Source organism: Cohnella sp. SGD-V74, from assembly GCF_003001675.1.
In the GTDB taxonomy this organism is placed as follows: domain Bacteria; phylum Bacillota; class Bacilli; order Paenibacillales; family Paenibacillaceae; genus Cohnella.
In genome coordinates, this window is record NZ_PVYW01000007.1 from 115,344 (window position 1) to 328,321 (window position 212,978).

Annotated in this window: 173 protein-coding genes, 1 rRNA gene, 1 other RNA gene, 1 riboswitch and 1 other annotated feature (1 of these 177 only partly in view); of the genes, 115 read left to right on the forward strand and 60 right to left on the reverse strand. The window is 58.3% G+C overall.

The annotated features are described in order from the left end of the window. The 3 genes from helD to B0G52_RS12730 form a co-directional block, all read left to right on the forward strand. Positions 1–1,017 carry the final stretch of an RNA polymerase recycling motor HelD gene (gene helD, locus B0G52_RS12720; RefSeq protein ID WP_094044757.1) on the forward strand. It extends 1,401 nt beyond the left edge of the window, so 1,017 of the gene's 2,418 nt are visible here — the last part of the coding sequence; the start codon falls outside the window, past its left edge; its stop codon occupies positions 1,015–1,017. A gap of 267 nt (positions 1,018–1,284) precedes the next feature. Then, positions 1,285–1,641: a hypothetical protein gene (locus tag B0G52_RS12725; protein ID WP_094044759.1), complete on the forward strand. Its 357-nt coding sequence runs from the start codon at positions 1,285–1,287 to the stop codon at positions 1,639–1,641. Between the two features lie 54 nt (positions 1,642–1,695). After that, the gene (locus B0G52_RS12730; RefSeq protein ID WP_094044761.1) at positions 1,696–3,192 is read left to right on the forward strand and encodes a protein adenylyltransferase SelO; all 1,497 of its coding nucleotides are present in this window, start codon (positions 1,696–1,698) and stop codon (positions 3,190–3,192) included. Here the strand turns inward: B0G52_RS12730 and B0G52_RS12735 are convergent. After that, on the reverse strand, positions 3,157–4,257 hold the full coding sequence (locus tag B0G52_RS12735; RefSeq protein WP_094044763.1) for a LuxR C-terminal-related transcriptional regulator: 1,101 nt from the start codon (positions 4,255–4,257) through the stop codon (positions 3,157–3,159). The genes B0G52_RS12730 and B0G52_RS12735 overlap by 36 nt on opposite strands. A gap of 117 nt (positions 4,258–4,374) precedes the next feature. On the opposite strand from B0G52_RS12735, the gene B0G52_RS12740 reads away from it, so the two are divergent. Further along, positions 4,375–5,445, forward strand: a complete 1,071-nt coding sequence (locus tag B0G52_RS12740; RefSeq protein ID WP_094044765.1) for a saccharopine dehydrogenase family protein — start codon at positions 4,375–4,377, stop codon at positions 5,443–5,445. Here B0G52_RS12740 and bioB read toward each other — a convergent pair. Next, positions 5,440–6,438 carry a biotin synthase BioB gene (bioB, locus tag B0G52_RS12745; RefSeq protein WP_094044767.1) on the reverse strand — a complete coding sequence of 333 codons (999 nt, stop codon included), beginning with the start codon at positions 6,436–6,438 and terminating at the stop codon, positions 5,440–5,442. The two genes, B0G52_RS12740 and bioB, sit on opposite strands and share 6 nt — an antisense overlap. A 170-nt stretch (positions 6,439–6,608) precedes the next feature. Between bioB and B0G52_RS12750 the strand changes: the two genes are divergently transcribed. After that, complete coding sequence (locus B0G52_RS12750; RefSeq protein ID WP_094044769.1) at positions 6,609–7,889, forward strand: MFS transporter; 1,281 nt, start codon at positions 6,609–6,611, stop codon at positions 7,887–7,889. 82 nt (positions 7,890–7,971) lie between these two features. Here B0G52_RS12750 and B0G52_RS12755 read toward each other — a convergent pair whose 3' ends face one another. The 12 genes from B0G52_RS12755 to B0G52_RS12810 form a co-directional block, all read right to left on the reverse strand. After that, positions 7,972–9,780: a fibronectin type III domain-containing protein gene (locus B0G52_RS12755; RefSeq protein WP_094044771.1), complete on the reverse strand. Its 1,809-nt coding sequence runs from the start codon at positions 9,778–9,780 to the stop codon at positions 7,972–7,974. A gap of 284 nt (positions 9,781–10,064) precedes the next feature. Then, the gene (locus B0G52_RS12760) at positions 10,065–10,184 is read right to left on the reverse strand and encodes a helix-turn-helix domain-containing protein (protein WP_143762555.1); all 120 of its coding nucleotides are present in this window, start codon (positions 10,182–10,184) and stop codon (positions 10,065–10,067) included. Between the two features lie 210 nt (positions 10,185–10,394). Continuing rightward, positions 10,395–13,556 (reverse strand): hybrid sensor histidine kinase/response regulator, encoded by a 3,162-nt coding sequence (locus tag B0G52_RS12765; protein ID WP_094045087.1) that lies wholly within the window; start codon positions 13,554–13,556, stop codon positions 10,395–10,397. Positions 13,557–13,778: 222 nt separating this feature from the next. Then, positions 13,779–14,597 (reverse strand): carbohydrate ABC transporter permease, encoded by an 819-nt coding sequence (locus B0G52_RS12770; RefSeq protein WP_094044773.1) that lies wholly within the window; start codon positions 14,595–14,597, stop codon positions 13,779–13,781. Positions 14,598–14,614: 17 nt separating this feature from the next. After that, the gene (locus B0G52_RS12775) at positions 14,615–15,586 is read right to left on the reverse strand and encodes a carbohydrate ABC transporter permease (RefSeq protein WP_094044775.1); all 972 of its coding nucleotides are present in this window, start codon (positions 15,584–15,586) and stop codon (positions 14,615–14,617) included. A gap of 14 nt (positions 15,587–15,600) precedes the next feature. Continuing rightward, on the reverse strand, positions 15,601–16,920 hold the full coding sequence (locus tag B0G52_RS12780) for an ABC transporter substrate-binding protein (protein ID WP_094044777.1): 1,320 nt from the start codon (positions 16,918–16,920) through the stop codon (positions 15,601–15,603). 25 nt (positions 16,921–16,945) lie between these two features. Further along, positions 16,946–17,731 (reverse strand): tyrosine-protein phosphatase, encoded by a 786-nt coding sequence (locus B0G52_RS12785; RefSeq protein ID WP_158223687.1) that lies wholly within the window; start codon positions 17,729–17,731, stop codon positions 16,946–16,948. Positions 17,732–17,758: 27 nt separating this feature from the next. Further along, entirely contained in the window at positions 17,759–18,583 is an 825-nt protein-coding gene (locus tag B0G52_RS12790) for a metallophosphoesterase family protein (RefSeq protein WP_158223688.1), read from the reverse strand. A gap of 195 nt (positions 18,584–18,778) precedes the next feature. Next, a complete protein-coding gene (locus tag B0G52_RS12795) occupies positions 18,779–19,267 on the reverse strand; it encodes a hypothetical protein (RefSeq protein ID WP_094044783.1) in 489 nt (162 codons plus the stop codon). A 2-nt stretch (positions 19,268–19,269) separates the two neighbouring features. Then, complete coding sequence (locus tag B0G52_RS12800; RefSeq protein WP_094044785.1) at positions 19,270–20,535, reverse strand: AAA family ATPase; 1,266 nt, start codon at positions 20,533–20,535, stop codon at positions 19,270–19,272. Between the two features lie 90 nt (positions 20,536–20,625). Then, positions 20,626–21,303: a uracil-DNA glycosylase gene (locus B0G52_RS12805; protein ID WP_094044787.1), complete on the reverse strand. Its 678-nt coding sequence runs from the start codon at positions 21,301–21,303 to the stop codon at positions 20,626–20,628. Between the two features lie 18 nt (positions 21,304–21,321). Next, positions 21,322–22,074, reverse strand: coding sequence for an exodeoxyribonuclease III (locus tag B0G52_RS12810; protein WP_094044789.1), 753 nt, complete (start codon positions 22,072–22,074; stop codon positions 21,322–21,324). Positions 22,075–22,275: 201 nt separating this feature from the next. On the opposite strand from B0G52_RS12810, the gene murI reads away from it, so the two are divergent. Beyond that, the gene (murI, locus tag B0G52_RS12815) at positions 22,276–23,052 is read left to right on the forward strand and encodes a glutamate racemase (RefSeq protein ID WP_094044791.1); all 777 of its coding nucleotides are present in this window, start codon (positions 22,276–22,278) and stop codon (positions 23,050–23,052) included. A gap of 131 nt (positions 23,053–23,183) precedes the next feature. Here murI and B0G52_RS12820 read toward each other — a convergent pair whose 3' ends face one another. The 5 genes from B0G52_RS12820 to B0G52_RS12840 form a co-directional block, all read right to left on the reverse strand. After that, positions 23,184–23,732 carry a DUF2812 domain-containing protein gene (locus B0G52_RS12820; protein ID WP_094044793.1) on the reverse strand — a complete coding sequence of 183 codons (549 nt, stop codon included), beginning with the start codon at positions 23,730–23,732 and terminating at the stop codon, positions 23,184–23,186. Then, positions 23,725–24,075 carry a PadR family transcriptional regulator gene (locus tag B0G52_RS12825; protein WP_094044795.1) on the reverse strand — a complete coding sequence of 117 codons (351 nt, stop codon included), beginning with the start codon at positions 24,073–24,075 and terminating at the stop codon, positions 23,725–23,727. The genes B0G52_RS12820 and B0G52_RS12825 overlap by 8 nt, the downstream gene beginning before the upstream one ends. Positions 24,076–24,236: 161 nt before the next feature. Continuing rightward, positions 24,237–25,466: a globin-coupled sensor protein gene (locus B0G52_RS12830; RefSeq protein ID WP_094044797.1), complete on the reverse strand. Its 1,230-nt coding sequence runs from the start codon at positions 25,464–25,466 to the stop codon at positions 24,237–24,239. Next, complete coding sequence (locus B0G52_RS12835) at positions 25,466–27,535, reverse strand: EAL domain-containing protein (RefSeq protein WP_094044799.1); 2,070 nt, start codon at positions 27,533–27,535, stop codon at positions 25,466–25,468. The genes B0G52_RS12830 and B0G52_RS12835 overlap by 1 nt, the downstream gene beginning before the upstream one ends. Positions 27,536–27,574: 39 nt before the next feature. Further along, the gene (locus tag B0G52_RS12840; protein WP_094044801.1) at positions 27,575–27,862 is read right to left on the reverse strand and encodes an STAS domain-containing protein; all 288 of its coding nucleotides are present in this window, start codon (positions 27,860–27,862) and stop codon (positions 27,575–27,577) included. A gap of 206 nt (positions 27,863–28,068) precedes the next feature. Between B0G52_RS12840 and B0G52_RS12845 the strand changes: the two genes are divergently transcribed. The 20 genes from B0G52_RS12845 to B0G52_RS12940 all read left to right on the forward strand — a co-directional run bounded on the left by B0G52_RS12845 (position 28,069) and on the right by B0G52_RS12940 (position 54,001). Next, positions 28,069–28,962: an AraC family transcriptional regulator gene (locus B0G52_RS12845; RefSeq protein WP_094044803.1), complete on the forward strand. Its 894-nt coding sequence runs from the start codon at positions 28,069–28,071 to the stop codon at positions 28,960–28,962. A 36-nt stretch (positions 28,963–28,998) separates the two neighbouring features. Beyond that, complete coding sequence (locus tag B0G52_RS12850; protein ID WP_094044805.1) at positions 28,999–30,546, forward strand: response regulator transcription factor; 1,548 nt, start codon at positions 28,999–29,001, stop codon at positions 30,544–30,546. A gap of 7 nt (positions 30,547–30,553) precedes the next feature. Next, on the forward strand, positions 30,554–32,308 hold the full coding sequence (locus B0G52_RS12855; RefSeq protein WP_094044808.1) for a sensor histidine kinase: 1,755 nt from the start codon (positions 30,554–30,556) through the stop codon (positions 32,306–32,308). Positions 32,309–32,482: 174 nt separating this feature from the next. Then, on the forward strand, positions 32,483–33,856 hold the full coding sequence (locus B0G52_RS12860) for an extracellular solute-binding protein (RefSeq protein WP_233162634.1): 1,374 nt from the start codon (positions 32,483–32,485) through the stop codon (positions 33,854–33,856). An 18-nt stretch (positions 33,857–33,874) separates the two neighbouring features. Continuing rightward, positions 33,875–34,831: a carbohydrate ABC transporter permease gene (locus B0G52_RS12865; protein ID WP_094044810.1), complete on the forward strand. Its 957-nt coding sequence runs from the start codon at positions 33,875–33,877 to the stop codon at positions 34,829–34,831. Beyond that, entirely contained in the window at positions 34,828–35,631 is an 804-nt protein-coding gene (locus tag B0G52_RS12870) for a carbohydrate ABC transporter permease (protein WP_094044812.1), read from the forward strand. Before B0G52_RS12865 ends, B0G52_RS12870 begins: the two co-directional genes overlap by 4 nt. 106 nt (positions 35,632–35,737) lie before the next feature. Then, entirely contained in the window at positions 35,738–38,701 is a 2,964-nt protein-coding gene (locus B0G52_RS12875; RefSeq protein ID WP_158223689.1) for a glycoside hydrolase family 2 protein, read from the forward strand. A gap of 399 nt (positions 38,702–39,100) precedes the next feature. Continuing rightward, positions 39,101–39,802, forward strand: a complete 702-nt coding sequence (locus B0G52_RS12880; RefSeq protein ID WP_094044816.1) for a GntR family transcriptional regulator — start codon at positions 39,101–39,103, stop codon at positions 39,800–39,802. A 22-nt stretch (positions 39,803–39,824) separates the two neighbouring features. Further along, positions 39,825–41,327 (forward strand): sugar ABC transporter ATP-binding protein, encoded by a 1,503-nt coding sequence (locus B0G52_RS12885; RefSeq protein WP_094044818.1) that lies wholly within the window; start codon positions 39,825–39,827, stop codon positions 41,325–41,327. After that, positions 41,320–42,297 (forward strand): ABC transporter permease, encoded by a 978-nt coding sequence (locus B0G52_RS12890; protein ID WP_233162636.1) that lies wholly within the window; start codon positions 41,320–41,322, stop codon positions 42,295–42,297. Before B0G52_RS12885 ends, B0G52_RS12890 begins: the two co-directional genes overlap by 8 nt. Before the next feature lie 76 nt (positions 42,298–42,373). Next, positions 42,374–43,348 carry a substrate-binding domain-containing protein gene (locus B0G52_RS12895; protein WP_158223690.1) on the forward strand — a complete coding sequence of 325 codons (975 nt, stop codon included), beginning with the start codon at positions 42,374–42,376 and terminating at the stop codon, positions 43,346–43,348. A 105-nt stretch (positions 43,349–43,453) separates the two neighbouring features. After that, a complete protein-coding gene (locus tag B0G52_RS12900; protein ID WP_158223691.1) occupies positions 43,454–45,676 on the forward strand; it encodes a glycoside hydrolase family 20 zincin-like fold domain-containing protein in 2,223 nt (740 codons plus the stop codon). Further along, complete coding sequence (locus tag B0G52_RS12905; RefSeq protein ID WP_158223692.1) at positions 45,673–46,818, forward strand: M20 family metallopeptidase; 1,146 nt, start codon at positions 45,673–45,675, stop codon at positions 46,816–46,818. The genes B0G52_RS12900 and B0G52_RS12905 overlap by 4 nt, the downstream gene beginning before the upstream one ends. A gap of 27 nt (positions 46,819–46,845) precedes the next feature. After that, positions 46,846–47,235 (forward strand): RidA family protein, encoded by a 390-nt coding sequence (locus tag B0G52_RS12910; protein WP_094044826.1) that lies wholly within the window; start codon positions 46,846–46,848, stop codon positions 47,233–47,235. Between the two features lie 24 nt (positions 47,236–47,259). After that, a complete protein-coding gene (locus tag B0G52_RS12915; protein WP_094044828.1) occupies positions 47,260–48,000 on the forward strand; it encodes an MBL fold metallo-hydrolase in 741 nt (246 codons plus the stop codon). A gap of 43 nt (positions 48,001–48,043) precedes the next feature. Continuing rightward, entirely contained in the window at positions 48,044–49,165 is a 1,122-nt protein-coding gene (locus tag B0G52_RS12920; RefSeq protein ID WP_158223693.1) for an aminotransferase class V-fold PLP-dependent enzyme, read from the forward strand. A gap of 71 nt (positions 49,166–49,236) precedes the next feature. Then, entirely contained in the window at positions 49,237–50,277 is a 1,041-nt protein-coding gene (locus tag B0G52_RS12925) for an alcohol dehydrogenase catalytic domain-containing protein (protein ID WP_094044833.1), read from the forward strand. Beyond that, positions 50,274–51,272, forward strand: a complete 999-nt coding sequence (locus tag B0G52_RS12930) for a Gfo/Idh/MocA family protein (protein ID WP_094044835.1) — start codon at positions 50,274–50,276, stop codon at positions 51,270–51,272. Before B0G52_RS12925 ends, B0G52_RS12930 begins: the two co-directional genes overlap by 4 nt. A gap of 66 nt (positions 51,273–51,338) precedes the next feature. After that, entirely contained in the window at positions 51,339–52,226 is an 888-nt protein-coding gene (locus tag B0G52_RS12935) for a fumarylacetoacetate hydrolase family protein (protein WP_233162638.1), read from the forward strand. 20 nt (positions 52,227–52,246) lie between these two features. Next, positions 52,247–54,001: a methyl-accepting chemotaxis protein gene (locus B0G52_RS12940; protein WP_158223694.1), complete on the forward strand. Its 1,755-nt coding sequence runs from the start codon at positions 52,247–52,249 to the stop codon at positions 53,999–54,001. 79 nt (positions 54,002–54,080) lie between these two features. Here the strand turns inward: B0G52_RS12940 and fabV are convergent, their stop codons facing one another. Next, the gene (fabV, locus tag B0G52_RS12945; protein ID WP_094044839.1) at positions 54,081–55,277 is read right to left on the reverse strand and encodes an enoyl-ACP reductase FabV; all 1,197 of its coding nucleotides are present in this window, start codon (positions 55,275–55,277) and stop codon (positions 54,081–54,083) included. 365 nt (positions 55,278–55,642) lie between these two features. On the opposite strand from fabV, the gene B0G52_RS12950 reads away from it, so the two are divergent. From B0G52_RS12950 to B0G52_RS12960, 3 genes are all read left to right on the forward strand, one after another. Then, on the forward strand, positions 55,643–56,128 hold the full coding sequence (locus B0G52_RS12950; RefSeq protein ID WP_094045095.1) for a M15 family metallopeptidase: 486 nt from the start codon (positions 55,643–55,645) through the stop codon (positions 56,126–56,128). 348 nt (positions 56,129–56,476) lie between these two features. Then, positions 56,477–56,812, forward strand: a complete 336-nt coding sequence (locus B0G52_RS12955) for a DUF4190 domain-containing protein (protein ID WP_094044841.1) — start codon at positions 56,477–56,479, stop codon at positions 56,810–56,812. Between the two features lie 22 nt (positions 56,813–56,834). Continuing rightward, a complete protein-coding gene (locus B0G52_RS12960; RefSeq protein ID WP_094044843.1) occupies positions 56,835–57,890 on the forward strand; it encodes a hypothetical protein in 1,056 nt (351 codons plus the stop codon). 51 nt (positions 57,891–57,941) lie between these two features. Here the strand turns inward: B0G52_RS12960 and B0G52_RS12965 are convergent, their stop codons facing one another. Next, positions 57,942–58,694, reverse strand: coding sequence for a 3'-5' exonuclease (locus tag B0G52_RS12965; protein WP_094044845.1), 753 nt, complete (start codon positions 58,692–58,694; stop codon positions 57,942–57,944). 231 nt (positions 58,695–58,925) lie between these two features. Between B0G52_RS12965 and B0G52_RS12970 the strand changes: the two genes are divergently transcribed. The 7 genes from B0G52_RS12970 (at position 58,926) to B0G52_RS13000 (ending at position 66,048) form a co-directional block, all read left to right on the forward strand. Continuing rightward, the gene (locus B0G52_RS12970; RefSeq protein WP_094044847.1) at positions 58,926–59,315 is read left to right on the forward strand and encodes a VOC family protein; all 390 of its coding nucleotides are present in this window, start codon (positions 58,926–58,928) and stop codon (positions 59,313–59,315) included. Next, the gene (locus B0G52_RS12975) at positions 59,308–60,063 is read left to right on the forward strand and encodes a class I SAM-dependent methyltransferase (RefSeq protein WP_094044849.1); all 756 of its coding nucleotides are present in this window, start codon (positions 59,308–59,310) and stop codon (positions 60,061–60,063) included. The genes B0G52_RS12970 and B0G52_RS12975 overlap by 8 nt, the downstream gene beginning before the upstream one ends. A gap of 230 nt (positions 60,064–60,293) precedes the next feature. Continuing rightward, positions 60,294–61,805 (forward strand): argininosuccinate lyase, encoded by a 1,512-nt coding sequence (argH, locus tag B0G52_RS12980; protein WP_233162640.1) that lies wholly within the window; start codon positions 60,294–60,296, stop codon positions 61,803–61,805. Positions 61,806–61,821: 16 nt separating this feature from the next. Further along, positions 61,822–62,793, forward strand: a complete 972-nt coding sequence (locus tag B0G52_RS12985) for an amidohydrolase family protein (RefSeq protein ID WP_094044851.1) — start codon at positions 61,822–61,824, stop codon at positions 62,791–62,793. After that, entirely contained in the window at positions 62,768–64,153 is a 1,386-nt protein-coding gene (locus B0G52_RS12990; protein WP_094044853.1) for a sugar ABC transporter substrate-binding protein, read from the forward strand. The genes B0G52_RS12985 and B0G52_RS12990 overlap by 26 nt, the downstream gene beginning before the upstream one ends. Before the next feature lie 67 nt (positions 64,154–64,220). Then, a complete protein-coding gene (locus B0G52_RS12995; protein ID WP_094044855.1) occupies positions 64,221–65,153 on the forward strand; it encodes a carbohydrate ABC transporter permease in 933 nt (310 codons plus the stop codon). 28 nt (positions 65,154–65,181) lie between these two features. Continuing rightward, complete coding sequence (locus tag B0G52_RS13000) at positions 65,182–66,048, forward strand: carbohydrate ABC transporter permease (RefSeq protein ID WP_094044856.1); 867 nt, start codon at positions 65,182–65,184, stop codon at positions 66,046–66,048. A gap of 95 nt (positions 66,049–66,143) precedes the next feature. Here the strand turns inward: B0G52_RS13000 and B0G52_RS13005 are convergent, their stop codons facing one another. Further along, a complete protein-coding gene (locus tag B0G52_RS13005; protein WP_094044858.1) occupies positions 66,144–67,436 on the reverse strand; it encodes a homocysteine synthase in 1,293 nt (430 codons plus the stop codon). Positions 67,437–67,718: 282 nt separating this feature from the next. Here B0G52_RS13005 and B0G52_RS13010 point away from each other — a divergent pair, with 282 nt between their 5' ends. Then, positions 67,719–68,288 (forward strand): 5' nucleotidase, NT5C type, encoded by a 570-nt coding sequence (locus B0G52_RS13010; RefSeq protein ID WP_094044860.1) that lies wholly within the window; start codon positions 67,719–67,721, stop codon positions 68,286–68,288. A 59-nt stretch (positions 68,289–68,347) separates the two neighbouring features. Then, positions 68,348–68,779 carry a DUF6157 family protein gene (locus tag B0G52_RS13015; RefSeq protein WP_233162642.1) on the forward strand — a complete coding sequence of 144 codons (432 nt, stop codon included), beginning with the start codon at positions 68,348–68,350 and terminating at the stop codon, positions 68,777–68,779. Between the two features lie 155 nt (positions 68,780–68,934). Here B0G52_RS13015 and B0G52_RS13020 read toward each other — a convergent pair whose 3' ends face one another. From B0G52_RS13020 to B0G52_RS13040, 5 genes are all read right to left on the reverse strand, one after another. Beyond that, positions 68,935–69,324 carry a MerR family transcriptional regulator gene (locus B0G52_RS13020; protein WP_094044862.1) on the reverse strand — a complete coding sequence of 130 codons (390 nt, stop codon included), beginning with the start codon at positions 69,322–69,324 and terminating at the stop codon, positions 68,935–68,937. 63 nt (positions 69,325–69,387) lie between these two features. Then, on the reverse strand, positions 69,388–70,212 hold the full coding sequence (locus tag B0G52_RS13025) for an NmrA family NAD(P)-binding protein (protein ID WP_094044864.1): 825 nt from the start codon (positions 70,210–70,212) through the stop codon (positions 69,388–69,390). Further along, positions 70,209–71,081 (reverse strand): arylamine N-acetyltransferase, encoded by an 873-nt coding sequence (locus tag B0G52_RS13030; RefSeq protein ID WP_158223695.1) that lies wholly within the window; start codon positions 71,079–71,081, stop codon positions 70,209–70,211. The genes B0G52_RS13025 and B0G52_RS13030 overlap by 4 nt, the downstream gene beginning before the upstream one ends. Positions 71,082–71,420: 339 nt before the next feature. Beyond that, positions 71,421–72,560, reverse strand: a complete 1,140-nt coding sequence (locus B0G52_RS13035; protein ID WP_094044868.1) for a winged helix DNA-binding domain-containing protein — start codon at positions 72,558–72,560, stop codon at positions 71,421–71,423. 42 nt (positions 72,561–72,602) lie between these two features. Next, on the reverse strand, positions 72,603–73,439 hold the full coding sequence (locus tag B0G52_RS13040) for an aminoglycoside 6-adenylyltransferase (protein ID WP_094044871.1): 837 nt from the start codon (positions 73,437–73,439) through the stop codon (positions 72,603–72,605). 154 nt (positions 73,440–73,593) lie between these two features. On the opposite strand from B0G52_RS13040, the gene B0G52_RS13045 reads away from it, so the two are divergent. Genes B0G52_RS13045 through B0G52_RS13055 form a run of 3 tightly spaced genes read left to right on the forward strand, consistent with a single transcriptional unit; the run spans position 73,594 to position 77,336 of the window. Then, entirely contained in the window at positions 73,594–75,012 is a 1,419-nt protein-coding gene (locus tag B0G52_RS13045; protein WP_094044874.1) for an MFS transporter, read from the forward strand. Next, positions 75,013–75,840, forward strand: a complete 828-nt coding sequence (locus B0G52_RS13050) for a MerR family transcriptional regulator (protein ID WP_094044876.1) — start codon at positions 75,013–75,015, stop codon at positions 75,838–75,840. It abuts the gene before it with no gap. Between the two features lie 14 nt (positions 75,841–75,854). Next, positions 75,855–77,336, forward strand: a complete 1,482-nt coding sequence (locus B0G52_RS13055; RefSeq protein ID WP_094044878.1) for a cellulase family glycosylhydrolase — start codon at positions 75,855–75,857, stop codon at positions 77,334–77,336. A 6-nt stretch (positions 77,337–77,342) separates the two neighbouring features. Here B0G52_RS13055 and B0G52_RS13060 read toward each other — a convergent pair whose 3' ends face one another. Then, positions 77,343–77,774, reverse strand: a complete 432-nt coding sequence (locus B0G52_RS13060; RefSeq protein WP_094044880.1) for a universal stress protein — start codon at positions 77,772–77,774, stop codon at positions 77,343–77,345. A gap of 187 nt (positions 77,775–77,961) precedes the next feature. Here B0G52_RS13060 and B0G52_RS13065 point away from each other — a divergent pair, with 187 nt between their 5' ends. Next, a complete protein-coding gene (locus tag B0G52_RS13065; RefSeq protein WP_094044882.1) occupies positions 77,962–79,899 on the forward strand; it encodes an ABC-F family ATP-binding cassette domain-containing protein in 1,938 nt (645 codons plus the stop codon). A gap of 269 nt (positions 79,900–80,168) precedes the next feature. Here B0G52_RS13065 and B0G52_RS13070 read toward each other — a convergent pair whose 3' ends face one another. From B0G52_RS13070 to B0G52_RS13085, 4 genes are all read right to left on the reverse strand, one after another. After that, positions 80,169–80,555, reverse strand: coding sequence for an antibiotic biosynthesis monooxygenase (locus B0G52_RS13070; RefSeq protein ID WP_094044884.1), 387 nt, complete (start codon positions 80,553–80,555; stop codon positions 80,169–80,171). A gap of 180 nt (positions 80,556–80,735) precedes the next feature. Beyond that, complete coding sequence (locus B0G52_RS13075; RefSeq protein ID WP_094044886.1) at positions 80,736–81,704, reverse strand: 2,3-diaminopropionate biosynthesis protein SbnB; 969 nt, start codon at positions 81,702–81,704, stop codon at positions 80,736–80,738. Positions 81,705–81,824: 120 nt separating this feature from the next. After that, positions 81,825–82,805, reverse strand: coding sequence for a 2,3-diaminopropionate biosynthesis protein SbnA (sbnA, locus tag B0G52_RS13080; protein ID WP_233162644.1), 981 nt, complete (start codon positions 82,803–82,805; stop codon positions 81,825–81,827). 12 nt (positions 82,806–82,817) lie between these two features. Continuing rightward, positions 82,818–84,050 carry a phenylacetate--CoA ligase family protein gene (locus B0G52_RS13085; RefSeq protein ID WP_094044888.1) on the reverse strand — a complete coding sequence of 411 codons (1,233 nt, stop codon included), beginning with the start codon at positions 84,048–84,050 and terminating at the stop codon, positions 82,818–82,820. Positions 84,051–84,223: 173 nt separating this feature from the next. Between B0G52_RS13085 and B0G52_RS13090 the strand changes: the two genes are divergently transcribed. Then, positions 84,224–85,009 (forward strand): YheC/YheD family protein, encoded by a 786-nt coding sequence (locus tag B0G52_RS13090; protein WP_094044890.1) that lies wholly within the window; start codon positions 84,224–84,226, stop codon positions 85,007–85,009. Positions 85,010–85,027: 18 nt separating this feature from the next. On the opposite strand, the gene B0G52_RS13095 is transcribed toward B0G52_RS13090, so the two are convergent. The 3 genes from B0G52_RS13095 to B0G52_RS13105 are packed head-to-tail and all read right to left on the reverse strand — an operon-like array spanning position 85,028 to position 88,528. After that, on the reverse strand, positions 85,028–86,101 hold the full coding sequence (locus tag B0G52_RS13095; RefSeq protein WP_158223696.1) for a Ger(x)C family spore germination protein: 1,074 nt from the start codon (positions 86,099–86,101) through the stop codon (positions 85,028–85,030). Beyond that, positions 86,098–87,177, reverse strand: coding sequence for a GerAB/ArcD/ProY family transporter (locus B0G52_RS13100; protein ID WP_158223697.1), 1,080 nt, complete (start codon positions 87,175–87,177; stop codon positions 86,098–86,100). The genes B0G52_RS13095 and B0G52_RS13100 overlap by 4 nt, the downstream gene beginning before the upstream one ends. Positions 87,178–87,226: 49 nt before the next feature. Then, positions 87,227–88,528 carry a spore germination protein gene (locus B0G52_RS13105; RefSeq protein WP_094044896.1) on the reverse strand — a complete coding sequence of 434 codons (1,302 nt, stop codon included), beginning with the start codon at positions 88,526–88,528 and terminating at the stop codon, positions 87,227–87,229. 160 nt (positions 88,529–88,688) lie between these two features. On the opposite strand from B0G52_RS13105, the gene B0G52_RS13110 reads away from it, so the two are divergent. Then, complete coding sequence (locus tag B0G52_RS13110) at positions 88,689–89,042, forward strand: TFIIB-type zinc ribbon-containing protein (RefSeq protein WP_094044898.1); 354 nt, start codon at positions 88,689–88,691, stop codon at positions 89,040–89,042. A 235-nt stretch (positions 89,043–89,277) separates the two neighbouring features. Further along, positions 89,278–90,240 carry a DUF2628 domain-containing protein gene (locus B0G52_RS13115; protein WP_094045103.1) on the forward strand — a complete coding sequence of 321 codons (963 nt, stop codon included), beginning with the start codon at positions 89,278–89,280 and terminating at the stop codon, positions 90,238–90,240. A gap of 321 nt (positions 90,241–90,561) precedes the next feature. Here B0G52_RS13115 and B0G52_RS13120 read toward each other — a convergent pair whose 3' ends face one another. The 6 genes from B0G52_RS13120 to B0G52_RS13145 all read right to left on the reverse strand — a co-directional run bounded on the left by B0G52_RS13120 (position 90,562) and on the right by B0G52_RS13145 (position 98,911). After that, on the reverse strand, positions 90,562–92,052 hold the full coding sequence (locus B0G52_RS13120) for a sulfatase family protein (protein ID WP_094044900.1): 1,491 nt from the start codon (positions 92,050–92,052) through the stop codon (positions 90,562–90,564). Positions 92,053–92,073: 21 nt separating this feature from the next. After that, complete coding sequence (locus B0G52_RS13125) at positions 92,074–93,549, reverse strand: ABC transporter substrate-binding protein (RefSeq protein ID WP_158223698.1); 1,476 nt, start codon at positions 93,547–93,549, stop codon at positions 92,074–92,076. Positions 93,550–93,640: 91 nt separating this feature from the next. Then, complete coding sequence (locus B0G52_RS13130) at positions 93,641–94,453, reverse strand: carbohydrate ABC transporter permease (protein WP_094044904.1); 813 nt, start codon at positions 94,451–94,453, stop codon at positions 93,641–93,643. A 9-nt stretch (positions 94,454–94,462) separates the two neighbouring features. Then, entirely contained in the window at positions 94,463–95,389 is a 927-nt protein-coding gene (locus tag B0G52_RS13135) for a carbohydrate ABC transporter permease (RefSeq protein WP_094044906.1), read from the reverse strand. A 103-nt stretch (positions 95,390–95,492) separates the two neighbouring features. Further along, positions 95,493–97,313: a cache domain-containing sensor histidine kinase gene (locus tag B0G52_RS13140; RefSeq protein WP_094044908.1), complete on the reverse strand. Its 1,821-nt coding sequence runs from the start codon at positions 97,311–97,313 to the stop codon at positions 95,493–95,495. Further along, complete coding sequence (locus B0G52_RS13145) at positions 97,310–98,911, reverse strand: response regulator transcription factor (RefSeq protein ID WP_094044910.1); 1,602 nt, start codon at positions 98,909–98,911, stop codon at positions 97,310–97,312. Before B0G52_RS13145 ends, B0G52_RS13140 begins: the two co-directional genes overlap by 4 nt. 209 nt (positions 98,912–99,120) lie before the next feature. Here B0G52_RS13145 and B0G52_RS13150 point away from each other — a divergent pair, with 209 nt between their 5' ends. From B0G52_RS13150 to B0G52_RS13210, 13 genes are all read left to right on the forward strand, one after another. Next, complete coding sequence (locus B0G52_RS13150; protein WP_094044912.1) at positions 99,121–99,972, forward strand: ABC transporter ATP-binding protein; 852 nt, start codon at positions 99,121–99,123, stop codon at positions 99,970–99,972. An 89-nt stretch (positions 99,973–100,061) separates the two neighbouring features. Then, a complete protein-coding gene (locus B0G52_RS13155) occupies positions 100,062–101,024 on the forward strand; it encodes an AAA family ATPase (protein ID WP_094044914.1) in 963 nt (320 codons plus the stop codon). A gap of 2 nt (positions 101,025–101,026) precedes the next feature. Further along, positions 101,027–102,145, forward strand: coding sequence for a DUF58 domain-containing protein (locus B0G52_RS13160; RefSeq protein WP_094044916.1), 1,119 nt, complete (start codon positions 101,027–101,029; stop codon positions 102,143–102,145). Then, a complete protein-coding gene (locus B0G52_RS13165; protein WP_094044918.1) occupies positions 102,123–103,403 on the forward strand; it encodes a DUF4129 domain-containing protein in 1,281 nt (426 codons plus the stop codon). The genes B0G52_RS13160 and B0G52_RS13165 overlap by 23 nt, the downstream gene beginning before the upstream one ends. Before the next feature lie 34 nt (positions 103,404–103,437). Further along, positions 103,438–104,460 carry a response regulator transcription factor gene (locus B0G52_RS13170; RefSeq protein ID WP_094044920.1) on the forward strand — a complete coding sequence of 341 codons (1,023 nt, stop codon included), beginning with the start codon at positions 103,438–103,440 and terminating at the stop codon, positions 104,458–104,460. Beyond that, a complete protein-coding gene (locus tag B0G52_RS13175) occupies positions 104,457–106,277 on the forward strand; it encodes a cache domain-containing sensor histidine kinase (protein WP_094044922.1) in 1,821 nt (606 codons plus the stop codon). The genes B0G52_RS13170 and B0G52_RS13175 overlap by 4 nt, the downstream gene beginning before the upstream one ends. Before the next feature lie 87 nt (positions 106,278–106,364). Next, positions 106,365–107,897 carry an extracellular solute-binding protein gene (locus B0G52_RS13180; protein ID WP_094044924.1) on the forward strand — a complete coding sequence of 511 codons (1,533 nt, stop codon included), beginning with the start codon at positions 106,365–106,367 and terminating at the stop codon, positions 107,895–107,897. A gap of 57 nt (positions 107,898–107,954) precedes the next feature. Next, entirely contained in the window at positions 107,955–108,866 is a 912-nt protein-coding gene (locus B0G52_RS13185) for an ABC transporter permease (protein ID WP_094044926.1), read from the forward strand. A gap of 5 nt (positions 108,867–108,871) precedes the next feature. After that, complete coding sequence (locus B0G52_RS13190; protein WP_094045105.1) at positions 108,872–109,729, forward strand: carbohydrate ABC transporter permease; 858 nt, start codon at positions 108,872–108,874, stop codon at positions 109,727–109,729. Continuing rightward, entirely contained in the window at positions 109,729–111,153 is a 1,425-nt protein-coding gene (locus B0G52_RS13195; protein ID WP_094044928.1) for a sulfatase family protein, read from the forward strand. Before B0G52_RS13190 ends, B0G52_RS13195 begins: the two co-directional genes overlap by 1 nt. Further along, positions 111,150–112,430, forward strand: a complete 1,281-nt coding sequence (locus B0G52_RS13200; protein ID WP_094044930.1) for a glycoside hydrolase family 125 protein — start codon at positions 111,150–111,152, stop codon at positions 112,428–112,430. Before B0G52_RS13195 ends, B0G52_RS13200 begins: the two co-directional genes overlap by 4 nt. A 123-nt stretch (positions 112,431–112,553) precedes the next feature. Then, a complete protein-coding gene (locus B0G52_RS13205; RefSeq protein WP_094044932.1) occupies positions 112,554–114,059 on the forward strand; it encodes a sulfatase family protein in 1,506 nt (501 codons plus the stop codon). Between the two features lie 143 nt (positions 114,060–114,202). Beyond that, the gene (locus tag B0G52_RS13210) at positions 114,203–114,934 is read left to right on the forward strand and encodes a bleomycin resistance protein (RefSeq protein WP_094044934.1); all 732 of its coding nucleotides are present in this window, start codon (positions 114,203–114,205) and stop codon (positions 114,932–114,934) included. 4 nt (positions 114,935–114,938) lie between these two features. Here B0G52_RS13210 and B0G52_RS13215 read toward each other — a convergent pair whose 3' ends face one another. Then, a complete protein-coding gene (locus B0G52_RS13215) occupies positions 114,939–117,086 on the reverse strand; it encodes an ABC transporter transmembrane domain-containing protein (RefSeq protein ID WP_094044936.1) in 2,148 nt (715 codons plus the stop codon). 207 nt (positions 117,087–117,293) lie between these two features. Here B0G52_RS13215 and B0G52_RS13220 point away from each other — a divergent pair, with 207 nt between their 5' ends. The 7 genes from B0G52_RS13220 (at position 117,294) to B0G52_RS13250 (ending at position 127,540) form a co-directional block, all read left to right on the forward strand. After that, a complete protein-coding gene (locus B0G52_RS13220; protein ID WP_233162646.1) occupies positions 117,294–119,102 on the forward strand; it encodes a cache domain-containing sensor histidine kinase in 1,809 nt (602 codons plus the stop codon). Beyond that, complete coding sequence (locus B0G52_RS13225) at positions 119,095–120,672, forward strand: response regulator transcription factor (RefSeq protein WP_094044938.1); 1,578 nt, start codon at positions 119,095–119,097, stop codon at positions 120,670–120,672. The genes B0G52_RS13220 and B0G52_RS13225 overlap by 8 nt, the downstream gene beginning before the upstream one ends. 178 nt (positions 120,673–120,850) lie before the next feature. Then, entirely contained in the window at positions 120,851–122,272 is a 1,422-nt protein-coding gene (locus B0G52_RS13230) for a carbohydrate ABC transporter substrate-binding protein (protein WP_094044940.1), read from the forward strand. 90 nt (positions 122,273–122,362) lie between these two features. Beyond that, positions 122,363–123,247, forward strand: coding sequence for a carbohydrate ABC transporter permease (locus B0G52_RS13235; protein ID WP_094044942.1), 885 nt, complete (start codon positions 122,363–122,365; stop codon positions 123,245–123,247). A 1-nt stretch (position 123,248) separates the two neighbouring features. Further along, the gene (locus B0G52_RS13240) at positions 123,249–124,121 is read left to right on the forward strand and encodes a carbohydrate ABC transporter permease (protein WP_094044944.1); all 873 of its coding nucleotides are present in this window, start codon (positions 123,249–123,251) and stop codon (positions 124,119–124,121) included. A gap of 81 nt (positions 124,122–124,202) precedes the next feature. Then, positions 124,203–125,993 (forward strand): glycoside hydrolase family 35 protein, encoded by a 1,791-nt coding sequence (locus B0G52_RS13245; protein ID WP_094044946.1) that lies wholly within the window; start codon positions 124,203–124,205, stop codon positions 125,991–125,993. A 107-nt stretch (positions 125,994–126,100) separates the two neighbouring features. Further along, positions 126,101–127,540 (forward strand): alpha-L-fucosidase, encoded by a 1,440-nt coding sequence (locus B0G52_RS13250; protein ID WP_094044948.1) that lies wholly within the window; start codon positions 126,101–126,103, stop codon positions 127,538–127,540. Positions 127,541–127,980: 440 nt separating this feature from the next. Here the strand turns inward: B0G52_RS13250 and spoIIP are convergent, their stop codons facing one another. Beyond that, complete coding sequence (gene spoIIP, locus B0G52_RS13255; protein ID WP_233162648.1) at positions 127,981–129,180, reverse strand: stage II sporulation protein P; 1,200 nt, start codon at positions 129,178–129,180, stop codon at positions 127,981–127,983. A 228-nt stretch (positions 129,181–129,408) separates the two neighbouring features. On the opposite strand from spoIIP, the gene B0G52_RS13260 reads away from it, so the two are divergent. After that, positions 129,409–130,386, forward strand: a complete 978-nt coding sequence (locus tag B0G52_RS13260) for an RpnC/YadD family protein (protein ID WP_094044950.1) — start codon at positions 129,409–129,411, stop codon at positions 130,384–130,386. A 60-nt stretch (positions 130,387–130,446) separates the two neighbouring features. On the opposite strand, the gene B0G52_RS13265 is transcribed toward B0G52_RS13260, so the two are convergent. The 3 genes from B0G52_RS13265 to B0G52_RS13275 form a co-directional block, all read right to left on the reverse strand. Continuing rightward, positions 130,447–130,941 (reverse strand): C40 family peptidase, encoded by a 495-nt coding sequence (locus B0G52_RS13265; RefSeq protein ID WP_094044952.1) that lies wholly within the window; start codon positions 130,939–130,941, stop codon positions 130,447–130,449. 4 nt (positions 130,942–130,945) lie between these two features. After that, a riboswitch (cyclic di-AMP (ydaO/yuaA leader) is annotated at positions 130,946–131,085 on the reverse strand. A 216-nt stretch (positions 131,086–131,301) separates the two neighbouring features. Beyond that, complete coding sequence (locus B0G52_RS13270) at positions 131,302–132,117, reverse strand: hypothetical protein (protein WP_094044953.1); 816 nt, start codon at positions 132,115–132,117, stop codon at positions 131,302–131,304. 14 nt (positions 132,118–132,131) lie between these two features. Next, a complete protein-coding gene (locus tag B0G52_RS13275; RefSeq protein ID WP_094044955.1) occupies positions 132,132–134,129 on the reverse strand; it encodes a M1 family metallopeptidase in 1,998 nt (665 codons plus the stop codon). A 179-nt stretch (positions 134,130–134,308) separates the two neighbouring features. Between B0G52_RS13275 and B0G52_RS13280 the strand changes: the two genes are divergently transcribed. Continuing rightward, positions 134,309–135,973, forward strand: coding sequence for a glycoside hydrolase family 13 protein (locus B0G52_RS13280; RefSeq protein WP_094044957.1), 1,665 nt, complete (start codon positions 134,309–134,311; stop codon positions 135,971–135,973). Here the strand turns inward: B0G52_RS13280 and B0G52_RS13285 are convergent. Then, positions 135,970–138,063, reverse strand: coding sequence for a HelD family protein (locus tag B0G52_RS13285; protein WP_094044959.1), 2,094 nt, complete (start codon positions 138,061–138,063; stop codon positions 135,970–135,972). The genes B0G52_RS13280 and B0G52_RS13285 overlap by 4 nt on opposite strands. 236 nt (positions 138,064–138,299) lie before the next feature. Here B0G52_RS13285 and B0G52_RS13290 point away from each other — a divergent pair, with 236 nt between their 5' ends. Then, positions 138,300–138,803: a YwhD family protein gene (locus B0G52_RS13290; protein ID WP_094044961.1), complete on the forward strand. Its 504-nt coding sequence runs from the start codon at positions 138,300–138,302 to the stop codon at positions 138,801–138,803. Positions 138,804–138,965: 162 nt separating this feature from the next. Here the strand turns inward: B0G52_RS13290 and B0G52_RS13295 are convergent, their stop codons facing one another. From B0G52_RS13295 to B0G52_RS13310, 4 genes are all read right to left on the reverse strand, one after another. Beyond that, complete coding sequence (locus B0G52_RS13295) at positions 138,966–140,048, reverse strand: glycoside hydrolase family 172 protein (RefSeq protein WP_094044963.1); 1,083 nt, start codon at positions 140,046–140,048, stop codon at positions 138,966–138,968. A gap of 47 nt (positions 140,049–140,095) precedes the next feature. Further along, positions 140,096–140,941, reverse strand: coding sequence for a carbohydrate ABC transporter permease (locus B0G52_RS13300; protein WP_094044965.1), 846 nt, complete (start codon positions 140,939–140,941; stop codon positions 140,096–140,098). A gap of 9 nt (positions 140,942–140,950) precedes the next feature. Then, on the reverse strand, positions 140,951–141,856 hold the full coding sequence (locus B0G52_RS13305; RefSeq protein WP_094044967.1) for a carbohydrate ABC transporter permease: 906 nt from the start codon (positions 141,854–141,856) through the stop codon (positions 140,951–140,953). A 72-nt stretch (positions 141,857–141,928) separates the two neighbouring features. Continuing rightward, positions 141,929–143,248 carry an ABC transporter substrate-binding protein gene (locus B0G52_RS13310; RefSeq protein ID WP_094044969.1) on the reverse strand — a complete coding sequence of 440 codons (1,320 nt, stop codon included), beginning with the start codon at positions 143,246–143,248 and terminating at the stop codon, positions 141,929–141,931. Between the two features lie 268 nt (positions 143,249–143,516). Here B0G52_RS13310 and B0G52_RS13315 point away from each other — a divergent pair, with 268 nt between their 5' ends. Further along, a complete protein-coding gene (locus B0G52_RS13315) occupies positions 143,517–145,661 on the forward strand; it encodes a DUF6259 domain-containing protein (RefSeq protein WP_094044971.1) in 2,145 nt (714 codons plus the stop codon). A gap of 246 nt (positions 145,662–145,907) precedes the next feature. Here the strand turns inward: B0G52_RS13315 and B0G52_RS13320 are convergent, their stop codons facing one another. After that, positions 145,908–146,972, reverse strand: coding sequence for a LacI family DNA-binding transcriptional regulator (locus tag B0G52_RS13320; protein ID WP_369827055.1), 1,065 nt, complete (start codon positions 146,970–146,972; stop codon positions 145,908–145,910). Positions 146,973–147,159: 187 nt separating this feature from the next. Between B0G52_RS13320 and B0G52_RS13325 the strand changes: the two genes are divergently transcribed. The 19 genes from B0G52_RS13325 to B0G52_RS13420 all read left to right on the forward strand — a co-directional run bounded on the left by B0G52_RS13325 (position 147,160) and on the right by B0G52_RS13420 (position 171,003). Then, on the forward strand, positions 147,160–148,902 hold the full coding sequence (locus B0G52_RS13325) for a sensor histidine kinase (RefSeq protein WP_094044975.1): 1,743 nt from the start codon (positions 147,160–147,162) through the stop codon (positions 148,900–148,902). A 6-nt stretch (positions 148,903–148,908) separates the two neighbouring features. Beyond that, positions 148,909–150,261: a response regulator transcription factor gene (locus B0G52_RS13330; RefSeq protein ID WP_094044977.1), complete on the forward strand. Its 1,353-nt coding sequence runs from the start codon at positions 148,909–148,911 to the stop codon at positions 150,259–150,261. A 115-nt stretch (positions 150,262–150,376) separates the two neighbouring features. Beyond that, positions 150,377–152,131, forward strand: coding sequence for an extracellular solute-binding protein (locus tag B0G52_RS13335; RefSeq protein WP_094044979.1), 1,755 nt, complete (start codon positions 150,377–150,379; stop codon positions 152,129–152,131). 81 nt (positions 152,132–152,212) lie between these two features. Beyond that, positions 152,213–153,103 (forward strand): ABC transporter permease, encoded by an 891-nt coding sequence (locus B0G52_RS13340; protein ID WP_094044981.1) that lies wholly within the window; start codon positions 152,213–152,215, stop codon positions 153,101–153,103. Positions 153,104–153,136: 33 nt separating this feature from the next. Next, positions 153,137–154,027, forward strand: a complete 891-nt coding sequence (locus B0G52_RS13345; protein ID WP_094044983.1) for a carbohydrate ABC transporter permease — start codon at positions 153,137–153,139, stop codon at positions 154,025–154,027. 31 nt (positions 154,028–154,058) lie between these two features. Beyond that, positions 154,059–155,333, forward strand: coding sequence for a Gfo/Idh/MocA family protein (locus tag B0G52_RS13350; RefSeq protein WP_094044985.1), 1,275 nt, complete (start codon positions 154,059–154,061; stop codon positions 155,331–155,333). A 29-nt stretch (positions 155,334–155,362) separates the two neighbouring features. After that, positions 155,363–156,394, forward strand: a complete 1,032-nt coding sequence (locus B0G52_RS13355; RefSeq protein ID WP_158223699.1) for a peptidyl-prolyl cis-trans isomerase — start codon at positions 155,363–155,365, stop codon at positions 156,392–156,394. A 124-nt stretch (positions 156,395–156,518) separates the two neighbouring features. Beyond that, positions 156,519–158,978 (forward strand): right-handed parallel beta-helix repeat-containing protein, encoded by a 2,460-nt coding sequence (locus B0G52_RS13360; RefSeq protein ID WP_233162650.1) that lies wholly within the window; start codon positions 156,519–156,521, stop codon positions 158,976–158,978. 729 nt (positions 158,979–159,707) lie between these two features. Continuing rightward, complete coding sequence (locus B0G52_RS13370) at positions 159,708–160,487, forward strand: ABC transporter ATP-binding protein (protein WP_094044993.1); 780 nt, start codon at positions 159,708–159,710, stop codon at positions 160,485–160,487. A 1-nt stretch (position 160,488) separates the two neighbouring features. Continuing rightward, positions 160,489–161,346 (forward strand): ABC transporter permease, encoded by an 858-nt coding sequence (locus B0G52_RS13375; protein ID WP_158223700.1) that lies wholly within the window; start codon positions 160,489–160,491, stop codon positions 161,344–161,346. Positions 161,347–161,417: 71 nt separating this feature from the next. Further along, positions 161,418–162,572 carry an ABC transporter substrate-binding protein gene (locus B0G52_RS13380; protein WP_094044997.1) on the forward strand — a complete coding sequence of 385 codons (1,155 nt, stop codon included), beginning with the start codon at positions 161,418–161,420 and terminating at the stop codon, positions 162,570–162,572. A 44-nt stretch (positions 162,573–162,616) separates the two neighbouring features. Beyond that, positions 162,617–163,681 carry an LLM class flavin-dependent oxidoreductase gene (locus B0G52_RS13385; RefSeq protein ID WP_094044999.1) on the forward strand — a complete coding sequence of 355 codons (1,065 nt, stop codon included), beginning with the start codon at positions 162,617–162,619 and terminating at the stop codon, positions 163,679–163,681. A 104-nt stretch (positions 163,682–163,785) separates the two neighbouring features. Beyond that, on the forward strand, positions 163,786–164,415 hold the full coding sequence (locus B0G52_RS13390; RefSeq protein WP_094045001.1) for a cysteine hydrolase family protein: 630 nt from the start codon (positions 163,786–163,788) through the stop codon (positions 164,413–164,415). Then, positions 164,412–165,731 (forward strand): zinc-binding metallopeptidase family protein, encoded by a 1,320-nt coding sequence (locus B0G52_RS13395; protein ID WP_198960642.1) that lies wholly within the window; start codon positions 164,412–164,414, stop codon positions 165,729–165,731. Before B0G52_RS13390 ends, B0G52_RS13395 begins: the two co-directional genes overlap by 4 nt. Before the next feature lie 30 nt (positions 165,732–165,761). Continuing rightward, positions 165,762–166,256 (forward strand): flavin reductase family protein, encoded by a 495-nt coding sequence (locus B0G52_RS13400; RefSeq protein WP_143762556.1) that lies wholly within the window; start codon positions 165,762–165,764, stop codon positions 166,254–166,256. After that, entirely contained in the window at positions 166,253–166,768 is a 516-nt protein-coding gene (locus B0G52_RS13405) for an NADPH-dependent FMN reductase (protein WP_094045005.1), read from the forward strand. The genes B0G52_RS13400 and B0G52_RS13405 overlap by 4 nt, the downstream gene beginning before the upstream one ends. A gap of 16 nt (positions 166,769–166,784) precedes the next feature. Further along, entirely contained in the window at positions 166,785–167,879 is a 1,095-nt protein-coding gene (locus B0G52_RS13410; protein WP_094045007.1) for a TetR/AcrR family transcriptional regulator, read from the forward strand. 9 nt (positions 167,880–167,888) lie between these two features. Next, the gene (locus B0G52_RS13415) at positions 167,889–169,424 is read left to right on the forward strand and encodes an MDR family MFS transporter (RefSeq protein ID WP_143762557.1); all 1,536 of its coding nucleotides are present in this window, start codon (positions 167,889–167,891) and stop codon (positions 169,422–169,424) included. A gap of 304 nt (positions 169,425–169,728) precedes the next feature. Next, entirely contained in the window at positions 169,729–171,003 is a 1,275-nt protein-coding gene (locus B0G52_RS13420; RefSeq protein ID WP_094045011.1) for a chitinase, read from the forward strand. On the opposite strand, the gene B0G52_RS13425 is transcribed toward B0G52_RS13420, so the two are convergent. From B0G52_RS13425 to B0G52_RS13440, 4 genes are all read right to left on the reverse strand, one after another. After that, a complete protein-coding gene (locus tag B0G52_RS13425; RefSeq protein ID WP_094045013.1) occupies positions 171,000–172,487 on the reverse strand; it encodes a sulfatase family protein in 1,488 nt (495 codons plus the stop codon). The genes B0G52_RS13420 and B0G52_RS13425 overlap by 4 nt on opposite strands. Positions 172,488–172,499: 12 nt before the next feature. Next, entirely contained in the window at positions 172,500–173,336 is an 837-nt protein-coding gene (locus B0G52_RS13430; RefSeq protein ID WP_198960643.1) for a carbohydrate ABC transporter permease, read from the reverse strand. Next, complete coding sequence (locus B0G52_RS13435) at positions 173,333–174,271, reverse strand: carbohydrate ABC transporter permease (protein ID WP_094045015.1); 939 nt, start codon at positions 174,269–174,271, stop codon at positions 173,333–173,335. The genes B0G52_RS13430 and B0G52_RS13435 overlap by 4 nt, the downstream gene beginning before the upstream one ends. 158 nt (positions 174,272–174,429) lie before the next feature. Next, entirely contained in the window at positions 174,430–175,779 is a 1,350-nt protein-coding gene (locus B0G52_RS13440) for an ABC transporter substrate-binding protein (protein WP_094045017.1), read from the reverse strand. A gap of 266 nt (positions 175,780–176,045) precedes the next feature. On the opposite strand from B0G52_RS13440, the gene B0G52_RS13445 reads away from it, so the two are divergent. Beyond that, positions 176,046–178,367 carry a helix-turn-helix domain-containing protein gene (locus B0G52_RS13445; RefSeq protein ID WP_094045019.1) on the forward strand — a complete coding sequence of 774 codons (2,322 nt, stop codon included), beginning with the start codon at positions 176,046–176,048 and terminating at the stop codon, positions 178,365–178,367. Positions 178,368–178,553: 186 nt separating this feature from the next. Here B0G52_RS13445 and B0G52_RS13450 read toward each other — a convergent pair whose 3' ends face one another. Further along, a complete protein-coding gene (locus tag B0G52_RS13450; RefSeq protein ID WP_233162652.1) occupies positions 178,554–180,614 on the reverse strand; it encodes a transglycosylase domain-containing protein in 2,061 nt (686 codons plus the stop codon). Between the two features lie 246 nt (positions 180,615–180,860). On the opposite strand from B0G52_RS13450, the gene speE reads away from it, so the two are divergent. From speE to B0G52_RS13470, 4 genes are all read left to right on the forward strand, one after another. Then, positions 180,861–181,688: a polyamine aminopropyltransferase gene (gene speE, locus B0G52_RS13455; RefSeq protein WP_094045115.1), complete on the forward strand. Its 828-nt coding sequence runs from the start codon at positions 180,861–180,863 to the stop codon at positions 181,686–181,688. 19 nt (positions 181,689–181,707) lie between these two features. Then, the gene (speB, locus tag B0G52_RS13460; protein ID WP_094045023.1) at positions 181,708–182,580 is read left to right on the forward strand and encodes an agmatinase; all 873 of its coding nucleotides are present in this window, start codon (positions 181,708–181,710) and stop codon (positions 182,578–182,580) included. Positions 182,581–182,823: 243 nt separating this feature from the next. Further along, positions 182,824–185,049, forward strand: coding sequence for a methyl-accepting chemotaxis protein (locus B0G52_RS13465; RefSeq protein ID WP_094045025.1), 2,226 nt, complete (start codon positions 182,824–182,826; stop codon positions 185,047–185,049). Positions 185,050–185,198: 149 nt separating this feature from the next. Then, on the forward strand, positions 185,199–185,423 hold the full coding sequence (locus B0G52_RS13470) for a hypothetical protein (RefSeq protein ID WP_094045027.1): 225 nt from the start codon (positions 185,199–185,201) through the stop codon (positions 185,421–185,423). 503 nt (positions 185,424–185,926) lie between these two features. Here the strand turns inward: B0G52_RS13470 and argS (B0G52_RS13475) are convergent. Further along, the gene (argS, locus tag B0G52_RS13475) at positions 185,927–187,627 is read right to left on the reverse strand and encodes an arginine--tRNA ligase (RefSeq protein WP_094045029.1); all 1,701 of its coding nucleotides are present in this window, start codon (positions 187,625–187,627) and stop codon (positions 185,927–185,929) included. A gap of 60 nt (positions 187,628–187,687) precedes the next feature. After that, positions 187,688–187,921: a binding site (T-box leader), on the reverse strand. Positions 187,922–188,051: 130 nt separating this feature from the next. Between argS (B0G52_RS13475) and B0G52_RS13480 the strand changes: the two genes are divergently transcribed. Genes B0G52_RS13480 through argS (B0G52_RS13500) form a run of 5 tightly spaced genes read left to right on the forward strand, consistent with a single transcriptional unit; the run spans position 188,052 to position 195,073 of the window. Then, entirely contained in the window at positions 188,052–189,683 is a 1,632-nt protein-coding gene (locus B0G52_RS13480) for a diguanylate cyclase (protein ID WP_094045031.1), read from the forward strand. A gap of 20 nt (positions 189,684–189,703) precedes the next feature. Further along, positions 189,704–190,069, forward strand: a complete 366-nt coding sequence (locus B0G52_RS13485; protein ID WP_094045117.1) for a response regulator — start codon at positions 189,704–189,706, stop codon at positions 190,067–190,069. Beyond that, positions 190,062–192,914, forward strand: coding sequence for an ATP-binding protein (locus tag B0G52_RS13490; RefSeq protein ID WP_094045033.1), 2,853 nt, complete (start codon positions 190,062–190,064; stop codon positions 192,912–192,914). The genes B0G52_RS13485 and B0G52_RS13490 overlap by 8 nt, the downstream gene beginning before the upstream one ends. Positions 192,915–192,962: 48 nt before the next feature. Next, positions 192,963–193,391 carry a YwiB family protein gene (locus B0G52_RS13495; protein WP_094045035.1) on the forward strand — a complete coding sequence of 143 codons (429 nt, stop codon included), beginning with the start codon at positions 192,963–192,965 and terminating at the stop codon, positions 193,389–193,391. Between the two features lie 5 nt (positions 193,392–193,396). Then, positions 193,397–195,073, forward strand: a complete 1,677-nt coding sequence (gene argS / locus B0G52_RS13500) for an arginine--tRNA ligase (RefSeq protein WP_094045037.1) — start codon at positions 193,397–193,399, stop codon at positions 195,071–195,073. A gap of 3 nt (positions 195,074–195,076) precedes the next feature. Here the strand turns inward: argS (B0G52_RS13500) and B0G52_RS13505 are convergent, their stop codons facing one another. Then, positions 195,077–196,222 carry a S8 family peptidase gene (locus B0G52_RS13505; protein ID WP_233162654.1) on the reverse strand — a complete coding sequence of 382 codons (1,146 nt, stop codon included), beginning with the start codon at positions 196,220–196,222 and terminating at the stop codon, positions 195,077–195,079. Between the two features lie 392 nt (positions 196,223–196,614). On the opposite strand from B0G52_RS13505, the gene rpoE reads away from it, so the two are divergent. From rpoE to recR, 14 genes are all read left to right on the forward strand, one after another. Continuing rightward, positions 196,615–197,199 (forward strand): DNA-directed RNA polymerase subunit delta, encoded by a 585-nt coding sequence (gene rpoE, locus B0G52_RS13510; protein ID WP_094045041.1) that lies wholly within the window; start codon positions 196,615–196,617, stop codon positions 197,197–197,199. A 272-nt stretch (positions 197,200–197,471) separates the two neighbouring features. After that, complete coding sequence (locus B0G52_RS13515; protein ID WP_094045043.1) at positions 197,472–199,076, forward strand: CTP synthase; 1,605 nt, start codon at positions 197,472–197,474, stop codon at positions 199,074–199,076. A 197-nt stretch (positions 199,077–199,273) separates the two neighbouring features. Next, positions 199,274–199,669 (forward strand): response regulator, encoded by a 396-nt coding sequence (locus B0G52_RS13520; protein WP_094045045.1) that lies wholly within the window; start codon positions 199,274–199,276, stop codon positions 199,667–199,669. A gap of 138 nt (positions 199,670–199,807) precedes the next feature. Then, positions 199,808–200,662, forward strand: a complete 855-nt coding sequence (gene fba, locus B0G52_RS13525) for a class II fructose-1,6-bisphosphate aldolase (RefSeq protein WP_094045047.1) — start codon at positions 199,808–199,810, stop codon at positions 200,660–200,662. 119 nt (positions 200,663–200,781) lie between these two features. Then, entirely contained in the window at positions 200,782–202,032 is a 1,251-nt protein-coding gene (locus tag B0G52_RS13530) for a UDP-N-acetylglucosamine 1-carboxyvinyltransferase (RefSeq protein WP_094045049.1), read from the forward strand. 66 nt (positions 202,033–202,098) lie between these two features. After that, on the forward strand, positions 202,099–203,406 hold the full coding sequence (gene rho / locus B0G52_RS13535; protein WP_094045119.1) for a transcription termination factor Rho: 1,308 nt from the start codon (positions 202,099–202,101) through the stop codon (positions 203,404–203,406). 22 nt (positions 203,407–203,428) lie between these two features. Further along, positions 203,429–204,679 carry a radical SAM family protein gene (locus tag B0G52_RS13540; RefSeq protein ID WP_094045051.1) on the forward strand — a complete coding sequence of 417 codons (1,251 nt, stop codon included), beginning with the start codon at positions 203,429–203,431 and terminating at the stop codon, positions 204,677–204,679. A 203-nt stretch (positions 204,680–204,882) separates the two neighbouring features. After that, positions 204,883–205,080, forward strand: a complete 198-nt coding sequence (rpmE, locus tag B0G52_RS13545) for a 50S ribosomal protein L31 (protein WP_094045053.1) — start codon at positions 204,883–204,885, stop codon at positions 205,078–205,080. Positions 205,081–205,243: 163 nt separating this feature from the next. After that, complete coding sequence (locus B0G52_RS13550) at positions 205,244–205,636, forward strand: hypothetical protein (RefSeq protein WP_094045055.1); 393 nt, start codon at positions 205,244–205,246, stop codon at positions 205,634–205,636. 114 nt (positions 205,637–205,750) lie between these two features. Continuing rightward, positions 205,751–206,016: signal recognition particle sRNA large type (gene ffs, locus B0G52_RS13555), an RNA gene on the forward strand. Positions 206,017–206,208: 192 nt separating this feature from the next. Next, entirely contained in the window at positions 206,209–207,321 is a 1,113-nt protein-coding gene (locus B0G52_RS13560; RefSeq protein WP_094045057.1) for an ATP-binding protein, read from the forward strand. A 66-nt stretch (positions 207,322–207,387) separates the two neighbouring features. Beyond that, entirely contained in the window at positions 207,388–209,145 is a 1,758-nt protein-coding gene (dnaX, locus tag B0G52_RS13565) for a DNA polymerase III subunit gamma/tau (protein WP_094045059.1), read from the forward strand. A gap of 29 nt (positions 209,146–209,174) precedes the next feature. Beyond that, positions 209,175–209,486 carry a YbaB/EbfC family nucleoid-associated protein gene (locus tag B0G52_RS13570; protein ID WP_094045061.1) on the forward strand — a complete coding sequence of 104 codons (312 nt, stop codon included), beginning with the start codon at positions 209,175–209,177 and terminating at the stop codon, positions 209,484–209,486. A gap of 14 nt (positions 209,487–209,500) precedes the next feature. Next, complete coding sequence (recR, locus tag B0G52_RS13575) at positions 209,501–210,100, forward strand: recombination mediator RecR (protein WP_094045063.1); 600 nt, start codon at positions 209,501–209,503, stop codon at positions 210,098–210,100. Positions 210,101–210,166: 66 nt separating this feature from the next. On the opposite strand, the gene B0G52_RS13580 is transcribed toward recR, so the two are convergent. Further along, complete coding sequence (locus B0G52_RS13580; protein ID WP_094045065.1) at positions 210,167–211,861, reverse strand: M3 family oligoendopeptidase; 1,695 nt, start codon at positions 211,859–211,861, stop codon at positions 210,167–210,169. A 189-nt stretch (positions 211,862–212,050) separates the two neighbouring features. On the opposite strand from B0G52_RS13580, the gene B0G52_RS13585 reads away from it, so the two are divergent. The 3 genes from B0G52_RS13585 to B0G52_RS13595 all read left to right on the forward strand — a co-directional run. Then, a complete protein-coding gene (locus B0G52_RS13585) occupies positions 212,051–212,311 on the forward strand; it encodes a DUF2508 family protein (protein WP_094045067.1) in 261 nt (86 codons plus the stop codon). Next, positions 212,308–212,574 (forward strand): pro-sigmaK processing inhibitor BofA family protein, encoded by a 267-nt coding sequence (locus tag B0G52_RS13590; RefSeq protein WP_094045069.1) that lies wholly within the window; start codon positions 212,308–212,310, stop codon positions 212,572–212,574. The genes B0G52_RS13585 and B0G52_RS13590 overlap by 4 nt, the downstream gene beginning before the upstream one ends. Positions 212,575–212,885: 311 nt before the next feature. Continuing rightward, positions 212,886–212,978: ribosomal RNA gene (locus B0G52_RS13595) — 16S ribosomal RNA — on the forward strand; the annotation flags it as partial.

A 212,978-nucleotide genomic window follows, 5' to 3' on the forward strand; every position in this document is an offset into this window, starting at 1 on the left:
GCCGAGCGGGAGGAGGAGCTGCTTCGCCAGATGGTGGTCAAGGAAAGCTTCACTCCGCTGAGGCGCAGCGTGAAGAAGCTGGCCTTCATAGACTTGAACGCGCTGTACGTTCAACTGTTCGGCGATGAGGCCGAGTATCGGAAGATGACCGGGGGGTCCGAAGTTCCCGCGCATTGGACGGCGATCTGCGAACAAACGAAAGAGAAGCTGGAGCGATCCGAATTGTTCTACGAGGACGCGACTCCGTATCTGTACTTGAGGGAGCTTGTCGAGGGGGTCCGCACGAACACGGAGGTGCGGCATGTGTTCGTCGACGAGGGGCAGGACTATTCGATGTTCCAGTACGAGTATTTGAAAAAGCTGTTTCCCCGCGCGCGTATGACGGTGCTCGGCGACTTCGGCCAGGCGATATTCACTCAAGCGACGGATTTGCGAGGGACCGAATCGCCGCTCGTAAGGCTGTACGGCGAGGATGAAACGACGCTTATTCGTCTTGTTCGCAGCTATCGTTCCACTCGGGAAATCGTGGAATTCACGAAGCGGCTGCTGCCGGAGGGCAATGAGATCGTCCCGTTCGAGAGGGGCGGAGATAAACCCAGGCTTATTCAGTCCGGCGATCGCGAGAATCGGGCGGCGAGAATCGCGGCCGATCTAACGGAGCTTCGGAGCGAGGGCTTCGACACCGTAGCCGTCATAACGAAAACGGAGGCGGAGAGCGCGGAGGCTTACGAACTCTTGACCGCACAAGGACTCACAGATCTGCGGCTCATTACGAAGAAGTCTCTCTCCTTCGAGAAAGGCGCCATGGTCATCCCCGCTTATTTGGCTAAGGGCGTCGAATTCGACGCGGTGCTGATCTACGACGCTTCCTCCGACGTTTACGGGAGGGAAGGCGAGCGCAAGCTCTTCTACACGGCATGCACGCGCGCCATGCATCAGCTTCGGCTGTATGCTTCGGGGACGTGGTCTCCTTTTCTTGAAGGGGTGGATAACTCGTTGTATGAGGCCATGCGGTAGGCGATTGAATGTTTTTTCAAGCGATAGGGAGTTTGCCGCTAACGCGAAGCGAGACCCGGATCGTTTCCAGAACCGCACATATATGGCGATGACTAAAATTGGGTAGTCTGGAGTGGCTCGTTTTTAGTGGAGTGGGCTGCACATAAGACCAATCGGTGGGGACGATAGGCTCATGAGGGATGCGTTTTTCGACATAGTCACTATAACGACTCACGAGAGTTCGCTCAGCCTCATGCGATAAAAGCGCCAACGCGAGGCATCGTGCTCTTGTTCGGGATTCAGATCGTCAAAAATAAAAGCATCTTCGAAAGGTCTCCCACCGTATTTACGCTGCAAGGCTTCAATCTCGTTCAGCAACATCATTTTCTCGTCATCGGCGGCAAAGGATTCGTTTGCCTGCTTTGTGTAGCGCTCAATAACATGCCCGAGAGGCTCGATTCGACCATCACGGTGTTTGAAGGGGGTGCTGTGGGGGATCTTGGCGTGCTTGTGAGGCTCTCTTTCGTAACCGATGAACCGGCCTTCATCGATCCAATTAAACTACAATTTATCTATGTCCGACTTTGCGCCCAATATTCCACCGTATTTCGCGGTTGCTTTTCTGGCGCCTCACTAAGGGTATAATAGGACTGTAACTTGAAGAACGGTCCAAAAGTTTACTGGGAGCAAGGTGATATTGTGGAAGAGAAGAAAGAGCCGCAGAGAGCGGGATGGAACTTCGATAACAGCTACGCCAGACTGCCGGAGACGCTCTATACCAAGATGGAGCCGACGCCGGTGCGCGCGCCGAAGCTGGCCGTTCTGAACGAACGGCTGGCGGCGTCGCTTGGGTTGAACGCTGAGGCGCTCCGGAACGGGGCGGGAGCGGAGGTGTTCGCCGGCAACCGGGTCCCGGAAGGCGCGGAGCCTCTTGCTCAAGCGTATGCGGGACATCAGTTCGGGCATTTCAACCGGCTCGGCGACGGAAGGGCTCTGCTGCTCGGGGAACAGATCACGCCCGAGGGAGAACGCTTCGACATCCAGCTCAAGGGCTCCGGCCGAACGCCGTATTCTCGCGGAGGCGACGGAAGGGCGGCGCTCGGGCCGATGCTGCGGGAATACATTATTAGCGAAGCGATGCACGCGCTGGGCATTCCGACGACGCGCAGCTTGGCGGTCGTGACGACCGGACAGCCCATCCAGCGGGAAAGAGAGCTGCCGGGCGCGATTCTGACCCGCGTAGCCGCCAGCCATATTCGCGTCGGGACGTTCCAGTACGCGGCGGCATGGGGGAGCGTCGAGGAGCTGCGGGAGCTGGCCGATTATACACTGCTGCGGCATTATCCCGAGGCGGCGAACGGAGAGCGGAACGGCGGCAACGAAATCGGAAACGCCCTGCTGCTGCTGAAGGAAGTTATCCGTCGCCAAGCCAAGCTGATCGCCCAATGGCAGCTCGTCGGCTTTATCCATGGGGTCATGAATACCGACAACATGGCGCTCAGCGGAGAGACCATCGATTATGGCCCGTGCGCCTTCATGGACGTCTACGACCCGGCGACGGTGTTCAGCTCAATCGATTCCAATGGACGCTACGCCTATGGCAATCAGCCTCAAATCGCGATCTGGAACTTGGCGAGATTCGCGGAGACGCTGCTGCCGCTGTTGCACGACGAAGAGGAGCAGGCGATTGCCATTGCGGAAGGCGCGCTTGGAGAGTTCGGCGAGCAGTATCACGGACATTGGTTGGCGGGCATGAGGGCGAAGCTGGGGATTGCCAACGAGGAAGATCAGGACGAGGAACTGGTCCGAGACCTCCTCGTTCTGATGCAGAAGCATCGCGCGGACTACACGAACACTTTCCGCGCACTGACCGCGGACGCGATCGAAGAGACGGCGCTTCACAGCGTCGAGGAGTTTCAACGATGGCATAAGCGGTGGCAGGCGAGATGGGAGCGGCAGACGGCAAGCCGGGAAGAAGCGCGGCAGTTGATGCACGGGAGCAACCCGGCCGTCATTCCCCGCAACCATCGGGTCGAGGAGGCGCTGGAGGCCGCGTCGGAGCGGGGCGATTACAGCGTCATGGAGCGTCTGCTCGCCGTGCTGGAACAGCCGTACGCGCATTCCTCCGAGCAAGCTCCGTATTGCGAGACGCCCGATCCGTCAGGGCTTCCTTACCGGACGTTCTGCGGCACTTGACGGAGAGGCGTAGCGGGAGAAGAGCTGCCAGATCAGCTCTCTGCGGCTGGTTACTCCCGTCTTGGCGAAGATCGACTTGAAATGATCTTGGACAGTGTAGACCGAGATGTGAAGCTCGGTCGAGATTTTTTGGGTCGACAGCCCGCGGACGACCGCGCCGAGCAGTTGCTTCTCGCGCTCGGACAGTCCGTAGGCTTCGGCGATCAGCGGGAGTCTGTCGGCCGGCTGCGCCTGCTCGAAGATGACGGCAAGCTGCACGCCCGGAGCCCGGCCGATCAGCTTGTTGGCTCGAATCGTCACATAGGAGCCGCCCGTGAGCCTGACGCAGGTGCGGGCGGCTTTGCTATGCTCCGACCCCTCAACCAGAGCGCGAGTGCATACCGCCCTGATCGGCCGGGGGAGGACTCCGGCGTCGATGTCCTCGGTCTCGCGGAGCGCGGCCAGCCAGCAAGCGGCCGAATCGGTGGCGGCCAGCTCGGACAACGCGGCTCCGTCGGCGGCCACGATGAGCACGCCCGGCTCCAGCTCCGTCTCCACGGCGGATTCGCCGACCAGGGCCAGGCTCGTTCGCCGCAAAGCGGAAGCGATTGCCGGTACAAGCGACGTCAGCAGCGTCAGCTCCTCCGCCGTAAACAAAGGCTGATCCTTCCCTCGGAGCAGAGTCAGGAATCCCCAGCATTTGCCCCCGCTCACCAGAGCCGCTCTCATCTCGTCCCCGAAGCCGGCGGGCTGCAGCACTTCGCGGAAGCGGACGCTGCGCGCCGGATCGCCCTCCGTCGCCAGTCCCAGCGCGGCAGTGGGGCTGTCCGCTTCGGCCAACTCCTCGAAGCGGTTAAAGTCCCGATGCCCGTATTCATATTCGAACAGTCGGTGGTGAATCGCCTCCACGCCGTCTTCGGTGACGGCTCCCGCGGACAGAAGCGTTCGCGGGTCGACGACGGTGCAGCACGCCCCCTCGAAGGGAAAGGCTTCCCGCAGATGCGCCAACAGCGCCAATCTGAACTCTTTGGAAGACTCGGCTCGCTCTGCCAATCGTTCGATCCGTTGCTTGATGTTGTTATTCATATCGCCCTCCGAGGCGGAAATCCCAGCTTTCTGGGATGGCGCCGCGGCTCCTTATTCGTCTAGAGTGGGAATAACCTATTCCTATCTAGAATAAGCAAGGGAGCTGGCAAGGGCAACATGGACAAAGACCGGATCGTCGTCGTAGGAGGTTATGGAGCGGTGGGCAGCATCATCTGCCAGGAGCTTGGATATAAATTTTCCGGCAAAGTGTACGCGGCGGGCAGAAGCCTGGAGCGCGCGGAACGATTCAGCCGGGAGACGGAGGGGCGGGTTCTGCCCATGCGGCTGGACATCAGCCGGCCTGTCGGTCCCGAAGAGCTGGCCGGCGTCAAGCTGGTCGTCATGTGCGTGGATCAGCAGGATGCTTCATTCGTTCGCGCCTGCTTCCGGAGCGGCTCGCATTATATCGACGTGTCGGCGAATATTTCGTTCCTGGCCAAAGTGGAGGCTCTGCGGGCGGAAGCGGAGCGAGGCGGGTCGACGGCCGTCATGAACGTGGGACTGGCGCCGGGAGTCACGAATTTGCTGGCGCTCGAAGCCTATCGGCAACTCGACCGGACAGAGGCGATCGAGATTACGATCCTGCTCGGGCTGGGCGACCGGCACGGCCAAGCCGCGGTCGAGTGGACGGTGGACAATTTGGGAGCAAGCTTCGAAGTCATCAGGCAGGGGCGCGCGGAGACGGTCGGCAGCTTTACGGATGCGAGATTGGCGGATCTGGGCGGTGCGATCGGTCGTAAGCGGGCCTACAGATTTCCATTCTCGGATCAGCGCTCCTTGCCGATCACACTGAACGTGCCGAACGCGGCGACGAGGCTGTGCTTCGATTCGAACGCCGTGACGGCGCTGCTTGCGGGGGCGCGCGCACTCGGCCTGCACCGCCTGCTGGGGCTGAAGCCGCTTCGCTCGGCGGCGGTCGCCTGCTTTGGCCGCGTGCACCTCGGCTCGGAGCGCTTTGCCGTTCAAGTCGAAGCGATCGGCGAGAAAGACGGCCGCGCAGCCACAGCCGTATATCGGCTGCAAGGCCGTCAGCAATCCGAATTGACGGCGCGCTGCGCGCTTGATACCTCCGAAGCTGTCTACCTCGCGGCGATGCCGCCCGGCGTTTTCTCGATCGAGCAGCTGCTGGATTGGCAGAAGATGAGCCGGCTTAACCAAGAGAAGCTGGAAGCGGAAGTCCGCTCATAGGGCGTTCAGTTCGATCTCGAAGCCCAAATCCTCGATCAGCTCGTGATCGGCGGTGACGGCCTGTCCCTCCGTTGTTAAGTAATCGCCGACGAAAATGGAGTTGGCCGCATACAGCGCAAGCGGCTGCAGCGTGCGCAGGTTGATCTCGCGACCGCCGGCGACGCGAATTTCCTTCGACGGGCAGACGAGCCGGAACAGAGCCAGCACTTTCAGCGCCTTCATCGGCGGCGTGCGGCCGGCCTTCTCCAGCGGGGTTCCCGGAATGGCGTTCAGGAAGTTGACCGGAATCGAATCTGCATCCAGCTCCCTGAGCGCATAGGCCATCTCTACGATTTCCGGGTCGGACTCGCCCATGCCGATAATGACGCCGGAGCAGGGCGACATGCCGGACGCTTTCGCCTGGCTGACCGTGGCGACGCGCTGGTCGTAGGTATGGGTCGTAGTAATGGAAGGGTAGTTGGCTCTGCTCGTGTTCAAATTGTGGTTGTACCGGTGCACGCCGGCTTCCGCGAGTCGTTCGGCTTGATCGTCCTTCAGAATGCCGAGGCAGGCGCAAATTTTGAGCGGCATCGTCGCGCGGATCTCCCGCACCGCTTCGACGACCTGGTCCAGCTCTTTGGCGGTCGGGCCTCTTCCGGACGCCACAATGCAGTAGGTGCCCGCCTGACGGGCCAACGCTTCGCGCGCTCCGGCCAGCAGCGTGTCCTTGTCGAGCAGCGAGTATTTCTTGACGGGGGCCGTCGATACGATCGATTGCGAGCAGTAGCCGCAATCTTCGGGGCAGAGACCGCTCTTGGCGTTGATGATCATGTTCAGCTTCACTTTTTTGCCGAAGTAGTGCTTTCTCACCGCAAAGGAAGCCTGCAGCAGCGGCAGCACCTCATCATTGTCGGCGCGGAGGACGGCAAGTCCTTCCTCCGGGGTCAGGCATTGTCCGTTCAGCGCTTTCCGCGCAAGCGACTGCCAGGTATCGACCGCGACAGTGTTCATCATCAACCGCCTCCAATGAAATCGAATAGGAGCTGATTGTTAACCACTTAAACAAAATTTGGTTAACAATTAAACGTTGAAATTCTATCATTACGAGGCTTTCTTGTAAAGCGCCAATAGATTAGCTTACAGACCGGTGTTATAATAGCCGAACGAACAGGGGGAATGAACAGGTGACAGACGATGAGGTAAAACGGATATATAAAAGAACGCTGATTGTCGTCGTGATCTCGCAAATATTCGGAGGAGCGGGACTGGCCGCAGGCATAACGGTAGGGGCATTGATGGCTCAGGAGATGCTCGGTACGGACAGCTATGCGGGAGTTCCGGTCGCCCTCATCACGCTGGGTTCGGCGGTTGCGGCCTACTTGGTGGGACGTCTGACGCATCGGTACGGGCGCCGGATCGGATTGTCGACGGGGTTTCTCGCCGGAGGAGTCGGGGCGGTGGGCATCGTGCTCGCGGGAGCGATGAATCAGCTCGTTCTGCTATTGGTCTCCATGCTGATCTACGGCGCGGGAACGTCGACGAACCTGCAGGCCCGTTATGCAGGCACCGACCTCGCCAAGCCGGGACAGCGGGCGAAGGCGGTCAGCCTGTCGATGGTGTCCACCACTTTCGGCGCGGTGGCGGGACCGAACCTGGTGAAGCCGATGGGGGATTTCGCGCAATCGTTTGGCTTTCCCGCGCTGACCGGACCGTTCCTGCTGTCGGCTGCGGCTTTCCTGGCGGCGGGGCTGTTCCTGCTTGCTTTTCTCCGCCCGGACCCTTATCTTGTGGCGAAAGCGGAAGCCGCCCGGCAGGAAGCGGTCGAGCAGGAGTCAACCGCGAGAGAGGCTGCCTCCACCCGGTCCGCCTCCGCGGCAAGCCGCCCGTCGTCCCCGTTTCACAATCGAGGACTGGTCGTCGGAACGACCGTCATGGTGCTGACGCAAATTGTGATGATCGCGATTATGACGATGACCCCGATCCATATGCAGCATCACGGACACGGGCTCTCGGAGGTCGGGCTGGTCATCGGCATTCATGTCGGCGCCATGTATCTTCCGTCCCTTGTGACCGGCGTGCTCGTCGACCGGTTTGGCCGCTATGCGATGGCCGTCGTATCCGGGATTACGCTCCTGCTCGCGGGCGTACTTGCCGCAGCGGCTCCCGCGGATTCGATGCCGCTGCTGATCGCGGCGCTGGCTTTGCTCGGGCTCGGCTGGAACTTCGGCCTGATCAGCGGCACGGCCCAGATCGTCGACGCGACGACGCCGGCGAACCGCGCCAAGACGCAGGGGAAGATCGACGTGCTGATCGTGCTGACCGGAGCGTCGGGAGGCGCGCTGTCCGGCATGGTCGTCGCCGAATCCAGCTATGCGGCGCTCTCTCTCATCGGCGGCGCGATGTCTCTGCTGCTTATCCCCGTCGTTCTGTGGGCTCGTAAGGCTCCGCGCGCCCTCCCGGAGTGACGAAGGACACGGACGAGATTCCGAGTCGCTTCAAATAGAAAAAAGCGCAAACCGATGATGCCGGTTTGCGCTTTTTATTCTGTTATTGAAGTCCCCAAAGGGCCGGAACGTTCGATGGCTCCCAACCGGAAAGCGACGTGTGCGCCTGGATGCAGTAGTAGGTTTTACCTTGGTATACGACCAGGTCATTTACCTTGTAGCTCGTATTCGGCGCCCATGCGGGAGTTCCGGCCGTCGCGGTCGTCGCCTGAATCGACGTTCCGTCGGAGACGTTGCCTGCCGCGTCTCTGGCCGTAACTGTGAACGTATACGTTGTGTTGGCAGCAAGGCCGGAGATCGTTGCGCTCGTGCCGGTAACGGAGACGCTTGACGATCCGTAAGTAATCGTATATCCGGTGACGCCTACATTGTCGGTTGACGCGGTCCAGGACAGGCCGATTTCGGAGGCTGTCGTCGAAGTTACGATCAGGTTGGTCGGTGCGGTCGGCTTGATCGGATCGACAGGCGGCGCGTCCGTAGTGACGGTAATCGGGATGCTGGCGTTTGACACGTTGCCTGCAGCGTCCCGGGCCTTAACGGTAAAGGTATAAGAGGTGCTTGGCGCGAGGCCGTTAATCGTTGCGTTCGTGCCTGTTACGTTGACGTTAGTCGAGTCATAAGTGACGATGTAGCCCGTTACGCCTACGTTGTCCGTGGAAGCATCCCAAGCGAGACTGACACTGCCGGACGTTGTGCCTGTGGAGTGCAAGTTGCCCGGCACGGAGGGCGGGATTAAATCGGCTGGCCCGTTGAATTGATTCAGGTAAGTGCGATGCGGGCCGGAGAACCCAAAGTTGGTGTATTTGTCCCAGTTGATCGACCAGGTCATCAGCCCTTTCAGACCCGGATAGCCGGCCGCATGGCGCAGCACGTATGTGCCGCCGTAAGACTGGCCTTTAATCAGATAGTCGAGCGCTTTGTGCACGTTGGCAGGGGTGGTGTAGCCGCCCCCGGCAGCTTGAGGGGACGCAGGCAGCCCGATCAGCACTTGGTCTTCCCGCAGCGCAGGAAACAGATTGTTCGGATTTCCTCCGATTGGGAAGCCGGCCAGCAGCATTTCGGCCATGGCGACTTGGAAATCCGCCGTGCCCTGGCTGTACGATCTGCCGTCCAACCCCGTCATCGAGCCGGAGTTGTAATGCTGGACATGCAGATAGTCCAGATCGTTGCGCAGCGCGTAAATAACCGGCAAATAAGCGCCCCAAGGACCGCCGTAGGCAATATAACCGCCTTGCACGTAGGCAGTTTCCGGCGCCATCGTCAGCAGGAAGTCGCTGTTGTAGCTGCCGAGAATCTCTTGGATCGCCGCGATCAGGTTCACGATTTTGGGAGTCGTCGGGCTGCGGAAGTTGGTATCCCCGCCGTTCAGGCTGAGCGAGCTGCCCTCCAGGTCGATGTCGATGCCGTCAAAGCCGTAGGCGTCGACGAGATTTTTCATCGTTGTAACGAAGGTTTGCTTCGCCTGAGCTGTGGACAGCTCAATCGTGCCGTTAGCCCCTCCGATGGAAATCAGCACTTTTTTGCCTTGGCTCTGCAGATAGTCGATATCCGATTGGAATTCGGCGACAGTAGCGTTGTAAGGAGCGAAAGCCATGTTGCCGCTGGACGGGCCTCCGATCGGCTCGGCAAAAGCTACCTGAATGACATCGAAATCCGGCGAAATATCGCGCAGCCGAATGTTGGTCGAGCCGTTATCGAAGTTGTGCCAGTAGCCGACGATAATTTTGTTGTTGGGAGCAGCGGCCGCCGCGCGCTCCACGTTAGAACTCTGCAGCAGTCCTGCAAAGGCCAACGCTACGACAAGCGCAATCCGCAAACCCAGCTTCAACGAACGATGGGTAATGGCGTACATTAATTTTCCTCCTCAAAATAATAGAATGAGTCCTCTTGGAAAACGCTTACAAGGGACGAAACTCTCTCTGACGCCGTACCACCTCCTTAATCGGTGAAAATGCAAAAAAACGATGAATGCTCGCCGACCGCTGGCTCGTATAAGCATCGTCTGTTGGTTCGAATACCTAAATTGTAAACGCAATTTGCCTTCTAAAAAGGTCAAAATCTTCTACTTGAGGGGGAAAATTTGTAAGCGCTTTTATAAGTGGGGACTTCGAAAAATACCCGGGACGAGGATAGACGTTACTCCTCTTCTACCGAGACAATAAGCTGATCAACAGTAATATTCAAGGCTTCGCAGACTTGTTCCAGCGTGCGTATGTAAACCCTGTCCACAGAATCAGAGCAGAGATGATTATGCATACGACATGGCACAGCATTAACGCTGATGAAGAACCCCTATCTCAGGGGTTCTTCAACAAATCGCTAATCGTATAGCTAGCGGATAGGGTTGAACGCCGAAGGTTACGGAATCTTGATTGGCGTCGCTCAGTTCATCGTAACCCACTTCAATCCCCTGTTCGCCAAAGTATCCAACGGTATAGTCGGGAACGTTGGACTCGCTGCCGATGCTCATCCCCGTCGTTCTATGGGCTCGTAAGCCTCCGCGCGTCCGTCCGGAATGACGAACGACACAATCGTTCCTTCTCCCGGTCTGCTGAAGATGGATAAGCCTTGCCCGTACAACTGAATCAACCGGCGATGCGTATTGGCCACTCCGATTCCTCCCTTGCCGCGCAGGGAGGAATCCAGCAGCCGTTCAATCTGTTCCGGGTCCATCCCCCATCCGTCGTCGCTCACTTCGATTTTAACCGCTCCTCCTTCACGGACGATTCGCACCCGAACGGTACCGCCGACATTCCTGCCAAGCGCGCCGTGTTTGACGGCATTCTCCACGAGCGGTTGAACGGACAGCGGGGGGACGAGCAGGACGAGATCCGGCTCCACCTCCCAGACGAGCTTTAACCTGTCCTCGAATCGGGCCTTTTCTATCTGCAGGTAGGCTTGAACGAGGTCAAGCTCATGGGCCAACTCTACCAATTCTCCCGTGTTCAGAAAATCGAAGCTGATTCGCAGGTAAGAAGCGAACGCGTTGCCCAGCTTGCGCATCTGCTCCGTATCGATCTCGCTCAGCGCCATAATCGAATTCAGCGTATTGAACAGGAAATGAGGATGGATCTGGGCTTGCAAATAAGCGGCTTCCATCCGCAAGCGCTCATTGACGGACTGCTTAAGAGAGGTTAACGCCCGGATGCGGTATTTCAGCTCCAACGCGTCTACCGGTTTGGTGACGTAATCGCTTGCGCCGGACAGGAAGCCGGCATAGATGTCGGCAGGCTGGGTGCGCGCGGTAAGCAGCAGCACCGGAAGCTCGGAGACGGAATAACGCTCCCTGACTTTTTGCGTCAGCTCGTAGCCCGACATTTGCGGCATCATCACGTCGGCGATCACCAGATCCCACGGTCTGGCGCCGAGCAGATCGAGCGCTTCGCGGGCGGATTGAACCGTAGCGACACGATACGGCTCCTGCTCCAGAATGCCGACAAGCACGCTCAGATTGATCGGATCGTCGTCCACTGCCAAAATATGAATCTCCTTATCGTTCAATAGAGGAGGGATCATAAGGGAAGCCGCCGCTTCGCTGGCTGCGATGTCCGTTGCCGCCAGGCTGGCGAACCGCTCCTCCGTCTCTTCCGGGAGCCGCTGCTGGATAGGCGCGACGGCGGGCAATTCCGCAACGGCCTGCGAATCCGCGAGCGGCAGATCGAAGCTGAACACCGAGCCTTGTCCCGGGGAAGAGCGAACGGTCAAAGCCCCTCCGTGCAAATCTACCAGCTGCTTGCAGATGCTCAGCCCCAGTCCGATTCCCCGGCCGTCGCTGATTCCGGGCGCCCCTTGCTCGTAGGGAAGGAATACCCGTGCCTGCGTCTGCTCGTCCATGCCCACTCCGGTATCGGTCACGCGGATGACGGCCCGTCCGTTCCGGATTTCCGCGGCGACGGAGATCGTTCCTTCCTCCGTATATTTCAGGGCATTGTGCAGCAAATTGTACAAAATTTGCACGAGCCGTTTCTCATCGGCCAGCACCGGCGGCATCGATTCCGGGATATCCGTATACAGCCGAACGGCTTTGCCTTGAATCATGAAGTGAAGCATGCCGATGACACCCGGCACGAGCGCCTGCACCTGCAGCGGTTCCTGCCGCAGCGCGATGCGATGCTCCTGCAGCCGCGCGACGTCGAGAAGATCGCCCAGCATGTGGGACATGCGGCGGCTGATCGTGATCAGCAGCTCCATGTCCTTCAGGCTGCCCTCGTCCAACTTGGCCCGTTCCTTGGAAACCACGTTCTGTGCGATGTTCATAATGCCGTGCAGCGGCGTTCGCAGCTCATGAGACGTATTGGCGAGAAACTGGTCTTTCAACTTGTCCGCCTTTTTCAACTGTCGGTTGAGCGAACTGTTCTCGTTGGCCTGGCGGAAATACTTTTTGAACCAGTAAGCGGCGAACCCGATCATCGTCACCATCAGGTCGATCGGATAATAAACGGTGGTCACGTCGATGGTCGATTCGAATACGCTCCAAGTCAAGTTGGAAATAATGCCGGCCGCGGTCAGAAGCAGGAACGCGACGTCTTTGTCGTTTCGATTTTTGACGATCATCGTGCCCACGATGTAGAAGAGCCATACGTACGGAATGAGATATACGCCGATAAAGCCGTAAAAATCGACGAATGCGTGAGCCCAGGAAGCGGGCGCCGCGACCAGTACTCCCGTCAGGCAGACCAGCAGCGCCGTATAGGCGCTTAGCCATGCATTGCGGGGAGGAGCCGACGACAGTCTGCGAAACAGCTTGATCATAAACAGGTTCTGCCAGAGCAGGGAGATCAGTCTGATTTTGATTAACCACGTATAAGATACGGGGAGCAGAACCTGAAGCAGATTGTCCTGGCCGGACAGCAGGGCCAGCCCGACGGACAGCGTAAGCAGCGACATCGTCGACAATGCCCGTTCCTGCCGATTGAACAAATACAAAATGAAAGCGTAAAGGCCGTGCAGCAGCAAGATCATGATCGTAACAAGCTGGGAGCCGATGGAAAACCACCGCACGCTGTCGATCGAGGCTTGCGAGCCGAAACGGATGGATCGCATGATCCCTCCGTTGAACGGTTCGTCGTAATTGGCTGCGCGAATAAGCACGTCCAGCTCCGTCGTTCCCGCTACGGTATAAGAGGCGGTGTACGATATATTGCGCGGCGTATATTCTCCGGCGCTCGAAGCGGGCTTGCCGATGTCTCCTTCGGATACGCCGTTGATCTCGACGGCGGAAGAGGCTTGTATGTTCTTGATCCACAGCGCGACGGGTCGCTTAAGCGGATCGATCAGAATGCGCAGTCTGTACGTCCCGTATCCGTAAGAAGTGCCGGAGTCCGGGTTCAGCGCTTCTCCCCAGTCTCCCGGAACCTCTACCGTACGGAACGGCTTGTCCCCCGCCTGGAGGTCTTCGTGGGTCAGAAGCTGATTCGGGTAAAATTTCCACTGGCCGTTCAGGAAAAAGGTAGGGGAATTGTCCAGGTCGACGCCGCGCATGTCAAGTACCCCGTCCACGGGGCGAGGAGCTTCCAACGTATAGAAAGTTTGCGACCACACCAACCGCAGGCACAGAAGTATCCCCAACATGGCGATCATAAGGGCGGCGTATTTGAGGACGTTCCGTTTGGCGCTCGTTTTTTTCATCGTGTAAAGTCCTGTCTGCTCCATGCGCTCGGGCCTCGCTTCTCGCATTAATCGTTCCGGAGTGCTCGGACGAACGGCTCAGGGATTTTGCGGGGCGTCGTCTCGATTTCCTTCAGTATAAATAATCCGGTCGATTATGCCAATGAAAGAACATCCTGCCCGAAGCGCGAATAAGCGCGTTCATGCAGGATGTTCGGGGGCGCCGCGAGCGAATGCCGGCCATCATTTGATGCCGAAGCGGACGAACGAGTCGACGATCTGACGGCGCAGAACGAGGTAGATGAGCAGAATCGGCAGGCACGATACGGCGGTCGCCGCCATCATCGAGCCCCACATGTTGGTATCCGAGTTGACGAACATTCGCAGGCCGATTTGCAGCGGAGCGTTCTCCATCTTTTTCGTGATCAGCATCGGCCATAAGTATTCGTTCCAGCCGTTGATGAACAGAATGATGCCGAGCGAGGCGACAGTCGATTTAATGTTGGGCAGAATGAGCCTTGTCAAAATACCGAAGTCGCTCTGCCCGTCGATGCAGGCGGCCTCGATCAGCACGCGAGGGAACGAGTTGAAGCTCTGGTACAGCGACAGAATCGCGAAGGTCGAGACGGCGAACGGCAGTACGATTCCGATCAGCGATTCGTTGAAGCCTAGCTGGTTCACGAGCACGTAGTTGGGGATCATGACCGCTTGAAAAGGGATCAGCCAGGTCAAGCTCAGCAGGGCGAAAATAAATCCCTGGCCCCGGAATCTCCAGCGAACGAGCGCATACGCGGCCAGCAGGCCGGTCGCGAGCTGGGAGGCGGTCAACAGCGTCGCGACTCCGAACGAATTGAACATCATCCGAACGATCGGCATCTGCTCGAAAGCGTACGTGTAGTTGCTGAAAATCGGCTTAAGAGGAATCAGAGAGGACGTGAATATCTCCGATTCATTCTTGAACGAGGAATTCAGCATCCAGTAGATCGGGAACAGGGCGATCAGGCACATGACGGCTAGCGCGGCATGCTGCGCGATCGCGAGTCCCGAAAATCGTTTCTTCATCGGGGGCTCCTCCCGTTCTAGTTGTCGTAAAAGGAATACCTTCTGGAAAGCTGATTCAACGTCAGCGAGATGACCCCGAACACGATGAAGAAGAGCAGGGCGGCCGCGGCGCTGAAGCCGGCGTTCAGGTTGGAGAAGGCGTACTTGTACATCTCGTAGTAGACGTTGGTCGACGTTCCGTAAGGGCCGCCCGTCGTCAAAATATCGATATAGGCGAACGTCCACTGGCTGGAAAACAGAATGCTCATCGTCAGCATGAACAGGATCATCGGCGACAGGAGCGGAACGGTCAGGCGGTAAAACTGCTTCAGGCTGCCGGCCCCGTCGATCGCCGCCGCTTCGTAATATTCCCGATTGATGCCGGTAAGCGCCGCGGAGAACATAATCGTGCTGAAGCCGACCATTTTCCAGCCGGTGATGAACAGGATCAGCCATTTCGCGAAGCCCGGGTCAGAGAAGTAGGCGATCGGCTGGCTGATCGCTCCGAGCCGCAGCAGCACGTCGTTGACCAGTCCGTTGGACGGGTGGAACAGCCAGCGCCAGATGGCGCTGACCGACACGGGAGCGAGAATCATCGGCACGAAGAAAAGCGCGCGGTAAACATTTTTCATTCGGCCTTCCATCTGGTGAGTAACGGATGCCAGCAGCAGCGGAATCAAGATGGAGAAGGGCAGCAGGCCGGCCGTGTAGAACAACGTGTTGCCGATCGACCCGATAAAGCTCTTGTTCTCCATCAGCCTCGCGAAATTATCGAAGCCGACGAATTCCGGCGTCGTTCCCGGAACCATGCCCCACTTGTGGAAAGCCAGATAAAAAGTGTTCAACAGCGGGCGGTACATCCAGATGCCCAGCAGCAGCAACGCGGGCAGAAGGTACAGATAAGGCTTCAGCTTGCGCCAGAGCTTCGCTCCGTTCAGGCTTCTATTCCGCGCGATCGACGGCTTCCCCGGCAAAGGGGGAGCATAGGAGGTTTCTAGTGCTTGGCTCATCGCAGTTCCCTTCTTTACTGAATCATCTTGTTAATTTCGTCCGCGGCCTTCTGCAGCGTCTCGGCAACATTGCTGTCGGAGATGACCGACTTGCCGATCGCGTCGGAGAACAGAGTTGTAATCTCCGACGCGTATTCTCCCGGCCAGATCGCGACAGGGTGGATATGCTTCAACTGTTCGAGGTTGATCCGGTAAAGCGGGTGCTTGTCGATAAAGTCCTTCAGTCCGTTCGGATCGTCCGCCAGCGCCGTACGCAGAGGCAAGTAGCCGATCTCCGAGGTGATGATCGTGTAGCCGCGGTCGCTGGTGACGAACTTGATGAACTCCCACACGGCGGCGTTCTTCGTCGGGGTGTCCGGGCGCACGGCGAGCATGCTGCCGGAGTTGACCGGAATGGACGGCTTGTCGCCGAACTGCGGCAGGCCTGCTCCGTAGACGTCCCAGCCGCCGGCTTCGGACGCTTTGCGAATGCCGCTGTACAGCGCCGTCGAGGTGATGTACATGCCCATGTTGCCGGCCATGAACTGCTCGGCCAACTCGGCTTCCGCGCCTACCGCGTGAGCGCCGTTTTGGTACAGGTCCTGCCACATTTCGATCGCTTCGACGGACGCCGGCTCGGCGAATTTGACCGATTTGCGATCTTGAGCGAGCACCTCTCCGCCATTGCTCAGAATCAGGCCTTCCGTCGTCCAGCCGTTGTTGGGAGCGAGCCCGAAGCCGTCTTTGCCGGTGGCCGCCTTGATCTTCAGGGACGCTTCCTTGATGTCGGCCCATGTCTTCGGCGCGTTGGTCGGGTCGAGCCCGGCATCGCGGAACAGCTTGCCGTTCATGAAGACGATCGGCGTGCTGAACGTGAAGGCGAGGCCGTACATTTTGCCGTCGATCTTGCCCAGTTCAAGCGCGTTCGGCTCGATGCCCTTGAGATGCTCCTCCAGCTGATCCTTCGGAAAAACATCTTCGTAAGCTTTGAAGCCCAGGTTCAATCTGGAGGCGTCCAGCGTGCTGAACGTATGCTGCACGATATCGACCGCCTTGCCGGCGGAGATGTCGGCTTTGTACTGCTGGTAAGTCGGATCGGCGACGGCTTCGACGATGACGCCTTTTTCTTGGCCGATGGTGTCGTTGAACTCCTGGATGAGATGCTCCATGCCGGCCTTCATTGTCGGCGCGGCCAGGCTGTAGGAGTAGAACGTGATTTTGGTCGGATTGGCGGGGTCCAGGGCGGCTTGCCCGGCTTCGTTCGAAGAGTCGGCCGCTCCGGCTCCGCAGGCGCTCAGGCCGATGGCGGTTGTCGCCGCGAGCAGCGCGGACAATCCTTTTTGCATGCGATTCATGGATATAAACCTCCCGAATAGGTGTCTATTCTAGACAGTAAGCTTGGATATGGCGTCGGACGACCTCATCGATGCCGAATTCCGTCTCCAGATAGCGTTCGAAGGAGCCGTAGGCGGTCAGGATACTGTTCATGGACGCGTCCAGATAACGAGGCTGCAGTTCCATCGTTTCCCGGAAAGTTTGCAGTTCCTCTTCGCTGATATACTTGGAGACCGCGTCGTACATTTGCCCGTGATAATCGGCCAGCGTAACGTTGGAGAGGAGATAGTCCTCCATGACGGTTTCGTAGGGAACGCCGAGCGTCAGCAGAATCAGCATGCTGCCGACCCCGGTGCGATCGCGTCCGCCCGCGCAGTGATGCACGAGGGGCAGATTGGCTTCCGGCTCGCGCAGCAGGGCCATCAGATGCTTGTACGACGGGTTGTCTATCGGCAAGGAGGCATAGAGCCGGAGCAGCATGTCTTCTCCGAACATCTTGTGCAGCCCTTTGGCGAACAGATCCTCGATCGACAGATGAGGCTGGTCTTCGGCCGCCGCGTTGGCGGGAACGCGGGTAAGGACGGCATTGCCGATTTGCGGGTCGGGCTTCTGCTCGGCCTCGCCGCGATTGCGGTAGTCGAAGACGCTCTTCAGGCCGATCTGCTCCAGCAGCACCATATCTTCTTGCGTCAATCCCGTAAGCTCCGCCGCGCGGAACAGCAGCCCGGATTTCACCGTGCGTCCGTCTTCGGCGCGCAGACCGCCCATGTCGCGGAAGTTGAACGCGCCTCTCAGCGGAAGCAGGCATTGCGGCATAAGCTGTTGGGTCATCGTGTTCGTTCTCTCCTTGATAGTCATTTAATGTTGCGCTGCGAGGGCCGCGAAGGAAAATTTGAAAAATTCGGTTCCGCTCGTCGGCAGGGCGACCGTCTGAATAGATACTCCCTCTCCCGGGCTTACGGAGACGATGTTGTAGCTGCAGGCGTCGACCATGCGGAAGTGTTCCGCATCGGCCATTTCGCCTGCGAACGCGGTGCCTGCCGCGGCGACGTTAAGGACGCCGTGGTACGAGCCGATGTTGTTGGAATGCACGTGGCCGGCCAAGACGGCGACGACGTCGGTACCGGACAAGGCTTGTCCGACCTGTTCCCGGTTCGCGAGGATGTGGTCTCCCAGCACTCCGCCGATGCTCAGCAGGGGATGGTGAAGGCCGATGACCGTGCCTTTCGGAGCCGGGGTTTGCAGCTCTTGCTTCAGCCAGGAGAACTGCGTCTCGTCGAGATTGCCGTTATGGCTGCCCGGTACTTGCGTATTCAGGCCGATCAGACGCAGACCGTCGATCGTGTGCGAATAGTAGTAAGGTTCTTCCGAAGGCTGTTCGCCGAGATAACCTTCGCGGAAAGGGCCGCGGTGATCGTGGTTGCCGAGCACGACGTGGACGGGAGCGCCGATCCGCTCGGAGCCTTCGTCCAGCAGCTTGCGGATGTGGGCGTAGTCTTCCGCGTCTCCCTCATGGGACAGGTCGCCCGTAATGAGGACGAAGGCCGGCGCGATTCCGGTCTCTTCGATGTGGCGGAACACTTGGACGACTTTGTCGGCGAGCTGGAACTTGGCGAACTGTCCGTCCTTGCCGGGAGCGTTCATGTGCGTGTCGGTGAGATGTACGAATTTGACGGGTTTCATATCGGGATAACCTCCAGATGAATTCGAATTTGAACTCTTGTACACAACAATTATTGATCTTGTATGTAAGTTGGGTATAAACCAGGCTGCGGAAGTTTGTAAAAAAATGAGCATCAAAAAGGACGAGCCTTAATCAGGCTCGTCCCCAAATTCAAACGCACTTTATAGATAAGGATGATTCCAAATCATCGCCGACTATTGATCTCTTCTTCTTCGAGGAGAGGGCATTTCTTCGCAGTAAGACTGCAAATGCTTGTCTAAGCTCCAAATTCTTATGGACGCTATTGCAAGGGCAGTATCCTTATATTTTTTGTATACTTGCACAATAGATAAATCGCCGATCCCGATTTCCATAACGGCATATTGAACTACGTTGCTTGATATTTCTAACAATTCTTCTCTTTCAAACTCCTTGCCGTAATAAGACCAAGGGGCCTGATCATTCACCGTTCTCTTAATGAGTTCGGCCATGATTTGAGCGCGGTTTCTTCTCAGATTGCCATCTGCAATATGAGCAATGTGATTGCCTGTTTCTATGATGGTTGCCAAGGGCAGAATCAATGTTTGTTGTCGATCTTGCTGCAATACAGCCAATTCTTCAATAATTTCCTTGTGATTCTGGTTCATATGGGGAATGTTTATAATGTTGCACAGGATGGAGGTGTCGATAATCCTTACATGCATAGCTATACCCCCAGCCAGCTTAAATCCGTATGATTTTGAACTGGTTTTTTTAGAGCTTTTACTAGTTCGTCCCTCACGGTCAGGTCGCCCAAATTCCCCTTTGACAACAAAGCAGGCAAAGACTCCATATCCGGCAGCGAGTAGAACTTGCTAGATCCGTCGTTCAAATCCCTGTAGCATAAAACAACGCCTAACAATTCTTCTCTCGTAAGAGCGTTAAGCAACGTAGGATTGTGCGTAGTTATAATAACATCTATTTGCCGTTCCTTAGTTAGTCTTGACAAGGTTTGAATCAAACCTTTAATTCTGCTTGGGTGAATGCCGTTGTCAACTTCTTCTATTACGATCATGCTTCCCGGTTCTTCGCTAATAATCGCAGATAATATGGCCAAGTATCTGAGCGTACCGTCTGAAAGCCGCTTGGCCTCAACAAATTCGGAGCGTTCGCCATATTTTTCCTTCAGACAAAACATAACGTCGCCAATTGAAGTTTTAATAAAAGAAATATCCTGGATTTCATTTTCGGGTAATTCTTTCAGTGCCTCCAGCAACATTTTCTTATAGTCCTTATGCTGGCACAGCTCATAAAGGACAGAGGAGATATTATCCGCTCTCGGGCGCAGTTCATGATCGCTTATTCTCGAGTAATCTCTCATGTGGCTGGGGAGGGGGTCCAGAAATAAAATTTTTCCTAAACGCTCCAAAACCAAGTTGATGTACGCCGCATTTTTTTTGTTATTTTCGGTTTTCGTAGGCATCTTAGACGCAAGTTGAGCAAGCACAGAAGCAGAGCGAATACAAGTAACTTCCGGATTTCTGCCTCTCTTTCCATTACTGTATTCAACGCTGATGTCGCTAAAATCGTCAGATGTATCTTTGGTTTGGAAAATAACAACGGGTTTAGCATCGGTGGAAAGTTTAAACAAACGCTCGGAAAGTACAAAAACTCGATTGCTCACTTTTATTGTAATGGAATATTCCAGATCGTAATCTTCATCAAGATCGACCAGACACCCCAAAGTAAACGTGTCAGTGCCGATTCTGGGGCATCCGATACTGCCGCCTCTTATTTCACTGTCGACGTTCTTCGAGCCGTCAAAGATAACTGACAATTCTCTGCCTGAGGATATTTCGGAAAGAACTTTCATTCCCTCAATGGCATTGGTCTTGCCGCCAGCGTTGCTGCCAATCAGAGCAGTTAATTTCTCTATTTCTAATGAGGAACGTTCAAAACTTTTAAAGCTCTGGAACGAAAAGCTCTTAAGCATTCTCCCCCACCTCTTACCCTCGATTTGGAATGCAGCCTCATATTACCCAGTATAACAAGTTGCATTCATCGCAATACCAGAAACGTGCGGCTAGACCGAAGGAATCTGCCAGTCGATCTCTTCCTGGCCGGTCTCCCGCAGGAAGGCGTTGCTCTTCGAGAACGGGCGGCTTCCGAAGAAGCCCGCATGAGCGGACAGCGGACTGGGGTGAGCCGACCGAATGATGCAGTGGCGCTTCCCGTCGATGAAGGAGGCTTTCTGCTGCGCGTGGCGGCCCCACAGGATGAATGCCATCGGCTTCTCCCGTTCGTTCAGGCACGCGACGATGCGGTCGGTGAACCGCTCCCAGCCGAGGCTCTTATGCGAGTTGGCTTCGCCCTGCCGCACGGTCAGCACCGCATTGAGCAGCAGCACGCCCTGCTTGGCCCAATGCTCCAGATTGCCGTGGTTCGGAATGTCGCAGCCAAGGTCGGCCTTCAATTCCTTGAATATATTCTGAAGCGAAGGGGGCTGCCTGACGCCTTGCTGAACCGAGAAGCTGAGCCCGTGGGCTTGTCCCGGGCCGTGGTACGGGTCCTGCCCGAGAATGACGACCTTCACTTCCGAGTAAGGCGTCCAGTGCAGCGCTTGGAAAATCTGATAAGGATTCGGGTAGACGACCTGTTCCCGATATTCTCCGGCCAGACGCTTTCTTAACTCCTGATAATAGGGTAATTCCATCTCGGGGTGGAGCAGATCGCCCCAATCGTTGTTAAATAGAACGGCCATGCCAAGCTTGTCTCCTCTCTAGAAAATGTCCAGCGCGACCGGACAATGGTCGCTTCCCAGAATGTCGCAATGAATGGCGGCGTCCTTAATTGAAGGAGCCAGCCGCGCCGACGCGATAAAATAGTCGATTCTCCACCCGACGTTCCGCTCCCGGACGCCCGGCATATTCGACCACCAGGAGTAGACGTCGGTCCGCTCGGGATGCAGATGCCGGAACGTGTCGACGAAGCCGGCGTCCAGCAATCGGGTCATCTTCTCCCGCTCTTCGTCGGTGAAGCCGGAATTGCCGCGGTTCGACTTGGCGTTCTTGATGTCGATCTCCTGGTGGGCGACGTTCAAGTCGCCGCAGGCGATGACCGGCTTGCGCTTGTCCAGCTCGGACAAATAGTCGCGGAACCGATCCTCCCAATCGAGCCGGTAATCCAGGCGCGACAAGTCCCGCTTGGCGTTCGGCGTATAGACGGTCACGAGGAAGAACTCCTCGAACTCGAGCGTAATGATCCGCCCCTCCGGCTCCGAATCTTCTTCGATGCCGTAGCGCACGGACAGCGGCTTGATCCTCGTCAGGACGGCCGTGCCGGAGTAGCCTTTTTTCTCCGCGTAGTTCCAATACTGCTCGTACTCTTCTCCGATGGCGAGAGACAGCTGGCCTTCCGACAGCTTCGTCTCCTGCAGGCAGACGATGTCGGCGTCGACTTCCCGGAAGTAGTCGAGAAACCCTTTATTCACGCAAGCCCGCAATCCGTTAACGTTCCAAGATACCAATTTCATGTGCGCCTGCCCCTTTTCCGAATCCTTTTTTACCAGTGTATCATAGATTGGCTTTGGGACCGACTTCCGGATTGTTTTTTGTGCCGAAACTGGCTATCCTTAAAGTGCGAGAACTACCTCTTAAAAAAAGAATTCGTTCGGACGTAACCGGGAGACAGGAACTTTTCCAACCTACTAAATAATCAGGATAAGAGATGACATATGACTATCGGATTTTTCGATTCGGGAATTGGCGGATTGACGGTGCTGGCGGAGTCGTTGAGACGGCTTCCTGCGCAAGATTACGTCTATATGGCGGATACGCTTCACGTGCCCTACGGGCCAAAATCGCAAGAGGAAGTCAGGGACTACGTGCTGGCTGCGATAGAGACGATGATGGAAGAGGGGATCGAGGCGCTCGTCATCGCGTGCAACACGGCGACGAGCATCGCGGTGAACGAGCTTCGCGAACGGTACGACATTCCGATCGTCGGCATGGAGCCGGCGGTCAAGCCGGCGGTGGAGATGAACCGGGCAACCGGCAAGAGGGTGCTTGTCTTCGCGACTCAGCTGACGCTCAGCATGCCGAAGTATTACGCGCTCGTCTCGCGGGTGGACGAAGAGGGGATCGTCGATTCGCTGCCCCTTCCGGAGCTTGTCCGCTACTGCGAAGACTTGCAATTCGACAGGGCCGTTCTGGGAGACTACTTCCGCGGCAAGCTGGCGGATTACGATCTCGACCGCTACGGCATCGTCGTTCTGGGCTGCACTCATTATCCGTACTATCGCAACATCCTTCGTGAATTGCTGCCCCCGCACATCGAGATCGTGGACGGCAACGCCGGGACGATCCGCCGGCTGGCCTCGCTGCTGAGCCGTTACGGGGTTGTAGGGGGACGAGGAAGCGGGCAAGTCAAGTTCATGTGCACCGATAACGACCCGGCCTACATCGACAAGATGCAGACCGCGCTGCAATGGCTTCGCGACAACTATTCCTAGTATAGGCTCGCTGATCATTTCAAGACCGTCCTATAAACGCAAATAGGCCGCCCTTCATAAAGGATGCGGCCTATTTAAATAAGCAGGCCGCCCGGACTCTCGGCAAGAGTCGGGCGGCCTGTCTGCTGCCGTTATCGTTTCCGGGACATCCGGTTAAGCCGGAGGCGGCTGGCCGCGTAGGTCATCAGAATCGGGACGCCGAGTGCGGCGCCGATGGTCATCAGCGCGAACAGCGCATGAAGAATCCAGCCGGCCGCATCCAGAAGGTGCGCAGCAGCCAGCAGCGCGATCAGCCCGACGGTCGCGGCGGGGACGCTAAGGAACGGCCTGAGATTCCGGACGTTGCGAACGTACTTCTCGCGGTTCGTCTCCATGTCCGTGTAGATCGGCTTGGTGCCTTTGGGCGCGGAGAAAATATGGATGTCCCCGACCGAGCATACCCGGGTCCAGCCTCCGGCCTGGAACAGCTCGGAATAACCGTCCAGCTCCTGCGGAGCTACCTCGTGGTAATCCACGCAATAGTCGAGCTGGGCCGGAGTTCCTCTGCGAAGGAAGTAGCCGAGCGGAGCGAAAGATTCCAGCAGCCATCCCTGGGCGGCAAATCGGCTTAATTTGTTCATATCCCCTTGCTCCGAGAAAGCCAATCCTCCGGACATTGCGTAACGTTTGTTCCTAGCCATCGTTTCTCTCCTCCTTGGCGGCCAGAAGGGCCAGGTTGCCGTGCTCGGCCATTCTTTGCCTTCTCTCGATCTCGGCGATGACGAGCTGTTTGCCTTTGTCGGTAATCGAATACGTTTTTCTTCTGTCGGTAGCCTCGTCTTCGGTCAGCAGAATGCAGCCGCTGTCCTGAAGCTTGCGAATGAGCGTGTAGGCGGTGGCGGGGCCGATGACGAATTCCCCGTCCGTCAAGCTCTCGATATAGCTCATGATCGAGTAGCCGTGCCGGGGTGCGAGCAGGGCGAGCAGGATGTAGTAAGCCGCATCCGTCAGTTGTTCCTTCTCCAGCGTATTGTTCCGTGACAAGCGTTCGACCTCCCGACCTGTTTTATATCCACATTCGATATATCCATTAATAATATATCAATTATGGATATATTATCGAAGAAATCGTAATGCTGTCAACCTTGCCCTTTCCACGGAACGAAAAAAAGACGGCCTTGACGGCCGTCCTGCGGATGAGAGATTTAGAAGTTCTGAGCGGTCGTATTCAAGTTGTCGGCAGAGACGGCGACTCTGGCTGTCGCGGAGCCGATTTCTCCGATTGCCCGGAGCAGGGAGTCCAGCTCCGTCTCGACTTTGGAAATTTCCGCGATGCTGCTCTGAAGAGCCTCCAAAATATGATCGAACGTAAACAGCACCCTCTCGGATTGCCGCTGTCCGAGCTCCACGAACTTCCTGACCTCTTCGTTCGAACCGACCACTTCATCGATATGGGTATGCGTCAGCCGAATTAGGGTGTCGATCTGTTTGACGGCGGCCGCGGTGTCCTCCGACAGCTTCTTGACTTCGCGGGCGACGACCGCGAAGCCGGCTCCCGCTTGTCCGGCGCGGGCCGCTTCTATGGAAGCGTTAAGAGATAGGATCTTGGTCTTGCCGGCGATGTCTTGCACGATGCGCACGATCGACAGAATCTGCCCGGAGGACTCCGCGAGAGAGGACAGGGAGCCTTCCATAGCGGACGAGCGGTCGCGAATCTTCTCCATCCGCCGATCCATCTCGTTGACCTGCATGGCGCCTTCCGCGGCGAGCGTCCGGGTGCGGTGCGACATGTCCGCGCCGCGCTGGAACAACTCGTTCACATGGCCGCTGCTGGCGGCCAACTGCTCGGTGGAGGCGTTCGTCTGCTCCGCCAAGGCGGCCAGCTCCTCGCTGACGAGCCCGATTCTGCGCTTCACCTCTTGACGGACCTGGAGATGAACCCTCTCCCTCTCTTCGATATTCTTCCGGTCGTAAGCTTCGATGACGAGCTGCTGCTCGAAGTTGAGCAGCTTGGTGACGGCTTTGCAGCAGATCAGCGCTTGAGTTCGGTCGGGAAGGACGCGGTGAAGGAGGTCGAGGACGGCGCCCTGCAAATTCTGAAAGCTGGCTATGTACCACTTGGGCTCTAGGCCGATGCGCTGGTGAACCTCCGCGATGCGGAGGCGCTTGCGAACGTATTCGTCGTCGATCCGTCCGTCGAACATTTCGAGCAGATGCTGCTTCAGCGTCGTTCTCAGCCGGTCGATCGTGCTGTTGTCGGCGATGATTTTTTGCAGGGCGGGTACTTGGGTGATGGACGAGTAGAAGGCTTCGACGATCGCGTCGATGTGACCGATCATGATCGGTTTGACGATCTCGAGCACCCGCCGGTCTTCCTCGGTAAATCCGATCATGCTCAGCTGTTCGGCCAGCTGCCGTTCCACGCCTAAGATCATTAGGGCTGCACTCCTGTCAAATAGCGGGATTCCAACCGATCCGAAGGCATCGGAGGATCGATCATAAAGCCTTGCACGATATCGCAATTCATCGTTCGCAGCGTCTCCAGCTGTTCGGCGGTCTCCACTCCTTCCGCGATGACGCGAAGGTCCATGCCGTGGGCCATGTCGATGATCGCCTTCGTGATGACGGCGCTTTTGGCGTCGCTGGTAAGCTCTCTGACGAAGCTTTTGTCGATCTTAAGAATATCGATGGGAAACTGCTTCATATATCCGAGCGCCGAATAGCCCTTGCCGAAGTCGTCGATGGCGATCCGGAAGCCGATCGATTTGAACTTCCGCAGCACGGGGAGCACGGCTTCGATGTTGTTCATGCTGCTGCTCTCGGTAATCTCGATGACGATCTGCTCCGGGGCGCAAGGCGTGCGTTGCACGATGTCCTGAACGGACGAGACGAGATCGGGCGCCTGGAACTGTCTGGCCGACAGGTTGACGGCGACCAGCGGGACCGCTTTCCCGTCCGCCCTCCATTGACACACTTGCTTGCAGACCTCCGCGAGCACCCATTTGCCGATCTCCATAATGCTGCCGGTCTCTTCCGCGATCGGAATGAACTCGCCCGGAGGAACCTGGCCAAGCGTCGGATGATTCCAGCGGAGCAGAGCTTCCATGCCTTCCATTCGTCCCGTAATCGCGTTGACCTGGGGCTGGTAGTGCACGTGCAGCTGATGTTTGTCGATAGCCCATCGCAGCTCGTTTTCCAGAGTCAGCTTGCGGTGGAAGGTGTCCCGGATGCCCGAGTTGAACAATTGGAAGCCGGTCTTCCGGATTTTGGCCTCGTACATGGCCAGATCGGCATGCTTCACCAAATTTTCGAAATCCGTCCCATGCTCGGGGGACAGGCATATTCCGATGCTGGCATTGATGTAGAGTTCATTGTCGTCTACGACGAAAGGGTGCTTCATGGCGGAGATCAGACGCTTCGCGTAGGCAATGGCGTCGTCGGGAGAGGGCGGATTCCGCTGGACGAGAATGAATTCGTCCCCTCCGAGCCGGGAGACGATGTCCTCTTCCGATGCGGCCGAGCTCAGCCGTTCCGCTACCTGCTGCAGCAGCCTGTCGCCCACGTTGTGGCCGAGCGAATCGTTGACCGTCTTGAAGCGGTCGAGATCGATGAAGAAGACGGCCATTTTGCCGGTTTCTCCCGCCGCTTCCCGGACCAGCTCGTACAGCAGCGTACGGTTGGGAAGGCCGGTCAGCTTGTCGAAGTGGGCCAAATATTTCAGATGTTCCTCGGATTGCTTGCGTTCCGTGATGTCCGTGAACATGCCGATGTAGTTCGTGATCAGGCCTTGTTCGTCCTTAAGCGTCGTAATGGAGAGCCATTCGGGATACACCTCCCCGTTCTTGCGGCGGTTCCAGATTTCCCCCTGCCAATGGCCGGCCGTGTGGATTCTCTCCCACATGCGGATGTAGAAATACGGATTCTGGATGCCCGAATGCAGCAGGCGCGGCGTGTGCCCGACCGCTTCCGCCTCCGTATAGCCGGTCACGGCCGTGAACGCCTGGTTAACGGATAAAATCCGCAGCTGCTTGTCCGTAATCATGATGCCTTCGCTGGCATTGCTGAATACTTGCGCGTGCAGGCGGAGCTTGGAGAGCGTATCCTTGCGGGTCGTAATGTCCGAAAATAGGCCTACGTAATTGATCAGAGCGCCTTGGTCGTCTTTTACGGAGCTGATGGAGAGCCATTCGGGATACACTTCGCCGTTTTTGCGGCGGTTCCAGATCTCTCCCTGCCACTTGCCGTCCTTATGGATGCACGCCCACATGTCCACGTAGAAATCGGCGTCCTGCACATTCGATTTCAGCAGGCTCGGCGTGCGGCCGACCACTTCCTCTTCGGCGTATCCGGTAATGGCGGTGAAGGCGGGGTTCACGCTGACGATTCGGGAGAAGCAATCGGTGACCATGATGGCTTCCTGCGAATCGCGAAAAATTCTGGCGTAAGGAAGCGCCAGATGGTCGGGTATCGGATGAAGGTTACGGGTATAGGAGTGTCGATTCATGATAGAGCCCCTCTCTGCTGTTCTCCCCCGCGCAGCCGATCAGATCAGAATCCCGGTCAGACGAAAACGTTCCCGCAGCGAAGCCGGAACGTCATGGAAGGAGACGCTCGAGTTGTTGTCGTTTGCGATCTTCTTGACGGCCAGCAGCAGTCCGAGTCCCGAGCTGTCCATTTCCGTTACTTCACCGAGGTGAAAGGCGATGTCTACGAAGCTTGTCTGAATAAGCGGGAACAGCTGCTGGCGAATCGAGGTCGCTTCCTTGACGCCGATCGCTCCGGTCAGGATGACGGTAATCCGTTCTTCCCGGGCGGTAATCTCAAAGCACATTCGCACACCTCCAAATAAGCGGAAACGGTCATACCTACCTATACCGTAAATTCCATTATCTTTCTGTGACAATTGTCACAACGTGTCGAATCGCTGGCCGCTGTACGGCGGAAATCATGCTCTCTCTCCCGGCGCGATCGAATTGACGAATCGGAGAAGATGATGGATGATATTCTTATTTATTGTGAAAAAGAGGAGGTTTCCCCGTGGAGGAGCTGCTGAAGCCGGACGGCTTCGAGAGCGAGCTGTTGCTCGTGCTTCCCGATTATTTGCAGAAGGAGCTGGCGGAGGCCGAATTGACCCGTCAGCTGTTCGTGAGCGACATCGGCTATTTTCCGAGCGCGCGTTACCATTATCGGGAAAGGGACGAGGGCAGCGACGCGCATATCGTTCTGCTCTGCGCCGACGGAGAAGGCGAGATCGTGCTGACCGGCAGCGGTGTCAGAACGAAGCTGACCGCCCGCCATCTGTACGTGATCCCGGCCGATACGCCGCACCGCTATGGAGCCTCGGAGCGGGAGCCATGGAGCATATACTGGTTTCATGTCAAAGGAGAGCACGCCGCGGCGCTGATCGCCCAGTACGAGCTGGACCGGGGGCCGCTGCCGCTGCCGATCGGAGTGTACGGCGGATTCGTCGAGACGTTCCGGCAGTGCTACGACATGCTGGCGGAGCGAGCATACGCGACCGGCGCGCACATCCACGTGAGTCAGGCGACGCGCCATCTGCTCAGCGGGATCGGCATCGCCACGGAGTCCGCGGCGCGGGAGAGAAGGAAAGACGGCGGCCTGGAGAAGGCGCTTCGCTACATGGCCGACCGTACGGCGGAGTCGATCACGCTGTCCGAGCTGGCCAAGCACGCAGGCGTATCCAAGCAGCATCTGATCTATCTGTTCAAGCAGGAGACGGGTTTTCCGCCGATCGAGTATTTTCTGCGGATGAAGATGCAGCGCGCCGCGCGGCTGCTCGACCTGACCGACCTGGGCATCAAGCAGATCGCGGCCTCCGTCGGTCTGTCGGACCCGTATTATTTTTCCCGGCTGTTCAAGCAGATGATGGGGTTGTCCCCCACGAAATATAGGCAAATCCCGAAAGGATAAGGGAGTTCAAAAAGTACAAAGAAGGGAGAAACGCGAATGAATCCGGTAAAAGTGATGCTGGTGGACGACGAGGTGCTGGCGATCGAGCATATGCGCGGGTTGATCTCGTGGCAGAGCCTCGGCTACGAGATCGTCTGCACGGCCACGAGGCCGGCGGAGGCGCTGCGGCTTGCCGGAGAGCACCGTCCGGAACTGGTGATCGCAGACATCGTCATGCCGGGCATGGACGGGCTGGCGCTAAGCAAGGCGCTGCTGGAGGAAGGGACGGCGCTGAAAATCGTGCTGCTCACCTCCTACAAGGAGTTCGAATACGCCAAGGAAGCGCTCAAGCTGGGCGTGGCGAACTACTGGGTCAAGCACGAGATGGATGCCGAGACGGTCAAGCGCGAGCTGGGCGGCTTGCGGGAGGAGATCGAAGGCGAGCGCCGGGCGCGCAAGCACGACCGGGGCAGGCTGCTCGTCGACTGGCTGGGCGGACGAACGCTGACGGACGAGCAGTGGCGGACGGCGACGGTCGGGGCCGGCGAGCGATACGATCGGCTCCAGCTGCTGGTGCTGCAGCCGGATCGGCCTTTTCCGGTGCTGCCCATAGCGGCCCGCGCAGTGGACGAACTGCCGCCGGAATGGCCGGAGGACGAAGCGGACCGGTTGCTGGCGGCGGTCCGGTTTCTGGGCGGACATTACGTGCTGGTGTACGGCGACAACGCGGTGCGCGGCGAAGGGAAGATGCGGGAGGAGCTGGAGCGGAAAACGGCGGAGGCTGTGCGGACGCTGGAGAAGCTGGCCGGATCGACCGTATCGGCGGCACTGGCGTACGGATTGGCGAGCCGGACGGACGTGCCGCGCAGGCTGGGCGAAGCGATGAAGCTGCTGGAGCAGGCGATCTTCCATGGGCCGCGCTGTCTGCTGCGGCTTAACGATGTGCGGCGCGAGGAAGACATGGCCGCATCCCCGTGGGCGTGGGAAGAGGATGCGTCAGCGATTCGGGGACTGCTCGCGGAACGCAAGATCAAGGAGGCGGCTGAAGTGCTGGCGGCTGCGTTCGAGCGGGCGGCGAAGGCGCGGGACGGGGACGGCTTCGCCGATCTGTGCCGGCAGACGGTCGCCGCGCTGAACCGGAGCCGCTCCCAGACCGGTCTGCCTTCGCTCTCGGAAGCGCGTGAGGAGGAACAGGCGGAATGGACTTCGCTCGCAGGCATTCTCGCCTGGTTCCAAGCGGAGCTGGATCGGTTGCCGGCAGCGGATGCGGACCGGCCCGCCGCGTCGCGCAAGGTGCGCCAGGCGCTCGATTATCTGGAGATGAACTACGCCGACCCGGACGTCGACGCCGACGCGGTCGCGCGTGAGATCGGAATCAGCCGCGACCATCTCCGCCATGTGTTCAAGGAGGAGACGGGCAAGACGGTGCTCGACCGGCTGACGGACATTCGGATGGAGCGGGCCAGGCGGCTGCTCGACGAAGGCGCGCTGAAGGTATACGAGATCGCCGAGCGCGTCGGCTACCGCAACGGGCAATATTTCAGCCAGGTGTTCCGCAAGACGACGGGCATGACCCCGCTCGAATATATGGAGAAGCGCAGGTGAACCGGCGATGCGCATGAAGATCCGCACCAAGATTATCGCCAGCACGGTGCTCGTCGTCTCGCTCTCGCTGATCGTGAGCGGATTTTTCATCTACGATTACGCCAAGGGCATCATTCGCGAGCAGTCGATCAAGGACAGCCGGACGAAGCTGGCGCAAATCTCGTTCCAGCTTAAGAAAATCCAGGAGCAGGTCGTCAAGACGGCCGAATACATCGTTTCCGACGAGGAGATGACCGAGCTGATCTACGCGCCGCCGAGCGCGAGCGTGGAGGAGAACTATTTTCGCAAGCAGGCGGTCCAGGAGAAGCTCGGCCGGTTCGTGGCGCTCAGCAACTTCATTCTGAACGTCGTCATCGCCCCGCCGAACGGGGAAACCTATTCGAACTACGCCGGCTATGAGGACTATTTCGCGGACTATCTGAAGCAGGACTGGTTTCTGAAAATGAAGGGCGTCCGCAACGGGTACAGCGAGCCGCATCCGTTCTTCTTCATCAGCGGCAATCGCCAGGCGTTCAGCTACGTGGTCAAGTACCGTCCCATCGGGCAAAACGCGGCCGAGGACAGTTATCTTGTCATCGATATCGCGTATTCGGAGCTGGCCAACGTGTTCTTGCAGAGCGCCCGGGACTTCGAACAGATCGAGCTGTTCACGGGGGCGGACGAGCTGCTCCATGCCTCCAACGGCAATCTGCCGGAGCCGGATCGCGTCTTCATGGCGGAAGCGCTCGCCTCCGGAGAGACGTTCGCCGAGGACGACAAGCGGATCGTGCTGACCGACGAGGCGATGAGCCAGGGATGGAGACAAGCGGCGCTGCTGTCGAAGAGCAAGCTGTTCGAGAAGATCAACCGCGTCTTCTTCTTCTACCTCGTCATCATCGCCACGGGCATCGCAGTGACGTTCGCCGTCATGCTGCCGATCATCGTTAATCTGACGAAGCCGCTCATTAGGCTGACGAACGCGATGAAGCGGGTTGCCGTGGGCGACCTGGGGACGAGCGTGCGCATCCGCAGCGGAGACGAGCTGGAGATTCTCGGCAGCGGCTTCAACCGGATGGTCGAGGACCTGAAGGGGCTGATGGAGACGTCCGTGCGGAACGAGGCGGTGAAGCGGCAAATGCAGATCGATCTGCTGATGGCGCAGATCAATCCGCATTTTTTGTACAATACTTTGAATACGGTCATCTACTTGTCCCACGCCGGGCGCGGCGGGGAGGCGGCCGAGGTGACGCAGGCGCTCATCGCCATCCTCCAGGACACGATCAAGACGGGGGAAGGGGCCGTTCGCGCGCCGCTGGCCGAGGAGAAACGAATCGTCGACAAATACGCGGTCATTCAGCAGACACGGTATCCCGGCCGGTTCCGGCTGGAATGGGAGATCGAGGAGGCGCTGCTCGGACGATCGGTTCCCCGGATGGCGCTTCAGCCGCTGGTCGAGAACGCGATCGTGCATGGCATTATCCCGTCGGAGCGGGAGGAGGGGGCGATCGTCGTGCGCGCGTATCGGGACGGAGAAAGGCTCTGTCTGGAAGTGGAGGACGACGGACAGGGGATGGACGTTCCCCAGGAAGAGTGGACAGTGCGCGTCGGCCGTGGTCCGGAGCGCACGCGGGGTATCGGCCTGTCCAACATCCGGGAGCGGCTGAAGACACATTTCGGCGCTTCCGCCCGGCTGGAAGCGTTCGGCGAACCCGGCAGGGGCACGCTTGTGCGGATCGTGCTGCCGTGGAGCGAGACGGAGGAAGCCGGAGGGGAGGCGCCGTGACCGCCGGATTTTATACGAAATCGCCGTTTTGACCGATTACGGAGCATATGGCCCCCGGGGTACGATAACGGTGCAAGCACTTACAGTGCGCGTTCGAAGGTTCGGTTGCAGCGCAGACGCTGCGGACTTTTCGAACCACCACTTACAACATTTTTCTTGGGGGGACTCACCATCGTGAACAACAGAAAGCTTGGCAAATGGGTGGGCGGTTTCACATCTTTCGCATTGCTGGCGGGGCTGCTCGCGGCTTGCGGCGGCAACGGCAACGAAGCGTCTCCGTCGGCTTCTTCGCCCGCGGCCGGAGGCGCTTCTCCGTCCGCTTCGGCTCCGGCCGATCCGACGCAGCTCAGCGGCACCGTCAAAGTATGGGACTGGGACGAAACGTTCCAAAATGGCATGATCCCGGAGTTTAACAAGAAATACCCGAACATCAAGGTCGAGGTCACCGTCGTCAATCCGAACGATTACTTGCAGAAGCTGCAGAGCGGCATCGCCTCCGGCTCCGACGTGCCGGACGTCATCCTGGGCGAGGAAGCCTACCGCGGCAAGCTGTTCGATCTGGACGTACTCGACAATCTGGAAGGCGCGCCATACAACTTCGACCGGAGCGGCGTACTGGACTACACGATTCCGTTCATCTCCAACTCCAGAGGCGAAGTGGTGGCGGTCGACCAAGCCATCACGCCGGCGGGCTTCGCTTATCGCCGCGACCTGGCGAAGCAATATTGGGGCACCGACGATCCGGCCGAGCTGGCGAAGCTGCTGTCCAATTGGGACGACTTTATCGCCAAGGGCGTCGAGCTGAAGGACAAGAGCGACGGCAAGGTGCTCATGTTCCCGGGACTCGGGGACGCGTTCCTCGTGCTGAGAAACCAAAATACGGTGAGTTACGTGAACGGCAGCGAGGTCGACTTGACCGCGAAGCTGCAGCAGCCGATCGAGACGCTGTTCAAGATGCGCGACGCGGGCATTCTCGGCAAGAACGAGCTGTGGACGCCGGCCTGGTCCGCGTCGATGGCCAAGGGCGAGTTCATGTTCTACCCGATGGCTCCGTGGGGTCCGAAATGGCACATTTCCGCGAACGATCCGGAAGGCTCGGGCCGCTGGGGACTCGTCAAGGCGCCGGAAGTCGGCTTCGCCCGCGGCGGCACCGCCGTCGGCATCTACAAGGACAGCAAGGCGAAGGAAGCGGCGTGGGCGTTCGTCCAATTCGCTTACCAGTCCGAGGAAGGATCTCTGTACAATTTCCAAACCTTCGGCAACATGACGAGCAACAAGGAATTTTACGAGAAGCAGAAGGCGCTGTTCGAGGCTCCGGGCGCTTACGACGAGTTTTTCGGCGGGCAAAACCTGTCGCAATACTTCCTGCAGGAAATCATCCCCGACATGAAGGGGCAGCCGCAGTCCAAGTATGACTCCGTGGTGGACGGCGTGTTCAACGCGCTGTATCCGCTCTGGACCAAGGACGCTTCCACGACAGTCGACGCCGCGTTGGAGAAGTTCAAGACCGAGTTCAAGAACAAGGCGTCCGACGCGACGGTCAAGTAATCGACGGGAGAACGGGGGATGAACGTGAACGCGGAACGTTACGACGCCATACCCGCCGCATCCCGCAAACGCAGATGGGGGCCACGCATGTGGCCCTATCTTTTCGCCCTGCCGTTTGTGCTGACCTATGCGGCGTTCCAACTGTATCCGATCCTGTACTCCTTCGTGCTCAGTCTGCATGACTGGAACGGAATAGGGGCCAAGACGTATATCGGCTTCAAAAACTACGTCCAGCTATGGACGAACGATCCTCTATTTATCAAGTCGCTCTGGAATACGCTGCTGATGATGCTGATGTTTATCCCGCTGACGCTGATCCTCGGGCTCACGCTGGCCTATTGGACGTTCCAGCTGACGCGCGGCAAACGGTTTTTCCAGACGATCAACGTGCTGCCGTACATTACGACTCCGGTGGCGATCGGGTTTATTTTCTCCTACATGTTCGATTGGCAAACGGGGCTGGTCAACCTGCTCCTGACGAAATTCGGCATTCTGGAAGAAGGCTTCTACTGGCTTCAGGACCCTTGGGGCTCGCGGGCGATCATCGCCCTGATGGTGATCTGGCGCAATCTCGGCTATTTCATGATTATTTTCATGGCCGGCATGACGGTCATCCCGCAGGACGTGTACGAGGCGGCGAAGGTGGACGGCTCCACGGGGCTGCACACATTCCTCAGAATCACGATGCCTCTGCTGCGCAACATTACCGTGTTTCTCGTCGTGACGTCGATGATCGGCGGCTTGCAATTGTTCGACGAACCGAAGCTGCTCTACGGCGGCTGGTCGGGCTCCGCTCAGGTAGGCGGTCCGGACAATACGGCTCTTACGATGATCTGGAAATTCGTGGACGAATCGTTCATTTCCAATACGCGTTTCGGCTATGCTTCGGCGATCGCTTATTCGTTGTTCTTGCTGATCGTGCTATTCTCCGTCATTAGCTACCGATTGACGGCGCCGAAGGAGGACAAGCGATGAAAGCTCTCATGTGGATCTGTCTGGTTGTCATATCGCTGCTGTCGCTGTTTCCGTTCTACATCATGACCGTGATGGGAACGCACTATAACGAGGATTTGTTCAAAGGTATTCCGATCCTTCCAGGAAGCTACCTGCAAGAAAACCTGAAGACGGTGCTGAAGGCCGACTTCCTGCACGTCTACGGCAACAGCCTGATCGTATCCGTCGCTTCCGTCGTTCTGGCGACGCTGACGAGCACGCTGATCGGCTACGCGGTGGCGAAGTTCGAATTCAAGGGCCGCAAATGGCTGCAGACGTTCGTCATTCTGACGATGATGGTGCCGACGCAGGTCGGACTGATCGGCTACATTATCGAGATGCGGCACCTTGGCGTCGGCAACACGCTCTGGCCGGTTATTCTCATCTGGGCGGCGTTCCCGTTCGGCGCGTTCTTCATGATCCAGTTCATGCGCGATTCGATTCCGAACGACTTGCTCGAATGCGCGCGCATCGACGGCTGTTCGGAGCCGGGTATCTTCGTCCGTATCGTGCTGCCGATCATGAAGCCCGGTCTGGCGACGCTGGCGACGCTCGTGTTTCTGTGGTCGTGGAACAACTATCTGCTGCCGCTCGTGACGATCAACAAGTCGGAATGGTATACGCTGCCGATCTTTATTTCGAATCTGGGCATCGTGCACAGAACCGATTATGCTGCGCGGATGGCGGCGTTGACGATGACGACGATTCCGGTGCTGATTCTGTTCATACTCGGCTCCAAAACGTTCATGAAAGGGCTCACCGCCGGAGCGGTCAAGGGCTGATCCGAGGGCGGCGCTTGCGCCGCCTTCTTGGCGCGTTTGGGGTTTCGTTGGGTGGATGAGGCCGTGCATATGGGAAGGCAAGTACATTGGACCAGGGGGAGAAAAAATGAGCAGACGGGAGACCGTGCTGGACGGGGAATGGGAGTTTCTGCTGGACCCGGAGGATCGGTATAAGGACGCGCCGCCGAACGCTGCCGCTTTCGGGGGCGGCAGCATCAACGTGCCCGGCTCGTGGGAGGAGCAAGGGTACGGAGAGGAGCCGGCGTTCCCGCAGATCGACACGTGGACGAAGCTGCGGGAGTACGTCGGAGCGGGCTGGTACCGCAAGACGGTTCGACTCGAACGGACGGACGAGGGAGCGCAGCAGATGCTTGAGCTGGCGGGCGTTCGCTGGACGACGGAGGTGTGGGTGAACGGCGTGTTCGCGGGACTGCGGGACAGCTTGTCTGCGGTTCATCGCTACGAGCTTGGGGATGCATTGACGGAGGGAGACAACGAGCTGCTCGTTCGCGTGGACAACCGGATGAGGCTGCCGCTGGCGGACAGCCACATTCATACTAGGCACACGGCGACGGAGTGGGGCGGCATTACCGGCGGGGTCAAGCTCGTCGAGCTTCCCGCCGTTCGGCTGGGCCGGGTAAGCCTGGTTCCCGATCCGCTCGCGGGGACGTTTCGCTGTCGAGTCGAGGTGCTGACCGAGGAGGAGGAGCGGGCGGGCTGCGAGGTTCAGGTTCGCTTCCGGGCTCCGAGCGGGGAAGTGTTTTCGGCGCTTGCGCCAGTTGCGGAGGGTGGGGTGGCGGAGCTGGTCTGTGAGTTGGGCGACGCTCCGGCGCTCTGGTCGGATCGGAATCCGCAGCTGTACGAAGCGGAGTTTCTGCTGAAGCGAGGGGAGGAGACGATGGACTGCGTCGCGCGGCGGACCGGCTTGAGGAGGCTTGCCGCCTCGGGCAAGGGGCTGGAGCTGAACGGCAAGCCGGTATGGCTGCGCGGCTACGTCGACTGCTGCGTATTTCCGCTCACCGGCTATCCGGTCTGGGACAAGGCGCACTACGAGCGGCAATTCCGCATTGCCCGGTCGTACGGCTTCAACCATGTACGACTGCATGGCTGGAACGCGCCAGAGCCGTTCTGGGAAGCGGCGGACGAGGCCGGCATGCTCGTGCAGACGGAGCTTCCGCACTGGTCGGCGCACTACCAGCCGCGCGGCGCGAAGCCGCCGGAGGAGGTGGATGCCTTCTTGCAGGCGGAGCTGGAGCGCATCTACGAAAGCTTAAACGCGCATCCTTCATTCGTTCTGTTCTCGATGGGCAACGAGCTGACGGAGGATAACGGGCATGAACGGCTGAACGAGTGGGTTCGATACGCCAGACGGCTCGATCCGACTCGACTCGTCACCGACAATACCGGCTTCGGGCAGCTTCCGGAGCAGGATCGCGAGGGCGACTTCTTCATTCCGTCCTTCAACTGGCATGTGCCGCTGAAGACGGAGGAGATTGCTCTGCCCGCGACGAACCGCGATTTCTCGGCGGTTGCCCGGCTTACGGACAAGCCGGTACTTGGGCACGAGCACGCGCAGTTTACGATGTACGCCAGGCCGGAGGAAAAGGAGAAGTACACCGGCGTGCTTCGGCCGACGTGGCTGGAGACGATCGAGGAGACGCTGCGGGCGAAAGGGTTGGAGGAGCGGGTCGACGGGTGGATTGAAGCGACCGGCGTTCACCAGGTGCGCGCGTTGAAGGAAGCGATGGAGCGGGCGCGCCGTACGCCGGGGGCGGCTGGCGTGCAGTTGCTCGATATCCGCGATTTTCCGGGCCAGGGCCATGCGACGACGGGGCTGCTCGACGTATTCTGGGGCAGCAAGGGGACGATCGAGCCGGAGAGGGCGCTCGACTTCAACGGTCCGACCGTGCTGCTGATGGCCTGCGAGGGCCGCACGCTGTTCGCGGGCGAGACGATGGACGTTCGGATTCTGCTGTCTCACTACGGCGAGGAGCCGGAGCTGGCCGGTTGCGTCGGTTGGCGGCTGTTTCGTAAGGGAAGCGTTCTGGATGAGGGCGAACGCGGAATGGCTGCGCCGGTCGGCGGTGCAGCGGATAGCGACCGGGGCGATGCCGCGGGTAGGGCCCCGAGTGGCGCCGCGTTCGCGGGAACTGCGGTCGGAAAGAGCGAATGGAGCGCACCTGAACCGCTTCTCCTTAACGCGGGCGAACTGGTCGTGGTCGGAACGGCGCGCGGCAGCGTGGAGGAGATCGGGACGGTGCGGATCGGCCTGCCTGCGGGAGCGGAGGCGTCCGAGCTTGTGCTGGAGGTGTGGTGGGGGGATAAGGAACGGCTCGACGAAGACCGGGAAATCCGCAACGCCTGGTCGTTCTGGTCGTTCCCTCGGATGCGGTACGAGAACGCCGAGTCGGTCTGGAGCAGCGTGCCTGCGCTGAAGACTGCTCTGTACGGCGCTTCCTTCGAGCCGAACGCCAAATTCGATCCTTTCGTCTATCCGTCGCACAAGGGCGTGAAGCTGGCGATCGTCGAACGACTCACGACAAACGCGCTTCAATACCTGAACGGCGGAGGTCGGGTGTGGCTGCTGGCGGGGGAAAGCGAATTGTACGACGCGCCGATGACGAAATACTTGCCGGTATTCTGGAACTATCTGATGTTCTCCGAGCAGGCCGGGGGCACGATGGGCGCGGTCGTTCGCCCGCATCCCGCGCTCGGACGGTTCCCACACGACGGCCGTTCGGATTGGCACTGGTATCATCTGTTCAACGGAACTCCGGCCATCTGCCTGGATACGGTGCCGGAAGTCAAGCCGATCGTCGAGATCGTCGACAACTTCAACCGCGCCAAACGGCTGGCAAGCGTATTCGAAGCCCAAGTCGGGCAGGGCAAGCTGTTCGTCACGACGCTGGCCTTCCGCTCGCCGCCCGACTGGAAGCGCCCCGAGAGCGCGCACCTGTTCGGCGAAATGCTGCGCTACCTGCTCGGCGACGACTTCCGCCCTTCGGCCCGCATGACCGTCGGCCAAGTGCTGGGCTTGTTCCGCTTGCGGGGCATTCATTCTTTTCTTTAGCTACTGGCCGGTAGCCTAACGACGGAGTCTGTCTTCGCTGGAGTTAAAAATAAGCCGCGTGCGCTTTTGGCGCTGCGGCTTATTTTTTATGGGCTAGAAAGCGAGTTGGCCCAGTAAGCTCGTCTGGCGTGCATATCTCCTCCGTCGCCCCGTAGGTACGCGCAGTAAGCCCGTCCGACGTGCTTATCTCCTCCACCGCCGCCAGCGGCTTCATTAGTGTTCTCTTCCGTATCCACCAATTGCCTTGCATGCGTTCAGTTGAGATTCTTGTCGAGTGTGAACGGATCAACTACATTTTTTTATTGCCAACAAGATTCTATATCATATATTATATATAATATAGAATCTTAGATACGCAAAAGTAGCGGACGCTTCTATTCGAACAAGGAGGATAAACAATTGAAAGAGACGATCTCAAGGCAATATTTTGCCGACAAGCAGAACATGGGCCACGATCTGGTCGAGTATTTCAAGCAAGAAATTTTGGCCGGCAAGCTGAATCCGGGGGACCGGATCGTCGAGACGAAGTTCGCCCGCGAGCTCGGCATCAGCCAGACGCCGGTGAGGGAAGCGGTCAGGCAATTGGCGGGGGAAGGGATCGTCACTCTCGTGCCGAACCGCGGTCCGGTCGTGAACGAACTGGGCGCCCGCGATATTTTCGAGATTTATTCGCTGCGGGCTTCGATCGAGGGGTTGGCCATCCGGCTGGCGACGCAAATCGCTTCCGACGAAGCGATCGCGGAACTGGAGCGCTTTTACGAAGAGATGAAGGTCAAGGCAACGGATGAGGGCATCGGCACGCTGTTGGAGGAATCGCTGCACATTCACCACTCTATTATGAAGCTTTCCGAGCATTCCCGGCTGCTGCATGCCTATGAGTCGATTTCCTTTCAGATCGCCCTGGTCAACCGCATTCTTGGAAACGAATCCACGAAGGAGAAAGAAGTGGAACAGCACGCCGAGTTGATCGAGGCGCTCAAGGGACGAGACCCGGACAAGGCAGAGTTGACGATGCGCAAGCATATTTACCGTTCTTACCGGGAGTGCATGGACTTGAAGGAAGACGAGACGGAGGGCTTCGGGGCCCATCTTTGGTTCTGATCGTTCCAGGGGAGGGCGGGTCATGAGCGATATCGTGTTACAGATGAGAGGCATCACGAAGTCGTATTTCGGAGTCAAAGCGCTGGACGGCGTGTCGTTGGAAGTCCGCAAGGGCGAGGTACACGCGCTGATGGGTGAGAACGGGGCCGGCAAGTCGACGCTGATGAAGATTCTGTCGGGGCTGGTCAAGCCTGACGCGGGTGAAATCGAATTCGAAGGAAGCCAGGTGCAGATCGCAGATCCGCAAGCGGCGCTGAATCTCGGCATCGCGATGATTCACCAGGAGCTCAACCCGATTCCAGAGATGACGGTGGCGGAAAATATTTTTCTCGGCCGCGAGCCGCGGTATCCGGGAACGCCGTTCATCCGCAGGAAGCAGCTCGAGGAACAGACGAGGCGGCTGCTGGAGGAGTTTCAGTTTCGCGCCGGGCCGAATACGAAGGTCGGAACGCTCAGCGTGGCGCAGAAACAGATGCTGGAGATCATCAAGGCGATCTCTTACAACGCTAAGCTGATCATTATGGACGAACCGACGTCCGCTCTGTCCGAGAACGAGGTCAAGACGCTGTTTCAGACGATAGACCGGCTGAAAAAACAAGGCGTTCCGGTCGTCTACATCTCTCACAGAATGGAAGAGATCTTCTCGATTACCGATCGGATCACGGTGCTTCGCGACGGCAAGCTGATCGGTGTCCGGAATACGGGCGATACGGAGGTCGACGGCTTGATCTCGATGATGGTCGGCCGGCCGCTGGACGCCATCTACCCTAAGGAGGATGCGCTCATCGGGGAAACGGTGCTCGAAGTGCGCGGCCTTACTCGGCTTCCTTATTTCAAGGACATCTCCTTCTCCGTAAAGCAGGGAGAGATTCTCGGCATCGCGGGCCTGATGGGCGCGGGACGAAGCGAGGTTATGCGGGCGCTGTTCGGAATCGATCGGGCGGATGGCGGAGAGGTTCTGATGTCCGGAGAGAAAATCCGGATCAAGCATCCGAGCGATGCGATCCGCCACGGCATCGCCTTCGTCACCGAGGACCGAAAAGAGCTCGGGCTCGTGCTCAGCCGGTCGATCCGCGAGAACATGACGCTGGCCAGCTTGTCGCGGATCAGCGCGGGCCCGTTCGTCTCTCGATCGGCCGAAGCGGCCGCATGCGACGACATGTTGGCGGGAATTCGCATCAAGATGAACCGGATGGAGCAGGAAGTGCTGACGCTCAGCGGAGGCAATCAGCAGAAGGTCGTCATCGCCAAGTGGCTGCTGACTTCGCCCAAATTGCTGATTTTGGACGAGCCTACGCGCGGCATCGACGTCGGAGCCAAGGCGGAAATCTACCGCATGATATCCAAGCTCGCCCGGGAGGGGCTGGCGATCGTGATGGTTTCGTCCGAGCTGCCGGAGGTGCTGGGCATGAGCGACAGAATTTTGGTTATGGGTGAAGGGGAAATCCGCGGAGAATTCCTTCGGGGCGAAATCACGCAGGAACAAATCTTGGAATGTGCACTCGGGGGTGGACGCATTGCTTAGCGGCATACCGGCATTACGGCAGAAATTCGTCAAGGACGGAAATTCTTCGGAGATGATGCGCAAATACGGTCTGATCGCGATCCTGCTCGGCGCGGTCGTCATTTTGAGCCTCGTCTCGGATACGTTCCTGACCGTCACCAATTTGATGAACGTGCTTCGCCAAGTTTCGATCAACGGCATTCTTGCCGTGGGGATGACCTTTATTATTTTGACGGCGGGCATCGATCTTTCCATCGGTTCGCTGATGGCGGTTGCGGCGGTCATCGCGACGAGCATAGTCGCGCACGATCCCGGAGCGGTAGGTTGGGCGCTGCTGGCGGGAGTGGCGGCGAGCGGCCTGCTCGGAGGAGTCAGCGGAACGATGAGCGCGAAGCTGAACGTCGCGCCGTTCGTGGCGACGCTGGCGATGATGACAATTGCCCGAGGCATCGCCTTGATCTATACGAACGGCAGGCCGATCGTGGTCAGCTCCGATCCGTTCAAATTTCTGGGCCAAGGCTATATCGGCCCGATTCCGGTACCTGTGCTTATTTTCATCGCGGTAACCGCTGTCATGGGAATCGTGCTGTACAAAACCAAGTTCGGCCGCTACGTCTACGCGATCGGCGGCAACGAGAACGCATCCAAAATTTCCGGCATTCGCGTGGACAGAGTGAAAATCTGGGTGTACGTCATTAACGGCTTCCTGGCCGGGCTGGCTGGCATTCTGCTCTCTTCCCGCATCAGCTCCGGACAGCCGAACAGTGGCATGGGGTACGAGCTCGATGCGATCGCTGCGGTCGTCATCGGCGGAACCAGCCTGTTCGGCGGACGAGGCTCGCTGCTGGGCACGATCGTCGGCGTGCTGATCATCGGGGTCATCAACAACGGGTTGAATCTGCTGGACGTTTCGTCGTACTGGCAACAGATCATCAAAGGTCTGATCATTGCCGGAGCGGTCATTCTGGATCAGCGCGCCAAGCGCAACTGACCGGGGAATCAGAGAGGCGCCCTCCAGGGCGAATCTGATTGTATAGATCATAAGCGACATGGGAGGAGAAAAGGGTATGAAGAGAAAGTCGGCGTGGAAGTGGTTGATCGCGGGGGTAGTGACGGCTGTCGTATTGACGGGGTGCGGCGGCAAGAACAATACCGGAAGCTCGGCAAGCGGAGGCGAGGCGGCGTCCGGCGGCAAAAGCTATAAAATCGGTGTGGCCGCGCAAGGGCTGTCGCACGAATTCATCAAGTCGCTCGTGGAATCGATGCAGGAGAAGGCCGGCGAGCTGAACGTCGAACTCGTCGTGATGGACAGCCAGGACAAGATCGAAGAGCAGTTGAACCAAGTCGATACGCTGGTGGCGCAGAAAGTCGACGCCGTCATTCTGAACTCGGTCGATTTCGTCGGCTCGAGTCCGGCCGTAGACAAGGTGAAAGAAGCCGGCATCCCGCTGGTCGAGGTCATCACGTATACGGAGAACGAAAATTACGACGTGTTCGTCGGGACGGATCCGAAGCAATCCGGGGTCATGATGGGCGAAATTCTGGCGGACAAGCTCGGGGGCAAGGGCAGTGTGGCGCTGCTTCAGGGCCAGATCGGCCATTCCGCGGAGATTACGCGAGGCGCGGGCCTGCAGGAAGCGTTGTTCGACAAGTATCCCGACGTCAAGAAAATCACCGAGCAGACGGCCAACTGGAATCGCGACGAAGCGATGAGCATCACCGAAGACTGGCTGCAGCGCTTTCCGGAAATCTCCGCGATCGCGGCGCAGAACGACGAAATGGCGATGGGAGCCCTTCAGGCCGTGGAAGCCGCGGGCCGCTCAGACATTATCGTCGTCGGCATCGACGGCATTGCAGATGCCATGAAGGCGGTTAAGGAAGGACGCCTGGCGGCGACCGTTCTGGACAATGTAACGGCGGAAGGCAAGCGTGCCGTAGAAGTTGCCGTCGGACTGATCAAGGGCGAGAAGTTCGAGAAGAAAGAACTGGTGGATTACGTGCCGATTACCGGAGACAATATCGGCCAATATTTGTCGGAGTAACTTTCCGCGGGGCGAGGGCATCGCCGCTGTCAGGGCATACGGACGGCTCGATCCTCCGTATGCCCGTCTTTTACCGAGATTTTACGGAATAAGGGGGCTATGGCTATGAGCGACGCTCTGGGAAGGTACGCTTACTCGCTGCTTCCCGTGCCGCAGAGAGCGGTGCGTGCGGAAGGGGAAGTCGTTTTCCGGAGGGATTCGATCACGGTATATATAGAAGGACTTTCGGCTGCGGAGAGCGGCGTGGTCCGGAGCGAGCTGCGGGAGGCGGGCTTCGAACGGCTTCGTACGGCGCCCGGACGAACGGAGGCCGATCTCGCGATCGCGGTCGGCGAATCCGTCCCTCGGATCGATCGGGAACGGCTGAACGAACTGGCCCATCCGGAGCAATCTTATCGGTTGACGATCGGGGACGGCGGAGCGACCATCTACGGCGGCGGAGGAATCGGCGCGCTGTACGGTCTGGTTACGCTGCTCTCGCTGCTGAGAGAATCTCCGGACGGCGCGCTACCGGCGGTCGATATCGTCGACGGGCCGGATGCGCGGAAGCGGATCGTGTCGCCGACGCTGACCTGGTATGCGGGGTTCGCGCGCGCCGGCTTCGGCACGCAGCTGTGGGAAGGGCCGCGCTGGAAGGCGTTTATCGATTGGTGTTTCAGGCACAAGATCAATGCGCTTAACCTCGTGATGTACGGCTTCTGGCCGTTCGAATTTCCGGAGTATCCGGAAACCGTGCTGCGCGATCTGAAGGTGCACACCTGGTCCAAGGAGATCGGGGACTGGATCGAGGTATCGTTTACCCATCCGAACCTCCGCAAGCCGTTTCTGGAAGAAATCATTCGTTACGCGAACGACAGAGGCATCGACATGTACGCTTACATCGGCCTCAACTCGTACAGCGGCGGCTACCCGGTAGCGCATCCGGAGAGCCGGGGGCAATTGAGCCGAGAGCTGCTCGATCAAGGGCACGTGAACAATTACGACTCCTTGTGCGCGTCGAGGAAAGACGTCCGCGACTATTTGATCGCAAGCGTGAAGCGGATCGAGCAGTTGGGGTTCAACGGACTCGTCTTCGAGGAGAGCGAGGAAGTGCAGTGGTTCTGCCAATGCGAGGCATGCAAGGAGAAGTACGGCCACCTGCCGCCCAATGACGCCAAGCATTCGGTATCGGTCGATCTGCTGTGGGCTTACGAAGAGGTTCTTCGGCCGGAGACGATGATCGCCGTCCGCTGGCTGCGAGAGCCCCCGATCGTCAAGGACCGGGCGGTGCTCGAGACGTGGAGGGACAAGCTTCCGGAGAGGGTCAAGCTGTTCTGGGCGCCGGGGCTGGAGGATGACGACCGGGAGTTTCTGAAATGGGTCGAGGTGTTCGGGCCGGAGCGCATCTGGTCCCGCAACTGCGAGGGCAGCGGTTTCGCGGCCAGTCTCGGCCGCATCCCGTATATCATTCCGGACACGTTCCCGGAGAGCTTGAAAAATTACGCCTTCCAGCATCTGTGGAACGACATCTCCCAATTTCAGGGCGCCGTGAACACCGGATGCGAGGGGATCAACGGGTACGGCTTCGAGTGGTACGGGCACGAGCTGTTCTTCATGGCGGCGGCGCAGTACGGGTGGAACGCTTGGGCGCAAACTCAGGGCGAGTTCCTGGCGCACGCGGCGAGGCATTTGTTCGGCGAGGCGAACGGAGCGCGCTACGAGCGGCTGATCCGAACGCTGCCGTGCATTCACGAGACGCAGATCTGCGATACGCTCCCGTCCTTCCCGTTCATGCCGAACAAATATATCGGCGACGAAGGACGGCGGTATCTGGAAGATTGCGAGATGGCCGCCGAGAGCGCGCTTGCCGATCTGGAAGCGATTCTGGCAACGCCCGGACTGTCGGCGCTTCAGCGCGAGTCCGCGGAAGCAACGCGGATCATGGCGCTGCGGATGAGAGAGGTCATCCGTGCCGGCATCTTCTTCAATCGCTATCTCGACGAGCGCGATCAGGGACGGAACGACGCGGAGCGGTTGGAGAGGCTGGCCGACTGCGCCCTCTATCACGCCGAGGAAGATTACAGGCTGATCAAGGAGCATTACTTCGACACGAAGGAGCATTGCTGGACGGGCGTCGCCATCGGGGAATATTACATCCCTCAGGTGATCAACGAATACAAGAAGACGTTCGCCGAGCGGCTGGGAGAACGGTATAAACCGAACGAAGACGCCGCCTATATCGTCGGAGGCGAGAGCCTGCCCTGGGAATGGCTGCTGGAATGGGGACCGAAGATCGCCCGGGCCAAGCCTCACGCTGCGATTCGCGGACGGGAGGGAGCGAAGGCATGAGCCGGCGAGCCGTGGAACTGCTGGAGAAGCTGATCGCCATCCAGAGCGTCAATCCCCACTACGGGGAGGGAGCTCAGGGGGAGATGGCGATCTCCCGGTTCATCGAGGCGTATTGCCTTCAGGCCGGACTGAAGGTAACCCGCCAGCAGGTGATGGACGGCCGGGATAACCTGATCGTCGAATTGCGTTCAGGGCATCCCGAATCGGTGCTGCTGTTCGAGGCGCATATGGATACCGTGTCGCTTGGCAGCATGCCCCGGCCTCTGGAGCCGGTTCGGCGGGACGGGAGGCTTTACGGGAGAGGGGCCTGCGACACGAAGAGTTCGCTTGCGGCGATGATCGTCGCGCTGGAGGAATGCGCGGCCGAGCCGGAGCGGCTAAGCTCCGATCTGGTACTCTGCGCATCCGTGGACGAGGAGCACGCCTTTCGCGGGCTGTTGAAGTTTCTGGAGCTTGACCTGCCGGTCGCGGGAGCGGTCGTCGGAGAGCCGACCGAAATGAAGATCGTCGTCGCGCACAAAGGCTGCGTCCGCTTCGCGGTGCATACGTTCGGCAGGGCCGCGCACAGCTCCGTTCCGCACGAAGGGGAGAACGCCATCGTCGCCATGGCGGAGATCGTCCGCCATATTTCGGAACGGATGGCTCCGGGGCTGGCCGATATCCGCGATCCGCTGTGCGGAGCCGCCACCGTATCGATCGGCACGATCCAGGGCGGAGACCAGATCAATATCGTGCCGGAGCGCTGCACGATTCGGGTCGACCGCCGGATCGTCCCGGGCGAGAACCCGGAGGAGGTCATGACCGGCATCGAGCGGGAGCTGGAAGCCTTCTGCGCCGGGAAGGGCATTCGTGCCGAGGTGGAGCGGCTGCTGCTGGATTACGCGCTCGCTACTCCCCATGACGCGGGAATCGTGGGGGCCGCCAAGGCCGCGGCGGATCGTCTGGGGCTGCAGATCGGCCTCTACGGCGAAACCTACGGGAGCGACGCGAGCAAGCTTCAGGGCATCAAGGGAATTCCCTCGATCGTGTATGGACCGGGTTCCATCGATCAGGCGCATTCTCCCGAAGAGTGGGTGCTCGTGTCGGAAGTCGAAGAGGCGGCGCGCTTCTATATTGAACTGGCCCGGTCTTTCCGGGCATGAACGCCACCGAAGATGGAGGGACAACGGATGAACAAGGAAATCATTTGCACCGATCAGGCGCCGATGCCGGCGGGAAGCTACTCGCAGGCGGTCAAGTACGGCAATCTGATCTACGTCGCGGGCACGTGCCCGTTCGAGCTCGGCTCCAAGACGGTGAAGTACCCGGGCGATATGGGCAAGCAGACGACGCTGGTGCTGGAGTATATCGGCCGCATTTTGGAGGCGGCAGGATCGTCGCTCGACCAAGTGTTGAAGGTGACCGCTTTTATCGACGATCTGGATCGGTTCGCGGAATACGACGCAGCCTACTCGGCTTTTTTCAAGGTCGATCCGCCTGCCCGCAGCACGGTGGAGATCGGTAAGTTCCCGCCAGGCATGCGGGTGGAAATCGAGTGCATCGCCGCCATCGGCAATTAACGGCGGGACGGGAGCGGACGGCGGATGAACATTAGCGAACGCGTATATTTGGTGGGAAGCGGCAAGTACGGCATGGAATTAAGCGAGTCCATGGATTGCAACGTTTATTTGCTGGACGGCGGGGCGGAGTGCGCCCTGATCGATGCCGGGGGAGGAATCGAACCGGAGCGGATCGTGGCCAACATCGAGCGGAGCGGATTCGCGATGGAGCGGGTCCGATACTTGCTGCTCACGCACGTTCATGGCGATCATGCGGCGGGAGCCGCCTATTTTCGCAGCCGATACGGACTGGAGGTCATCGCTTCGAGGGAAGCGGCTCCGTGGCTGGAGGCGGGAGACATGGACAAGACGAGTCTGAATCACGCCAAGCGCGGCGGCGTATACGATCCGGACTATTCCTTCCCGGCTTGTCCCGTATCGAGAAGCGTCGGCGAAGGAGACGGGATCCTCGTCGGCGACATCGAACTCCGGGTCGTCGACAGCCCGGGCCATGCGCGGGGACATATCAGCTTTTTGTGGGATGCGGAGAAAGGGGCGCGGAGCCTGTTCGCGGGGGACGCCGTTTTCGCCGGAGGCAAAGTCGTCCTGCAGTATGTCTGGGATTGCAATATCGAAGAGTACGCCCGCACGATCGAGAGGCTGCATCGGCTGGACATCGACCGTCTGTATCCCGGGCACGGCCCGTTCCTGCTGGCGAACGCCGGCCGGCATATCGGGAAAGCGCACGACTGCTTCAGCCGGCTGGAGCTGCCACCGAATTTATAGACGACGCGAACGGCGATCCGCGCTGGAAGGGACGGATTTAATAATGGAAGCATTGTGGGATAAAAACGATTTTATCGGCCTGGACCGAAGCTCGTGGTTTTTCTGTGGAGCGGAGGCGCCCGTGCACCGGAAGGTGCTGGAGGCCGTTACGGAATATATGCTTGCCCGCTCGACGGGCCCTGGGGGACGGGAACGGAACGCGGAGACGGAATGGGCCTGCAAGACCAATCTGGCCCGGCTGTTCGGGGGGCAAGCGGAGAGCGTCGCCCTGATGTCGAACTCGTCAGAGGCGATTTCGATGGTCGCGCAGGCGCTGCCGATGCGTCCGGGAGACAACGTCGTCATCAACAATCTCGAGTTTCCTTCGGGAGTTCTTCCTTGGCTGGCGTTGAAGCGGCAGGGCGTGGAAGTCCGGGTCGCGAAGCACAGCAACTGGGGAATGGAGACGGACGCGATCCTGGATCTGGTCGACGAGCGCACCCGGCTGGTCATGACGAGCCACGTCAGTTACCTGTCGGGGACGAGGATCGATTACGTCAAGCTTTACGATGAGCTTCGGAAGACGAACGCCCTGATGCTGCTGGACGCGACGCAATCGCTGGGCGTCGTGCCGGTCGATATCCGCCATACGGACATACTCGTCTGCAGCTCATACAAGTGGCTGTTGTCCACGCATGGGGCAGGCATTCTGGCGCTTAATCCGGGGCGGTCCGAAGAGCTCGTTCCGACTTACGTCGGTTGGCGAAGCGTCGCTGGAGTCCCCGGTGGAGACAGATTTGCTTCTTACGCGGTGCATGCCGACGCGAGGCGTTTCGAGCTCGGCTATCCGAGCTATCCGACCGTTTACGCGCTCGAACGGGCTACGCGATTGCTGCTGGAAACCGGCATCGACAGGATCGAGCGCCACGTGCTGGCTTTGGGAGCGCAGTTGATCGAACGGTTAAGCTCCCTTGGGCTGCAGGTCATGACGCCGGACATTCCCGCGCGGCGCGCCGGCAATATCAGCTTCGCGCGTGGCGACGCGGAGCGGATCGCCGACCGGTTGGCCGCCCGGAACGTCTACGTGATGGGCGGGGACGAGCGCGTGCGCGCTTCGATTCACGCTTTTAACGACTCGGCGGACATCCGTCGGCTGGTCAATCTGCTCACGGTCGAGATCGAATAAGAGGAGACGGCGGAGGCGGGCAAGGACCATTCGAATTGATATCGCCGCATGGAACGGAGGAGAAACCCATTATGCAAGCACTTGTATGGACGGCCGCGGAGAACATGGAGTATACGGCTTCTCTCGACAAGCCGGTGCCGGGAGAGAACGAAGTTCTGATCCGGGTGGAGGCGGTCGGCATCTGCGGATCGGAAATCGAAGGTTATTTGGGCCATAACAGTTTGCGCGTGCCGCCGCTGGTCATGGGACACGAATTTTGCGGAAGGATCGTCGAGCTGGGCAGCCGCGCGGCCGGATTCGGCGTTGGCCAGAAGGCGGTCGTCAATCCGCTGAGCTATTGCGGAGCGTGCGCGGCCTGCCGCAAAGGGAATACCCAGCTGTGCGCCGTTCGCCGTATTGTCGGCATTCATCGTCCGGGAGCGTTCGGCGAATACGTAGCCGTGCCGGCGTCCAACGTCATTCCGGTGCCGGAAAGCCTCGATCCGTTCCGCGCCGCCCTGGCCGAGCCGCTTGCCTGCTCGCTGCGCGCGACGCGGCGGGCGATGCAGCGACATTCTTTCGCCAACGTCGTCGTGTTCGGCGCCGGCGGAATCGGAATTTTGTGCGCCAAGACGGCCAAGCTGCTCGGCGCGGAACGGGTCATCGTGCTCGACACGCAGGACGAGCGCCTTGACATGGCGGCAAAGGTCGCGGCGGCGGACGTAACGATCAATCCGCGGTCCGCGGACATCCGGGAAGAGATCGGCCGCCTCGCAGGGGAGAAGGGCGTGGACGTCGTCATCGATGCGGCAGGCTTCCAGCCTACGCGTTCTGCCGCCATGTCGATCGTCAATGCCGGAGGCACGATAATGAATATCGGGCTGGGCATAGACGACACGGTGCTGCCGATCAACGCCCAGATTCGCGGCGAAGTCGAACTGCTGGGCTCTTTCTGCTACAACGAGCAGGATTTTCGCGACGCCGTCGACCTGTTGATCAACGGCAGCGTCACAGAGGAGGGATGGACAGAGATCCGTCCGCTCTCGACCGGCGGGGACGCGTTCCGGGATCTGGTCGGAGGGCGCGTGAAGTCGGGCAAAATTATTCTGGCAATGGGCGGTGAGCAGGCATGAAGAAGTTAAAAGTCGGCATCATCGGCCTGGGAAGCTGGGGCCTGAGCCATCTGGAAGCGTACGGTCAGCTGCCGTTCGCGGAGGTTGCGGCCGTATGCGACGCGAATCCCGAACGGTTGCATATCGCCCGGGAGCAGTATCGGGTGTCCAACGTCTATTCCGACGCCGAGGCTATGCTGGCCGGGGAACCGGACATCGAGCTGATCAGCGTCGTCACCTACGAGCGCAACCATCTGCAGCCCACGCTGCTGGCTCTTCGAGCGGGCAAGCACGTCATCGTCGAGAAGCCGGTCACGACGGTACCCGAAGAGGCCGAACAAATGCTGGCCGCTTCCCGGGAGTACGGGCGCTATGTCATTCCCGGCCATCTGCTCCGCTTCGAGCCCAAGTATGCGGAGATCAAGCAGATTATCGCCGACGGACGGATCGGGAAACCGGTCAGCATCTACTTGAAGAGGTCTCGGGAAAACGGCTTGTTCGCCACGTACCGCCGTACGCATACCGTCTACGAATTGATGATTCACGATTTGGATCAGGCGATCTGGTATGCGGACAGCAAAGTGAAAAAAGTGTACGCGACGGGCTGTTCGGTTACGGGAGAGGAGTCGCCGGAAGTGCTCTGGGCGCAGCTGCAGTTCGAGAACGGAACGGTGGCCGTGCTGCACAGCAATTGGATGACGCCGGATGCCGCGGGCATCGCCATCAACGATTGCACGGAGGTCATCGGCGAAACGGGTATCGCGCATTTCGACACGAGCCTTGCCGGCGTGCAGTCATGGACCGGAGCCGGCCGGGGGACGACCGACGTCTCGATTCACCATCGGCAGCGCGGTCGGGTTATCGGCTGTCTCGCGGATCAATTGAACTACGTCGGACAGTGCATTTTATACGGTCGCGCTCCGACCGCGGTTTCTTTCGAGGACGCGCTTCACGGAGTCGAGGTCGCGGACGCGATCGTCAGGTCCTCGCGTCAGGGGAAAGAGATTGTGCTTTAAACGTTCGCGGCGGCCGGAGCGCCGGCGTTATCCAAATCACGGATCGAAGGAAAGGAAGAAGCGGGTGTGAGACTGGTACAATTTACGAAACGCGCGGAACCAGGAGAAGAACCGAGACTAGGCGTGTGGCGGGAGGACGGACGGGTCGCGGCGGTGCGCGAAGCGACGTCGATGCGGGCGTGGATCGAGCGCACGGCGGGCAGCGGAGACCCTGCGGGGCTTAACCGCGCACTGGCCGATTACGCCGAAGAGCTCTACGAATTCGGGGAAGTTCGGCTGGAGGCCCCGATCCACAATCCCGAGAAAATGATCTTCGTAGGTCTTAACTATTACGATCACGCGGCCGAGTCGAATATGGCGGTTCCCGAAGTGCCGGTGCTTTTTCCGAAATACGCGAATTCGATCGTCGGCCCAGAGGACGACGTGATCATTCCCGAGGAAGTCTCCCAGTGCGACTACGAAGTCGAGCTGGCGGTCGTGATCGGAAGAAAAACGAAGCGGGTATCCCCCGCTGAAGCGATGGAAGCCGTGTTCGGCTATACGATCGTCAACGACGTCAGCGCCAGGGATATTCAGTTGGCCGAAGGGCAGTGGACCCGCGGGAAGGCGATCGATACGTTCGCTCCGATCGGCCCCTGCATCGTGACGAAGGACGCGATCGCCGATCCGGGCGAGCTGGATTTGTCGCTGATCTTGAACGGCTCTACGATGCAGCTGGCCAATACGAGGGATCTCATCTTCGACATTCCGTATTTGATTTCGTTTCTCTCACGCACGATGACGCTGATGCCCGGGGACATCGTCAGCACCGGGACGCCTCCCGGAGTAGGACTGGGACGCAAGCCTCCGGTATGGCTGGAGGACGGGGACGTGACGGAGGCCCGCGTACAAGGAATCGGCTCGCTCCGCAATCGCTACGTTAGGGAGCCGAAGGGGTCTGCACCGCGGGCTTAAGCGGCAGGGAGGGAATGGACGTGACCGGATTTCGCTTCAAAATCGGCTATAAAATCACCGTCGGCTACATCGCCCTGCTGCTTTTTCTGGGAGCATCGCTGCTCGTCGTGTCGGGGACGATCCGATCGCTCCAGAGCGAGATCGAGTCGCTCTCCAACCGGGATCTCCGCATTCACGAGACGACTCACTTGCTCGACAAATACGCCGCGAACATGGAAACCGCCCTGTACCGGGGGATCATTACCGGCGACAGGACCGATCTTGAGGTGTACGAAGGGGAGAAGGCGAAGTGGCAGCGCGAATACGATACGCTGAAAACGATGTTCGAAGGCAATTCGGACCAAACGAGCCGTCTGACCGGCGTAGCCGGAGCGATGGAACGTTGGTACGCCGTGTCCGACAAGGCTGCGGAGACGTTGTCTTACGAGAACAACCCTTCGGAAGCCGTCGGTTTTTTCGCGGAAAACCCGGGGAAGCAAGCAATGACGGGAATGAAGGAGCAGCTTTCGCGGTTGCGCCAATCCGAGAAATACGTCACGGAGAAGCGCATCGCCGCTGTGATCGACGCCAACGACAGCCTGCGCACGCTGCTCTACATCATGGCTGCGGTGCTGACGGCGCTGACGATCGCCTTTTCCTGGACGATATCCCGCAATATTACCCGCAATATTAAGCGGGTAACGTCCGCGCTGGCCGATATCGCGCGTTCCGGAGGAGATTTGACCCGGCGCATCGCGGTCAAGGCATCCGACGAGACGCGGGAGCTGGGAGAAGAGACGAACAAGCTGCTGGCCTCCATGCAGACGATGATGCGTCTAATCCAGGGACAGGCTTCACGGCTTTACGCCGTATCCGAACAGGTTGGCGACGGCACCGCGGGAACGGTCAAGATCAACGGGGAAGTGATCCAGGCCGTCCGCAAAGTGGCGGCAGGGGCGGAAAACCAAGTGTCCCAGACGGAAGAGATCACCGCCATCATGCAGGAGAACATGAGCGGCCTGGAGCTCGCAGCAAGCGGCACCAGGCAAGTCGCGGAGCTGGCGAGAACGACGCAGGCCGCCGCGGAGAGCGGCAGCCGGAATCTGGACCAGACGCGGGAGGAAGTCGCCAAGATCGACCGGGCGTTCACGGACATCCAGCAAAGCGTCCTGCAGCTGTCGGAGCAATCCGGGCAAATTCTCGGGATTGTGGAATATATGGGCGACATTTCTACGAAAACGAATCTGCTCTCGCTTAACGCAACGATCGAGGCCGCCCGCGCGGGCGAGCACGGTCGGGGCTTCGGAGTCGTCGCCGCGGAAATCCGCAAGCTGGCCGATCAGACGGCAAGGTCGACGGGTAATATCGAAGAGACGCTCAAGCGCATGAACGGAGACGTCGGGACGATCGTCCGTTTGATCGAAGACAGTTCGAAAACGGTATATGCCGGAACGTCCGCCATCCGCGAAGCGGAGACGAACGTACGGCAGATCGTCGGCAACGTCGACGCCCTGACCGCGCAGGTCATCGAAGCCGCGTCCTCCATCGGCCAAATCGCGGCCGGCAGCGGCAATGTCGTGCGCTCGGCCGAAGAGATTGGACGGATTACGGAGGAGACGTCCGCGTTCACGGAACAGATGTCGGCGATGGCGGAGGAGCAGACGGCGGTGTTGAACGAATTGTCGCGCACTTCCCGGCAGCTGCTCGAAGTGTCCGAATCGCTGAAGGAAGCGGTCGGCCATTTCAAAGTGGACAACGACTCCGAGGTTTCCTCGTCTTCTCGTCCGTCCGAATAAACGAAGGGGCTGTTCCTGGAGCAAGGTCGTACGACCTGCTCGCGGAACAGCCCCTTGGCCTTATTGGACGAGCTGAAGATCAAATCGCATTCGGAACGCCGACGCTCGGATCGACGTCCGCTTCGTAGTCGACGCCGTCCGTCTCGAAGCCGAACAGCTGGAAAAACTCGCGCCGATAGCCTTCAAGATCGGTCAGCTCGAAAATGTTGGCCGTCTCGATCCGGCTCCAGATGTCGGCTACTTCCTTCTGAACGTCCTCTCTCATCTCCCAGTCGTCGATCCGGATGCGGCCCGCTTCGTCCACCGGAACGCTGTCCGCGTTCTCAGCGTAAAGGCGGTCGGCGAACAGGCGATACATCTGCTCGATACACCCTTCGTGAATGCCTTTCTCCTTCATGACTTTGTACAGCGCCGAGATATACAGCGGCACGACCGGAATCGCCGAGCTGGACTGCGTTACGAGCGCTTTGCCGACCGTGACGTAAGCGCGTCCGCCGCCTGCCGAGAGCTGTTCGTGCAACTGCTTCGCGGTTGCTTCCAGATGGTCCTTCGCCCGTCCGATCGAGCCTTGGCGATAGATGGCTTGCGTCAGCTCCGGCCCGATGTAGGAGTACGAGATCGTCGTCGCGTCAGGAGCGAGCACGCCTCCCTCCCGCAGGGCGTCGATCCACATCTGCCAATCGTCGCCGCCCATGACGTCTACGGTTGCTTGGATCTCTTCTTCCGTAGCCGGCTCCAGAGTCACCAGGCTCACTTCGCCGTCATGGAAATTGACGGTTTTGTTCGTATAGGGCTGTCCGATCGGTTTGAGCACCGACGTGGACGTCTCTCCCGTGCGTGGATTTGTCCGCCGCGCGGTGGCTACGCTATAGATGACCAGATCGACCTGTCCGAGCTCTTTGCGGATCAGGTCGACCGCTTTCGCCTTTGTCTCGTCCGTGAACGCGTCTCCCGTGACGCTGAACGACTTCAGTCCGGCTTCCTGGGCCGCGGTCTCGAAAGCTGCAGAATTGTACCAGCCCGCAGACGCGGTTCTTCCCCCGGAGCGTTCTCCTTGCCGGTAGACGCCGACGGTATTGGCGCGCGCGCCGAATGCGGCGACGATGCGGGCCGCGAGGCCGTAGCCTGCCGACGCGCCGATGACGAGCGCGTTGCGGGGACCCTGGATCGCCGGCCGGGCCTGGACGTAATCGATTTGCTGACGGACTTGCGCAGCGCAGCCTTGCGGGTGCGCGGTCGTGCAGATAAAGCCGCGAGTTCTTGGTTTGATAATCATTGTGCGTCGTTTTCCCTTCTATGCTCGGATTGCCATAACGTCTATTTTAACGAATTTTCATGCAAACGGAAACTCCAGGGGAAGGATGCCCGTCCGGCTCTCGTATTCTCTTTTCCCCGCACCCGGTTTTGAAAGATTAAGAGAAAATTAAGGATATCGCCGCCGCGATTGGTTACCCTAATAAGGTACCTCTAAAATAAAAAACAAACCGGGAGCAGGAAAACCATATGAACGCAATAAACAGGGAAACTGGAGCTTTCAGGGCTCAGGCCGCATTGTCGAGGCCGAGGAGACGGAAAAAAGGACGGGCGCTGCTGGCAGTTCTGGCGGTTGCCGCGGCGATCTATGCGCTGATAGAAGTCAAAATGATAGAGAGGCTGCTGCCGATAGAATGGTTTCGGGAGGTGCCGCCTGTGACGGGCCTGCATCCGATCGTCGCGGAGAACCGGGACCGGCTCGTCGCACAGAGCCAAGCGATCGGTATCGACGTAGTTATTACCGACGATTTTCGCAGCGAGGAGGAGCAAAACGCGCTCTACCGGAAAGGCCGCGGCGAGGAAGGGGCGATCGTCACGCAGGTGAAGGGCGGGGGCTCTTATCACAACTACGGCCTTGCCATCGATTTCGCGCTGCGGATTCCGGGCGGGGACGTTATCTGGGATTTGAAGTACGACGGCAACGGCAACGGGCAGCCGGACTGGATGGAGGTCGTGGCCATCGCCAAGAAACTCGGCTTCTCATGGGGAGGGGACTGGAAGTCGTTCCCCGATTATCCTCATCTGCAGATGGACTTCGGTTATTCGATTGGCGAGCTGCAGCGGGGATGGCGACCTCCTCTTCAGCCGGAATAGAAATCGCTGTAAGCGCGTGGAGTCGGGTTGGAGCCACGAATGGGCTAGCGGAGTTGCTGTAACCGCGTGGAGTCGGGTTGGAGCCGCGAAAGGGCTGGAGAAGTTGCTGTAAGCGTGCGGAGTCGGGTTGGAGCCGCGAAAGAGCTGGAGGAGTTGCTGTAAGCGCGTGGAGTCGGGTCGGAGCCGCGAATGGGTTGGCGGAGTTGCTGTAAGCGCGTGGAGTCGCTTGGTCTATCGATCATTTCAAGCAGGGGGCGGTTTCAATGCCGCAGCTTGCGAATTTTGCATGCTAGCGTCCTTCCTGATCGAGTATAATGGATATATCCATATGAACAGGGAGGATTTACCTTGAACCATCATCAACACGATTCGCAGCGTTACGACTATATTCCGCCGCCGCCCGCCTATACGCCGCCGAAGACGAACGGCAAGTCCATCGTGGCTCTCGTACTGGGTATTTTGGCGGTTTCGCTTCCTTACATAGGATTTCTGATCGGCATCGTCGCTATCGTATTCGCTTCGTTGTCGCTGAAGGAAATCAAGAGGAACGGAGAGCAGGGACGGGGCATGGCGATCGCGGGGCTCGTCTGCGGAATCGTCGGCACGGCGATTTACGCCATTCTTTTGCTCATCGTTCTAATCGCGTTCGTGACTTTCGCCGGGGCGACTTCTTCTTTTACCTAGCAGCCGATAAGGAGAGTGACCTATGGTCGCGTCCAGACTTCCGCGTTCCGCTTACGCTTTTGTCGTTATCGCGCTTCTGATCGTCGCCGCGAACTTGGCGACTCTGCGCGTCTTTGCGCTTAGCGAAGAGGATCCTATGCTCGTGTATGCCGCGATGGTGGACTTCATGCTCGTTATTCCGTTCTTCTACTGGTTGATGGTGCTGCGGCGACGCGGCCGTTCGATCGCGGGCGTCATGGCGCTGCCGCTGCTGGGAGCGGCTGCGGTGTGGCTGCTCGTGCCGACGGGACAGAGGTCGATGGTGTGGGGATCGGCGTGGCCGGTCGAAGCGGTTATTGTCGCTGCGGAGCTCGCTTTCATCGTCTTCGAAGCGAGAGTCGTATACAAGCTGATCAAAGGCTACCGGGTCGCCGCCCGGAAAGAGAAAGATACGATGGAAGCCTGGCGCATCGCGCTGCGAACCGGACCCGTCGAAAGCGGAGGCAAGCTGGCCTCGATCGTGCATCATGACATCGGAGTGGTCTACTACCTGCTGTTCTCCTGGAGGAAGGGCCGGGCGAAGACGGAAAGCGGCTCCGGGCTGACGTTTACCTATCATAAAAAGACGAACCAGATTTTGTACGCCGCCATTTTGACCAAAGTCATCGTGTTCGAGGGCGTCGCCATACACCTGCTCGTCTCGCAGTGGTCGCATTGGGCGGCCTGGATATTGACGATCGCCGATCTGTGGCTGCTGGCCTTGATCTGGGCCGATTGCCGGGCCTCCGTCCTTCAACCGGTGACCTTGGAGTCGAATCGTCTGCGCTTGCGGTACGGTCTGCGCATTCAAGCGGACATCCCGCTGGCTTCGATCGCCGGCGTCGTGAGCGCGGGAGAGCTGCACCCGGAGCGGAGAGAGATGAAGCAGGCTCTCGGTCCCGTTCTCGGCACGCCTAACGTCTGCATCGAGTTGAACCGGGAAGAGCAGGCCGAAGGCATGCTGTTCCTGCCCAAGCCGGTGAAGCGCCTGTACTTGTCTCTGGACGAACCCGACGCTTTCGTGCGGGAATTGGAGCTGCGGATGGAGTTGCGTCCGTAACTGAACAAAGTAGGGGCTGTCTCTTTTACTTACGAGACAGCCCCTTCGCGTTCATTTTTTCTTGTCCAGCTCGGAGTGGAAATAATCGCGCAGTTCGGCCGCTTTCCTCGGGTCAGTCAACGGAATCTTCTCGGCTAGGTAGCTCTCTACGAAAGCTTCCCAAGTTTGCGGTTTCTTCTGCGCCAGCATCGTACGTACCGCGTTCTTGACCAGTCTCCGCTCCTTCGAGTTGGAGAACTGATCCTTATACTGCTGCTTCAGCTCGAAGATCAGCTCCGAGAAAATTTTGCGGAACACCTCGGACGTCATCCGCGCGTCGTCGAGCGCGCGATGCGCGGAGCCTTCGGCCACGATGTCCAGATCCTGCAGCGCGGCTTCGACGCTGACGTCGTTCGTCACCTTCTTATAGCGCAAATAACCTTTCAGCAGATCGAAATAGTGGACACCGGTCCAGTAGGACTCGTTCAGCTTGTGCATGCGCGTGTCGAACACGATTCGCTTGACGTCTTCTCCGCCCCAGGTGACGAGCAGGAACGAGTCGATGTCTCCGAGCCATTTCTCGAATTCCGCGATCACTTGGGGGAATCCCGGAGCGACGTCGATCTCGTGCTGGGGAATTCCCGTTTTCTTCTTGATGAAATTGTTCAGCTTGGAGAAATAGACCGGCTTGATCAGCGACGAAAATTCGTCCACCGCCCTCAGCGACTCATCCAGCCGCACGGCTCCGATCTCGATGACTTCCATTGGCAGATCGCTGGCGAACTTCCGCCCGTTAAATTCGATATCGAGAATAATATAGTTCAATTTCCAACCCCCGCTCTCTAACTCGCGTTTTCCATTTTACCAAAAACCCGAGCGCTTCGCTCGCTTAATCGGCGGATTTGCGGAGGGCTCGGACGATTCCCGTGCGATGTCCGCTCGTACCGACCAAAGGATCAGACTGGATTTCTAACCCGAAATCGGGTATGATTTTTGTATAAAATGAAACGTTGTTTCACTTAATGAAACCGCGAAACGAAGAAGGAGTGAACAGTCATGTCGTTCGTTTTTCTGGGCGTGGATCATGTACAATTGGCGGCTTACGAGGGATGCGAGACGGAGGCGCGGGCGTTCTATGGCGGCGTGCTTGGCTGGCCGGAGATCGAGAAGCCGGAAAGCCTGCGCGCGCGGGGCGGAGTCTGGTTTCAATGCGGCGCGCATCAGGTCCATATCGGCGTGCAGAAGGATTTCGTTCCGGCGCTCAAGGCTCATCCGGCGTTCGAGGTGAATAACCTGGACGCGCTGCTTGCGCGTCTGGCGGAGCGCGGCGTGGCGATAACCCCGGACGATACTCGGGATGCGGAGAACGTACGGCGGATATTCGTCAACGATCCGTTCGGCAACCGGATCGAATTTCTGGAATGGGGGAGAAGCGGAGATGAATAGCAAAGAGCGGTTTTCCAGCCGAGTCGATACTTATACGAAGTATCGGCCGAGCTATCCGGCGGAGGCGATTGACTATTTGTACGGGACAGTCGGGTTGAGCGAGGCGTCGGAGGTGCTGGACGTCGGAGCGGGAACGGGCATTTTCTCCAGGCTGCTGCTCGAGAGAGGAAGCGGCGTGACGGCGGTGGAGCCGAACGAGGCGATGCGGGAAGCTGCGCTGGCGGCGTCGCGGGACAATCCGCGCTTCAAGGCCGTCCCCGGTTCGGCGGAAGAGACAGGGCTCTCGGATGCCTCGTACGATTTCATCGTGTGCGCTCAGGCTTTTCACTGGTTCGACCGGACCGCGGCTCAGCGGGAGTTTCATCGGGTGTTGAAGCCGGGCGGCAAGGCGATTCTCGTATGGAACACGCGTCTGACCGAAGGGACGCCGTTCCTCGAAGGCTACGAACGGCTGCTTCAAGGACTCGGAACCGATTACGGGCAGGTGAACCACCGGAACATCTCCCGAGAAGCGCTGATCGACTTTTTCAAGCCGGACGGGATGACCGAGGCGCGATTCCGCAACCGCCAAGTGTTCGACTTCGACGGGGTCGCAGGAAGGCTTCTATCCTCCTCGTACAGCCCGCAGCCGGGACAACCGGGCCACGAGCCGATGATGCAGGAGCTTCGCGATCTGTTCGAGCGCTGTCAGGAGAACGGTACGGTCAATTTCGATTACGTCACCGAAATCTATTGGGGCGAAGTGTGAGCGAAATGAGTCCGCGCGGGAGGTCGACGCCGCGCGGATTCATTTTTTTCCAAATTTGATATTGACATAACAAACGACAACGCCTAGAATGAGACATTATAATGACAACTAAACCAATCGGAATTAACAAATATCGACCAGTTCACTGGAGACCAAACAGGCTAGAGGTTTGGTCTTTTTTGTTTGCATAAAGCCCGATTGGCCGAGAGAGAGCAGGTGATGGCACGCAAGTGGGAGAGAGGCAGCGAGATACGGCGGAAGGGGGCGAGAACGCCGGCGGCTTTTACGCCAAAGCGATTCTCGAACCGATTTATCGGCAGGCGCAGGAGCAATTGCTGGCGCCGATGAACGCCGTCAACAAGGCGCATCTGATCATGTTGGCGGAGCAGGGGGTGATCGGGGACGATGAGGCGCGCGCCGTCGCGGCGGCGCTGCTCGGACTCGATCTGGAGAAGCTGGGAACGAACAGGTACACAGGGAGGTTCGAGGATCTGTTTTTCGAAGTCGAGCACGAGCTGGCGGAGGCTGCGGGAGAGGCTGCGGGCAATCTGCACCTGGCCAGAAGCCGGAACGACATGGGCATCGCCGTCTACCGGATCGCGCTGCGGGAGAAGCTGCTGCGAACGCTGGACGCCGGCCTCGAGCTGAGACGGCGGTTGACCGAGTTTGCCGGCAAGCACGTCGGTACGCTGATGCTGGGCTACACCCACACGCAGCAGGCCCAGCCGACAACGATGGCGCACTACGTCTTGGCCGTATCCGACTCGCTCAGTCGCGACTTTCGCCGGCTTAGGGCCGCCTACGCGAACTGCAACCGCAGCAGCATGGGCGCGGCCGCACTGACGGGCTCGGGGTTCGCGATCGACCGGTTTCGCGTCGCGGAGCTGCTCGGCTTCGGCGGCGTTATCGACAATACGTACGATGCGGTCAGCGGAGCCGACTACGTTGCAGAAGCGGCGAGCGCTGCATCGCTGGCCGCGATTAATCTGGGCAGGTTCGCACAAGAGTTGCTGCTCTGGAGCACACAGGAGTTCGCGGCGATCCGGGCGGCCGATCCGTTCGTGCAGATCAGCTCGATCATGCCGCAGAAGCGCAATCCGGTATCGATCGAGCATGCGCGCTCCCTGCTGTCGAGCTGCGCGGGCGATGCCGCTACCGTATTGACGATGATCCACAATACGCCGTTCGGAGACATCGTCGACACCGAAGACGATCTCCAGCCTTACGCCTGGAGAAGTCTGCGCACGCTTGAGACGGTCTATCGCCTGCTCGCCCGAATCGTTGCCACGCTGGAAGTGAACGAGCGCGCGCTGCGATCCCGGGCCGAAGCGAGCTTCGCCACGGCGACGGAACTGGCGGATACGCTGGTTCGCAAGGAAGGCGTTACTTTTCGGGCCGCGCACGGCATCGTCTCGAGGCTGGTCCGGGTTGCGGCTGCGGAAGGACTGACCGTTCAAGATCTGACGACGGAACGGCTGAATGCGGCCTCCGAGGCAGAAATCGGCCGCGAGGTTCGTCTGACCGCGGATGAACTGGCGGAAGCGCTCGATCCCGCGCATTTCGTAGTCGTGCGCAAACTGCGGGGAGGGCCGAGCCCATCGGAAGCGGAGCGAGCGCTGCGCGAGCAGGAGGAGAGATGGGGGAGCGAGAAGGCGTGGCTCGATCGGGAGAGGGAGCTTCAAAGCGGCAGGGCTGCCGATCTGGACGCCATACTGACCGCCTGGCTGCAGCCGCGCGGATAGGGAGGAGGAACGGCCGATGTTCAGAGGCGAATTCAAAGTGTTCGATATCCACGGCCACATGCCCTACCCTTTCCCGAAGCTGTACGAATCGCACGATCAGATCGCGGCGTACGGCAGGGAGCGGGCAGAGCGGATGAGGCTGACCTGGGATTTCGGCTCCGCGGCGGCGGACCCCGAAGAGGAGGCCAGGCCGCTGGCCGATCGCTGGAAGGATGAGCTGGATAAGTACGGCGTCGGGGGCATGAATTTTCTGACCGGACCGACGAACGACGAGCTGGCCGAGCAGATCGCCAGGGCGCCCGACCGGTTCACGGGCTTCGCCTCGCACCCGATCGAAAGGCCGGATGCGCTGGCCGAGCTGAAGCGAGCGGTCGACAAGCTCGGTCTGAAGGGCTACAAGCAGTTCGGCCCGCTGACGCCAATCTCGTACGACGATCCGTCGATCCGTCCGATCTGGGCGTTCCTGGCGGAACGGGGGCTGCCCGTGCTGATTCACTTCGGGATGCTGGGCCATGCGGGCGGCATCGTCGAGCACCGGAATATCAACCCGCTGGCGATCTTTAACGTCGCGCGCGAGTTCACGGACATTCCGTTCATCATCCCGCATTTCGGGTGCGGCTACTTCCGGGAGCTGCTCCATCTGTGCTGGAGCTGCCCGAACGTTTACGTGGACACGTCGGGTTCGAATCAATGGACGAGATGGATGCCGTACGAGCTGAATCTCGAAATTTTGTTTCGCAAAACCCGCGAGCTGATCGGCGCGGAGCGCATCGTGTTCGGCACCGATTCGATGGGTTTTCCCAGAGGGTACCACTATCGCTACCTGCAGGATCAAGTACGGGTCGTTCGCGATCTGCGCTTCACGGAAGAAGACATAGAGGCGATCTTCGGCAACAACGCGAGAAAGCTGTTGGGGTTGCCGAATGCATCGACCATTTCGGATAAAAAGGAGAGAAAAGAAAATGAATCAATCTATACGTCAAGGTAAAAAGCTATCTCTCATTCTCGCCGCGTTCCTGCTCGTATTGACCGCTTGCGGAGGCGGCAGCAACAAAGGAAGTGACGCTTCGGCGTCTCCGTCCCCGTCGTCAAGCGCGGCGGCATCGCCGCAAGCTTCCGCTAAGGAGGAGGCGTCTCCTTCCGCCAGCGCGGAGAAGGTGACGATTGAATACTGGCAGTACGAGTTCCCGGCCAAGGTCGATCTGATCAACGAACTGATCCAGGAGTTCCAGACGCTTCATCCGAACATCACCGTCAAGCAGACGAACTTCCCGTACGACCAATACAGCCAGAAAGTCGCGACGCTCGTTCCGGCCGGCAAAGGTCCGGACATCATCAACCTGTACTACGGCTGGCTGCCGCAGTACGTGGCCTCGGGATACTTGCAGCCCCTTCCGGAGGACGCTTTCCCTCCGGCGCAGATAGAGAGCGACTATTACCCGCTCGTGAGCGCCGCCAAGCTGGACGGAGCGTATTACGCGATTCCGACGGCCGTGCGCACGCTGGCGCTGTTCTATAACAAAGACCTGTTCGCCAAAGCCCAGATCGCGCAGCCACCGGCAACCTGGGAAGAGCTGGTCGAGTCGGCCAAGAAGCTGACGGAGAAGGACGCCAAAGGGCAGTTCGTCATCGAAGGCTTCGCCTGGGAGCCGGGATCGCAGCTCCATCACTGGTTCCGCGACGGATTGCTTCCGCAGGCGGGCGGACAGGATCTGAGCGAGGACCGCAGGAAGGTGCTGTGGGACGATTCTCCGGCGGGTCTGGAGGCGTTCCGGTATTTGCTCGACTTCGCGATTACGCACAAGACGGGCATCAACGGATTTTACAACGACGACAGCAACGCCTTTAAGACCGGGCACGCCGCGATCAACGTGGACGGGTCGTTCCGGCTCGGCTCGTTCAAGAAGGACGCTCCGGATCTGAACTACGGCATCGCTCCGCTGCCCGCGTACAAGAGCCAGTCCGCGCCGGCGTCCTTCTGGGCGAACGCCATTCCGAAGAACGTGCAAGGGGCGAAGCTGGAGGCGGCCAAGGAGTTCCTGAAGTTCCTGACGAGCAAAGAAGTCCAGGAGAAATGGGTGGAGAAGGTCGGGGAGCTGCCGGCGCAGAAAGCGGTCGGCTCTCAGGACAAATACGCGGGGGACGAGAAGCTCGGGCCGTTCATCAAGCAGCTCGACTACAGCAAGGCGCACTTCTTCATCGACGAGAACCAGGAGCGCGCGCTGATCGTGAATGCGGCGAACGAGGTGCTGCTCAACAACGTGCCGGTGGAGCAGGCGTTCAAGGATCTCGTGGCGAAAACCCAAAAAATCTACGACGACTACTGGGCGAAGCAGGACAAAAAATAAGCGCGGACGGACGGCCCGGGGATTCACCCCCGCGCCGTCTTCCGGCCAACGGAGGCGATAATCCGTCATGATCGCGCAGGCCATTCGTCTGACCGCCCGCAAGAGCCGGGAGCTGCTGGGCTTCCGGCTCTCGTACCGGACGCAGCGCTACCTCTTCATCTATCTGGTGCTGGCGTTTCCTCTGCTTTATTTTCTCGGAACGAGGCTGCTGCCGATTCTCTACGCGTTTAACGTGAGCGTCCGGGAGTGGGATTTGCTGTCGCAGGAGAAGCCTTACGTGGGCTTTGCCAATTTCACCGCTTTGTTCGAGGACGAGGTGTTCCGCAAGTCGATCGTCAACACGTTGATCTACGTCCTCGTCGGCGTTCCCGGGCAACTGGCCGTCGGCCTTGCCGTTGCGCTGCTGCTGCATAACGTTCGGAGGTTCCGCGGCTTGTTCCGCACGATCTATTTCATTCCTTACGTGACGAGCGCGGTCGCCGTAAGCTGGGTGTTCCGCTGGATTCTGATGCGCAACGGCTGGCTGAACGAGACGCTGCTCGGCCTGGGGCTGGAGCCGCAGCTGTTCCTTCAGTCTCCGCGGCAAGCGATCTATCTCGTCATTCTGACGATTATCTGGCAGAGCATCGGCTTTCAGATGCTCGTGTTCCTCACCGGCCTGGAAGGCGTTCCCCGCATGTATTACGATGCCGCGGCGATCGACGGAGCGGGGCCTTGGAGACGGTTCCGGCATGTGACGCTTCCGCTGCTGAATCCGGTCATCGTCTTCTCCGTCGTCATCGGCGCGATCTCGTATTTGCAGACGTTCGGGCAGGTGCTGAGCATGACGAACGGCGAGCCGCTTAATTCGACGAGGACGATCGTTCTTCACGTCTATGCGCTTGCGTTTCAACGCTTTCAGATGGGAAGCGCCGCCGCGGCGACCGTCATTCTGTTCGTCATGATTCTCGCGCTGACACTGCTGCAATTCAAGCTCGTCCGACGCAAGGTCGAATACTAACCACGATTCTAAAAGGAGGCCGACGACTTTGAGCACGCAGATCGCCGCCCCTCGCGTCCCCGCGCGCGGCAGTCCGTCAGGAAGCCGCCTGGGCTCGCTCGCAAGCTATGTTGCGCTGACGTTGGGCACGCTTGTCGTCATTTTTCCTTTTCTATGGATGATCGCCACTTCGTTTAAGCTGCCTCAAGATCTGTACAGCCTGCGGCTGATACCGGAGACGGCGACGCTCGGCAATTACGCCGAAATTTTCGAGAAAGCCCCTTTCTTCTCCTGGATCGGCAATACGGTATTGCTTGCGCTCATCACGGTAACTACCGTCATCGTCTTCGATACGATGGTCGGCTACGTGCTCGCCAAATTTTCTTTTGTCGGCAAAAGCGTCATTTTCCTGCTGATCATCAGCACGCTGATGGTGCCCACGGAGATGCTGATCATCCCTTGGTACCTGATCGCCACGGAGCTGGGGTGGTCGGATACGTACTGGGGAGTGCTGTTCCCCGGCATCATTACCGCCTTCGGCATCTTCCTGATGCGGCAGTTCATGGAGTCCCTTCCGTCCGAGCTGCTCGACGCGGCCCGCATCGACGGTCTGAACGAATGGGGGATCATGGCGCGCATCGCGATTCCGTTGGTGAAGCCGGCGATTGCCGCCTTGACGATTCTGACGTTCATCAGCAGCTGGAACCAGTTTACCTGGCCGCTGATCGTGCTGCAGACGGAGGAGCGGTTTACGATCCCGGTAGGCATTCTCTACTTCTCCAGCGAGCTGAAGGACTCCGCAAGCTGGATTCTGATCATGACCGGCGCGACCGTCTCCATCCTTCCGCTGATCGCTTTGTTTCTCGTGTTTCAGAAGCAGATCATTCGGGGGATTGCGCTGAGCGGCATGAAGTGAAGAATAGGTGTCGGAAAAATAGAGAGCCGTCCCGATCATCCGAGGATGATCTGAGGGACGGCTCTTGGCGTGCTTGGGGAGACTTGCGGATCGGGTCAAGATTGGCTGGCTTCGATTGCTTGGCCGAGGTCGTACAGAATGTCGTCGATCGCTTCGGTGCCGACGGACAGACGGATCAGCCCTTCCGTCACGCCCGTCGACAGCTGCTCCTCCGGAGACAGCTGCTGGTGCGTCGTGCTGGCCGGGTGGATGATCAGCGACTTGGAGTCGCCGACGTTGGCCAGGTGCGAGAACAGCTTAACCGCGCCGATGACCTTCTTGCCGGCCTCTGCGCCGCCCTTGATACCGAAGCTCAGAATCGCTCCTTGGCCCTTGGGCAAGTATTTCTTCGCCAGATCGTACGAAGGATGGCTTTCCAGCCCGGGATAGTTGACCCATTCGACGGCCGGATGGCTCTCCAGGAACTTCGCCGCAGCCAGCGCGTTCTGGCTGTGGCGCTCGATCCGCAGGTGCAGCGTCTCCAGCCCTTGCAGCAGCAGGAACGAGTTGAACGGCGAGAGAGCCGCGCCGTAGTCGCGAAGCAGCTGGACGCGGGCTTTAATGATGTAGGCCAGATTGCCGACCGCTTCCGTGAACACGGCGCCGTGATAGCTCGGGTCCGGGGTCGTCAAGCCCGGGAACTTGCCGCTGGCCTTCCAGTCGAACTTGCCGGAATCGACGATCACGCCGCCGATCGTCGTGCCGTGTCCGCCGATGAACTTCGTCGCGGAATGGACGACGATGTCGGCGCCGAAGTCGATCGGCTTCAGCAGCAGCGGGCTCGGGAACGTATTGTCGACGATAAGAGGGATTCCGTTCTCGTGGGCGATCGCCGCGACCGCCTCGATGTCCAGCACGTCTCCCTTCGGATTGCCGATCGTCTCGGCGTACAGCGCTTTGGTCTTGTCGTTGATCGCTTTGCGGAAATTTTCCGGATCGGACGGATCGACGAAACGCACTGTAATTCCGAGCTTGGCAAGGGAATGCTGGAACAGATTATAAGTGCCGCCGTACAGGCTGGTCGCCGATACGATCTCGTCGCCGCTGCCGGCGATGTTCAGAATCGAGTAGGTGATGGCGGCCTGGCCGGATGCGGTGGCAAGCGCGCCTACGCCGCCTTCGAGCGCCGCGATCCGCTGCTCGAATACGTCGGACGTCGGGTTGGTGACGCGGGTATAGATGTTGCCGAACTCCTGCAGCGCGAACAAGCTGGCCGCATGGTCCGTATCGCGGAAGCCGTACGAAGTCGTCTGGTAGATCGGCACCGCGCGAGCGTAAGTCGTAGGATCGATCTGCTGTCCTGCGTGAATCGCCAACGTTTCGGGTTGAAGCTGTCTTTCTGCCGTCATAGTGGATTCCTCCTGAAATGGTTTTTTCGAGCTTGCGACCACCACCCGGATACGCCAAAAAAAGGCATCTTGCCGTAAGCGCGCGATGCGCCAATAGCGAGATACCTTCAGCGGTCTGGTAGGTACGACGTCTAATTCCGATTAAATATATAGGATTAAATGTATATTACCAATATTTGCAGGTTTCGTCAACTGGCGATTGTTGTTTGGGTTTGAATGCTTTCCGGACCGGGGATCATGATATAATCTCATTGCGGACTAACACAAAGGAGAAAATCGCCTATGAGGTTCGGATTCGACATCGACGACACTTTGCTTAATTTGCGGGAGCACGCGTTCCGGACTTACAACGCGAAACTGAACCGGCAGGTAGAGATTGAGGTTTTCCATGCGTTAACCTGCATCCCGATTCACGAGGCGTTCGGGCTGTCGGCCGAAGAAGGACGCGAGATGTGGAATCGCCACCGGGACGAAATCTACTATTCCGCCCCGCCGTTCGCCGATGCGGTCGAAGTGCTGCAGGAGCTCGAGAGGCTCGGGCATGAAGTGTATTACGTGACGGCCAGGAAAGCCGAGCATTGCGAGCGCACGAAGCTGGCGCTGATCGAGGCGGGATTCCCGGTACGGGAGGAGCGCTTCTACTGCGGAATGGACGACTTGGACAAAGTCCACATTATTCGCGAGCTGGAGCTGGACTATTATTTTGACGATAAGCCGAAGGTTCTGGAGACGCTGAGCGAGTTGAAGGTCGCCTCCTACGTGAAGGACAACGCCTACAACCGGCATATGGATATGCCGAGAATCGTAGATTGGCGGGAGCTGCTCGAGCTGCTGTCTGCTGACAATCGCTGACCGTATCTGTCAGTGATTGTCCTTTATAATGAAGGGGAGAAGCGAAGAAGGAGGCGATAATGGCGATGAATTGGAACTATTACGACACATTCATTACAGTAGCTCCGGATTGCTCCGCGGAGCGCGGCATCATCCCGCCGGAGAAGAAAAGCGGCAGGACGAAGCCGAGTATCGAGTACGATCTCGTCGCGAACAACCCGTACAAGTATACGCAGGAGGAGCTGCTTTTTCAGACCCACGTTCTTCATAAGGAAATTCCGCAAGAGGAACTGGAGGCCCGGGAGGCGGAACTGCGCGCCGAGTTCTTCTCCAAGCCGACGGCTTGCCTGCGCGCGTCGATGCTGCCCAAGAAATACGGCTGGGGGCTGCATTTCGATTCGCAGGGCAGGCTGGCGCTTGTCCCGCGGGAGACGGCGGAGTACGACCGGCTGGCCGGAGGCGGCGAGCCCGGCGTGAAGGTGCTGGCCGCGATGCGGAGCAGCCGGAAGTGAGCCGCCTTGCCGGGGCTTTAGCCGCATCTAGGCTGGGGAACCGGTAGAGGGCGGCGAGGCGGTGTCGGCCAGGTCCGGCGCCGTCGAGGCCGTCTGACGAGCCGATGCTGATAATCGCCGATGGAATCCCGTAGATGTTGAAGATCGGGATCCGGTTACAGATCGACGCCATGTCGGGCTCTTTTCAGCAGATCGATTTGCATTTCCAGCTTTTGTTGCGCTTCTTCCAGCATTTTTCTTTGGTCAATGATTTCGCTTCGTTTTTTCTCGTACACTTGCAGCAGCTCTTCGCAGTACGCTCCTTTATCCTTCTTGTCTGTTTCCTGAATCTCGGGGTACTCGCAATACATGATATCCCTGATCTGGTCTGTAGTTAGACCCAAGGCCAAATACAGTTGTATGGTACGAACGGTTTCAACCGACGCCTCATCAAACTCGCGATAATTATTGGCCAGCCGCGAAACGGGGAGCAATCCCTTTTTCTCATAATGGCGAATGGAGCGTATGCTGGCCCCCGTACGATCTGCCAATTGCCTGATCTTCAATAAAACTGCTCCTTTACATCATGTTATTGCTTTCCCCTGGATTGAAAGTTGCTGCGATGCTTGTTAGCTAAAGACATGCAAATGTTCTGCGACCCATTGCGCGAACGTTCGGGCATGTCTGCGGGTAACTTCTGCAACGGTCGGCACCACGGTGTACGCTTCTTTAGGCAGATTCTCGTGCCAATCGTGTACGTAATCGATCATCTCATCCGAGACGCCTGCTTTTTTAAGCCGTTCGCGAGCCTGTTGCTTCGTAAGTTCGTTAAATCTAATGTTCCGGCCGAGCGCCGCTGCGATGATATTCACTTTATCGCGCGGGGTCAAAGCTTCGGGGCCTGTTAGGGTATACGTTTTGCCGGCATGCCCCGTTTCAGTCAACGCTGCCGCCGCTACTGAACCCACATCCGCCTCGTGGACGATGGCGTTTAAGGAATCGGCGAAAGGTTCCTCTACGAGACTTGACGTGCGGATGGACTCGGCCCACGACAGCGTATTGGACATGAATTCGCAATATGGCTGTATATGCGTCCAGTCAAGATTGCTCGCTTCGGCCGCTTGCTCCACCGTTCCTTTCACGCCGCTCCACAGAATGGCAACGCGTTGTACGCCCGCTTTTACAGCCAGGTCAATGATTTCGTCTCCGGTCTGCAGAGGGGCGCCGCCTCCGCTGCTGGTCATCAAGTAGATGCCCTTGACTCCTTCCATTGCCGGTGCGAGCGTCTCCGGCGCCGCAAGGTCCCCGTATACATTCTCTACTCCTTCAGGCAAGACAGCCTTTGCCATTGCGGGATTGCGAGTCAAAGCACGCACTTGCTGTCCGGAGCGAACAAGCTGATGAACGAGATGGCGGCCTACGTTTCCGGTTGCGCCTGTTACTAGAATGGTCATTGGGTTTCTCCCTTCGATTCTTGGTTTTGGAACAGATCGATGCCCAGCTTCTCAAGAACGTCGATTGCCTTCTCAACGGGCAGTCTCGGTAAGTTGAACTCTCGGTCGATCACATCCCGAACCTCGTTGCGGTTGGCTAATATACGCTTTTCGACCTGCCCGCGGCTGTTCCGGATGCTCAGCACATTGTTGACTAATGAAAGCGATCGATCTCGATCCAATTGCCAAATTTGACAGCGTAAGAACGAGGTGAACAGACTATTCGGCTTGTAATAGTTTGCGATCGCTTGCTGAAAATCATCGAAGCGGTACGTTTTACGGATATCGAACGTCCAGTTCAGCTCAGTAAGCAGCTTTCCGTCCACTTCTCTGTTGTACGTGTACGTACCGGGTTCATCCCCCGGGAGCAACCTGATTTCTAGACCGCCGAAACGGGACACCTGATCGGGATCGCTCTCCAATCGGACGGGATCGAAAAAAGGGGCTCCGTTCCCGCAATCCACGTACACTTCTTCTTGTTCATCCGGAAGTCGGACGAGCAGCCCAACGTGTCCGCCGCCCAATAAAGCGTAGCGGCAATGAAATCCAAGCCGATTCAGCAATTCGTGGAGACTGCTGTTTATGACATAGCACGTTCCTCCCATATGATACCGAACGAGTTGATCCACAAACTTCTTTTCATCCTGTTGGAGATGTTTTTGCTTGTGGTAAGCTTCAAAATTCATTAATGTGCTCACGTTCTCGAAAGGAATACGATTTAGATGGGCCGTGCAAATCGTTTTTAAGTAGGCATAAGAAGGTTCTTGAACCGGAACTTGAATGTAGTTCAAATAATCGATCGCCCATGGCGGTAACGGCTTTTGTATCACGATCATCTCCCCTTCCGTCTGTTTTCAATCCAACGGTAAGGTGAGTATAAACTGTAACACTAGTGTGATAGTCAAGGCGGAATGAGAGTGGTTCTGGAATAGAGCCGAAGAAGGGGGAGAGAGGCAGTCCCATAAGCAGAGTTGCTTGAGATGATCGATAGAAAAAGTAGGGGTATGTACCTTCTGGAGTCATACGCTCCTGAAATCACCCTGCCACGGGTTTACCCATTCAAGTTTCAGGAGCGTATAGCATCGGAAGGAGGTACATACCCCTTGCACATTTATCGTCGATCATCTTTCAGAGCAGCTTAAAGTTCTTATGGGACAGCCGATTCTCGCTTAATTGAAGCGGATTTCCCGCTGTTCGCATTCCGGGGCGGCAAAGCTCAGCAAGCGTTCGCCTTCTTCGGCGAGAGCGTCCCGGTCCTGCGGGCTCAGCGGGCGAAAAGGAGTGATGACGAGCGCCGCGGAACCGCGTTCCCGAACGAGGCTCCACATTCCTGCGACGAACCCGTCGATCAGGAACGTCGGACGAATGATTCCGTTGATCGTGAATACGCGTTTGCGATCTTCCTCGGAAATGATGCGCGCCCGGTCGGCATGCGACAGCAGCACGTTGTCGAATTCGGCCACAAAGCGCGGAGAAATCGGCATATCCTCGTCGGGAAGCGGCGCATTCGGCACGTCGAACAGCTCGCGGCCTTGCTCGTCGCGGAAAACCCGCAGACGGGGGCGCATTCGCTTGACGACTTCGCCCAAGCGCGTCAGTCCGCACCAGGCTTGCATATCTTGAACCGTCGCGGGGCCGAAGGCGGCCAGATAGCGCTCCAGCATATGCTCCAGCGAGTCTGGACCGGCCGCAGCTTCTTCGCTTCCGAGCCAGACCTTCACGGTCGTATGGGCGGCCGGGCCGCTCTCGCCCCACAGCCCGCGCGGAGGCACTTGCACGAGAGAGAGCAGCGTGCGCGCGGCGGCTCCGAGGACGCCGACGTCGCGGCCGTGCCAGCGGTTGTCCGAGGCCAAGCGCTCTCCGATTTCCTGGAAGGTCATCGGGCGCTCCTCGATCAGCTTGCGGGCGGCTGCCGCCAGCTCGGCTTCGTCGACTCCTTCGAGAAGCTTGCCGTGGGTCGCCTTGAGGCCCCGATCCATCGCCGGCTGCACGAGCGGGCGCAGCTCCAAGGCGTCGCGGGCGGAGACGAGATGGATCGTCGAGCGCATGAGCGCAATCCGCACCGCTTGGCGGGATCGGATCAGCTCTGCCAGCTCGTCTTGGCGAAACCCCTCAAGCCTTGTCCATAAGCCGAAATAGGGCGGAGTTGGAGCTTGGGCTTGCATGCCGACGAGATGCTCGATCGCTTCCCTAGCGGAGAGGGTTCGGCGACGGATGAGCAGCTGACGTTCGAGCAGCGCGCGATTGAGCTGCCGACGGCTCAGCACGGGCTCCCGGCTCGCAGCCGCAGCAGAAGGAGGATTGGCCATAAGGTGAAATCTTCCTTTCCTAATGGGGATGAAATACGCAAGCTACTCTTTCTCCCGAAGCTGCCGCATGTACTCCGTCACCTTCCGGTCTTCCTCCAGCGGATACGCGCAGCCGAGCTTGTCTGCTACGGCCAAGCCCGCGGCCCGGGTCAGCCGCCCCGTCTCGAACAGCGCGTCCCAGATACGCTCCGGGTCGCCGTCCGCATACGTGCGGTAGTAGGACGCCCACAGCTCCTCCGGCAAAAACCGCTCCAACCAGCGCCCCGCCTTGCCGACGTTCACCGTCCAGCCGTTGTTCATGCCGACGTGCCAGCTCAGCAGCTTCACGACCGCGTCCCGCACGACGGCGTCGAGCATGAACTTGGCGTATGGAATCTCGCCTCGTACTAACCCCTTCGCCACATTCGTCGAGCACCACCAAATCTCGTTGAACGCCTTTTCCACCTCTTGCTTATCGGGTTTCACCGTCACGTAGGATCGATCGCTCGAAGGCGGGACCTCGCCCATACGTCCGTCCTTGTCCAGCAGCACCTTCATCAAGCTGTCCTCGATCTCCGCCACCGTATCCGCGCGCCGGAAGGACAAGTCGACGCGCACCCCGTCCGTGAACAGCATGAGGAAAATCTCCCAAGCTTCGCCGTCCTCCTCGGCTTGATTGTGCTGCATGATCATCAGCTCGCCGAATTCGGCGGCAATCCAGCTCTGATCCTCGGCGGACGAGGCGATATCCGTCACACCGTAAATCACGTCATAGTCCCGCAATTCGTCCTGCTCGACGTTCGGGTTGACGCGAGAACCGTTCAGCAGCACGACGCGCACCCGCGCATCCCGATCGGCGAAGGCCAGCAACCGTCCGAACACTTCCTTTTCCTGCCTCATAACAACCTCCGCGAATCTCCTGTTTTCTTCAGTCTACCGGAACAAGTTTTTTTTTCCAACAACCGCTTTACTCTGGAGTTACTCCATAGTTTAAGATAGAGGAGAAACGAACCGTTCCTATTCCTGCAGCCCATTCGGGAAGGAGACGACGGAGATGGAGTTTATAAGAAGGGTAGCGGGCAACGTCAGAAAAGCGTTTCGTTTTACGAGCACGGGATTGTCGCTAAAGGAAAAGTGGAGGCTCGCGCTCCCCGGTCCGATTCTGTCGGTCGGAGGCGTGCTCATCCACAATGTCTTCATCAAGTATTACACCGATATTATCGGCTTAAGCCCGACGATGGTCGGCTGGGCATACGTCATCTACAACATCTGGAACGCGATCAACGATCCGTTCATCGGCGTCTGGATCGACAAAATGAGGCACAGGCCGAGACGAGGCAAATACGTCTACGTCATGCGCGTAACCGTGCCGTTCATGATCCTCTCTTCGTTCGCGATGATGCTGTCGAGCCCGTCCTGGGACGAGTGGATGATTTTCCTTTTGTATACGGTGGAATTGTTCATCTACGATACGGCGGCAACGGCCTACAGCATCGCCTATCAGTCCTATACGCTGATCGCCGCTCCGACGAAGGAAGAGCGCGTCGACGTGAACATTATCCAGAACTACGTCTCCCAAGGGATGTCGTTCCTGGTGACGATGATTCCGACGATGCTGCTGGTCGGCGACGGCAAGAGGGAGGTCATTCTCCCGATTTTCTCCCTGGTCATCCTGGCCGAGTCAATATTCTTCGCCCTGGCGCTAAGGGGGCTGAGAGACGACGCCAAAATGTACGAAAGTCTCGAAACCCAGCACTTCGACCTGAGAGACGTATGGAAAGAGGCGTGGCAGATCATCAAATCCCGTCCTTTTTTCTCGTATATTCTGTTCTCTATCATCACGGTCGGGCCGATCGGCTTCTACTTCACGCCGTTCTTGTACTACATGGACGATGTCATGGATGTAAGCGGTCTCACCGCGACGATCGTCGACGTGAGCACGCATGTGGCCGTTCTGCTCGTGCTTCCCGCGGCAGGTTATTTCATCAAGAAAAACGGTACGAAGATCAGCGTCTACTGGGGGACGATCGCCGCCGTGCTCGGGTATGTCGGGATTTTCCTGGCTCCGAACCTCTGGCTGGCCGCGATCTCCTATACGCTTGTCGTGTTTACGGTCAACTACATTCGCACCGCGGCGGCGCCCATGGGCTCGCTGATCATCGACGAGAACGAGAGGACGACCGGAGTGAGGAAAACGGGACTGTTCAACGGCTTGTTCTCGGTGTTTACCGTCGCTTTCTCAAGCTTGCAGACGGTGATCTTCATTAATATCATCGGCGCGTACGGGTACGACGGGACGGCGGACGTCCAGACGGATTCGGCGGTGTTCGGCATTCGGCTGGCGGCGGGAATCGTTCCTCTGGCCGCGGTCCTGCTGGGGTTGATCCCTCTGGCGCTGTATCCGTTCGATAAGAAAAAGGAAGAGGAAATTTCGGCGTTCAGCAACCGGGCGCGGAGAGGGGACGGGGTTTAGATGGGCGATCCGTCGTTGAGGCTGAGTTTTACGATCGGGGAAGTGTCGCAAATACTGGACATTCCCGTAGATACGCTGCGCTACTATGACAAAATCGGGCTGCTGGCCCCGCATGTTCGCGACACGAACAAGTACAGATATTACGACCTGGAGCAGTTCGACTCGCTGATTACAATCCGCATGCTCAGGGCGATGGAGGTGCCGATCGAGCGCATCCAGGAGCTGCTGAAGGAGCGGGAGCTGACCGGAATTCAAGGGCTGCTGAGGGAGAAAAGAACGGACATCGACCGCAGGCTGGCGTACTTGAACCGGTTGTCCGGCAAGCTCGACTCGCTGCACGCGAAGCTTCGCAAGTTCGAGGATGCGGATACGATCGAACTGGTGAAAACGGAGCCCGCCTGGGTGCTGCTGACCGACTCGATCATGGAAAGCGGCGACCGCAAGCTCGGAAGCCGGGTTCAGGAGCAGGTGCGCCGCATTCGCGAGCCGAAGGAATGGGTGGCTTTCTGCCATATTATCTCTATCGTATCGCAGGAGAATTTGCAGGCGGGCCGCTACCACAACTATTTGAACAACGGCATCCTCTCCACTCACCCGATGGACGGGGAGGGAGAGACGTTCCGGAAGCTCGAGCCGTTCTACTGCGCCAGAAAATACGTCGTCATCGGCAAGGACGATTACGCCAAGCTGGACGAACACTACGAGCATATGAAAGCTTTTATCGCCCGCCGCGGCTTTCGCATTGCCGGCCATTCGCTGGAAATCAATCTATACAACCAATACGACCGTCACTATATCGAGATTCATATTCCGATCGCGGAGAAATAAGGAGGTCATTGTCCATGAAAAAATTGTCGGCTCAAGCTCAGCGCATCGTCAACGAGGACGGAGCGCACGTCATTCTTCACGGCGTCAATCTGGTCTGCAAGGACAAGAAGAAAGGGTATGTTGAGCCTTGCGACGAGAGCTTGTTCACTTGGTTCCGCGAGCAGGGCTACAACGTTATAAGGCTGGGACTCATCTGGGACGGGGTAGAACCCGAACCGGGAGCGTACGACGACGTCTATCTCGGCAAGATCAAACAGCAGGCAGCTTGGGCGGAGCAGAACGGCATCTACGTGTTCCTCGACATGCATCAGGATTTGTACAGCTCGCTGTACGGGGACGGGGCGCCGGAATGGGCGACGCTGCACGACGGTCTGCCGCATGCAGAGGGCCAGCTCTGGAGCGACGCCTATCTGGAGAGCCCGGCCGTCAATCGGGCATTGGATCGCTTCTGGGACAACGCCCCGGGGCCGGGCGGCGTCGGCTTGCAGGATCGTTACGCGGCGATGTGGCGGCATGTGGCCGAATTTTTCTCCGACTGCCCGAATCTGATCGGCTACGATCTGATGAACGAGCCTTATCCGGGGACGGACGGGCAAGAGGTGCTGGGCGCAATTATCGCGGCTTACGCGGAGAAGGTGCTCGGGCTGGAGAACGCCGATGCCGGGCAGCTCGGGGAACTGTGGTTCGACGAGGAGAAGAAGCTGGAAGTGCTGGCCGGCATGGCCAAAATGGAAGTGTACCGTCCGCTCGTGGAGAGCGCGGCGGAAGCGTCCCAACGCTTCGAACGGGAGAAGCTGTCCCCGTTCTTCGACAGGACGGCCGAAGCGATCCGCTCGGTTGACCGGGAACGGCTGCTGCTGCTGGAAACGAGCTATTTTGCGAACATGGGCATCGAATCCGGCCTTCAGCCTGCGGCAGACCGATCGGGGAATAGGGATGCGGGGATGATCTATGCTCCGCACGGCTACGACCTGGTCGTCGATACGGATCACTACGAGGCGTACAACCAGGATCGCGTCGACCTGATCTTCGAAGTTCACCGCCGCGTTCAGCAGCGGTTGAACGTTCCCGCCCTGATCGGGGAGTGGGGCGCGTTTAACGGAAACCCGGCTACGCACGGCTTGACGCGGGCCATCGTCGCCTTGTTCGAAGGCTATCTGTGGAGCAGCACGTATTGGTGCTGGGTGGACGGCTTCAAGGAAGCCCCTTACGCCTCGGCGCTTAATCGGGCTTATCCGCAGGCGACGGGCGGAGAGCTGCTCCGCTATCGCTACGATTACGATGCCGGACGGCTGGAGATGGACTTCGTGCCGAACGGAGCAGAGACGGTGATCTACCACCCGCAAGCGTCCGGCCTGACCGGCAGCGATATTCTGATCATTGGCGCGGAAGGCTGCTTGACGGAGATCCGGCCCTACGACGGCGCGCAGGGCGGACTGGTCATCATGCGCGCGCCGCAGGGAGAGGCTTCCGTATCCGTTCGGATCGGCGGATAATCGCGGCTACTTGATAATCATGACCGGGACGGGGGCATGCAGGATGACGTTATGGCTGACGCTTCCGACCATCAGCTCCCGGAACGCGCCGAGTCCCCGGCTGCCCATGACGATCAGATCGCAGCCTTCGCGATCGGCATAGTCGAGAATGGCCGAGGCCGGCGATCCGGCGAGAATGACGACATTGGCTCCGGGCGCGTCCCCCAGACGCCTCTTCACGAGGTCGATGATTTCCTCTCCGTGCTTTTTCACCTGCTCCTGATAGGATTCCGGCTGGACGAAGGTCATGTCCGCTACCGTAACCGGCTGCAGATTGATGACGTGGGCGACGGTGAGCCGGATCTGCGCTTCGGAACGAGCGAACTGTATAGCCTTGTCGAGCGCTCTGTTCGCCGGTTCGGAGCCGTCGTACGGAACGAGAATATGGTTGAAAATCATGCGAATTCCCCCTTAATCGTTATACAGTCCAATTTACCCTGAAGGGGGATGCGCCAAACGCTGGTGACGGGGATGCATGCGTGCCGGCGATAATCCGATCGCAGTTGGAATCGGAGTCGTGCTCGGAACTATGGTATGATACGGTTAACGTGTTTTACTTATAGTGACGAAGAGGGTTGGTATCGGAATGCATCTGTTATCCGTTGAAAATATATCGAAGAGCTACAGCGACAAAATGTTGTTCGAGAACGTGACGTTCGGCGTCGAGAGCGGGGACAAAGTCGGCATCATCGGCGTGAACGGCACGGGCAAGTCGACGCTGCTGAAGGTGATCGCGGGCCTGGAGCCGCCGGATTCCGGCCAGGTGTCGATCGGCCGCTCCGTCGTGCTTCGCATGCTTGCCCAGGATCCGTCGTTCGGACCGGAGGAAACCGCGCTGGAGCACGTTCTGGGCGGCGACTCTCCGCAGCTTCGGGCGGTGCGGGAGCATGCCGCGGTGCTGAAGGAGCTGGAGCTTCGCCCCGGCGATGCCGGCTTGCAGGAGCGGCTCATCGCCGCCAATGCCAAGATGGACGAGCTGAACGCGTGGCAGTTGGAAAGCGAAGCGAAGACCGCGCTTACGAAGCTGGGCATTCTGGACGTCCACGGCCAGGTAGCGGCGTTCTCGGGCGGTCAGCGCAAGCGCGTGGCGATGGCGGCGGCGCTGCTGCAGCCGTCCGACGTGCTCATTCTGGACGAACCGACGAACCATATCGACAACGATTCCGTCGCTTGGCTCGAAGGGATGCTGCAGAAGCGCAAAGGCGCGCTGCTGATGATTACGCACGACCGTTATTTCCTCGACCGGGTCAGCAACCGGGTGATCGAGCTGGATCGCGGCTCGGCGTATTTCTATGAAGCGAACTACAGCCGGTTTCTGGAGCTGAAGCTGGAGCGGGAGGAGCGCGAGGCCGCCTCGGAGGCCAAGCGTCAAAACCTGCTGCGGGGCGAGCTGGCTTGGATTCGCCGCGGAGCGCAGGCTCGTTCGACGAAGCAGAAGGCGCGGATCGATCGCTTCGAAGCTTTGAAGGAGCAGGGACCCAAGAGCGCGGCGGGCAAGCTGGACGTGTCCGTAGCATCGGCGAGGCTCGGCAAGAAAATAATCGAGATCGAGCATTTGCGGAAAAGCATCGGCGGCCGCGAGCTGATCCGCGACCTCAGCTACATCGCGGTGCCGGAGGATCGCGTGGGCATCGTCGGGCGCAACGGGAGCGGGAAGTCGACGCTGCTCAAGATGATCGCCGGGAAGCTGCAGCCGGACGGCGGGCGCGTGGAACTGGGGCCGACGGTGAAGCTGGGCTGGTTCAGCCAGGAGCACGAGGAGATGGACGAGTCGCTTCGGGTGATGGAATATATCCGCGAAGGGGCCGAACAGGTGAAGACCGCGGATGGCACGACGATCTCCGCGGGGCAGATGCTGGAGCGGTTTCTTTTTCCGCCTGCGGTGCAGTGGTCCGTCATCTCCAAGCTGTCCGGCGGGGAGAAGAGACGGCTGCAACTGCTGCGGGTGCTGATGAACGCGCCCAACGTGCTGCTGTTGGACGAGCCGACCAACGATCTGGACATTGCGACGTTGACGGTGCTTGAAGATTATTTGGACGATTTTCCCGGCGTCGTCATCGCGGTGTCGCACGACCGTTACTTCCTGGATCGGACGGTGGATCGCATTCTGGCGTTCGAGGGGGACGGCGTCGTTGCCGAGCATACGGGCAACTACTCCGATTACCAGGCTTACGCCGAGAGGCGGGAGGCGGAGAAGCAGGCGGCGGCCGTCCCGGCGAAGGCTTCGGGGGCGCCGGTGACGGGGGCGGCTGTTCAGGAGCGCAAAGACCGCCCGGTTCTGAAAATGTCCTACAAGGACCAGAAGGATTTCGAGCAGATCGACGGCTGGATCGCCGAGGCGGAAGATGCGCTCGCCGCCGTAGCCTCCCGCATGGAGGAAGCGGCGAGCGATTCGGGCCGGCTGCAGCAGCTAATGGAGGAGCAGACCGCGCTGGAGGCGAAGCTTGATACACTGCTGGAGCGCTGGACGGAGCTGAACGAACTGGCCGAGCAGATCGCAGCGAACAAGAGCGGGCGGGGCTGAGACCGGCCGGCGGCCCGACTTCGGCCCCGCTTGGACTTAGCAGTCTTCCGGACCGCTATTTTGTCCACGATTCAGAAAGTGTAAAATCCGCTATCCTTATCTGAATCGTCTCCGACAAAACGCCTTCGGCGTCCTCTGGACGATGAAGACGTTATTGCTTGGTTAGTGGGAGTTACGGCGAGCTAACGACCTGATAGGCCGTTAACGGAGGGCGAGCGGGAGAGTTGGCGCGACTAACGGTCTGGTAGACCGCTAACGCGCCGAACCGCTTACTCTCCCGGGTAGGAGAAAGCAACCTCGTGGATGCTGAGCTTGGCGCCGAGCATGATGCCGGAGCCGGGCTTCGGTTGCCCGCCGTGCCCGGTTTGTCCTTCGCCATGGCCGGCTGGACCTGCCGCTGAGCTGCCTTCGGGCTTCGGGCGTGAGTGGGCGTGAGCTTGCTTGAAGGCGTCGCTGTTGACCCACCCTTCGAATGACTCTTTGTTTTCCCACGTCGTGCATACTTTCAGTTCATCGTGTTCCTCCAGCGACTCGGTCAGCAGCTCCATGCGGATAAAGCCAGGTGCGTGTTGAACGCCCTTCGGATTTTTGAATCGTTCGGCGACTTCGGCAACATGGCCCGATTTCACGCGAATTGTATTGATGGCGACGATCACGGTCGTAACCCCCTTCGAGATTGAGATCACCTTAAGTGTACCAAATCTCGCCATCCGCCGCTCGCTGCCTCCAACCGAACGCCGCTATCGCTTCGCTCCGTACCTCGTCATTCCCTCCGAATTATGCTCCCAGTTGAACGCCGCTATCGCTTCGCCCTGTTCCTCTCTTTTCCCGCCGAACTACGCCTCCAACCGAACGCCGATGTCCATTCGCTCAGCTTCTCGCCAATAGTGCGCCGCCACCGCAATGTCGAAAGCGGCCATGCCCATCGGATTGAAGAAAATTGGGGTCTCCCGCGCCACGGAGCGAAGTCCGTCAGCGCCAACGGTCTCTGTCAGCGTCAACGTTTCTTCCTCTCTCAACCCCTCTTGCAGATGCAATTGCTCGACGTCGGTGTTCTCTCGGCACACTTCCGGCCAGCTGTCGACGACGACTTGCGTTCCGGTTACGCACTTCGACTCGTAATCCCGCAGCGAGACGTTCAGCAGCAGCGAACCCGGCGCCGGTCGTTCGTCGATGTACCTCGTCGGCGCAACGGTGCAGGTCACGATGATATCGCTCCCCCGGTAAGCCTCCTGCCACGTATCGCATATCGTCGTCTCCGCGCGTTCCGTCCCCACACGGACCGTCTCCGGATCGATCCCGCGAACGTCGAACAGCCTCACGCTTTCTATCCGATCGCCGAAAAGGGTCATCATCATTTCATCATGCATTCTCCCGATCGGCCCCCACCCGATAATGCCGATCTTGCAGCGCTCGCGCCGGCCCAAGCGGAAATACGCCCGAAGCATCGCCGCGCTCACTGCCGCCGTTCGCAGCTCGTTCAGCCGTCCGCCGCACAGGAACGCCACGGGAACGCCGGTCCCGGGATCGTTCAGGACGATCGAGCCGTGCGCTCGCGGCAGTCCTCGCCGGACGTTGTCGGGAAAGCTGGCGATCCACTTGATGCCGCTCATCTCTGTATCGCCGCCGACGAAGGCGGGCATGGCGATAATCCGGTTGCCGGGCTCCCGGAAACGCAAATACGGCTTAAGCGGCTGAACCGCCTCCGGGGTTCCCAGCAGAGAGGCCGTCCGTTCGACGAGCCCGGCCAACGAGGGCCAATCCGTGCCGATCTGGCGGATATGTCCGTCGTTCAGGTAGATCATGTCCACGGTGCCTCCTTTTTCGAGTTAACGCAAAGTGGGGGCCGCGAACGGAACTTTGAGCGCCCTTGCGTACGTCCCCTGCACGGTCGAGCGCAAAATTTGGTTCTCCCCAAGGTTGGCTCACACATTTTCCATCGTCCACTCGTCGCTGTACACCGTATCCAAGTACCGGTCGCCGCGATCCGGCAAAATCGCCGCGCAGACCGCACCGGCGGGGATCTCGTCCCGAAGCGAGCGGATCGCCGCCAGCACGCCGCCCGAGGAGGCGCCGGCGAGAATCGCCTCCGAGCGCAGCAGCTCCCGGCACGTCTCGACGCACTCCCGTTCCGTGACGTACACGATCCGATCGATCAGCTCGGGCCGCGCGATCGGAGGAACTACGGCCGCCCCAAGCCCGGGAAACTTCCGAGCTCCCTTCGTCCCGCCGAAGATGACGCTGCCCGCCGCGTCCACCGCCACAATCCGGGAAGGCGCGCCGCTGTCCTTCAACCGCTCGGCACAGCCCCGGATCGTCCCGCACGAGCTGACTCCGCAGAACAAATAATCGATGCGCGGCAGCGCCTCCAGCATCTCCGGCATCGTCGTGTCATAATGGGCCATGTAATTGTTCGGGTTGCCGTACTGGTTCGTCCAGTAGCAGTCGCCGATCTGCCGCTGCAGCCGCTTCACCCGCGCGATCCGGGCGGGCAAATAGTCTCCGCTTGCCGGGTCCGGAGAAGCGACAAGCTCGATCTCGCCCCCGAGAAGCCGAATGAGCCGCAGATGGCTCTCCGTCGTGCGGGGGTCTACGACGCATATAAAACGCAGTCCAAGCCCCCGGCAGAGCTGAGCGAGACTGACGGCCATATTGCCCGAGCTCGATTCGATGACGGTCGTTCCCCGGCGAATGTCCCCGGAACGAATCGCTTCCCGTACAATTCGCAGCGCGGGGCGGTCTTTGGCGCTGCCGCCCGGATTCATCATCTCCAGCTTGCCGTAGACGCGGAACGCCGCGTCCCGGAACAGCCTGCGCAGAGGCACGAGCGGCGTCCTTCCGATCGCGGCCCCTATGCCGACAAGCGCATCCTCAGGGTTCATCAGGCCTGAGCCGTATGCATCCATCCGCCGATCCCCTCAGTCGTAGAAAATTTTCTTTCGCTTGATCGCCGTTCCTTCGCAGGAAGCTTCCTCGGGTACGACCCGGATCGCCTCCAGAATGCCTCCCCGGATCATGGCGCCGATCTCGGGAATGCGCTCCGCCAGCTCCCGTTCGATACTCTCGTATACGGCAGGATCAGCCTGGCTCCGGCTGCCGACATGCACGGACAATTTGTTCCCCCGCACGCGAACGGCTACGTTGGCTTCCTTCAAGTGGCGGTAGACGACGTTCTCGATGTCGTACACGCTGATTTTCTCGCCGTGCTTCAGCTCCGGACCGATGCGCCGCACGATGGCCTCGAAGCTCTGCCGCCATTGCCCGTTCACGCGAATCGGACGCAAATCCCGCACGACGTCGTAGGTGACGAACCGCAATGCGGGAAACAGCTCGCGCACGAACGAAGTCAGCACAAGCACGGACTCGCCTTCCTGGAGCGGCTCCATTCCGCCGCCGAGCCCTTCCGCCGGAACGCCTTCGGCTTTAATGCCTTCGGCGAACAGATAACGTCCATGCTCGTGCGAATAGCCGGCGATCGTGCCGATCTCGATCGAGCCGTACGTGTCCGTTACGTTTTCTTCGTTCAGCCCGAGCCTTCCGGCTACGCTGCGGCGCCATGCGGGAGCGGCGATCTCGCCGACCAGGACGACGCCGCGGATTCCGTAGGAGGCAGGATCGTCCTCGCTCGCTTCCAACAGACGGTCTAGAATCGACGGCATCGTATAGAGAACGTGGGGTCTAAGCGTCCTGAGACGCTCCAGATGCCGGACGATCGGCTGCTCGAACGAGATGGAATCCGCCGCAATGCCGATTCTCGCGAATACGTCCAGGGCGGTGCCCGCCGCGTGGCCCGTTCCCATGTCAGAGAGCGCTGTAGAAGCGCCGGTCGGCGCGATCATGCGGCGGAACATTTCGGCTTTGATGCGAACGTAATGACTCTCGTCTTCCGCGGAGTAGAAAATCGTTTTCCGACGGTTCGTGCTCGTTCCCGACGTCCGGTAGGACGTCACCCGGCCGGCGACGTCATCCTCCGCGTAGGGCCGTTCGCGGCTATAGTAGTACCGTTCCAGCAGTTCGGACGTCATCAGGGGAAGCCGGTCGATCGAGCGAACCGAGAACCGGTCGATGCCCGCGTCCGCAAGCAGTTGACCGTACCAGGGAAACACGCGAACGGTCCGGTCTATTTTATCGTGAAAGGGCGACGCACTCATGGCCATTCCTCCGCTTCCGCCTCCAAAGGTCGATAATCATAATATATGTGCGGGAGCGGCGCGCGTTCTTCCTTGCGGCAATGGGCCTTGGCCCTGCCTTCTCATGCGGGTTGCCCATACAGTATTCATAAGCGGATAGATCCCTGCGGGAAAAAGAGGAGCTGACGAGGAAATTGAGCAGGCAGACGAGAATTACGAGCAAGTGGATCAAGACGAAGCTGCTGGAGGGCTCTGCCGCATTGGCTCTTCACATTCCGGCCACGCGGCGATTGACGGCGGTCACGCTCGGGCGGATGCTGAGCAAGCATCGGATGGTATACATTAAGCCGGTGTCCGGTTCGTGCGGCATCGGCGTCATGAGAGTAGACCGAGCGCATGGCAAATGGACCGCGCGCGACGGCGTAAAGCGCCATGTTTTCCCAGGCTATTCGGCTTTGTTCAGGTGGATTCGGACGAGGATAGGCAGGGAGCCTTACCTGGTACAGCGAGGCATTCATGTGTTGAGGCTCGGAGGGCGGCCGATCGATTACCGCGTCATGATCCAGAAGGGCCGCAAAGTCGGCTGGAAGGTGACGGGGATGGCCGCCCGGGTAGCGTCGCCCCGCAAGGCGGTGACGAACGGCAGCCAGGGAGGCAGCATCTACGAAGCGCGCGGGCTGCTGCGGCGCACGGCGGGACACAGCCGCGCTTCCAAGCTGCTGAGCGAGTTCGACCGGTTGGCGCATGCGACGGCGCGGCGGTTCGATCGAGCTTATCCCCGGATTCGGGAGCTCGGACTGGATATTGCCGTAGATCGGAGCAAGAGGTCTTGGATCATCGAGGTGAACACGCGGCCCGATCCTTGTCCGTTCACGAAACTGCCCGACCGGTCGATGCTTCGCCGCATCGTCAGCTTCGCGCGCAGCTACGGTCGGACGTACAATCTGACCTGCCTGAAAGCGAGAAGAGGAAGCCGCTAATCTCGGCCGCTCCGTCAATCAGTTGCTCGAAATATTGCCCTGATTGACGATGACGGTGCTGACGTCGCATTTGAGTATCAGGCGAGGGTAGTAGCGTTCTCTCCACGCAGTCAGTTCTTCGTAAGGAAGGAGCCCTCTGAAATGTTGTCCTGCGCCCGTGGGATCGGATTTCGCTTTCAGCAACTTTTCGTATAACAGCTCGTATCGGGTCCGAATCTGTTCCGTCAGTTCGCTGGCGATCTCGTCCTCGCTCTTGTCGTCGTGCTTCTCTTTGACGATGGCCGACAGCTGCATCCGGGTATGGAGAACGGGGCGGCCGTCCACGATCGACCCGCGATGGCGGGTCGAATTGCGGACGATCAGCAGGCTGGACGACTTCGTAACCTCCAGAACCGCGTCCTCGATCTGATTGTTCGCGATATTGACGAGCAGCGATTGCTCCGGAGGAATCTGCCCAACCATCCGATCTTTGCTCATCAAGGCGGAGCCTTCGAATTCCAGCATCGTCGATGTGCCAGCGCGGATCACGGGCAGAGCGATGTCCTTCGTCTCCGAATGGATCGTCTCGAAGGCTTGCCATAACGCCGAAAGCGTAATTTGCGGATCCCATCCGGCGTTCTTGTTGAAGAAATTCATGAACGAGCTGCCGTTCTGCACGACGGAGTTTCCGGTTTTGCGGAGGAAGCTCTCCATGTCTTCGTTCGTGACGGCGAGCAGCGCCTTCATGGGAATTTCCTGCGTACGCATGGCGAAGGCGATCTCGTCCTGAATTCCCTCCTCTGCGACTTTGCGGTCGAACAGAATCAGCTGCATGTGCGTGAGGTCCAAATTGCTTTCGATATTCATGTCCAGATGGGAGATCGCCTTGCTCAGCGTAGCCGCTTCGGCCGATACGACCAGAATGCGGATGTTGCGAGCGGTAGGGACAGGCACCTGGAGCGATACTTTGTATTTGTGATCCTTGCTGTACGAGATGCCCATGATGATGGGGAGCACGCGATGGTTGATGTCTTTGATGTCCCAACAGCCCGGCAGCACCGTCAGCGCGCAGATCAGAGCGATGCAGGAGGGGAGGCGGCGCGGTCGAATCATGAAGCGGCTCTCCTTCGCGACAGGATCAGGCCTCTCCACAGGACGGCGGCGGGGATGGCGAACACGGCCAGAATGCGGAGCCAGGTTTCCCAGAACAGCATATTCTGCAGCCAATCCCACCCGGGAATCATCAGTCCCCAGACGAATAAAGCGACGGCGGCTGCCGCGATTACCGGCTTCTCCGGGCATTTCGGAAACCGCTTGTGAACGATTCGGCCGATCGACCAGAGCAGGAACGAAGCGTGGACGGACACGAAGGCCATAATGGAGACGGCGTAGAACAGAGTTACCCGGTCGAAAACAAGCCATAGCAGACTGACGCTGTCCATCGTGGCGAGAAAAGGGAATACGAGCAATCTCGCGGCGGGCGTTCCGAAAACGAGAATCGGAATGTGCAGGGCAATCAGGCAGAGCGCCCAGATCGGCAGCATGGTCAGGAAGACGCCGCGCGGGCGCAGCGGGCTCAGAGGGGGCAGCATGCCAATGACGAGGAACGGCGAGACGACGAACATGGAAGAGTAGAACTCCTGCTTGCGCAAGAAGTCGAAGCTCGAATTCCACAACGGATAAAGGTAATGAAAGTCGGCATTCTTGAAGCAACTGCTCAGCGCGAACAAGAGCACGGGCAGGAAGAGGGCCGAGAAGACGACGTTGGCCCGCAGGATGGAGTCCCCGCCCATAAAAGCGCCGAACATGAACAGCAGGACAAGCAGGGCAAGCAGCGCCCACATCGGGGTGTTCGCGACGAACATGATCCGAACCAGCTCGGCGAAACTTCTCATCACCATCAGCGAGACCAGCAGAAAATAGGCGACAAGAGGAGCCAGCAGCAGGAGCGAGGCCACCTTGCCCAGCGGGATGAACAAGTCGGCGAAGTCTTTGCCGGGAACTCTGGCAAGTCCGGCCAGCAGCAGGAAGAGGCACAAGGCTTCGATGCAGATATAGACGATTGCCGGCTGCCAATGCGCGTAGGCGGTCGTTCGAAGCGTCGCATGCGCGTAGAGGAAAAAGATCAACCCTGTATGAGTCCCGACGATGAAAAGATAGGTCGGCAGGCGGGAGGCGTTCCGTTGCAACGTTGCTTCATTCCTTTCTTGGGGAATCGCGGCGCGGGCGCAAGCGCTCCTACCGCAATCGCATAAACGGAATTCCGTACCAGCGGATGCTGCTCATGTACAAGATGAAGCCGATCAGACCCGCGAACAAACCCATTACGCCGTACATCGCGCTTAAGCAGACGATGGAGTATTTCAGGAACCGGATCGTTAACGCGTTATTGAATCCGACCAGCGTAAAGTTGGCGATCGTCGTGGCCGCCAGCACGATGATGACCAGATTGCTCACGAGCTGGGCTTGCACGACGGCCTGTCCCAAGATGATGCCTCCTACCATGGTGATCGTCGGGCCGATGCTTTTGGGCAGGCGAAGACTGGCTTCCACGACCATTTCGATAATAAACAGCATGATGATGATCTCGATGAATGCCGGATAGGGCACGTCGAGTCGGCTCATCGCCAGCGATAGGGCAAGCTCGATCTTGAGCGTCTCCGGATTGACCGCGATCAGCGCGACGTACAAGCCCGGAAGCAGGAGCGCGACCAGCAAGCCGATGATCCGCACGGCGCGGATGGCGAGCATGAGCGGGTAGGGAAAATGCTTGTCGGAGAACATCGCAAAAAAGTTGCGGATGGACGATGGCGTAATCGCCGCGGTGCATTGCCCGTCCATCAGAATAGCGACCCTGCCTCGGAGCAATTCTTCGGACACTTGTTCCGGCAGCTCGGTGTTGTACAGCGGAGAAATCAATTGCCAGCGCGTTCCCGTCAACTGGGAGATAAGCGCTTGGTCGCTGCGAACCGGTTGGCGGGAAGGGGCGCTTAAGCGGCCGCGGATCTCGGTCACCAGCTGCGGGGGAGCTTCGCTTCGCAAGTAGACGAGCGCAATGCGCTTGTCGGCGGAGCCTCTAAGGGAGACGTATTCCACCTGCAGATCCGCCGATACGAACGTTTGCCGAAGCAGCCCGACGTTCGTATTCAAGTCTTCCACGAACGCGGCGGAGGGGGCCCCCACAATAGTTTCTTCCTTCGGGAGGTCGACTGTTCTCCTAAGCTCGGCAGGCTCGGATTCCAGCACGAAAGCTCTAGAGCCGTCGCCGGACAGAACGGCCAGCTTGCCTTGGAGCAGCTTGCCCAGCAGCTCCGAAGAAGGCACAAACTCGCCGAACAGCCTCGCGGCCAACTCCTCGAACGAACAGGAGATTTCGGGAAGGCTGCCAAGCAATTCGTACCGGGTTTTGGCACGTTGAATCAGGGATTCGAGTCCCGCGATCCAGACGGGAGTTCCGCGGAGCACGAACGGTTCGATTTTCAAATCTTCGCGGCTGGCCGCCGCTTGCTGGAGATCGGCTAAGCAGGAATTGGCGCGCATGGTCGACGAGCACCTCCGTTACTCCGTAGCATTGACAATGTTTGGGGAAACCACTCGGATTTTTTTCTTCCTCGTATCTGGAGAGAATAACGCGAGGAAACCGATACGGCGCAGTTGCGTATTACAGACAAGATGGACATGAAATCAGGGAGGAATAGCAATGAATTGTCCGGTATGCGACGATACACGCATGAGAGAAGTGGAGAAGAACGGAATTCTCATCGACGTCTGCCCGACGTGCAAAGGGGTGTGGCTGGACCGGGGCGAGCTGGAGAAGCTGATGCAGGACGTCAGGGAAGTTCGCCAAGACTATAATGAATGGTATTACGGCAATTCTTCGGGAGCGTACGAGCAACAGAGAGGGGCATATCCTCCCCAGCACCAGCAGCCGCACTATCCCCCTCCGCAGCAGCAATACCCTCTTCCGCAGCAACCGTATCCCCAACACGGTCGCTACCCGTACAAGAAAAAGAAGAAAAGCGTCATGGACCTTTTCGGAGATTTGTTCGACTAAGCGCCGCGAGGCTATAACCGACGTTCCAGCCAATCGGGAGTTCCCGGTTGGTTTTTTGCATATATCAGACTTACATGCCGCTTCGCGGCATCGCCTGCAGGCTCGCTCAATAAGCCTGTAGAGTGGGCTTGTCCAGCGGTCGCATCTCCATGAACATGACGAATCAGGAAGGATTTTCCTATCCATTTGTCGAAAAAAGGAGGCATACATCGAAAAAGCAAAGGTTGTGTAGACATTGTTCTGTACGCAATGCGGACAAGAAATACCCGAGCAAGCGAGATTCTGCGGTCACTGCGGGGCGTCGGTCGCCGTTCGCGCCGAGGCGGAACCTGCGGGAGAGCCGGCAGAAAGGCAGTCGGAATGGCCGGCGAACCCGGCGGATCGGCAGGAGCCCCCGGCAGCTCCGAATCCGATCGACGATCCCGACGAAGAAGTTCGGGCGTTTGTGCAGCGGAACACCGACTACTATTTGCGCAAGTGGAGCAAAACGCCCGATCCCGGAAAAGGCCTCGGTTGGAACTGGGCCGCGTTTTTCCTTCCTTATTTCTGGTTGGGCTACCGCAAACAATACGTCGCTCTGTTCGGGCTGGCAGCCCTATGGCTGGCGATCGACATCGTGGATTTTGCCGCCGATCTGGAGATGAACAATGGAAGTATCGGGCTCTCTATTTCGGCAGGATGCGCAATCAGCGCCAACTCGTGGTATTACAGGTACGTGACCCGGCAAATCGGGAAAGTCAGTCAACACCCGACGGCCTGGGATCGACCCGTCAAGCTTGAGATGCTGGCCAGAAAGGGAGGAACGAGCTGGAAGGGCGTATTTCTATCAATCGGATTGCTCTTGACGTACGTGTTCATCTATATGTTTGTCCTGTTTCCGAATTACGGCAAAACGGAGATCGAGTTCGGGCGTTCCGAATCCGGCGGTATCGTCAGGGAGCGAACGACCGTATTCGAGGAGGAGGCTCCTATTCATTACTCCTTCGAATTTCCGGGAAACGGAGGGCATGTCGAAGTCGTGCTTGAAGTTCGGGAAGGGTCCACCAGCCAGGTCGTGGAACGCTGGCCGCTGGACGTTCCTCCTGATTGGCCGGGCGTACACCATAGCTTCTATGCCCCCGAAGCGGGGAAGTACACGCTCAAGATCATCAAGGACGACAGGGTCATTTCCAAAGGGAAGTTTACGGTAGAAAAGTAAATCTTCCGATTAAGTCAAGGGGCTGTCCCGTAAGTCCAGGTCAGTAAGCTCGCACAGGTGCGTATCACTCGCATCCGGGCCCGGCCCAGTGCAATAAGCCCGCCCGGCGAGCGTATCGCTCGCATCCGGGTCCGGGGCGTGGCAATAAGCCCGCGAGGCGAGCGTATCGCTCGCATCCGGGCCCGGCCCGGTGCAATAAGCGCGCGAGGCGTGCGTATCGCTCGCATCCGGGCCCGGCCCGGTGCAATAAGCCCGCCCGGCGTGCGTATCGCTCGGGTCCGGGGCCGGCCGAGAACAATAAGCGCACACCGCGTGAAGGCTTTAGTTGACGGTAAAGTCGGCCACGCCGATGGACAAATTAAATTGGCGGATTCGCGAAAGCGGTCTTTCCTGGTACGGGAAGCTTCTCAAATCGCCGAATGCCAGCGCGTCTTGCAGCGCCGCATGCCGGCTCATCTCCTCGACGGCTGCTTGCCTGAGAGCGGCAAGCACGTCGGGGCGGGCATCCGCCAGCTGACGCAGCTCGTCCTTGTCCTCCTTCATATGGAAGAGCTGCTCTCGCCCTCCGTTGGCCATGAAGATGTACTTCCAGTCGGCGTCCCGCACCATCACCTTGAAGCGGGGCGTGCCGGGTTGGCCGTACCAGCCGAACAGGCGCTTGCGGGGAGAAGCCTCCCCGTACAAGCTGCCGAGGACGTCCGTTCCGTCCCGGGTCTGTCCGCTGCCTGCCGCATGAGTCGCGATGGAGAACAGGTCGGTGAGACAGACCAACTCGTCGCGCTTCTCCCCGCAAGGCAGCCTGGCCGGCCAGCTGAGCAGGAACGGCACGCGGGCCGCCGCGTCGAAGAAGCTTTCCTTCTGCCAGGTGCGATGGTCGCCCATATGATCCCCGTGATCGCTGTAGAAGCAGATCAGCGTATTATCGGGATCGGGTCCGGCCTCCACGGCGTCGAGAATTTTCCCGAGGCATTGGTCGATATACGTAATCTCGCCGTAGTATCTGGCCTTTAGCGCGCGGGCGCGGGGATCGTCGATGTCCTCCGCCCAGATGAGATGATTCATCCAGCTCAACTGTTCGTCCATCAAGTCGATGTCGGGATTTCCCCGGACGGGATTCGGCATCGCGTCCGGATTGTACATGCGGTTGAACGGAACGGGCGGAGCGAAAGGCGGATGGGGTCCGATGAACGAGACGAACCCGAAGTAAGGACGCCCATCCCCGCCGTCGCGGATTTGCTCGACTGCCCGGTCCGCGACCCAAGCCTCGACGGTTAACTCGGCCGGAAGCGGGCTCGTCTGCGGCATATAGTACATGTCGGTGCGCTCTCCGTGCAATTGCTCAAGATGCGCGTACTCGGGATGCTCCCGGGCAATGAATTGCGCATAGTCGTCCCCGAGCCATTGCTCCTCGTCGTTCATCAATTCCTCGGTGCGCAGCTGCACGTCGTATCCCAGATCCTCGTTCCATGGATCGGTGTGGAACTTGCCGATGCCGAACGTCCGGTATCCCAAGCCCTTCATCGTTCTCGGCAAATACGGTCCGCAGCGCTCTTCCATGGCGGCGGGTTGGCCCGCCGCCAAATTCGGCCCTTCGTTATCGTAGTACCCGGTATGGTAAGGCTCCCTCCCGGTTCGGATCGTGTATCTGGCCGGCACGCATACGGGGCAGGTGGAATACGCCTTGTCGAAGCTCAGGCCGCGCGCGGCGAGCCGGTCCATATTGGGCGTCCGGACGATGCCGTTGCCGAGGGCGCCGACGGAGTCCGCGCGAAGCTGGTCGCACATGACGAGCAGAATGTTCGGTTGTTTCATGAAGCGGACCCTCCCGTCGGTTTATTTCTTGATGCCGTAGTTGTTCGCTTCTGTCCAGTCGTTCGTCGTTTTGGCGCTGGCCATCCCTTTTGTCCATTCCGCGTTCCACTCGGAGGTCAGCTTGTCGATGTCGACCGAGCCGCCGAGGTAGAGCTGCAGCGATTTGACGAGGAAGTCGGAAAATTCCTTGATCGTGGCCGGACCGGTATAGTTGGCCCGCCGAATGTCTTCGTTCTGAAGCACGAAGCCCTTGAGCTTCTCCGGCAGATCGGCGTTGTTGATCGTCGGCAGCAGGCTCAGGTCAGAGGCCAGCTTTCCTTCGATCTCCGGGGAGGTCAAATATTGAATGAGATCGATCGAAGCGTCCAGCTTCGCTCCCTTGGCGGTCGTGGAGACGGCCCAGGATTCATTGGCGGCGCCGCCCAGGACGACGGATTTCTCCATCGCTTCGGGGAATTGCGCTTTCGTAATGATCGGAATCGGCATGCCGCCGTATTCGAAGCTGCGGCCTTCCATATCTTCCACGAGCGTCAGGTCGGCCGAGTTGAGCATGACCATGGCCGCTTTGCCGGTCAACCAGAGCTGTTGGGCGGTTTTCTCGTCGATGCCGTTGAAGTCCTTGTTCCAATACTGGGAAAATTGCTTGAACAGCTCGAGTCCGTCGCGGAACGGATACTTGGCGTAATCGATCAGGCCGAGGTCGGTGGCGCGGGCCAGCTCGTTCTTGATGACCAGGTTGTCGCCGTCCACGTCCATCTGCTTTCTAAGCTGCTCGTCCAACTGCCCGAAGATCGAGGTCAGCGGCCAGCTCATGTGGCTGTTCGATTGGCCGGACATGGCCATAGGCGTGATGCCCGCGGCTTGCAGCTTTTCACAGGCTTCGATGAACTCGGGCCACGTCGTCGGAGCCTTGTCGATGCCCGCCTGCGCGAACAGCTCTTTGTTGTACAAAATCCGGATCATCGCGGTGTACGCCGGAACGGAGTTCAGGATGCCGTTGGCCGGGTTGATGCTGTCCTTGTAGAAGCTTGGCAGGAAAGTATCCTTCCAGGGCTGTCCCGGGTTGTAAGGAGATTCTTTCTCCAAATACGGCGTCAAGTCGTACACCTGCTCCTTGGCATAGTCCTCCCATACCCAGGCCATGCGGGTCAGCACGACTTCCGGCATGCTGCCGGCCGCCTGCTGGGTCACCATCCACGTCCGGTAGTTGTTGTCGGGAATAAAGGTGAATTCCACTTCGGTGCCGGTGCGGCTCTTATATTCGTCGAAAATCTCTTTGTACGTTTGTTCGACTCGTTGGGCGGTCGCATACTCGGCGCCCCAATAGGCGACGCTCAGCTTCTGGGCCGTGCCGGACGCCGCGGAGCCGGAAGCGGACGGAGATCCGGCGGCGCTGCTCCCGTTGTTGCCGTCGTTGCCGCCGCAAGCCGCCAGAGCGGACAGCGACAGCAGCAAGCTCGCGGCGAGCAGGCCCGATTTCTTGGACGTTCTTTTCATGGGTTGAACCCTCCAGTTGTCAGTAATCATGCTTATCTATATAAGCCCGTCCGGAGGACGTCTCTCCGGCGGGGATATATCCCGAATTCCGTCAGCCTTTGACGGCGCCTTGCGTCAGCCCGGATACGAACGGCTTCGTGGCCGCGAAGAACAGGATGAGCAGCGGCAGCGACGCGATGATATAGCCGGCCAGCTTGACCCCGTCCCCTTGGTTGATGTTGCCCGCGATCGTCGTGATCGCGAGAATGACGGGCTTGACCTTGTCGCCCGTGGTCACGACGAGCGACCAGACGAAGTTGTTCCAGATCTGCAGCCCCGACATGATGGCGACCGTGGCCAAGATCGGCTTGGAGAGCGGCAGGACGATGCGGGAGAAGATGCGGACGTCGCTTGCGCCCTCCATCTCGGCGGCCTCGTACAAGCTTCTCGACAGCCCTTCGAAGAAGGTGCGCATGAGCAGCACGCCCATCGCCGTATAGCTGGCCGCCGGGGGCAGCGCCTGTCCGATAATCGTGTTGTACATTCCCAGGTTCTTAATATTGATGAATTGCGGCACGAGAATGACAAAGCCGGGAATCATCAGCAGCATGATCATGAACGTGAAAGCCAGGTTTTTGAACGGAAAATCGTATTTGGCGAAAGCGTAGGCGGCCGTGGCCGACGCCGTCAGCGTCACCGCGATCCCGATCGTCGTCACAAGCAGCGAATTGACGATGGGGACGCGGATTTGACGGAACGCCTCCGAGAAGTTGTCGAAGTGGAACGGAGCCGCGAACATCCACGGGTTTTCGTAAATTTGCATCTGATGCTTAAAGGCCGAGACGACCATCACGTAAAACGGAAACATGGATAAGGCGAACAGGGCGACGGCGGTCACATTTACGCTTAGGCTTCCTTTTCTCATGCTGCACCCCTAATCGATCTTGTCGGTATTTTTGACGGAACGCTGAATGACCAGAGTCAGCGCCAGCAGCACCGCGAACAGAAGGACGCCGATGCTCGAAGCGTAGCCGAACCGCCCGTAGTTGAAAGCTTGGTCGTAGATATGGAGGGCCGGGGTGATTGTGGAAATGCCCGGTCCGCCGTTCGTCAGAATGTAAGGGGCTTCGAACAGTTGGAACGCCTGAAGCACCGCGTACATCAGCACCAGTCGTATTTGGCTGGCGAGCAGGGGCAGTTCGATGGAGAGGAGTCTCCGGATCGGACCGGCTCCTTCAAGATCGGCCACCTCGTACAAGTCGCTTGAGATGCTTTGCAGCCCGGCGAGATAAAGGAGGAACGGCAGTCCCGCGACCCAGGGGAAGCCGACGAACACGATAGCCCACAGCGCGGTAGACGGATCGCCGAGCCAGGAATGCTTCCAGCCGGCCAGCCCGATCGCCTCCAGCAGCTGATTGACCAGTCCGAAGTCGCCCGAGTACATCCATCTCCAGAGCAGGACGAGCACCATCATCGGCACGACGAGGGGAACGATAAATCCGACTTTCAGAAAATTTTGCAGCGTGCCGTTCCTTATGCGGAATACGAGCAGGGCGGCAAGCAGCGGCAGCGTAAGCTGGATCGCGATGGTCGCGGCCGATATTTTGAACACGTTTGCAAAAGCGACCCGGATTTTCTCGTCTCCGAGCAGTTCGGCGTAGTTGCCGAAGCCGATGAACCGGTTGATATTGACGCCGTTCCAATCGAACAGCGATTCGACGACGGAAGTAAAGAAGGGATAGTATTTGATGGTGGACAGCAGCAGAATAGCGGGAAGGAGGAACGCGTAAGCCATCTTGTTCTTCCTGATGCGACGAAGCAGTCCGTTGCCGCGAGGCGGTGTGTAAGCGACTTCATTCATGAGTGGGTAAGGCCCCTTCCTGGATTACGGCTCGTGAACCCATTATAGAAGGGGCCGGGCGGCTGGAACAATGAGACGGATTTATGCGGTTGTGTGGAATTTTTTACGTTCGGGTCGCCGGAATGCGCACGAGCACTTCCGTACCTTGTCCCGGCTCGCTTCGGATGGACAGTCCGTATTGGTCCCCGTAGTAGAAGCGGATCCGGTCGTGCACGTTCTTGAGACCGACCTTGCCGGGCGCGCTGTCGGACGGATCGGCGGAGTGAGGCTCGGCCAACCGTTTATGCAGCGCGGACAGCTGTTCCGGGGACATCCCGGCCCCGTCGTCGCGGATCAGGAAGACGAGATCATCGTCCCGCTTGCGGGCTTCGATGACGAGTTCGCCTCGGCCTCTTTTGACCTCGATACCATGGAAAACAGCATTTTCCACGATCGGCTGGAAGACCAGCTTGATCATCTTGTAGCTCATCAGCTCCTCCGGAAGATCGAAGCGCACGGCCAGCTTGTCCTCGAACCGGACGGATACGATATGCAGATAGTTGCGGATATGGCCGATCTCTTCGGAGACGCCGACCTGGATGCCCCCGGTTTTCGTGCTGTACCGAAACAAGTCGGACAAGGCGCGGGCGATTTCCCCGATCTTGGGAACGCCTTCGACGTAGGCCATGCTGTTGATCGTCTCGAGCGTGTTGTACAGAAAGTGCGGATTGATCTGCGCCTGAAGCGCGTTCAGCTTCGCCTCCCTCTCGTGCAGCTCCGACTGGTACACCTGCTCGATCAAATATTTGATCTGGCCGATCATGTCGTTGAAATACTGACCGAGCTCGCCGATCTCGTCTCGGGACAGGTTGGTCGCCTTGACGCTCAGGTAGCCTTGGCTCGCCTTCAGCATGGCGTTCTTGAGCCGTTTGATCGGTCGGACGAGGCCATAGGACAGCGCTTGGGACACGAGAATGGCGAGAATGAAGCTGGCTACGCCGAACAGCAGCGTAATGTAGCGCATCTCCCGGCTGTCCGACAGCAGTTCGTCCAAGTCGTTCTTGCAATAGATGACCCAGCCTACGGATTCTACGCCGGAGGAGGTGATCAGATAGGATTTGCCTTGCTCGCGCACGACGGAATAACCGGCATGGCCGCTGTCGGCCTTGGCGAAGGCGGGCGGGACCGCGGCTCCGACATTGCCCGTCTCCGAGTCGTAGACGATCCGGCCTTCCCGATCGGCGATCAGCATCGAACCGGAGTTGCCGACGAGCAGAGGGGCGAGAAACTTGCGGATCTCCTTAAGCCCGAAGTGAAGCATAATATACCCGAGCGTGCCTTGGGGCCGCTCCAGGTCGGACACCTTGCGAGCGTAAGTCAGCTTGAAGCTGTCGGCGTCCGGCTTGTCGGGAACGAGGCTTTGCGGCAGCCAGGGCTGCGAATCGTAAGGCCCGATGAGCAGATCGCCGGCCTCTCCGCGGCGCATGGAGTCGAACCAGGGCTCCAGATCGAACGGGTAGCTGGTTTTGACGGTTTCCCTGTTCTGGTAGAAAACGTAACCCTCGTCATCGAGCAGCGTGACGGATTGAATGATGCCGCGGAAATTGTAGAACTCCTCCTGCCGCAGCAGCATGTCGTTCATCTGGAGCTGATTGCGGATTTTGCCGAAGTCGTCGGCGGTTCCGCTGTTTTTCCACAGCGTCTGAAAAGTGTCCTGGTACGCGATGAAGGAGAACTGCTCGATCTGCACGAGAAACTGGTTCATATCGTTGGTGAACGTCCTCATCAGCTCGGCATTGTATTCCGCCGTGCGGCTCTCCACCCGATCGGCGTACCAGGAGTAGGATACCCACCCGAGCAGGGCGAGAGGGATGAGGCTTACGGTCATGAAGCTGAGCAGCAGCTTCTTCTGAATGCTCCTTCCGAAGGAGAACGACCGCATCATGGCCGCCCCCGTTCGTCCGCATGCGGAGCGGCATCGCCGGCTTGGCGGGCCTGACGGGCTTGCCGGTATTCGGTGGGCATCGCGCCGAAGCGCTTCTTGAACAGCTTGCTGAAATAGCGGCTGTCCGTGTAGCCGACGAGCGCGGCGATTTCCCCGATCTTCAGCTCGGAGCGCTCAAGATGCTCGCAGGCTTTCTCCAGCCGGATCCGGGTGAGAAACTCGACGAAGTTCTCGCCGATCATCTCCTTGAATACACTGCTGAAGTAGCTGGACGTAATGTGAAAACGGGCGGATACCGAGTTCAGGCCGATATCGTCTCCGTAATGCTCGCGGATGTAATCGGCGGCGAGCGCGACGTTCCGTCTGACGTCCGACGCCGAAGCCTGCGACAGGAATGCGCCGATCTTGCGGAAGTATCGGACGAGCCAATCGGTCATTTGCGGCAGGCTGTCTTGGCAGTCCGCCTCCAGGCAGAAGTCGAAGCCTTCCCGGACGAGCTCTTCGTTGAAGGCGGGCTGGGCAAGCAGCAGCTTGGCGGCATCGGAGACGATTGTCAGATAGAAGCCGCGGGCATGCTTCAGCGTGGCGCCTTCCGTTCGGCGAAAATAGCCGTCTATCTCGCCGATCAGCCGCTCGCAGGAGTCGAAGTCGCGCCGGGTCACCGCATCGGACAACTGCTTCTGCAGCGCGAGCGGATAACGGAATTCCCCCGGCTCCTTCTCCAGGGAGGAGAAAAGGATCAGCTCGTCCTTCCGGCCGAGCTCATGGCGTTCGGATACGCTGCCGGCTTCCCGGAAGGATGTCCGCACCGCTCCCGGATCGGAGAGGGGGACCGCGTCGCCGACCGCAGCCCAGATGTCCGCGATGTTGCTCTTTTTCAACGCCCACCACAGTCTGTTGACGTTGTTCCGGACGGCATCGCCATTCTCACCGAGCACGAGCGCGCCGAGCCGCGACCGCTTTCTTTCCCACAGGACGACCGGCCGTTCTCCGGAGATCGAGGAAGCGGCGATCTGTTCGACCTGAGCCGCCAACGTGGAGGAATCGAATTGCGCGGTATCATAGTGCAGCAGCAGAACCGCCGCCCAGCTCGCAGAGATGCCCTGCAGGCGGACGGCCTCCGAGAAATCTCCATCGGAGCCGCGGTCGCCCGCGCACACTTCGGCGGTGAGCCGCTCCAGGTACCCGGGCAGCACCCGCTCGGCGCCGCCGGCGAGCCGTTCCGCCTTGAGCCTGCGTACGGCTTTCTCCAGCGTCTCGTTCAATTCCGACGGGTTGATCGGTTTCAGGATATAGCTGACCGCTTCCAACTGGAGCGCTTTCCGGGCGTATTCGAATTCGTCGTAACCGCTGACGATCAGCACCTTCAGGCGCGGGGACATCCCCAGCATCCGCTCGGCGAGGCCGAGTCCGTCGATGCCGGGCATGCGGACGTCGGTGACGAGCAAGTCGGGCATCCGCCGCTCGGCGAGCTGAAGCGCTTCCAATCCGTCCGCAGCTTCGTTGTCCAGTACGAGGCCGAGCCGCTCCCAATCGATCATCGCCTTCAGCCCTCTGCGGATCCACGATTCGTCGTCGGCGATCATCACTTTGTACATAAGGTTCACCTTCAGTTGTTGCCGGGCCGTCTTCGGGCCATCGGGCGAGTTATACTTAAAAATAGCAAATGGCCGTAGTCAAGTAAATGGGGGCTTCCGAGCGAACTGCCATGAAATCGTCATTGACTTTAGAAGTGAGAACAATTATCATTCATAGCATAGAGATTATAATGAGAATCGTTTTCAACATATAAAAGGTGGATGAGAGCATGTCCCGATTAAGCACGAGTCACTTGTCTCTGGCCTACGGCAGCCGGAGCATCGTTGAGGAATTGAATCTGCACGTCCCGGACGGCCTGATCACGGCGCTCGTAGGAGCGAACGGATCGGGCAAATCGACGATCCTCAAGTCGATGGCGCGCATTCTTACGCCGGCTAATGGCGGCGTATATCTGGACGGCAAGCTGATTCATCGCCAGCCGACGAAGGAAGTGGCGAAGAATCTGGCCATTCTGCCGCAAAACCCGACCTCTCCGGAAGGACTGACGGTCCGCGAGCTGGTCTCGTTCGGTCGTTATCCTCACCAGAAAGGGTTCGGCATTCTGTCCTCCGAGGACAATCGCATGATCGATTGGGCCTTGCAAGCGACCGGCATGTCGATGTTCGCCAGCCGTCCGGTCGACCATCTGTCCGGCGGTCAGCGTCAGCGCGCCTGGATCGCCATGGCTCTGGCGCAAGGCACGGAAGTGCTGCTGCTCGACGAGCCGACGACGTTCCTGGATATGGCTCACCAGATGGAAGTCATGATCCTGCTGGAGAAGCTGAACAAGGAACAGAAGCGCACGATCATTATGGTCGTTCACGATCTCAACCATGCGGCCAGATACGCCCAGCATCTCGTGGCGCTGAAGAACGGCACGGTCTTGTACGAAGGCAAGCCGGAAGTCGTCATGACTCCGCAAATGCTGCGCGACGTGTTCAACATCGACGCCGACGTCATTCCTGACCCGCGTACGGGAGCGCCGATGTGCCTGCCTTACGGATTGGCGGAGTCCGCCGCTCAAGCCGAAGACGGCGAACAGGCGGAATACGAGGACAACAGAGTCCAAGCAATGGCGTAACTTCAACTGAATAGTTGTGACTTCTCACAGTTCACACCCTTCTCCGTAATTGCTAAAATATAGGAAACGGAGGAGGGTGTTTTTGCGTCGTGAACAAACAAGTGATTGAGAATAAGCTGTCATCTGTTATTGCTAACGTAGGCTCGGTCGTCGTCGGGAAAGAATCGGTGCTGGAGCATCTGCTGATCGCTCTGCTTGCACAGGGGCACGTTATTTTGGAAGACGTTCCCGGCACGGGAAAAACGCTGCTCGCCAAGTCGCTGGCCCGTTCGCTCGCTTGCGGGATGAAGCGCATACAATTTACCGCGGACCTGCTTCCTTCGGACGTGACCGGCATTAACGTATTTAATCAGCAGACGGCCCAATTCGAGATGCGCCAGGGCCCTGTCTTCTCCAATATTTTGCTGGCGGACGAGCTGAACCGGGCCACTCCCCGCACCCAATCGAGCTTGCTGGAGTGCATGGAGGAGCGCCAGGTGACGATTGACGGCGTGACGTACCCGCTGGATTCTCCGTTTATCGTCATCGCCACGCAGAACCCGATCGATAACCATGGTACGTTCCCTTTGCCTGAAGCCCAGTTGGATCGTTTTATGCTGTGCATCTCGATGGGTTATCCGACGGATGACGAGGAACTGGCGATTCTGAAGCGGTTTACGGCCGGCAATCCTCTGGAAGAGCTGCAAGCCGTGCTGGGCCGCGATGAAATTCGCGAATTGCAGGCGCAGGTGCCGAAGGTTCACGTCTCCGACGCCGTATACGGCTATCTGCTGTCCATTGTGGCCGCGACGAGGAACCATGCAGACATCGCGTTCGGTGCGAGTCCGCGCGGAAGCCTGCAGCTGCTGAAGGCGGCTCAGGCGCTGGCTCTGTTGCGAGGCAGGGACTTCGCGCTGCCCGACGATGTGAAAGCGCTCGTGAAGCCGGTGTTCGCTCACCGGTTGATTTTGAAGGATTCGTTCAGGGGCGAAGCGAATCGGGTTCATCCGCTGCTGGACAGCCTGCTGGCGGCCGTACCCGTCCCGACGGAAGCCGCGCTGGAGTCGAGATAGCGATGGCGGCGATCGTCTGGGTCGTTTTGCTGATGGCCGTTCTTTATTTGGCGCAGCGCCTTGTTTTTAATCTGCTCGGATTCAGGTCTTTAACGTATTCCAGGTCGTTCAGCTCGCTTCGGCTTCACGCGGGGCAGTCGGTATGGATGAACGAGACGATCGCCAACCGCAAACGGATGCCTCTCCCTTGGCTGCGCGTGGAGTCGATGCTCCCGGCGCAGCTTGTGTTCAAGCAGCGGGAGTCGGACATGGCGATCCATCGCGGCGACCGGCTGCAGAACCATGCCAGCTTGTTCAGCGTTCCGCCGTACACGGAAATCGTGCGCAAGCACGAAGTCGTATGCCCTCAGCGGGGCAGATACCGGGTCGACAGCTACACGATCACGCTGGGCGATTGGATCGGCGTGCCGGGCAAGTCGGACAAGCGAACGGCCGATTGCGAGCTTGTCGTCTATCCGGCGGTTAAGGACATTCGCGATTTCCCGTTGGACGCGCGGAAGTATTTGCAGAGCGTCCGAAGCGCGGCGAGTCCGATTATGGAGGATCATCCGCACGTCGCGGGCATCCGGCCTTATCGGGAGGGCGATTCCTTCCGCATGGTCAACTGGAGCGCGACCGCGAAGACGGGCCAGCTTCTGGTGCATAAGCGGGAAAGCATGCAGGACAATGATCTGACGATCCTTCTGAATGCCGAGCTGCTGGATCAGGAGCACAACCGCCGAATTACCTCCGAGCAGTTCGAAGATGCGCTCAGCTATGCGGCATCCGCCGCCCATTACGTCATCTCGGGCGGCGGCAAGGCCGGCTTTATTTTCAACGGAGTCAGAGGGGAAGGGCAGACGGAGATTTACCGCGCTCCCGCGAGAGCGGGGGCCGCGCATATGGACAATCTTCTCGAAGCGATGGCGGAATTCCGCCCCGTTACCGCGCTGGGCCTGTCTTACCTGTTGGAGCAATTGATCGAGGAACGGAAGCGCGGCTTGAATTATTTGCTGGTTACGGCGTTCATCGACGGGAAGCAGGAGAAGCTGATCGCCCGGCTCAGAAGCCAGGGGAATACGGTCCAACCGCTGCTCTTGTGGAAGGAGGAGGCTGCCAATGGCCGGAAGACTGGCACTTAGGGCGCTGGCCGAATGGTTCGTCTGGCTGCCTCTGACGTTGATTTTCTCCGCGAATATGGGCGTATGGGGAACGATAGGCTTGGCGGCGGGAGTGCTGCTGAGCGCGGGACTGGGCCTCAGCCTTAACGCGCTGTCCGTTGTGCGGAGGAGGCTCGCGCTGATCGCGCTGGCGCTTGCGTTGGTCGCGGTCGGAATCGTCCGCTTTACGGATCATCTTCCGATGCTCGTCTGGCTGTGCGTCGTTCTCTGGCGCGGCAGGTTCGTCCGCTTCGGCTATCGGCAATTCGCGGTTGCATTCGGCGTTAGCGGCCTCGTATTGTTCGCGATTTCTTTGAACGAGGCATGGACAGGCTACCGGCCCGCGATTATCGTTCTGGCCGTGCTGTGGATGGTCGGATGGTTCATCGCGTTAAACGGAAGCCTGGTCGACCGGGCGGGACTCGGCGACGGCATCGTAACCCGGCCGGTCCTGCAGTCCAGCCGTAAATACGCCCTCGTGTTCGTAGCGATCGGAGCGTTGGCGATCGCCGTGACGGTCGGCTATGGCGAGAAGCTGCTCACGCCGAGGGAAATCGTTAATCCGGGCAATCGGTGGATCGATCCGGAGCAGTTCATCCCCCCGCCGGAGCCGCAATCGGACTGGATGGGCGAATTTTTTAAGGATCCGGGCGGCGAACCTTCCCCGATATGGGACTACTTGTTCTGGGTGTTCATGGCTTTCGCCGCGGTCGGGGCGGTCTGGTTTGCGAGGCTCCTGTGGAGAGATCGGACATGGACGTGGCGCAGCCTGTTGAAGACGATCCGGGAGTGGTTTCTGCGAGAGAGGCGCGCGGAGCATCTGCCTTACGTCGAAGAGCGCCGCAGCTTGCAGAAGGAGAAGAAACCGGGACAGGGGAGGTTCTCGTCGCTGTTCCGAGGTTCGTCTTCCCGCCGGGATTGGGAGCGGCTCAGCAACCCCGAGAGAGTGCGGCGGCTGTACGAGGATGCGGTGCAAGCCGGCATTCGGCAGGGCTACGGCTTCAGACCGGCGCATACGCCCGCGGAGACGCTTGAAGAGCTCGAACGCTGGCATTCGGACCGGTCGACCGCTTCGGATAAGGAGCGGCAAGCCGATTACTGGACGTGGCTCCGCCGCGTTCGAAGCGTTCTGACGGGAATGTACGGGAAAGCCAGATACAGCCCTCACGACATTTCCCCGGAGGAAGTGGAGGAGCTGAGGGCAGGTGCGCCGAAGGGCAATTCCGGTTATCATCGATAGAGACGACACCTTAGCTGCCGGGAGATGAAAGACAATGTATACGATCGTCATTGCCGAAGACGAGAATTGGCTGCGCAGCGAGCTGGTGGAGATGGTCGCTCGCATCGGAGGAGAGTTCGCCGTCGTCGGTGAAGCGGTCGACGGCGAAGATGCCTGGCATATGCTGAACGAGCTCTGGCCGTCGATTCTGCTGACCGACATTCGGATGCCGCGCAAAGACGGCTTGCAGTTGATCAAGGAAATCGACGAGTCCGGCATGCCGATCGTGCCGATCATTATAAGCGGCTACGACGAGTTTACCTATGCTCAACAGGCGGTGCGGTACGGCGTCTCGGAGTATCTGATGAAGCCGGTGCTGCAGGAGGAGCTTCAGGACGCGCTGAAGCGGTCCATCAACCGAATGTCGATGCTCGGCGAACTGAACGGCTGCCTGAAGCGGATCAATACGTTCCTCGAAGCTCTGCCTGGATTGGATTCCCGGAGCAGGCAGAGCGAGCTGGACGATCTGCTTCGCCATATCTGGACTACGCCGACCGCTCATCCGCGAAGCCGCGGCTCCATTCTCTCCATATTTGAACGCAAATGGATCGAATTGATTCAAGGAATGGCCCCGTCGTTCCAAGCGACGGGCAGCGGCGACGGCTGGAACGAGCGGGCCGAGACAGCGGAAACGTTCCGCAAGCTGCTGGAAAGCTGGTCGTTCACCAGCGTTTCTCAATCGGGCCAGGACACGAGGCAAGCGATGGTCAGGGCATGCGAATATATCGACCGGCATTACATGCAGCCGCTGACGCTCGGACAGATGGCGCAGCGCGCCAATCTGAGTCCGTCCTATTTCGGCCAACTGTTCAAGCAGCATACCGGCGAGCCGTTCATCGCTTATTTGAACGATACGCGCATCGCTAAGGCGAAAATTTTGCTGCTGGAAGAGGATATCAAAATCTACGAGGCGGCCGAGATGGTCGGCTTCGTTTCGCTTCCCCATTTTAACCGGATGTTTAAATCGCTGACCGGGAAAACTCCGAACGACTACCGCAAAGGCATGGGTTTGAAATGAACATCAAGTTTTTGACCTCCTATCGGACGCGAATGACCATCGGTTTTCTGCTTGTCATGATGCTGGCGCTGATCGTGGCGCTGACGATCGCCGACCGTCAGGTCGGCCGCGTCATCGGGCGCGACGTGCTTCAGTTGTCCAGCGACGCTGCGGCGCGGTTCAACTACGATATCGACTCGTACGTGGAGCAATTGGCCGAATCCGCCGCACCGCTCGCCGCTGGCGAGCAGCTTCAGCATTTTCTGCGGGATCGCGAGGCGGCCAAGCCGGAAGAGACGGAAGCGATCGAGAAGGAACTGCGCAAATACGTGGCTACCAATCGTCCAGAAATCGCCGGCATGTTCCTGATGTCCCGGCACGATAAGCTGATTTCGATTTTCAGCTACTATTACTCGCAATCGAACTTCTACTCGAACGAGCCCTGGTTTGCGCTGCCGTTCGGCGAAGACATAGAGCTGTATCCGACCCATTATACGAAGTATCCGAATCAAGCTCCGTTTCCGGTATTCTCGGTTATCCTTCCGATCTTCGACGTCGAGACGGTAGAGGCATCCGGGCATTTCGTGCTGGACATTATGCCGGAGAAGGTGATCAACAGGTTCGGCGAGACCGGTCTGGGGCGCACGGGCTACCATTTCGTCGCTTCGTCGGACGGCATCGTCGTCTACCATCCGAATAAAGACTGGGTCGGCAAGTCGATGTCGGAAACTCCGCTGGACAAGCTTCAATACGCGTTGTCCGACACCGCCAGCAAGGTAAGCTGGGAAGACGAAGAATGGTACGTCTCCGTCAATCGTTCGAATCGGATGAACTGGAACATCTTCTCGATCGTTCCGTCCGCGGAGATGGAGTCCGGGCTGCGGGCGGTGCGGATGTCGATCGTCTGGACGTTCGCGATCGTCTCGCTGCTTATTCTGATCGTCGTACCCGTGCTCACGAACCGTTTTACCAAGCGGATCATCGTCCTCAAGAACGTGATGGCCAAAGCCGCGACCGGAGATCTGGAAGTCCGAGCGGAAGTCCACGACCGGCCCGACGAAATTCATTATTTGTATCGCGGCTTTAATCAGATGATGGATCGGCTGGAGAAGCTGGTGGGGGAGGTTTACGAGCTCGAGCTCAAGGAGATGCAGCTGTCGATTCGCCAGAAGGAGGCCGTCATTCGCTCGCTCCAGAACCAGATTAACCCGCATCTGCTCTACAATACGCTCGGCATTATCAAGAGCATGGCCTACTTGGAAAATATGCCGAAAATTGAGAAGATCGCCAGGAGTCTGGCGGACGTGTACCGGTATACGGCGCGCTTCGAGAACGAAGAGGTGACGCTGAGAGACGAACTGGACATCGTCTCTAAATATTTGGAGATCGTTCGCCTGCGTTTCCCCTCCAGCTTCACGAGTATGCTGTCGGTGCCGGGCAAATTCCTCTCCAGTCCCTGCATGAAGCTGACGCTTCAGCCGATCGTCGAAAATGCGGTGAAGTACGGCATCGAGCCGCGCGGCGGCGACGGAGCGATCATCATAAGCGCGTACGACGAGGGAGAGGACCTGCTTATCGAGATCGCAGATAACGGCAAGGGAATGCCGCAGGAGCAGGTGGACGGATTGCGGACCATGCTGGAGCAGGCGACGGAAGAGCCGGATAAGGCGCCAAGCGGGCAAGGCTCGCTCGGCCTGCCCAACGTGCACGCCCGGCTCGTTCTTCGCTATGGGCATGCGTACGGCGTGAGGCTTGACTCGTTCGTCGGACAAGGAACCGTCGTTACGGTTCGCATCCCGTTCCGGCGGCCATCGGCTCAACATCGTGAAAATGAGTAAGAAATCAAGAATCCGGATAAGGCGGTCGCAGACCGTCTTATTTATACTTGGGAAACAAACAAAGAATAGTCCCAAGGAGGAGTCGACATGAAAAAGATCAGTATGCTGCTTTGCGCGTTTACCGCGTTTGCCCTGGTTCTTGCAGGCTGCGGCGATAAGGGAGGGGGAGCCTCTCCCGCGGCATCCCCATCGTCCAGCGGAGCCTCGCAGCCGGACGACACGTCGAAGAAGCTGACGCTGACGATGATGGTCAGTACGGCGGCCGGAGGCGGCTGGACCGACGATCATCCGATGGTGAAATATTTGAACGACAAATTCAATATCGACTTGAAGTTCCAATGGGTGCCGGGAGACAGCTATAACGAGAAGCTGAACGTGCTCGCCGCATCGAACAATTTCCCGGACCTCTTCCAAATCTGGGACGCATCAACCTACAGCAAGTGGATGCAAAAAGGCGTGTTTCTCGACCTGCAGCCTTTGCTGGCGGACTACCCTAACCTAATCGGCAACGTGACCGAGGAAGCGTTGGCGATGATGAATCCGAAGGGAAAAGTGTTCGGACTCCCGATGTACGCGCCCGCCTTCCGCAGCAACCTGTCGATCCGTCAGGATTGGCTGGACAAGCTCGGCTTGCAGACACCCGGAACGGTCGACGAATTCTACGAGGTCGCCAAAGCGTTTACGACGCAGGACCCGGACGGCAACGGCAGACCGGATACGATCGGCTTCAGCATGTCGGTGTCCAACAGCGGCGACATACTGGGCATCGATTATTTGAAGGGCGCTTTCGGCTTGGCTAACCGCTGGAAGGACGACAACGGCACCTTGGTGGCTATGCAGACGCAGGCCGAAGAGTGGAAAGCGCTGGCGACGTATTTGCGCCAAGCGTACGCGGAAGGCGTGCTGGACAAGGACTTCCCGGTCAATAAGGAGCGCGATCCGTGGAACAAGCTTGAAGGCAACACGAACGGCATTGCCGAGGTCAATCCGAACGAGGTGTATAAGCAGTCGGTGCCGACGCTGCAGAAGCTGGCTCCCGATGCCGACATCGTTCAGCTCGATCCGCCTGCGGGACCGACGGGGCTGCGATTCGCGAACACGATCACGAGCACGGAGAAAATCGTGCTGAATGCCAAGCTCGACGAAGAGAAGCAGAGGCGTATTTTGCAGGTGATCGATTACATGTTCTCCGACGAGGGCTACGTTTGGTCGAAAAACGGCATTGAAGGCATTCACTACACCAAGAACGGCGATACGTACGAAAAGCTGGACGCTTTCGACAACGACCGTCCGCAAATTTTGTCCACCTGGTTCATCCGCCGGTTCGATCCGAGCATTCAAATCCGCCTCTGGGACGATAAAGCCTATGTGGACAAAGTGTTGGCCTGGTTCGAGAACACCGAGCCTTACAGCTGGAACAACCCGGCTGCGGGATTGATCTCCGAGACATTCTCGAAGAGCGGCATCCAGCTCGATCAGAAGTTTACGGCGGCTATCGTCAAAGTCATTACCGGAAGCGCGCCGGTGGAATCGATCGACGACGCGGTGAAAGCATGGAGAGCCGGCGGCGGAGACAAGATCATCGAAGAAACGAACGCCCTGTACGCTGAATTGAAATAAGGCCGAAGGAGGGAGAGCCGCATCCGCTCTCCCCCTCTTCTCATTGGAGGTGCACCGATGCCGACGTCAGATATTCGCAGTAGACTGCGCCGCGGCCTCCCGCTATATGCTCTCATTTTGCCGGGGGCGCTCTTCTTCCTGTTGTTCCGTTACTTGCCGATGGGCGGCATTCTGATCGCTTTCCAGGATTTCGAGCCGTTCGACGGCTTTATGAAGAGCCCGTGGGTGGGCTTCGACCACTTTGTCCGCTTGTTCGGCGATCCGGATTTTTGGGTATTGTTCCGCAACACGCTTGTGCTAAGCGCGCTCAACCTGTTTATTTTCTTCCCGGCGCCGATTATACTCGCTTTGCTGCTGAACGAGGCGCGCATCCGTATGTTCCGCAGGACGGTGCAGACGATCACGTATATGCCTCACTTTCTGTCTTGGGTAGTCGTCGTCGGCATTTCCGTGCTGCTGTTCTCCACGCAGGAGGGCGCGATTAATCAACTGCTGGCCGCTAACGGCTGGGGGCGGATCGAGCTGCTGACCGATTCGAACTACTTCCGTCCGCTGTACGTGCTGATGAACATTTGGAAGGAATCAGGCTGGAGCGCGATTATTTTCCTCGCGGCGCTGGCTTCGATCGATCCGACGCTGTACGAAGCCGCGGTCATGGACGGCGCCAGCCGGTGGAAAACGATGCTTCACGTCAGTCTGCCCGCCTTGCGCAACGTCATTATTATTTTGTTTATTTTGCGGCTGGGACAGACGATGGAGACCGGCTTCGAGCAAGTGCTGCTGATGCAAAACTCGCTTAACCTCGATGTGTCGGACGTGTTCGACACGTACGTCTATCGGAACGGCGTTCTGACGGGCGAATACAGCTACACGACGGCTGTCGGACTGTTCAAGTCGGTCATCGGGCTTGTCCTGATCGTCGCGGCGAACGGCTGGGCCAAGCGTAAAGGCGAGGAGGGAGTCTATTGAACCGAATGTCGGGATCGGACCGCGCTTTCGTGGGGAGCGTGTACGCGGTGCTTATCGCGGCTACGCTTGTCGTCGCCCTTCCGTTTCTATACGTCGTCATCGTCTCGTTCGCGACTAAAGCGGAGGTGCTGTCGCGCGGGTTCTTCCTTGTTCCGAAAACGTGGTCGCTGGACGCTTATCAATACTTGTTCCGGGAGCGCAACTTCCTGCTCTCCTTCCGCAATTCTCTGTGGATTACGCTAATCGGTACGTTCGTCAACATCGCGCTGACCAGTATGATGGCTTACGGCTTGTCGAAGCCGTGGGTGGTCGGACGCAAAACGATGAACATGCTGGTGTTATTCACAATGCTGTTTAACGGCGGCATTATTCCGACTTATCTTGTAGTGAACCAGTTCGGCTTGCTGGACAGCTATTGGTCGATCTGGCTGACGGCCGCGATCGCTCCGTTTAACTTGATCGTGATGAGGGGCTTCTTCCAAAGCTTCCCGTCGGAGCTGGAGGAGGCGTCGCGCATCGACGGCTGCGGAGAGCTGTATCTGTTCCGTAAAATCGTGCTTCCGCTGTCGATGCCGGCAATCGCGACGTTCACGCTGTTCTATCTGGTGCAAAACTGGAACACGTACTTTAACGCCTTGCTTTATTTGAACGACTCGGCGAAATGGCCTCTGCAGGTATTCCTGCGGCAGATGCTGATCGAAGCGGCGGATTCCTCGATGACGCTGGAGATCGAAGGCTTCGAATTCGGTCCTCCGGTCAAAATGGCGACGGTCGTAGCGACGGCGCTCCCGCTGCTGGTCATTTATCCGTTCTTCCAAAAGCACTTCAACCAAGGCATGCTGTTAGGATCGGTGAAAGGCTGATGAACAAACGACCTTCGATCGTCTTCCTGATCGCCGACGACCATCGGTATGAAGCGCTAGGTTCCTCAGGCAATTCGGCAGTGCGCACGCCGGTTTTGGATGAGCTGGCTGCCGGCGGAGCGGCGATGCAGGGCACCCACATTTTCGGCGGTTTGACGGGCGCGGTATGCGCGCCAAGCCGCGCGTGCGTGCTGACGGGGCAGTCGATCTTCCGCTCAATGATCGGTTGCGATCCGGCGGAGTGGACGCATTCCACCGATATTCGCCCGGAGGTGCCGCTTCTGCCCGAACGCCTGCGCGACGCCGGGTACCAAACCTATGCGGTCGGCAAGTGGCATAACGACAAGGCAAGCTTCGCCCGCAGCTTCGAGGGTGGGGATAAGCTGTTCTTCTATGGCATGAGCGATCATTGGAACGTTCCGGTGCAGGCGTTCGACCCGGAGGGACGGTACGGCAAGGAGCGCGAAGTTGTGGAAACGCGTCATTCTTCCGAAGTATTCGCCGATGCTGCGATCGATTTTCTGGAGCTCCAGGATGGGGAACAGCCGTTTTTCCTGTATGTCGCGTTCACTGCGCCGCATGATCCCCGCACGGCTCCCGAGCCGTATGCTTCGATGTTCAAGCCGGAAGAGACAGCGCTGCCGCCGAACTTTGCCGCGGAGCACCCGTTCGATAACGGCGACTTGGGCGTGAGGGATGAGAAGCTGGCCGCCATTCCGCGTAGCGAAGAGGAAATCAGGCGGCATATGGCCGACTACTATGCGATGATCGCTCATCTGGACGCACAGGTGGGACGCATCGTCGACTGCTTGAAAGCGAAAGGGCTGTACGACGACACCTTGCTGGTCTATACGGCAGATCACGGCTTGGCTGTCGGGCAGCACGGCCTGATGGGCAAGCAGAACGTGTACGATCACAGCATACGGATTCCGCTGCTGCTGCACGGGCCGGGCGTCGAAGCGGGCGTGAAGCCGCTTGGGCTGCTAAGCAACATCGACATTGCGCCGACCGTGGCCGAGCTTGCCGGTTTGCCGGAGCAGCCGAATGCCGACGGCGTCAGCTTCGCAAGTCTGCTGCGCGGCGATGCAGATGCGAATACGAGTGCAGGTGCAGGTGAGCCGCTGTCGTTGAGAACGCATGTCTGCACGGCTTACCAAGACTTGCAGCGGATGGTGAAGGATCGCCGCTGGAAGCTGATTCGCTATTATCGCAGTTCGGCAAGCGGAGCGGGTACCGACCGCGTTCAGTTGTTCGATATGGAGGCCGATCCGTGGGAAACCCGCGACGTTAGCGGGGAAACGGCCAACCGGAACGAGATGGAGCGGCTGGCGCAGCTGCTGCAGAACTGGATGGACCGCCACGACGATATTTTGCGCCATACGCCAATTGTTGGCCCGACAATTCCTGGAGGTGACTCTGTATGATAGCGATGCCCGATTCCGTCGTCCGGCTGTTGGCCGAGGCCGACGTCAAACTGGCGGATCGTCCGAAGCTGCTGGCGATGTTCAAAGCTTGCTTCGTCAACACGCTGGAGACGACGACCAAGGTGCTGGAAGACGGCACGACGTTTGTATTTACCGGCGACATTCCCGCCATGTGGCTGCGCGATTCGAGCGCGCAGGTACGCCACTACTTGCCGCTTGCCGCGAACGACCCGCAGCTTCAACGGCTAATTGAAGGACTGCTCCGCCGTCAGCTTCATTTTATCGGCATCGATCCGTATGCCAATGCGTTTAACGAGGCGGCCAACGATAACCGGCTCGATTGGGACGAGACCGAGCTAAACCCTTGGATATGGGAGCGCAAGTACGAGGTCGACTCGCTTTGCTATCCGCTTCATCTGGCGTACCTCTACTGGAAGGAGACCGGGAGAACGGCCGTATTCGACGACACGTTCCGCGAGACGGCGCGGCGGATTATTGCTCTCTGGACGACGGAGCAGCGGCATTTCGAACAGTCGCCTTATCGTTTCGCACGCCATACGGGACCGAAATCGGACACGTTGCGCAATGATCGGATGGGCATGCCGGTCAATTACACGGGCATGACTTGGTCAGGCTTCCGACCGAGCGACGATGCCTGCAAGTTCGGCTATTTGATCCCGTCCAATATGTTCGCGGCAGTCGCTCTGGGCGGCGTCGCGGAAATCGCGGCCGAAGTATACCGCGACGAGGAGCTGGAAGCGCAAGCTTTAAAGCTTAAGGAAGAGGTCGAGTATGGAATCGAAACGTATGGCGTGACGATTCATCCGCAGTACGGCCGCATCTATGCCTACGAGACCGACGGCTTCGGCAACTATAACCTGATGGACGACGCCAACGTGCCAAGCCTGCTGTCTATCCCGTATCTCGGGTACAAATCGGCGGACGATGAAACCTATCGCAATACCCGTCGTTTTATTCTCAGCGAGGCCAATCCTTATTTCTATCGCGGCCAAGCAGCGCAAGGCATCGGCAGTCCGCATACGCCTCATCGCTACATCTGGCATATCGCGCTCAGCATGCAATTGATGACGGCCGACAACGACGACGAGCGGGAGAAGCTGCTGGAAATGCTGCTGTCGACGGATGCCGGGACCGGCTTTATGCACGAAGGCTTCGACGCCGACGATCCTGGCCGATTTACTCGGCCTTGGTTTGCCTGGTCGAACAGCCTGTTCGCCGAGGCGGTTCACAGGCTGATGTCGGAGGGGCGTTTGTAAGTGAGCCGAAGCGATTCATAGAACGATGTCGGAAGGTTGAATGCAGGTTCGTCGAGCCGTCCGCAAACGGCTGGCGAAACCGATGATGTGAGATACAGGTTGCTTTGAAAGGAGAATGCGATAATGGCGGAGGAAAACAAGTCGGCTGCGCGCCGTCCCAACATTTTGTTCATCCAGACCGATCAGCAGAGGACGGATACGTTATCCGCGTATGGAGGAAGCATCTGTCGGACGCCTCATCTGGACCAACTGGCAGAGGAAAGCATCATGTTCGACAATGCCTACACAAGCTGTCCGGTATGTACGCCTGCACGCGCCTCGATTCAGACGGGTCTGTATCCGTTTAAGCACGGCATGCAGACGAACGGGTACGGAATGGGAAGCATGGTGCAGGAGCTTCCGGATACATCGCGGCTGCTGAGCCGCCGTTTGGAGGAAACCGACTATAGTCTCGGCTATACGGGCAAATGGCACTTGGGAACGTCGGGGCCGGAGGAGCGCTATGCGTCGGGCAATCTGGGCTACATCCGCTTCCCAGAGCTGACGGCAGGGATGCGTTCCTTGCCGACCGATGTCGGCTATGAAGGCGACGACTTCGGAGGGCATGGCCTGGGCGGTATGCATTACGCGGCATTTAAGGACTACTTGCAGGACAGAGGCCTGGAATGGAACCTGATCAACAAGCTGTCCGGCCATTTCGAAGGCCACTTCTCGGCCGAGCTGACGACGCCGGTCGAAGGAACGGTCGAATACTACCTGGTCGATCGGGCGATCGAGCATATCGATCGTTTCCGCGAGCGGGACAAGCCGTTTTTCTTTTCTTTGAACTTCTGGGGGCCGCATGAACCGTACATCGCGCCGACAAAGCATCTGGATATGTACCGGGACGTCGAGATTCCGCCGTGGCCGAATTTTGACGACGACGGAACCGGCAAGCCTTCCATCCATCGCATCAAACAGGGAAGTAAATCGTGGGAGGACTTCGTTCCTCACATTCGCCATTACTACGCGTTCATGAGCAGCATTGACGAGCAGATCGGCCGTTTGCTCGATTATTTGAAGGAAAACGGGCTGTACGACAATACCATCATCCTGTTCTCCGCGGACCACGGCGAGTCGCTGGGCATCCACGGAGGGCTATGCGACAAGTCTTTTTACATGTATGAAGAAACGTGCCGCATTCCGCTTCTCGTCAAGCCGGCAGCCGGAACGGGCAAGCCGGGCCGGGAAGCGAGCATGATCGGAACGTGCGACATTCACGCGACGATTCTGGATCTGGCGGGAGCGGGAGAGCCGGAGCAAGGCAGCGACGGCAGGTCGTTCGCGCCGATGCTGGAGAACAAAGCGATCGAGGATTGGCCGGATTGCATCGTGACGGAAGGAGCCGGGTTGGAGAGCGTCATGTACACGCAGCGGATGATCCGCAAAGGCGACTTCAAGTATGTGTTCAACTGCGGAGACACCGACGAGCTGTACGATCTCGCTCGCGACCCGCACGAGCTGCGCAATGTGATTAACGACAGCGAGTACGCAGCGGCTGCGGACGACATGCGGCAGGCGTTGGTAGACTGGATGAAAAAGCATGAGGACGGATTGCTGAAGCAATACACTCGTCTTCGCCTGGTCTGATCCGATTGACCGGTTTCCCTGCAAAATAAACCCGATGACGGGTTTATTTTGTTTTAGCGGGCCCAATTCGATTCAACCTTATCATTTGCATGAATGTTGTACGATAAGGGGGTAAACGAATTTGCGAGCAGGGGGCGAGCCAATTGGCAACGAATCCGACCGGAAAGACCATTCCTATTTTCCCGTGCAGGTCGATTGACGAGCAGGTTGAATTTTATCAGGCGCTAGGTTTCGAACTGACTTACCGGCAAGCCAGACCGAACGTGTATGCTTGCGTACGTCATCGCATCACGGAGCTGCACTTTTTCGTGCTGAAGCAGTTGGAGCCGTCCGCCTCATACAGCATGTGCTACGTGAGCGTCCCCGATGTGGACGACGTGTACCGGGAATTTCGCGAAAGGCTGAAAAAGGCCTGCGGCAAAATCCCGGTAAAGGGGTTTCCGAGAATAACGAAGCTTAACGATCTGGTCGAAGACCGGCGGTTTAACCTCGTAGATCCTGCCGGGAACTACTTGATAATCGGTCAGCGGCATGCGGTTCCCAAATCGATAGCCGGCGGCCCGAACGAGGCGGAGCGCCCGACGAAGTTCGCCGTTGCGTACGAGACCGCGTACAAGCTGACGTACGGCAAAGAGGACCACGCACAGGCGGCCCGGGTGCTGGATCTCGTCTTGGGCAAATCGGCGGAAGCGTCAGCGCCGCTTCGTTACAAGGCTTTCGTACTGCGGGCCGACATCGCCGTCTCGATGGACGATCCGCAGCTCGCGAAGAGGTATATCGGTGAAGCCGAGCGGTTGCCGCTGTCGGCCGAAGAGCGGGAGGAGGCGTCGGCGGCCGCGGATCGATTGGAGGAGCTTAAATCGTCTTGGGCATAGCGGCTCACAGGCGGGCTCGAAGCGTCTGTTCCACGACCTGAAGGACATGGGGATACTTCGCGGTTAACGTCAGGAAAGCATCCCTTCTCATGGAGAGGACGACCGAAGGGCCGAGCGCCCTGACCGTGGCCGTTCTCGGAACTCCCTTCAGCAGAGCGATTTCTCCGAAGTGATCTCCGTCTTGCAGAACCGCGACTCTCCGCTCTTCTCCGTCGGCGCCGAGCTTGACGATCTCGAATCTTCCGCGAACGATCAGATACAATTTGTCGCCGGGATCGCCCTCGCGCACGACGGCGTCTCCCTCATGGAACGTCTCCGTCGCGAACAGGACGGCCAGCTCGCGGAGCCGCTCCGGATCGATGCCGTCGAAGAACGGCAGCTTCGAGAGCCGCTCTCCGTCGACGTCGACGTGCAGACCGTCCTGCGACAGCACGAAGCCGTGCTGCTTGTCCCACATTTCGCGGTACAGGCCGCTTTGCCGCAGCAGCTGCTCGTGCGTGCCCGATTCGGCGATCCGGCCGTCCTTGAACACGAAGATGAGATCGGCGTCGGCCACGGAGTCGAGCCGGTGCGTGACGGAGACGATCGTCTTGCCGGCGCGAAGCCGCTTGACGACGCCGTTCAGCTCGGCTTCGGACGCAGGGTCGAGCGCGGAGGTGAACTCGTCGAGCAGCAGCAGCTCCGGGTTCCGCAGCAGCGCTCTCGCGATCGAGATGCGCTGGCGCTGGCCGCCGGACATCGAAGCCCCTTCGTGAAATACCGGAGTATCGTAGCCGTCCGGCCAAGCCGCAATCGTATCGTGAATGCGCGCTTGGCGGGCGGCTTCGATCATTTCCGCTTCTTCGGCGTCTTCCCGGCCGAACAGCAGGTTGTCGCGAATCGTCGTGTTGAACAGGAACGAGTCCTGCGAGACGATGGCGGAACGGCTGCGCAGGGAGGCTTCGCTCACCCGGCGCAGGTCGATTCCGTCGATCAAGACGGCGCCCTGCCGCGGATCGTAGAAGCGGGCGATCAATTGCAGGGCGGTGCTCTTGCCCGAGCCGCTCGGACCGACGAACGCCGCATAGCAGCCGGCCGGAATGTCCAGGCTGACCGAGTCGAGCTGAACGCTGTCGCGGTCATAGCCGAACGTGACGTTCTCTAAACGGAGGCCGCGCGTGATCGGAGGCAATTCGATAGGAGCGGTCGATTCGCCCAAGTCCGGTTCATGGCCGAGCACATCGCGAATGCGCTGGAGACTGTTGCCGGAATCGATTAGCCCCGGAAGAATAAGCGTTAAATTGGACGCGGACTGGCCGGTGCTCATGAACAGCGTGAAGAACGCCATGAACTCCCCGACGGTGAGCCGATCCTGGAAAATAAGATAGCCGCCGAAGCCGATCATCGCCCCGTTAAGCACCATCAGCGAGGCAAGAGGCACTTTCTCCAGCAGGGAGTTCATCCGGTGCATCCGGAGGCCGAGCGTCAGCATGGATTGAATGCGCTCGCGGGCCCGCGCCTGGAACAGCGCCTGGCGGTTGTAGATTTTGACCGTGCGATAGCCCTTGACCGTCTCGTCGATCAGGTTCGCGAACTGCTCCTGCTCTTCTTTGTATTGCATGTTCGCCTCTTCGGCGCGGCGCTGCAGCAGCTTCGGTCCGGCCAGCAGAAGCAGCGATCCGATCGCCATCACGAGCGTGAGCTGCCAATTCAACAGCGCGAGCATGGACAGCCCCAATGCCACGCTGAGCGACTCGCGCAGAAAAAACGGAAAAGAGGCGGTTGCCAGGCGTTCCATCGCATTCATGTCGGAGGAGAAACGGGCGACAAGATCGCCGATCTTGAAGCGGCGATAGAACGGCGTCGTTTGTTTCTGGATGTGGTCGTACAATTCGGTCCGCATCCGCTGCACCATCCGCGCGCCCAGCTTGTTGACGGACAGATCGCCGACGTAGCCCGCGATCAGGCTGATCGCGCCCCCGCCCAGCAGCAGGGCGAAGATCCAATAGAACGCTTGCGCGTCTTTCGGCCCGAACGCTTCGTCGACCAGATATTTCAGGCTGACCGGCGCGGCGACCGCGTAAGCGACCTCGAGCAGCAGGCCGATCAGGAATAAGGCAAGCAGCAGCTTGTGTTTGGTGAAATGACTTAGCATTGTTCCTAGAAATCGCATTGTGATCGCCTGCCCCGTTTGTCCGTTCTCTTCTTTTCATCATAAAGAGGGCGGCGTCAAAATACCACAATTTGTTTGCTTATGCGACATCGGACGGAGGAGGTTCGGAGCTCGCCTCGGAGCGCCGCGACGCCGCCGGGCGCTTGCGCCGATCCGGCACATCGGCTAACCAAAATAATTAATCATCCAACGGGGGAGGTGGCCGCCTTGGCTTACGGATCATCGGCGGCGGATGCGGGAGACGGTTCGCCGCTGCTCAGGCGAATTTCGATCAAGTACCGCCTGCTCGCCGCGTTCCTGATCACGTCGCTGCTGCCGGTCGTGTTCGTCGCTTTGTATTCCAACATGAAGTACGAGGCTTCCATCACGAACAAGATCAGCGCGTCTTCGCAGCAGATTCTGGCCGAGCTGACCCAGAACATGACGCGGGAGCTCGAACAGTACGAAACGCTCAGCGAGACGATCATTATCAACAAATCGATCCAGGGCGGCCTGCCCAAGTTCGGCAAAATGACCGACTACGAGAAGAACGGGCTGCGGACGAGACTCAACGAGGAGCTTGCGCAGCAAATTTTCCGGCTTAGCAATTTGACGAACGTGGTCATCCTGACGAATGACGGTCAGACGATCTTCGATCTTGGCTTCGAATGGTATCCCGAGCTGCAATTCGACCGGCTGACGGATGCGGTGAACGGGTCGCCTGGCAACGCCTATTGGTCCTATATGCGCTCGAACCGGGGAGCGAACCGAATCGTGCTCAGCCGGGCGGTGTTCTCGGAAGACAACTTGAACGAGCGTCTCGGCTATGTCATGATCCTGATCGACGAGAAAGTGTTCACCCGCAATACGTACGGGCAAGTCGATCTGGGGACGGGAAGCAGCATCTATATCGCCAATGCCGAGGGCAGAGTCGTCTCGTCCGTGTCGCCGGACATTCCGCACGGCGCGGAGTTCGAGAAGGCCGAAGTGTTCGATCGCGCGACGGGCGAGCATCGGAACGAAGCGTTCTACGCGAATGTCGGCGGACGCAAGACGTTGACGGTAAGCTCGTATCTCCGGACGGCCGATTGGTACTTGATCGGGCTCGTGCCGCATTCTTTCCTCGTATCGGAGCTGAAGGACATGCGGGGCAACATCGTGCTGCTTTGTTTCGTGACGCTGCTGCTCTCGGGCGCGCTGGCGATGTGGATCTATTTCAGCATCCACAGCCCGATGAGATCGCTGCTGCAATACGCCAACCAAATTCGGATGGGCCAGCTCGAGACGAAAATCGGCCGATCGCATCCGGACGAGATGGGCAAGCTGACGGAGACGATTGACCGAATGGTCGAGCAGCTTAAGCGGCTCATTTTCCAAGTGGAGTCGGAGCAGCAGGCGAAGCGGGACGCGGAGCTGAAAATGCTTCAGGCGCAGATCAATCCCCACTTCCTGTTCAATACGCTGAATTCCTTGAAGTGGAGCGCGATGATGAGCGGCAACGAGTCGGTCAAGATGGGCATCGAGTCGCTGTCGGAGCTGCTTCGCAACACGATTCTCGTCAAGGAGGAGCTGATTCCGCTGGAGGCCGAGATCGCCAATCTGCTCCACTACGCGACAATCCAGCGCATTCGCTACGGCGACTCCTTCAAGCTGAGCTTCGCGATGAGCGACGGGGAGCTGTACGCGTGCCTCGTTCCGAAGTTTATTTTGCAGCCGATCGTGGAAAATTCCATCCTGCACGCCGGGACGGAGGACGGCCGCAGGGTGGGCATCCGGGTCGAGGGGATCAAGGAAGGAATGACGCTGAAGCTCGTTATCGCCGACGACGGCAAGGGCTTCGACATGAACGACGCGAGCGCCCGCAAGTCGTCTTCGCATGCCAAGCTGTCGGGAATCGGCATCGGCAACGTCGACGAGCGGATTCGCATCCACTTCGGGCCGACGTACGGCTTGAAGACCCGAAGCGCGCCGAACGAAGGGACGGAGACGGTCATTACGCTGCCGATCGTGGCGAAGGAGGAACGAAGCGATGTATAAGGTGCTGATCGTCGACGACGAGATGATCGTCCGCCATGCGGTCAAGACGTTGATCCGCTGGGAGGAAAGCCGCTTCGAATACGCGGGAGCCGCCGCCAGCGGAACGTCCGCGCTTGAGCTCGTCCGCGAGACGGGGGCGGACATCGTCATTACGGACATCAAGATGCCGGAGATGGACGGGCTGGAGCTGATCAAGCGGCTGACTTCGGAAGGCTTCGACGGCGAAGTGCTCGTGCTCAGCAACTACAACGACTTCGAGCTCGTGCGCGAAGCGCTGAAATGCGGCGCCCACGACTATATGCTGAAGCTGACGCTCAAGACCGAAAGCTTCATGGAGACGCTGGAGGAGATGGCGGACAAGCTGGACGGCCGAAGAGGGCGGAGCCGAGAGACCGCGCCGCCATCTTCTGCAGCTTCGGGCAGCGGCGATCGCAATCGGCTGGCGGATCTGCTAAGGGAGATGGACAACGCCGCCGCACACGGCTCTTCGTCTTGGCGGGGAGAGAAATTCATGGAACCGGGCCAGCGGGCTTACGCCTTCGTTGCCGTGCTCGGCAACGAGGAGCAGAACGTTCGCCGGGCCGGCGCTTTCCAGGATGCGCTGGACAAGCTGGCCGACGGTCTGTTCACGGGCAGCCGCTGGACCCGCGCGATCCGCACCGACTCGCTTCGGTTCCTGCTCGTCGTCGCTTACGCCGAGGAGGCGGCCGAGGCGAATCCGCAGGAGCTGGCGAGGCGTCTGACCAGCCTGTCGTCGATGTACTACAGCGTGCAGATCAGCGTCGTCTACGCGGCCGCCGCGACGAATGAGGAGGCGCTGGCGAGCGAACTGGCTCGCAGCCGGCAGGCGGAAGGCCTGCTCTTCTACTCGCTTCCGACGCTGGGCTGCCTGTCCAACCGGGAGGTCGCGACCGAGGAGGACGAGCGGTTCCGAGCGGCCGAAGCCGCGCTCAGGGACAGTCTGCGCAAGCCCGGGGCGGGTGCCATCGATCTGTGGACGGAGAGCGCGATGAATTTGATCGACGCGGCGGCTGAGCGGCGAATTCATCCGCGCGCGTTGAAGCGGGCTATAAGCGGGGGCATCTGGAGCTTGGCCAGCGCGGAAGCGATCGGAATCGGACGCGAATGGGACGAGAAGCCGTGGCTGCAGAAGGTGGAGGAGGCGGAGTCCGATTCGCAGCTCAAAGAGACGATTCGCGAGCTGGCCGAAGACGCCGCGGCGGATGCGGGCGGGACGCTCTCACCCAGAGCGGCGGCCCGCGAAGAGGTGCGCCAAGCGATCCGCTACCTTGAGGAGCACTATCCGCAGCGCGTCGCAATCGCCGATATCGCCGCGCAGGTGGGGTTGTCCGAGCCGTATCTGTGCCAGGTGTTCAAGGCCGATACCGGCCTCAGCATCCTGACGTACTTGAACGAGATTCGCATGGCGAAGGCGTACGAGCTGCTGTCCTCGGGCAAATACCTGGTCAAGCAGGCGGCGCTGGAGGTCGGCATTCCCGATCCGTTCTATTTCAACCGGCTGTTTCGCAAGCGCTACGGCATCGCTCCCAAGAACATAAAAACGACGTGACGCGCCTTCCGCCGGAACCTGTACGATTTTAAGACGAGAAGTCTCAAGATCGTACAGTTTTTTTCGGGACCGGGCCAGGGCGGTTTAAAATCGTCTATTAAGTTCATGCTTTTTGTTAATATGGCCGACAGCCCCGCAAGCTTATAATGGGACCAACAAAGGCTAAGGGGGTCACGAAATGAAACCAAAGAAATGGTTAACGACGGTCGCCGCTTCCGTCGTGGCAGTGTCGGTATTGGCCGGATGCGGCTCCAACAACAACAACGGCGGCAACGCAGCTTCTCCGTCGTCGCCTTCCGCGTCGGCAAGCGAGTCCGCAGGAGGCAAGCAGTTCGAGAACATGGAGCTGAACGTCGCGGTATTCCAGGGCGGCTACGGCCGCGAGTATTGGGACACGATCGCCGAAGATTTCATGAAGGACTATCCGGGAACGAAGATCAACATTACGGCCAGCCCGAAAATCGCCGAGCTCGTTCGGCCGAAGATCGTCGCGGGCAATCCGCCGGACTTCATGTATATCGCGGGCAGCGACAACCTGCCGATCATTAACGGACTGATCAAAGATAAAGCGCTGCTCGACCTGACCGAAGTATTCAACGAACCTGCGGAAGAAGGCGGCGCGCCGCTGAAGGACAAAATCCTTCCGGGCGTGCTGGAATCCCGTTCGAGCTCTCCGTACGGAGACGGCCAAGTCTACCTCGCGCCATACAACTTCGGCGTGATGGGTCTGTGGTACAACAAGACGCTGTTCGACGAGAAGGGCATCGCCGTTCCGAAAACTTGGGACGATTGGTTCGCTCTGACGGCGACTGCGAAGGACAACGACCGTGCGCTCTTCACGTATCAAGGCCTGTACCCGGGATATTTGGAAGAGATGATCGTACCGTCGATCTACAGCGTGGGCGGACAGGAAGCGCTCGACCAGTTCTACAACCTCGACCCGGAATTCTGGAAGAGCGATACGTTTAAGCAAGTATGGGGCCTGATCGAGCGGATCGCGAAGGAAGACAATGCGCTGATGAAGGGCACGATCGCGCTCAACCATACGCAATCCCAGACGGCGTTCATGCAAGGCAAAGCGATGTTCATCCCGAACGGCACCTGGTTCGAGGACGAGATGAAGGACGCGCCTCGCGAAGACGGCTTCCAGTTCGGCTTCCTCGGCGCTCCAGCCTTCACGGCGGATAAGCCGGCTATGGCGATGACGAACGTGGAACAGTTGGTCATCCCGGCCAAAGCGAAAAATCCGGAGCTGGCCAAGGAATTCCTGAAATACCTGTACTCCGACAAGAGCGTGAAGCTGAACGCGGAGAAATCCAAAGGCGTGCTTGCGGTGAAAGGCGCGGCAGACATGTCTAAGGAGTTCATTTCGGAGTCGATGTACAACGTGTACAAAGCGGTGGACGAAGGCATCGTGACGGTCAACGGCGCGTTCAAGTCCGTGGCCAAGGGCAGCAAGTACAATCCGAGCGATGAAATCTTCAAACCGATCTCCTCGATCATGAACAAGCAACTGACCGTGGACGAGTACGGAGCCAAGATGTACGACATTTTCACCGATGTTCAGAAGGAATTGGAACAAAACGGAGCGCAAGAATAGAAGCCTCCCGCTTTCCCGGAAACCTGCCGCGCGTTTGGACGAACCCGGCAGGTTTCCTGTATCTTGCGGGGCGGAAGGGATGTTGAAACTATGAGTATGAAAACAAGAAGGGGATTGTTCATCGCGGCTTGCTTGCTTCCCGGGCTCGCGCTGTTTCTCCTGTTCAAAGTCTATCCGACGATACAGATTTTCCAGAAATCGCTCTACTTGTGGACCGGCGTAGGCGACGAGCCGAAGTTCATCGGGCTGCAAAACTTCGTCGACATGTTCCATGACGACGTGTTCCTGCTCGCACTGCGCAATACGGGCTTCCTCATGCTGGTCGTTCCCGTTCTGACGCTGCTGATCGCGCTGGTCAACGCCTCCTTGCTCACGCAGTCCAAGCTGAAGGAAAGAGGCTTTTACCGGACGGTGTTCTTCTTCCCGAGCATTCTGTCGTTCGTCGTCATCGCGATTCTGTGGTCGTTCATCTACCACCCGACGATGGGCTTCGTCAACTCCGGGCTGGAGCTGCTCGGGCTCGGCGATTGGGCGATGGCTTGGCTGGGCGACCAGCGGACGGTGCTGTGGGCGCTCGCGGTGACGCTGATCTGGCAGGCGGCGGGCTATTACATGGTCATGTACATGGCGGGCATCGACGGCATTTCGCCCGATCTGTACGAAGCGGCCGGCCTGGACGGGGCGACGCGCATCCAGCAATTTTTCCATATTACGATTCCGATGCTGTGGGAGATCATTCGCGTGACGATTATCTTCAGCATCAACGGCGTTCTGACGATCAGCTTCGTCATCGTGTCGGTCATGACGGCCGGCGGACCGGACCGTCATTCCGAAGTCGTCATGACCTATCTGTACAGCCAGGCGTTCACGAACTCCAACTTCGGCTACGCGATGGCGATCGGCGTGTTCATCTTCATCATCTCGCTGCTGCTTGCGCTGATCAGCAACAAATTGACCGAGAGGGGGTCGCACTAAGATGTCCGCATATTCCGCATCCCTGCAATCGGGCAGGAAGTCGTCGGGCGGAGCCGTCGGAAGGCTGCTCGTCCGCTTGTTCCTGATCGTGCAGGCGCTGATCGTCGTCTATCCGCTGCTCTGGAACGTCATTGCCTCGCTCAAGACGAACGCCGAGGTGATGGAGAGCCCGTGGTCTTTTCCCACGACGTTGAATTGGGACAATTACGTTCGCGCCTTCACAACTGCCAAAATCGGCGACTACATGTTGAACTCGGTGCTCGTCGTCGCCATGTCGATGACGGTGCTGCTGCTCGCGGCCATCCCGACCGCTTACGTGCTCGGACGGATGAGATTTCGCGGCCGCTCGTTCCTGACCAATTTCTATATGGCCGGCCTGTTTATCGGCGGCGTCTACATTATCGTGCCTCTGTTCATCATGATGAACGACCTGAGCATGCTCGACAATCGGTTCTGGCTCAGCGCCGTCTACGCGACGGGCAGCTTGCCGTTCTCCGTGTTCCTGCTGACCGGGTTTATGAAGTCGATTCCGCACGATTTCGAGGAAGCGGCGATGATCGACGGCTGCGGCTACTTCGGCACGCTGTTCAAGGTCATCATGCCGATGGCCCGTCCCGGCATCATTACGCTGATCGTATTCAGCTTCTTCGACTTCTGGAACGAATACGTGCTGGCGATGACGTTCATTACGGACGACGCCAAGAAGACGATTCCGATCGGCTTGTCCAACCTGATGCAGATCCAGCAATACGCGACCGATTGGGGCTCGTTGTTCGCCGGACTGGTCATCGTGCTCGTACCGACCATCGCTGTCTATGCGCTCCTGCAGAAAAAACTGACGGAGGGCATGATGTTGGGCGGAGTAAAAGGATAATCGGGGATATGCGGCGAAGATAACAGGGAACCCAAGGGAATTCCAAGGGAAACCAATCATCGGAGAGGGGTTGTCGCGCAGGTGGCAACGTTCGGCATTCAAGGAAACGACTTTGTATATGAAGGAAAGCCGATACGGCTATTGTCCGGAGCGATCCATTATTTCCGCGTCGTTCCGGAATATTGGGAGGACCGTCTGCTGAAGCTGAAAGCCTGCGGCTTCAATACGGTAGAGACTTACGTGGCCTGGAACGTCCACGAGCCGAAGGAAGGCGAGTTCGACTTCGAAGGCATCGCCGACGTGGAGCGCTTCATCCGGCTGGCGGGCGACCTGGGGCTTCACGTGATCGTGCGTCCGAGTCCGTACATCTGCGCGGAGTGGGAGTTCGGCGGTCTGCCGGCCTGGCTGCTGGAGGACGCCAACCTGCGTCTTCGCAGCTACGAAGAGTCCTATCTGGCCAAGGTCGACGCGTATTTCGACGAGCTGCTGCCGCGGTTTAAGCCGTTATTGTGCACCAATGGCGGACCGATTATCGCGATGCAGATCGAGAACGAATACGGCAGCTACGGCAACGACAAGAAGTATTTGGGCTATATCCGCGACGGCATGAAGAAGCGGGGCATGGACGTGCTGCTGTTTACTTCCGACGGCCCCGAGGATCATATGCTGCAAGGCGGGATGGTCGAGGGAGTGCTGGAGACGGTCAACTTCGGCTCGCGCGCGGCGGAGGCGTTCCGCAAGCTGAGGGAATATCAGCCGGAAGGCCCGCTTATGTGCATGGAGTTCTGGAACGGCTGGTTCGACCATTGGATGGAGGAGCATCAATCCCGTCCGGCGGCGGACGTGGCCGAGGCGCTCGAGGAGATGCTGGCGGAAGGCGCTTCGGTCAACTTCTACATGTTCCACGGCGGCACGAACTTCGGCTTCTACAACGGGGCGAATCATATCCAGCGCTACGAGCCGACAGTGAACAGCTACGATTACGATACGCTGCTAAACGAATCCGGCGAGCCGACGGAGAAATATTGGGCGGTGCGCAAGGTGCTGGAACGGTACGCGGAGCTGCCGGAGGCGGAGCTGCCCGCGCCGATTCCGAAACGGGCGTACGGGGAAGTCCGGCTGGAGGAGAAGGCGGATCTGTTCGGACAATTGGATCGTCTGGCGACGCCGGTGCAGCGCACGAGCCCTGAGCCGATGGAGAAGGTCGGACAGGCTTACGGCTTCATTCTGTATTCGACAACGGTGACCGGACCGAGAAGCGGCATGAATCTGGTGCTGCAGGAAGTGCGCGACCGGGCGCTCGTCTTCGCGGACGGCAAATATATCGGCACGACGGAGCGGTGGAATCCGGTAGAGCTTCCGCTTGAGGTTCCGGCGGAAGGGCTGCGTCTGGACATTCTCGTGGAAAATATGGGACGCGTCAACTACGGCCCTCTGATGCGCGATCCGAAGGGAATTACGGAAGGCATACGGCTGGGCAACCAGTTCCTGTACGATTGGACGATCCGTCCGCTTCCGCTGGATTCCTTGGAGGCGTTGGAGTTTGAAGGGAATGACGGACAGCAGGCAGTCGGCGGTTCGGCGGAGGAACCCGACGCGTCGGGTACGGCAGGATCGCTTCCGACGTTCTATCGCGGCACGTTTAACGTGGAGGAGAAGGCGGATACGTTCTTACGCCTCGACGGCTGGACGAAGGGCATCGCTTTCCTGAACGGGTTTAATCTCGGCCGGTACTGGGAGGTCGGCCCGACGCGCACGCTGTACGTTCCCGCGCCGCTGCTGCGCGATGGAGAGAATGAGCTGATCGTGTTCGAGCTTCACGGCACGGAGACTCCCGTTGTCCGTCTGACGGATCAGGCGGATCTGGGCTAAAGCGCTGAGAGCCGCTCGCTGGCTCGGGCAGCGGCGGTTAGCGAGGACGCGGAGACGCGGACGGAAGGACAATGGAGCGGTGAAACGGGGAACGGAGGGTTAACGGAATGGGAGTGTCGATACGGGAGGCCGCGCGCATCGCTCCTTCGCCTCGGCAGTTGGCGTGGCAGGAGCTGGAGTTTTACGCGTTTATTCATTTTACGGTGAACACGTTTACGGATATGGAATGGGGGCTTGGCGACGAGAGCCCCTCCCTGTTTAATCCGTCCGAGCTGGATGCGAGGCAGTGGGTGGCGGCTTGTCAGGCAGCGGGGATGAAGGGACTGATTCTCACCTGCAAGCATCACGACGGGTTCTGCTTATGGCCCAGCGCTTATACGGAGCATTCGGTGAAAAGCAGTCCGTGGCGCGGCGGCCAAGGGGATCTCGTGCGCGAAGTATCCGACGCTTGCCGGGAAGCCGGCTTGAAATTCGGCGTCTACTTGTCGCCATGGGATCGCCATGAGCCGAGCTACGGGGATTCGCCGGCTTACAATGCGTTCTTCCTCAGTCAGCTGCGCGAATTGCTCACCGGTTACGGCGAGCTGTTCTGCGTCTGGTTCGACGGAGCGTGCGGCGAAGGGGCGAACGGCAAGCGGCAGGTGTACGATTGGGATGCGTATTACGGCTTGATTCGCGAGCTTCAGCCGAACGCTGTCATCTCCGTCTGCGGACCTGACGTGCGCTGGTGCGGCAATGAAGCGGGACATACGCGGAAGTCGGAATGGAGCGTCGTTCCCGCGACGATGCGGGACAACGAGAAGATCCAGGCCAATTCGCAGCAGGCAGACGACGGCGAGTTCGCCAAGCGCGTCGGCTCGGAGGACGAGGACTTGGGCAGCCGCGCCGTGCTTGCAGGAGCGAGTGAAGCGGTCTGGTATCCGGCCGAGACGAATACGTCGATCCGTCCCGGCTGGTTCTACCATGCCGCGGAAGACGACCGCGTGAAGACGGCGGACGAGCTGATGGAGCTGTACGAGCGGACCGTCGGAGGCAATTCCACTTTCCTGCTCAACTTGCCGCCGGACAGAAGGGGACTCCTTCACGAGAACGATGTCGCGCGGATGAAGGAACTGGGCGAGCGGATCAGACGGACTTACGGCGCCGACTTGGCTTCCGGAGCTTCCGTCCAGGGATCTGCTGGGAAAGATGCGGCGCACGGAGCGGAGCGCTTGACCGACGGCGACCGTTCGACGTTCTGGCAGGCTCCGGAAGGCGCGGAGCTTGCCGAGTTCGTGATCGAACTCGGAAGCGAGCTCGCGTTCGATCGCGTCGTGCTTGCGGAGAACATACGCGAAGGTCAGCGCATCGAGCGCTTCCGGCTGGAGGCGTCGTCCGGAGACGGGGAATGGCGGCTTCTGTACGAGGGCACCGTCGTCGGCTACAAGAAAATTTGCCGCTTCGCCGAGACGACCGCCAGCCGCTTGCGCCTGACGATCGAGGAGTCTCGCTGGAGCCCGACTTTGACCAGCGTCGGCGTGTATCGGAGTGTGGCGGTCGAGGGATAAACAGAGGGGCTGTTTGCTCCGAAGACCTGCTTAAAGACGGCTATCAGCTCGAAAAAAATGGCGCTGCAACGGTGATTCCGCTGCAAGCGCCATTTTTGTTGCTACGATTGACCAGTTTGCGTACATGCAAAGCGAGTTGTTCTAAGAAATCGTGCAACGCCACCCAAATGACGGTCAACCGGAGGGCGTTGTTCTAAGAAATCGTGTAACGTCACCCCAATGACAGTCAAACGGAGAGCGTTGTTCTAAGAAATCGTGCAACGTTCAAGTTTTCTTCGGCTTAATGGCCAGCACTCCCAAGTGAGTGTCGACCAGATAGAGAGTCCCTTTTTCATCGACGGCGATGTCATGAATGGAGTTCTTGCAAAATGGTGAAAGGTATAATGCGACACCTTCCACCATTTTACTACAATAGGGGATTCATTCCTACGCAGCGGGATTTATTTTACTTTAAGAGACTTGTAATAAGCGGAGAAGACATCGGCAAACGCCTCCGCCGCGAGACGGCTTTCCTCCAGCGTATTGTTGGCGCCGCCGATTTCGAGCAGCAGACTGCCGGGAGAGAGTGATTGATTGTATTCCCCGTTGCCTTGGTGGGCGCTTTTGGAGATGACGCCGCGGGACAGACCGGGATACTTCTTGTTCAGCCGCTTGTTCAGCTCTTCGGCCAGCTTCTGGTTGGCGGCGTGGTTCGGATGGGCGGTGCCGATAACGAACAGGATGCGTGCGTAGTTTTTGCCTTTGATTGCGACCGTCGTATTTTTGCGCGGAACGTCCGCGTCTCTGTGAATATCGAAGAAATAGGCCAGTGAAGGATTAGCCTTCTTGGCTTTGGAAATGGCTTTGCGAGATTCCGCGTAGGATTGCGAGAAGCCCAGCTTCTGAACCCTCAGCCTCTCGGCAAAATCCGTGGTTTCCACCAAAGAACGGATTCCCGCCTTGTTCAGCATTTCTCCCAAATGTCCGCCTACCAGAGTAATGTTGATTTCGGGATCGTCGACGGAGGAGCCTTTGGCGTTGCGTGCGACGTTTTTCCAAGATTCCCGGTTATGGGTGTGATAGATGTATACTTTCGGCACGTCGCCTTCATCGAGATTCGTCTTGACGACCCAATTGGCTACGTAGGCCCGATTTCCGTCTGCAAGCGAAACGAGATACCAATCTCCCTCGACCGCGGCGATCGGCAAAGTATCTCCCGGGGCGGCCTTGCCTACGATGTCGTAGTCCAGTCCCGGTCCGCTGCGCAAATTGGTCGTGTCCACGAAAACGACGTAGCGAAGTGGATTTTCGGTCTCGACCACCCAACTGGCGACGTAAGCGCGATCCCCGCTCGGAAGCGGCACGACGTACCAATCTCCTTCCGTATTGACGATCGGCAGCGTAACTCCAGGCACGGCTTTGCCTACAATCTCGTAATCCAACCCCGGTCCGCTCCGCAGATTGGTGACATCCACGATTTTGACGACGCTTCCGGGCGTCGCGACGGATGAATTCTGGCCGACCGATTCATTTGCCGATTCAGTCTCGATGGCGGGGGCGGCTGGCGGGGATTCCCCGTAAGCTTCGGAAGCGGAAACGAAAGAGACGAATAGTAGCAGGACGACTGCGGCTGCACGGGTTGCGATTTTACGAAGAAACAAAGCATCCTCTCTCCCTGTTCGAAAATTCGTTTATACATTTTTCGACAGGAATGAGGGTAAAACCTTCTATTTTTCGCAATTTTGACAACGGGAACATATGTTTGATATAGTGGGTGATAGAAAATCAGATTCGACGAGTGAAGCACACTCCGATCAGCGCGGCAACGCGCCTGGAGTGTGCTTTTTTCGCGTTTCGCGGTTATCGTGCCAGAGGGGATGTGGTGTATAATGAAGGTAACGGATCGGCGCAAGAAGGAGAAGCTGAAGCTCGATCAAATGATGCGCGTGCTGTTCCGATTATCCAAACGGCTGACGGTACAGCTGATCAGCGGCTTGTTCGGAGAGCAGTTTGCGACGGAGGATGTAAAGTCGATCCATTACGGCAATGGCGAGTTCGTCTTGGACGAGTACGAACGGATCGTCGGCGATCTGTTCCTGAAGCTGGATACGCGCCGCGGCTTGTTTCAATATCATGTCGAGTTCCAGACGCTTAACGATCAGTCCATGGTTATACGCATGTTTCGCTATGGCTTCGAGAAGGCGCTGGAACTGGCCGAGGGCAGCGCAGACAACGGGCTCCCACTGCTCGCCTTTCCCAGACAAATCGTCATTTTCCTGGAGGAAAACGAAGCGATCGGCGAAGAGCTCGCCTTCCGGATGCGGCTGCCGGACGGAACGGAGACGGTCTATACGGTGCCGGTGCTGCGGTACTGGACGCTGTCGCCCCGCGACTTGCAGGAGCGGCGTCTGTTCGCGCTGCTGCCGCTGCAGGTGTTCGGCTCGCGCAAGAACATGCGGCTCATCGCCGCCAGTACACGCACGGACGACGAGAAGCGGCAGTTGTTCACGCGGGAGTTCGCGCGCTTGAAGGAGACGATCGGGGAGACGCTGGACGTCATCCGGGACCTGCATCAGCAGCGGCTGCTGCCAACCGGCGACATGGACCGGATCTTGCAGGTGCTGGGGAACATCCTGAACTACTTATACCGACATTACGGTGAATATAAACAAACGGAAGAGGAGGTGCGCCGAATGTTCAAAACCTATATTCCGGAAGCGATGAAAAAAGGCGAAAAAAAGGCCAAAATCAAGGTTGCCCGCAATTTGCTGAAAATGGGCTTGGATGTAGGCATGATAGCGAAAGCGACGGAGCTGACCCCCGAAGAAGTGACGAGCCTGCAGAAGAAAAAAAGTTCTGTCCAGTAGTCTAAGGTACTGCTTAAAGGAACAAAGGCCCGCCATAGGCGGGCCTTCGTCATATTAGGATTATTGCTTAGCGACTTCCTCGGCTTCGATCTCCGTTGCGATTTTCTCGTAGGTCTCGTCGCTGAGGAAGCGGCGGGCTCCAAGATAGCGCTTGGCATAATAGCTTTCATCGAGCGAGGTAATCGTTACGCCCTTGGAAGCGGCGTGGGCAAACTTGTTCTTGCCGATGTAGATTCCGACGTGAGAGACGCCGCTGCCGCTCGTATTGAAGAATACGAGGTCCCCAGCGCGCAGTTCGTCGTCGGAGATCTTCTTGCTCTTCTCCCAGCTGTACATGTCCCGCGAAGAGCGGGGCAGGTCGATGCCGAGTTGATCGAATACGTACCCGGTGAAGCCGGAGCAATCGAATCCCTTCGGTGTCGTTCCGCCGTACTTGTAATCCGATCCGATCAGCGGAGCGATCGCTTTGTCGAGCTTCGAATCCGCGAATACGCTGCCGACCTGGAATGCCAAGAGCAAAGCAAGGCCAAACAAGAAGACTGAAACTTTACGCAAAACAGGCGACTCCTTCCAATGCCTACGAGGTTAGCTTAAGGGTTCGGTAGAAGGTCCCCTATGGCTCCTTTGAAGCAAAGCCAACTCACCCGAAAAGATGGTTCCCCCGTTCCCCGATTCACGGGAACTCGGCATTTTATGATTTCTTTAGCTTTATATATTCGGTTATCCTGACGAATTTCCTGCATCTTCTATATTAGAATTCCTTAATCTAGGGACGGCCATTAGGCTCGGATACCCCTCCTTTCGTCCCGAATGTATCCCGCCGATAATAACGCCAAACCCCGGCTGCGGCCAGCAAGCGGCGCAACCGGGGAATGTCCCGGGAAGAATATTGTCGATTGTCGGGACGTGATAAGCCTACGATTTCGCGTCTCGCCATACGTGAAACTGGGATGCGGAAGTCCACAGCTTCAGCAGGGAGCGCACGAAGTGAAAAGCTTGATGCAGCGTCACGGCGAGGAAACCCGACCAGAGCAAGGAGATTGCCCAGGCTGCGGCGGACACCGCAAGTCCGATGCCGAGCATGACGAGCGTAATGCCCAGCAGGGGGAAGGCCCGGCGAAACGCCAACCCCAAACTTCTGACGATACCTTCCCGCGCAGCGGCTCCGAACTGCATGAATTGGCAGACCAGATGTACGGCGAATCCGTACAGCAGCCATGAGGCCGCGTAAGGGAGCAGGTCGAGGAGCCAATTCGTCAGCGAAGGCTCGGAGAAAAAGCGGTCCTTGGCCAGCGGCAGCAGCCATGCGGCGGGAAGCAGGATGAGCGCGTTCTCCATCCAGTAGAGCAGGGTGACCGGCTTCCATGCCCGTCGCACCCCGGACAATACCCGCGTTCCTTCCTCCTCGGCGGAGTGGCGGAAGGAGTAAAACAATCCGGCATTGATCAGGGGGGTCAGCACCATCCTCAGGAGAAGCAGTCCGCCGAGCAGCCAGAGCACGTCGTCGACGAGATCTGTTTTCAGCAGGCGGAACTGGGCCTCGATCAGGAACAGATGGGCGGCGTCGGAATTCGGATGTTCGTCGGGATAACGCGCGAGCACGGGCGTTACGACCGAATCGACGAACCGGTACAGGAAAAATCCCCACAGCAGACGGTACAGGAACAGGAGAACCAATACATATTTATGCCTGACGGTCATGTCCCATCCCATTTTTAGTCTTTCGCGCATTTTCTTTCCTCACCTCACCAGGCCAATGATCCGAACAGACCTTCTATGATCTGGGTGATTCCGGTTGCGTACCGGGTACGCTGTTCGGGCGGTACTTCGGCTTTGAGATAATTGTTGTACTTGCGATTGTCGAGCACGATATGGTTGCCGGGATCGATCGTCGCGTAGAGCAGCGGGGAGGCCGACTCCAGCTTGAGCTGAACGTGGGGCTGAACGCCGTCCCAGCGCTTGCGTACCGACTGGCCGTCCTGGAACTGCAGCCATACCGATACCGATTCCGGGCTGCCCCCGTTGCGCCGAAGCAAGACGATGCTCTCGTAGCCGGTGTCCGTCTTTCTCGTCTGAATCGTTTCCACCGAGAAATCCGCCATTTCGCCGCGCTGCACGTAAGCCCGGAAGAAGTCGGTCCATTTCTCCTTCGTCACCGTCTCCACGACTTTCTGGAAGTCCGAGAAAGAAGGATGCTTGAACTTGTACTTCTGAAAATAGGTTCGCATGATCTTGCTCATCGTTTTGTCCCCGACTTGCTTCTCCAGCGCGGAGAGCACGAGCTTGCCCCGCAGGTAGACGTTCTCGGCGTATCCGTCCGAGGAGCTGAACTTCCAGGAGGAGAGGCTCAGCGGCTCGGGATGGGTCATATAGCTGGCCTCGATCGGCAGATTGGGCAGTACGCCGTAAATGCTGGCCATCAGCTTGTCTTCGGTGTAGGACGTAAAGCCTTCGTCCAACCAGGCTTCTTCGAATTCGTTGGAAGCGACGAGCCCGTACCAGTATTGGTGGGCGATCTCGTGGACGAGCGTTCGTTCCAGCTCGTAGCCGGGATTGTCGTCCCGGGCCGACGCTCCGGTGACGAGCGTCGGATATTCCATGCCGCCGGCGCCGTTGCCGCTTGCCGGAGGGACGACGACAGAGAGAGTGGAATAGGGATATTCTCCGTACCACTGTCCCAGCTTGGCTAACGCGGACTTGGCGGCGTGCATGTAGCGGTCCTTCAAGTGCTGATGGAGCGGGTCCAAATACAGCTTGATCCGAACTCCGGGAATTCCGGGCGAAGAGAACGAATCCTCCACGTACACGAAGTCCGGAGAAGCCGACCAGGCGAAATCGTGCACGTCGTCGGCATAGAACTGGAAGCTTTTGCGCCCGCCGGAGACGGCCGGGGTTTTCGTAAGGAAGCCGGTAGCCGCTACTTTATAACCGTCCGGAACCCCGATGCGAACGCTGTAGATGCCGAAGTCCGAATAAAATTCGGAATCTCCGTGGTATTGGTGCAGATTCCAGCCCTCGGAGGCGCGCCCCCTCATGCCGGACGTCTCGTAGACGGGAATTTTGGGAAACCATTGGCCGGCCATGACGAAGTTGCCGGATTTGCCCATGCGGGCGAAGATTTCAGGCAGCAGAACGTTGAACTTCATGCGCAAGGTGACGGATTCCCCAGGCTTGACCGGTTCGGGTAGCCGGAAAGCCGCCAGCGTGCGGTCGTTGCGGTTGCCGTCGTCCGGCTGCACGTAATGGACTCTGGGCAGAAGTGTTTCCCCTTCCTCTGTGGTCAGAGAGGTAAGCTCCATCCCGCCGTAGCCGCCTTCTTTCATTTTGTCTCCCCTGAGCTTTCCTCCCGATTCGCGCAGGAACGTACTGCCGGGCGCGAAGGCGTTCGGATATAGATGAAGGTACATCTCGGAGACCGCTTTGCGCCCGGGATTTTTCCAGGTAACGACCTGCTCTCCCAGCAGGGTTCCGCTGTTCTCGTCGAGCGAGACGGAGATATGGTATTCCGTTACGCGGTTGCTGAGGACGACGGCTTGCGGTTTCTGCGGAACGTCGGGCCCGGGATTGGGCTCGGACTTGGCTTCTACCGCGGGCGAGCCGGCGGCGGGAAGATCGGACAAGGAAGACGCGGGCAGGGCGTATTGATCGACCCAAGCGTCGGCAAACCCGAATCGGACGGACATGACAAGTACGGCAGCGGCGGCGACGAATAGCAGCATTCGCAGCGAACGGCGCTTAGGCATACGGATAACCCTCCCGTTGACAAGCATCTACGAGATATATATGTAGGTTGTCCGCGGATTATATCTGGAGTTTCGGGCCAAGCTACTATGAATTGTAGTTGACAGGGATTTCGCAAATCTTTTAATATGAAGGAAAAGTGCAAACGTTTGCGCAAAATGAGAATCGAGGAGTTGGCAGCATGAACGGAAAATGGTGGAAAGAAGCGGTCGCCTATCAAATTTATCCCCGCAGCTTTATGGACGGCAACGGGGACGGTATCGGGGATTTGCCGGGCGTCATCTCGAAGCTCGATTATTTGAAGGAACTCGGCGTCGACGTGCTCTGGATCTGTCCGATCTACAAGTCTCCCAACGACGACAACGGGTACGATATTTCCGATTATCAGGACATTATGGACGAGTTCGGCACGATGGCCGATTTCGACCGTCTGCTGGCAGAGGTTCATTCCCGCGGGATGAAATTGATCCTGGATCTGGTCATCAACCATACGTCCGACGAGCATCCGTGGTTTATCGAATCGCGTTCGAGCCGGGACAATCCGAAGAGAGACTATTATATTTGGTCCGACGGGAAGAACGGAGCGGAGCCGAACAACTGGGAGAGTATTTTCAGCGGCTCGGCGTGGGAGTACGACGAGGCTACCGAACAATATTACATGCACGTATTTTCTACCAAACAGCCGGATTTGAATTGGGAGAACCCGCAAGTCCGCCAAGATCTGTACGCGATGGTCAACTGGTGGCTGGACAAGGGCATCGACGGCTTCCGCGTGGACGCTATTTCCCATATCAAGAAGGTTCCGGGTTTCCCGGACATGCCGAATCCGGACAAGCTGCGCTATGTGCCTTCCTTCGAGGGCCATATGAATCGCGAGGGCATCCATGTTTTCCTGCAGGAGATGAAGAGCGAGACGTTCGACAAATACGACGTCATGACCGTCGGAGAAGCGAGCGGAGTGACGGTGGACGACGCGGAGCTGTGGGTCGGAGAACGGCGCGGCGCGTTTAATATGATTTTCCAATTCGAGCATATGGGGCTGTGGCAGAAAACGGCGGACGGTTCCGTGGACATCCCGGCGCTCAAGAAGACGCTCACCCGCTGGCAGAAAGGGCTCGAAGGAGTCGGCTGGAACGCGCTGTTCCTCGAAAACCACGATCAGCCAAGATCGGTATCGACGTGGGGAGACGACCAAACCTACTGGGAGCAGTCGGCCAAAGCGTTCGCGACGATGTATTTTCTCATGCAGGGGACTCCGTTCATCTACCAGGGGCAGGAGATCGGGATGACCAACGTCCAATTCCCTTCGATCGACGACTACAACGACGTAGCCAGCAAAAACCTGTACCGCACCGAGCTTGAAAACGGCAAAACCCACGAAGAGATCATGCGGGTCATCTGGAAAAACGGCCGCGACAATTCCCGGACGCCGATGCAGTGGAACGATCTCGACCAGGCGGGCTTCACGACCGGTACGCCTTGGCTGAAGGTTAACCCGAACTATAAGGCCATCAACGTCGAGAAAGAGCTGGAGGAGCCGGACTCGATTTATCATCATTACCGGAAGCTGATCGCGCTGCGCAAAAACAATCCGACGGCGGTATACGGCGCGTACGACCTGATTCTGCCGGAGCACAAGCAGATCTATGCCTATACGAGAACGCTAGGGGAAGACAGGCTGCTCGTGATTGCCAACCTGTCCGCCGAAGCGGCCGCAAGCGGGCTGCCGGACTCCGTCATTTATTCTTCGGCCGAGCTGCTGCTGATCAGCGGAGAGTCGGGAGACCGCAACCTGCGCGATCTCCGACTTGCTCCTTACGAAGCGAGGGTTTATCGTCTCGTTTAAGCTTCCGCGATCAGCGGGCTTGGCTGCCCGAGATACATCAGCGTGAGACGGTGAAGCGCGCGCGTGCAGGCGACGTACAGAAGCTTGGCGTCCTGCGGCGCGGCCGCATAGCGGCGGTCGTCGGCATCCGCGACGAGCACGGCGTCGAATTCGAGTCCCTTGGCCAGATACACGGGGACGACGGTAATGCCTCCTCGGTATTGGGTCTGGTTCTCGGAGATGAGATTCGCTTCGATGCCGCTTGCTTGCAGCAGCTCAGCCAACCTGGCGCAGTCGTCGTCCGTGCGGCACACGATCGCGATCGTCTGCATGCCGCGCTCCCGGTTGTCCCGGATGAAGCGCTCGATGCGAGGGAGACGATCCGTCTCGCCGTCCAGCTTGGCGACCTCCACCGGATCGCCGCTGCGGAAGACCGGAACGGCAGGGGGCAGGCTCGTGCCGGTATGCGGCAGGATGCGGTTGGCGAACTCGATGATTTCAAGCGTCGAGCGGTAGCTTTGCTGCAGGGCGTGATAGGAGCGGTATTCCTCTGCGAATACGTCGGACAGCTCCTCCCACCTCTGCACGCCGCGATACGCATGAATGCCCTGGGCCAAATCCCCGAGAATCGTGAACGAAGGCTCGCTCATGAACGCGTTCAGCAAGGCGATCTGAAGCGGGGATACGTCCTGGGCCTCGTCGACGACGACATGGTCGAACGAGAGTTTCTCCGCGCCGTTGAAGGCATAATGGATCCAGACGAGCGCGGGCAGGTCCTCGTGCCGGACTTCGCCTTTTTTCAGATAGGCTTTCGTGCTCTGAACGATGCTCTTGGGGATGTCCGCCGCGCCGTCCGCGGAGAACAAGCGCTGATAGAAGCTTAGGGCGTCCGCCTTGGGCAGCTTGTTCACGTAAGCCCTTAGCCGCTGCTTGCCGGTCTTGGCCTTATCCTTGCGGATCTTCGGGTCGCCGATCTCTCCGAGCTGCATTTCCAGCCAGCGGTTGATGCGGGCTTGCAGCCGCTCCAGCCGCGGGGCGAGCGGGTAATGGCGGTATTCCACCTCGAACCATTCGCGAATGTTGGCGGCTGGCAGCACGCGGCCCTCCCAAGGCTCGAACGGCTGAGGTTCGAGGAAGTGCGTTTCCAGGCTCCTCAGTTGCTCGTCCAGCAGCGCTTTGAAAGCGAGCGATCCCTTATATCTTCCCGGCGTTTCGTCGTCGATCTGCGGCCTGGCGCCTGCGAGTGAGAACCACAGTTCTCCTTCGGAGGCGTCTTTGGCCAGCTTGACGTTGCCGCTGAGCCGGTCGAGCGCCCAATCCGCGAACGTCGTCTGCTTGACGTCGCCGACGCCGAGCTCGGGCAGGACGCCGGAAATATAATCGAGGAACATCGTGTTCGGCGCGAAAATAATCATCCGCTCCGCGCGAATCTGCTGCTGGTACTGATAGAGCAGGAAGGCGAGCCGATGCAGCGCGACCGTCGTTTTCCCCGAACCGGCCGCACCCTGGATGATCAGCGCCTTGTGGCGCGGAGCGCGGATGATGCGGTCTTGCTCGGCCTGGATCGTGGACACGATGTCGCGCAGCTTATTGTCTTTCTTGTCTCCGAGCTTATACAGCAGGAATTCGTCGTTCAGGCCGATATTGTCCCCGCCCCGCTCGTAGCTGTCGACGATTCGTCCCAGCTTCCGGTCGCGGATCGACAGGTTGCGCTTGCGGTAGATGTCCCCTTGGATCGTTCCGTCCGGCGCATCGTAGGAGACGGGCGCATCGCCGCCGGTGAAGGAGTAGAAGAGGCTGGCGACCGGCGCTCTCCAATCGATGACGTACGGCTCGCCGGTATCCTGGCGGTCCATGCCTCTCTTGCCGATATACAGGGGCAGCGCCGCGGTTTTCCCGTTTTCCTTGAAGTCGAGCCTGCCAAAGTAGGGTTCCTTGTCGAGCAGGTCGAGCCGACGGCGGCTCTCCTCCCGTTTCTCTTCGAGCAGCTGCTCGGTGAAATCCTGTCCCCGGTAGACCGGGCCGATGCCGGATCTCTGGCGGTCGATCTCCCCGAACGTCTCTTGCAGGCGCTCCTGTTCCTCCCGAACAACCGGGCTTTGCGTATCCATAAGTGCGATTCCTCCTTGCGTTGCGTATTGACTTCACCTATTGTGGCGCATTTTTGCAAAAAACAATAGACTTATGTTTTCCGTTTTGTTATGATGTTGAGTACAGAATTACCTAAAATAGACAGAACAAACGTTCGCGTCGATAAACATCGCATAAAGAAGCGGGAGGGACTCGAATTTTCGAGGGTCTCGGTCCCGGCTTTTTCTTATGTAACGGCATTTAGAGGGGGCTGACCATGGATAATCCGAATCAACCGACGGAGAAAAAGAAGCTGTCGCTTAACGTCGTCAGCAACAAGGAACATAGAGGTTTCGGCGCGGGCTCGATCGACCTGAGCCAAGTCGCCTGCGTCATAATCGACGGCGGAGAGGCGTATATCGATGTAGGCGCGATGCATGCCAAGAGCAAGATTGAGAAGGGGATCAGGTTTTCTCCAGACAAGTCTCTCGTGCCGAACGGTCGTCCGGCCTGGATCGTATGGGTGGCCGTCGACCGCAACGAGACCGGCTCGTACTACGCCGGCGCCACCTCGTGCGAGATGCTGATCGACTCGGAGGCGAGAAGGGGCTGGAAGGTGCTGCCCGATCACGTCAACCGGCTCGACGCCGCTATCAAGCGCAAGTATATGCTGGACAACATCGGCCCGGAAGAGCAGGCGGCGCTTCGCAAGCTGCTCATCGAGCACAACGAGGAATGGTGGAACAACTCTCCTCAGGCGTTGAAGGATTTGCTTGTGTAGCATGGGCGGATCAATATGAAAATGGCGGTGCAGGGACATATGTGGTGTCCTTGCGCCGCTATTTTTTTTGTATAAACAGTCTACGTTCAGACACCTTTATCATCGATTATCTTTCAGAGCAACTTGGCTGGCTTATGGGACAGCCTCGCTGACAGGGCTGGATTAAATGACTTCCCGCGCATCATTGTCCGGCAGTGTCGGGAACGAGGCGTGGGGCTCGGCCTGATACCAGAAGGCTGTCGAAGCGATATCGCTTTGCTGCGGCAAGTATCGCCCGCCCGAGCGCCATCCGAGGTCTTGAATGGTCACTCGCAGATCGCTCTCGAACCGAATCGGGTCCATGACATGCCAGCGGTACATGCCGAAGCGCGTCTGGCTTCGATACAATCCGTCCGGTCGAATCACCTGATGCATGCCTAGGTACGGCGTGGAATAGGTGCTGTACGTGCCCAGCGGCTGCTCCCAATTCCATGCGCCTCCGAAGTAATCCTCGGTTCCCGTTCCGCATATCGTCGGAAATTCCTTGTCTCCGTCCATGTAGAATTTGATTTCTCCTTCTCCCCACCAACCGGTGTTGTTCACCTGCCAGGCGAGATAGGTTCCGACATAATGGCCTTTGCCCGAGATGCCGTCGATAATCGTATAGACATCCTTGTACGGCACAGGGTTCGTGCGGCGCCACTGGGCGTGGAAATATGCCGCATCCTCAGGCACATCCGTCAACGTATAGTCGATCTGATAGTACAGTACGGCTTTCTCCGAAGATTTATTTTCCATCGTCAACTTGGCGGAGCGGCGAAAAGGCATCTGCCAGTAGCTGTTCATTCCCCCGGCTGGATTCACCGCAATCGGCAATGAATTGACATCGTTGCGCTCCTGCCAGCCATTGCAGAAGAAATCGCCGATCGGCACTTCAACGGAAGCTTCCTCTTCACCATCCCAGTAAATACGGAAGATCAAATTCCTCCAAAATGTCGGGAAGCACGTCATCCACATATGCTGGATCGCGCCGGGCCCTTGAATTTCTCCCATTGTAAACACAGCTCCAGGCTCGATTTCGACGGAAGGAGACACTTTCCAGCCAATACCCAGATCGCGCGCGCAGTTCGCCCCCGTTCCGTCCTTGGCCATTCCTCCTTTGCCTTTCTCGCCAGTGAAATTTTCAGGGCTGATCGATCTTGTCCTGGCGTCAGACAGACGCGCCAAATTGCCCAAGCCCATATTTAGTCCGTTAAAAAGATTCAAGAATCCCACTCCTAATTATGATAATAGTTGTGCAGTTGTGCTTGAGCTCATCCCTTGAGACCGGTCAGAGTGATTCCTTCTATAAAATACCTCTGACTGCTGATATAAGCGACCACAACCGGAAGGACAGAGATCATCGCAGCAGCCATTAGCAGGTGATACTTGGTCGTATATAGTCCTTGGAAGGAAGCCAGGCCGAGCGTGATCGTTTTAACGCTCTCCGTCTGGATGACCACAAGCGGCCACAGAAAATCATTCCATACTCCCATGAAGGTAAATATGAACAGAGAGGCGAGAGCCGGCTTCATTAACGGCAGCAGAATCCGCGAATAGATGCCGAAATACCCGCAGCCGTCTATCCGCGCCGCCTCGTCAAGCTGTCTCGGTATGGTCATGAAAAATTGGCGGAGCAAGAAGGTTCCGAAGGCGTTGCCGAAAAAACCGGGAACGATAAGCGCATAGTAGGTGTCGACCATTCCCAGCTTTCGCATAATCACAAACGTCGGAATCAAGGTCACCATCAGAGGCACCATCATCGTGCCCAAATACATGCTGAACAGCAGATCCTTGCCCTTAAAGCGCAAACGCGCGAACGAGTAGGCGGCCAACGAGCTGAACACCAGCGTGCCCGCAGTTACAGCAACCGCAACAAATAAGGAATTGAGCAGCATTCGGAGCAGCGGCACGGCCGTTAATACTTCTTGATAATTGCTGAAACTCCATTCCTTAGGAAACATACGGGGCGGCCATTGGAAAATTTCCTGCGGCGTCTTGAACGAGGTCAATGCCATCCACAGAAAAGGAAAGATGAACAGGATGCAACAGACGATCATAACGGCATGAATGAGAAGCGACTTCGCCTTCACGCGATTGCTCATTGTATAGGAGGTCATAGCTATCACCTAGTCCATCTCATAATTTACTTTGTTTCCGAAAAATTTCATCTGCAGCAGCGTAACTGCAAACAACATAATGAATACGACCCAAGCCAGAGCGGAGGCGTATCCCATCTCAAAGAACTTAAACCCATTCTGATAAACCCAGTAATAGATCACGCGCGTGGAGTCGCCGGGACCGCCGCTTGTTGTGGAGTAGATCAGGTCGAACACTTGGAAGGAACCGATGACTGACATGATCGACACGAAAAATAAAGAAGGCGTGATCAAGGGCAGGGTGATTCGTGTCATGCGTCTCCAGGCGCCGGCTCCGTCAATGGTTGCGGCTTCATACAGATGGGAGGGAACCCCCTTCAAGCCTGCAAGCAGAATAACCATATTGAAGCCCACGCTTTTCCATATCGAAATGGCCGACACCGAGAACAGGGCATATTTTTCATCCGACAACCAGCCTGCGCCTTGCAGATTCACGAGGCTGAGCACATAATTCAGAATGCCTAAATCAGTGTTCAGAATCCATCTCCAGATGACCGAAATAGAGATCATGGAGATGCCGACGGGCAGGAATATGGCTGCGCGATAGAGATTAACTCCCTTGATCGACTGATTCAGGAGCAGCGCGATAACAAAAGCCGCAGCAATTCCAAGAGGAATGGTCAATAAGGAAAACACGAACGTGTTTTTGAGAGACACCCAGAATTGCTGATCATGAACCATCTTGTCCGTAAAATTGCTCAAGCCCACCCACCGGGGAGCATTGATCAAATCCCAATCGGTGAAGCTCATCAGCAGAGAAGTGAAGATCGGAACAATTACAAAGACCAGCATTCCGAGCAGGTTGGGCGCGATGAATAAGTAGCCGTATGCAGATTCCGCCATACTCTTCTTCTTATTAGCCTTAGATTTTGACATGGCTGACTCCTTTGCGTTAAAAGCGTCAACTGGGGAACGGATCGTTCGCCCCCCAGCCCACTCCTTGCCTGTCTATTGGTTTAAGACTTTGTCGATTTCCGTCTTCGCTTTGCCGAGAGCATCCTCAACGCTGATCAGGTTGCGAAGCGCCGGATCGATCTCCCGCATAAAAATCTCATCGATGGTCTTGGACCATAGAGGATGGAACGGAAGACTCTTGGCATTGCTCAACTGATCGAAGAAGACTTGCACATGCTCCTGCGGCTCTCCTTCAAGCAGCCACTTCCCGGAGTTCGTTACCGACTTCAGCACGGGCATGCCCAGACCGGTCGAGGAGTTGATCTCCTGAGCCGTTTGCGAGACATAGAACTTGATGAACTCAAACGCTTCCTTCGGATGCTCCGTATTCTTTGGCATTGCCAGCGTGACAAAAAGCAGCGGCGAGGAGCTTTCCGTTTTCTGCGGGAACGGCACGACTCCCCATTTTCCGGCCAACGGCTCCAGAGAATACGAAACCCAGCGACCTCCGGATACCATGGCGGCTTTGCCGGCAAGAAACATGTCGACGGTGCTCATGCCCGTTCCCTGCAACCCGTCGGGTGTCGGGGATACGCCGCCGTCTTTATACATCAAGCTCTTGTACCAGTCCAGCGCTTCGCTGATTTTCGGATCGTCAAGCATCATCGATTTACCGTCATCGCTAAGCAGCTTGCCGCCATTCTTGTAGATCGAAGTCATCAGCGGCCCCCACCACAGATCCTGCGCGAATCCGTACTGCTTCGATTTGCTGTCGCCCTCCGAAGTCAGCGCCTTGGCGGCTTTGTCGAAGTCGTCCCAGGTCCAGTCGACGGCCGGATAAGGAACATTCGCTTTATCGAACAGCTCTTTGTTGTAGTAGATCATGTAAGGCGTCGCATCTTTAGGAAACGCCCACATGTGGCCGTCATTATACCCCATCGGGTCAAGCAGCGCCGGGAAGTAGTCGTTGAAGTCGATATTGTTCTCTTTTGCGAGCGGCAGCATATCCAGCAGCACGTTTTTTTTGACAAAGCTGCTGACTAGCGCCTCGCCAATATAGAAAACGTCAGGGGCATTGCCGCCGGCGATCTGGGTCAGGACGGACGCCGGGAAATCATTGGCGGAGCTGACGTGATCGAGAGTGACTTTAATGTTCGGATGCTCTTGTTCGAATGCGGCTTTGATTTTTTCCTGTACGAGCTTCTCGTCCGGGGTTCCCCAGAAGGCGAACCGGATATTCACTTCTTTCGTCTCCGAGGCATTGCTTCCCGTTGCCGATGAAGCTGCCGGCGATTTGGAATCGTTCGAGTTGCCGCATGCGGTTGTTAGAAGCAGCGATAGAATAAGCGAAAGCGAAACGGTTGTTTTTCTCATGGATGTACCTCCCTTTTATTTGTACCAAGCGATAATGAGCATACGTAAACTTGTCTGAGCACCCCCTTCATTCTTGAAGTAAAAAATCAATTTTACTTTACCGGTAAAACCATACTATCACAGCATGTTAGCGATTACAATCCCTTTCTCTATGAAAAAACTTCAAAATTCGATATGGAAATTAAGAAAAAAAGGATTGTTCAATTGTAATTGTTTGTAGTATCTTAAATGTATCTTTACCGGTAAAATTAGTTAAGGAGGAATTACAATGACCAACTCCTCAATTCGGGCGACCTTCCTCGTTATGGTAATGATCGTTTTGCTTCTGTCGAGTTTTCAGATGCCGCAGAATGTCTCGGCTGCTGTTAGCACTGTCTATTCCAACAGCGGCGGAACAATAACGTTGTCCAACACGTTAATCGAACTAAAATGGAAAACAACGAACGGTACGCTGATCGGACTTAAGAACAAAACCACCGGCACGCAGCATTTGGGCGGTACATTGGCCGGCAACTGGACGTTATTCGCGAATACGACGACGGACAACAAGTGGAACGCCTCGCTGGGAACGATGTTCAAAGGCCGCGACGCTGTGCTCAGCAGCGTTAACGCCACCACGTTAAGCAACGGCATCCGGGTCGATCTGGCCTTCCACGGGGTCGGCGGAAAAAACATATCCGTTGTGCAGCACGTTACCGTCTACGATAATGATCCGGTTTCACATTGGACAACGGAAGTGGCCAATAACGAACCGAACTCTACCGTTACGGCGGTAGTCAGTCCTCAGCTCACCGGAGTGCAAGCGCTTTCCGGAGAGTCGCTGATGTGGCCCTATAAAGAAGGGGAAATTTTCAGCAATCCCGGCACGTTCCTGCGCATGATGCAATATCCCGTCCCCGCTTCTATGCAGTGGATGAATCTGTACAATAACAATGAGGGCTTATATTATGCGGTGCTGGACACGACCGCTGCGTATAAGGAGTTTCGCTTCGGCTACGATGCCGGATTAGACCCTTCGGCCGGCTCGCCCAGACAGATGTCCGCCACCGTATGGCCGTTCGCCGAGACGAATGACAGCTATATTTCTCCGCAAGTCGACATTGGCGTAGCGAGCGAAGGGAGCTGGTATTGGGGCGCCGATCGCTATCGGGATTGGCTGATCCATACGGCTCAATGGGAGAAGGGCAAGCCGACCAAAGCCATGGAACTGGACGCATGGTATATGGGCAATGTCAAAGCGTATAACGGTTCGATTAACCTGAATTACAGTGATTTGCCCGGTTATATTCAGAATGTCGATTCCAAGGGCATTCATAATCTGGAGGTAACGGGGTGGCATGTCGACGGCTTTGACAGCTATTATCCCGATTATTACACCCTGTCGGCGGCCGGCGGGGATACCGGATTGGAGGATGCGGTCGCCGACATTCATGCCAACGGGGACAATATCTTCTTCTACATTAACAACCACATTGCGGATATCGGCAGCGACTGGTACGCCAGCAATGCCGGGGTCGCCAATTTGCAGAAGGTCGACGGGACTTATTTCCCGGAGAGCTACGGGAACGGAAGAAGCTTTTACGCGATGTCGCCCCATTCCTCGGCATGGATTAACCAATTGAAGGATAGAGCCAACTTTTTGCGCGATATTGGCGCAGACGGCATCTGGTGGGATCAGATGGCCGAAATGGACGCGGTGCTGGATTACAACTCTGCCGCCGGTCATTCATCGCCCGCCACTTCTTTTTCGGAAGGCTACAAGCTGATGATGGATACGATTCATTGGGACTTCAGCAATCACGGCGCCAATACCGATTACGTGTTTGCGATGGAGGGAGTAAACGACTATTACAGCTTATTTGCAGACATGAACGGAATGATGTGGGGCAGGTCTCTCGGGTACGTGCCGCAGCAAGCTCCGCAGGTAACGCGTTATACGATCCCGGCGAAATTCCTCGGCTTGCCGACGTCCGGCAAAGCCAGCGGCAGTCTCGACGAATACGCCTGGGCGTTCACGATGGGCAATCCGCTGCTGATCGACACGGCGACGCCGAATGCCAATGTGTTCCCGCGCTATACCGATATTTACAAGAGCGAGCCGACCATTTATTTTTACGGTACGTACAAAGACGAGCGGGGACTATCGCTGTCTAACTCAAATATCAAGGGGACAACAATTGTAGGTGAAAATCAGGACAGGCTGGGCATTCAATTGCGTAATTTAAGCTCTGTCTCCCAGACGGTCACCGTGACGTTGGATTACGCTAAGCTCGGACTGTCGGGCAGCGCTGTGAGCTCGGTTGTCAACATCGAAGGCGGAGCCGCCGTTGCCTACACGACAAGCACTAATTCCGTATCCTTCACAATCACGATTCCGGCGAATGATGTGAAAGCTCTCAAGGTATCGTTCTGACAAGTGAAGAGGGGCTGTCCCATAAGCGCGACAAGTTGCTGTGAAAGATAATCGATACGAAAGGTAAAAAGAGGTATGTACCTCCTGTAGATGCCTCATACGCTCCTGAAATCACCTTGTCACGGGTTTACCCATTCAGATTTCAGGAGCGTATAGCATCGGAAGGAGGTACATACCCCTTCTTTTTTTTATCGATCATCTTAAGTTGCTTGGCTTATGGGACAGCCCCTTTATCGTATTCACTTGCTATTTGCGCGATGAATCCGTTAATGCCGCGGCGGATTCCCGGATGACCAACTCGGGCTTAAGGCGGATTTTCACATATTCCGATTGCGGGAGGATTCCTTCTATTTTGTCCAGCAAGACTTGACATGCCTTTCTGCCCATCTCCTGAATCGGGGTAGCTACCGTAGTTAACGGAGGGTCGATGACGGAGCCCAGATAGACGCCTTCATAGCCGACGACGGAGATATCGTCGGGGATGGTCAGCCCGAGTCTCTTGACTGCAATGTAGATGAAGGAGGCCAGAATATCGTTGCAGGCGAACAAGGCTGTCGGGCGATTCGGACCTGTCAGAATGTCGATAAACGTCTGGTTGTTCTCCAGAATCTCGGACGCGACAAATTCGTTGGAAGAGAACAGATTGAAGGAGATCAGATTGTTTTCCTTGTAAGGGAGCTCTCGGTCGCGAAGCGCTTGAATATACCCCATTTTGCGTTCTTTGACCTCGGACGATTGCTCCAGATAGCTGTCGTAGACGAAGGCGATGTCCTTGTGCCCCAGATCGATCAAATATTCCGTCATGGCGTACGCGCCGTTGTAGTCGTCGCACACGACGTAGTCGCTGTCCAGAGTTTCGAAATATTTGGTGTACAGCACGAACGGCACACCTTGCTTCTGAAGGGCGGCATAGGTTGAGGGCTCGCCGCAATGAAAAATAAGAAAGCCTTCCGTCTGCATGCGAGTAAACTTCTCTATCATTGCGCGTTCCAGCTCCAAATCGCGTTCCAACGGTACCATAGACACGATATATCCCCGCTTCAAGGCATAGGGAATAACGCCTTTGACAAATTGGTGCTGGTAATCGTCGTGCAGGAATCCGCCGATCATAATGGTCAGATTGTACGACTTTCCGTGAATCAGTCCTTTGGCCATATGGTTTGGCGTATAGTCGAGTTCTGCTGCAATTTGCCTGATTTTCTGCTGCATGGCTGCGCTAATGGATGAATCCGCCCGCAAGGCTAACGATACGGTCATCTTCGAAACCCCGGCAACCTTCGCTATATCAGTGAGTGTTACACGCTTCTTAATGGATAACGCCTCCGAACTTTATCGGTAAATTCTCTTGTAAGTAATAGTATATCCAAACTCGACTCTAACGTCTAATCGGATCTCCGACGACGCAAAATACAAACTAACGAAGAGCGGTATCGGTCCTGCCTCCGCTTTTCAAAAACTCCCCATCTGTGGTATGAATAGTACATTCGGGGGTGCCTCTATGAAACTGCGGGTGAACGGCAAGGCCAAATGGTATGTTTACCAGAAAATCGTCATGATATTTATCGTGTTTCTCGTGCCTCTTATCATCCTGAATATATGGGTTAATTACCGGGGAATGTCTTTCTCGAAAAATACGATTTTGGATTCCGCGGCTGCAAGCGCTTCCTTCTATGCCGAGCAATTGGACAAGGAGATGTACTTCATTCGCAACCAGCAATTGCGCTTGCTTAACGAGCAGGAGCTGCAGAAGCTTAGCTTCCGCGGAGGGAAGCTGGAGAAGTACGAGGAGGTTGAACTGATCGAGCAGGTGAGAACCGGCCTGATGCCGGTGGCAGACAGGAGCGAATACGTCGTCAACGCCGGCGTCTATGTCGCTTCCATCGGCAAAACCATTTCCGGCGCGAGCGGCGTGACGGACATTCCCAATCCGGAATACGAGCTGGTCTCCTTACTGCTGAAGCAAACGCCCAAGCCGTCGTTCTATCAGGCGGGAGACCGGCTCTTCTTCATCGAAACGGAGAACAACGCGGAGATCTGGTCCTACATCGAAATTTCCAAAGCGAAGCTGGCAGAGGAGCTGCGCCAGATCGTTTCCCTGTACCGGGAATCCGAAGTGTTCTTGGGAAGTCCGGAGCTGGGCAGCGTACTGTCCACTGCGCAGGACGACAAATCCTCCAAACGGGAGTCGCTTCTCATACGGGACGACGAGGCGGTCACCGGCGACAACAGTCCCGAATCGCGAAATGTGGACGGCACCCGGTACTTCGTGGCGCATCAGCCGGTCAGCTCGCTCAAGCTGTCTCTGACGATGTACGTGAACCAGAACGAGTTGACCCGTCCGCTGAGTCAATTCAATTTGTCGTTCTACATTTTGTTCGGCATCGTCGTCCTCATTTTGGTGCTGTATTCCTTCTCGATCCACGTCATGATCCACAGGCCGTTGTCCAACCTCGTCAAAGCGTTCCGCATGATCGAGACGGACAATCTGGACCTGGTCATCGAATCCAAGACGAAGGACGAATTCCATTATCTGTTTCAGAGCTTCAACCGGATGGTGACCCGTCTCCAGCGTTCGATCAAGGACAACTACGAGAAGAAGATCGCATTGCAGCGCTCGGAGCTGAAGCAGCTCCAATCGCAGATCAATCCTCACTTTCTCTACAACAGCTTCTTCAACATCTACATGCTGTGCAAGGTCGACGACTCCGAGAGCGCAGCCGAGCTGTCCCAACGGCTCGGAAGCTATTACCAATACATCACGAGAAGCGGCTCGGACGAAGTGCTGCTGGAGAAAGAGTACAAGCATGCGCTCGATTACTGCGAAATTCAATGTATCCGCTTCTCCAACCGCATCTCTTACGTCTATGACGAAATTCCGGATTCGCTGCAAGGCGTTCACGTCCCCAGGCTGATCATCCAGCCGATCGTCGAGAACGTATTCGACCACGCCTTCGAAGACGGAGCGGAAGACGGGATGGTGTATATCGGCGTCGCGCATGAAGACGGACGCGTGCGAATCGTCGTGGAGGATAACGGCCTGCTGCTGACGGACGCCCGTCTGGAGCAGCTGCGGGAGGGACTGTCGTGGAAGTCCAGGAAGGACGAAACGACCGGACTGATCAACGTCCATAACCGTCTGGCGTTAAAATACGGCGCGCGCAGCGGCTTGTTCTTATCCCGAAGCGCATACGGAGGACTCAAGGTCGAGATGGTCGTGGATTTGACAAAGAAAGGGGACTGATCGCTCATGTACCGGATGCTTATCGTAGATGACGAGCCGATTATCGTCAACGGATTAATCCAATTGTTCCAGAACAACGCCGAGTTCGAGCTGGATATATGCAAGGCCTATTCTTCCGCGGAAGCGCTGGAGATCGCGAAGAGGACGAAGCTGGACATTCTGGTCAGCGACATTCGCATGCCCCGCAAGACCGGTCTGCAGCTCGTCGACGAGATCGTCTATTATTGGCCGGCGTGCCGGATCATCTTCCTGACCGGCTACAGCGAATTCGAATACGTGTATGAGGCGCTTCGCAAAAACGTCGACAGCTACATTCTGAAGACGGAAGGAATGGACCCGATCTTCGAGGCGGTGAAGCAGGCGATCCGGAAGCTGGAGGAAGAGAACCGGCGGCGGTTGGAGAGCGAGAGGGCGCAGCTTCATCTGCATCTGGCGGAGCCGTACTTGAAGATGGAGATGATGGCGGAGCTGCTGAGCGGCAGACCGCTGACGGAGCTGACGTCGAGCGAGCGCTATGCCGATCTGAATTTTGCCGTATCCGCCGATCGTCCCGCTTATCTGGTGACCGGGTGGGTGGAACGAGCCGAGCCTCCGAAGCGCAAGAAGCTGCAAGCAGTGCAGCGTATTTTCGAACAGCTGCTGCCCTCCTCCTTGGCCTGCGAGCAGACGATTCACGAGGAGGAAGCGCCGGTGTGGCTGCTGCAGCCGGACGCGGAATTGTCGGCCAGGTTCGGCGGAGCTGACGCGGACGTTAAAGACGAGAAGGCAGTCGAAGAGGGGGTCGTCGCATATGTGAAGGGCATTCTGGAGCAGGTGCAGAACGAATGCGAAGCGGCATTGGAAGCAACCGTATCCTTCGGCATCTCCGGCAACGTGGCGGACGGCTGGGAGGCGGTGCATCCGAAGCTGGAGGCGATGCTGTCCGGAATTCGCGACAGAGCCCGGTTCGGGCATGCGCTGGCCATTGTCGATTTCGGCAAAGCCGAAGCGCCGGCTTGGAGCGCCGGCATGGGAGAGGACAAGGAGCAAGAGGAGCAGAAGCGCTGGCTGATCGAGCAGATTCACAAGTACGTGCAGGACAATCTGAGCGGAGACTTGTCGCTGACGACGATCGCGGGCGAGGTGCATTTTAACCCGTCTTATCTGTCCCGTTATTACAAGCAGGCGACGGGCCGCAATCTGCTCGATTTCATCCAATCGACCCGATTAAACGCAGCCATCGACCTGATGCTCCACACTTCGCTGAAACTAAATGACATTGCCGTCCGCACGGGCTTCGACTCCAACTCCTACTTCACGACCTTTTTCAAGAAAATGACCGGAATGTCGCCGATGCAGTATCGAAATTCGCATAGGTAAAAAATACGAAACGATTGTAAACGATTCGAAATTGCGAGCGTTTTCCCGCCGCGCCTATAATGAATTCATGGAGCTCCTAAGACTGGCAAACGATCATATAGGGGGAAGCTTGCACATGAAATGGCGTAGATCCTGGAATCTGATCCTCTCGTTCTCTCTCGTACTTTCGTTGATGGCGGCATGTTCGAGCAAAGAAGGGAACAAAGAAGGCTCGTCCCCATCTCCGTCGGCGTCCGTATCTCCTTCGGCCTCTTCGGAAGACGGCGGAGAGAGCGCCGAAGCCGAAAAGCCGGACCCGCTCGGCAAATATCCGGAGACGGTGACGGTGACCGAGGTCATCGGTTACAATCCGCCCGAGGATCCAAGAACGCCGTCAGGGATGACGCCCGATCAGAACGCTTACCTGAAAGACTTGAAAGAAATGACGAACATCGAAGTCAAGTTCAAGTGGATGGTGCCGAACAGCCAATACGAGCAGAAGTTCTCGCTGGCGCTCGCGTCGGGCGACTTGCCGGACATTATGGAGCTTGACCAGAAAAACTTCGAGAAGCTGAAAAATCAAAACATGCTGGGGGATTTGACGGAAGCTTACGAGCAATACGCTTCCCCGGATCTCCGGAAGTATATGGAGTCGGACGGCGGCTTCGCGATGAAGACGTTCAGCGTCGACGGCAAGCAGCTTGCGATTCCGGCATTCGAGGACCCGTTCCTGTCTACGCAGATTTTGTGGATTCGCAAAGACTGGCTCGACACGCTGGGCTTGCAGCCTCCGACGACGATGGCGGAGCTGGACAAGGTTGCCGAAGCCTTCGTTACGCAGGACCCGGATCGCAACGGCCAGAATGACACGTATGGCGTGTCTCTCCAGAAAGAGTTGTTTTTCTGGGGCTTCGATCTTAGAGGCTTCTTCAACGGATTCGGAGCGTATCCGTCCGTTGGCGACAAGCAGTCGGCCTGGATCAAGGGCGGCGACGGCAAGCTGGTTCCCGGTCTGATTCAGCCGGAAATGAAGGACGGGCTGGCGATGCTGCAATCCTGGTATCAGCGCGGCATCATCAACAAGGAGTTTGCGCTTAAGGACGAAAACAAAGTTGTCGAGGATATCGTTGCAGGCAAGGTGGGCATCTCCTACGGAGAATGGTGGTACCCGAACTGGCCGCTTAACTCCCACGTGGATAAAGATCCGAAGGCGGAATGGATCGCGCTGCAAATTCCGGGCCTGGACGGACCGGGCAAATCGCTAGTGCCGAAGCTTCGCGCCGGCAAAGTGTTCGCGGTGAGCAAAAACATGAAGCACCCTGAAGCAGCGATCAAAATGCTGAACTTCTACATCGAGATGGGCTACAAGAAGTACAAGGACGACGAGAAGGCGGCAAAAGGTTACGTCTACAACTGGTTCAATCCGCGGATTTATAATCCGGCCGATATCGACAACATCTATACCGAAGTCAACAAGGCGCTGGATGCGGGTCAAACCGAGATTACGCTGGAAGACGAGAACTTCAGCAACGTCGACTCCGTGTTCAGAGCGACGAAGGAATACTTGGCCAAGGATACATCCCGTCAATCGTTGGGCATCAGTTGGGGGCAGTATTACAGCCGCGCCGCCAAAGACGGAGGCTGGGGCACAACGAAGAAGGTTAAGGAAAGCAATGCGTTCGTCAACAACGAATTCTACGGCCTGCCTACGGAGACGATCGTCAGCAAGGGCGGTCAGCTCGACAAGCTGATGCAGGAATCGTTCACCAAGATTATTATGGGCGCATCGCTCGATGAATTCGACAAATTCGTCTCCAGTTGGAAGTCGCTGGGCGGCGACAAGATTATTGAAGAAGTCAACGCGTGGTACGATACGCAAGCCGTGAAATAAGCGGTACGAGGAGGCGGGAGGCGAAGTCGGGCAATCGACCGAACCTCCCGCTTTTCAGTAGGGGAGAACGGAGGGGCATCCTTGAAAAAACTGAAAAAGAATTATCCGTTGCACGTCATGCTGCTGCCGGGCGTCGTGTTTACGTTAATCTACGCTTACGGTCCGATGGCGGGGCTGGTTATGGCTTTCCAGGAATTCGAGCCGCTGTCCGGTTTCTTCAAATCGGATTTTATCGGCCTCGACAACTTCAAATACGTGTTTCAGCTGCCGGACTTTAATCAAGTGCTGTGGAACACGGTGCTGATTGCCGTCTGCAAAATGGTGCTGTTCCTGCTTGTTCCGTTAATTTTGGCTTTGCTGCTTAACGAGGTAACGAAGAGTTGGTTTTCGCGGTTTGTGCAGTCTGCGATTTTCCTGCCGTTCTTCCTGTCATGGACCGTGCTTGGCGGCATCGTCATCGAGCTGTTTTCCTTAAACGGCCCGGTTAACGCGCTGGTGTCGTCTTTCGGACTGGAGCCGATTATGTTTATGCTCGACAACAGTTGGTTCAGGACGATTATTATCGGTTCGGACGTGTGGAAGGGCATGGGCTACAACATGATCATCATGCTCGCCGCCATTACCGGCATTAACGCTACGCTGTACGAGGCGGCCGAAGTGGACGGCGCGGGCAAGTGGAAGCAGATGATCCATATCACGCTGCCCGGCATAGCGCCGATTGTGATCGTGCTTTCCGTCCTGGGACTCGGCGGCGTGCTGAACGCCGGTTTCGAACAAATCTTGATTATGTATAATCCGACCGTCTACGAAGGCTCGGACATTATCGATACATTCGTTTATCGTTTGGGTATTTTCAGCCAGCAATTCGGTCCTGCCGCGGCTGTCGGTCTGTTCAAATCGGTTATCTCGCTTGCGTTAGTATCGGCAACTTACTATGCAGCCTACAAATACAACAACTACCGCATCTTTTAGAGGAATGCTTACTTGAATGGAGGTGAGTCGGTTATGCGAAGCCGTGTCTCATTGAGCAGAAAGCTGTTTAACGTATCCAACGCGTTGTTTTTAACCGGAGTCACCCTGCTCGGCATCGTTCCGTTCCTGCACTTGCTGTCGATTTCCTTGAGCTCGAATACGGCCGCAATGGCGGGAGAGGTTAAGCTGTGGCCGGTCGGCTTTTCTTGGGACGCTTATATCTATTTGGGTGAAAAGGTCGAGTTCTTCCGTTCGTTGCGGGTGTCCCTGGAACGGGTCGTTCTCGGGACGATCGTCAACATGCTGCTGGTGTTTCTGACCGCTTATCCTCTGGCCAAATCGAACGAGCAGTTCGGCTCCAGGACGGTGTACGTTTGGTTTTTTGCCGTCACGATGTTCTTCGGCGGGGGACTGATTCCGACCTATATCGTCGTTGTCAAAACCGGGCTGATCGATTCGATCTGGGCGCTGATCCTGCCGGGCGCGCTGAGCGTATGGAACGTCATCCTGATGCTGAACTTCTTCCGCTCGATTCCGAAGGAGCTGGAGGAAGCGGCGACGATCGACGGCGCGGGACATTGGACCATTCTGTGGAAGGTTTTCCTTCCCGTATCGCTGCCTTCGATCGCGACGATCGGCTTGTTCACGATCGTCGGGCACTGGAACGCCTGGTTCGACGGGATTCTCTACTTGAACTCGCCGGATAAGTACCCTCTGCAGACGTACTTGTCGACGCTGATTATGTCCATGAATTCCATGATGACCTCGGTGTCCGTAGAACAGCTTAAGGTGCTCGAAAATCTCAGCGAGAAGACGCTGCGAACGGCGCAAATCTTTATGGGGGCGCTGCCGATTATGCTCGTCTACCCGTTCCTGCAGAAGTACTTCGTTCGCGGCATGACGGTCGGCAGCGTTAAAGAATAATGGATGGTCTGCAATGGGGAGGGGCGCGGCGATGAAGAAAATAACGGTCGCTTTGATCGGAGCGGGACAACGGGGCTATAACTATGCGGAGTATGCGCTGCAAAACCCGTACGAGGTGCAGATTACGGCGGTGGCGGAGCCGACGGCCGCGCGAAGAGAGGCGTTTCGGGAGCGTCACGGGCTGCCGGAGGATCGGGCCTTCGCGCACTGGGACGAGCTGTTTTCCGGACCGAAGCTGGCCGACGCCGTCATGATCTGCACGCAGGATCGGCAGCATTTCGAGCCAACGATGAGGGCGCTTGAGGCGGGTTATCACGTGCTGCTGGAGAAGCCGATGTCGTCCAGTCCCGAGGAATGCCTCGCAATGGGCGACATGGCCGCTCGAATGAACCGTGTATTCTCCATCTGTCATGTGCTGCGGTACACGAACTTTTTCTCCACGATTAAAGGGCTGCTTGATCAGGGTTCGATCGGGAAGTTGATGTCCATTACGCATAACGAGAACGTCGGGTACTGGCACCAGGCGCACAGCTTCGTGCGCGGCAACTGGCGGCGCAAGGATGAGTCCAGTCCGATGATTCTGGCCAAGAGCTGCCACGACCTGGACATTCTGCTGTGGCTGGCCGGCTCGGATTGTGTGCGGGTATCCTCCTTCGGCTCGCTGGCTCATTTTACGGCCGAGAATGCGCCGGAGGGGGCGCCGCTGCGATGTCTGGACGGCTGTCCGGCCTCCGACGAGTGCCTCTATTACGCGCCTAGGCTGTACTTGACGGACAATACGGACTGGCCGACCTCGGCGATCAGCGACGATGTTGGTTATGAAGCTCGATACAAGGCATTGCGGGAAGGTCCCTACGGCCGCTGCGTCTATCGCTGCGATAACGACGTCGTCGACCATCAGGTCGTGAATCTTGAGTTCGACAATGCCGTTACGGTTGCGTTCACGATGAGCGCATTTACGAGAGAGATTAGCCGTACGATCAAGCTGATGGGGACGAAGGGGGAAATTCGCGGAGCGATGGAGAAAAACGAGATCGAAATTTTGCATTTCGGCAGCGGCAAAACGGAGCGGATCGCCTTCGAGGATCGCGGCGGTCATGTCGGTCATGGCGGCGGCGACTGGGGGCTGATGCGCGATTTCCTGCGGCTGGTGCGAGCGGACGACGGGCAGCAAGGTTTAACGTCGGCCGAGCATTCGGTGCAAAGTCATATGATCGCGTTCGCGGCGGAACAGTCCCGGGCAGTCGGCGAGACGTTGGAGTTGGCGGAGTTCGTACGAGGGCTGCGGTCATGCTCCGTTGGCTGACTCGTCGGCCGTTATGGGGAGGAATTGCCGTGCTGATTGCGACGACCGGCATTGTGATGGCGGCGGCTCACGCCTGGGATCGGCCGTCAAATGAGGAGGAAATTGTGGCGTGGGTAGACGAAACGCCCGTTCATAAGGGCGAGTTCGAGCGCGCTCTGCGGGCCAACAAGTCTCGCGTCGTGGACGAGTACTACGTGACATACGGCGCCGAACAGACGGCGGCGTTCTGGACGACGGCCTATGGAGGGGTAACCCCTTCCGAGTCCGTCCGCAAGCTGGCGTTGGAGACCGTCGTGAAGCTCAAAGTCGAGCAGATGATTGCGCAGGAGCAAGGCATTCTATCGGACATCGGTTATTCGGGTTTCCTGCGGGAGCTGGAGTCGGAAAACCGAAGAAGACAGGAGGCTGCCGCCGAAGGACGGGTCGTGTATGGCCCTGTTCGTTATGAGGAAACGGCCTATTTGGAATATGTGATGAGCAATGCGATCCGAGACGTCAAGAGCCGGCTGCTGGAGCAGGAATGGAAGCCGGACGAGCGGGAGCTGCGGCAATTCTATGAGTTGAATAAATCGGAGCTCTATGCGTCGCGCGGGTCGGTGAAGGTTAACCAACTGTCCGCAGCTTTTCTGGACTCGAATCAGGAGGCGGACGAGACGCTTAAGCGTCAGGCGCGAGAGCGAATGGACGAAGCGACGGCTCTGGCCGCTGCCGGAACCGGGTTTGCGGAAATCGCGGATAGGTTGGGCGTTGAGATCCGGCTGGAGGAGCGAACCGTCAATGAGGGCAATGTCAGAATGAATTTGCGGAGTCCCGTCGCGCAGATTGCGCAGCATCTGGCTCCGGGTGAAACCAGCGGCGTCATCGAAGAGAACGGGCGCTTCTATTTGCTCCAACGTCTGGATGAGCGGAGGGAAGGCTCCGAGTTTGCGGATTTTGCGGAGATCAAGGATCAGGTGTTGAAGGATTATGCGGATTACAGGTATGCGGAATACGTCCGGGATCGGATATCCGCCGCCGAGATCAGAATAGATGAAGCGAAATACAAAACCTCGTGGAAGTAAGAGAGTTCCTGCATCGCTTGATGTAAGCGCTTCGGCCAAGGGCCCGGCTGAAGGATTACATATATCAATGGAGAGGGATGATCGCTTGATCAGAGGGTTTCGCAGAAGATTGGGGGCATTAGTGGTGGTTGCAAGCATGGTTTGCAGCCTCGTCGGTATAGCGCCGACGGAGGCGGAGGCGTCGGGAGTCGCCTATTACGTCGACAACGTCGGCGGCAATGACAGCAATGACGGCATGAGCCCGGGAGCGGCGTGGCAGTCGCTGGACAAAGTGAATGCCACGACGTTCAGTCCCGGAGACCGAATTTTGTTCAAGGCGGACGGGATTTGGAATGGCAGGCTGTGGCCCAAAGGCTCGGGAGCGGACGGGAGTCCGATCGTGATCGATATGTACGGCTCCGGCAGCAAGCCTCTAATCGCGGGGGTCACGTCGGAACTGGAAGCCGTATATCTGAAAAACCAGCAGTATTGGGAAATCAACAACCTGGAGATTACGAATCGATCGACGCTGCCATTCGACCGCAATTGGCAAAACCCGCGGGGACAGCGCAGGGGCGTCTACGTCCTGAACGAAGAGGCCGGCATTTTGAACCACATTCAACTGAAAAATCTGAACATTCACGATGTGGACGGCGCGTACACGACGCGCTCGGGAGGCATTATTTTCGATTCGGTCGGATCGGTTACGCCAAGTGCTTTTCGCGGCATTTTGATCGACGGCAACGTCCTGACCGATGTCGACGCTTACGGGATTTATATCGGGTCCAACTGCATTCTGCGCTACGGGATGAGCGATCTATGGCCTTGGGTGCCGAAGCCTTACGGGCCGTGGACGCCGTCCACCGACGTGGTCATTTCCAACAATACCGTGATCAGGGCGGCTACGGGCGGTATTGCCTGGAACGTGACCGACGGAGCTGTTGTCGAGCGCAACACGGTTCAGCAAGCGACCTATTTGGCCACCAACGCGGCGATCTGGTGGGCTTACGCGGACAACAATCTCGTGCAGTTCAACGAGTCCTTCGAGACCGTCAACGGTGAAGAGGACGGGCATGGATTCGACGTGGATGCAGGCAACATCGGCTCTATCGTCCAGTACAATTACAGCCATAATAACGCCGGAGGCTTCATGCTGTACGTAAACGACACGTACTACACGGTCGATACGGTCGTGCGCTACAACGTCAGCCAGAACGACAAGAAGAGCATTTTCCGGTACAGCGGCTCGATCAGAAATGTCACGAACCACAATAATACCGTCTATGTCGGAGCCGCATCGGGCAATCCGGTCATGAGCGACTATTTTACTAAAGCTTCGGGCGCTCCGACGAACATCCGCAACTACAACAACGCTTACTACAGCGTCGGGGACAAGGGCTGGAACCTGACCGGCCAGATGTTCGATTACAATGCGTATTTCGGCGGGAAGACGCTGGTCGCCTCCGATCCGCACAAGGTCACGGCCAATCCGAACTTCGTGAGCCCCGGAAGCGGAGGCGTCGGCATGAACACAGTGGACGGCTACAAGCTGCAAGCGGGCTCTCCGCTGATTGGAGCGGGCATCCCCATCGCGGATCACGGAGGCCGAGACTATTATGGCAACGCGCTGTACAACGGGGATCCCGACATCGGCGCTCACGAATACGAGGGCGTTGTGCCGCCTGCTACCAACAAAGCGGCGGTTCCGTATCCGCGGATTCCGCAATCGCCGGCAGGCAATCTCGCTCCGCGCGCTTCGGTCAGCACGACGTTCGCGTCGTTGAACGCAACGACGGCTGTTATCGCCAACATCAACGACCGTTTCTACGAGTACGCCTGGTCCAGCAACCAATCGCCGACGTTCCCGAACTACATTACGCTCGACTTTGGGGCTGAAGCGGTGACGGCCGATACGTTGAGACTGAACACAAGGTTCGGTCAAGGGCAGGGCATTACGAACTTCGATCTGGAGGTATTCGACGGATCGTCGTGGGTGCCTGTGCAGACCAACATAGCGCTGAGCTGGAGCTCCAACACGAGCGACGACGAGATCAAGTCGGTCGGCTTCGCGGAGACGACGTTCTCCAAGCTCAGGCTGAAAGTAAACAACGGCAACCGCCAATGGGGCAATATCGCGGTGAACGAGCTGGAGCTGTTCAAGTCGCCGATCGCCGCGCCGGTCAATGCCGCGCTTGGCGCAACGGCCGGCACGACGTTCCCGACGGGCAGCGCCGGCGCGATCTCCACGATCAGCGACGGCAAAACTTCCACGTCGTGGGCCAGTTCGACGTCCATTGCGTTCCCTCAGTATATCTCGCTTGATTTCGGCGGCAGCTTCGTCACGACGGGCAGAATCAGCCTGTTCACCCATTTCGGGATCGGGCAAGGCATTACGAACGTCGACGTCGAATATTTCGACGGCTCGAGCTGGACGATGGCGGCGTCGAACGTCCCGATCACCTGGTCGCTGAACAACAGCACGGTGGAGGAGAGGGAGATCGCCTTCAGTCCGGTCACCGCCGGGGCGATCCGCCTGAAGGTGAACAACGGCAATCGCCAATGGGGCAATATCGCGCTGAACGAGCTTCGGGTCTGGTCGGATTGACGGAGCCGCGGCGGCATTAACAAGCAAGTTAACTCTTGGGAGTCGTTCTCTATGAACGCTCCCGAGAGTTTTTTTACATTGGCGTGTCCGTGCCGATAGAACCGTCACGCGTGCTTATCCTCCGCCGCCGCCCCATGTCCGCGCCGATAGAACCGCCGTGCGTGCTCCCTCCGCCGCCGTCCCATGTCCGTGCGGATAGAACCGCCGCGCGTGCTTATCCTCCGCCGCCGACCCATGTCCGCGCCGATAGAACCGCCGCGCGTGCTTATCCTCCGCCGCCGACCCATTTCCGCGCCGATAGAACCGCCGCGCGTGCTTATCGTCCTCCGCCGTCCCATGTCCGCGCCGATAGAACCGCGACGCGTGCTTGTTCCCCGCTAACATGGATGGAGAGGGCCATGGTGTGCTTTCCTGTCATGCAATTAATGTTATGTATAATTACACATAAGTGACGCAATAGCGTGAGGAATCGCTCTAAAGCCTTGCTCCAAACCACTTTCATTGCAAAACAACAACTATCCCCATCTCCTTCTCGTCATGAAATCCCAAACATATTCCTCATTGTGTTATTTATATTGACATGTAATTCGCGCGGTGATAGCTTATAGGCAAGAGGTTTAACTAAATAATAAAACGATTAATTATTCGATTAAAAACGGCCGTCGAGTCGCTTCGCACCGCATCGCATCGATGTCTCGAAAACAAAACAAGCAAAGTGGTGAGTTCTCAATGACCTACATTAGCGTAAACCAGGTTTCCAAGAAGTTCCGGCGCCGGGGGCAGGTGACGGAAGCGCTGCGGGACATCGCGATCCATCTGGAGGAAGGGACGTTCGTCAGCCTGATCGGACCGAGCGGCTGCGGCAAGTCGACGCTGCTGCGGATCATCGGCGGATTGGAGACGGCCGACGAAGGGGAAGTGCTCGTGGAGGGCGTCGCCCCTCTCGAGGCGCAATCGCATAAACGGTTCGGATTCGTGCCGCAAGCTCCCGCTTTGTTCCCGTGGCGAACGATTCTGGAAAATATGAGACTTCCCTTCGAAGTGAATCGCAAGGGAGGCCGACAGACCCCGGAGCAGACGGAGGAAGCGAAGGAACTGCTCCACTCGGTGGGCTTAGGCGACTTCCTGAACGCTTATCCGAAGGAGCTGTCCGGAGGAATGCAGCAGCGAGTCGGCATTGTCCGCGCTTTCGCCTCGGGAGCGCCGATCCTCCTGATGGATGAGCCGTTCTCGGCGCTTGACGAAATCACCCGCGAGAGAATCCGCTATCAGTTGATGGAAATCTGGGATTCGCACAAGAAGACGGTCGTTTTCGTAACGCACAGCATCAGAGAGGCGGTGTTTCTATCGGACAAAGTGGTGGTCATGTCAAGCAGGCCGGGCAGGGTGACCGAGATCGTCGATATCGAGCTTCCGAGACCTCGCCGCCATGAGTTGGAAGAGACGGAGGAGTACTTGCGGTACGTGCACCACATCAAAGGGTTATTACGCGAAAGGTGGGAGCATTGAAATGACAACACAGCAAAACGCAATCGACAACGCAGCGGCTTCATCCCGAATCCGGGAGACGGGAATCGGATGGCACAAGGCGCTTGGAGCGGCAAGGCGGCTTGGCGGTTACGGGTATCCCGCATTGGCTTTCGTGCTGCTGTTCGGCGGCTGGGAGCTGGCCGTGCGGCTATTCCGCATCAATCCGCTGACGCTTCCTGCGCCATCCGGCATTCTGAACGCGCTGTTCTCCGATTTCTCGTTTTATCTGGATCATGCCGGAGTCACGCTGTACGAGGCGATCGTCGGCTTCGTCATCGGCTCGGCGCTGGCCTTGATCGGCGGAGTGCTCATGGCGCATTCCCCGGCATTGGAGCGGATGCTGCTGCCGATCGCAGTTCTGGCCAACGTCACCCCGATCGTCGCCATTGCGCCGCTGCTGATCATCTGGTTCGGCTTCGGCTCGTTTCCGAAAATGCTCATCGCGGCCATCATCACCTTTTTCCCGATGCTCGTGAACTCGATTACAGGCTTCCGCTCGATCGACCAGAACAACTACGAATATTTGCGCTCCCTGCATGCCAGCAAAGCGGAAATCTTCTTTAAGCTTCGTCTTCCCAACAGCTTGCCTTACTTGTTTTCCGCCTCGAAAACGTGCATCACCCTGAGCGTCATCGGAGCGGTCGTCGCCGAATGGAGCGGCGCGGACAAAGGGCTGGGCAATCTGGTCATGGTGTTCAGCAACTACATGCAGATCGAGAAGATGTTCGCGGCGATCGCCATGCTGGCGGCCATGGGCATTGTGCTGACGGCGGTCATCCGCATCGTGGAGCAGCGCGCGCTGTACTGGCACAGCTCGACCCAGACTCGCGAGGGATAAGGAACGTCTGAAACGAATCCAAGGCAATTCGGCAAGATCCCATAACAGAGACGAGATAGGAGAATGAGACCATGCTGACGAGAAAAAAAGGAATGGCGGCTATGTCGATGTTGACGGTGATTGCGATGGCGCTTGCGGGGTGCGGAGGGGGAGAGGCCAAGCCGGCGAACAGTCCGGCCCCGTCGTCTGCGGCTCCGTCGCCGTCCGAGCCGGCGAGCCCGTCGGCCGCCGAGTCCGGCGGAGCTTCGGGCGGGATCGATTGGGAGGCGCGCAAAGCGGCGAATCAGGCCGCGGGGGAAATTCTGTATTCGACCGGGTACTATTTCGCAGCCTCTTCTCCCGACGTTCAGGCGGTCATGGCCGACGAGCTCGGCTACTTCGAACAGTTGGGGCTCAGCGTCCGCGTGCAGCCCGGACTCGACTCGCAAGGCATGAAGTTTCTGGCCGCCGGACAAGCGCAGATTTCCAGCGCCGGCAACCCGAGTCTGGTCATCACCTCGGTGGACAGCGGAGCGGAGGTCAAGGGGGTGGCGACGTTCGGTTCCGTCGGCGTGAACGCTTTGATGGTATTGGAGGATTCGGACATCCACACTCCGAAGGATCTCATCGGCAAGACGCTCGGCTACAAGGGCGCGATTCCGTCCTGGGTCACCACGATGCTGGCCTCCGAAGGCGTCACCCGCGATCAGTTCAAGGCGGTGTCGGTCGGCTACGATCCGCGCATTCTGGACGGCAAGAAGCTGGACGCCCTGACCGTCTATAAGACGAACGAACCTTATATTATGGAGAAGGCGGGCATTAAGACGCGTCTGATCGATCCGGGCGACTTCGGAGCGGAAACCTCGTTCGGCGTCGTCGCCGTGAACGCGCAGTTCGCCGCCGAGCATCCGACCGCAATCGAAGATTTCCTGCGGGCGCTGTCCAAGGCGCATCAGTACGCGCTGGAGCATCCGGAGGAGACGTTGAAGGTGCTGGAAGCCCGCTCGACATCGGGCTACGACCTGGAATCGGAGACGAATCGCTGGGCGGTGGAGCGCGAGCTCGTACAGGACAATCTGCATGAGGGGCACGGCGTCGCCTGGCAGTCGGACGAACAATGGCAGCGGGAAATGGATATGCTGGTGAACGCGGAAGTAATCAAGGGACCGATTCCGCTCGACAAAGTCATGGACAATTCGTACATCGAAGCGATCTACGAGGGAGCGGAACTGATCTGGCCCGAATGACGCGCGATGGATCCCAACATTAATGAAGATGGAGTGATGATGCAATGAGCGGCAGCGTGGATTACAACAAGATCGATTTTGGCGTATTTCTTCCGATTACGAACGGAGGCTGGATCATCTCGGATACGACTCCGAAAATATACGGCAGCTACGAGCAGAACCGCAGCGCGGCCATTCTCGCGGAAGAGCTGGGGCTGGACTTCATTATGTCGATGGCGAAGTGGAGAGGCTACGGCGGCCGCACGAACCACTGGGGCACCTCGCTGGAATCGATGACGATGATGGCGGGACTGGCTGAGGCGACGAAAAAAGTGAAGGTGTACGCCACCGTCCATACGCTGCTGTACCACCCGGCAGTCGCAGCGAAAATGTTCGCGACGCTGGATCAGATCAGCAACGGACGCGTCGGCATGAACGTCGTATCAGGCTCCTACTCGAAGGAATTTTCCCAGATGGGCATGTGGCCGGAGCACCTCGATCACGGCGCGCGCTACGATCTCGCCAAGGAGTGGATGCAGGTCGTCAAGAAGCTGTGGTCTGAGGATCGGGTTAATCACGAGGGACAATATTTTCAATTGAAAGACTGCATGTCGAATCCGAAGCCGGTGCAAAATCCGCGGCCGTCGATCATCTGCGCAGGCGCGTCCGACAAGGGGCTGAGCTTCACGATCGATGAAGGAGACGCCTGCTTCGTAGGAGGCAAGGACGTGCAGGAAATCGCCAAGGTCAGCGCCAGAGCGAAGGAGATTGCCAAGGATCGCAACAAGACGATCAAGACGTACGCCATGTTCGGCATCTATCCGGGGGAAACCGAGGAGGAGGCGAACGCCAAAATCCAGCTTTATCAGGAAGGGGCGGACCGCGAAGCGATCATGGGCCTGATGGAGAGCTACGGTCTGGCGGTCGACGGCAGCGAGTCCTCGATCTCGGCGAGAGCGAGAACGGCGCTGATGTCGCAGCCGATCTCCGGCACGGCGGAAGCCATTACCGCTCAAATCCGTGAGATCATCGAAACCGCGAATCTCGACGGCATGATGCTGACGTTCCCGGATTACGACGCCGACATGCGGTTCTTCGGGGAGCGCGTGCTGCCTGGATTGCGGGGATAAGCGGGAAGCGCGCAGGAACGCCGAAGGTTGCTGGAATGGACGTTGGAAGGAATGTCGGAAGAACGTTGGAAAGACGAAAATAGGCGGCTAAGGAGGCGCGATAGATGCGTACGGTACCGAATGAGGGAATCGCCTTGGTGCTGGTGGACGTGCAGAACGACTTCTGCGCCGCCGACGGCAAATCGGCGGAATGGGGAGCCGACCTGTCCGGGGTCGACCCCGCTGTCGACCGGATCGAGGAGTTGATCGCCTCTGCAAGAGCGGCGGGGATTCCGATTATTTTCGTCGCGCTGATCACGGAGTCGGAGACCGATTCTCCCGCCATGAAGGAGTGGTACGTCCGGCAGGGGCAAGATCCCGAAGGCGTGGCGATATGCAGGAAGTCGACCCCGGGGGCGGAGTATTATCGGATCTCCCCTTTGCCGGGGGACATCGAAGTGGCGAAACAGCGGTACAGCGGCTTCGTCGGAACAAATCTGGAGCTGGCGCTCAAGAGCAACGGCATCCGCAAGCTGCTCGTCGCGGGGGTTACGACGGAATGCTGCGTGGAATCTACCGTCAGGGACGCTTTTATGCGGGACTACGAGTGTTTCGTTGCATCCGACGCCTGCACGGCGTACGAGGCCGACGTTCACGAGGCTTCATTGAAAGGGATGGCGCTTAACTTTGCCACGATCGTTACGACACAACAGGTTGTCCGAAGCTGGGCGCCTTTAATGGAGGTCAGGCCATGATTACGATTCATCCCGGCGGCAAGGCGACGGAAGCGGAAATCCGGGACGTCGCCGACCGGATCCGCGCCGCGATCGACAGGCAGGAACTGATCGATCTGATTCTGGAATTGGGCAATATTCGCTCTCTGGCGGGTTACGAGAAAGAGGCCGGGGACTTCGTATACGATTGGATGAAGCGGGAAGCTTTTTCCCCGAAGAAGGTCGGAATGGTTCCGGACCGCTTTAACGTCATTGGCGAATACGGCGGGCAGAACCCGACGCAGGGCAAGAATCTGCTGTTCACCAGCCATCTGGATACCGAATCGCCCCAATATAACGATCTCGACAAGCTGAAGTACCGTCCGGGATCGGTCGACAAGCCGGAATGGCTTCAGGCGAGCCTGAAGGACGGCGTCTTCTCCGGCAGGCCGGTGGAGAACGACAGAGGGCCGATGGCCTGCTTCCTGATCGGGGCCAAGGCGCTGAAGCAAACCGGCCTGCCAATGGCCGGCTCGCTCTACCTGACGGCCTGTCCGGCGGAGATCGGTCCGGAGCACGTGGAGGAATTCCAAGGCCCGCAGTTTCTGGGCAAGGAAATCGGCGCGCAGTTCATGATGACGCACGGAGGTGTGGCGCCGGACTTCGCTATTGCGGCTGAAGGAACGGATTTCGGAATTTCCTGGGTGTCGTGCGGACATGCGAACTTCCGCATCAATATCTATGGAGAGGATGTTTTCACGCCGTTGCTGGAGCATCCGGAGGAGCTGCGCAGGCACCCGAGCGCGCTCGTGAAGGTGGCGCCGCTCATCGAAGCGCTGCAGAAGTGGTGCGTCGAGTTCGAGAAGAACAACATCTACCATTCTCCCGGCGGGACGGCGGTGCCGAAAACCCAGATCGGAGCCATTCGCGGCGGAGACCCTCATCTGATGGGCGGGGGGAGCGAGGTGTGCTCGGTGTACTTGGGAGCGACGCTGACTCCCGTTCAATCGATCGCCGACGTGCAGCGTTCGTTGGAAGCGCTGATGGAGAAGGAGGGCTTCGAAGGCAAGGTGGAGCCGGTCGTTTACCGTCAAGGCTTCGAGGCGGACGCCGAGCGGGTCGGGGGTCTGAAGCGGTCGATCAGCCGCTCCAGCGAGTCGGCGGGCAAAGGCGAGACGCCGCAGGGCCACTACATTTATTCGAGCATGTGGCGCGATCATAACGTGTTCAATATGTATCACATCCCGGCGGTTACCTACGGGCCGAGAAGATTCGCCCCGACGGTGGACGACATGGTGGACGCGGCGGTCATCTACGCGACGACGGCTTGGCTGATCTGCAACGATATGGAGGGATAAGCTTTCATTTTGCCCGGGGAGGGACTAAAATTGGATTCAATAGCCTGGAGAAACGCGATGGGCAAATTCGCGACGGGAATTACGGTCGTGACGACGACGGACGCGGACGGCAAGCCGCAAGGGATGACGGTTAACGCGTTTACCTCGCTGTCGCTCGAGCCGCCGATGCTGCTCGTCTGTCTCGACAACAAAAGCTCGACGCTGACGCATATTTTGGAATCGAGGAAGTTTTGCGTTCATTTTCTGTCGGAGGAGCAGGAGGCCGTCTCCCGGGCTTTCGCCCGCAAAGGAGAAGCCGATAAGTTCGAGGGTTTCCCTTACTTCGCCGGAGAGACGGGCGTGCCTGTGCTGGAAGGCTGTCTGGCATACGTCGAATGCGGCTTGCGCAAAGCGGTGGAAGGCGGCGACCACCAGATCCTGCTCGGGGACGGGCTGAAGCTCGTCGTTCCGTCGTCGGGGGCCGGCCCGCTGCTCTTCTTCGGAGGGAAATACGGCCGGCTGGCGGAAGAGGCGGAGGCTTCATGAAGATTACCGCAATCGTAGGCAATCCTAGAAGCCGCTCGAAGTCGTTCGGCGTCGCCGAAGAGATCGTTCGCCAACTGGTCGCACGGCTGGATGGAGAGGCCGACGTCGAGCTCGTCGATCTGGCGGATTACGCTTCCGCACTGCTGGAATGGGGCAATCCGGGAGCGGGGCGGATCGTGCAGCGCGTATGCGAGTCGGATATTGCCGTGTTTGTCAGCCCAACCTACAAAGCCACCTATACGGGACTGCTGAAGCTGTTCGTCGATCAGCTTCCAATGGAGGCATTGTCCGGCGTGGCGGCAATCCCCGTCATGGTTGGGGCGGCCCCGCAGCACAGCCTGGCCGTGGAGGCGTACTTGCGGCCGCTGCTGGTCGAGGTCGGCGCCGTCTGCCCGACGCGCGGGCTGTACGTAATAGACTCCCAGATCGACCGGCTGCCGGAGACGGTGAGCGGCTGGTACGAGACGTCGTCCGCGGCGCTGCGCGGCGTCGTGTTCGGCAAGGGGGCATGAGAGGAGACGAAGCGAATTGGTCACGCAAACGTTGGATGAAGCGAAGTCTACGGTGCAGACGCGAATATTGAACGCGGCGGAGGATATTTTCGCGCGGATCGGGTTCGCGGGGTGCCGCATGAACGATATCGCGGCGAAGGCCGGAGTTAATCAGGCGCTCATCCACTATTACTTCGAATCCAAAGAGAAGCTGTACATGGACGTCGTAACTCGTCTATTCGAGCAGTGGGAGCTCCACGTCAACGAAATTCTTTTGGAGGACGAGGAGCCTCAGGCGCTGCTGCGCAAATATATCCGGGAGCACTTCGAACTGAAGTGCAAGCTCCCCAATCTGCACATGCTCTACCATCGCGAGTCGCTGGAGGGCGGAGATCTGTTCCAGAAGTACGCTTCGGCCAAGTGGACCGGGGATACCGAAGAGAAGATGCGGATTATCGCCGGGTGGAAGCAAGGGGGGCTCATCCAGGGACAGATTCACGAACGCGTGCTGCTGCAGTTGATCTGGGGAATGATGAATCAGTTCTACTATCGCAGCGAGGACAACTTGCGGGAAGAGATGCAATTGCAAGGCTCCTATGAAGAAATGAAAGAGTTGCTGGCCGACCAGATTATCCGGACGACGCTGTACGGTGTGCTCCCGCGGGACGAAGGGCAGGGCAAGGCGGAAGGCGGCGCGGCCGTCTCCCGAAGCGCGTGCGTGCTGCTGCCGAAGGAAGTGCGGGCTTACGATACCGCGGACGTCGAGGAGCTGCTGAACGCGCTGCGTCTTCTGCACGGGATGGAGCTCAGCGTCGTCGATAGCGCGGGGGAGTTGTTCCAAGCGATGGGCGAAGAAGATCCCTGCCTCGTCGTTGTACTGGCGGCGACGGCTTTCGGAGAAGTGCCCGCGCCGGTGCACGAGCTGTTGGCCCGTTCGGAAGCGGAGCCGGGGGCGATCGCCGATCGCTTCGTCGCCGTATGGACGGCGGCCCGGGAGAGACAGGCCGGCGACCAACTGCAGCGGACGCTGGAAGAGGCGTTTAATCGTCTCGGCGCATTCGCGGTGTCCCGCGTATCCGGCCAGAGCGGCCGGGAGTACGCGGAGCGCTGCGCTAAACTTGCAAGAAACTAGGTGGTCGAGGTGAATTCGGATACGGCGAAAGGCTCGGCATCCAGGCTGAATTGGCTCATGTCGGCGCTTCTCGTCAGCATTTTCCTGACGCAGGTGGATCAGACGATCGTCTCCACCGCGCTGCCGACCATCGTGTCCGAATTGAACGGCCTGGAGCATATGTCCTGGGTGTTTACCATTTACATGCTGTGCTCGACGGTCGTCATGCCGATTGCGGGCAAGCTGTCGGATATTTTCGGGAGAAAAGGCTTCTATATGTTCGGTCTGGCGGTGTTTCTGCTCGGATCGGCTCTGTGCGGGTTTGCCGGAAGTATGGCCGAGCTGATCGTCTACCGGGGCATTCAGGGGCTGGGAGCGGGCTTCGTGATTCCGATCACGTTCACGCTCGTGTTTACGATCATGCCGAAGGAGAAGGCGGGCAAGTACCAGACGTTCTATATGAGCGTGTTCGCCCTGTCCTCCATCGTTGGCCCTTCGCTCGGGGCGGTCATTACGCAGAACCTGGATTGGCGCTGGAACTTCTACATTAATCTGCCGATCGGACTGTACGTGTTTATCGTCTTGAACCGGACATTGAAGGAGAAGTCGGCTTCGAAGGCTCGCCCGTCCGTCGACGCGAAGGGGGCCGCGCTGCTGGCGATCACGACGCTGTCGATCCTGCTGGCGCTGAAGCTGGGCGGGGAGCAGTACGCATGGCTGTCCGCGCCGGTCATCGGGCTGCTGTTGGTCGGCGCGGCGGGACTTGCCCTGTTCGTGGCGGTCGAGAGACGCGTGCGCGAACCGATTTTGCCGCTGCAGCTGTTTCGCGTCCGGTCGATATCCGGAACGTTGGCGGCGACGTTCCTGCAGGGCGTCATTCTGTACGGAGCGCTGCTGTTCATTCCGCTGTTCGTGCAGGGCAGCATGGGCGGCGACGTAGGGGATGCGGGCAACACGCTCACTCCGATGATGTTCTCAATGATGCTCGGGGCGACGATGAGCAATGTCCTGATGAAAAGGTGGACGTACCGCGCGGGGATGATCGCATCGATGTCGCTGGCGGGCGCCGGCATGCTCGGAATGGCGTACATGCCGCTTGACGCGCAAATGTGGAAGATCGCTCTGGTTATGCTCGTCGTCGGGATCGGAATCGGCATTCTGATGCCGCTGGCCCAGATGGCGGTTACCTACGGGGCGGAAGATCGCTTCAAGGGCGTGGCGACGTCGACGGTCGGCTTCAGCCGTTCGGTCGGCGGAGTGTTCGGCTCGGCGGTGCTGGCCGCGATTGTGAACGGCAGCCTGTCGACGGCCGTTCGGCGCCATGCGGCCGAGCTCGGGGCGGCTTCGCCGGATTTCGCGAATCCGCAGCAGCTGCTGGCCGCCGATTCCTCGCTGCCCGAGCCGACCGCGGCGCTGCTGCGGCAAGCGCTCGGCGAGTCGGTGCAGCTCGGCTTCTGGTTCCTGGCGCTGGCCGCCGTCCTCGGCATCGTCGCGGCGGCCTGCTCGGGCGGCGCTCGCTTCCGCATCGACTCCGAAGCCGATCTGCGTTCCGCCGCCAAGGCGTAAACCTTGGAATGAACCTCCGTTCCCTTTGCGGGATCGGAGGTTTTTTTGGCATGGAGGGATGTGCTGGGGACGGCGACGAGACCGATGGGCGGCGGCAAAGGCCCGGCTCGGCAGGGCGCGCGTGAGTCGGAGGCCAAGAAAGTGCCTTGCGCCCTCGAAGAGGCCCGCCCCAATCGCAAAACCTCCGAAAAAAGACCAATCTAAGGGGATTTGTATATTTAAATCGTTATTTACTCATATAGAAAACCCGGTTGACGCTCTTTACAATTGAAATTACGGGTGTACGTACTTTGGGAGCGGAAGGATGAGCGTGACAATGAAGATGACGAGCGGAAGGGCGTTTGCAATCGGAGCCTTTGCTCTGTCCGCGCTATTGCTGTTTGCCTATCTGGAATCGAATCGGGATGCCCCTTCCGCCCGAACGAACCCGCTATCCCCTTCGACGGCCGCGTCCGAACAAAAAAACGAGAGGAAAAACGAGATGAAACATGAAGTGAACTCCGAAGTTCCCGAGGTTTCCGTCGTCGGCCAGAGCCGCGTTCTTACCGATTCCGAGGTGACATCCTTGTGGGGCGGAATAGATCCGCGGTATTCGCCCGATCAAGCCGTTGCCGCCGTTCAAACCGCACTGCCGCAAGAGGCATACGAGCAAATATTTCCCTGCCGGATCGGATCGGCGGAATGGCACAGGGTTTCCGCCGATCTGCCCTTTTACCGCATAGATCAAACCGATTACTATTCGTACAACAACTTGTTGGCCGCCATTGCGGATGTCGCCAATATCAAATACAAGGTCGAATACAGGCAGGGCGACGTCCGGAACAGACGCGTATTTCGGTTGGACAAAGAGACCCGGACGGAGACGCTTGTCTACCAAGTCGCCGAGTTTGACGCTCCCTCCAACAGGACGGTTCCGATCGTTTCGCAATCGGTCGATTTCGGCGCCTTCCTTCAGGAAGGGTCCGAGCTGCAGCGCAAGCACGAGCTGGCGGCTTTCCTGGCCAATATCGCGCACGAAACGGGCGAAAATGTGCCGCCGTCCCCTAATGAGCCGAGGAGTGCGTGGGGGTTGTTCTGGAACGAAGAAATCTCCTACATCAACACCTCCGGCGTTCATTATTCCGAACCTCACGACGATTTTCCGCCGGTGGCGGGCAAATCCTACCATGGACGCGGACCGATCCAGTTGAGCTGGAACGCCAATTACGGTTTGATCAGCGGAATTATATACGGGGACAAGGATAAGCTGCTGCAGAAGCCCGAGCTTATCGTCCAGGACGGCAAGCTGGGCTTCATGACGGCCATCCTGTTCTGGATGACCCCGCAGCCTCCGAAGCCTTCCGCTCACGACGTGATGGTCGGCAACTGGACGCCATCGGAATCGGACGTTGCCAAAGGGTTAACGCCGCCGGGGTTCGGCATTACCATTATGATCATTAACGGCAATCTGGAGCGCAATCTGGACGAAACCGACGGGCGCATCGCCCGCCGCGTCGGTTTTTACCGGGGAATTACCGGTTATATGGGAGTTTCGATCGAAGGGGAGAAAGTGAACACGCTGGGCATGAGCCCGTTCTAAGTCTGCTTCGTATAAGGCTTGGCCGACTCGTTCACGATGTCCTCGCCGACCGGGTACATCGTGAACATCCAGTGGTAGAAGTTGTCTCCGTTCTCCTTCAAGTAAGCGAACAGCCGCCCGTAATGATCCGCGATCGTCTCTTGCAGGGACGGCTCGTCAATCAGGTTGCGCATCTCCCAAGGGTCGGCTTCCAGATCGTAGAACTCGTTGACGTCGGGCGGGTTGACGACGAGCTTGTAGCGCTCGGTGCGGATCATTCGCTGCGGATACGGGAAATGATGCCCGTGGAACTCGGCGAACATTTCCTCTCTTTCGCGCCAGCCCGGCTTCCCCTTCAGCAGCGGCAGCAGGCTCTGTCCGTCGTACCGCTCCGGCACCTCTCCCGTCGCCTCGTCCACGAACGTCGCCGTCAAGTCGAGCAAGGAGACGAGACGGCTCTCTCTTTTGCCGCCGCCCGGCGCTCCGGGATACTTCGCGATCAGAGGGACGCGGTACGTATCCTCGTACATCGCCGGACCTTTGTCGTACAGCTTGTGGTGTCCTTCGAAGCTGCCGTGGTCGGTCGTGAACGCGATCATCGTGTCGTCTGCCAGCCCCAGCTCCCGCAAAGCTTCCATCACCCTTCCGATCTGCTCGTCGATCAGCGTCGTGAAGCCCCAGTACATCGCGATCAGCTTTTTGACCTGCCGCTCCGTATACGACGAATAGCACCAGTGCCGGTAATAGTTATATTGCACCCGGGGCTTGCCCTCGAACGTCTCCCCGAAGCTCGGCGGCAGCTCGACGTCGTCCGGGTCGTACAGGTTCGCATACTCTTCCGGAAGGAAATACGGCATGTGCGGCCCGAAGAAATGCAGCCCCAAGTAGAACGGTTTCCCTTCCTCGAGATACCTTTTCCCATAACGCCTAAGCTTGCCTATCGCTTCCTCCGCCAGAAAGTAGGAGAACGTCGCCTCAACCGGTTGCTTCAGCAAGCCGCCCATCATATTGCCGGGTTTGCCGTTGTCGAACGTTCCCTGAATGACGTCCTCGACCCGGAAAGGCGGATAGCCGCGCTCCTCCAGGTAGCGGACGTAAGCGGGGTGATGGACGGTCTCGCCCCATCCGGGGTAATGCTCCCCGTCGAACCCGAATTCCTCCGGAGGCCGGTCTTTCCCGACATGCCACTTGCCGACATGGCCGACCTCGTAGCCGGCTTCCCGAAGCTCGCGGGAGAACGGAACGTGCGACGGGTCCATCTCCACCGGATAGCAGACGTTGCGCTCATAGTTGGCGATCAGGCCGTGTTTGCTGGGCTTAAGCCCCGTGACGACGGAAGCGCGGGCGGGCGTACAGATCGAAGTCGGCGTATAAGCGCGCTCGAAGAGTACGCCTTCCGAGGCCAGCCTGTCGATGTTGGGCGTTCTGCACACCGAATTGCCGTAGCAGCCGAGCGTGTCCGCGCGTTGTTGGTCCGTGAAGAGGAACAGAATATTTTTGGCCATCGGCCTGCGCACCTACCCTTTGACGGCGCCGGCGGTCAAGCCGGAAACCATGTATTTCTGGAAAAAGAGGAACAGCAGCGAGATTGGTACGATCGACGTGACGCACACGGTCATGATGCTGGCCCAGTCGTACGACAGCTCCCCGATATAGCGGATGGAGATGCCGGCGTTCAGCGTGCGCAGCTCGTCCTTGTTGATCAGCGTGAGCGAGTACAGGAAGTCGTCCCACGACAGAATGAACGAATAGATGCCGATGGAGAAAATGCCCGGCTTGGTCAGCGGCATGACGATCCGGAACAGGATACCGAAGCGGCTGGCCCCGTCGATCTTCGCGGACTCTTCGAGCGCGACCGGAATGTTGTCGAAGAACACTTTGATCATCCAGATCGAGAACGGCAGGCTGGCCGTCGTCAAGGCGATGACGAGTCCCGTTCTCGTATTCAGCAGGCCGTAGCCGTTGTAGATCGTATAGAGCGCGATCAGCAGCGACACGACGGGCAGCATCTGGGTCGAGAGAATCGAGAACATCGCCAGCGATTTGAAGCGGAATTCGAAGCGGGAGAAGCCGTAGCCCGCGAACATCGCGGCGATCAGCGTAATGGCCGTCGAGCCGAAGCCGACGAGAAGGCTGTTGCGGTAGTAAGTCGTGAACACGTTGTCCGCGAACAGCTTCTTATAGTGCGAGAGCACCGGCTCGGACGGAAACCACTCCGGCGGAATGCGGAACAGCGCCGAGTTGCCCTTGAACGAAGTGAGCAGCATCCAGTAGAGCGGGAATACGAGAAACAGCAGGAACGCGGCCGCGCCCAGCAAGGGCAGCGCGGCTCCGAAAATTCGTCGTTGTCTCAATGCGCCGAGCCTCCTTTGCCTTCCCCGATGGCGAACAGCCTGTTATATCCCCAGGAGAACAGCAGCATGATGATCAGCCACAGCGCGCCGATCGCCGCCCCTTTGCCCAGATCCAGATCGATGAAGGCCGTCTTGTAGCTGAAAATGGCGAGCGTCGTCGTCGCGTCGACCGGTCCGCCGCTCGTCATAATCCAGAACAGCGGGAACATCTTGAAGTTCTCGATGCAGGCGATCAGCGTGACGGTCTTGATCGTGTCCTTCAGCATCGGCAGCGTAATGTAGAGAAATTGCTGGCGCTTGGAGGCTCCGTCGATCGTCGCGGCCTCATACATGTCGCCGGGAATGCCCTGCATGCCGGCCAGCAGCATCGTCACCATGAACGGAAGCTGCTTCCACAGCGCGGCGAGCATGACCGCCCACAGCGCCAGCTGCATGTCGGACAACCATTGGAGGGGCTGGTCGATCAGGTGAAGCGACTGCAAAATATAGTTCAGAACGCCGTACTGCGGCTGGAACAGCCACATCCACAGCAGCGCCCCGATGATGGTCGGGACGACCCAAGGAATCAGAATAACGGTCCGGAGCGCTCTCCGGAACGGAATTTTCCCATTCAGAATAAGCGCCAGAGCCATGCCGAGAACGAACTGGATGGCGACGACAGAGAACACGTAGCGGAACGTCACTCCGATGGAATGGACGAAGTCGCCGTCGGCGAACAGCTGCTTATAGTTGTCGAACGAATTCCAGACTTGACTCTTCATGCTCAGCAGAGACACCTGGAAGAAGCTCATATAGAGCGACTTGACGATCGGGATGCCGATCGTGGACAGCAGCAAAATAAAGGCGGGACAGATGATGACGGCCAGGAAAATCGCATCTTTGGCCTTCTCGCTCAGGCGGACGCCTCTTCGCTCCAATTGAACGGGTTTATGCACGGAATTCACTTCCTTGTGACGGTTTGATTGCCGGACGCGGGCATGACGAAACAAGCATGGGGCTGCATCGCAAGCGAAGCGGGTCCGCCGAAGGCGGGCTTCGGGTGCTTATCGGGCAGCCCCATACGGGTGCAAGGGATGGTCCGGCGCAAGCCGGATTACTTCATGATTTGCTTCAGCTTGGCGTCGAGCTCGGCCGCGACCTTCTCCGGGCTCTCGTTGGCGACGGCGACCTTCTGCACCGCCTCGGCGATTTCCAGGTAAGCTTGCTCGAGTCCGGGATTGTTGGCCGGGAGCGGCTTGATCTTCGTCATCTGATCGACAAGCGTCTTATCGAAGTCGGTGGAGTTGAACTCCGGCAAAATGCTGATCGACTTGCGCGCGCTCATGACGTCGCTGTTCTGGTGGTACAGCGAGATCATCTCTTCGTCGGTCAGGAACTTGATGAACTCCGCGGCCATTTCCGGATGCTTCGAATCCTTGCTGATGACCAGGCCGTGCGCTTCGCCGATGGAGACGTTGTCGCCCGTCTTGTTGACCGGAATCATCGCCGCGCCCCATTTCTCGTCGAACGCTTCGCCTTGTCCGCTCAGGTTCTGGAACACCTTCCGTCCGTAATACCCGTCCGAATACATGCCGAGCCGTCCGATGCTGAACAGGTTGCGCAGATCCTTCAGCTTGGCTCCTTGCGGAGACAGGTTGTTTTTCACCAGCGTCTGGTAGTATGTCAGCGTCTCGATTACTTCCGGCGTATTCACGTTGACTTGGCCGTCTTCTCCGAAGAGGGAGCCGTTAAAGCTGTAGATGTTGCGCAGAGCGATCATGCCGTTGATCGGCAGCTTCTCCGTCGCTTCTCCGAGCCCGTAGATTTGCTCTCCGCTGTCCGTCTTGAGCTTGGAGAGCTCCTCCGCGAATTGCAGCATTTCATCGTACGTTTCCGGAGCGCGGTCGGGCAGTCCCGCCTTCTGGAACAACTCTTTGTTCCAATAAAGGATGTAAGGGGACGGCGCCCAAGGAACGCCCATCAGCTTGCCGTTATAGCTGTAATCTTCCTTATAGCTCGGGAACAGATCGTCGATGAATTCCTTGCCTACGAGATCGTCCAGAGGAACGATGATGTCCGAAGCCGCGTAAGTCGGGAACGTAGCCGTAAAAGTCTGCATGATGTCCGGCGTGTTGCCCGAGGATGCCATGACGAACGTCTGCTGCTTGATGTCTCCGAACGGAATGCCGATGTATTCGATCTTGACGTTCGGATGAAGCTCCGTGAACTTCTGCGCCATTTGCTCCAGGGCGCCTTTGGTCGCTTCTTCGCTGATGCTCCAGGAAGCGAATTGCAGCGTGATCGGTTCTCCGGCGTCCGGCGCGTTCGATGCGTCCGAAGACGAAGACGCGGCAGGAGACGAGGAGGACGGAGCGGCAGGGGTATTTTCTTTGTCCGAGCTGCACGCCGCGAGCGTTCCGAGTGCCATGACCGCGGCCAGGGCCAGCGTCGTTTTTCTAACCATTTCTGTGTGACCTCCAATTCGATATCTGAATAGTTGGGCTTGCTGGATTTATCATAGAACGGCCGGGAACCGCGGTAAATCGCGCATTCCTGACGTTCGTCGTCCGAATCGGCACAATCGGGCGTATCGACTTTATGACATCGATGCTCAATTCCTGATATCGGGCCCGGAATGGAGGGGATTGGGAGTTCCCAATCCCGATTCGGCTGTGCCATAATCGAAGGTGCGCTTAAGACGACGAAACTACGAGGAAACGAGGAAGCAAGATGACCGCCAAGCGCTGGATTCCGCGCAAACCGAACAGACAGTTCGTCCTGTACTTTCTTTCCTTTTTTCTTGTAATCTTGCTGCCCGTTATTTTGCTTAGCCTCTCTTCCTATAAACTGATGTATTCTACCATTCTGGACGAGATTCGCCAAGGCACGTCCAACGCGATGAAGCAGACCGGCCTGTCCGCCGACCGCTTGCTGCTGGACGTGACGACGCTGTCGGTGCAGCTCGGCCTGGACGGCAAAATCTATACGTCCTCCACGAACGTGGAAGACGCGTATTTGGTCAACGAAATCCGGGATCGGATCTCCACGCTTGCCGCGGAGAACGGATACGTGCAGGCGGTGCAAATTTATTTTCGCAAAAACAATCTCATTCTGTCCTCGGACGCTCCGAACCGGCATTACGCGAACCAGGTCAACGACGGCTGGATTCGCGATTTCTCGGTCAGCGGCAAGGAGCAGCTGTGGCTTCCGACCCGTTCGTTCGTCGATCAGGACGGCAACACGCAGCGTATTATGACGCTCGTCCGCAAGTTCCCGGTCGCCTTTCCAAGCAATACGGGATACGTGGCGATTCATATTTTCGAGGACCGGTTTTACGAGCTGTTGAAAATGGCGGGGGCCGATCGCGACAACCGTCTTTATCTGGCCGACCCTTCGGGAGCCGTTCTGTCGGCGTATCCCCGGCTTGCGGGGGAGGAAGACGAGAGGATGGCGGAGCAGGCGGCCTCGCTGATCGCGGGAGAAGAGAGAGGGAATCGGGTCGGGAAATTCGGCGGGCAGGAGGCGCTGATCTCCATCGGAGATCCGCTGCGCAACGGATGGACGATCGTCTCGGTCGATTCGCTCGACTACTTGGAGGAAAGGCTGGGCTATATCCGCAGGGTTATCATGTTGACGGGCTTCGTGCTCGTGGCGCTCGGATCGGTCATCTCCTTCTTCCTGTCGCGGACGATGTACAATCCGATCAAACGGCTGTTCGAGAAAGCCGAGCGCGTCCAGAAGGAGTTCGCCCTCCCCGCCTCGTCGGACAAGCCGGGCTCGCTCGTCGACGTCTCGGGCATGGTGGACCAGCTCATCCATCGGCACAAGGAGCTGGAAGCGGCTTACGAGATCGGCCATTCCGCGATGGTCGACCGCTTCCTCTATCAATTGTTCTACAATCGCGCGAGCGGTGATCTCGAGCAGAGAGTGGACGACATGAGGCTGCCGATCACGCCGCAGGGCTTCGTCGTCATGATCGTCGAGCTCGACGGATACGCGGCGCTCAGGGAGCGTTACAGCGCGAGCGATCTGAACCTGCTTCGCTATGCGACGCATAACATCGTGCAGGAGATCGTCTCCAGCCGCTACGTATGCCTGGGCACGGAGATCGCCGACAACCAGATCGCGGTGCTCGCCAATATCGAGTCGGCGGCGGAATTCGACCGCGTCCGACTGGCGGAGATGGCGGGGGAGATCATTCAGGCCGTCCGCTCGTATTTGAACTTGTCGGCGACGATCGGGTTCGGACAGCCCGTCGACGCGCTGGCGGACGCGCACATGTCGTTCCAGCAGGCGTCAGACGTCATTCGCCGGAAGCTGCTGACGGACGACCGCAAGGCGTTGTTCCACGAGAGCGAGGAGCATGCGCAGGCGTTCCAATACTTCTATCCCGTCCAGTTGGAGAAGGCTCTTATGAACAATATCCGGGCCGGCAACGAACAGCAGACGAGGGCTTGCCTGGAGCAGTTGAAGGCGGAGCTCAAGGGCAAGCCCGGCTTGTCGCACGAGAACGTCTACCGGGTCTATCACCGTCTGATCGACGAGGCGATCGATCTGGCCGTAGACGCGGGCCTGGCGTGGGAGAACGTATTCGGAGAAGGCAACGTCTACCGGGAGCTGGCCAAGCATGAGACGATCGAGAGCATTCATCTCTGGCTGGAAGAGGTGTTCCTGAACGTCATCGTCCAGCTGAGGGACCACCTTCGCAGCCCCTCGAAGGCAGACGCCGCCGTCGCGTATATCGCGGAGCATTACCGCGAGGACATCTCCGTGGAGCAGATCGCCGACGCCGTGCAGCTTAATCCGGCGTATCTCAGCCGTCTCTTCAAGCAGTCCACGGGCAAGACGGTGCTCGAGCATCTGACGCTCGTCCGCCTTGCCCGCAGCAAGACGCTGCTGCGCGAGACGTCGCTGAACCTGAGCGAGATCGCTCAGCAGATCGGCTATAACAACGCGAACAGCTTTATCCGTTTTTTCCGCAAATACGAGGGCGTGACGCCAGGCGAATTCCGCAAGCTGCAAGGCCAGGCCTCCAAGCCGGAGGAGGAGTAAGGCTGGGGATGCGCCGGCTCGGGAGCGCCGCCGGTTCGGGCGCGCTGCTGCAAGGGTACGGCTATCCCGCCGACTCGGTTAGGCTGTACCGGTACGGCTATCCCGTCGGTTCAGGGGCGCTGTATCGGTACGGGGTTATCCCCTCGGCTCAGTTACGTTGTATCGGTGCGGAGTTATCCCATCGCTTCAGGAATGCCACCATTTGCGCAGCTTCTTCCACCAAGGCCGGCTGGGCTGCTCGGGGCGACGCGCGTCCGAATCGACGACCGGTCCGAGCGGACCGCATGAGCGGGCGGGCTCGGTGCCTTGCAGGAACACCTCGATCGCGCCTTCTCCCGGACAGGCCGGGGAGGCGAGCAGGCCGGTGGTTGGATCGATGTAGGCATGAACGACGCCTTCCGGCACCGGAAAACCTTTCGGAGGAGAGCCTGCCAGCGCCGCCTCGGTAAACTGGGCGAAGATCGGGGCGGCGCGATGCGCTTCGCCCGATGTAATCGGCCGTCCCCGATCGTATCCCACCCATACGGCGGTCGCCAGCTCCGGCGTATAGCCGACGAACCAGGCGTCGGAATCGGTCGTGCCCGACTTGCCCGCGACGGGGCGGTTCAGCATCTTCGACACCCTCCGCGCGGTGCCGCCTCTCTCGAACACACTCTTCAGCAGATTCGTCGTCACGTAGGCGAGGGCGGGTTCGACCGCCTGCTCCTGCCGCGGATGGCTTTCGTACAAAATTTTGCCGCGGCGGTCTTGGACGAGCGTTATCGCGACCGGCTCGGCTCGGGCTCCCCCGTTGGCGAAGGCGGAGAAGGCGTACGCCATCTCGAACGGACTGACGGGGAACGTGCCGAGGGCGAGCGAAGGGACGGCTTTGAGCGGGGCGGTGATGCCCAGCTTGCGCGCCATCGCGATGACGTTCTCCGGACCGGTCTGCATGATCGTATGAACGGCGTAGATGTTGTCGGAGGCCGCGATCGCCTGGCGCAGCCCGATGTCGCCGTGGAAATAACGTCCGTTGTAGTTGTTCGGACGATAAATCTGCCGATCGTGATCGAAGTAGAACAGCGTAGGCTCGCTGCGGAATCGCGTCGCGGCCGTAATCGCCCGGCTCTCCAGCGCCGCCGCGTACACGATCGGCTTGAACGAGGAGCCGGGCTGCCTCGTGCTCGCGAACACCCGGTTGTACTGGTTGGCGCGGAAGTTGCGTCCTCCGACCATCGCTTTAATGTAACCGTTGCGGGGATCGACGGCGATCAGCGCCGTCTGCAGCTCCTCGCCGGCCCCCTTCAGTCCCTTCTTGACGGCGGCCTCGGCCATCTGCTGCACGCGCAGATCGAGCGTCGTCCGGATCGTCAGCCCTCCTTCGTTCATCAGCCTCTCGTCGATGCCGAGACGTTCGACGGCCACCTTCTTGACATATTCCGCGAAATAAGGGGCGGCCCGTTCCTCTTCTTCGGGCAGGGCGCGGACGGCGACGCTCTCGCGGGTGGCGCGTTCCGCCTGCAGCTTCGTGATCTGGCCGGTTTCCAGCATCGATTGGAGCACCTTGCGCTGACGCGCGCGGGAGCTTCTCGGATTCAGATGCGGGGAATAGTAGCGCGGCCCCTTGGGGATGCCGGCGAGCAAGGCGCTCTCGGCGATGGTCAGTTCCTTGGCAGGCTTATTGAAGTAGAGCTTGGAAGCCGCCTCCGCGCCGTAAGCGCCATGGCCGTAGTAGATCTGGTTCAGGTACAGCTCCAGGATCTCCTCTTTGGAGAACGCCTGCTCCAGCCGGGCCGCGTACCAGGCCTCCTTCAGCTTGCGGGTCCACGTCCTCTCGTGCGACAGATACAGATTGCGGGCGAGCTGCTGGGTGAGCGTGCTCGCGCCCTGCTCCTTGGACATATGGCGCAGGTCGACCCAGGCCGCCCGCGCCAGACCGCGCCAATCGACTCCGGCGTGCTCGTAGAAGCGGCGGTCCTCGACGGCCAGCGTGGCTTTGACGAGCCAGGGGGAAATATCGGCGAGCTTCGCCGTCGGCCGGTTGACGCCGCCCTTCAAGCTGGCGATCGTCTGCCCGTTCGCGTCGACGATGCGGGTCGACTGCATCGTTGCCCCCGCCGGCAGCGGCGCATATCTGAGCAGCACAAATCCCGCCGAGGCCAGAGCGATCAGGCTCAGCAGCGTCATCCAGCCAATCCGCCGGCGCAGCTTGCTCCATTTGGAGACGGCGGGCGCGGTCTTCGCGTCCTTGCCGGTCTTGCGATCCATGATGAGGCCCCCTTCGCGACGCATAGGAAATCGTTACCTATGTAGTATGGAGAAGGAAGGGGGAGGCTATTCCCGGAGCCGGGCTTCCGGCCGGACGGGCAATCGTAAACCGCGCGTTAAATTCCGCTTCGAGTTGTTGCTTTTTGGCGTCGATTTTATATAATACATCTAGTTTGATACAATTAAGTTCGGGTTCACAAAGTCCGGTTTTCAGCACCGAGAAAGTAGGGGTGGCGCATGTCCTCCATGGAACTGTGGTATACGGAGAAGCAAACCGAGAACTTCGGCATCACGATGAAGATCAAACGAACGATGGTCCACGAACAGACGGATTTCCAAGAGCTCGCCATGATCGAGACGGAGGAATACGGCAATATGCTCGTGCTCGACGGCATGGTCATGACGACGGAGCGGGACGAGTTCGTCTACCATGAGATGGTGGCGCACCCGGCGCTGTTCACGCATCCGAACCCGGAGAACGTTCTTGTGGTCGGCGGCGGAGACGGCGGCGTCATCCGCGAAGTGCTGAAGCATCCCGAAGTGAAGAAGGCGGTGCTCGTCGACATCGACGGCAAAGTCATCGAGTATTCCAAGCGGTACTTGCCTTCCATCGCGGGCAAGCTGGACGATCCTCGCGTCGAAGTGATCGTCAACGACGGGTTCATGCACATCCACGACCACAAAAATACGTACGACGTCATCATGGTCGATTCCACGGAGCCGGTCGGCCCTGCTGTAAACCTGTTCACGAAAGGTTTCTACCAAGGCATTCACGACGCGCTGAAGGATGACGGCATTTTCGTGGCGCAGACCGACAACCCGTGGTTCAAGGCCGAGCTGATCCGCAGCGTCAACCGCGACGTCAAGGAAGTGTTCGACATTGTGCGCGTGTACGCGGCGAACATTCCGACCTACCCGAGCGGCTTGTGGACGTTCACGCTGGGCAGCAAGAAATACGACCCGCTGTCGGTCGACGAGAGCAAGCTTCCCGAGCTCGACACCAAATACTACTCCCCTCGGCTGCACAAGGCGGCGTTCGCGCTTCCGAAGTTCGTCGAGGATCTGACGAAGTAAAAGGAGAATCGTTCACTCTATGCGCTTAAATCAAGCTTATTCCGGTAATGTGTTCATCTGCAGCTCCGACGATTACGCGGCATCCCAAGCAGTCATCTACGGGATGCCGATGGATTATACCGTCTCCTTCCGCCCCGGCTCCCGTTTCGGCCCCGGCCGCATCCGCGAAGCTTCCGTCGGACTGGAGGAATACAGCCCTTATCTGGACCGCAGTCTCTATGATCTGGCGTACTTCGACGCGGGCGATTTGCTGCTTCCGTTCGGCAACGCGGCGAAGAGCCTCGATATTATCGGGGAATACGTGCGGGGCGTTCTGGCCGACGGCAAAATCCCTGTCGGACTCGGAGGCGAGCATCTCGTCAGCTGGCCGGTCATTCAAGAGGTGTACAAGAAATACCCCGATCTCGCCATCCTGCACTTCGACGCGCATACCGACCTGCGCGAGGATTACGAGGGCGAGCCGCTGTCCCACTCCACGCCGCTTCGCAAAGCGGCGGAGCTGATGGGGCCGTCCAACATCTATCAGTTCGGCATCCGTTCCGGCTCCAAGGAAGATTGGACGTACGCGCAGGAGTCCGGCATCCACTTCCATCCGTTCGAGGTGGCCGAGCCGCTGAAGAAGGAGCTTCCTTCTCTGGCCGGCCGCCCGGTCTACGTTACGATCGACATCGACGTGCTCGATCCGTCCGCCGCTCCCGGCACGGGAACGACGGAAGCGGGCGGCATTACGTCCAAGGAGCTGCTGGAAGCAATCCATGCGATCGCGCGCTCCGGCGTCAACGTCGTCGGCTTCGACCTTGTCGAAGTCGCTCCGATCTACGATCCGACGGAGATGACGCCGATCGTCGCCTCCAAAATGATTCGCGAAATGCTGCTCGGCTTCGTAAAATAAGAAGCTGATCGAGTTAAGCCTCCGGTTCGCCGCTTCGGCGCGTGTCCGGGGGCTTTTTGGCGTTTTGTGACGAGGAATCTCACATCAAACCATACAAGAGTAGACGATTTTCGCCCAAAATCAAAAAAATGTCACCCTTTATTCCATATGTGATGTGAAATGGAAGATAATAGCTTCCAACTGCGTCTCCGTATGTTACAATAGCTGCCATAGATATAAGACTTTAGACATGGGGTGGAGCTTATGTTCGGATGGCTCGGCTGGAAGCAAGGTTTGCCTTTGTGGTGGTCTTATCGGTTAAACGCGAAGTTGAAGAAAGACGTCGAGGACATCTTCGAAGGAATCGCGGATACGCGCGTGCAAATTCTCGAAGACTGGACGAACGACATGTGGCTGCATCTGGAACGTCTGAGGGAGCAGATGGTGTCGGCCAAGCCGGCGTCCGGCGGGAGGGGGAAGGACGAAGAGCAAGGTTCGGAAGGCTGGGGCGGACTATTCGAAGCCGTCTACGCCAGGGCGTCCGACGTAACGGAGCTGTTCGTTCTCGACACCCGGGGAGTTGTCGCCCATTCGACCTGCGCGGCTCATATCGGCCGGGACTTCGGAAGCGGCTCGCCGTTCGCGGCCGGCTGGACGTACGCCCGGGAGAACGGAGGCCGCCCGTGCCTGTTCGGTCCTTACGGGGACCCGGCAACGCTGGAGATCGGTCCGAGATCGTCCTCGTTTCACGATAAAATGACGCTGATGTTCCTGCTGCCCATCGTTAAAGACGGAGTCTGGGCCGGCGCGCTCTGCGCGAGGGTGCCCAACGACGTTATCGGCGATTTGATCCAGAGAGAGTCCGGGCACGTATACCCGGATTCTGGGGACAACTATATTTTTATGGCGGAGCCCGTTCTGAACCGGCACATCGCGCCCGGAACGGCGCTGTCGCGCAGCCGGTTCGAGGACCGGACGTTCACGCACGGGGAGAATCTGAAGGACGGCGTCACGACGGATTGGGGCACCGTTGCCGTCAAGGAGCATACGGAGCTGGAGCTGAGGTTCACGGACCCGGCGACCGGAGAGCTGCATCCCGGCGTCGCCAATACGATTCGCAACGGAAGCAATCTGTTCGTGGAGTTTCCCGGCTACTCCGACTACCGTCACATTCCGGTTATCGGCAAGGGCGTCACCTTCCGCCTGCCGCATTGCCCGGACAACTGGGGGATGATGTGCGAAGGGGATTTGGAGGAGGTTTACCGCATCCGGGGCATCGCTTTCCGCCAGCTGCGCATGCAATTGGCGCTGGCCGGAGGCTTCGCGGCCGCGACGGCCGCGCTGCTGCTCGTGATCGCTGGACAAGCTTCGCCTTTGCTGACGGCGCTCAGCGCGATTGTTTTTAACCTGCTGTTCGGCCTGGTCTTCGTCTATTCGTCGCACAGGCGCACGGAGGAGAAAGTCGTCGATCCGATCCGTCAGGTCGGACGCTTCATTCGCATTAACGCCGAAGGGAAAGGAGATCTCACGCAGCGTCTGGACACGAACGGATTCGACAACGACGAATCCCGCGAGCTGGCGAAATGGATCAACAACATGATCGATTCGCTCGAAGGCATCATGCTCAAGGTTCACCTGGCGGCGGGGGACGTGTCCGTCAGCCAGCAGCTGCTCAAGGAGTCCACGGCGACGACGGCGTCCTCGACCGAGCGGGTCAGCGGGAAGGTTCACGACATGATCCGCAGCCTGAGGCGTCAGCTCAAGGACATCGACGAGGCGAAGAACGTAACCGACGAGATGCGCAAGACGCTGAGAGAGCTGGAGGAGAAGGCGTCCGGGCAGATCGCGGTCGCTCAAGGAGAAGTCGGCCGGATCGGGGATAAAATGTCGGAAATTTCCGTGCGGGTCGCGGAGACGAACGAGACGATCCGGTTGTTCGCCGACACGGCCAACGAAATTCGCGGGGTTCTGAACGTCATCCAGGAAATCTCCGCCCAGACGAACCTGCTCGCGCTTAACGCGTCCATCGAGGCCGCGAGGGTCGGCGAACACGGCCGCGGCTTCGCCGTAGTCGCCGGCGAAATTCGCAAGCTGGCGGATCTGACGCGTCAGTCGACCGAGGAAGTGCACGGATTTGTGGAGAAAATCTCGCTGCACGCGCAGGATGCCTATTCGTCGATCCGCGAAGGGACGAAGGTCGTGCAAGAAGGGACCGAGTTGGTCGCTGCGGCTTCGGAGACGCTCGGGAATGCTCAGGCGGAAGATTCGCGCAAAACGCAGGTCGTCGACGAAGTCGTCGTCCTGATGGAGAAGGTGGCAGGGGTCAGCATCGAGAACCGCGCCATTTCGCGTGAGGTGGAAGGGCAGATTCAGGAACTGCAGGCGGACATCGTGAGCGTGCGCCATACTTCGGGCAACGTCGAAGCGATTACGGGCTTCATGCAGCAGCTCGTCGGACAATTCCGCCTTCGTGAGGCGAAACGGCGGTAGGACGGGGAGGGGGTACGGGATTTCTGCTACCAATATGAGTGAGCTATGATGAATTTCGTCGGCAGGAGAATAGGCCATCCCCTTTCAAGTCTTTTTTGATATAATTATTTATATAAGAGTATCCCTCACCGGGAAGGTGGACAGGCTAGATGAATATAAATATTGAATATCGAAACAAGAAGCGGGTGTTGCTTGTGAAAAGATACACTCATGAGAAGAAACTCCGAGCATTGTTGAATACCAAAGCCTCTCTTGCGATTGAAGGGTTGCACCTCACCGCTCCTGAAGAACAGCTTGTCACTAAAAGAGCTAATGGAAAAATGAAAAATGGGGATTTTTTGGCTCGTGCTATGGAAATAGCCAAAAATGTATGACCGGAGCGATTCGAAATATTGCTATCCCGGTAGCAACGTTCTAGTAGAGCATTCCAGAAGTAAATGCAATTGCGATCGAAGCCGATGCAATCTTACTCTCCAACCCGACTCAGCACGGTTGCAGCTACTCTGACGCCCCATTCGATGCTCCAACCCGACTCTGCGCGGTTGCAGCTACTCTACCAGCTCATTCGCCGCTCCAACCCGACTCAGCACGGTTGCAGCTACGCTGACGTCCCATTCGATGCTCCAACCCGACTCAGCAAGACTGAGTCAGCCTAGATTCTTCGACATCTTGGTTACGTTACTTCGGGGGCGCTCTACTAGTAAATATACCCGGGTTTACAGAGCAGCGACAACGATGTACTGTTAGGCGCGCTCAGGGATGAGAATCTATTGAAAGGCCTGCCATTGGATCGTTTTATAGCAAGACAAACACGAATAGCTGCTTTTGCAAGGGTTGCCTCTTAAGTCATTGTTTGACTTAGAGGCAACCCTTTTCGCTACATCTCGGAAGGAGCCTGGATTCCGAGCAGATTAAGTCCGTCGCGCAGAACGTCTGCGGCGGCTGCGGCCAAGCTCAGCTTGGAGAACGTCCCGGCTTCGTCCGCGCCGTCGTATATGATTTTCCCTGAGTTGTAGAAACGGTTAAAGTCCTTGGCCAGAGCGAGCAGATACTTGGCGACGACGAACGGCTCGTTCTGGCGGATGGCTTCCCGAATCGCGGCCTCGTAGCCGGACAGCGTCTTGATGCACGCCCACGCCGGCTCCGAGGACAGCTGCGTTCCGTCGACGGAGCAGCGGGAACGCAGCTCCTCGTACTTCCCTCTCCTGAGCAGGCTCCGTATCCGCGCGTGGGTGTACTGCAAATAGGGTCCCGTCTCGCCTTCGAAGCTGACGGCCTCCTCCAGATTGAAATCGACCGACAACTGGCGGTGATGCTTCAAATCCCCGAACACGATCGCTCCCACTCCGACGGCTTCGGCGACCGCTTCTTTGTTCGCCAGATCGGGATTTTTCCCGTCGATGATGCGCAGCGCGCGCTCCGCCGCCTCGTCGAGCACTTCCTCCAGCATGACTACCTTTCCTCTGCGCGTCGACATCTTTTTGCCGTTGATCGTAATCAAGCCGAACGGGACGTGACGGCAGTTCGCCGCCCATCCGTGCCCCATTTTGCGCAGCACCGAGAATACTTGTTGAAAATGCAGGCTCTGTTCAGCCCCGACGACGTAGAGAATTTCGTCTGCCTTCAGCTCCTCATTCCGGTAGAGGGCGGTCGCGAGATCGCGCACCGCATAGATGGTCGAGCCGTCCTTTTTCAGGATAAGGCAAGGGGGCAGCCCTTCCTCCTCCAGCCTGACGATTCTCGCGCCCGCGTCCTCCTCCAGCAACTCCAACTCCTCGAGCTTGCGCACGACGGGATCGATCTTGTCGTTGTAGAAGCTCTCGCCCGCATACGAATCGAACTCCACGCCCAATCTCTCGTACACGCGTTGAAATTCCTTGAGGCTCTCGTCTACGAAATACTGCCACAGCTCGCGCATGGCGGCATCCCCGCGCTCCAGCTTGGCGAACGCTTCTCTCGCCTCGTCTTCCAACTCCGGCCGCTGCTCCGCCTGACGGTGGAATTCCACGTACAGCCGCAGGCTTTCCCGAATCGGGGCCTGTTCCAGCGCCTGCCGATCTCCCCACTTCAAATACGCGACGATAAGCTTGCCGAACTGCGTGCCCCAATCCCCGATATGATTAACGTTGTATACGTCGTAGCCCATGGCGCGATACATGCGGACCAGGGCGTTGCCGATCATCGTCGAGCGCAGGTGGCCGATGCCGAACGGCTTGGCGATGTTCGGGGAAGACATGTCGATGACGATCCGCTTGCCTTTCCCGGCATCGGAGCGTCCGTAGCGTTCGCCCAGCGCCCGCTGCACGAACTCGCTTCTCCAGTGCTCGCCATGGAAAAAGAGGTTGAGATAGCCGCCCGCGACCTCGGCCCGCAAGTCGGAGCGATCGGCGTTAATGACGTCCGCAAGCCGCTGCGCGATCGCGGCGGGCGGCTGCCTGAGCGCCTTGGCGAACGCGAAGCACGGGAGCGAGACGTCGCCCAGCTTCTGTTCGGGCGGAATTTCCAGCTTCGGGTGCACCTCTTCCGGGGGCAGCTCCAAATAAGGAGACAGAATGAAGGATGCTTGCTTCAACAACATGACGGGTTCCTCCTTGTACGTATATATCGATGCGCGAATACGCAAAAAAACCCCGTCTCGTAAAGAGACGGAGGTCGATTCCGCGGTACCACTCTTCTGGCATTCCCGCACAGGGAAGCCGCTTCGTTAAAAGGTAACGGCTCGTCGCCGGACTTCCCTACTGCCGCCTGCAAGGACCGCGGTTCAGGAAATCGACTCCCGAGTGCGCTTCCTTCGAATCCCGCGCCGGCTCCCACCATCCCCGGCTCGCTGCAGTCAGGAAAAACGAAGTACTCTCTCGTTCATCGTCGTTATCGTTATTCGTACATTATAGCCATTTTGGTCCCGGGTGACAATCCGCGTTCATCCCGTTCAAGTTGTTACCTTTGTTTTGGAATTATCCGATATAATAGTAGAGCTATATGTTTCGCTCAGGAGGGTTCCCGTGCAGAAATATCAAGACGCGTTGCTGGCCAACATCCGCAAGCAACTGGAAATATGGTTCGAATCCAGCTCCGCTATTCCCGGCGTGGAAGCGGAGCGGTTTTTGCATTCCGTGAAAGGCACGTCCGGCACGATCGGCCTGACCAAGCTTTACGGCATATCGGGAGAATTGCTGGAGCGGATGCGGCATCGTTCCGAAGACGAGCCGTGGGAGCCGGAGAAGCTGCGAACGTTCATGATCGAGCTGATCGCCGTCTGCTACGAGATTCAGCATCAGGAAGGCGTTCATTCTTCGCTCGTGAGCGCGGAGAACGACCAGTTGGGCGACCAGCCGCTCGTCCTTATTCTCGACGACGACGCGGCGCTGCTGCACTTTCTGAAAGAAGAGCTGGAGAGAGAGTGCTATTACGTCATCGCGACCGTGAATCCCGCGCTGGCCATCCATTATTTTCACGACCGTGCGCCGGACTGCTTCATTCTCGATCTGCTTATTCCCGAGCAGGACGGGTTCGAGGTGATGGACGCGATCAAGGAGCAGATCCGCAAGCGGTACATTCCGACGACCGTCATCAGCATGGACACCGCCCGGGAGACGAGGCTGCGGGCTTTCCGGATGGGAGCGGATGACTTTCTGGACAAGCCGCTCGACATGGAGGAGCTGCTCGTACGGATCCAACGGCAGTTAAAACGCAAAAAGCAGCTGGACGAGCTTCTGTTCATCGATGAGCTGACAGGGGTCTACAACCGCAAATATTTGGAGGAGGCATACCGGACGCTCTGCCTGGACGCGCAGAGAATCCAGGAGCATTTCACGATGGCGATCGTCGATCTGGATCATTTCAAGTCGATCAACGACCGTTACGGCCATATCGCCGGCGACCGGGTGCTGGCGGAGTTCGCGGCGTTCCTGAAGTCGCACATGCGCGCGGCGGACGTCTTGATCCGCTACGGCGGCGAGGAATTCATCCTGCTGCTGCCGAGAACGCGCGAGGAAGACGCCCGTTCGCTGCTTAAGAGGCTGGGGGACGCGTTCGGCCGGATCGACTTCGGGGAGAAGGAAGAGGAATTGCGGGTCACTTTCTCCGCCGGCGTCATCGAGATCGTCGAGCCGGATCCGACCCGCTGCCGGGAGTGGCTGGAGCTGGCGGATCAGGCGCTGTATCTGGCGAAGGAGCTCGGACGCAACCGCGTCGAAGCGGTGAACCGGGACGCGGAGTCCAAGCCGCTGGCGAGGAAGCCGCGAATCGCGATCGTCGACGACGACCCGATCGTGCGGGCGCTGCTGACCGAATATTTGCTGGAGGCGATCGGTCCGGGCAGGTGCGGGGACATTCGCGCATACAAGGCGGGCGAGGACTTCCTGGAGGACGGCTGGTATCGGGAGAAGGCTTCCTATATCGTCATCCTGGACGGCATGCTGCCGGGAATGGACGGGCTGGAGGTGCTGAGCCATCTGCGCTCCCTATCGGAATCGAACCGCTATTCGGCGATTATGCTGACCGGACGCTCGGACAACGACGACATCGTCCGCGCTCTGAAGCTCGGGGCTGACGATTACGTGACCAAGCCCTTCCGGCTGGAGGATCTGCGGACGCGGATTTTGCGCTTGATGCAAAGAATGGATTTCAACTAGAAGAAAGAACGGTGATCGCATTGTTCAAGTTGTTGGTGGCGGAAGACGAATCCGCCTTGCGCATGCTGCTGGCCGATACGCTGGAGGATGAAGGGTACGAAGTCGATCTGGCTTGCGACGGCGAAGAGGCGTTGGAGAGAATCGCGGAAGGCTCCTACGATCTCGTCGTTCTGGACAACATGATGCCCAAGTACACGGGGTATGAGGTTATCGAGAAGGCTCGGCAGCTGCCGGATGGGAAGCATCTGAAAATTCTGATGCTGACGGCCAAGAGCCAGCAGGCGGAACGGGACAGGGTGCTGCTCGCCGGAGCGAACGACTTCATGTCCAAGCCGTTCAGCCCGCTCGCTCTCGTGCAGAAGATCGGGGAAATGCTCGATGCGTAGCTTGAAGAGCCATTACTATAAAAGGAGTATCACGACCCGATTCGCGAGCTTGATGCTCGTGCTGCTTCTGCTCGTGTTTGTCGGCGCGGCGTTCATCTACTGGAGCGATCGCCAGATTGAGAACGAATACCGGGAAGTGCACGACCGTTACAAGCTCAAGCAGCAGCTGACCCAAGAGGCGATGATGCATCTGAACGGCATTTCCATTCGTTCGTTCGCTTATTTGGCGGCGCCGGACGATCGGGAATACGAGTTTGTGGTCGGCGCCGGGGATCAATTGAGCGCCGTGATCGCCCAATACACGCAGCTTTCGTTGGAGGGGCGCGAGCAGGAGTTCGCGGCGGAGTCGGAGAGATTCCGGGACCGGTATTTTAAAGGCTGGTTTCCGGATGCGGCGCAGCTGGCGAAGGATAACGACAGGGCGGAGTTGCGCCGGATGTTCGCTTCCGAGGAGGGGCGGATGCTGGAGCGCCTGGTCCAGGAGACGAGAGAGCTCCATGCATTCTATCAGCAGAAGCTGGAAGAGACGAGCGCGCTTCTGGCCGATTCCGTAACGAAGCGTAACATTCAGTTCATCGTCTACGTCTCCGGGATCGTGGCCCTGTCCGGCATTGTCATCTTCATGGTCGCCAGAGATTTCGGGATGCCGATCAGCAGGCTGGCCGCCAACGCGAAGCAATTCGCCGCGGGGCGCGAGCAGGATATTCGGTATACGAACAGGCAGGACGAGATCGGAGGACTCGCCAGGGCGATGGAGGCGATGATGTCCGAGATTCAGGCCAAGGCCGGGGAGCTGCTGGCTCAGAACGAAGAGCTGCTGGCCCAGCAGGAAGAACTGCAAGCCCAGCAGGATGAGCTGACGAAGGCGCTTGGACTCATGGAAGAGAACGAGGCGAGGCTGCGGCGGGGCAACGAGTTCGTGCAGGCTCTGGCGAACACGCTGGACCGGTCGGAGCTGCTGAAGAGCATCATTCGCAACATGGTGCATATTCTGAAAGCCGACAAAGGCATCGTTATCCGGCTGACCGCGGATCGGGACCATGCCGCGTACGGATTGTCCGAGGAGGCGATCCGCAGATTCGTCGAAGCGGCGGACGATGGGCTGCTCGCGCGAGTGAAGGAGAGCGGAACGGCGTATGCGCTCGAACGTCCGGCCACGTCGGCTGAACTCGGGTATCACGGCGAATCCGACGGGCTGCGGGCTTGCGATTTTTACTTGCCCGTCTTGAACTCCGACAATAAGGTGACGGCATGCATCGTGCTCACCCGGATCGGGTCGGCGCTGACGGAGAGGGAAGAAGCCGAAGCGTCCGCCTTCGCCAAACAGATTTCGATTTCCCTCGACAAGCTGGAACTGTACGAGAAAGCCGAACGCCAGCGCCAAATGGTGCAAAATACGCTGGATTCGCTCCACGAAGGCGTGCAGCTGATCGACAAGGAAGGGACGACGGTGCTCGTCAACTCGAAATGGATCGAGATGATGGGCGACGAAGCCGGCCGGAGCTGGAATCCGACCATCGAACAATACGGCGCTTACGTTCAGCCTTACGTCAAGGATCCCGTTCCGTTCGGGAAGTTCATCTCCGATATCGTGGACGGACAGGAGACGGAGGCGAAGAGCATCGTCTACGAATGGGAAGGGCCGGTCAAGCGACACATTCAGATGTACTACGAGCCGCTGTACCGGGGAGAGGAAAGAATCGGCACGCTGTTCGTCCACCGCGACGTGACCAGAGAGCACGAGATGGATCGGGTGAAATCGGAGTTCGTCAGCACGGTCAGCCATGAGCTGCGGACGCCGCTGGCCAGCGTGCTCGGCTTCGCGGAGCTGCTGCTGCACAAAGAGCTGGCCCCGGAGAGGCAGAAGAAATACATCCGCACCATTCATAAGGAAGCGTCTCGTCTGACGGCTCTGATCAACGATTTTCTCGATTTGCAGCGGATGGAGTCCGGCAGGCAATCTTACGATTTCGCCAAGGTGAGCGTCGTTCCGCTCATCCGGGAAGTGCTCGAGATGCAGCAGGTGGCCTCGGCCAATCACACGTTCGAATGGGTAAAAAATACGGACGAGACGGAAGTATACGCGGACGCGGACAAGCTGAAGCAGGTGTTCATGAACCTGATCGGCAACGCCGTCAAGTACTCCCCCGACGGAGGCACGGTGACGGTCGCTTGCGGGATGGAGGACGGGCATCTTCGGATCGACGTCGCCGACGAAGGATTGGGCATCCCGTCGGAATCGCTGCCGGGGCTGTTCTCCAAGTTTTATCGCGTAGACAATTCGGATCGCCGGGAGATCGGGGGCACCGGACTCGGGCTCGCCATCGTCAAGGAGATAATGGACGTGCATAAGGGCAAGGTGTCCGCTTCGTCTGTCTACGGACGGGGCAGCACGTTCACCTTGATGCTTCCGTTGCCGGCCGAGCCGGCGGAGAGCTGGCGGAGAGAAGCTGCGGCGGGTTCCGAACGGGAGCGCGCGGCGGAGATCTACCTGATCGAGGACGATCCGGACTTGGCCGATCTGCTGGCGGACGAGCTGGAAGCTTCCGGCTACGGAGTCAGCCGGTTCTCCAACGAAGAGGCTGCGATGAAGGCGCTGGAATCTTTCATTCCCGCTGCCGTCGTGCTCGATCTTGTGCTGGAGCGCGGGACGGACGGCTGGCTCCTTGCCGAACGGATCAAGCGGGACGAGCGTCTTCGGGACGTGCCGATCGTCGTGTCGAGCGCCTTCGAGGAACAGGAGCGGGCTCGGCGTCTCGGCGTTACGGAATATCTCGTCAAGCCGTATCCTCCCGGCAAGCTGGCCGAAGCGCTGGGACGCATCGTCGCCGGCCGTTCGATTTGAATTGGCCGAGGGTTCTGTATATAGTAGTAACAAGAGTATGAGACGTGGGTGAGAACGGCGATGCCGGACAAGCGGAAAGTAAAAGTCGGCTTCCGGAGCTGGCAGGAGGACGGAAGCGTACGGCGATCGGAGATGCCGGGAGAGCTGTTCCGCCTGAATACGGGCTGGGCGCTGACCTATATCGAGGAGCCCGACGAGAACGGCGTGCAAGCAAACAACACGCTGTTCATTCGTGAGAACGAGCTGCAGCTCAGGCGGCGGGGTTCGATATTATTCGAGCAGAAATTTCGGCAGGGACAGCTCGAGACGGGCAAGATGGAGACGCCGTACGGACTTCACGGCGTGCAGGCGCTCACTTCGCTGCTCGACAGCGAAGTGTCGGATTCCGGCGGCCGCGTGGAGTGGTCGTACGACCTGCTCATGCAAGATCAGAAGGTCGGAAGCTTCCGCATCCGGCTCGATATTCGGGAGGAATAAGCTAGATGAGCGTATTGGAACAATTGCAATTATCGGTGAAAGAGGCGCTGGCGGACGCGGCGCTGGCGGCCGGCTTGGTCGCGGACAAGGGAGAACTGCCGGTCATCGCGCTGGAGGTTCCGAAGGACAAGGCGCACGGAGACTTGGCCACGAACCTGGCGATGCAGCTGACGAAGATCGCGAAGAGAAATCCGCGGCAGATCGCCGAGGCCATCATCGGCAAGCTGGAAGAGGGACGGGCCTACATTCAATCGGCCGAAATTGCCGGTCCGGGCTTCATCAACTTCCGTCTGGACAAGAGTTATCTGTACCCCGTTGTCGGCGAAGCGCTCGCTCAGGGCGATAAGTACGGCTATATCGATGCGGGGCAAGGCAAGAAAGTTCAGGTCGAATTCGTCAGCGCCAACCCGACGGGAAGCCTGCATCTGGGCCATGCGCGCGGAGCGGCAGTCGGAGACGCGCTCTGCAGCGTGCTGTCCGCGGCCGGCTACGAGGTGAGGCGCGAATATTATATCAACGATGCCGGCAACCAGGTGAACAATCTGGCCAAGTCGCTGGAGGCGCGCTATCGTCAGGCGCTGGGTCAGGAAGCGGAAATGCCGGAAGACGGGTATTACGGGGAGGACATCGTCGGCTTCGCCAAAGAGTTGGCTGAAGAAGAAGGAGACCGGCTGCTGTCCCTGTCCGACGAGGAGCGCTTCTCGTTCTTCCGCCGTTACGGGCTGGACAAGGAGCTGGCCAAGATCAAGCGCGATCTGGCGCGGTTCGGGGTGCGGTTCGACGAGTGGTACAGCGAGACTTCGCTCTACGAATCCGGCAAGGTGATCGAAGTGCTCGACGCGCTGCGCGCCAAGGGACACGTATACGATCAGGACGGAGCGGTCTGGCTCGCGTCCACGACGTTCGGCGACGACAAGGATCGCGTGCTCGTGAAGAACGACGGCAGCTATACGTACTTGACCCCGGACGCCGCTTACCATATGGATAAGTACAAACGGGGCTACGACCAGATGATCAACATCTGGGGAGCCGACCATCACGGCTACATTCCGCGGATGAAGGCGGCAATGGCGGCGATGGGCAACGACCCGGACAAGCTGACCGTGTTGATCGCCCAGATGGTCAGCCTGTTCCAGAACGGCGAGAAAGTGAAAATGTCCAAGCGTACGGGCAAGGCGATCACGATGGAGGATCTCATGGACGAGGTCGGAGTCGACGCCATCCGCTATTTCTTCACGATGCGGAGCATGGACTCCCATCTGGATTTCGACATGGATCTGGCCGTGTCGAAATCCAACGAGAACCCGGTGTTCTACGTTCAGTACGCTCATGCGAGAATATGCAGCATTTTCCGCCAGGCGGAGGAGCAAGGAGTGGCGGTTCGGAATTGGACGGAAGTCGACTTGACTCGTCTGACGGCCGAACAGGAGCTCGACCTTCTGCGGAAGGTGGGGGAATTGCCGGAGACGATCGCGGAAGCGGCTCGCATCTACGCGCCTCACGCAATCATCCGCTACGTCTACGAACTGGCCTCCCAGTTCCACAGCTACTATAAGGCGGAGCGCGTCATTACCGAGGACGCGGAGCAGAGTCAGGCCCGCTTGCAGCTGCTCGCCGCGATCCGAATCGCGATCGCGAACGCGCTGGCGCTCGTCGGCGTGTCCGCCCCGGACAAAATGTAAAGCTCACAATTGATCCACCGCGCTTAAGATGCGCGTTACGTTAAGCTCCCCGGCCGTCCGGGGGGCTTTCGCGCTTCTGAGGGGGACGGCGGCGTTCTTGACGATCGACTTGATCTGCCCCGGGGAGAGTCCCGGCCTCAGCGACAGCAGCAGGGCGATCGCTCCCGTCACGTGCGACGTGGCCATCGACGTGCCGCTCATCTCGCGATGCTTGCCTTTCAGCCAAGAAGACATGATCCGATCGCCGGGAGCGTAAATATCGATGAGCGAGCTGCGGTTCGTGAACTTGGCGATGCGTCCGGTCCGGTTCGTCGCTCCGACGGCGATCGTCTGGCCGAAGCCTGCCGGATAATCGATGTCCCCGACCCGGCCTTCGTTGCCGGACGAGGCGACGATCAGCACGCCCGAATGGTAGGCGTGATTGACGGCGCTGAGCAGGGAGCGGCTTTTCGTGCGCATGCCGAAGCTCATATTGACGACGTCCATATGGTTGCGGACGCACCATTCGATGCCCAGGACGATGTCGGAGACGTAGGCGGTGCCGTTATGGTCGAAAGCTTTGACCGGATAGATCATCGAGCGCGGAGCGACGCCGATCATGCCTTGAAGCTCGTTGGCGGCGGCGATCGTTCCGGCGATGTGCGTGCCGTGGCCGTTGTCGTCCTGGGGCAGCGCCATCCGGTTCAGCAGGTTGATGCCGCGTTCGAGCGAATGCCGCAAGTCCGGATGTCCGTAATCTACCCCGGTGTCGATAACGCCCACTTTCACCCGATATCCCGTCGTTCTCCCCCAGGCTTGCGGCGCTTGAATGCGGCGCACGCCCCAAGGAATGCCTTTATCGGTGACGATCGCTCCCTTGGGCAGCGCGCGCGTCCAGACCGGCGCGTCTTCTTCGCAGACCGCCTTGCCGGCGAGCGCTGAGGTTAAGCGGAGAGCATCGTCGGCGGGGCAAGAGACCGCCTGAATGAGCGGGAGAGGGCGAATGCCGCCATTCGGCTCTCCGGAGCTGGGGGCGCCTATTCGCCATTGCTGCAGGAAACGTTCGTAATCGCGGCGATCGAGAAAGCGCACGATCTGTCTTCGGCCGTATTCCTTCGGCGGGCCAGGGGATTCGTGGAGTCCGTCCACGGCTTGGCTTGCATCCTCCAATGCGGCTTCCCTCCCGGACGAATGTGCAGGGCAAGACGGCGCAACGGGCCGAGCTTCCCTGCCGTATCCTCTACTGTATGAGAGGCCGGAGGCAAAAGCTTGGGAATGTGGCCTTTTTAACAGGAAATAGGCGGCGTCCCGTGTCATTTTCGCCTCTGCGACATAGGATGAATGGAGAGTTTCCCGGTGAGACTCTTGGTCATGCCGGTTCCTCCGCCCGCGGAGCGGCCGGGAAGGATACAGTCGAAAAGCGAAGGCGCCGTCCGCCGGGGACACGCCTTCGCTTTTTCGTTTTCGCGACTTGCAATTTTAGGCGAAATACGGTTTACTAAAGGTTGACAAATTAACGTGAAGGTTTATACCGGTTCACATACAGAGAGGATGGAAGTCGCGTGAGCGCCGAATACGTGCTGAAAATCGACTCCGAGAAAATCCGCGAGATGCCGATGGTCGATCTGGCTTATGAGCTGTTGAAGACAGCGAACACCCCGTTCTACTATCGCGATCTGATGATGGAAATCGCCAAGATGCGCGGATTGTCCCAGGAGCAAATCACGGAAGTCATTGCCCAACTCTACACGGAAATCAATATCGACGGAAGATTCGCCTGCGTAGGCGGCAACGTCTGGGGCCTGAAGCGCTGGTATCCGGTCGAGCGTTCCGACGAGCAGATGGGAGGCGCGAAGCGTCCTCGCATCATCAACGACGACGACGATGACGAAGACGACGATCTGTACGGCGAAGACGAGGAAGTCGCGTCCGGAGACGACGAGAGCTACGATCTGTTCGACGAGGACCAGGAGGGCGTGTTCGAAGAAGGCGAAGAAGCTGCGGACGCCGACGACGAGGTCGTGCTCGAGGACGAGGAAGAAGCCGAGATCGACGAAGAGATTGAACCGGTCGACGAGGACGACGATTTCGACGACGAAGAAGAGGAAGCTGCAGACGAAGAGTTCGACGACGAAGACGATAATTGACCGGTCCGCGGCGCTTCCGGGCGCCGCGAGAATCCGGCTTTCCCGTTGGCGAAATGGGGGAACCGTTCTACTTGACACCGCCCATTCCAGAAGTTAAACTTAGGCTTGGGCTTTAGAAGCGCGGTTTTCTATAGTGATGGATCTTGAAAAGTGCCCCCATTTATTGGGTGACACTTTTTTATTTTTTCCCCCGGTTTTGCAAGGGAAAAACAGTTTCAGGCAAAGCTAATCGAGAATGCCGCATCAGCAGGCAGCGGGAGGTTTCGTACAGGGTGACCAAATATATTTTCGTAACGGGGGGCGTCGTCTCTTCGCTCGGCAAGGGCATAACGGCCGCTTCGCTGGGCAGGTTGCTTAAGAATCGCGGGCTTAAGGTGACCATTCAGAAGTTCGATCCGTACATCAACGTCGATCCGGGGACGATGAGTCCCTACCAGCACGGAGAAGTGTTCGTGACCGACGACGGGGCGGAGACCGATCTGGATTTGGGACACTACGAGCGGTTTATCGATATCAATCTATCGAAGAACAGCAACGTGACGACAGGCAAAATTTATTCGACAGTCATCAGCAAGGAGCGCCGGGGAGAATATCTCGGCGGCACGGTGCAAGTCATTCCGCACATTACGAACGAGATCAAGGACCGCGTCTTCCGCGCGGGCAAGGAAGCCGGATCGGACGTCGTCATCACGGAGATCGGCGGCACGGTGGGAGACATCGAGAGCTTGCCGTTCCTTGAGGCGATTCGCCAAATCAAGAGCGACATCGGACGGGATAACGTGATGTATATTCACGTGACGCTCATTCCTTATATTAAAGCGGCTGGAGAGGTCAAGACGAAGCCGACTCAGCACAGCGTGAAGGAACTGCGCAGCATCGGCATCCAGCCGAACGTCATCGTCTGCCGCACGGAGTATCCGCTGGCCGACGATCTGAAACGCAAGATCGCGTCCCTCTGCGACATCGACGCCAACGCGGTCGTCGAATGCCGCGACGCCTCGACGCTGTACGAGGTTCCGCTTAACCTGCGCGAGCAGGGGCTGGACGACTATGTCGTCAAGCATCTGAATCTGAGCGCCGGCGCTCCGGACATGACGGAGTGGGAAGCGCTCGTGAACCGGGTGAAGTCGCTTAAGAAGACGACGGAAATCGCGATCGTGGGCAAGTACGTGGCGCTTCACGACGCTTATCTGAGCATCGTCGAATCGCTCGCTCACGCGGGCATCGACGCCGATTCCGAAGTGAACATCCGCTGGGTGAACGCAGAAGAGATCGAGCCGGGCAACGTGGAGGAGAAGCTGGGCGGAGTCCACGGCATTCTCGTGCCGGGCGGATTCGGAGACAGAGGCATCGAAGGGAAAATCACCGCGATCCGTTACGCCCGCGAGAGCGGCACGCCGTTCTTCGGCATCTGTCTCGGCATGCAGGTAGCGGTCGTCGAGTACGCCCGTTACATGGCCGGTCTGGACGGCGCGAACAGCTCCGAGATTCACCCGGCGACGCCGTATCCTGTCATCGACCTGCTTCCGGAACAGAAGGATATCGAGGACCTCGGAGGCACGATGCGCCTCGGCCTCTATCCGTGCAAGCTGGTGCCGGGCAGTCTGGCGGCGCAATGCTACGGGGACGAGCTCGTCTACGAACGTCACCGCCACCGGTACGAGTTCAACAACGAGTACCGCGAGCGCATCGAATCGGCCGGCCTGCTCATTTCCGGAACTTCGCCGGACGGACGTCTCGTGGAGATGGTCGAGCTGCCTGACCATCCTTGGTTCCTGGCGGTGCAATTCCATCCGGAGTTCACCTCGCGCCCGAACCGTCCGCAGCCGTTGTTCCGCGAATTCGTGAAAGCGGCCTTGCGTCGTTCCGAGGCGTAATCCGGAAGAAGCGACGGGCTGTCCCACAATGTGGGACAGCCTTTTTTTCGGATGTTGGAGGAACGTTGAATAAGAAGGGTTGCAAAGTGTCAATAATCGATATTTGAAACGCTGTACATATTTTTACATGGAAAGAGAAGGAATTCACGCTTCTGGTCACGAATAAGGCTACAACAGTGATTCGGAGGGATGAGCTCTTGGACAAGAAAAGATTATTGATCGTAGACGATCAGGTCGGTATCCGCATTTTGTTGTTGGAGGTTTTCGCTACCGAGGGCTATGACACCTTTCAAGCGGCGAACGGAAGAACGGCTTTGGACATCGTGCGCACGAACCGTCCCGATCTCGTTCTGCTCGACATGAAGATCCCAGGGATGGACGGGCTTGAGATTCTCAAGCAGATCAAGGAGTACGACCGGGACATCAAGGTCATCATGATGACCGCTTACGGAGAACTGGATATGATCAAGGAAGCGACGGATCTGGGCGCGCTGATGCATTTTACGAAGCCGTTCGACATCGACGAGATGAGGCTGGCCGTCAATATGCAGCTTGGGCACGGATCATCGTCCCAGTTCGCTACCGGCTCGTGATTCCGCTCCCGGGCAGGAGGCGCGGTTAAACCTGGAAACAAGAGTTCGGTTTACCTCGCAAAGTTATTTTGTGTTATAATAACGCAGTATGTACGATGCGTGAGAAATCGAATGAAACCGCAGGAGGAATTGTACACTATGCCATTAGTATCGATGTCCGAATTTTTACCTCAAGCCAAAGCCGGCAAGTATGCCATCGGTCAGTTCAACATGAACAATCTGGAGTTTGCCCAAGCGATCACGGAAGCTGCGATCGCGGAAAATTCCCCATTCATTTTCGGCGTCAGCGAAGGCGCCCTGAAATATATGGGGATGGAGTATACGGTTGCGATCGCCAAGGCGGCCGCCGAGAAATCCGGTCTGCCTATCGCGCTGCACCTGGATCACGGCAGCAATTTCGATATTGCAATGAAATGTATCCGCGCCGGTTTCTCTTCCGTTATGTTCGACGGCTCCCACCATTCCTTCGAGGACAACATCCGCTTGACCAAGGAAGTCGTTAAGGCTGCTCATGCGATGGGCGTATCCGTCGAAGGCGAGCTGGGCACGATCGGCGGCGTCGAGGACGATCTGAGCGTGGACGAAGCGGACGCGAAGTTGGCCAAACCTGAGGAAGCGATCCGTTTCTACGAAGAGACGGGCGTCGACTGTCTGGCTATCGCCGTAGGTACGGCTCACGGCATGTACAAAGGCGAAGTGAAAATCCACTTCGATATCATCAAAGAGGTTGTAGCCAAAATTCCGGTTCCTGTCGTTCTTCACGGCGGCTCCGGCGTTCCGGACGACATGATTCGCGAAGCGATTCAATCCGGAGCGGGCAAGATCAACGTGAACACCGAGAACCAAGTCGCTTGCACGGCCGCTATTCGCGACGTTCTCGGCAAGAACGACAGCGTGATCGATCCTCGCAAATATTTGACGCCTGCCCGCGACGCCATGAAAGCCGTCGTACAGGAGAAAATCCGCCTGTTCGGAAGCAGCAACAAAGCATAATCGAGTAACAGCATCCTATCATCGTATTTTAACGCGGGAAAACGTCATGGGGCGTTTTCCCGTTCCTTCATGTGCCGGTGATTCCCATCGGCAACAACACGAGGAGGAAGACGGCATTCATGGATAAATTGATGGTCCGCGGAGGCCGACCGCTCAGAGGGACGGTCGGAATCAGCGGCGCGAAGAACAGCGCCGTCGCCCTTATTCCCGCTGCAATACTGGCAGAATCCGAAGTCAGGCTGGACAACCTCCCGCAGCTAAGCGACGTAGCGGTCTACGCGGAGCTTCTGGAACAACTCGGCGGCAAGGTAACATGGCAAGAAGACACAATGACGATCGATCCGTCCGCGATGACATCGGTTCCGATGCCGAACGGAAGGGTCAAGCTATTAAGGGCATCTTATTATTTAATGGGGGCTTTGTTAGGTAGATTCGGGGAAGCGACGATCGGTCTGCCCGGGGGCTGCAATTTCGAACCGCGCCCGATCGATCAGCATATTAAAGGCTTCGAGGCGCTTGGCGCCGAAGTGACGAACGATCACGGTTCTATTCGGATCCGGGCCAAGGAATTGAGAGGGGCCAAAATCTATCTCGACGTCGTGAGCGTCGGAGCTACGATCAACATCATGCTGGCGGCTTCGCGCGCCAAAGGGTTAACCCTGATCGAGAACGCGGCGAAGGAGCCGGAGATCATCGACGTGGCGACTCTGCTCAACGCGATGGGAGCGAAGATCAAAGGAGCGGGCACGGAGACGATTCGCATCGAGGGCGTCCGCGAGATGCACGGATGCCGCCATTCGATCATTCCCGACCGCATACAAGCTGGAACATACATGATCGCCGCTGCGGCTACCCGGGGCGACGTCCTTATCGATAATATCATTCCGAAACATCTGGAAGCTATGACCGCCAAGCTGCAGGAGATGGGCGTACACGTGTACGAGATGGACGAAGCGATCCGCGTCGTCGGACAATCCCTCTACGAGGCCGTGGACGTCAAAGCTCTCGTCTACCCTGGCTTCGCCACCGATCTGCAGTCGCCGATGACGAGCTTGCTCACGCAGGCCCGCGGAGTCAGCGTCCTCTCGGATTACGTGTACAACAACCGGTTCAAGCATGTTCCCGAATTGGTGCGCATGGGCGCGCAAATCCGGGTGGAAGGCCGGTCCGCCATTATCGAGGGAGCTCCCCTCAACGCCGCCAAGGTCAAAGCCGCCGATCTTCGCGCCGGCGCCGCGCTCGTCGTGGCCGCGCTGACGGTTGAAGAAGGCACGACGGAGATCAGCGGGGTCGAGTATATCGACCGGGGATACGAACGCCTCGTCGCGCAGCTCAGCAATCTGGGCGCCGAAGTATGGAGAGACGGCTAGTTTTCATTGCGATTCGAAGTTCACCTTAATTCACAAAAAGTAGGGATTCCATTGACCGATCTAACGATGGGCGATCTGGAAGGGCTTAAGCTGACCGAGCTGTACAAGCTCGCCAAGCAGCACCAGATCAATAACTATGCCCAGATGAAAAAGAGAGAATTGATCATCGCGATTTTGCGCGCGCAGGCGGAACGAAGCGGCCTCATGTATATGGAAGGCGTACTGGAGGTTCTGTCGGAAGGCTTCGGGTTCTTGAGGCCGATCAACTACTTGCCGAGTCCGGAGGATATCTACATCTCGGCCTCGCAAATTCGCAAATTCGATTTGCGCACGGGGGACCTGGTATCCGGCAAATGTCGGGCTCCGAAGGAGAGCGAACGTTATTTCGGCCTTCTGCAAGTGAACGCCGTCAATGGCGTAGCTCCGGAAACCGCCGCGGAACGCCTGCACTTTCCCGCACTCACCCCGCTCTACCCGCAGAAAAAAATCAAGCTCGAAACGTCTCCCACTCACCTGTCTACCCGCATCATGGATCTTATCGCACCCGTCGGATTGGGCCAACGCGGATTGATCGTCGCACAGCCGAAAGCGGGCAAGACGCTGCTGCTGAAAGAAATCGCCAACAGCATTGCGACCAACCATCCGGAAATCGATCTGTTCGTGCTGCTGATCGACGAGCGTCCGGAGGAAGTGACGGACATGCAGCGTTCGGTCAAGGGCGAGGTGATCGCTTCCACTTTCGACGAGGTGCCGGAGAACCATATCAAAGTCGCGGAACTGGTGCTCGAACGCGCGCTGCGTCTGGTGGAGCATAAGCGGGACGTCGTTATATTGCTGGACAGCATCACTCGCCTCGCGAGGGCGTACAACTTGGTCGTTCCTCCTTCGGGACGCACGCTGTCGGGCGGTATCGATCCGGCGTCGTTCCACAGGCCGAAGCGTTTCTTCGGATCGGCGCGCAACATCGAAGAGGGCGGCAGCTTGACGATTCTGGCCACCGCGCTCGTGGAGACCGGTTCGCGTATGGACGATATCATCTATGAAGAATTTAAAGGCACGGGCAACATGGAACTGCACCTGGATCGCAAGCTTTCCGAACGGCGTATCTTCCCGGCGCTCGACATCCGTCGTTCCGGGACGAGACGGGAGGAGCTGCTGCTCGACAAGGAAGCGCTCGACAAGCTGTGGGCGATCCGCAAGAGCATGAACGATTCCATGGAATACGTAGAGGGCTTCCTGAAGAAGCTGGCTAACACGAAGACGAACCAGGAGTTTCTCGATATGCTGGACGTCAACGCGCCATCGAGCGCGCCAAGCTCCTCCAGCCATTCTTCAAGCACCGGCGGACGCCGGCCTCCTCGGAGCAGCACCTGAGTCTCGAAGGAGAGGTTAAGCGATGCACCTGGTATATGCAGACGAACAAGGCAACGTATTCGATCACCCCGAGCTGTTCGGAGTAGCCCGCAGCGGCGACAATCTCGTCGAGCTTCTCGAAGACGAGCTCATTCCGCTGCCTGCGGGAGCGACGCTTGTCGGCCTGCCGCATACACGGGCGATCGGCATGGACCCGGACAGCGGCAGGATGCAGCTGCTCCCGGGCAACTATCAAGCGGTGGGAGCTCTGCTGCCGCAGGGCTTTACGCGCTTTTACGTTCCCGGCTACTCGAAGACGGACAAATCGCAGAAGTTTCCTCTGTTCGGCTATACCGCGGTCGTCTGGAAGGACGGCGGGTTCTACGTCGCGGCCGGGCAGAGCGACGATCCGGAACCGTGGAATCCCGAGAATTGCGACCGCAACGAGCTGAAGCTCGAAGTCGACCGGCTGCTCGGGGCTTATCCGGACAACCGGTTGTATAAGCACTTGTCGCACTGTGCGCTGGAATACGAGTGCCTTACGGCCTCCAACACGTTCCTGCAGCGGCTTGAGGGCGCCGTCCCCGTGTCGTTCTCCTGCAACGCCGGCTGCTACGGCTGCATTTCGGAGCAGCCCGACGACAGCGGCTTCGTCGCTCCGCAGACGCGGTTGAAGTTCCGCCCCGAGGTGGACGAAGTCGTCGATATTATGCTGGAGCACCTGAAGACGCCGCAGTCGATCATCAGCTTCGGCCAAGGCTGCGAAGGGGAACCTTCGACGCAGGCGAAGACGATTATCGAAGCGATCAAGCGCGTGCGCGAGAAGACGTCGCTCGGCTACATCAACATCAACACGAACGCAGGGCTGTCCGACCATCTGCGGGCGATTACGGACGCCGGGCTCGACTTGATGCGCGTCAGCACGATCAGCGCGCTGGACGACCATTACAACGCGTACTACAAGCCTCGCGGCTATACGCTTAAGAACGTGGAGAAGTCGCTTCGGTACGCGGCGGACAAGGGCGTATACACGTCGATCAACTACTTGATCTTCCCGGGCGTCACGGACCGCGAGGAGGAGATCGAGGCGATGATCGGTTTCGCTCGCAGGACGGGGCTCAAGCTGATCCAGATGCGGAACCTGAACATCGATCCGGACGCTTATCTGGAGCTTATCCCGCCCGCTCAGGGAGAGATTTACGGCATGAAGACGCTGCTCGACATCTACAAGCAGGAGCTGCCGGACGTCGTCATCGGCTCGTACACGCACGTGCCTCCGGTTATGTCGTCATAGCGCTGAGCCGCGAATACGGATAGGGCGGACAAGCGGACGTCCATTAAATCTGACGCAGCTCGTGCGGCAATGCCGGTTAAATTCTCCATTCCGTATTCGAAATAAATACGGTTGAACTTCCGTATACGGAAGTGGTATACTCTGTTCATGTGTCTAATACTCTGGGTCCGACTGTTGATCCAGGGCAGAAAGAGGTGAAACCTGTGAAACCATCCATTCATCCGCAATACAACGTAGTTACGGCGACTTGCGCATGCGGCAACACTTTCGAAACAGGTTCGATCAAGTCGAATCTGAAAGTGGAAATCTGCTCGGCTTGCCATCCGTTCTACACCGGTAAACAGAAGTTTATCGATGCGGGCGGTCGCGTTGACAAGTTTAAGAAAAAATACGGTATCTAATCACGCAACCGTTAGCCAGCGTCGACAGACGCGCTCGGTTGTCGTAATCGCAACCGTTAGCCAGTATCGTCAGATACGCTCGGTTGTCGTAACGTGCAAAAAAAGGGCCGTATAGAGATAAGCCTCCTTTGAAATCCTACGGGATAAAAGGGAGGTTTTTTTCATGAAAAGGCAATGGCAAACGGCGCTTGCCGGAATTTGTCTGCTGCTCGCGCTCTCCGGCTGCGCGAACAACGGGAAAGCCGGTTCGAGCGTGAAACCGCAAAACTACAGGCAGGACGGTTATCTCGGCCAGACGAATACCCACCCCGGACTGCCGGGTCACCATATCGTGACGGACTACAGAAACGACAACCTGACGATGCGGCAAGCGATCAAGAACGTACCCGGAGTAGCCGATTCCAACGTCACGTTCAACGGTTCGGACGCTTACGTCACGATCAAGCTGGCGGAAGGGCTTGCCCCGCGGGAAATACCGACGGTCGAACAGCAGGCCGCGACGGTGCTTCGCTTTAACTATCCCCGGTATACGATTCATGTCCAGTCGATGAAATAAGGTGCGGTTTGCCCTGTTTGGCACACGAGTTGTTCGTCGGCCGGGGCGCCGTTTTTACCGGGAACTGTTTCCTTCGGTTGCATTTCCTCTCGCAACTCGCTATACTTAGTTTTGCCGTGCTAGACGGGGAGGTAGCGGTGCCCTGTAACTCGCAATCCGCTCCAGCGAGGTTGAATTCCTGTTTGAGGTTTTGTGATGCAGGTTCCGGTAGGCGCGTTGCCGTGTTGACGGCAGGGTCCTCCGCGAGGGACGGCCATGAACCCGGTCAGGTCCGGAAGGAAGCAGCCGTAAGTGGTTTAGTTCTTGTGCTGGAGGGTAGCCTTGCTTGAGCGACTCGCTCCTATTCGGCTGGTTCACAATTATCGAGATCAGGTGCACGGTTCTGATTCCGAATACGAGCACAGCACCATGACGATTCAGTCATGGTGCTTTTTCTATTCCGGAATGCCGCTATGCGTCACAAGCCTGGCCGGCGAAGAAAATACATCTCCCCACATAGTCGGAAGGAGGGAAATCGCGCGATATACCGAATATTTACAATTGCTGGATCGTAGTCCGGAGGTGAAGTGAAAATGATGGACGAACCGGCAAATCTCGCGGAAATCCGCCTGGCCGCCGGAAGCGATGCCAAGCGGGAACGTTATGTCCGGCAATTCGTCAACCGGTTTCTCAGCATGGAGGGAGTCGGCGTGATGCTGCTGGATTCGGATTTTCGCATCGTCGAAGTCAGCGACATGATCGTCTCGCTGTGCGGCCTTCCTCGCGCCGATATTGTCAATAAGCATGCGGAGAGATGGTTCGACGAGGTCGGATTGCAGCCCCGGCCGTTCGACCGCAGCTTGCTCGAAGGACAGACCTTCCGCAACAGGGTCTTGAACTGGAAGCAGGACAAACAGGTGCATATGCTGATGATCGACGGCGAGAGCTTGACGGAAGGGGAGGAGCGGACGGGCGCTTTCGTGCTGTTCCGCGACGTGTCGCACAGAATGGCATTGGAGGAGCAGGTTCGGCGTTCGGATCGGCTGAAGACGATCGGTCAGATCGCGGCGGGCACGGCTCACGAGATTCGCAATCCGCTAACGGCCATCAAAGGATTCATGCAGCTTCTGAATAAGTCCCTTAGGGATCGCGATATGGAGAAAGAGCAAGAGTTCGTCGGCATCGTATTGTCCGAGCTGGATAGGGTGAACGATCTGGTCAGCGAATTTTTGCTGCTCAGCAAGCCCAAGGAATTACGGCAAGTATCGATGAGAGTCGGGGGGATCATCCAGGAAATTTTGCCGATGATCCGCAATGAAGCGCTGCTGCACAACGTAACGGTGATTTATTACCCCAAGCCTGAAATGCCTCCGATATTGGCGGACAAGGAGCTGCTGAAGCAGGTATTCCTGAACTTGGGAAAAAACGCGATCGAAGCGATGGACGGAGGAGGGACTTTAATAATTCGCGAGTGCTGCGGCGCGGAGGAGCCGAACCGGGTTGCGGTAGAGTTCCGGGATACGGGACCGGGAATTCCGCCCGAGGTGCTGGAGAAGGTATTCGATCCGTTCTTCACGACCAAGCCCCAAGGCACGGGACTGGGGTTGTCCGTCTGCCAACGGATCGTGGACGAATTGGGAGGAAGCATCGAAGTGGCCTCGGACGGGGGCGGAACGCTGTTCGTCGTCAGTCTTCCCTGTTCTTGAAGGTGGAGCGCATCCATCCGATGATGTATAATGGGTGAAACGGCAAGCCGACGGGAGCGACAAGCAATGGCACATTTGGCTTTGTACCGGGCCTGGCGTCCCCAGACGTTCAAGGACATGGTCGGGCAGCAGCATATCGTACAGACTTTACAGAACGCGATTCGCGAAGATCGGCTCTCTCACGCCTATCTGTTCAGCGGGCCCAGAGGGACGGGGAAGACCAGCGCGGCGAAAATATTGGCGAAAGCGGTCAACTGCGAACACGGCCCTTCGCCCGAGCCATGCAACTCGTGTTCGCAATGCGAACGGATTACCGGCGGTTCGGTCATGGACGTCGTCGAGATCGATGCGGCATCCAATCGCGGCGTGGAGGAAATTCGCGACATTCGCGATAAAGTCAAATATTCGCCGACCGAAGTGCGGCGCAAAGTGTATATTATCGACGAAGTCCATATGTTAACTACGGAGGCTTTCAACGCGTTGCTGAAGACGCTGGAGGAACCGCCCGGCCACGTGATGTTCGTCCTCGCGACGACGGAGCCGCACAAGCTGCCTCCGACAATCATCTCTCGCTGTCAGAGATTCGATTTCCGACGGGTTCCGCTGGAGGAGCAGACGGGGCTGATGAAGGAGATATGCGCGGAGGAAGGCATCTCCGCGGAGGACGAGGCGCTTCGCTACATCGCCCGACTGTCCGATGGCGGCATGCGGGACGCGCTCAGTCTGCTTGATCAAATTTCCTCGTTTACGGGCGGACGGGTCAGTCTGGACCAAGCGGTCGAAGCGACGGGAGGGCTGCCTTCCGAGCAGTTCTCCAGACTGGCGGCCGCCATCCGGGAGAACGACGCTTCCAAAGTGCTGGTCGAGATCGACGAAATGATGAAGGCGGGGAAGAGCGCGGACAAATGCTTGGAGCAGCTGATGCACTACTTCCGGGATCTGCTGCTGGCGCAGCTTGCTCCGGAAGCCGGCGACTCTTCGGGAAGAGTGGCTAACCCTGCCGAGCTTAAGGAAATGGCTTCCGGATTTTCTCGCGAGCGGTTATTTGCTATCATTGATCTGTTGAATCGTTATCAAAGCGAAATGAAGTACGCGGCGCATCCTCAGACGATGTTCGAGATTGCGCTGCTCAAGCTGTGCTCCGGCGACGCCGGCGAGCAATCGTCCGCACCAGTCTCCGCCGAGGCGGGCGTGAGCCGGGGAGAAATCGGCCAATTGAAGCAGCAGATCGCGGCCTTGGAGAACAAGCTGGGCGCGCTGATCAGCGGCGGAGCGTCGATCGCCGCTCCGGGCGGCAAGCCGGCCGCGGGGCCGGGAAGCTCGCGCGGAGCGAGTGGCGCCGGCGCTCCCGCGCCGCGGGTGTCGACGGTATCGCGGCAGAAGCTGGTCGTATTCGCGGAAGCCCGCGGTTCCGCCGGCTCCTACCTGACGAAGTGGCCGCAAATCATGCAGAGGGTCAAGGAAGAGCGGGTCACCGTTCACGCTTGGCTGGTGGACGGGGAGCCGGTCTCCTTCGCGGAGGATTCGATTCTCGTCGCCTTCAAGAACACGATTCACCGGGAGACGACCGAGAAGCCGGCCAACAGAGGGGTAATCGAAGGGGTGCTGAGCTCCATCTTCGGCAGTCCGACGCAGCTGGTCACCACTCTCCAGCGAGAGTGGCAGGAGGTGCTCGCCGAATCGGAGGGCAAGCCGCAAGGAGCCTCCGAGGCCGAGGAGCTGCAGCTCGTTCCCGAGGGGGAGGACGGCGGCCGCAGCGAGCCTTGGGTAGACGAGGCCGTGAAGCTGTTCGGAGAAGACCTGGTCACGATTAAGGACGATTAAAAAAACAAACCTACGGGAGGTTGCACGAAATGAACAACATGAACCAAATGATGAAGCAAGTGAAGAAGATGCAGGAGCAAATGCTGAAAGCCCAAGAGGAGCTCGGCAACAAGTCGATCGAAGGATCCGCGGGCGGCGGAGTCGTGACCGTCGTCGTCAACGGGCACAAGAAGCTGCTCGACATCAAGATCAAGCCGGAAGCGGTCGACCCGGAAGACGTCGAGATGCTGCAGGATCTTGTTCTGGCAGCCGTTAACGACGCGCTCACCAAAGCCGACGATCTGGCCAACCAAGATATGAGCAAGTATACCGGGGGCATGAAGATCCCTGGCTTGTTCTAGAGGAGACTGAGCCCTTGTTCTATCCGGAACCGATCGCCAAGCTAATCGACTCCTTCTCCCGCCTTCCCGGCATCGGACCGAAGACGGCCGCAAGGCTGGCGTTCCACGTCCTGCGGATGAAAGAAGAAGACGTGATCGATTTCGCCAAGGCGTTGGTGAACGTCAAGCGCAATCTGACTTATTGTTCCGTCTGCTGCAATATTACCGACACGGATCCTTGCCGCATTTGTTCGGACAAAGCGCGGGACGCCTCCGTCATCTGCGTCGTGCAGGAGCCGAAGGATCTCGTAGCGATGGAAAGAACCCGCGAGTACAACGGGCATTACCATGTTCTTAACGGAGCCATCTCTCCGATGGACGGCCTGGGACCGGACGATATTCGGATCGCGGAACTGGTGCGCAGGCTCGGCGACGAGCAGGTGCAGGAGCTGATTCTGGCGACCAATCCGAACATCGAAGGCGAGGCGACGGCGATGTACTTATCCCGTCTGGTTAAGCCGTTCGGCATTAAGGTTACCCGAATCGCGCATGGATTGCCGGTTGGGGGAGACTTGGAATACGCGGACGAAGTAACGATCTCCAAGGCGTTGGAAGGTCGCAGAGAGCTGAATTGACGCGCCAGCGCCATACTCAAAACCCCGAGACCCGCCCATGAAGGCGAACTCGGGGTTTTCCTTTTCCTACAACGATTGATCCTCTACGCCGTTCAGCCAGTTCTCGATACTTCCGATGACCGAGGTGACGCAGCCGTCCTCGAACGGAGAGATCAGACCGGCTTCCTTCACCAGCTCGGTGAACGACAGACTTCCCCCCAGTCGGCACAGATGCAGATAGTCGGCCCACGCGGCGCTGCGATCCTCGTGCATCCTCTTCCAGAATTGAAACGCGCAGATCTGCGCCAGCGTGTAGTCGATGTAATAAAACGGCGAGCTGAAAATGTGGCCCTGCCTATGCCAGTATCCGCCCCGATCGTAATAACCGTTGTCCGCATAATCGCGTTGGGGGAGATATTTCTTCTCGATGTCCCGCCAGGCTTGCTTGCGTTCCGCCGGAGTCGCTTCCGGGTTCTCGTACACGAAATGCTGGAATTCGTCGACGGAAACCCCGTAAGGGAGGAAGAGCAGCGCGCCCGCCAAGTGCTGGAAACGGTACTTGTCCGTCTCCTCCAGGAAGAACAGGTCCATCCACGGCCAAGTGAAAAACTCCATGCTCATCGAATGAATTTCGCATGCCTCGTAAGTCGGGAAGCTGTACTCCGGCACCTTGAACTTTCTGCTCTCGTACACCTGGAAGGCGTGGCCGGCTTCGTGCGTCAACACGTCGATGTCGCCCGCCGTTCCATTGAAGTTGGAGAAAATAAACGGCGCTTCGTATTGACTGATGTACGTGCAATACCCTCCGCTTTGCTTCCCCTTTTTGCTGACCAGATCCATCAATCCGTTATCCTGCATGAAGCGGAAGAAGGCGTCCGTCTCGGGGGACAGCTCGGCGTACATTTTCTCCCCGTTGGCCACGATCCAATCGGGATCGCCTTTCGGCTTGGCGTTGCCCGACAGGAAAGATAAGTTCTCGTCGAAGTACAGCAGGCGATCGACGCCGATCCGCTCCCGCTGCCGTTCCTTCAGCTTGGATGCGATCGGCACGATGTGCTCCAGCACCTGACTGCGGAAGTTCGCCACCATTCCCGCATCGTAATCGGTCCGGCTCATTCTTGCGTAGCCGAGCTCGACGAAGTTGCGGAAGCCGAGCTTGGCGGCGATTCTCGTTCGCACTTTCACCAGCTCGTCGTACAGGCCGTCCAGTTCCTCCTCGTGGCTTGCCATGAATCCGGAGGACGCCTCGGAAGCTCGCTTCCGAACGTCCCGGTCGGTCGATTGCTGGAACGGAGCCAGTTGGGCCAACGTCCTTTCTTCGCCTTCGAACGGGATTTTGGCCGAGGCGATCAGCTTCGCGTATTTCGTCGTCAGCTTGTTCTCCTGTTGGAGATCTTCAATCACTTCCGGGCTGAACGTCTTAAGCGACAGCTCCGCCAGCCGGAACAACTGCGTTCCCCACTTGGTCTCCAGCTCCGGACGGAACTTGGAATGGACCAGCTCCCGGTAATAGTCGGTTACGTATTCCTGGACTACGGGGCCGTTTTCGTCGAAGAAGTCCTGCTCGGCTTTGTAGAACTCGTCTTCCGTATCAATGGAATGTCGGATGCCCGCGATTTCCCTCATCGAATCGAATCCGTTGCGAAGCTTGTTGATCTCCGTCATGGACGAATCCTGTTCCTCGTAGCTGTCGGCGGAAGCGAATGCCGCCAGATGAGCTTTGAAGCTGCGTTCGAACTGTTGAACGTCCGGACGCTCGTATCGGTACTCTGTAAATTTCATAGGGTCGCACCTGCCTTGTTTTTATCCATGAATGAACCTTGTCATCCTCTCATGCTTATTCGATGAAACAACTTGTTAACCCTGCTTTGTCGGCCGAGCGGTTCTAAGAGAGTTTAGCTTTCTCATAGAAATAACAATAGGTTGTCCCCCGATTCGGGTATTCATGAGTAAAGCGAGGAGGATTCGAAAATGGAATGGTTCAAAAAGCGCGCCTCAAGCGCGGTGCTGCCGCTCGAAAACCAGGCGCTGATCGCGGACATTCGGAGAGCCGAGCAGGAGTGGAAAAACGCGGAGTGGAGATTTCAGCATGCTCTGGGAGAGGATCATGTGGACTACGCGATCTTCTGTCTGGAAGCCGCGGAGAAGAAGTTGGGCATGTTGCTTAAACAGGCGAAAGGGAAATGGGGCGAATCGGCCGATTTTGTTAAGGAGGTCCGAGAAGCGAAATGAAAACGTTCTGGCTTGCGCTGCTCGTCGTGTCGGGCTTGTCGTTGATCGTCGTTCTTCTTAAACGCAATGTTCCTAAAGGATGGTTGACGAGATTCGGGATTCATCTGGTGTTGGCGGCTTTTGCGCTGTATGCGCTAAATTTCTCGGGATGGGTGACGGGCTGGTACGTGCCTCTTAACCCATTCACGATTGGAACGGTGGCGCTGCTCGGAGTGCCCGGTATCGGGCTTGTGCTCGGGTTGCAATGGTCTCTGCTGGCTTGAACGCGCATGGGGAAATTTGTGGCTGTAATAAATATTAAGGATTTCGCGAAAAATGTTTGTCAGGCGGTTGACGCGAAGGGTTAGCGTGTGTTAAATTATATCTCGCGCCTCTTGGGCGGTCGACATGACCGCCAGAAAAGATCGAATCTTGGAATAAATTACTTGTTGCAAATCGGTTGGGCGCTGTGGTATATTATAAAGGTCGCTGTTAACGCGGTGGCGGAATAAAGCAACATCGATTGCACCTTGAAAACTGAACATTGAGCGTAAGAAACAACAAGCAATACCAGCAGTGAATGAGCTAATCAACTTTCATGGAGAGTTTGATCCTGGCTCAGGACGAACGCTGGCGGCGTGCCTAATACATGCAAGTCGAGCGGAGTTAGGAGGGAGCTTGCTCCCAA

Excerpts from the sequence above, each read along its gene's own strand:
- B0G52_RS12875 (WP_158223689.1), top strand. The coding sequence starts at position 35,738 with ATGAGCAGACGGGAGACCGTGCTGGACGGGGAATGGGAGTTTCTGCTG.
- speB (WP_094045023.1), top strand. The coding sequence starts at position 181,708 with ATGCGCTTAAATCAAGCTTATTCCGGTAATGTGTTCATCTGCAGCTCC.
- B0G52_RS13060 (WP_094044880.1), bottom strand. The coding sequence starts at position 77,774 with ATGATTTTCAACCATATTCTCGTTCCGTACGACGGCTCCGAACCGGCG.
- B0G52_RS12785 (WP_158223687.1), bottom strand. The coding sequence starts at position 17,731 with ATGACCCAACAGCTTATGCCGCAATGCCTGCTTCCGCTGAGAGGCGCG.
- argS (WP_094045029.1), bottom strand. The coding sequence starts at position 187,627 with ATGTTGTTGAAGCAAGCATCCTTCATTCTGTCTCCTTATTTGGAGCTG.
- murI (WP_094044791.1), top strand. The coding sequence starts at position 22,276 with ATGACTATCGGATTTTTCGATTCGGGAATTGGCGGATTGACGGTGCTG.
- B0G52_RS12885 (WP_094044818.1), top strand. The coding sequence starts at position 39,825 with ATGAGCGATATCGTGTTACAGATGAGAGGCATCACGAAGTCGTATTTC.
- B0G52_RS13290 (WP_094044961.1), top strand. The coding sequence starts at position 138,300 with ATGGATAATCCGAATCAACCGACGGAGAAAAAGAAGCTGTCGCTTAAC.
- B0G52_RS13390 (WP_094045001.1), top strand. The coding sequence starts at position 163,786 with ATGCGTACGGTACCGAATGAGGGAATCGCCTTGGTGCTGGTGGACGTG.
- B0G52_RS13230 (WP_094044940.1), top strand. The coding sequence starts at position 120,851 with ATGAAACCAAAGAAATGGTTAACGACGGTCGCCGCTTCCGTCGTGGCA.
- B0G52_RS12975 (WP_094044849.1), top strand. The coding sequence starts at position 59,308 with ATGAATAGCAAAGAGCGGTTTTCCAGCCGAGTCGATACTTATACGAAG.
- B0G52_RS13150 (WP_094044912.1), top strand. The coding sequence starts at position 99,121 with ATGTCCCGATTAAGCACGAGTCACTTGTCTCTGGCCTACGGCAGCCGG.
- B0G52_RS12865 (WP_094044810.1), top strand. The coding sequence starts at position 33,875 with ATGAACGTGAACGCGGAACGTTACGACGCCATACCCGCCGCATCCCGC.
- B0G52_RS13250 (WP_094044948.1), top strand. The coding sequence starts at position 126,101 with ATGGGAGTGTCGATACGGGAGGCCGCGCGCATCGCTCCTTCGCCTCGG.
- B0G52_RS12970 (WP_094044847.1), top strand. The coding sequence starts at position 58,926 with ATGTCGTTCGTTTTTCTGGGCGTGGATCATGTACAATTGGCGGCTTAC.
- B0G52_RS13345 (WP_094044983.1), top strand. The coding sequence starts at position 153,137 with ATGCGAAGCCGTGTCTCATTGAGCAGAAAGCTGTTTAACGTATCCAAC.
- B0G52_RS13470 (WP_094045027.1), top strand. The coding sequence starts at position 185,199 with ATGAATATAAATATTGAATATCGAAACAAGAAGCGGGTGTTGCTTGTG.
- B0G52_RS13145 (WP_094044910.1), bottom strand. The coding sequence starts at position 98,911 with ATGTACAAAGTGATGATCGCCGACGACGAATCGTGGATCCGCAGAGGG.
- B0G52_RS12835 (WP_094044799.1), bottom strand. The coding sequence starts at position 27,535 with ATGAATCGACACTCCTATACCCGTAACCTTCATCCGATACCCGACCAT.
- B0G52_RS13370 (WP_094044993.1), top strand. The coding sequence starts at position 159,708 with ATGACCTACATTAGCGTAAACCAGGTTTCCAAGAAGTTCCGGCGCCGG.
- B0G52_RS13395 (WP_198960642.1), top strand. The coding sequence starts at position 164,412 with ATGATTACGATTCATCCCGGCGGCAAGGCGACGGAAGCGGAAATCCGG.
- B0G52_RS13235 (WP_094044942.1), top strand. The coding sequence starts at position 122,363 with ATGAGTATGAAAACAAGAAGGGGATTGTTCATCGCGGCTTGCTTGCTT.
- B0G52_RS13240 (WP_094044944.1), top strand. The coding sequence starts at position 123,249 with ATGTCCGCATATTCCGCATCCCTGCAATCGGGCAGGAAGTCGTCGGGC.
- B0G52_RS13420 (WP_094045011.1), top strand. The coding sequence starts at position 169,729 with ATGAGCGTGACAATGAAGATGACGAGCGGAAGGGCGTTTGCAATCGGA.
- B0G52_RS12960 (WP_094044843.1), top strand. The coding sequence starts at position 56,835 with ATGGTCGCGTCCAGACTTCCGCGTTCCGCTTACGCTTTTGTCGTTATC.
- B0G52_RS13530 (WP_094045049.1), top strand. The coding sequence starts at position 200,782 with ATGGATAAATTGATGGTCCGCGGAGGCCGACCGCTCAGAGGGACGGTC.
- B0G52_RS13465 (WP_094045025.1), top strand. The coding sequence starts at position 182,824 with ATGTTCGGATGGCTCGGCTGGAAGCAAGGTTTGCCTTTGTGGTGGTCT.
- B0G52_RS12850 (WP_094044805.1), top strand. The coding sequence starts at position 28,999 with ATGAATCCGGTAAAAGTGATGCTGGTGGACGACGAGGTGCTGGCGATC.
- B0G52_RS12780 (WP_094044777.1), bottom strand. The coding sequence starts at position 16,920 with ATGAATCGCATGCAAAAAGGATTGTCCGCGCTGCTCGCGGCGACAACC.
- B0G52_RS12840 (WP_094044801.1), bottom strand. The coding sequence starts at position 27,862 with ATGTGCTTTGAGATTACCGCCCGGGAAGAACGGATTACCGTCATCCTG.
- B0G52_RS13160 (WP_094044916.1), top strand. The coding sequence starts at position 101,027 with ATGGCGGCGATCGTCTGGGTCGTTTTGCTGATGGCCGTTCTTTATTTG.
- B0G52_RS12910 (WP_094044826.1), top strand. The coding sequence starts at position 46,846 with ATGAACAAGGAAATCATTTGCACCGATCAGGCGCCGATGCCGGCGGGA.
- B0G52_RS13015 (WP_233162642.1), top strand. The coding sequence starts at position 68,348 with ATGGCGATGAATTGGAACTATTACGACACATTCATTACAGTAGCTCCG.
- B0G52_RS12870 (WP_094044812.1), top strand. The coding sequence starts at position 34,828 with ATGAAAGCTCTCATGTGGATCTGTCTGGTTGTCATATCGCTGCTGTCG.
- B0G52_RS12995 (WP_094044855.1), top strand. The coding sequence starts at position 64,221 with ATGATCGCGCAGGCCATTCGTCTGACCGCCCGCAAGAGCCGGGAGCTG.
- B0G52_RS13335 (WP_094044979.1), top strand. The coding sequence starts at position 150,377 with ATGAAATGGCGTAGATCCTGGAATCTGATCCTCTCGTTCTCTCTCGTA.
- B0G52_RS12790 (WP_158223688.1), bottom strand. The coding sequence starts at position 18,583 with ATGAAACCCGTCAAATTCGTACATCTCACCGACACGCACATGAACGCT.
- B0G52_RS13385 (WP_094044999.1), top strand. The coding sequence starts at position 162,617 with ATGAGCGGCAGCGTGGATTACAACAAGATCGATTTTGGCGTATTTCTT.
- B0G52_RS13170 (WP_094044920.1), top strand. The coding sequence starts at position 103,438 with ATGTATACGATCGTCATTGCCGAAGACGAGAATTGGCTGCGCAGCGAG.
- B0G52_RS13110 (WP_094044898.1), top strand. The coding sequence starts at position 88,689 with ATGAATTGTCCGGTATGCGACGATACACGCATGAGAGAAGTGGAGAAG.
- B0G52_RS12770 (WP_094044773.1), bottom strand. The coding sequence starts at position 14,597 with ATGAAGAAACGATTTTCGGGACTCGCGATCGCGCAGCATGCCGCGCTA.
- B0G52_RS13285 (WP_094044959.1), bottom strand. The coding sequence starts at position 138,063 with ATGGATACGCAAAGCCCGGTTGTTCGGGAGGAACAGGAGCGCCTGCAA.
- B0G52_RS13490 (WP_094045033.1), top strand. The coding sequence starts at position 190,062 with ATGCGTAGCTTGAAGAGCCATTACTATAAAAGGAGTATCACGACCCGA.
- B0G52_RS13315 (WP_094044971.1), top strand. The coding sequence starts at position 143,517 with ATGACCAACTCCTCAATTCGGGCGACCTTCCTCGTTATGGTAATGATC.
- B0G52_RS13195 (WP_094044928.1), top strand. The coding sequence starts at position 109,729 with ATGAACAAACGACCTTCGATCGTCTTCCTGATCGCCGACGACCATCGG.
- B0G52_RS12795 (WP_094044783.1), bottom strand. The coding sequence starts at position 19,267 with ATGCATGTAAGGATTATCGACACCTCCATCCTGTGCAACATTATAAAC.
- B0G52_RS12760 (WP_143762555.1), bottom strand. The coding sequence starts at position 10,184 with ATGCATAATCATCTCTGCTCTGATTCTGTGGACAGGGTTTACATACGC.
- B0G52_RS13105 (WP_094044896.1), bottom strand. The coding sequence starts at position 88,528 with ATGCGCGCCAATTCCTGCTTAGCCGATCTCCAGCAAGCGGCGGCCAGC.
- argS (WP_094045037.1), top strand. The coding sequence starts at position 193,397 with ATGAGCGTATTGGAACAATTGCAATTATCGGTGAAAGAGGCGCTGGCG.
- B0G52_RS12740 (WP_094044765.1), top strand. The coding sequence starts at position 4,375 with ATGGACAAAGACCGGATCGTCGTCGTAGGAGGTTATGGAGCGGTGGGC.
- B0G52_RS13275 (WP_094044955.1), bottom strand. The coding sequence starts at position 134,129 with ATGCCTAAGCGCCGTTCGCTGCGAATGCTGCTATTCGTCGCCGCCGCT.
- B0G52_RS13300 (WP_094044965.1), bottom strand. The coding sequence starts at position 140,941 with ATGACCTCCTATACAATGAGCAATCGCGTGAAGGCGAAGTCGCTTCTC.
- B0G52_RS13185 (WP_094044926.1), top strand. The coding sequence starts at position 107,955 with ATGCCGACGTCAGATATTCGCAGTAGACTGCGCCGCGGCCTCCCGCTA.
- B0G52_RS13205 (WP_094044932.1), top strand. The coding sequence starts at position 112,554 with ATGGCGGAGGAAAACAAGTCGGCTGCGCGCCGTCCCAACATTTTGTTC.
- B0G52_RS13075 (WP_094044886.1), bottom strand. The coding sequence starts at position 81,704 with ATGATCTACCTGAACGACGGACATATCCGCCAGATCGGCACGGATTGG.
- B0G52_RS13125 (WP_158223698.1), bottom strand. The coding sequence starts at position 93,549 with ATGAAAAGAACGTCCAAGAAATCGGGCCTGCTCGCCGCGAGCTTGCTG.
- B0G52_RS13375 (WP_158223700.1), top strand. The coding sequence starts at position 160,489 with ATGACAACACAGCAAAACGCAATCGACAACGCAGCGGCTTCATCCCGA.
- B0G52_RS13165 (WP_094044918.1), top strand. The coding sequence starts at position 102,123 with ATGGCCGGAAGACTGGCACTTAGGGCGCTGGCCGAATGGTTCGTCTGG.
- sbnA (WP_233162644.1), bottom strand. The coding sequence starts at position 82,805 with ATGGATGCATACGGCTCAGGCCTGATGAACCCTGAGGATGCGCTTGTC.
- B0G52_RS13120 (WP_094044900.1), bottom strand. The coding sequence starts at position 92,052 with ATGAAACAACCGAACATTCTGCTCGTCATGTGCGACCAGCTTCGCGCG.
- B0G52_RS13260 (WP_094044950.1), top strand. The coding sequence starts at position 129,409 with ATGAAGGTAACGGATCGGCGCAAGAAGGAGAAGCTGAAGCTCGATCAA.
- B0G52_RS13200 (WP_094044930.1), top strand. The coding sequence starts at position 111,150 with ATGATAGCGATGCCCGATTCCGTCGTCCGGCTGTTGGCCGAGGCCGAC.
- fabV (WP_094044839.1), bottom strand. The coding sequence starts at position 55,277 with ATGATTATCAAACCAAGAACTCGCGGCTTTATCTGCACGACCGCGCAC.
- B0G52_RS13280 (WP_094044957.1), top strand. The coding sequence starts at position 134,309 with ATGAACGGAAAATGGTGGAAAGAAGCGGTCGCCTATCAAATTTATCCC.
- B0G52_RS13445 (WP_094045019.1), top strand. The coding sequence starts at position 176,046 with ATGACCGCCAAGCGCTGGATTCCGCGCAAACCGAACAGACAGTTCGTC.
- B0G52_RS13190 (WP_094045105.1), top strand. The coding sequence starts at position 108,872 with ATGTCGGGATCGGACCGCGCTTTCGTGGGGAGCGTGTACGCGGTGCTT.
- B0G52_RS12820 (WP_094044793.1), bottom strand. The coding sequence starts at position 23,732 with ATGGCTAGGAACAAACGTTACGCAATGTCCGGAGGATTGGCTTTCTCG.
- B0G52_RS13325 (WP_094044975.1), top strand. The coding sequence starts at position 147,160 with ATGAAACTGCGGGTGAACGGCAAGGCCAAATGGTATGTTTACCAGAAA.
- B0G52_RS13350 (WP_094044985.1), top strand. The coding sequence starts at position 154,059 with ATGAAGAAAATAACGGTCGCTTTGATCGGAGCGGGACAACGGGGCTAT.
- B0G52_RS13550 (WP_094045055.1), top strand. The coding sequence starts at position 205,244 with ATGAAAAGGCAATGGCAAACGGCGCTTGCCGGAATTTGTCTGCTGCTC.
- B0G52_RS13330 (WP_094044977.1), top strand. The coding sequence starts at position 148,909 with ATGTACCGGATGCTTATCGTAGATGACGAGCCGATTATCGTCAACGGA.
- B0G52_RS12800 (WP_094044785.1), bottom strand. The coding sequence starts at position 20,535 with ATGCTTAAGAGCTTTTCGTTCCAGAGCTTTAAAAGTTTTGAACGTTCC.
- dnaX (WP_094045059.1), top strand. The coding sequence starts at position 207,388 with ATGGCACATTTGGCTTTGTACCGGGCCTGGCGTCCCCAGACGTTCAAG.
- B0G52_RS12905 (WP_158223692.1), top strand. The coding sequence starts at position 45,673 with ATGAGCCGGCGAGCCGTGGAACTGCTGGAGAAGCTGATCGCCATCCAG.
- B0G52_RS13140 (WP_094044908.1), bottom strand. The coding sequence starts at position 97,313 with ATGATGCGGTCGTTCTCCTTCGGAAGGAGCATTCAGAAGAAGCTGCTG.
- B0G52_RS13025 (WP_094044864.1), bottom strand. The coding sequence starts at position 70,212 with ATGACCATTCTAGTAACAGGCGCAACCGGAAACGTAGGCCGCCATCTC.
- B0G52_RS13570 (WP_094045061.1), top strand. The coding sequence starts at position 209,175 with ATGAACAACATGAACCAAATGATGAAGCAAGTGAAGAAGATGCAGGAG.
- bioB (WP_094044767.1), bottom strand. The coding sequence starts at position 6,438 with ATGATGAACACTGTCGCGGTCGATACCTGGCAGTCGCTTGCGCGGAAA.
- B0G52_RS12990 (WP_094044853.1), top strand. The coding sequence starts at position 62,768 with ATGAATCAATCTATACGTCAAGGTAAAAAGCTATCTCTCATTCTCGCC.
- B0G52_RS13085 (WP_094044888.1), bottom strand. The coding sequence starts at position 84,050 with ATGAGTGCGTCGCCCTTTCACGATAAAATAGACCGGACCGTTCGCGTG.
- B0G52_RS13585 (WP_094045067.1), top strand. The coding sequence starts at position 212,051 with ATGGAATGGTTCAAAAAGCGCGCCTCAAGCGCGGTGCTGCCGCTCGAA.
- B0G52_RS13405 (WP_094045005.1), top strand. The coding sequence starts at position 166,253 with ATGAAGATTACCGCAATCGTAGGCAATCCTAGAAGCCGCTCGAAGTCG.
- speE (WP_094045115.1), top strand. The coding sequence starts at position 180,861 with ATGGAACTGTGGTATACGGAGAAGCAAACCGAGAACTTCGGCATCACG.
- B0G52_RS13310 (WP_094044969.1), bottom strand. The coding sequence starts at position 143,248 with ATGAGAAAAACAACCGTTTCGCTTTCGCTTATTCTATCGCTGCTTCTA.
- B0G52_RS13560 (WP_094045057.1), top strand. The coding sequence starts at position 206,209 with ATGATGGACGAACCGGCAAATCTCGCGGAAATCCGCCTGGCCGCCGGA.
- B0G52_RS13135 (WP_094044906.1), bottom strand. The coding sequence starts at position 95,389 with ATGAATGAAGTCGCTTACACACCGCCTCGCGGCAACGGACTGCTTCGT.
- B0G52_RS12775 (WP_094044775.1), bottom strand. The coding sequence starts at position 15,586 with ATGAGCCAAGCACTAGAAACCTCCTATGCTCCCCCTTTGCCGGGGAAG.
- B0G52_RS13425 (WP_094045013.1), bottom strand. The coding sequence starts at position 172,487 with ATGGCCAAAAATATTCTGTTCCTCTTCACGGACCAACAACGCGCGGAC.
- B0G52_RS13270 (WP_094044953.1), bottom strand. The coding sequence starts at position 132,117 with ATGCGCGAAAGACTAAAAATGGGATGGGACATGACCGTCAGGCATAAA.
- B0G52_RS12950 (WP_094045095.1), top strand. The coding sequence starts at position 55,643 with ATGATAGAGAGGCTGCTGCCGATAGAATGGTTTCGGGAGGTGCCGCCT.
- B0G52_RS13130 (WP_094044904.1), bottom strand. The coding sequence starts at position 94,453 with ATGAGAAAAGGAAGCCTAAGCGTAAATGTGACCGCCGTCGCCCTGTTC.
- B0G52_RS13590 (WP_094045069.1), top strand. The coding sequence starts at position 212,308 with ATGAAAACGTTCTGGCTTGCGCTGCTCGTCGTGTCGGGCTTGTCGTTG.
- B0G52_RS13450 (WP_233162652.1), bottom strand. The coding sequence starts at position 180,614 with ATGGATCGCAAGACCGGCAAGGACGCGAAGACCGCGCCCGCCGTCTCC.
- B0G52_RS12855 (WP_094044808.1), top strand. The coding sequence starts at position 30,554 with ATGCGCATGAAGATCCGCACCAAGATTATCGCCAGCACGGTGCTCGTC.
- B0G52_RS13010 (WP_094044860.1), top strand. The coding sequence starts at position 67,719 with ATGAGGTTCGGATTCGACATCGACGACACTTTGCTTAATTTGCGGGAG.
- B0G52_RS13095 (WP_158223696.1), bottom strand. The coding sequence starts at position 86,101 with ATGATTCGACCGCGCCGCCTCCCCTCCTGCATCGCTCTGATCTGCGCG.
- B0G52_RS12925 (WP_094044833.1), top strand. The coding sequence starts at position 49,237 with ATGCAAGCACTTGTATGGACGGCCGCGGAGAACATGGAGTATACGGCT.
- B0G52_RS12985 (WP_094044851.1), top strand. The coding sequence starts at position 61,822 with ATGTTCAGAGGCGAATTCAAAGTGTTCGATATCCACGGCCACATGCCC.
- B0G52_RS12895 (WP_158223690.1), top strand. The coding sequence starts at position 42,374 with ATGAAGAGAAAGTCGGCGTGGAAGTGGTTGATCGCGGGGGTAGTGACG.
- B0G52_RS12915 (WP_094044828.1), top strand. The coding sequence starts at position 47,260 with ATGAACATTAGCGAACGCGTATATTTGGTGGGAAGCGGCAAGTACGGC.
- B0G52_RS13305 (WP_094044967.1), bottom strand. The coding sequence starts at position 141,856 with ATGTCAAAATCTAAGGCTAATAAGAAGAAGAGTATGGCGGAATCTGCA.
- B0G52_RS12920 (WP_158223693.1), top strand. The coding sequence starts at position 48,044 with ATGGAAGCATTGTGGGATAAAAACGATTTTATCGGCCTGGACCGAAGC.
- B0G52_RS12900 (WP_158223691.1), top strand. The coding sequence starts at position 43,454 with ATGAGCGACGCTCTGGGAAGGTACGCTTACTCGCTGCTTCCCGTGCCG.
- B0G52_RS13005 (WP_094044858.1), bottom strand. The coding sequence starts at position 67,436 with ATGACGGCAGAAAGACAGCTTCAACCCGAAACGTTGGCGATTCACGCA.
- B0G52_RS12765 (WP_094045087.1), bottom strand. The coding sequence starts at position 13,556 with ATGAAAAAAACGAGCGCCAAACGGAACGTCCTCAAATACGCCGCCCTT.
- B0G52_RS12805 (WP_094044787.1), bottom strand. The coding sequence starts at position 21,303 with ATGGCCGTTCTATTTAACAACGATTGGGGCGATCTGCTCCACCCCGAG.
- B0G52_RS12930 (WP_094044835.1), top strand. The coding sequence starts at position 50,274 with ATGAAGAAGTTAAAAGTCGGCATCATCGGCCTGGGAAGCTGGGGCCTG.
- B0G52_RS13180 (WP_094044924.1), top strand. The coding sequence starts at position 106,365 with ATGAAAAAGATCAGTATGCTGCTTTGCGCGTTTACCGCGTTTGCCCTG.
- B0G52_RS13380 (WP_094044997.1), top strand. The coding sequence starts at position 161,418 with ATGCTGACGAGAAAAAAAGGAATGGCGGCTATGTCGATGTTGACGGTG.
- B0G52_RS13045 (WP_094044874.1), top strand. The coding sequence starts at position 73,594 with ATGGAGTTTATAAGAAGGGTAGCGGGCAACGTCAGAAAAGCGTTTCGT.
- B0G52_RS13440 (WP_094045017.1), bottom strand. The coding sequence starts at position 175,779 with ATGGTTAGAAAAACGACGCTGGCCCTGGCCGCGGTCATGGCACTCGGA.
- fba (WP_094045047.1), top strand. The coding sequence starts at position 199,808 with ATGCCATTAGTATCGATGTCCGAATTTTTACCTCAAGCCAAAGCCGGC.
- B0G52_RS12735 (WP_094044763.1), bottom strand. The coding sequence starts at position 4,257 with ATGAATAACAACATCAAGCAACGGATCGAACGATTGGCAGAGCGAGCC.
- B0G52_RS12810 (WP_094044789.1), bottom strand. The coding sequence starts at position 22,074 with ATGAAATTGGTATCTTGGAACGTTAACGGATTGCGGGCTTGCGTGAAT.
- B0G52_RS13215 (WP_094044936.1), bottom strand. The coding sequence starts at position 117,086 with ATGCGATTTCTAGGAACAATGCTAAGTCATTTCACCAAACACAAGCTG.
- B0G52_RS13040 (WP_094044871.1), bottom strand. The coding sequence starts at position 73,439 with ATGAGGCAGGAAAAGGAAGTGTTCGGACGGTTGCTGGCCTTCGCCGAT.
- B0G52_RS12755 (WP_094044771.1), bottom strand. The coding sequence starts at position 9,780 with ATGTACGCCATTACCCATCGTTCGTTGAAGCTGGGTTTGCGGATTGCG.
- rho (WP_094045119.1), top strand. The coding sequence starts at position 202,099 with ATGGGCGATCTGGAAGGGCTTAAGCTGACCGAGCTGTACAAGCTCGCC.
- B0G52_RS13540 (WP_094045051.1), top strand. The coding sequence starts at position 203,429 with ATGCACCTGGTATATGCAGACGAACAAGGCAACGTATTCGATCACCCC.
- B0G52_RS13175 (WP_094044922.1), top strand. The coding sequence starts at position 104,457 with ATGAACATCAAGTTTTTGACCTCCTATCGGACGCGAATGACCATCGGT.
- B0G52_RS13225 (WP_094044938.1), top strand. The coding sequence starts at position 119,095 with ATGTATAAGGTGCTGATCGTCGACGACGAGATGATCGTCCGCCATGCG.
- B0G52_RS13055 (WP_094044878.1), top strand. The coding sequence starts at position 75,855 with ATGAAAAAATTGTCGGCTCAAGCTCAGCGCATCGTCAACGAGGACGGA.
- B0G52_RS13035 (WP_094044868.1), bottom strand. The coding sequence starts at position 72,560 with ATGGCCAATCCTCCTTCTGCTGCGGCTGCGAGCCGGGAGCCCGTGCTG.
- B0G52_RS13050 (WP_094044876.1), top strand. The coding sequence starts at position 75,013 with ATGGGCGATCCGTCGTTGAGGCTGAGTTTTACGATCGGGGAAGTGTCG.
- B0G52_RS13065 (WP_094044882.1), top strand. The coding sequence starts at position 77,962 with ATGCATCTGTTATCCGTTGAAAATATATCGAAGAGCTACAGCGACAAA.
- B0G52_RS13580 (WP_094045065.1), bottom strand. The coding sequence starts at position 211,861 with ATGAAATTTACAGAGTACCGATACGAGCGTCCGGACGTTCAACAGTTC.
- B0G52_RS12830 (WP_094044797.1), bottom strand. The coding sequence starts at position 25,466 with ATGATCTTAGGCGTGGAACGGCAGCTGGCCGAACAGCTGAGCATGATC.